This is a genomic window from Parabacteroides timonensis (assembly GCF_900128505.1).
GTDB lineage: Bacteria > Bacteroidota > Bacteroidia > Bacteroidales > Tannerellaceae > Parabacteroides > Parabacteroides timonensis.
On record NZ_LT669940.1, the window covers coordinates 287,391 to 518,076 of the forward strand.

Below are 230,686 nucleotides of genomic sequence, written 5' to 3' on the forward strand. Positions count from 1 at the left end.
TATATATCCCCAGCAACCGTTTCCCGTATTCGGGGTATTGGTAAAGGCCAGTGTCTCCCAGGTGCTGGCTTCTTCGCCGCGGGTAGGATACATGTCGTCGGCTCTCATCTGGTAGTGCAGGATACCTTCATAACCTCCGTAGTATCCCCAGCTCATACGGCGTATCGGGTTATAAGCGGCAGACAGCCCTTTCATGACATTCGCCTCATTCACCCAGAAGGTGGCAGGTGTCTGGTTGTTGGGATTGACTTCATTCAGGAAGCTATCGCTACAGGAAGTCATAAGTATCGGGACTATCGCCAGCGAAACTATATATTTCTTGAAATTCATATTCATATCGTTTTAGATTTTACATAATTAATTAGAAGTTCAACTGCAGACCGAAAGTGATGGTGCGTGCTGAAGGATAACGGCCGTCGTCGCAACCGCGGGTCATGATGCTGGAGTCGCTGTCGGCTACACCCAGGTCGGGGGTATATCCTTTGTAGCTGGTGATAGTGAACAGATTTTCCATAGCGGTGTACACTCTCAGGCTCTGCATTTTAGCTTTCGATACCAGGGCTTTTGGCAATGTATAGCCGAGTTCCAGGGTTTTCAGGCGAAGGAACGAGCCGTTTTCGAGCCAGCGGTCGGTGTATCCCCAGTTCGTACCGTTGTTGTCGTTGCCCGAGACGTAGCGGGGCACGTCGGTGTTACGGTTGTTCTCGGTCCAGCTGTTGGCACGTATGGCATACTGGTTGGCTGTCACTTCATTGTAAACAGTCGTGAAGTACTGCGCGTTATAAATCTTATTACCGAAGTTACCGTCGAAGAACAGGTTCAGGTCGAATCCTTTCCATTCTGCTCCCATATTGATACCCAACGTCACTTTCGGGAAAGCGCTGCCGCAATCCTGGCGGTCGAGGTTGTCGATTTTACCGTCACCGTTATAGTCTACATATTTTAAATCACCCGGTTGGGCATTCGGCTGAATCATGTTGCCGTCTTTATTTACGTAGGCGTTGATCTCTTCCTGGGTTTGGAATATACCGTCGGTCTTTATGATATTGAAGTAGCCGATGGGGAAACCAGTCTTTGCATAGGTGATGGCACCTTTGTCATGCGGGTTGAAGCCGGTCCATTCGTCGCGTGAACCGTTTACTTTCGTCAATTCATTTTTGATGAAAGAGGCGTTTACTCCTACATGGTAGTAGAGTTCACCTATATTGTTACGATGTTTGATGGCAAGTTCCAGCCCTTTGTTCTCTACCGTACCGGCATTAACGACCGGTGTTTCTCCCAATCCGAAGCTGCCCGGTTGAGGCATCGACAATAACATATCTTCCGTTTTCTGTATGAAGTAATCTGCACTCAGGGTGAACATATTGTTTAGGATACCCATGTCGAGACCGATATTGATCGTTTTAGTCTTTTCCCAGGTAACGTTCGACGGTGAAACCCAATTCACTCCGGTGATAGCTCCTTCCCAGAGAGAGGAACCCACTACGTTGTTCAGGCCTGTGCCGACAACCGATTGAGTGGCATAGTTACCGATACCGTTCAGGTTACCGAGCGTACCGTAGCTGGCGCGTACCTTCAGCTCGTTCATTGTTTCCCTTGCATTTTCAAAGAAGCTCTCATTCATCACATTCCAACCGAGAGAGGCGGAAGTAAATGTTCCCCAGCGATGACCGTCTGCAAACTTGGACGAACCGTCGCGACGGATAGAGGCTGACAACATATAACGGTCGGCATACGAGTACATCACACGTCCGAACATGGAGATCATTGTATTAGCCCAGGCGCTGCCGCTGGTGGTTTGTGTGGAAACAGAGCCTGCTCCGATGGTGTTCAGTCCTTCGGGTAATCCCGTACGACCGGCACCGAAACCGCGCTGGCTGTTTTTCTGTGAAGAATAACCTACCAGGCCCGATACGGTATGGTCTCCGAATGTATTATCATAATTGATCGTGTTCTCGATCAGCCAGCTGTTTTCCCAACCAGTGTCTTCACTTAATTTGTAATCAGGGTTCTGAGAGGTGGAACTGAATACATAAGGAACTGTGTAGTTGTAATTGCGACGGGTATACTTATTGATACCGACGTTGAATTTGTATTTCAGTCCTTTCAATCCGAGGTCTACTTCGGCGAAACCATTCAATAGGATATCGGTACCATGATTCTGGATATCATACGCTTCTGCCCAGCCTACCGGGTTGTCGCCACGTGTCCAGGTCGGAGCTTGTCCCCAGGAACCGTCTTCATTATATGGTTTCCACATCGGAACCGCTGTCAGGGGAGAGGTGAAAGATACGCTTTCTTTATCTTTCTGCCAGAACTTCATCATGATGGTCGAACCCATGCGTACATGGTTGTTGAACAGGGAGAATGTATTCTTGGCACGAATGTTCCAGGCTTCATAGCCGGTCGTCTTAACGATACCGTCCTGTTTCAGGTAACTGCCGGAAAGGTTATAGGTGGAAGTTTTGTTACCTCCGGATACGTTCAGGCCGACTTTGCTTACCATGGCTGTGCCATATAGTTCTTTCTGCCAGTCGGTTCCTTTGCCTCCGTTCCAGTTGACCAGTTCGTCGGCTGTGCTGTAACCTGTCATCTTGGCGAAATCGCGTAGCTGGTTACCATCCATTACGTCGATATATTTGGCTACGGACTGTATACCGGTATAAGCGTCTACGGAAATACGGGTCGGCGTTTCCAAACGTCCGCCTTTGGTGGTGATCAGTACAACCCCATTGGCCGCACGCGAACCGTAGATGGAAGCGGCGGAAGCATCTTTCAATACTTCGAGGGACTGGATATCCGACGGGTCTACCATATTGATATCTCCGTATACACCGTCGATCACATACAACGGGGTAGTAGAACTCATTGAGCTGATACCACGGATGTTAATATTCATGCCTTCACCGGGTTGTCCGTTGGGTGTCGATACGGTGACACCGGCGATACGTCCCTGCAGGGCGGAAGATGCACTACGTGCGACACTGGCCTGCAACTCTTTCCCGGAAACGGAAGCAACGGCTCCTGTCAGGTGACTTTTCTTTACTGTACCGTAACCGATAACGACTACTTCATCCAATAATTCGCCGTCGGCCATGGTGATGTTGATTTCGTTTCTGTTACCCACCGTCACGGTCGACGGTTGCATACCTACATAGGAAAATTCGAGCACTTGTCCCGGCTCTGCCTGAATAGTATAGTTACCATCGATGTCGGTAGTGGTACCTTGCGTGGTTCCTTTGATAACAACTGTTGCTCCAATGACCGGATTGCTGTCCGAGTCTTTTACCGTACCTTTTACGGTCATTGCCTGCTGCGCCCAACTCGCGAGTGTGAATGCGCCCAGCAATAATGAGAAAGCTAGTTTTCTGTTCATAATGTTTATTTAAAGATTAATTACTATTTCATCTGATGCAAAGATAGAGGGGACAGGTGGGCGAAATCAAGTAGGATTTTTGCGATTAGTAATGATTATTTATCAAATTTTTAAATAAGTAAAACGCTTGCTTTAGGCTTTATTCACTGAAAAGACGGAGTGTATGGGGGAAGGATGAAGGAAAAAAGAGAATTGGGGTGTTAAGATTTTATCAGGTTGTGATAAATTTGTATTGTGTTGTTTAACATGGAGATAAGAGAGCGGAATGCTGTATGTGTTATTATTTGGCGTGTGTGGCTTTGGCTTATTGTAAGATGTATAATGAAAGAAAGTATGAGCTGGTGCGGATGATTCACCTTTAGAAAAATTTGAGTCTTTTTTATGAGGCTCCGCCTCATGCCGTAGGCTCTCTTTTGCCGTCGGTTTTTAACCGACGGATAGATTAAATGCTCCGGCTTTGCCGGATTCCTCTGTGGGTTTTAACCCCCTTTGACATATAATGGTAGTCCTTGCTTTAAAGGGGCTTAAGCCCACAAAGGAAGATGCTTTGCCTCCTGTCTTTTACATCCGTCGGTTAAAAACCGACGGCAAAATAGAGCCTGCGGCACAAGGCAATGCCTTGTAAAGAAAGATAGCTCATATCTGACAATACCTGAACTATTTCATCTACCGATAATCCTATCTTGCTACCGAAAACTCTTCCACCTTCGTCTTCTGATAAACCCTGCGGATGTCGGAAGCATCGAAAGGAACAGGAGTAGCGGACAGTTCCGGGATGTTATATGATTTGAAGGTATAGTCGTAATGCTCCGGGTCTTTTTGTGGCAGGACGAAAGGCTTGCCGGCTGTTCCGTCGGGAGAGATATAGGCAAAGTAAGGTTTGCCATATTGCCCATCGCCTCGCTTGCTGGCGAAAACAAACCAACGACTGTTCGACGACCAACTGTGGTACGTATCGGAACGGTCGGAGTTGACTGTCGGTAACGGATCGATCTCACCTGTTTGTAAGTTCATCAGTTTCAGGTCAGTTTCCCTGTGCCAGATGGGGAAAGTGCCGTAGTCGGCTACCGAATAAAGCAGGTAACGGCCATCGGGCGAGGCTTTCGGGAAACAGACAGAGCCGTTATGAGTCTCCGCATTCCAAAGCGTATCGATTTGCGTGCCCCATTCTCCTTTTTCTGCATCGAAAGCGATGCGGCAAAGGGAGTATTTGAGCTGGTGGAGGCTGTCCGGTAATTCCACTGCCGGAGAGGCACAGTAATAGACCCAGTTGCCGTCTGCAGAGAAAGTCGGGAAGGTTTCGAATACTTCTTTCCGGGCTATCTGCGGGGCGACGATCATCCGGTTGTTGTCGAAATCGGCAATAGCCAGGTCGGAAGCCGTATCGTACACTTCCAACCGTTTGTTGTCGTGGGCATGGTAAGCCGGAATGATGATGTTGGAAGAGAAAACACCGTAACGTCCCGACGGATGGAAATCACCGTATACGGCACCCGATACCATCTGGTCGTCTTTAAGCGATAACTTGCGCAGTCCGCCGTTACGGTTGAGGATCGTGCCGCCGTCTTTTCCACGCAGATGGAACAGAGAGAGGTTGCCGTCCTGCTTTCCGTAGATATGACAGTTCATACAACTACCGTCGACCAGGTTGTTGTCGGCAATCACTTTCTCTTCAAAACTTTCGATGTTGCGTTCGCGCAGCTGAATGGTGTTCCACACCTCGTAACCCGGTTCTATCAGGCGATAACTTAAGAAGCCGTCTATCTTTTCGGGAGCAACCAGCCAGGTGAATGCCGGGTATCGCAGCCATTTGCCATCTACCTGGGCTGTGACGGTGACGGTCAGCGTCTGTCCTTTTTCCGTTTCCAACAGGTTCTTCCATTTGTGAAGCGGGAAACAAACTTTCCGGTCACCGTTGACGGTCAGGCTTTCTTTTTGTCCGCTGACGGTCACCTGCAAAGCGGATGCATCGTTGCGGAGCAGGAAATTCAACGGGGCGATATTGTAGGGGATGGTGACGTCTGCGTAATCGGGATAGATGGGAGCAGGTTCACTCACTTTTGTCACCTGTTCGGGTTGGGAAGCACATGCGGTGCATACCAGCCATACTACCAGTCCGATAACTCTCTTTATATTGTCGATCATCTTCATTTTCCTTTATTGGTTTTGTGCATAATGATAATAGAACCAGTAGGTCTTCCCGAATTTGCCGACCAGCGCCTGCGGATCTCCTTTTGACTGCCGGTGCAGCCGATTGTATTCTTTGAAATCCTGTACGACGGAAGGATCGACAATCGTCTCCCGTATCTCGTCGCCATCGGCCTGGCGGCGCACTAAATCAATCATCAACGCTTCGGCATACAAACGTTTGGGGGCTTTCCCCGGTTCAGCTACATAGTCGTCTATAAAGGCAGGCAGGTTCTTTGCCAACAGATGCAGGCAAAGCAGATAGTCGCGTGCCATCTGGTTGTTCGGATTGGTAGCCAACAGGAGGCGGAGCGATTTGACTACATCGGTTGTGGAGACGCGCACTGTATCCGATTGCGGGATAAAGGTCCTTTTCGCCTCCAGCCATTGCTTGACAGGTTCGCTTTCCTTTCCGGGGATTCTATCTTTTGCCCATTGGCTGTAGAATTTCGTTTTCGAGAGAATACGCAGGTATTTCATGGCGGCCTCGTCGTCACCGTTTATCAGGTTGATTTCGGCCATGCGTTTCACCATGCGGCTACCTGTGTGGTTGGGCGAGAAAATCATTCCCAGGATGGTGGCATGTTCGGACATCGTCATGTCGCCTAGATGAAACCAGACTTCGTTGGCATACAATGAAGAAAGGTAAGAAGAATTAGAGTTTATCGGGATGAACAGTCCTTCCACTCCCGGCTGATAATAATTCATCAACCCTTCGGGCAGTTTGTTTTCGGCAGCATTTGCCAGGTTATAATAATAGGAAAAGGCACTGATGTGTTCGTCGGGGAAAGAGAGTTCACGGACTTTTTTCCAGTGTCCGGCTTCCGCTTCTATATCCACGCCTATCAGCCGCTCGTATAGCGGATTGGGTTTGTCCCACCAGGCGGTTGCCGGATATTGGCAGGCCTGGCTGTATGTCAGCAGATAATACCGGCTACCTATTCCCGGCAAAGCGATGGCGACAATGATTGTCAGACCGGCCCACACCATCTCTCTTCTCTGTATCAGCGAAGCAATCACTTGGAAAAACAGGAAGACAAACATCCCGTAACCAAACAGCCAATACCCTAGAATGACTCCGACAAAACCGGCACTTATCCGCAAATAACTGTTCTTTATCCAATCATACAGAAGAAACAAACCGCCGCCCCCAATCAACGCCAGGGTAGACGACAGCGGATAAAGCAATCCGCAAAAGCGCATCACTTCCCAACCTACAACGAGCAATGCCGGTATGATAGCCAGCCAGCCGTTCATCCATTTGCGGAATACGGCATAACAGACCAATCCCAACAGGCACATCACACTCCCCATACAAGCAGAAGCAGCAACCGGACTGCGGAAAAACTGTGTCAAATAATCCCCGGCGAGACACGATAATACGGCAGGTTTATCCAGGTAAGAGGATAATGCCTCCGTTGCATAAACAAAGAGCGTTGTCTGCTCTTTATGCAGCAGATGATAAGGGCAGGTATGCAGGAAAAAGAAATAACAAGCAATCCCCACCGGAATAAAGGCTAACCAGCCGTATTTGTGTGTGTCTTTCATTTTCTGTGATTATTTTGTGAGCTGGAATGTAGCCAGAACGGCTTTATGGTCGGTAGGCCAGATTCCCAGCGGTTCGATAATCGGGTCGGCTGTGTTTTCAGTCACCCGTTCGCCGCGTAGGATATCGCCTTTAGGTCCGACGATCGTTACGTCTGTCAGGCTCAGTCCTTCGAAAGGAGCATACATGATAAAGTCGATGCGGTCGCGGTCGTCGGCTTCGGGTGACCAGACCAGTTTTTCCAGTGCGATATCAGGGCAGTCTCCCGGACAGGTAAATCCCGGGTGAGTAACCGGATCAGGATATTTTTCGCGATAAGAATCTTTGTATCCGGCTTTTTCCAGCATAACGGAAACGTCCCAGGGGATAGCCAGTCCGTAATGGTCGCGCATATCTTTTGTTGCTTCCGTCCAGTCCAGATGGGAAGGTTCGTTGAAGTCGCCACCCAGAATAACGATACGGCCGGCAGCTTTATCTTTTTCGGCAACGCTGACGAAACGGGCCATTGCGTCGTCTCTCACGGAGGCACGGTTCAACAGCAGGATAGAGTCGAGGCTGATAACAGGTTCTATCTTTTCCCAGTCGTTACCGTTATATCCGCGTACATCGTAATAAGCACAGTTACGGTAGTCCAGATGGGCTGTATAGACGGCAAATTCCTGATCGCCTTTCTTTGTAACCAGGCGGTAAATACTACCCCGGTCGTCATTCAGGGGATAAACGGTACTGCTGTCGCTGATCGGATAGCGGCTCAACAGGCCGGAGTCTTCGGTGTAGAATGAGTAGTACGTTTGTCCGCGTTCCTTCAAAGCCTCGACGATACGGTCGCAGAAACGGGTATTGTGATAATTACGCACTTCGCTCAATGTAACGAAATCGGCATCGCTGCGGACAATCTCGTCGGCTATGGCGTCGAAGCCACCTTTTACCACGGCACCTTCCTGCCAGATATTAAATTGCAGGACTTTAAATGTCTCTGTCTTTTGACAGGATGAAAAACAAAAAACGGCAAGTAACAACACGAATGCTGTAAATAAATGCTTTTTCATGATATGTGTCTTTTATGTATTTTATTTAGCTCCGCGAAATTAGTTATTTTATCAGGGTTGAACTAAACAATTACCTTCTTTTTTCGATAGTTTTCTCTAAACTCTGTCGGTGGCATCCCCTTTTTCTTTTTAAAGATACGGTTAAAGTTCGACAGGTTATTGAAGCCGCAGGCATATCCGATTTCTGCTACCGATTGCGATGAGTCGATCAGGGCACGTATGGCAAACCCCAGGCGGATATCCGTTAGGAAGTCTACAAAACTTTTCGAAGTGCGTTGCTTGATATATCGGCAGAAAGACGGTTCGCTCATATTGATCAGGTCGGCTACGTCCGACAGGCGAAGCTGTTTGTCGTAATTCTTATTCAGATAATCGATCACCTTATTGATACGCGGATCTTTTTCGTGAGGCTTTTCCTGGCGGATAAACGAATGGCTGGCCAGTTCACGGGTATCTTCCGAAAGGGAAAGCTCATGCAGGATCATCAGTAACTTCATGACGGAGTAGAAACCATCGGTCTCACAGGTGATGGTCTTCAGTAACGGACGTACTTTGTTGATCGCCTGCGTACCGAATGCAACCCCCTTCTGTGCCCGTTCGAAAAGTGTCTTGATGCTCTCGAACTGGCTCCTGTCCAATAATTCGTCCGGCAACGACGAACGGTGGAACTGGATGGTTATCTCGTGTATACTTTGCGATTTGCATTCGTGGTTTACCCATGCATGTTCCAGTTTCGGATTTGTAATCAATACCAACTCATCGTCTCCAATCGTTTCAACGGAATCCCCTACTATACGTTGTGCCCCTCTGGCGTGTTCTATGAAGTTTAATTCATACTCCGGATGTACGTGGATTGGAAAGTTGAATGTAGATTTGAGACGCTCGATAACGATAAAGCAATCTTTGGAAGATAGTGGCGATACTTCCTTAAATAATTCGGTTCCAATCATATATTATAGTATTTCGTATACGCAAATATAACTAAAAATCTTATCTTTGCAAATTACAATCAAACACGACGCATCATGGATGGTAAGAGAGTCTTTGTAACCGGTGGTGCCAAGGGCATAGGGGAATCAATTGTTTCTGCATTTTGTAAAATAGGAGCCCGGGTTGCTTTTTGTGATACAGACGAAAAGGCGGCTGAACGTTTGTGTGATCTTATGCCGTCATATGTGCAGTTCTTTAAGGCTGATGTAAGTGATGAAAAAGCTCTTCAAGAAGTTATCAACAGACTTATCAACATGTGGGGAGACGTGGATGTGATTGTTAACAATGTGGGGATCAGTGAGTTTTCTCCATTGGTTGATACAAGTATTGAACAGTTCGACAGGATACTATCAACAAACCTGCGACCGGTGTTTATAACTTCACGCGCACTGGCTATTCACCGGAACAATGAGGAAGGAAAGAAACGTTACGGACGGATCATCAATATTGCTTCTTCCCGTTATCTGCAGAGTGAACCGGGCTCGGAGGGATATGCCGCTTCCAAAGGTGGAATTGTTTCCCTAACGCATGCCTTGGCGCTTTCGTTCAGTGATTATAATATTACAGTAAACTGTATCAGTCCCGGTTGGATACAAAACGAAGACTACCGTTTGTTGAAACCGGCCGACCACAAACAACATCCTTCCGGCCGTGTAGGCCGTCCTTCCGACATTGCAAGTGCCTGTCTTTTCCTGGCTGCCCCTGAAAATGATTTCATCAACGGGCAGAACATCGTTATCGACGGGGGAATGACAAAAAAGATGATTTATGTAGAATAAATCAATTAAACCCGATTCTTATATTTTTGTTTTTTAATGCAGGGTAGATGAGGAACTGGGGATCCATCCGCTTGTTCCACGGATTGTATTCGAAGTTTACACCGATACCGATGCCGATATCATCTTTCACTTTGAATTCGAAAGCACCACCTACGCTCGTATGATTATAAAACGGATTCAGCAACATTTGCGGATTGCTTCGTTCTTTTTTCTCGTAAAAGGTATATTGTGCCCAACTTCTGAGAGTCAGCCAATCGGTTGCCTCATAACTGGCAGTCGCATTGAATCCCCCCATAAAGTCGGGGCTGGGATTGAATGGTGTGAAATAGCGTCCGGCAAAGGCCCCTCCTGTCAGTGTCCAGCGATCCTGCTGCCATACCAACGATGAACTGATCTGGGTCAGACCTCCTGCACCGGGCCAGGTATATTGTTCACCGACTGTCAGCACACCGGTAGTCTCGCTGATTGGAGTGAATGAAAACTCCTGGAAATCGAATGCCATCGGCGATACACGCCGTATCATCGGAGCAAATACATTAAAGAAAGGACGGTAAGCAAGAGACAACACTTGCATATCCATTGGACGCTCGTCCACCTGGGGAGGAAAGTCGGGGGTAAATTCCCTGAGCTTCTTTTCCAGTTCCGTCCGGGTAGACGGAGTATATGTTTTATAGGAAAATTCCGGAATATTGAAGTCAAATTGTTTAAACTTGGGAACAGCCGTAACTTTCCCTTCACGATTAAGAACAAAGTCCATAGTGGACTGGGCACGACTCTGAAAAATACATGCCACCAATACTACTATTATAAAATATCCCCGCTTCATACACAACATCATTTTATTGTTGCGAAGTTAGATTATTTACTTTAAAATAAGCAATTTATTCAACCCCTATTTCTCTAAAAAATATTTATTTTGTATTTTCTTCATTGTTGTTGCAACTTTCGGGAGAATGTTTTCATCATACAAATAGAGAGTAATATTACCTATGGACGAACAGCTGTTAATTGCCGGATGCAAGCGTGGGGAGTCGTGGGCTCGTAAAGAATTGTACGAGCAATATGCCCCTATGATGATGAGCGTATGCATGCGGTACGTAAATAACAGGGAAACTGCTCGCGATTTGTTGCAAGACGGATTCATTAAGATATTCACCAAGATAGGGAGCTATACAGGTACCGGGGCGTTTCCCGGATGGGTGCGGCGGGTGTTTGTTACAACAGCTCTTGAATATCTGCGAAAAAATGATGCAATCCGGTTGAGCGTTAATTTCGACGAGTGCGGGGAGTTTCCGGATGAGGTGGATGTATCGGTCTTGGACCGTTTATCCGCCGACGACCTGCATGCCTGTATCGCTCGTCTGCCAAATGGATATCGGACGGTCTTTAACCTCTATGCCATAGAGGGTTACTCTCATAGCGAAATAGCCGAGATGTTGCATATCAGCGAAGTTACTTCGCGGACGCAGTTCATTCGTGCGAGGAAAGTGTTACAAAAAAGTGTTCAATTATTAATCATGCATGAAAATGCGCAGTGATACGGATCATAGAGAACAGTTGGATGATTTCAGCGAATTCATGAAGCGGAAACTGGAAGACCACCGGTTGCCTGTTGATGATCTTTGCTGGGAGGAAATCGAGCCGCGTATGAAGTCCCGCCGGCGGAACTTCGTCTGGTGGATCGGTAGCTCTGTGGCTGCTGCCATCGCTGTAATGCTGTTGTTGCTCCCTTTTCGGATGGAGGAGAAACTGAGCGAGAAGATAAATGAACAGGTGATTTCTGCATTAACGGAAGAAGAAATAGTACCGGATAGTATCGAAGTTTCTCCGGATGAAGCAGTAACTTCTGTCGATAAGACAGTCCGCACAAAGAAACTGATCGCCGCAGTATCTGTAAAACAGCCTGCTGTAGAAGTGGATGAACAGCCGGATAGGATTGTAACAGACCTACAGCCGGAAGTGGAGCAAGAAATAGACAATATTGAAGAAACTTCTGCTGCAGAACCTGAAAAAGAAGAGAAAAAAGAGTCGAAGAAACAAATGGATTTAAATAATTACGATTCGAAAAAATACCGGTTTGTTTCGCCGGCTAAGGAGAAGAAGAAAAGAGACTGGTCGCTAAATGCTTCGTTCGGGACGGGGGGAGATGTCTCTCTTAATCTATTGGGTAGTAAGGATGATGTTTATTATGATTATGCGAACGGTGGTATTAGTCCCGGTCCTCCTATTATTCCACCGGTAGTCGATCCTCCTTATACGAATAACGGTATGCTTCCTGCAGAAAATTATGGAGATATAGATTGTTCGTTACCGCTTTCTTTCGGTATGACCGTACGGAAAGATTTCAGCCGGTATATCGGAGTAGAGACAGGTTTGATATATACCTATTTATCATCGCGTATGAGCCAGGGCGGCAAAGTGTCTTATACTTCCAGACTCAATCTGCATTATCTGGGTATACCGGTCAATCTGGTTGTCAACTTATGGGATAATCCGAAATGGAATATATACATGTCGGGAGGTGTGATGCTGGAAAAAGGGCTGAGATCAAAACAGATGCAACATACATATTCCCTGAGTAACATGGAGACATTGGTGGAAAAGAAGGCTATTTCCGGTGTACAATGGTCGTTGAACGGATCAATAGGTGTTTCCTATCGCCTTTACCGGGAGTGGAGTCTCTATCTTGAACCGCGTATTTCCTACTATTTCGATAATGACCAGCCGGTTAGTATCCGTACCGAGAACTCGGTAATCATTGGATTGGGGGCCGGTTTCCGCTTTGAATTCTAAGAGTATATTATATAGAATATTAATCAACAAAATTTGTATAAGATGAAAAAACTAATGTACCTGTTTTTTATGTCGGTGATCTGTATGTTGTATGGGTGTAACGACGATATGAAAGTGAAGGAAACGATTACCCTTACAGTGAATAAACCGGTTTTAATGTCTGCGGATGCTTTTCGTTCTTCTGTGAAGGTGAAAACCCAGCCGGAAGAGATCACTCAACAGGGTAAGATCTGTTTTTATGAGGGTTATCTCTATATTTCCGAGCCGGGAAAAGGTATCCATATCATTGATAACCGTAACCCGTCGTCTCCGTCTCCGGTTGGTTTCATTGAATTGATCGGTAACGCTGATGTGGCTATCCGTAATAATATGTTGTATGCCGACTCGTATGTCGATCTGATTTGGTTCGATATCTCTAATCCGGCCTTACCGGTATTAAAGAACCGGTTGGAAAATGTATTTCCTTATGCATTTCCTCCTATTGAAGAAGGAACGATCGATTATCCGATGTGTGAAACGGCTGCCGCAAATTCACAGATCGTAGTGGGATGGACTCAGGTAGAGGAGAGTTATACAACCGAGCGTTATAAGGATCAGGAAATATATTATGACTCTATGGTTAATTCGTCTGGTGGTAATTCTGGTGTTTCAACCAGTGTGAACGGTTCGATGTCTCGTTTTGGCTTCTATCAGAATTATCTTTATGTAGTGTTAAACAACCAGATGAGCATCTTTGACCTGTCGGGAGATAAGCCTATAAAAGCTGTTGATAATATGCATGTCGGTGGTAATGTGGAGACTATTTTCAGTTATAAGGATTATATGTTTATGGGAACTCCTACCGGTATGCTGATCTATTCTGTTGCCGATCCGTTAAAACCAGAATATCAGTCGATGATGTGGCATGTATATGGTTGCGACCCGGTAGTTGTCGAGGATGATATCGCTTATGTGACTGTTCATGCCGGTAATAATTGCGGACAGAATTTCAATGAACTGATTATTCTGGATGTGAAAGATGTAAAGAATCCCCAGCCGATTGTCTCTTATACCATGACCAAACCGAAAGGCCTCGGTATCGACAACGGAACACTCTTCCTCTGCGACGATGGCCTGAAGATCTATAATGCCTCCGATCCGCAGACACTGATGGCAAACCGCCTGGCTCATTACTCGGGTATGGAAGGATACGATGTGATTCCGCATGATAACGTATTAATGATGATTGCCGATGACGGTATCTATCAGTACGATTATTCGAACCTGAAAGAGATCAAGCAGCTGAGTAAGCTGGCGGTGAAGAAGTAATAACGACTTGATACAAATTACAAAATAAGGTGAAAACGGAAAATTAGAAAAGATTTTCTGTTTTCACCTTATTCTTTTTCTTTTTATACATAAGCTATGAAGTGGCTATTAAATTATAAGCCCGGACGAGACTATATTATACGTTTATGAAACTATAATATACTATGATTATTTGTTAACTATCTGTTTTGTAGTGATTTAATAAAATATACCTTCTAAACCATACAAGAACGTTTTTCTCTTCTCCATTCCTTAATTGTATACCTTTGTCAAATATGTTCTATAACACTATATACCCCTTTGAGAACATTGTAGACTCTTCCCGGATATTAGTCCTCTACTTTAGCTGTAGAAATCTGACTAATTTATATTATTATGGATATCGCTAAAAGATGTGAGCAAAATCCGCTACTTGCTCCGAAAGATTTAAAAGCGGGAATTAATGGGATGGAGATAACTTGTTTGTTGAATCCCGGAGTTTTCAAATACCAGGGAAAAACCTGGCTGCTTCTGCGAGTAGCCGAACGTCCTATACAAAAAGAAGGAGTTATAAGTTTTCCTGTATATAATAAGGAAGGGGAAATAGAAGTGGTTTCCTTCTCCAAGGATGATCCGGATCTGGATGCTTCAGATCCGCGGGTAATAGGTTATAAAGGAAAAAACTACCTGACCACGATGTCTTACCTGAGATTAGTTTCAAGTACAGATGGTATTCATTTTAAAGATGAACCGGGGTATCCTGCCATTTTCGGTAAAGGTGAACTGGAAGCTTTCGGTATTGAGGATTGCCGGGTGGCGACAACGGAAGACGGTTTTTATCTTACGTTTACAGAAGTATCTTCTGTTGCCGTTGGCGTGGGTTTGATACATACTTCCGACTGGAAAGATTATACCCGGTATGGAATGATATTCCCGCCTCATAATAAAGATTGTGCTTTGTTTGAAGAAAAAATCAATGGAAAACACTATGCTTTCCACCGTCCGAGCAGCCCAGAGCTTGGAGGCAATTATATCTGGCTGGCCGAGTCTCCCGACAGGTTACACTGGGGAAATCATAAATGCGTAGCGACAACCCGTGACGGAAAATGGGATTGTGCACGCGTAGGAGCTGGTGCCGCTCCTATCAGGACGGAAAGAGGTTGGCTTGAGATTTATCATGGAGCAGACTTTAATCATCGTTACTGCCTGGGTGCTTTGTTACTCGACCTGAATGATCCTTCCAAGGTGATTGCCAGGAGTGAAGAACCTATAATGGAACCTATTGCCACTTATGAACAAACCGGATTTTTCGGGAATGTGATTTTTACCAATGGGCATCTGGTTGAGGGAGACACCATTATAATGTATTACGGAGCAAGTGATGAAGTGATTTGTAAAGCACAATTGTCTATTACGGATATCTTGAATACTTTAAAATAAATCCGGCCTGAAATGAATAAACTGAAAAAAGAATATCTGTTCTTCAAGCAACAGGCACCTAACATGCAGACACTGTTGATGACCAATATGCTTTATGCATTGGTTTTACCGGTAGTCGAGATTTTTGTCGGTGCATATATCATGAGGAACACCAGCGATCCGGTAATGGTTGCTTTCTATCAACTGGCAATGTATATCGGTATTGTTGTAACTTCTCTGGTCAACGGTTTTCTATTGAAGAAATATAGTATAAAGACGCTTTATTCTGTCGGTATCCTTGTCAGCGGTATCTCCATGTTCGGGATGATGGCCATCCGTTCGCTTGGATTTATAGAACTGGGACTGGCTGGCTTTTTTATGGGAGCAGCTTCCGGATTTTTCTGGACTAACCGCTATTTGCTAGCCCTTTATAATACCAATGACGATAACCGGAATTATTTCTTCGGACTGGAATCGTTCTTTTTCTCTATAACTTCTATCGGTGTCCCGTTAATCATCGGGGCTTTTATCAGCCAGATAGACGGAAAAGAAATTCTAGGCTTTTTATTTGATGTCAATGCATCCTATCGGGTAGTGACGATCGTGGTGGTTTTCATTACCATTCTGGCCTGTATGGTGCTATGGAAAGGAAAATTTGAGAAGCCGAAAGAAACAAATTTCCTTTATTTCCGTTTTAATATTCTTTGGAGAAAGATGCTTTGGTTGGCGGCACTGAAAGGAATGGTACAAGGTTTTCTGGTTACGGCACCTGCCATCCTTGTCCTGAAGCTGGTTGGGAATGAAGGCGCGTTGGGCTTAATTCAAGGGGTTAGCGGTGCATTGACGGCTATATTGGTCTATGTCTTGGGACGTATAGCCCGTCCGCAGGATCGTCTGAAGATCTTTGTAGGGGGATTACTTATTTTCGTTGTCGGGACATTATGCAACGGCATACTTTTTTCTGCAATGGGAGTCATATTGTTCGTGCTCTGTAAAGTTATATTCCAGCCTCTGTTTGACCTGGCTTACTTCCCGATCATGATGAAGACTATCGATGCTGTGGCTAAAATTGAAAACCGCAATGAATATGCTTATATTTTAAGCCATGAATTCGGATTATTTTTCGGAAGAGCCTTCGGATTGTTATTGTTTATTTTCCTGGCTTATTGCGTCTCCCAGGATTTTGCATTGAAATATGCACTGATAATCGTTGCCGGATTGCAATTATTGGCGTATCCGTTAGCTAAAAATATAACTAATCAAACTAATGCTGTTGAACATGAAAGTAATGAATAAAAGTGTCTGGACACTGATTTGCTGTTGTCTCCTGGCTTCTTGTTCTGAAAAAGAAGAGGCTTTCGGAGAGAAGGTTGTACAAACTCCTATCGGCAGGGTAGAGGTTATGCCTGACATGCCGGAGAGTTATCAAATGTTGGACTGGAAGGAAAAAGCAAAAAGTTATGACCAATTTATTTTTGATTGGGATAATAAGAGTGCGGTCGGTCCTCTGATCTGGCTGGATGATAGTCGTAGGAATATCGACCAGACGACATTCGGCTTGTATACCGCCATAAAAGATATCCGTCAAGGAAAAAATGCGAATAACGGGGAGTTCCATGAAAGCCTGAATTCTCTGGCTGCGATCCTGGGGGCCGGCCTGGTTGGCATCGACAAAACCAATCAGGGAGGATATAATTATGTAAAAATGGTACAGAATTATTTCAACTCGGATAATGGCTGGAATATAATTATGAATAATACGAACCCATCTGTCGCCTTATTAGGTGGAGGATATGGTCGCGACTGGTGGTATGATATTCTTCCCAATGCACTTTATTATGCGGTATGTGATGTTTTCCCGGGAGTAGAGGGGGCAGAAGATATACAAAGGAGCATTGCCGAACAATTTGTCAAGGCTGACTCTGTCTTAAATGGCAACTATGACTATTCCTATTTTGATTATGCACAGATGAAAGGAATGGTAAATAATATCCCGTTACAACAGGATGCGGCCGGTGGCCATGCCTATGTATTGTTGTGTGCTTATCATAAATTTGGAGATCCACGTTATTTGAAGCATTGTAAAAGTGCTGTTGAAGCGTTGTTATCTCAGAAAGAGAGCCGTTTTTACGAGGCTCTTTTACCTCTGGGGGCTTATACGGCTGCCTGTTTGAATGCAACCGAAGGAACGAATTATGATGTACACCGATTACTGGATTGGGTGTTTGACGGTTGCCAGAGCCCGACCGGCAGGACCGGCTGGGGGATCATAGTCGGAAAATGGGGTGATTATGATGTCAGCGGTTTGCAAGGCAGTATAACCGACAGAGGCGGGTATGCCTTCTTTATGAATAGTATCAAACCGGCATGGCCTTTTATCCCGATGGTCAAATACCAGCCTCAGTTTGCAAAGGCCATAGGTAAATGGATGTTGAATAATGCCAGTGCCTGTCGCTTGTTCTATCCGGGCAATATCGATGAAAAGCACCAGTGGGCACCTGAGTTGAAGGATATAACGAACAATAATGTATCCTATGAAGGGTTGCGTAAAGAGGATGATTACGGGAAAGAAGAATTAAAAGGTGTGAGCCCAGTTGCGATCGGCGATGGCCCTAAATGGATCGAAGGTAATCCGACGGAGAGCATGTTCAGTGTGTACAGTTCTTCCCCTGTCGGTATACTTGGAGCTATTGTCAATACGACGAATGTAGAAGGTATTCTGCAATTGGATTGTAATGCAACAGATTTCTATACAGAAAAGCCTTATCCGGTCTATCTTTATTATAATCCTTATGGCGAGTCTAAATCTATTCATTATAGGTCTTCGCAAGCATGTGATTTATTTGATATTGTAGCAAAAGAATACGTAGCGAAAAACGTAAAGACAACAGGCTCTTTTGACATTCCGGGCAAAGAGGCCAGGATTATCGTGCAGTTGCCGGTGGGAACAACATTGAGTTTAACAGATGGTAAGATTATTGCCAATAAACAAAATATCATTTCATATAATTAATCTAACTAATTTATTATGAGCAAACATTTATTATTATTAGCTTTTATTCTTTTGTTTAGCTTAGATGCTTTTGCACAGCAAACGAAGAATATCTCAGGTACGGTATACGATAGTAATACCGGCGAAGCTTTGATCGGGGTTACCGTTCTCGAGGTAGGAACGACGAATGGTAGCGTAACTGATATTGATGGGAAATATGCTTTTACAATCTCTTCAAATCAGGTCTCATTCTCTTATGTAGGTTATCAAACAGAGACATTGAATATTGCAAAAAGTGGAGTCTATAATGTTAATCTTGTATCCGACAATAAGTTGGACGAGGTGGTTGTCATCGGTTATGGTACTCAGAAAAAAAGCGACCTTACCGGATCGCTGGTATCTATTAACAGCAAAGATATTAAGAACTATGCCGTTTCCAATGCTTCCGAGTTATTGACAGGTAAAGCAGCCGGTGTATTTGTTGCTGCCAGTTCCGGACAACCGGGATCTGACGCGGTAATTCGCGTCAGGGGATTAGGTACTGTCAATGATAACAATCCGTTATATGTTGTTGATGGACAGTTTATGGATAACATAAGTAGCCTGAATCCTTCCGATATTGAACGGATGGAAGTATTGAAAGATGCCTCTGCCTGTGCTATCTATGGTTCAAGAGGTTCGAACGGGGTGATATTAATAACGACCAAGGGAGGCGTGAAAGGTGAGACAATCGTCACACTGGATGCTTATGTCGGCATTAAAAACAGTTATAAGGCTCTGAATATGATGAATAGCGATCAGTACTATAACTTCATTATGGAAGCTTATAAGAATGATGAAAGTTTCCAGTCTTCTATGAAAAACCTGTTTACCAACCAATATAAGAAGGGGTATAATACAAACTGGTGGGATGAAGTTACCCGTACGGCTTTTAATCAGAATTATAATTTGAGTATCCGTAAAGGAACCGATAAGTCCAGGTCGTCTCTTAGCCTGGGATATGTGGACGATCAGGGTGCTCTTATTACTACTGAATTTAAAAGACTTTCATTGAAGCTGAATCAGGAATATGATATTAATGATTTTATTACGGTGGGAGCGAATGTCAATCTGGCAAAGATCAAGAAACGGGATGCAGGCGCAATTCCTTCGTTCGATTTCATCCAGAAAGCCGACCCTTTTACCCCTGTTATAAATCCATTGGTAGATCCGCTTTCGGAAAATTACGAATATAATAAGTACGCTCCTACGGAATGGTCTTATGATCCGAATCCGGTAGCCATGCTTGAACTTCCTGACAGATATAATGATATATTTAATGCATTTGGAAATGTATTCGCACAGGTGAAATTATTAAAAGGATTGAGTTACCGTGTACAATATAGTTTTGAAAGATATCACGACACCTTCAAGGATTTTCGTCCGGTTTATTCATCTATCTTCTCTGACGATAATCTGGCAAACAAGGAAAGTAAATACAGTACCGAGACCCAGTTGAATAATAATAGTTCCTTGACGTTCAATTATCAGGTTGAACAGCGACTTAACTATAATGCCAGTGTGGGAAAAAGTAAATTTGACGCTTTGGTGGCAATGACGTATGAGAAAAATAGTGCGGAAAGCATCAATGCTTTCAAAAGAAATGCATTGGGCAATGATGATATTTATCATATTCTGGATGCACAGACATTGGGTGATAAAACTTCTGGTAATAAAATAACTTCTTCCATGCTGTCTTATTTGGGACGTATCAATTATGTCTATGATGACAGATACCTGGCTACGGTGAATTTCCGTGCTGATGGTTCTTCCAGATTTGCAAGTAGTAACCGCTGGGGATATTTCCCGTCGGTATCGTTGGGGTGGAGAGTCAATAACGAAGCTTTTTTCAAGAATTTGAATATTGAAAACACGATTTCTAACCTAAAGGTACGTGTAGGTTGGGGACAGAACGGTAACCAGCGCATCGACAGGGATGCCCCGCTGACCCTGATTGGGACGAACGACGAAATGCAATGGTATTTTGGTAATGGTTATGCACAGGGATATGTTCCGACCTATGTGGGAAATAAGGATATCAAATGGGAAACCAGTCAGCAAACCAATGTCGGTCTGGATATGTCGTTCTTCGGAAATAGCCTGGATATGAGTCTGGACTTTTATGTGAAACAGACCAAGGATATGTTGCTGAATATGCCTATCCCTTCCTTCGGAGGATTTCCCAATAGCCCGTTCTTTAATGCCGGTGACTTGAAAAATAAAGGCCTGGAATTAGTTCTCAATTACCGTAACCAGATAGGTAATGACTTCCATTATAATGTTGGTTTAAACATGTCCACTTATAAAACCGAAGTGACTAAACTGACATCCGATTATTTAAGTGGAGATGTCAGCCGTACGTATGTCGGTGGTCCGATCGGACGTTTCTGGGGGTATAAACAGATTGGTATATTCCAGAATCAGGCGGAGATCGACAATTATGTCGATAAGAATGGAGCGAAGATACAGCCTAATGCACAGCCCGGTGATTTCAAATTTGCCAAACTGGGAGAGTCCGGTGCATTGAATGATGATGATGACCGCACATTCATCGGTGACCCGAACCCGGATTTGATTTATGGTTTTAATTTAGGGTTCAGCTACAGGAACTTCGATATCAGTATGGCATTTCAGGGAACTATCGGTAACGATATTTGGAATGTAGCGAAAGGAAATCTGGCTTCAGCAGGACGTCAGAATGCATTGGCTGATGCTTATACGCAGGCATGGACTAAAGATGGGGACTTCAGCGCTGTCTATCCGCGTATAACTAATTCCAGTTCCAATAATAATATGAGAAGTTCTTCTTTCTATGTGGAAGACGGTTCTTATTTACGTCTGCAGAATATGCAAATCGGTTATACGATACCGGCTGCTGTTTGTCAGAAAACAAAACTATTCTCCAGTTGCCGGTTTTATGTAAGCGGACAGAATGTGTTTACTCTGACTGGTTATTCCGGTCTTGATCCTGAGTTAGGAATTAACAGTCCGTTGAATATGGGAGTTGACGCAACCCGCTATCCTTCTTCGCGAACTTTTACTTTCGGAGTTAATTTACAGTTTTAAATCTATGCTAAAAGAAAAAAAGTATGAAAAAAATAATATTAATAATCTGTTGGGCACTTGCAGGGCTAGGATTATACAGCTGCTCTCTTGATGAACCAAGTTATGGTAAAACGACAAGTGATAATTATTACCAGAAAGAAAGTGATATTGAACAGGCGTTGACTGGGGCTTACCTGCAATTGCGCACAACCTGGAACGAATATGCATTGAATCACTATTTTATAGGAGATTGTACTACCGATGATGCATTAAAAGGTGGCGGTGGCGACGGTGACCGTGGTGAAGTACGCGACTTGGCGAATTTTACGATTTATACAACCAATGGCGAGGTAGGTCGCCGCTGGGAAATTTTATATAGGTTGATTAACCGCTGTAACGATGTTATTCATTATGCCCCGAATGCAATAGGTGACAAAGAGACGTTGACCCGTTATGCAAATGAGGCGAAAGCATTGAGAGCATTTGGTTATTATTGCCTTGTCACTACATTTGGTGAAGTCCCTTTGTTGACAGAACCTATGCTGCCCGCTGAAATTCTGATGGTTCCCCGTTCTCCGGTAGAAAAAGTATACGAATTTATTATCGATGACCTGACTGCTGCATCTGAACTTCCTGCAAAAGGATTTTATGGGGCGGAAGATGCTTATCGGGTGACACGTGGTTTTGCAAAGACTATGCTTGCAAAGACCTATATGTTTAAAGGTGATTTTAGTTTGGCAGAAGCTGTATTGCATGATATTGTCGAGGTAGATAAGGATTATAGCCTACTTTCAGATTATGGAATGAATTGGCGTCAGGAATATGAAAATGGTACGGAATCTGTGTTCGAGATATCTAATAAAGTCTATGACAAGACGATTGCTACCGGGACAAATGTTCCTCATTTCTTCACCAGCCGTCGTGTAAGCGGTTATCAGGGATATGGTTTCCATGTTCCGACACAAGACCTCTATGCTGCATTCGATGCAGATGATCCTCGTATTACTTATGTCTTTACTCAAACCGGCGACCGCTATGTGGGCGATACGGAAGATCAGGATAATGCGGAATCACAGAGCGGATATCACGACTATAAGATGACTGTTCCTATGGTTGAGAAAACGGGATTTGATGTGTGGATGATCAGTTACAATATCCGGTTGATCCGTTATTCGGATGTTCTTTTAATGTATGCCGAAGTTTTGAATGAAAATGGCAAATCGATGCAGGCATTGACTTACCTGAACGACGTCAGGAGAAGAGCCCGTGAAACGAATCCTTTGGACCCTCGTAGAGATAAACAGGCTTACGTACCGGCTGTTACATCATCCTCTCTACCGGATATTACGGAGACCAACAAAGAAAAGCTGAAAGAGATCATCTGGCATGAACGCCGTTGTGAGTTGGCAATGGAAGGATGGCGACGTGATGACCTGATGAGGCAGAAACGTTTCGGCGAGGTCATGCGCGGATATGCTGCCAAGTACAGTACGGATAAAGGTGCGAACTTCCAGGATTCAAGAGACTATCTCTTACCGATACCACAAGGGGAAAGAGATAAGAGTCAGAATGTTCTTTCACAAAATCCGGGATATTAAATCTAATTATAAATAGAAGGGCGGATTATATTCGCCCTTTTTTAACCTTCTAATCATGAAAAAGATCGTATTGATTTTATTGGCCGGGATCTTGTCGACCGGCACATCCGTTCAAAGTCAGGTGAAGCAAAAAGAGATTCGTCTTGTACAGTATATGCCGAATATGCCTTTCCCTTATAAGATGAAAAACTGGAAAGATATTGCCACACAGCAGGATAAGTTATTTTATGATTTCAATGCTAAAGGGCAAAACCTTCCTCTTATCTGGTGGGATAACTCGCAGGTTAATTTCCCTTTCCGGACATTCGGGCTTCCCAGTTATGTGGATAAAAGGCGTTTGGGAGGAAACACCTATGAATCGTTGCCGACAATGGGTTCCCTGATTAGCGCGAGTTTGCTCAAGATAGATAAAAGTAACTATCAGGGAGAAGATTATGTGACAATGATACGTCAGTTCTTTAATAAGAAGAATGGGACAAACCTTATTCTAAACGGACTGAACAGGAAGGCCGGCGAAAGTTTCTGGTATGAGATATGGCCTGCAATGGCTTATTCCATGCTGGTCGATTTATATCCGGCCAAAGAAGAAATGCAGGAGCCGATGAAAATAACTGTGGATAACTGGCTCGAAGCAATCGATGATTTAAGCCAGGGAAGAGAATACCCTGATTTTAACTTTACGGCATTTGACTTTAAGAACCGTAAAGGGTATCATAATAATGTATGGCGTGAACCCGATGCAGCAGCCGGGCTTGCATGGCTGCAATATATTTCCTGGATAAAATACGGTGATCGGAAGTATTTGGATGCGGCTCGTCGATGCATGGCTTTTCTACAGAACCGTCAAGAAGCGGAAGGAACCTTTTATGAGATCATGATGCCTTATGGTGCATACCTGGCTGTCAGAATGAATGCAGAACTGGGTACTCATTATGATGAGTTGAAAATGTTGAACTGGTGTTTTGACGGAAACAATTCCGATCGAGATGGATGGGGAGTAATGTGTGAACGTTGGAATAAATATGATGTGCATGGACTGGTAGGACAAAAGAAAGAAGAACAGTATGCCTTTGCTATGAATACTTTCTCACAGGCTGCAGCACTCGTCCCTATTGTCAAATATAATCCGGCTTATTCTGCAACAATCGGTAAATGGATTTTGAACCTGGCTAATGCATGCCGTTTGTTTTATTCGGATGAACACCCCCGTAACCGTCAGTCGAGTTCTATCTGGCTGGGAGACCCTCAGCATGTAATATGTTATGAAGGTTTGAGGAAGGATCTGGAACATGGTAATCATTTCGAACCTTTTCAGGGGTTATTGGCTGAAGAAGGTCCTTATGCGATAGGCGACCAGGTAAAAACAATGTCGTCTGCGACAGATATCTGCCTGTATGGTTCGGCATGGGTAGGAATGCTGGCGGCTATTGTCGACACGACCGATGTGGAAGGTATTCTTCAATTGGATTGTAATGCCACCGATTTCTATTCCGACAGGAAATATCCGACCTATTTAATCTTCAATCCTTATTTTGAAGACAAGACCGTTACTTTGAACCTGGATGTCGAAGCACCTGTCGACCTGTATGATTTGGTGTCGAAGCAGTATCTCCGGAAAAATTGCCAGGGAAAAGTGGCCATTTGCTTACAGGCCGATCAAGCGGTAACGATTGTTTGCCTCCCTTCTTCGGCTGTCAGGACAAAGAAAAAAGGAAAGTTGATGATCGGTCAGGATGTGATCGACTATTCTCTGTAACATATTTAGCCTATTTATTCTAAATATATTCTTTATATTTGTCACTGTTCTAAGTGCCATAAATAAGATACACTTGCATGAAAAGTTCGCTGGTAATAAAAATATGTTTCATTCTTTTTGTTTCATGTTTCTCTCCGGAAAATATCAGTGCTTCTAACCTTTTGAAATACATTTCAAACATAGACGGGTTGACAAATAATTCGGTTAATTGTATTTTAGAGGATAATGAGCATACTATCTGGGTAGGAACATGGGATGGACTGAATGCGTTCAATGGGAGAGATATACTCACTTTCAGATATAGTAAAAGTAATCTGAACTCGATCAGTAATAATATTATCAGGCAGCTCATAGAAAAAGAAGATTATTTGTGGATTGCAACAGATAATGGTATAAACCGCTTGAATAAGAAGACACATCAAATAACCCGCTATTATCTGCAAGCGGATAATAAAATACCCAATCAGGAAAAATCATTTATTCTGGGAAACATAGGAGGGAAAGAGATCATTTGTTTTGTCAGGGGGAAATATTTGTTTCGTTACGATGAACAGACAGATGAATTCAATCCGGTAAAAACGACTTTTACGGATACGGTAAAAGATTATTGTACGGATGATACCGGGAATATTATATTCTTGTTTGAGAATGGAAATGTAAAACAGTTGAATTACAACCGGATACAAGGTGAGCTTAAGGAGGCGGATTTACAGTCTGTCTCCACGGCTGGCCCTGTAAATAAGATATTCAGATCGAACGGCACCCTCATTTTGAATGAGGGGAATATCCTGTATCTACTCAATCCTGATTTTACTGTTTCACATTGTGTAGAACTGGATATTCGTAATTCGGTTTCACAGACGGTATTATTAGGTAAGAAGCTTTATATTAGTTTTATAGAAGGAGGGTGTATCGTCTATGATCTGGATGGAAAGACCTATTCGTATCTGGATGAACTGCCCAGGCAGCTATCTGTGTTTACTATTTATCCGGGTAGCCAGGGTATATTATGGATCGGTACCGACGGGCAGGGATTAGCACAATTGTACTCGTATAATTCTATCTTCCGGACGGTTCACACGCTTCATCCCGTAAGAAGTTTCTGTGAAGTCGATGATAATATATTGGTAGGAACAAAAGGTAGCGGAGTAAAATTACTGAATACGGAGACAAAGCGACTGTCTGATTTTCTGGATGAGAGTAAAGGGTTGATATCCAACTCTGTGTACACGATGAGGAAGAACGGATCAGATGATGTATTTATCGGTACGGAAGGGGCGGGTATTAATATCCTGGAGGCTGGAACCGGTCGATTATTGAAACTGAAAGTCCCGGATAAGTATCCGGCGTTTAAAGCCGTTTACAGTATTTGTTTTACGAATAACGACTCGCTGCTCTGGATAGGAACTTCCGGTTATGGATTAATTAAAATGAATATTTCGAAAGAAAATGGTGTATATAAGGTAGATGGTTTCCGGCAATATACTTCATCCGATAAAAACAGTTCATTGAATAATGACGTGGTTTATGCTATTACCTCAAGCCCCGATGACCGTTTTTTATGGTTTGGTACACGGGGCGGCGGATTGAACCGGATCGATATTCCCAACAACGGAATCTGCTCACTGGAAGATATCGATACGAATATTTTACTGACCAATAATGACGTATTGTCTTTATTATATGATGAGAATAATATCTGGATAGGAACTAGTTATGGGTTAAACAGGCTGGATAATCAGGGGGGGGATCTTCAACTTTTCCAATATGCCAATGAACAGCTGAACAACAAGACAATCCATGGCATATTGAAGGGAGATGACGGGAATATCTGGTTTAGTACGAATCAGGGATTATCCAATCTGAATATCCCGGATAATAAGATTGAAAATTATACATTTAGGAACGGACTGCAAAACGATGAATTTTCGGATGGTGCTTATTTTAAGGACAGTAGAGGATTTTTATATTTTGGAGGCGTAAGTGGATTAAGTTACTTCAATCCGCAAAATATGCATTTACGTGAGTTTACACCTCCGCTCGTCCTCAGCAGTCTGAAGATTTACGATAGTGTCCAGAATATCCATGACAGGATAAAACAGGATGTCTTGAAACTCAATTATGAGGAGAAGTTCGTGACTTTTACGTTTATCGCTAAAGACTTCATTAATAATGATAATTGTGAATATGCCTATCGGTTGAAAAATCATTCGGATAACTGGATTTATGTAGGTAATAATCCCAATATAGTTTTTACCCAACTTCCACCGGGAAAATATCAGCTTGAAGTGAAGAGCACCAATGGCGATAAAGTTTGGGGTGACAATACTTATAAGCTGATTATAAAGATGGGATATCCGTGGTGGTTCAGTATCCCGGCTTTGGTTGTCTATGGGGTCTTGTGTTTAATTCTATTTTTCATTACCAGGTCTGTGATAAAGAATCGCATCCGCTTAAACCGCCAGGTGTTGATTGCACAGATAGAGAAACAGCATGAACAAAAGTTTTACGAGTCGAGACTGAATTTCTTTACCAATGTGGCTCATGAATTCTTTACCCCGTTGACATTGATCTATACTCCTGTCCAGTATTTGTTGGAACAGTCGGGGCTGGATAAAGAGACGGAGAAATATTTGTTGATTATAAAAAATAACGCAGAGCGGATGCAAAAGCTGATTAGTGAACTTATGGAATTCCGTAAGACTAAGTCCGGTAATATGGATTTGCATCCAGAAAATATGGAGGTCGAGTCATTTATAGAGTCTGTATCCGGCAATTATGTGGATATACTGAAGGAAAACAAGATCGATTTCAAGATCGATATACATGATACCACTCAGATCTATTCGGACCGGAATGCTTTGGAGAAGATTGTTTTCAATCTTTTATCCAATGCTTTTAAATATACTCCGGGTTATGGATATATCCGTTTGGAAGTATTTCAGGATGCGACTCAAAACAATAGACTGCATTTGATTATTCGAAATTCGGGGAAAGGGTTAACCGAACAGCAGATGTCCGAAATTTTCGATAAGTTCAAAATCTTTGATACGCCGCGTTTGAATAACTCAGTCAGTAACGGGATCGGTCTGAACCTGACCAAAAGCCTGACCGAATTATTGGGAGGAGAAATAAAAGTAAATAGCGAATTGGGTAAGTATGTCGAATTCCAGGTAAGTATTCCATCTTTATCTGTGGATAGTTCTTCTATTATAATTGATGAAGAAGTCATACAAAAAGAACAAAAAATGGGAAAAGAGCCGGAACTTCATAAGGAAGTGAAGGTCCTGATCGTAGAAGACGAGAAAAATATCCGGAGTCTGTTGAAGGATATTTTATCGGATTATGATATACGGGAGGCAAATAATGGCCTGGAAGCCCTTAAGGAAATAGAGAAAAATCATCCGGACATCATCATTAGTGATATGGTTATGCCCGATATGGACGGAATCACTTTGATCGACCACCTGAAATCTGATGTAAAGACAAGCTATATCCCGATTATTGGAATATCGGCGAAAGCATCGGTCAGCGATCAGGTCAATGCTTATAATCATGGGGCGGATGCCTATATAGGAAAGCCTTTCCATCCGCGGCAAATCATATCGACCATAGAGAATCTGTTGTCGAGGCAGGCTCTTTTAAAGGACTATTTCAATTCGAGTCTGTCGTCTCTGAAGGTCAAAGACGGATTTATTCTTCATCCGGAAGACGAGGCTCTTATCCAAAATGTAACTGATTTTATCAATGAGAACATAGATGACGAGGCGCTTAGCCCTTCTGCTGTTGCCGATTTCATTGGAGTAAGCAAAGCTACTTTATATCGTAAGTTTAAGGAAATAATGGATAAAACTCCCAGTGAGTTTATTAGAAATATCCGATTGGAATATGCTGCTAAATTATTGCGGAGTACAAAATTTACCGTATCGGAAATTATGTTTAAATCCGGATTTTCCAATAAGTCTTATTTTTATCGTGAATTCTTAAAACAGTATGGCGTATCTCCTAAAGATTATAGGAATCAGTAAGAAACAAAAGAAAAGAGGAAATCCTGTTAAAGGATTTCCTCTTTTGTATTCATTACCAACCGGTAGGTTGGCTGATGTTCGGGTTGGCTGTCACTTCCTGTTGTGGCAGTGGCCATGAATCGTATTTAGGAAATATACAATTACGTGTTTCAATTGTAACGTATGAATTGTCATTGGGGTTCCAGGCTCCGTAAATTGTGCCTTTCATCACTTCGTTTCCGATGTTCCAACGGCGGATATCATCGTAGCGTTTGCCTTCGAAGCTAAGTTCAATACGGCGTTCGCGACGGTATAATTCACGTACTTTTTCCTGTGTATTGTAAACCGATTTATCCATATTCGGCATACCGGCGCGATGGCGGATCATATTAATGTATTTTTCTACATCCGGATTTTGCCAGTCTCCTGTTTCTACCAGGCATTCAACGTAATCCAATAACACTTCTGCGTATCGGTAGATCATGAAATCAAGGCTACCTCCCGCTGATGCGCGATCTTGCTCGTCGATATACTTTTTTACTAAATAACCGGAACGGGATGCTCCACTCTTTCCTATGTAGTCACTACTATTGGGATTAAACGGCTCAAATGTGTAATTGGAGATCGACGTATTATCGTTCGGCAGTAAAATCGTTGCATACAAACGAGGGTCTCTTGCTTTATATAACGGATCTTTTTGATATTGTTCGCGTTCTGATGCCGGAAGAGACTGGATTGTTTTTCCATCAATTGTTTCGTATGTATCGATCAATGATTTTAATGGTGCACTTACGCCCTGTCCTCCCAGTATGGTAGACATATTTCGAAACCATATATTATCCAATCCGTTGGATTTGAACATTATTCGTTCTTTGTTCTGCTCGCCCACATAACTGAACAAATCGTGGTAGTTTTTACCGGGATCATCGTTTTCCGAAGATGAATAATAGAGTTCAAAAACACCGGAGTCGATTAATTTTTTTGCCGCATCTTTTGCTATATCGTATTGATGGAATTGTAGGTTAATATCCATTTTCAATGCTAAAGTGGTAGCTTTTGACATACGATCGCGACGTCCTTCATCCCATAAGAAAGGAAATACATCATTATCTGTAATACTCAGTACTTCATCCAATTCACGATTGATAAATTCCAGACATTCGTTGACGGTATTACGAGCTTTGTAGATGTCGACTGGCAGCAATGATTCTTCTACAATAGGTATACCATCGTTGCGGCCATACCAGTTGAGTAAACGGATATGGTACCATGCACGCCAGATCTTAGCTTCAGCCTTCATTCTTGTACGTTCTCTTTCATCTGCAAAATATGCATTATCAACGTGCTCCAGAAAACGGTTACAGCGTCGTATGCGAAGATAATAGTTTTTCCAGGCATCAAAATAATACTCCCAACCGGTCGGTTTGTTGTTGTCTGTGGGAGGTACGAGCGAACCATTACCTAAGTTAACTATACGTTGGTCGAAATTAGAATAAAAGTACATGTTATCGGTTGCTCCTTCCAGGAAGACAAGGCTCAATTCATCGCCTCCCCACGCACCTTTTATCCAAAGCTTGCATTGATCTAATGCCGCAGAGCATTCGTTCATGGTGGCCCAAAATTGGTCGTCGGAAACCTCTGTTGGATGATTTCTTTCCAAAAAATCATTACATCCGCTAAAAATTGACATTGTGCAGGATAGTAATGCTATTTTTACTGTTGATATTGTATTCAGTTTCATAATTTGAAATTTATAATCGGATTAGAAATTAAGACTTACACCCGCAGAATATGTCCGGACAAGCGGATAAGAACCTCTTTGACCGCGGTTTTCCGGATCTGTTAGCTTTTCTTTTGCAAAAGTGAATGGGTTTTGTGCATTTAGATACACATAAATATTAGTGATCCCAATTTTCTTTAGTCCCAACTGATCGAATGTATAGCCTAACTGTATGGATTTAACACGGCAGAAACTGGCATCAAAATACCAGAAGTCGGATGTGTGATAATTATTTCCATAAGAAGAATTAGGAGCAAGTCGCGGATAACGTGCATTGACATTTTCCGGAGTCCAGTAGTCCAGTTGTGCTTTCAATGGAGTAGATCCGTCACCGGATGTGTTCAGACCAAATGAAAAAGGTTCCGAGTAATAAGCATCCACACCCGTTACACCCTGAAACAATACATCCAGACTCCATTTTCTATAATTTAAAGAAATATTGGCAAAGTAACTTAGATTTGGTTGTTCCGAACCTCTGATTTCCCGGTCACCTGTTGTAATTTTACCATCATTGTCTCTGTCAATGTAATGAATATCACCAGGCTGCTGGCCATCGAAAATAACAACACCTTCTTTGGGTATCCATTCTCCGGCTTCATTTTTAGTGAAATCACTTTCTTGTAGTAAGCCGTTGGTAGGATAAATATAATAACTGTCTAAAGCGTATCCTATCTGATTGATTCTATTTCCCTTGTCATAAGGAGCTCCGAATAATTCTTCAATTTTATTCTTGTTTTGGGATAGGCCTCCATGAATGTTGAAACCAAAGTCTTTTGTTAGTTGTTTTCCATAATTCACATCCAGTTCCCAACCTCTGTTACGTACCGTTCCTGAGTTGATAGGAGCAGAGCCGATGCCACCGATAAAGGAAATAGGAGGTTCTATAATCATATCGGTTGTTTTCTTGTCGTAATATTCGAATGTAACGGCAAAGTCTCTGAATAAACGGATATCTGTACCGATATTTAACATATGTACTGTTTCCCATGTGATATCCGGATTTCCGAATACTGTTTCATTACCATTTGTCCCATCGATAAGCGTCTGATATTTGTATAACCCGATATTCTCATTACCGAGTAATCCGTAAGAAGCTCTAAGTTTGAATTCGTTCAGTTTACTCTTGAGTGGTCTCATGAATGCTTCTTCATGAATATTCCATCCGGCTGCAACAGAGGGGAATACTCCGAATTTGTTACCTTTATCAAAACGGGAAGAACCGTCCCGTCGAATTGTCCCTTCTATCAGGTAACGACGGTCGTATGTGTAATTCGCTTTTGCAAATAAAGAAGCCATGGCCCATTGATCCCAGTCACCGTCGTTCGTTAACTCCTGATTGTATCCTCCGATAGCGAACAGACGGTGCTTTTTGCGTTCTAAAGTATATTCTGCAGTAGCTCCGATATAGTAGTAGCTGGAACGTCCCTTTTCCGCTCCGTGATAAGCCGACCATGTTTGCAAGAATGCTCCGGAATTGTAATCGAAGAAATTCCAGGCTGCACGTTCCTCTCTCTTGGCACTACTGCTTACCCGATAAGAATATTGGCCACGTAAAACTAAATTCGGGATCACTTCCCAACGGGGAGCAATATTGATACTGACATTGTCTTCCAGATAATTTCTGATACCTCCACGTTCCATCAAAGCTGCCGGGTTTCGTTGTTCCGGACGGTTTCCATAATAGACTTGATTGTTACCCTCTTTCATCGGATAACGTGCTACTGTTGTAGGAGGTGTTGAATACAGATAATCCAATACGCCTGTTAATGGTTCGTCCCGGTTGGTACGGTATGAATTGAAGTCCATGTTTACAGATAAATTATCTAACAGGCTGACAGACGTGTTTGCCCGAATATTCAGTCGGTCTGAATTCGTGTTATCTATCAATGCGTCATTTTTCAGATAATTGGCCGTCAAGGCAAAACGTGCCAGGTTACCACCTCCCGATACGGAAACGGAATGACTTTGAACAGAACCGTTTTTAAACATATAGTCAGTCCAATCGGTATTCGGATAATTGATAGGATCTTCTCCGGAAAGTGTTTTAGTGATCGCATCGTCGCTAAAAGTCGGCGAACCTCCGATATTTTTCTGGGCTACGTTGACCATTTGCATGTATTCTGCCGCATTGGCGAATTCCGGAAGATAGGTTGCTTTCTGAATACCGTAGTAACCATTGTAAGAGACATTAATCTTACCCGGTACACCACGTTTTGTCTTTACGACAATAACACCATTTGCTGCACGTGAACCGTAGATCGCTGCTGCCGCCGCATCCTTCAAAACGGTAATACTTTCAATGGTGTTTGGATCCAAGTTATTCATATCCATGGGGACTCCGTCGACCAATACCAACGGATCGCTGCTTCCCAGTGTAGAGATACCACGTATTTTAATCGAAGCACCATCTGCTCCCGGCAGGCCGGAACCCTGTGTCACATTTAAACCGGTGATACCACCCTGTAATGATTGCGACAGATTTGTGATAGGGCGGCTGTTCAGGTTTTTGGAAATGTCTAACGAAGCGACAGAAGAGATCGAGTTTAACTTCTTTTCTTCTGAGAATCCCGTTACAATCACTTCGTCCAACTCCTCTGTGTCTTCCGACATGGAAACAGTCAGGTTACTGATTGCACGGTTGACGACATATTCTTGTGGTTTGAAACCAAGATAATTGAAAATCAGAATGTCACCTCGTTTGGCCTTAATTGAAAAATAACCGTTCTGGTCGCTTACTGTGCCTAAAGAAGTGTTTTTAATAGTAATATTTACGCCGGCCAAAGGAAACGGAGGTTCCGAATTTTCCAGAACCTGACCCTGAATAGTCCAGGCCCTGTCATCTGTCTGGCTAACGGCAGGTTGTTCGTTTTCTTTTCTGGCGATAGCAATATAATTATCTATCTGTTTGAAAGTATAGTTGTTACCGAGCACAGCCGTCAATGCCTCTTTTATGTCTGAAGTACGAATATTGACAGATACGCTTTTATCACCTGCCAGCTCTTCCGTACTATAGGCGATTTTAATACCGGATTGCTGCGATATAGCATCCAGTATTTTTTCTATCCGTGCATTTTTGAAAGATAGGTTTAAAGGATGATTTTGTTCTAAAAGCGATTCAAATGCATGTGCACTAAAAGAAACTGTTGATAATAAGCCACTAAGTAATAATAAAAATAATGATCGTTTTAAGACTTTTTGTGCTTTGTAAAAGTCTTCCGATATTCTTTTTTCCATAAATTTGTAATTTACAGGTTAAACGAAAATGAAACTATTGTTTTTAATCTGTTACAGAGGCGGTATCTGATCCATACTGCCTTTGTTGTTTTTCATAATAAATATTTTCTACGTCATTTCTCCTCCTTTATTTTTTTAATGTTAATAGTATTAGTTCCTGTTCTCTCTAGCTTGACTTCTGAAGTATAACTGATAACTTCCAGCAACTTGTCAAGGTCTGTATCTTTTTCGGCAATCAGTGAGTAGCGGTTGTTTTTCAAATTCTCATCCTGATAAACCACTGTAAAGTCATACCAAAGTTGAAGTTTGTTGATTATTTCATCCAGTGTTGCATGTTTGAAGATGTATTTGCCGTCGATCCATGAGGTATAAAGTTCGGTATCCACTATCCGGATATTTGTCCGGTCGTTTTCTTTGTTATAGGTAAACTGTTCGGAAGGTGTGATTATCTGTGTGTCCCCCTGATTAGCACGCACTGAAACAGAGCCTTCGATTAAGGTTGTACTTATTGTTTTGTCTTTTGCATAAGAACAAACATTGAAAGTCGTTCCCAATACGTTTATTTCCATTTCGTTGGCTTTTACAATAAATGGTTTCTCCTTGTCTTTTGCTACTTCAAAGAAGGCTTCGCCTATTAAAGTTACTTCTCGTTTGTTTCCTGTAAACAATGTCGGGTAGATCAATTCTGATTCGGAGTTTAAATGAATGTGAGTTCCATCGGAAAGGATCAGTTGATACGTTTTTCCTTTTGGGATGATAATATGATTATTCTGTATTTTATTCTCAGCAATTTTGTCTTTTGTTTCATAAACGAGCTTTTTTTCAGCATCATTTTTTATGGTGATATGTTTTTGTTGTCTGGCAAACGATCCTTCGTTCAACTTGATCGTTTCTCCATTCTCCAGTAATAAAGTCGGTTGGTCATAATCATTCACATTGACTTTACTGATAGGAGCTGTTTGGTGCTCATTGGTAAAGAATACGATGCCTATGGAAAGAACAATGGCAAGCATTGCCGCATAGCCCAGCCATAAAAATATGTTTTTCTTTTTATGGACTGTTTGTTTTTGGATGTTTTGCCAGGCTTTGTCTACATCATACGTTTGTTCTTTTGTTTTTAGTGACGTTTTCTGATACAATCTTTGGATTTTTGCATACTCTGCCTGGTTCGCGTCAGACTCCTCCAACCATTTTGACAGGCAGAGCAGTTCTTCTTCAGTGGCTTCACCTGCCAGGGATGAGAGAATTATTTGATATATTGTTTCAGATGTCATTTTCTTCCTTTTTGTATATTGACAATTGAGGAAGGGAAAATGGGTAGGTGAAATCAGAAAAAAATCAGAAAAAATAAAAATGTGAGATGCTTTAGTTCTTCACGCATGATTCGGAAAGCTTCTCCTAAATGATATTTTACAGTGTTTACAGATATTTCGGAAACATCGGCTATCTCTTTATAACGTAGTCCACTGACGCATTTCAAAAGGAATACTTTCCGGCATTTATCAGGAAGTTTCTGCAAGGCCAGTTGTACCTCTTTCTGATATAAAAAGTCCTCTTCTTCATTTAGCTGGTCACTCCATTCATCCGTCAGAGTCGCGATGAAATCTTCTTTGATGATCTCTGATTTGTAGTAGTTTATACAACTGTTCTTTATAGAACGGTAAGCGTATGGTAAAAAGGTCTCCTGTGATATCGAAAGATGTTTTTTCTCCCAGACAGAAATGAAAAATACCTGAACAATATCTTCCCTGACTTGGCTGTCGGCAATATATTTGCCGGCATAATTGCAAAGATGAGAATAATATTCCCGGAATAATTTTTCAAAAACTTGTCCGTCTGCTATTCGCATAAATAGTTTGTTCTCTAATAAATGTGTAACAATCCGTAAGTATTAGCTACAATCTTTAGCTGTGCTGCTTTGAATTTCTGTTGAAATCGTAAACTTTCCTTATACTTTAACTGTGTATATTTTTGTGTTATTTATATTAGTTCTATAAGAACTAATGCTTATGCATGGATGTAACAGTCTGATAACCAATAAATGATTTGTTGGTTGAGTAAATTATTATCGTATGAAAGTTGTTAGTTTATATGATCGTTAACAAAAGAATATTACAAGGTGGGATTATTCTTCAACATTTAACCTATCATTTCAAAAATAGACTATATTTGCATACTGTGGTACATAGTTCTTATAGAACTATTGCAATTCGTCCCTATTGATATTATTTATTTACCTTTTGTAAATAATTGGTTTCTAGGTAATAATATGATATAATTCGCTTTGTCGTATTCTTTCTTTGTACCTTGGCTGTTTATAATTTTCTATATTAATCTTTTTCAACATTCTAAATAGCCCATCCGGAAATAAACTATACGACAGTGAATATGTTATCTAAATAGAACCATTTATAAACATATAAAACATGAAATTTTTTATCGACACGGCGAACCTGGATCAGATTCGGGAAGCAAACGATTTAGGCGTATTGGACGGTGTTACTACCAACCCGTCTTTAATGGCCAAAGAAGGGATCAAAGGAGTGGAGAACCAGCGTGCACATTATCTAAAGATTTGTGAGATCGTAGACGGTGATGTCAGTGCGGAAGTAATATCTACCGATTATGAAGGGATGATTAAAGAGGGTAAGGAACTGGCTGCCTTGAATCCGCATATCGTAGTGAAAGTTCCTTGCATAGAAGCCGGAATCAAAGCGATCAAACATTTTTCCGATGAGGGAATTCGTACCAATTGTACATTGGTCTTTTCCCGTGGGCAGGCTCTTTTGGCGGCAAAAGCAGGAGCGAGTTATGTTTCTCCTTTCGTAGGCCGCCTGGATGATATTTCCAGCGATGGTATCGAACTGGTGAAGAAAATCGTAGAGATGTATACCTATTATGGATACGAAACCGAAGTGCTTGCTGCTTCCATCCGTAGTACACAGCATATTATTCAGTGTATCGAGGCGGGAGCCGATGTGGCAACCTGTCCGCTGGCTGCTATTAAAGGCCTGTTGAAACACCCGCTTACAGATAGCGGTCTGGCTACTTTCCTGGCTGATTATAAGAAAGTGAACGGATAACAGAAACATATCAGACTTCATGAAGGTGTGTTCGGTTTATTTATTTTTGACACATCTTCATGAAGTATTTATGCAAAATACAACTTTCAAAATCACTTTTCCGGATCGCGTTCGAACTTTATTCCTTTCAACTTTTTGTTGATTACTTTGGAGGCACGGAAATTAAGACCTTTCACTGTGATAGACTCCGCACGTATTTCATTCTTCTTTTCGGTCGGATCACTTTCAGCCGAGACGGAAAAAGTCCCGAAATCATTCAAGCAAACATCAAACCCTTGTTCCAGGAGGTCGATAATACTGTCCTCGATCAACGTCCATGAATATGATAACTGAGCCCGAAGAGGAATCGAACCGTGCGAAATATAGTCGAAGAACTTCTCTTTGTGGATCGTTCCGCGGCTGATTACCTGTGGATAATAGCCTTTTACTTTTTCCCCTTCCTTATTCAGGTTGTCACAGATGGGGGTAAATTTATACCTTATACTCATTGTGTCATATCTATATTAGATTATACAAGTTCTGTTTAACAGATTAACTACTGCAAGATAGGCTTTTATTTTCATAACCCCGATAAATATTCATATAAATCCCGAAATCTTTAAGTGTATAGAAGTGTTCGAAATTGTATAGCGAAGTAACCGGAAGTGTATAGGGAAGTATTTTCCGGTATGTAGACAAGTACTATATATACTGTACACTATATACTATATAAGTAGTACATAATACTTATGATAAGGTGTACAGGTTATTATTTATAAATAGTACAGTATATATAGTAGTTATCTGCATGAAAAGAAATACTTCTTTATAGAGTAAAAAGCAGTTCTTTATAAGGGAAGAGTTAGTTCTTTGAAGAACAGAAATTATGAATCCCTTTACCAAATCAATCCTTTCCCGGATATTCGTATCCGGGAGCGTACCCTTTTTGATTGGTGTTATTCTGTTTTCAGCGAATTGACCGGATTTCCCGAAGCGGCTTTGTAAGTATGCCAACTGACAGTCAATAACGTGATGAATAACACGATAATGCTACTCAATAGAAAATGGAAGACCGATATATCGGTATGATATACAAAGTTTTCCAGCCAGCGGTTGAGAAAAAGCCAGCTAATAGGAACGGCTATAACGAAAGCTATTCCGATCCAGCCAACAAACTGTTTGTTTAACAGGTACATGACCTTTAGCGTACTGGCTCCGTTCACTTTCCGTATACCAATTTCTTTCTTGCGCTGTTCCGTGGCATATAGAGCCATACCGAACAGGCCGAAACAAGTCAGGAAGATACTGATCAGCGAATACATGATCATTAATTCCGCCAGCTCGGTTGTCCGGCTGTTGCGTTGCATAAACTCCTTAAAGACATCCTGGTAAGTGAAGTGTTGTCCCGGATTCATCTCTTCCCATATCTTTCCGATGGCAGCGATGATTTGCTGACGTTCTTTCCCCACTTTGATTTCTGCAAAGGAATATCTTTTGTCGTCATCCTGCCCAATGTAAATAATGCTGGGGAAAACATCTTCTTCAAGCGAATTGGCAAATATATTTTCGGTAATGCCGGCAATAACCGGTTGGGGAGAATCACTGCTCTTTCCATATTGTTCATTATCCTTGTCGTATTTGCTTAGTAGCTGACCAACCGGGTCTTCTCCGGGAGGAACCTGAAGGTCTGCATATTTTCGGGTGATGTAAACCGGAGTTTGGTATTGTACGAGTGCCCTATCCGGCTCTATTCCCTCTATAAGATTGATTTTGAATGTTTTCAGAAAGTCACGTCCTCCCATATACTGTGCTTTCATATAAATGCTTTCGCTGCCGTCGGGATTCTTGACATTCACGGTAGTAAGTCCCATATTTAGTAAAGGACCGCCGCTGAGTGTAACATTTTCTACTCCGGGTAACTTTTTGATTTCGTGCACAAATGCCGGTAAGTAAGAATTGTCTGTTCCCCAGTTGCCTACCTCTATCAAGTCACGATAACCTTCTCCGCCTTTTTGTGTAAAACGAAGCTGGCTGTTTACCGTGAACGTCGCGATGATCAATCCGATGGATACGGTATATTGTGCGATGGAAAGAGCGGTAACAATCTTTCTTCTTTTATTTCCAGTGAAAAACTCACGGTAGCCGGAGGCGGACAACTTACTTATCTTCCGGCTTATATAAATGGACGGAATCATGGATAAGAGGAAGATAAACAGGATGATAACCGGAAAAGCCTGCTTGTTGAAGAAGAAGGAGGTATGTATATTTCCGGAGACGATAGAGTTGAATACCGGAGTTAAGTCGTGCGTAATCAACAGAGATAAGAGGAAGGCCGTAATAACAGTCAGGAATGTATCGAGGAATAGCTGTTGGTTGATATCCTTTTTCGTCGCACCCATCAGTTTCTCGGTATGAATCATTCGCACCTGTTGCAATAGGCGGGAGAAATTGAGATTGATATAATTGAAGCAGGCGATCAGCAGGATTAGAACGGCTGAAATCATTCCCACATAAAGCAATGTCTTCTGGCGGCTGTTGAGGAATGTGAAACCTTCCTGTGTGTATTTTCGGAAATAACTTTCCTGTAAGGTATAAAACTGGTATTTCCCATCTGGGACAAACGTATGCAGTCCGTCTTTATTTATCTGTTCGGCAAACTTGTCTGTGTCGATGGGACGGTCGGTCATCAGGAGGCATAATCCGCCGTTGGTTGTGCCTCCGTTTCCGGTTAATGCCTCGAATTTGAGGTAAGACTGGTCGTGCGATTGGAGGACGGCTGCAATCTGATAGCTCGTTTCGTTGGCTTCCGTTTCAATGGTGCCGTCTTCTTTGTGTACCGTGGTCGTGCTGTTCTGGCCTGTGGTGATTATTTGGCCGATTGGGTTCTTGCTGCCAAAGTATTTTTGGGCACAGGCTTCTGTCAGCGCAATCTTGTTCGGTTGTGTCAGCGCTTCGTTCAAATCTCCCGTTACTACTTTGTAAGGGAAGAAACGGGGAAAAGACGAATCTGTTGTCACAATTGTGATAGGGTCGAAATGGTTGTTGTCTACCTTTATATAATCCATTCCGATATTATTTAATCGCAGATAGTCGATTACTTCCGGATATTTCTCCTTTATTTCGACAGGAATACTGCCGACAGTGAAGCAAACCCGCTCGCCCGGTTGCAAAGGGGAATCCTGGTCCATCATGTAGATATGACTGCGGTTCGGATTATCCGCTTCCAGGTTGTATTCATGGATGACAAAAGCAGCCAGCATATTCGTACAGGCAATGCCGATTGCCAGACTGATGATGGAAATGATGGAGAAGGTCTTGTTTCGCCACCAGCTTCGCAGGACGAGTTTAAATGCAACTGCTTTCATATTCTGATTGATATTTAGTTTATTCACTTCTTAATACTTTCACAGGATTGGCCGAGGCCGCCTTGTAGCTGTGCCAACAGACAGTCAATAAGGTGATGAACAGGACAAAAAGCCCACTTATCAGATAGATACCGAGACTTATATCTGTACGGTAGACAAAGTTTTCCAGCCAGCGGTTCAAGAGTAACCAGGTGATAGGAATGGCAATGATAAAAGCGGAACCTATCCAGGCGATAAACTGACGGTTGAGCAGTAGCATGATCTGCGGGCTGGTCGCTCCGTTCACTTTCCGTACGCCGATCTCTTTGGTACGCTGTTCGGTTGCATAGAGTGCCATTCCGAAAAGGCCGAAGCAAGTTAGAAAGATACTGATAACGGAATACATCAACAATAGCCGGGAGAGTTCGGTTGTTTTCTCGTTCCGTTGCAGGAAAGTCCTGTACACATCCCGGTAAGTGAAATATTGACCCGGGTTTACCTTGTTCCATACTTCCCGTACGGTGGCGAGAGCCTTTTCCTGATTGCCGTTGAGGCGTATATAGATATAATTGAAGGCATTGTCCGGACTGTTGTTGATCTGGATGGTGAACGGGTTTACTTCCTGTTCGAGTGTGTTGGTGTATAGATTATCGACAATACCCGCAATGGTGGAGACCGGTAGGTTGTCAGTATCGGTATAGCTTTTGTTGAGATCTTTATCGATGGAATTCAATGGTTTACCGATGGGGTCTTCGCCTTTTGTGACCAATAGTTCGACAAATTTTTCGTTGACGTAGACCGGACGTGCATATTTCTCTACTGCCTTGTCGGGAGGAAGTCCTCTTTTCAATTTCAGTTGCAATGCATCCAGAAAATCGGATTCACCGAAATAGTTGATTTGCGAGGTGTATTTTTCGTTGCCGTTTTCATCGGTGAGGACAACCTGTTGTATCCAGCTGTTTAGGATAGAACCTCCGGCAATCGATGCCTGGGCTATTTCCGGGTGTTTTTTCAGTTCGCGGGCAAAAGGACGTATGTACGAACCGTCTTCCATCCAGTCGCCTATCTCGATCAGGTTCTTGTAGTTATCGCCTCCCTGGCGGATAAAATGGAGCTGGTCGTTTACCGTCAATGTCGCGATGATGAGTCCGATGGAGATAACGTATTGTATTATGGATAAAGAAGTCACGATCTTTCTCTTCTTGTTTCCGGTAAAAAACTCACGATAGCCGGAACCTGAGAATCCGGATATCTTCCGTCCCATATAGGCCGCCGGAACGATGGATAATAATAGGATAAAGCCGCAGATAACGGGTAATGTCTGCCAGTTGAAAAAGAAAGAAGTGTGTAACCGGCTGTTCACTATCGAGTTGAATACCGGTAGCAGGTCATGTGTAATCAGCAAAGAACAAAAGAAGGCAATGATGACTGTCAGGAACGTATCCAGGAAAAGCTGCCGGTTGATCTCCTGCCGGCTGGCACCCATCAGCTTTTGCGTATGAATCATCCGGACTTGTTGAAGCAGGCGGGAGAAGTTGAGATTGATATAATTGAAGCAGGCGATCAATAGGATCAGGATGGCGGAAATCAACCCTACATAGAGTAATGTCGGCTGCCGGTAATTGATGAAATCCAGTGTCTGTTGTTTGGCTGCATGAAAATAGCTTTCCTGTAAAGTCGCCAGGTAATAGTTGCCTATATCTCCTTGTAAAGTAGGGACTTTGTCTCTTTTCAATTGTGCTTCGAAAGTTGCCTGGTCGATGGCTTTGTTCATAAGCAGTAAGCAGGGGCCTCCAAAGAAAGAATCGGTAATTCCGGTTACAGCCTCCAGGTGTAAGAAAGACTGTTCCCTGTCGGCAATGACGGCTGCAACCTGGTAAGCGTGCTCGGTGTTAGGGTTGTCTTTTGTGCCGAAGTCATCGTTGGGAAGACCGAAATAAATGATTTTACCGATCGGGTTGGCTTTCCCGAAAAGTTTCCGGGCCGTTTCTTCCGTGAGCGCCAGTTTGTCCGGTTGCGTCAAAGCCTCGTTCAGATTACCGTTCAGTACTTTGTAAGGGAAAAAGTCTGTTAAAGACGGGTCGACAGCCGTAAGGTTGATCGGGGAATGTTTTACTTGATCGACAGAGATATATTTGACCGATTGACTTGCCATCCGCAGGTAACTTTCTACTTCCGTATAATTTTCTTTAAGCATAGGCGGGATAGATTTGTCGGCATACTGTACCTTTTCTCCGGATGCCATCGGCGAATCTTGGTTAAGCATCCATATACGCTCTTTATTGGGATTCCCGTTTTCTATGCCGTATTCGTGAATGGTAAAGACGGTTAACAGGTTCGTACAGGCAATGCCTATCGCCAGGCTGGCAATAGAAATGATGGAGAATGTCTTATTCCGCCACCAACTGCGAAATACAAGTTTTAATGCGACTGCTTTCATAGATTGTATATTGTGTATTTCATGCTCTTCTTTTCAGAATGGCATTTCAAATCTATTCCCTTTCTTTCTGCGGGGCAAGGAATAAACGGAAATAATCAGGGTTCACGGTAAAATTGTCTAAATATTTGACAATGGATTATATGATAATTTTTCAGTTGACAGTTGACAAGTGACAGTTGACAGATGGGTTTCGCGTTCGGAGATAGAAAAAACTGAGTCTTTTATGAAGCTCTGCCTCATGCCGCAGGCTCTCTTTTGCCGTCGGTTTTTAACCGACGGATAGATTAAATGCTCCGGCTTTGCCGGATTCCTCTGTGGGTTTTAACCCCTTTCATATAGGAAAGAAGCCCCGTTAATAAAGGGGCTTAAGCCCACAGAGGAAGAGGCTTTGCCTCCTATCTTTTATATCCGTCGGTTAAAAACCGACGGCAAAAGAGAGCCTGCGGCACAAGGCGTTGCCTTGTAATGAAAGATAGCTCATATCTGATAATAACTGTCAACTTCAGAAATGTCTCATTTCTGATAATATTTGAACTTGACATTTTTCTCTCAATTCATAAATATGGGAAAGATTCAATGTATCTTTGTTGGTATGATAAACGGTAAGATTATAGTAGTAGATGATAATGAGGCAGTGCTGAAAACGTTGCGGGTGATTCTTTCGCGTGAGTTTAAGACGGTTGTCTGTGTCTCGGTGCCCACTTTGTTGCCTGCTTTGCTCCGGGAGGAAGATGTGGATGTCGTTTTGCTGGATATGAATTTCGGTACAGGAAAGCAGAGCGGGGGAGAGGGATTGTTCTGGCTGGATCGTATCCATGAACAGGCTAATCCGCCGGAAGTGATACTGATCACTGCTTTTGGCGATATAGAACTAGCTGTTGCTTCATTGAAAAGAGGGGCGGCAGACTTTATCGTGAAACCCTGGGATAATGAGAAGTTATTATCTACTGTCGTAGCAGCCTGGAACGCTCGTTCCGGGAGAAAACAAAATTCCTCTCGAAGGGAATCTGAATTTCTCTCGGGAGAAACTGATCCTGTCGTTACTCTGCTTGTCAATTCTCTTCTCCGGAAATATGCGACGGCCTATGGAAAACCATTTCCCGGTATTACCCCCGATGCATTACATAAATTGTCCGACATAATTCTCAATGGAGATCTCACTCTTTTGCAGCAGACCATAGAGCGTGCCGTTCTCTTATCCAACTCCTCTTTGTTGGATAGCGATGATTTCTATATGGAAGATCCGGTTTCGGCTTCCCATCCCGTTACGTTGGAAGAGATGGAGAAGCAGTTTATCCGTGAAGTATTGGCTGATAAAAAAGGAAACCTGACCCTTTGTGCCCAACAACTCAATATAAGCCGGCAAACGCTTTACAATAAGATGAAGAAATATGATCTTTCTTATTGAAAAGATCTTTAGTTCACTTTACTACGATCATCACATACTGATTTTCCTGTATTCTTTTGTTATCGAGGATATCCAGTAATTTTTGTTGCTTCGGAGAACCGGTCCGTTCCACACTTTCGCGCATTTCCGTCAGGGTGCGGATCATATAGAGATAACCGTCTGTTTGACCGTCCGGCCAGAAAGTCATTCCACCGTCGAGGTCGTTGGTAAAGCCTTGTTCCCTACGTGGAAGTACATACGTTTCCCCCTTTTCTTTTAGGTAAACGGCCTGATAGCTCAGTGTCGGTTTATATTCATATTCGAAATTCAGCCAGGAGAGGATTTTCGGGCCTTTCTTCTGGTATATACCCATGAATAAGCCTTTCCGGTTTTCGTATAATGTACGTAGCCACATTTTTTCATCTTTCACGCCTTGCCCTTCCGTATACTCTGAAAAGATGCCGGATTTTCCGAAATGAATATTATATAACGGGACGACTGTTTGCGGATCGCGTAACTGATATACCGTATCGCAGAAAGGGATCATGAATGTCATTTGATCCTGTGTTTCATTCCAATAGGCGGTCTGGAAAGACGGAATGTTATTCGTCTCTTTTCTCGAGAGTGTCGATTGCTCTTTTAACTTGAATTTGCAAAGTGTTTCCCCTTCCAGATTAAACGTCAGCAAGCTGTTTGGAATACCGGTTGAATCTTCATAATGGCTTAACATATATCCGGAAGAGGAGAATCCTACCAGTTTATCGTTCCCCTGGTTGATCAAATATTTCTTTTCTACTGTTTCCGGAAAAATATACCTGTCGATTGTTAACATTGTATCCAGAGGCGGTAGTTCGACGATCTGCGGATAAAAAGGATCCTTGGTTCCCCTGTTATTCTGATCTTTACCGCTCAATGCACAATACATGCGGGAGGTTTTTTTGTCGTAGAACAGGTTGTGTCCGTTCATTTCATTATTCCATTTGTAGGCCAATGCTTTGAACCCGTAACGTTTACTCGGTCTTCCGTTTTTCCGGTAGTAAATACGCGGATTATTGAATGTCAGGAATGCATTGCTATCCGGTATTGCAATAGCTTGCGTGACTGTATAATTGCCGTCTCCCACAATATAATAATCTATCTCTGAAGCAATTTGGCTGAGTTTTAATGGATTCCTGTCTTTGTTGAGTGCCTCTTCGAGGTCTATATGGATTGGAGTAACAGAATTATCGACCTTACCTTCATACTTAGGAGGAGTGACCGGACGGATGTTTGTCTCACTTTTTTCTTTACAACTACTTAACATACTGATGTATGCAAGACATATACAGATAATGGTAAGATAATTTTTCATGGTGTCGTTTATTATGATCGCTTCAAAAGTAAATATTATTTATTTCTAAAGCAATCATAGAAGTACGGATGATTCATATTTTTACGAAAAAATAGTAAATATATTGTTTCTTAGTGATTTAATTGTTTTATTTGTGTGTAATAATCTAAGAAAGAGACGCATGAAAACAGGTTTGAAACTCTTAGCCGGATTGTTAATCATATTAGCAACCGTTTCTTGCGGTACGGGAGGCAGTAGCTCCGGGAGCAGGAATGTTTTAAATGATTGTCCCGTAGTTGGGCAATATGTGCAAGTGGGCGACGACAAAGTTTTGTCGTGCGACCAGAAACTTCTGACAGATACAGTCCGGATCCCCCTTAGTTTTTTTGCGGAAGATATGGAGTTTGTAAAACTGGATAGGCGGGACACTGCCCTGATTGGCGAGTGCGGAATCAGCCTTTCCGATAATTACATACTGGCACATAGCGGATATCCTCCTACGGCTTTTAAACTATTTGACAGGAAAGGTAATTATTTGACGAATGTTGGGGCCATAGGACAAGGGCCCGGTGAATACGAATCCATTTATGATGCTCAGATCGATGAGAAAAACGGCCGTATATACCTGATGCCGTGGCAGTCGGATCGATTGTTGGTTTTTGATATGGAGGGAAATGCTTTGGAGCCGGTGATGTTGGGAATCCGCTGTCCGAAGGCGAAGTTTAAAGTGGACCCCGATAAAGGAACGGTAACGGTGGCAACACTTCCTTTCCCAAACATGCCGGCAGTTATCTGGACACAGGATTTGTCGGGTAATCATATTCAGGAAGTGGCTCCCGGACATTTGGGGGTTCCATGGACTTTCAATAATGAGGTGTTTTGTGATTTTAATCTCCCCGGCGTATTCGATTTTAATATAATGTGTCTCGATCCGACCCGTGTCGATTCTACCTATCAGTATGACGTGGAGAATAACCGCCTGCGTCCGACTTTTACGTTTAAACATACGAAAAACGATCCTATTCCCTGGCACGGGTTTAATGAATGGCCTGATCATTTTACCGGACATTATTCCGGTCCTCCTGTTGTGCAGCAGGTTGAAGGCGGTTCTATTGCTACCCCCGGAGAAACCTATCATTATATTATAGATAAAGCAACCGGTAAGGGGGCCTATTTTACAATGTATAATGATTATTTCGGTGATCAGAACATCGAATGGCCCAGTTCGATATTTGGAAGGGGATATTATCTGCGAAATATGGAGCCGGGTAATCTGTTGACTGATATTGAGAATCTATTGAAAAAAAGTAATCTCTCCGAAGAAATGCGGAAGAAGCTGACAGATATGCAAAATTCGATTGACGATAATGACAATAATTATCTGATGATTTTCCGTCTTAAAAGATAGAGTAAGGGGGGAAATTCCCCCCTTAGTTAGTATCCTAATTTAAACTCCTGATCGACAGCCGGAACACCTTCGCTCATCCATTGAGGCATCGGTTGGCTGTTTAAGTAGTGTTGGAAGAACTGGAACATACGTTTCTGGAAATCGATACGGTTTGCCAGGCGTAGCGGCCAGTGTATTTCTCCTGTATAATTGAGCATCCATACCGGTTTTTGCAAACGTTTGAGTGCTACAAAGTACTCGATACCCTGATACCAGGGCACATGACCGTCGTTGTCATTGTGCATGATCAGGATAGGAGTCGTTACCTTATCCATATTGAAGAGAGGAGAGTTTTCCATGTATTGCAACGGAGAATCCCATAAGGTACCTCCGATACGGCTTTGTCCGTGCTCGTACTGGAAAGAACGGTTCAGTCCTGATCCCCAGCGGATCCCACCGTAGGCACTGAACATATTGACTACCGGTGCACCTGATTCTATGGCTGAGAACAGATTTGTGCGGGTGGCCAGATAAGCAACCTGATAGCCACCCCAGCTATGTCCCTGGGCTCCGATAGCCTTTTCATTTACATATCCTTTGGCAATCAGCGAGGTGATACCCGGCATAACGCAGTTGAAACAGCTTTCTCCGGGATAACCGTCTACATAACGTACGTCCGGGTTGAAAATGATATATCCGTTGCTGGTATAGAAATGATAATCGATCGTCGAACGATGTGGCTCCGGCATGTGATAGGCGTAAAGGGTTTCCGAATTACGTTCGTAGAAATTCACGATTACCGGATATTTCTTGTTAGGATCAAAATTTTCAGGTTTGTAGACAACACCTTCCAACGGTATGCCGTCCAGTGATATCCATGAAACCAATTCTGCTGTACCCCAGTTTATTTGAGCTTGCTGTTCGCCTCCGTTCGTCAGGCGGACAGACTTTTTGAAGGTCAGGTCAGACAGGCGGACATCCGGATATTGTTCGAATGTTTCAGAGGTATAGATCACGGCATCGGTTTCTTTCGCTTTTACCGGAGTTTTCAACATGAAATTACCGGCCAGCAATGTTTTGGGGATGGCCGGAGTCGAAAAGCGGGCATTGTAGTATCCTGTACCTTTTGTCTTTTCGTTGAAAGCCAATAATAACTGGGATTCAGCTAAATCGATGAATTTCTTTTCCTTATCCAACCGGACTACCCGGTAGGATAACTGTTCTTTGCGTCCGTTTACTGTGAGGTTGACAGGAGAAGTCTGGGCTGTAGGATCGAATTTCCAGATGTCGTAACGATCATAGATCAGCAAAAAACGGTCGCCGGCTGTCCATCCTGCCAGTCCGTGTGGGGAGGGATAGTCAGGAACGTCATTGTCTTCATCCCAGGCCGCAAAAGACTTGGGAGTTGTCAGGCGGTATTCTTTACCATCGTTCATCGAACGCGTATACCATGAACTATCCTGGGCACAATACCAGTAGGCAAATGTTCCTTCCGGAGAAAGACGCATACTGGTATTTGCTGCTTGTTTGATCTGTTGGCGGTTACCTGTTTCCAGATTTACCGTATAGATATCGTAACGGCTTCTTCCTTCCCACATCTGTTCAGTGGCATAAGGCAGATTGGTCGACAGCAATGCGATCGGCGCATCTCCTTCTGCGGCGGTTTGAAGATCCGGTATTTCTATGTTTGCCAGTTGGATCGATTTGTTATCGTTGATGTTATATACGGCTGCATACGTTTTTTTCAGGTCCTTTTGCTTGTTATATACCTGTTGGGTGTACTGTACCGCTTCATCCCATTTCCATATCTGTACATCGGGACGGTTTTCAGCCAGTATAGTCGTGTCTTTCTGTTGGGGAGCCGGTGCAGTACCGAAGAAAAGCCGTTCGGCATTTTTTGAAAAGCGGAGGTCGCCATTCTCGCTGATAACCCAGCTGTCAGGGATAAAACTTTGTTTGCGGTCTGCAACCAGACGGGCAGGAGCTTTGTTCTCGGACAGATACAGGGAACATAGTGTGCCGATGGAATCTTTGTCAGGACTATGCAGGAAAGCGATTTTGCTTCCGGCTTCATCGAATGTTACTTTTTTGATGACTCCTTTTCCTTCGAAAATCAATGAGTTACCTTTGTCGGGAGTAAAAGTGGACAGGGTGGAGTCGGTTGTATAATATAAGATATTTCCTTTTTTAGCGAAACCGAACTCTTTGACATCGGCCAGCAGTACCTCTTTGGCTCCGTCCAGTGAGCGGACATGCAATACGCTATCAGATTTACTGCTTCTTTTATAGGCGATCCAGTCTGTTGTCTCTGATAATTTGTATGATTTTAAAGAGTCGATCGACTCCTTCTTATCCGGAAGATTGAAGATAACCAGTTCGTCGGCAGGCATCTCTTCTTCTTTTACTTTCTTTAGTTTTAATGCTTCTACAGTTTCCAGTTCCGGCTTTTTGGTGACCAGCAGATAGCGGGAAGAAGCAGAGAATTCGGCGTGTCCGGCAGGACGAAAGGATGCAGTCATTTCTCCTTTGGCGTTATAAACCAGTATGCTGGCATCCCCTCTCCAGGGTTCCATTTTGCAGGCAACCCATTTCCCATCGTGTGAAATAGCCTGTTCGGTGATCCGTTTCCAGCTAACCATCTCGTCGAATGTCATTGCCTTTTTGGCCTCCTGCGCAGAGAGTGTGCAATAAGCACTCAGGCAGATTAAAAATGCCAATTGTTTCAGATTCCTCATATGATCGATTAAGTGTGTTATGTTTATGAAATGCAATATTACGCTTTTTTAGTTTTACCACAAAAAAAGCGGGGACCTTTACCGGGTCTCCGCCTTCATAAAATGTGATATTTCGAATATTATTTTTTCAATTCATCCTCGATCATCTCTTTCATCTTCTCTACTCCCATAAAACCTACCTGGAAATGAACCGGTGTTCCGTCTTTTGACAGGACCATATACGAAGGTACGCCATTGATGCCGAATTTCTTTCCCCAGAAGTCCCATTGGTCGGAAGTTACGCGGTAGTGTTCCCCTTTAATATCCGGAATCATCTGTTCCCAAGCACCTTTAGGCGAATTTTCTCCGGCAAGATAGAGGAATACGACATCTTTTCCTTCGAAATCTTTCTTTACAGGCTCTGATTGCTCCATAGCCATACGACAAGGGCCGCACCACGTTGCCCAGAAATCAACGAAGACGACTTTTCCACGGTAAGGGGTTGTAATGGCATTGAATAATTCTTCTGCAGGGACATCGGCGATATTAACCCGGTCGACCGTATAGCCGGATTTCTTTTTGTTTTCTTCGATAGTCTGCTTGAGTTTGTTATTCATCGTTGTCAGTATGTTTTTAATGACAGGAGATATCTTATCCGCCTGAGCCAGTTCTTCGTCGGTAAGTGGTTTGAATTCCTGGATAGGACGTGCCAGTCTTTGAGCTGCTATCAAGTCGAACAGGATGCCTTTGTCTGTGCCCATTAATTTGGCAAGATCTGCTGTATTGTCCGGGAATTCTTTTGTTCCTTCCGGAAGAGGCTGTCCGGAGATGTTTGCATACTGGAGGCTTCTTATTATGTTACTGTAATAAGAAGCATATAACCCGATGGGATCGTTAGGAACCAGGCGCGGAACAAAGTCATAATATCCGGCAGTGATAACCGGTTGTACGAATCCAACGGCTGCCGAGTCACGCGGAATATTGTTGGCTCTCCGGTAGGCATATTCCAATACATAGTACCCCATTAATTGCATTGCTGTTTCCATATCGGCATTCAACACCAGAATTTTACGATATGCATCGCTGATATGCGGATATTTATCGAGTTCTTTCAGGCCTTTCTCTCTACGGTCCAGCCAGTACTGTTTGAACTGATCGATGTTCATGGTAGCTACATCCTTAAACATTTGATCGTAATCTTCCTGCGAACTGATACCTACCGGCAGACCACGCAGCGGACTATTGCATACTTCATTGTTTAATGCTGCCAGAGCACCGCTGAAATAGTACTTTTCTCCCAATGACGGTTTATCTTTCTGTAATTTTGATTGTGCACGGCATATCTCGGGGAAGTTTATTTCGACAGAAGTCGTTTCTCCCGGTTTCAGGTAGACCGGAGCCTGCATGAAATTGGCAGATATATTAACCACTGAGATATGGTTAAGAGGCAGTTCCAATGTAAAATCACCCTTATTGTCTACCGATATTTTATTTTCATCCACATCACCGGTCACCGGGTTATAAGCCCATGTAGATCCCTGTAATTTCATTTCCGGGCGGAAGCCTGCGATATGGCCTTTTAAAGTGGCGATACCGGATTTCAGTTCCGGAGTTTCCAGAACAGGGGACTCTTTCGGGTTCTTTTTGCCTGCAAGAGGTGAAAAAGCCGGTTTCCCATCTAAATGGATTCCCCAGATGCTGAATGAGCCTTCGAAATCTCCTTCGGTGAAATCGACAATTGTTGTATTTTCAGGTAGCGGTGGAAAAATCATCTGGAAGGAATACGTCCCCGATTCCGGCATCCATATTTCTTTATCCGGTTCCATGCCAATACCCGACAGGAGCTTGTATTGTTTTCCGTCGGCTTGCAGATAGCTGTCTTTAGCGATCTTTATCCAGTTGTGGGGACGATAAAATGCGTCGATATAGACTGTTGTTGCCGTGTCGCTTAATACGATCTTTTGAATTTCGATAGAAGTGGAACTCCATGCGTCAAATGCCGGTAATTCTACTACTCTTTCTTTTGCTTGTATCGTTGTACAATAAAGGAGTACAATGAGTAATGATAGGATTTGCTTCATACCTGTAGAATTTAATTAGTGTTTATACAACAGATTCCGTTACAACTTGACCGTCGAACAGATTAATGATGCGTGAAGCATATCCGGCATCGTGCTGGCTGTGAGTTACCATCACAATGGTAGTTCCTTCTTTATTTAACTCACTAAGCAGGTTCATTACTTCCTGGCCATTCTTACTATCCAGGTTACCGGTGGGTTCGTCGGCAAGGATCAGTTTGGGGTTGGCTACTACGGCGCGGGCAATGGCCACACGTTGTTGTTGCCCTCCGGATAATTGTTGGGGAAAATGTTTCTCCCGATGAACGATAGCCATACGTTCCATAGCCTCTTTTACCTTTTGTTTTCTTTCGGAGGCTGATACGCCCATATAAAGCAATGGAAGTTCGATATTTTCATATACGTTCAGTTCGTCTATCAGGTTGAAACTCTGGAATACGAAACCGATAATTCCTTTACGGAGTTTAGTTCGCTGTACTTCGGTATATTTGGATACTTCCGTTCCGTTCAGGTAATACTCACCGGCAGTCGGGTTATCCAGCAGACCGAGAATGTTCAATAGCGTAGACTTGCCGCAACCGGAAGGTCCCATAATAGCTACAAACTCCCCTTCTTTCACTTCAATATTCACTTTATTCAAGGCCCATGTTTCCACTTCTTCTGTGCGGAATATTTTCTCTAATGCTACTGTTTTAATCATGAGTAAAAGATATTTAATTTGCCAGAGAAAGAACAAAAGTTGTGCCACGTTTATAAATAACTGGTATATAATGAGATGTATGCTTTTGTGTTATTGGCGTTTGTGCATATCCGCACGAATTCAGTTCGGAAACGCACATAAATAACATCGAATAAATTTAATAAGTGGAAATATCAGAATGTAAAGATAAACAGATGTTTTGTGTTACTTTTGATGTGTTAAAATATATTACCCGGTCGGGTATTTTCATTTACCTGGTATATTAATCCCAATTACATGGTATACTAATATCATTTTGATAGTTAGAAAAAGATGGATCAGCGGAACTTATTCCGGCGGAAAAGGCTGTCGTGTATTTTTGGGGACTAAATATATTGTCCCTGTCACTTTTAAATGGTAACAGGGCTTTATAATATATCCTCATACAAATTATATAACCTTTTCCGAAGGAATAATACTGCATATCGTTTCCTGGAAATCAATGTATTGACCGCTATTCCGGTCGATTCCGCTATCTCTTTGAACGGAATACCTTCCAGTTCTGTCAGCTCAAAGACAGTCCGCTGTTCATCTGGCAATTCGAGTAAAGCATATTCCAGTTCTTTCCACACGGTGGAGCGGATGAAATCCATTTCCGGCGACTGATCTTCATCGGGCATCAATTCGGAAAGCTCTTTCAGAAAAGTACCGTCGTCTTCGTTAGTAGAGAGATACGGCATTTCTTCCTCACGGCGTTTCCGGCTCCGGTCGATGATCTGGTTGCGGGCAACTGAATACAACCAGGCGGCAATCTGTTCGATCGGGTTTTCCTCCTGGTCGCTTTTCATGAACTGGTAGAATACGTTTTGCAAAATATCTTCACTGTCCTCCCTGGATGAGACCCGTTTGTTGATGAAGCCTTTCAGCTGCGCCTGATATTTCCGGAAGATATCTGCAACGCGTGTATTTTGCTCAGTACCGGCAGATGTATTTGTCGATAACTCTTTCATTGGGGCTGATTGCCGGGTGTGGGGTCTTGCATATCAAATCTGCCGTTACGGAAATCTGCCATATGCTTGCGGATATGTTCCCGGCGTTCTTCCCATGACATATTTTTCATCTGTTCCCGAATCTGTGCTTGTCCTTCTCGATTACCGGGGAAAAAGCCTCCCGACCGGGGATCGAAAGGACCGAACTTCCCAAAGCCACCCAGTAACAGACGGGTAAGTGCCATAAGGCCTATAGCCTGCCAGTAATTGATTACCGACCAACCGATAATGGAAGGGATCAGCCAATTCCATAAAAACATGACTGCCAGTGCTGCCAGCGCAAATACGCCTATAAAAAACAGGAAAGCAAGCCCTCCTCTGAATTTACCTGAATTTCTCATTGTGATATAATTTACATTGTTTATTATTCTGTTATTAACTCTATGGCATGTGTCCGGCAGGATTTTACACAGTTCCCGCATCCGACACAGTTTTCCGGATTAAGTACTGTGGCATAGCTGCAACTACCGTTATTCACCATCTTCAACACTTCCCTCCGGCATCTCTTTACACAATCGCCGCATCCACTGCACTCATACGCAAAGACTTGTAAAGATATGACTTCTTTTCTCTTTCTTCCGAACATTTTCTGTTTCCATTTTAAAATTAAAAAATCTATTTAGTGAGACATGCCTTCTATTCTTGTAGACGATCGGCACGGAAGAATATTTTAAATAGAAATCTTTTTTTTGATGTATGTTTTACATTAGTCAGTATATTTGTATCGTTCAAAAGTAAAATGTGATGAGCGATATAAATAATACACCTGTATTTTGGTTTATTTTCTTCAACGACCAGTTACTGCTTCAGAAAAAAGGTGAAACATATACAATCCCTTATAGTGTCAATCCCCCTGTTCAAGTCGGAAATGTGTTGGAAGTCGGTTTACTTCAGGATATTCCCTGTCGTACTGCATCGGTGGATACACCGTTGGAAGAGACTTCCGGTTATCAGCCGATGGGATTGCGTGCTTCGTACGATTTTCTGGATGGTGCTTTACATAAGATGGCAGGGAAGGCGTATGAATTGGTCTATTGGGATCAGCATAGCCGTTTTTGTCCTTCATGCGGAACAAAAACAGTGATGCAAACAGCTATTTCCAAGCAATGCCCTGCCTGTAAATACGAGATTTATCCGGCTGTGTCCGCTGCAATTCTGGTATTGATCCGTAAAGAAGATTCTATCCTTTTGGTTCATGCCCGTAATTTCAAAGGTTCTTTTCATGGATTAGTAGCCGGTTTCCTGGAAACAGGGGAGACATTGGAAGAATGTGTAAGACGCGAAGTGATGGAAGAAACCGGACTCGAAATCAGCAATATAACTTATTTCGGAAACCAGCCCTGGCCTTATCCAAGCAATTTGATGGTCGGATTTATCGCCGATTATGCCGGAGGTACTATCCGTTTACAGGATGAGGAATTGAGCGAAGGAGCGTTCTTTACGAAAGAGAACCTGCCCGAACTTCCCCGAAAACTCAGTCTGGCTCGTAAGATGATCGACTGGTGGCTGGAACAGCCCTGATAATGATAGTTGTACAACCTAAAATAATAGTATTATGTGTAAAAAACTTACCTTTTTTTGCTGTTTGGGACTTTTACTGTTGGCATTGCCCATAGTAACCATCACAGCACAAGTTACCACAGCAGATTATCTGCGTGCAGATACATTCCTAAAGTGTTCCGGTAAAATGTATTCTTCTGCAGTAATACCTGCATGGCTTGACAGTTCGCATTATTTCTGGTATAAAAACCATGAGCGGGGCGGCGATTTCTATTATCTGGTAAATGCAAAAACCGGGAAAAAACAGCGGGGTACGGATAAAAAACAACTTGCCGCTTTCTTGACCGGCAAGCAGAAGCCGTTGGCCGAGATCCTGTTGAAGGAGGAGGATGAGAAGAATGCAAACTACCGGAGAAACGGAGAAGAAGCCAAGCCGGTTATATCGCCTGATACTAAATGGGAAGCCTATATCCGGGATAACAATGTATATATCCGTCCTACCGGAGATGAAAAAGATAAAAAGAAAGGGGAAATTGCCCTGACAACCGACGGGACGACAAACCTGTTTTATAGTTCTTATATGATCTGGTCGCCCGACTCCCGTAAACTGGCCACTGTCAAGGTACGTGGTGTGCAGGAACGCCGTATTCCACTGATCGAGTCGAGTCCGGAAAGTCAGCGTCAGCCAATTTTACAATGGCGCGATTATGCCAAACCCGGTGATGTGATCGAAGTATGCCTGCCTGCCTTGTTCGATATAGAGTCACGTAAGCAGATCCCGTTGGATGTGGAACCTTATGCAAATCAGTTTACATTGTATCTGACCGGTTGGCGCAAGGATAGCCGTGCTTTCACTTTTGAGTTTAATCAACGTGGACATCAGCGCTATATCGTCGGTGAGGTAAATGCTACCGATGGAACGATCCGTCATCTGGCCGACGAACAGTCGAATACTTTTATCCATTATTATCAGAACTACCGTTACGATCTGAACGATGGTAAAGAAATGCTTTGGAGTTCGGAACGCGACGGTTGGCGGCATCTTTATCTGATGGATGGAAATACCGGCAACGTAAAACAGCAGGTGACTCAAGGGGAGTGGGTTGTCCGCCGGGTAGATTTTGTGGACGAGACCAACCGTACGGTTTATTTCTTTGCTTCCGGTTTCAATAAAGGAGAAGATCCTTATAATCTTCATTATTGCCGTATTAATCTGGATGGGACAGGATTTACCGATATGACACCTGAAAACGGGAATCACCGGATCTCTTTCTCTAAAGACCGGGCTTATTTTGTGGATACTTATTCACGACCGGATCTTCCGGCTGTCAGCCAGTTGAAAAAGACGGAAGATGCTTCGGTTGTAACCGTACTTGAAAAATGTGATGTCAGCGACCTGGTGGCTGAAGGCTGGCAGATACCTGAGGTGTTTTCAGCAAAAGGAAGAGATGGGAAAACGGATATCTGGGGGAATATTTACCGTCCGACCGGTTTTGATCCGTCGCGCTCTTATCCGGTTGTTGAGATGATTTATGCCGGACCGCACGATTCGCATGTGGACAAAGACTTTAAACCGGCTCACCACCTGATTTCCCGTTTGGTTGAATTAGGCTTTATCGTGGTTTCGATCGACGGAATGGGGACATCCAACCGTTCTAAAGCTTTTCATGATGTTTGTTGGAAGAACCTGAAAGATGCCGGTTTCCCGGATCGTATTGCCTGGATAAAAGCGGCAGCTGAGAAATATCCATCGATGGATACCTCGCGGGTCGGTATTTACGGCTGGTCGGCAGGCGGACAGAATGCCATGGCTGCTTTGTTGTTCCATAATGACTTTTACAAGGCGGCAGTTGCTTTATGCGGTTGCCATGACAACCGAATGGATAAGATCTGGTGGAATGAGCAATGGATGGGATATCCTATCGACGAGTCTTACAGTGCTTCATCGAATGTGGATAATGCTTATCGGCTGAAAGGTAAGTTGTTGCTGATTAACGGCGAACTGGATGACAATGTAGATCCGGCTTCCACATTGCAGGTTGTCAATGCCTTGATGAAAGCGAATAAAAAGTTTGAACAACTCTATCTGCCGGGTAAAAGCCATTCTTTGGGCGGTCCGTACGAAATGCACCGTATCCACGATTTCTTTGTTAAGAATTTATTGAACCAGGAACCTCCCGAGTGGGAATAAAATAAAAATGGCACAATATGAATACTGAGCGTTAATCGTATTCTTATTGTGCCGTAAAATGTTGAGTTGGTTGTCTTATTGATTTTCCAGTGCGTCTATCCATATATCCAGGCAAAGTTGTGGATATATGTAAAAACTTTCTTCGAGAGTGCCTGTCGCTTTCATCTTTTCGGATATCTCGTCGGCAATTGCCGGCTTGGAGTTGATAAGCAGGTCGAAGATGATATAGGAGAAAAAGCCCGGTTTTCCTTTCAGGAACTTATCCATCACTAAATAATAGACATTGGGAGAGGCTGATAAAACGAAATCTTTAAAATTCTGATACTCCTCCGTGTCCATATATACGTAAGGATTACTTACATAAGCCATTTCATCACATTTAATGAGGAATAGTTCGAATTTCTCATTAAATTGTTTCTTTTCGGATTTGGAAGGGAGTTTCATCCCCATATTGATCCTGGCCCGCAGGTCGGGCGTTACTTTATAGACATCCGGTTCCTGATAGTCTTCACCGTCACAGGATGTAAAGAATATCAGAGCGATTGAGGCAAGCAGGAGTGCCAATATTTGTAACTTAGTCATAAATGTCTGTATATTTTTATTTTATTTCTTAATCATAAGACGCAATACCACAGCAAAAAGCTGCACTTACCACGTTTTATCTGTCTTTATTAATAAAACGGATAAAAAATAAAAATACTGCATAACAAACAAAAAATATTTATTTTTCTTATGCACGCACCTCTGGAGTGAAGATTATTCCTTTCTGTAAGAGCCTTTATTCGATTATCTAGATCTGAAAGCCTGTATTATAACCTTTTCCCTCTACTATTTTATATCTGAAAGATAGTAATTGTAAAAAAGTATAGTATTTGTTTCATTTATGTAAGGTATGCTCTACATATATGTAATGCTTGCCTTTCATTTGTGTAAGGCTAGCCTTACTTTTTTAAAATATTGAAAGAAGACCCTAAATTATCCTATCTTTTCTTTTGGGTATTCCTAATGAAAATACTTAGTTGCTTGGTGTCTGGGTCAGTGACATAGAAAAGTGCTGAATGGTTTCGGTTAAGTATTGTTGTTTTATTTGTAATATTCTGATAGATAGGTTTTTATTTGATCGTTTTAGCATCTGTGTAAGTTTGAATAATACTAATATATAATTAATGTACGCACGTACATTATTATATTATAAAGAGAATGTTATATAATGGAATAAGTGGTTGTATGGTATGAAAATCAATTAGAGAATCCGTAAACGGAGTGACTAGAGAAAACGATCGTTTATTCTCGCCAACAAAATTAGGCATAAGTTTTGAAACTGCAATTATTTTGCAAATATTTTTTATGTCGTTATCTTCTTTCTTATCAAGAGAATAGCAAAGTATGTACAAAATTGGATATTTCCGATACCAACTCTTTAGATGTAAAAAACAGTGACTAAAATAAACGATCGTTTTAGCTAGTCATTCATGTCTGACTAGGATAATATAAAGAGTTTATAAGAACTAATTTCATTAACACTATTATTAATATTAAAATTTAGATTTATGAACAGAAAGTTTTCTACTTTGATGGCCATCGCGATGTTGGCCACGGGAGCAAACGGATGGGCACAGGTAACAATTGATGCTGGAACTACCACAACAGATGGTTATACAGTACAAGCTTCTGCGGCCGGTGCACTGTTTGATCAGTTTGTCCAGGAAAATGCAAGTAGCCGGGGGAATAAACTTTTTCCTACTGTGTCTCCGTTTGAATTAAAAACGGTTTATGGTGCAAAACCTATATCTTCATTGCAACATATAAACGGTGTTGCTGATGGTCGTTATTTTCAGTTTGCCATAAGTGAGTCTTTCCATGCAGTTTCGGCTTTAGCTGGTGATGGAAAAGAAGTCCTGACAATGGTTTGGGTGGATGCAGACAACGCTGTTTCAGGGCAAGGACATTTTGAAGTACAGGTTGAAAATGTAAATAACGCGAATGTTTCTAACAACCGTATTACATTAGATCGTACTTTGTGGAAAGTTACTGCAAATAAAGATGCAGCAGGTACTGTTTTGTATTATCAGTTGCAGAACAAGGCTTCTGAAGCCATCATGCAGTTGTCTATCGATAAGGTAGTTGGAACTCCTAATGCTGCTGGAGAAGCTGAAATTGCATTGGAAGTGGTTAATGGACAAACAAACTGGCGTTGGGCTGACGGACAGGTTGCTTCTATTAATTCAAAGATTGAACCTGCTGCTGGAACTGTTCTGCAAAATCAATTGCGTGCCCAGTATAATAATGGAATGACTATTCGTTTAGCAAGAAAAGTTGCATCTGGCGGTAAAGTAACTTTAGGAGCCGTTAAAATGAATAGCAACAAAGCATTTGCGGTTAATACTGATGCCATAACAATTAATGGCGCAACTTTTTATCCTGTCACATTTGAAAGTTGGGAAGCCAATCCTATCATCCTGACAGCAGATCAGATTAATGCTGAATTAGGAAATGAAGTTTTATTGACAGAAGATAAGAAAACTCCGAATCGTTTTAACTTTGTGTTTGATCCAGATGTTCAGGGAGATACAAATGTAATGTTGTCGGGTGCTTTCAAAGCTGAAAGCGCTAAAAGCGGTTTCGACCGTGTACCGGGTGATGCTCCTGATGGTTATGTTCGTTTCGTTACAAACGCAACGAAAAATGAATCATCTGAATTTAAGAAAGAATATCTGCATGTAGATACTGCTTATTATGATCCGACCCCCAACGGTCGTTACGATCTGAAATTAACAGTTGGTCAGATCTTATATCCGAGATATGCTGTTGCTGCTGATGGTAGAACTGTAAACTCAAATGGCGAGTTGATGATTGGCAGTTCTGTAATGACTGATGCTCAGAAGTATGGTGATTTGTTTACTACTACGTTAAGTCAGGCTCCTTACACAATGACTGCTTATACACAGTTGAAACGTCAGTCTAACTTCCGTCCTATCTTCTATCCGTCTACTCAGAGCTTGCGTTTGCAGGCAGAAATGCTGTATAAAGCCGATAAAAATGATCCGACTTGCTGGTGGGGACAAATGGCAAAGGATGCTGCCGGAACTTCTGCCGGAACTTCTGTAGCTGCTAGTTGGACGGCTGGAACAGTTGGGACAGATTATACGATGCTTATCGCTAAATGTGCTGCTGATCCTACAATTGATCCGGTTAATGTGCGTGGAGCTGCCAGAGGATACTATCCTTCTTATGCTCAGGATATTAAAAATGTTGAACAGGGTAATCGTTTGTTGTATTATGCTTCTCCATGGGGTGTAACAAATTTGACTGTTGCTAAAGAGCGTAATGGTTATGCTACAAATGGTTTGAGTGAAGTTAATGTTTTGTTGTGGAATGCAGTAGGGAACGTATTACAAACGGATAAGGCTGCTGCTGTTGCTCTGGCTACAGCTTTTGATGCTGTTCCTACAGGTAATCAAAATGTTTGGGTAATAGACCCGGCATCAACAGTTTCCGCTGGTAATTTGGCCGAATTTAAAACAGCTGTTGGTGCTAATGAAGTTGTTCCTGCTACAACTGGACTTAAGCTGATCTATGCACCTCAATATGCTACAGCTCATAGTAACTTAGCTCGTTTGGTTACTTTGACTCCGACTCATATTGTATTAACTGCTGGTCCTCACGATGTAAACGATGCTAAATACAGCGGTTTGTTGACTTATATCACATTGAAGACAACTAAGACTGAATCGGATCTGAATGAAGTTGCTGATATTGCAGAAGGTTTCTATTATATTCGCAACGCAAAGAAGATGTCTTCTGATCTGACACAAGAAGGCGATTATCGCTATGAAGATTTAGCTGCTACTAATGCTACATTTACTTATTGGAATGCAATGACTCAGAAATGGGATAGAGGTGATGTAGAAAATGGTAACAATCCGAACAATGACGGTATCAATGCTGCAATGCATCTTAACGATTTGAGCAATACCGGTAATCTGGTTTACTCTTCAGATAAGAAAGTGATTCCTTCTGCTCAGTGGTATGTAAAAGGTAATGGTGGTTATTATACGATCATTAACCGTGAGTCAGGACGTACTTGGGGTACTAGCTACTGGTGGAAGACTTCTGAACCGAATACTTATGCGAACATGGCTACTTATTACGATGCAGCTGGTTTGATGCAGACATACCGTGATACTATCCGTATCGAAATGATCCCGCAGGCAGAACTGACTAACCGTACTATGGGTTATCTGGATATGACACAGGCTGAAGCTATTGCTGATACCAGTGTATATGCTATCGGTATGAAGAACCTGGGTGATACTCACTTCTCTCTGACAAGTGTAGACGGTGTATTGAAACTGGTTCAGGATGCTAAGGGTGAATACAAAATGGAAAGAGTTCTGGTGAAAGATAAAGATATCTATTCTCAGAAAACAATGGGTACAGATGAGTTGATCTATGGCTATGTTCCTACAAAGGGAAATGCTGTCGATACTGCTAAAATGTTGGTTCGTGCTAAATACTATATCTATAAAGATGAAGTAAATGCAAATTCAGGTATTGAACCTTCAAGTATCAAGACTCGTCAGTATATCACACTGGAAAGTGGTAAATATCGTTTGACTTCAATCCAGGTTAAGTTTGATGATAACTTGTTCTCTACTAATCTGGATGCAGATGAAATGTCAGGAACAGAAAATGTGAAGAACCGTCGCGCATTCTATGTAAAACAGATCTCTACTGAAGATCCTACTCAGTTCGTATTGGTTGATCCGCTCGTTGTAACTCAGACTGGTAATGGTACTTCTACAAAGGTTGCTTATGGTGCACGTTTGTTCGTTAACCAGATGACAGCCGAAGTACAGCCAAGCAGCCTGATTTCTGATGGATATGCTAACAGCTATGCTTCAAGTATTTTCAGTGTTGAAAAACAGCAAGCATTCAATTACAAAGATCTTCGTGGCGAATTCAGCCGTGATACTTTGGAATTCTTCAAAGCTGACGATGCTGCAGGTAACTACCTGTTGAGCGAAAACACTGTCAAAGGTGCTAACGTTGGTTTGCTGGAAAGTCTGGATAAGAATCTGAATAAGAACAATGCTATCTTCCTGGATACAGCTAACGTATCTCGTCCGGAATGTCCTCGCTTCTTATTGGGTCTGCGTAATGTCGATACTTACGAACAGAATTCAAGTATTGCTTCACACAACCGTCATCTTTATACAGATGCTGCTTATCTGGTGAACATGATTGACTCTGTTAGTGCAAATCCTGTTTACATGTATAAGAACATCGATCAGAATGCAACTAAGTACTATCGTCTGGGCTTCGTTAATGCAAGACACGAAGGTTCTAAATTGACATTCGATAAAAGCGGTGCTGTTTACGACCTGAGTGATGCAGCTCTGGGAGCAAATAACTTGAACTATGCAACATTCGCCTTCCGTTATTGTGATGCAGAACGTGAAAACTTCTATATCGAAACAATGTACGATAATAACACTCGCGGTTGGTTGAAGACTATTAACCACGTATTGGTTGTAACTCCGGAAATTCAGGAAGCTGAAGTATTCCAGGCTAAGAAGTCTGAAGGTGCTCCGACTGCTAACGAAGAAATTACTGCAAGCAGCGTAACAGTTGTAGGTGGTAACGGTATCGTAACAATCAAGGGTGCTGCTGCTAAGAAAGTGACAGTATGCAACGTACTTGGCCAGACTCTTGCTTCTACAGTTCTTTCTTCCGACGACGCAACTATCGCAGTACCTGCCGGTATCGTAGTTGTAGCTGTTGAGGGCGAAGCTGCAGTAAAGGCAGTGGTTAAATAATAAAGGATTTTTTATAATCAAATAATTCTAAAATTGTCATGTGGTTAAACACCAAGTATCCCGTGAGGGCGAACAAGTGGCAGTATTAATACTAAAGTAATAAAATAAAGTTCATCTGCCGGTATCGCTGTGAAGCGAGGAAGCAGGTACAAGACAAAGCCCCGGCAGGTCGTTGACCGGCAGGGGCTTTTTTCAACTAACAGGGTAAAATCCTTATTATAAAATCACAAATTTCTTTCATAAATAGATTATAAACTAAAAATATCATGATTATGAAACAACGATTACTTTATGCGTTCCTGATGCTGTTTGCTGTATTGGGGATGGCGAGAGCAGCGGATGTAAATATAAAAGTGACTTCTACCGGTGGTATGCCGGTGACGGTTAAGTTGGATCAAGCTGATGCGGTAATAGTTAGTGCCGGAACACATGGCGATAATGTTAAGCTCAGTACTGATAAAAAAACAGTTACCCTTGCGCAAGGGTACCAAACAGAAGTTGAAATAACTTCAACTTCTGCTACAACTGCTACTGTGACCGGTCGGATGGATAAGCTGGAAATAGCCGGTGACAGTAAACTGAAAACTCTCAATTTGAGTAAGGATAATTATGTAAAGGAACTGATCGTTTCCGGTTCTGCATTAGAGTCTCTTACTTGTTCCGGGTTGGGAATGGAAACGTTGACTTTAAGTAGTGCATCTGTTTTGAAAACGTTGGATGCATCTGATAATAAGTTGATAACATCAAACTTGAACTTACCAACAACTTTGGAAACTCTGGATTTGTCTGATAATCTTTTAAGTGGGGGGACTTGGAATATTGGTTCCTATGCTGCTTTGAAAGATTTAAATGTATCCAAAAACCAGTTGACAGATTTATTAGGGCTGGCTTCTTTGACCAGTCTGGAAAAATTAAATCTTTCGGATAACCGGATTAAGACGTTGACTGCTAATCCGGGAAAGGCCGATTGTGCAATAATCTGGGGCGTACAGACTCTGACCATTACTACTATGAGTTATGGAACCGATGCGAATAAAGGTTACCGTATCTCTAAATTGATTGTAGATGCCGGTATTACTACGGATAAGAACCAGGCCTTCTCTGATGTAAGCTGGCAGGTAAAAGATGGTACGGTTTATAAAAATGATAATAATAAAACGGCTCACCAGCAATCGGGAGCCTGGGCCGATGAATATCGTTTCTATGACGCGACAACGAAAGAGTATATAAAAGGCACTTATCAATGTTCGCTAAAGACGGGTGGGCGTGAGTATAAAATTACAGATCTGGAAGTCTGGACTGCCAAGTTCAAGCTGAAAGGTGTGACACCGACAAATGCTACTGATTTTAAAGTTTCGATTGATGGTGCAGGTGCAGTAAATGTATCGGACGAACCAGAGGTAAAGCAAGGTGCTAAGCTTCTTTTCTCCGTTACACCTGAAGCCGGCTATGAGACGGCTGTTTACACGATTGAAGGTATGGTGCCGGCTGTTACCGGACAACAAGCTCCTTATAAAGGAACTTCTTTTGCTTGTATTGTGAAGGGACTTTATAAATCGCAGGCCGAAGATGTTTCACCGAAGATCTCTGCTGTTGTTTTAGGTAAAGAGCATGTTGTTTCTTATGAGAATAAGACACAGAGCGGAGGTTCTTTTACTGTTCAAAAAGTATCCGGAACAACCACATCCTATTTGGCTTCCAATGATAAGATTTCTGCCGGTGACAAATTGCTGATTAAGATCAAACCGAATACAGGCTATGATTTTGTTCTTACTATAAATGGTGCAGATAAAACTTCGTCTGTAAAGCAAAGCGGAACTGATGCCGATTATACTTATGAAGAAGAGGTCGATAATACGACATATCCGGGAACATCAACGATTACAGTATCCGTTACTTTTAAGAATCCGGCGGTAAAAGCATCTGTTTTGGTGGATGGAGCAGACCTTAGTGTTGCGGTTACATCAATCAAAAATTATACGGTAACTATTCAGAAGCCGGATGGAACTGGAGAGACAGTAAATAGTAACGCTACGGTTGATTTATTACCGAATACTACTTATCAGGCAATTTTCTCAACAGTCAAAGTCACTGGTGGAACTACTGTTGTTTATCGCCTGAAAGATATAACGATCAACGGAGGTGAATTGAAATCTGTCAAAAAAGACGACAAGGGTAGTGATGAAATGCAGTATACGGTAGCATTTACGGTGCAAACATCAGATGTGACGCTTTCTATCACTACAAAGCAGATGAAGCCTGCCTCTATTGTGCCGGTAGAGAACAATGGTGGAGCCAATCTACAGAAACAAGTCTATGATGGAAACGCGAAGCCTGTCTTATTCAGTACTATTCCTGCCAACTTGGATGAACATGTGAAAGTAACTTATGTAAGAACTACCGGCTCTGTTGATATGGGTACAACGGAACCTGTCAATGCCGATACATATACCGCTACTCTTAAGTTTGAAGAAAACGATTATTATATTCCAGATGCAACGAATGGGGAAAAGACAGTTACTCTCACAATATCAAAGGCTCCGCTGACTATTGAGACTTTGCCGACAGTAACGGTAGATAAAGCTGGTAAATATATTATAACAGGCGGAAAAGTGAAGTTTAACGATGAAGAGATAAAAGGAACTTTTAGTATTACTCCGACTACTCCGTCAAACCCAGGCGTATCTCATACGGCAGAAGTTGCCTATACGCCTACAGCACCCGCTGATGCAGCTAATTTTGAAGTAGCGAAAGCCACTGTCAACGTATTGGTACCAGGGAGTGAGCTCCCGTTGTATAGTGTGACTATGGCTGAGTTGCCATCTTCGGCTTACAGTGTTCAATGGATGAACGGTGATAAGCCGATCGATATCTCAAAAGAAACTTTTGCCGATGGTACTGTTCTGAGTGCAATAGTATCTTATCCCAAAGGAACAAAAGGAGTTGATTTTACTCTGACATCAACAGGAGGAAATAGTGTGGTTTCTCCGAAATCATCAGAAGATGGTCGCTTGGTTAAAACTGTTACTATAAAGGAAAACACAGAGTTTAAAGTAGTTGCTGGTATCGGTGATACTTATAAAATTACTTTTAAAAATCAGAAAACCGATTTCACGGGCGAACCGCTAGCATATAACCCTGAAACGGGATTGACGATCTCAGATAAGAATGATCAGCCTGTTTCTTGGGCTACTATTGGTTCTTCTGTATCGGTAACTTATAAAGATGCTTCCGGTAAAGTAGTTGCTCTGCCTGTCGATGCTGGTACATATACTGTTTGTGTGTCGATTGCAGCAGATAAAGTAACAGGGTACGTGGAGACTACTGCTGAAAGTGCCTCTTTTATTGTCAACAAGATTAAACCGGTTATTTACACAATGCCGAAGGCTTCCGTGATTGCCAAAGGACAGGCTCTTTCTTTGTCTGACCTGACAGGGGGGGCAGCCAATATTCCTGGTAAATTTACCTGGAAAGATGGTACGAAATCTTTCTCTGTTGCCGGATCTTATAAACAGCCGGTAGTATTTACTCCGGAAATTGGCTATGATAAGAATTATCTGTCTGTGGAAACCGGGGGGGAAGGTACCACTGTGCAAGTCGATTATGTCTCCGTTGCTGTTTCCGATCTGCAAATAGTAACTTTTGTACAGACGGAAGGAACAATAACCGTAACCAATCAGTTGGGACAAACATTGCCTACCGGTAGTGCAGTAACAAAAGGTGATGTATTGACTATTAAAGTTGAGCCTCGTGAAGCCCTGGAATTGAAATCGCTGAAAGTGAATGGTGTGGATAACAACGGAACTTATACGGTTGGAACTTCATCCGTAGCGATCGAAGCGATCTATCAACCGAAAGTGGTAGAGCCCGAACCTGAAGATCCTGTTATCGATCCCAACAGTCAGTATGCAGTAACCTTACCGAAGGCAAATGATGTTCGTGGTGTTCTTATCAATAAACCGGGGGTGAATGCAGTGTTGAAAGACAAGCCTTTTAACTTTACACTGAATACTTTAGCTGCCGATGCTGAAAAGGTTGTAGTGAAAGTGAACGGAACAGAACTGAAACCGGTAGACGGCACGTATACGATTGCATCGGTAACTGAAAATACTACTGTTCAGATCTCATTGGCTAATCCTACTCCGTTGAAAGTTTCTGTGGAAACTGTGACAAAGAATGACAATGGTTATGTCATGGGGAAAGTACAGGTAGATGGTCCGTCGGATGGTATTTGCTATTATAATGACGAGATCACGCTGGTTGCCTATCCGGAAAGTGGCGTTATGTTTAACGGTTGGTCTGACGATAAAGAGGTGAAGAGTCAACTACGCAAACTGACGCTTACGAAAGATGTAACGATTGCGCCACTCTTCAGCGGTGTACCGACAGGCATCGAATCTCTTTCGACAGCTCGTATGTATACTACGGAAGGAACCCTTGTTATCGAAGGTGTAGCCCAGGGTTATGTAACGATTGTCGGCATGGATGGTCGTATACAGCGTCAGCAGATCAGTGGTGATAGCCGTATCCAGCTGGCTAGTGGTGTGTATGGTGTGATACTTGAAGAAGGTTCGAAAGTGATCCGGACTAAAGTGATCGTGAAGTAATAGATAAACATCCATAGGGTAAAGAATACCCTGTGATAAAAAAGGATAGCTCCTGGAAGTTTGAGATAAACTTTCAGGGGCTGTTTTATTATAAGATTTATACTTTAATACTGCCGGTAACGGTTTGTTCGGTTTCCGCAAAAAGCTCTGCGAAAGGTTTTCCTTTCACGGGGATAGGATCGTGGATGATGAGTTCGATTCGATTACCGAGTCCCAAAGGAAAAGTACCCCATTTCGTCATCTTCCATGAATTGTTGATAGTTACTGGAACCATATAGGCTGACGGTGCATACTTACAGAGGATTTTCAGGCCGTTTTCGGCAAAAGGGCGAGGTTTACCTGTTTTGCTTCTTGTCCCTTCCGGAAAAATTACTGCCGAACGTTTGTTCGTTTCGATATATTCAGCCATTACGCGGATAGCTGTCAAAGCTTGCTTCGGGTCTTTCCGGTCGATAAGTACCGATCCGCCATGGACGAGGTTGTATGAGATGCTGGGAATCCCTTTGCCTAGTTCGATTTTACTGATAAATTTAGGGTGTACCTTGCGCATGAACCAGCAGATGGTGGTAATATCATACAGGCTTTGATGGTTCGAAGCAATTATCAGGGGAGAATTAGTCGGGAGCTTTTCCAGTCCGCTCACTTTGTATCTTGTTCCCAACACGTACGTGTTGAATACTAAGAAAAAACTTAAGACATCCACACTTTTTTTGTGTGCTTTGTAGCCAAACAGGTTGAAGCATATCCACTGTACTGCGTGGAAGAATACCAACGTAATTCCAAATAACAAATAGTAGATAACTGAAAGTGGATACGAAACGATTTTTTCCATCTTATCCTTTAAATTGTATATTCATAAATTCGACCTTGCACCTGTAAATAATGCGACAAAAGTATGAAAAAATTATTCTACTATGGTGATTAGGGATAATTATTGTAGTATTTCTGTGTTTGCCAGCGTTGTGCATTTCTCCTTTTGGAGCGCGCACTAGGCATAAAAACTTGTTGAAGCATATCGTCGAATGAGATGCCTGAAGGTTTTTGAGCGTTAGCTCTGATATCGGGGGAAACATAGAAGGAGCCGAACATTTTGATCCGGGGTAGGGGCTTGTCGAGTCCGTAGCGCATAAAAACAGCAGGAGGCAAATCTTTCAGTGCCACTTTTCGGTTGGGGTTGTGTTCTTCCACATCCTCCGGACGTACATATTCAGAGAAATCTTTCAGTACGTATGAAGCAGGAGAGGTGGATGGTGCCATGATCATGTTTGACGCCGGTTTATCTGTGTTGATGAGTGTTCCGGATTCTATTGCTTTCAACGCTTCCTGATTCAATTCTATCTTTTCTTTGCCGGAAATGACTTTTTGAAGCCATACCGAATCCTTTTCTGTCCATTGACTGTATACATATTCTGTACCGCTCAGGCAGATCAACATCCATATAATTAATCTTTTGCTCATCTAAAATCGTTCAGCTTCCCGTATTTTATTTATAAAACGCGCGGGAAGCTGAAATACTGCGTGGCATTTATGTTTATTTAGTTTCGATCACTTCTTTTACCTTTGCTTTTAAATCGTCACCACGCAGGTCGCGGGCTATGATCGTGCCGTCGGGACCAAACAGGATGATATGGGGAATACCGTTGATACCGTATAACTTACCGGGAGTATCTCCTGCATTTAAGATCTGAGGCCATGTTATTTTCAAATCAGTTATGGCCTTTTGCGTGTCGGCAGTGCGATCCCATACGGCAACACCAATAACCTCTAGACCTTTATCTTTATATTGTTTATATACCTCTGCCAATACCGGAGTTTCTTCACGGCAAGGGCCGCACCAACTAGCCCAGAAATCGACCAGCGCGTATTTCCCTTTTCCGACATAATCGGATAAAGAAGCTTTACTTCCATCTTCTGCTTCGATTGTGAAATCGACAAAAGGTTTTCCCTCGGCTGTTTGTTCCAGTGCTTCAATCTGTTGTATCGTTTCCTGCATATTCGGAGTATTGCGAACCGTTTCACCAAGCAGTGCTATTCTAGGCTTTACCTGTTCGGGAGTAAGATAGATATTCAGATAATTCAAAGCGATTGCTCCGATCGGATTATTTGAGTTTTTATTGAGGAAACTGTCGAGCATAGCGATAAAAGCTGGTTTCCATTCATTCTTGAAATAATCGCTTTGTTGCTGCATACGCTCTTTTTTGTCCTCTATTTGTTCCATTAACTCGCGTTGTTTGGAGTCGATCATATCAGACATTTTATTTTGGGCGGTACGGAAATTAGCTAATTCTTTATTTAAAGATGTTCCTGATGGAAGTTCCGGCTTGCCTAAATCAAGATTAATCGTCCCGTTTTCAAGAATGAAAGATACATAATATTCCCGACTGGCAGTGATCTGGCAAAAAGCAGGGGTGTCTATCTTTCCGGTGAAAGTGAAAGTCTTTCCCGTGATGACAGTACTGTCTATCTTATTATTGTTGTTGTCGCGGTTAACAATATAAATCGTTTCACCATCCAGCGAATTGTCCGGAATCGTACCGTTTATGGTATAAGTCGTAGCCGACTTTTCCGAACAGCTGCTGAGTAGCGTTAATCCGATTAACAATGTAAATAAAAAGTTTGTCTTCATATAGTCGATAATTATAAGATTTATACATCTCATTCAAAAAACTATACAAATGTATAAAAGAATCTTTCATATTCAGTCTGATTTTCTTTTCCTTACTTTTATTTGTTCTATTATCATCAAACGGATAGAACACAATCATCAAATGAAAGGAGCATATATGTGTTTTATTCGTTTGATATATATCGAACGCAAAAACGTACGAATACTAATCTGTGTTTGAATAGGGAAAATACATATCATACCATGAAAAAACATCTCCAGCCATTGCGATAAATAAAAAACTATTATCTTTGTTCCGTTACCCGCTATTGGGCAACAGACCATTAAAACCATTAACATATGGAAAGATACGTGAATATCATGCTTGATGAGGGCTTTAAAACAGTCTTCGGAGTAAAGCAAGTAGCCATTGACTTTATCAATGCCGCCCTCCTGGGTGAGCGCCAGGTGAAAGACTTGACTTATCTTGATAAAGAAATCCAGCCGGAAGTAATAGAACAACGCACGGTAATCTTCGATCTCCTTTGCGAGGACGTGGACGGAAGTAAATTCATCTTGGAAATGCAGAATTGCCCGCAACGTTATTTCTTTAACCGCGGATTCTATTATCTTTGCCGAATGGTTTCCCGTCAGGGAAAGAGCGGACGGGACTGGCAATACAACCTGCTTCCTGTTTATGGTATCTATCTATTGAACTTTAGTCTGCCGGAATTACACAGCTGGCGAACAGATGTAATCCTGGCTGACGAGGCAACAGGTAAAACTTTTGGCGAAGTCAAACTGAAACAGATTTATCTGTCGTTCGACTTGTTCAATTTAACGAAAGAGGAATGTAAGACTCCTCTTGAAAATACGATTTATATATTGAAGAATATGAATTTATTTGATATGTCTCCATTTAAGGAGAAAGAGGATGCCTTCAGACGCCTGCTCGACGTGGCGAATCTCAATGCCATGACGGATCATGAGCGTGCCGTCTACGAAGAGAACCTGAAGATTTACCGTGACTGGCATGCTACGACGGAATATGCGGTGGAAGAGGCCGAGAAAAAAGGTGAGGCGAAAAAACAGCGCCATATCGCTACAAAAATGAAAAAGCAGGGATTCGCTATTGAAACGATTGCTGAGTTCACTGAATTGCCGATAAAAGAGATCGAGGAATTGTAGTTTCTTATTAACTATAAAATAATTTATCAGCCAGGTTGTTTTAACATAACAATCTGGCTGATTTTGTTTTTGGCTTTACCTTGTATTAATATTTCAATTCTTATTAGAAATGAATGCTTCATTTATTATCAAATGTGAACCTATTAGCGTCACAGTTAGCCCTTCAGGGCATTAACGTCACTAAAACAAGGGCGGTTCACAAACCACCCCTACAGAGGCACCGATCGCGAAGCCTAATTTTCAATTAAAATAGTCTCCTTTCTTTTTGTCCAAAGGAAATATTCTATATCTTTGCCGTACCGCCTGTTATTGGGCGGCAACCAAAATATATAAGCTATGGGGAAATTTATCAATCCCTTCACCGATTTCGGTTTTCACCGGATTTTCGGTCAGGAGGTACACAAAGAGTTATTAATCGATTTCTTAAATCAACTGTTGGAAGGCGAACGCCATATCAGCGATATCACCTTTCAAAACCCGATCCTCCAACCGGAAACGATCGAAGATCGGGGAGTGATATTCGATATTCATTGTAAGGATGATAAAGGCGGTTGGTTCGTAGTGGAAATGCAGAACGGAGCCCAGCCCTACTTTTACGACCGGGGTATCTATTACTTATCGCGGGCTATCAGTAACCAGGGGGAGAAGGGTAAAGAGTGGAAGTTTAACCTCTGCCCGGTATACGGTATCTTCCTGTTAAACTATAAGATGGGAATGAACTCCAAATTCCGCACAGATGTTATATTGGCAGACCGTGACACCGGACGCATGTTTAGCGACAAGATCCGGCAGGTATATCTGGAGTTACCCTGGTTCACGAAAGAAGCAGATGATTGTGAGACAGATTTTGAACGTTGGTTATATTTATTAAAACATATGGATACATTAGACAGAATGCCCTTCAAGGCGCAAAAGGCCGTATTCGACAAACTACTCGAAGTGGCGGATGTGGCTAATCTGAGCAAGGACGAGCGTGTCTTGTATGATGAAGCCCTGAAACGTTACCGCGACTATAAAAATACGATCGACTATGCCGAAGAGAGAGGGATAGAAAAAGGACGCAAAGAAGGGCGCAAAGAAGGTATCGAGATAGGAGTGACCAAAGGACTAAAGGAAGGACGCAAAGAAGGCGTCGAGATAGGAATAACCAAAGGACGCAAGGAAGGCGTCTATTCCGTGGCAAAAGCTATGAAAGAGAAAGGTCTTTCTCTCTTGACAATTGCCGAGGTAACCGGCCTCAGCGAGGCAGAGATAGAAACATTATAATATTTAGAATAAATAGGTCACTAAACAAGGCAGCTTGGAATGAAGCTGCCTTGTTTATGTTAGAAGTCTGTTCAATTATTATCAGAAATGAGCTATCTCTCTTTACAAGGCAACGCCTTGTGCCACAGGCTCTCTTTTGCCGTCGGTTTTTAACCGACGGATATAAAAGACAGGAGGCAAAGCCTCTTCCTTTGTGGGCTTAAGCCCCTTTAAAACAGGAACTAGCATTATATATCAAAGGGGGTAAAACCCACAGAGGAATCCGGCAAAGCCGGAACATTTAATCTATCCGTCGGTTAAAAACCGACGGCAAAAGAGAGCCTGCGGCATGAGGTGGAGCCTTGTAAAAAAGACTCATATCTTGCTAAATTTGCACATCGACTCATTATTTCTATGTACAATTGCGAAGTCTAACTATTAATTGAGACTTGAAGGCTGGCATTAAGTGTTTTCAAAATAAACTATCACACTATCATTGCTTTAGTATACCGTTTGAATATCAAAAGATGAATCAGTGATAGTTACCCGTTTTAACTATCATTCAACTATCATAAACTATCATAAAACGATCTGTTTGAGGTAATGCATCGTAAAAAAGGGGATTAAAAACGATCAGATGCCTACCGTTTTCCGATAGTCCCCTATATATTTAGTTCAAATATGGCAGTTATTTTCACGAAAACTACTTATTCTCCTCCTTGAGATCCCCTTTTCAGGCCTTTTTACACCCGGGTTTGAACGATGCTAAGATCCGGGTGTGAAGGGTACTGGGACCCGGGTCTCAGAAGAGAAAAGTGCCTAATTTGCTGAAAATAAGTCATATACTCCGTCAGTTTTGCTAGGCTATTTTATGATAGTATGATGGTTAAAAATGGAACTATCACACGTCCTGTCATAGTCTGAGGGCATTGTATTTCAATGCGCAAGAGCTTGAAAATGATAGTGTGACAGTTCTGTTGGACAATATCCGTTTATGTATAGGTTCAATTCCTCCTAGTTATGAACCTGTAATAAAGCCTGCCTTGTTTATGTGACATGTATTGGATACATTACCTGGAAGGCTTCCATTTTATAGGCTGCTGTGTATCTTGTCATGTTTGTCCCCTAAATCGGGGAATATGTTGCATAAATAGTGCTGTTTTGTTCTATAACCCATGTATTTTGGAAAATTATAAGCGTTTTCTCTTGTTGATTCGGAAAACCTCTTTACCTTTGCAACAGATTCCGTAGCGAGCAGCGGCTCGCGATGAACGGTTTCAATTACATATTGTAAGTATTTTACGAAGATTATTCCAACTCAAAAATCTGGTAAATTTTTAGCTAAACGGAATAATGGACAGTAAATGCTTGCGCTGACTACGTATAAGTGTATCCACCATTTTATATGGGAGGATTGTATTATATCGTATAAGCGCGGGCAGTTGTTCTATTATTGTTTAGCGGGCTTACCAGAGCCTTTGAGTTAATAATAGGCAACTTGCCCGCGTTTTTTTATGCCCGTTCATGATCATTCGCGGGGGTTGTTTTTACCCCTTCGTAAAATTAGTTGTTGGTTTTTGAACCCTATTTATAAACAATTAATTTTAAGATTATGAACAAAAAGTTTTCTACGCTACTGGCAGCGTTCCTGGTTGCCGGTTTTTCTTACACGGTAGAAGCGGGGGTGGTGAAGGTGACCGACCCTACAAGTGGAAGATCTTATCTGATCGCCGCGGATGGTTTGAAGGATGTTTCGTCAAATGATGTACTTCAGTTAGTGCGTTATACTGATGACATTAAATCAAATAATTCTTCTTCCGCTGCTGTACCGGTTGTATCTGATGATGCTCAGTGGATTTTCTCTGGCTCTCTTTCTTCTTTTACTTTGAAGAATGTAGGGAAGGCTGAATTTATGGAAGATTATAGTTCTACAGCTCGTTTTACAACAAATGGCTATAACTATTCTTATTCAGAAGATCAGATTATTCCGAATGGTGAAACTGCTAAGTCATTGCTCTTGACGACAAATGCTGCTGCAACCTTTACTGCAAAAGCTGCTGCAAATAAGGTTTACTTCTATGCCGTTACCAAAAAAGTAGCAGATGTAACCCTTACTCATTTGAAGTTTAATGGAAAGTGGTTGATTGCAAAGAATGCTACAGATGTAGAATTGGTGGATGATGCTACATTGGAAGCTTATAAAACGGCTAATCCAGAAGCTGCTCAGTGGAAAGTTACATCTGGCGATGGAAAATATGCGTCTGTTTCTCAGTCGGGCAAATTCCTTAAGGTTGATGCTGGTGTTTTTGTATTAGATGGAACAGGAAATGTCTTTGAAGAAAACACCGCAGAAGGTTTGTTTGGTGCAACAAGTACTTCTTCCAATGTATTTGAACAATTGATCCAGACAAGCACCGGTGCTATTCAGTTGAAAGAGACTCCTGCTGATACAGATGTAAAACTGGCATTGGAACGTGCTGAAGTAACTCCTTCAGCCGAAGCTGCTGCGACTCTTACTGTCGGTGGTGCAACTTATGATCTGGCAGAAAGCATTGCTAACGAGTATTATTTGTTGACAAGCAAAAGCGCTACAGGCAAGTATATTTCTCAGAAGAGTAACAATGATCTTCCGGAAGTATTGAGCGCAACACCAGATAAGTATGCTTATTGGAAAGTTTCAGGAAACAAAACGAATGGATATATATTTACAAACAAGGCTGGAGTAACATTGAAAGTCGGTGGTGTATCTGCATTCAAATCTGATAATGATTACAATAATGGATTTATAATATTCGGTTTAAACACTTCTAGTACTAAACAATATTTGGATTTAACGAGTGGTGGTGCATTGTCTCTTCAGAACGGTAGTTCTACGGATGCTGATAACGTTTTCGGTCTTTACAAACTGGGCGATCTGCCTTTCTCTGCCGGAGAACTGACAACAGCTTACAATACTTACTTCGACCTGTTATTGAAAGATACAGAAAACGGGACAGATGATTTGGAAGGTAATCCGTTTGCTGATTACAATCTGGTGCCGATGATGATTGAAGATGTAAAAGATGCCGTTACAGGTGCACATTTGTATTATGACTTGAAGGAAGCTACAAGCACTGAGACTTCTTACTTATTCAAGAGAAGCGATGGTTTCTATATCGTATTGGATCTGGATAAGACATGGTCGAAAGCCGGTATCAGTAACCATGTAAATCAGGGTGGTTACAAATTCGATATCTTATCAGCTGAAAACATGAATAAGTATATCAACGGTGTAGCTGCAACTGAATTGCAGAATCGTAACCTGGCGTATAAATTCCAGGCAACCCACGCAAATTTACTGAATGATATCAAATCGATTTCTGTTATCGACAAAAATAACAAGTATAACTATCTGGTGACTTTCAATGCAAATGGAAAAACTTACCTGACAGTTAATAATACATTGAAGAATGGTGTTTATGCCGCTCTGCAGAAAAAGACTTTGGTTCATGGTAGCGATAAGGAGAACAATCCGCTGAATGATCGTTATGTAAATATATCATTCGTTAATCACGAATCGATCAAGTATATTACTGAAAACAATTCCAGAGCGATATTGAATGGTAAAGTATTAGGTATGGATCGTCCGGGGGCTAATCCTATGCCGATGGATGCCGCTAAATTCCTGGCAGGCAAACCGGAAGGACAATGGTTTGTTCGTATGACTAACATCGGTAACAAGACTGCCGAAGAATTGAAGAACGGACAGGAACTGGATGCAGACAATGATGTTGCTTTCACATTTGTAAACCGTGAAAATCCGAACGTTACTTATGATGTTGCTCGTATGTTTGCATTAGGTGACAATAAGTATGCTGTTGAATACAACTACGGTACTTCTTTCAGTCAATATGGTGCAGGCCGTGATACATTGTCTATTACTCCGGTCGATATCGATATGAATGCCCGCCAGATGGATGGTTACAGAGATTACAGTGACGAAGAAATTCTGGATGTGGAATATCGTTTGGCTGTTGCGTCTACAAGTGATGTAAATTACTATGTAACAGAAAATCACGCAGGTCGTCATTTGTTAGGTTTGAGCAAAGACGTAGAAGATGCAACAAACTGGAAGCTGGTACGCATGGATCGTGCACGTCAGATGGATAAAGACGGTTACTTCAAATATGCTACCGACTCTGTTTATGTAGTTAATCATCCGCAGTATTACAAATAACGGTAAATACTATGCAAGCAACGATACGGTTGCCATGGTTGCTTATGCTTTGCAGAATACAGCGAACGGTGAATATATGACTTATGAATCTCCTCAGAAAGAAGACATCTTGTCAATGGTTTGCTGGCCTAACTCTGAAAATTATGTAAAACATTCTACAGACAGAGTTGCTAACGAAGGTTTGTTAAATAGTGTCTTCCGTTTCGTTATTAAAGAAAAGGCTGACGGTAAAGTTAATTTACTGGGTGTAACCGGCTCTGAAACAGGTAATGCTAACTACTTCGTTAATTTGAATAACAAATTGTATGGTGCAACAACCGAAGGTAATGGTGCTGTTCAGGTAGAAGGTGCTTATACACAGATTAACTCTAACGATTTATTTGATATCCAGAAGGTAGAAGCTCCTGAATATCGCAAAAAAGCTCAGGGTGATGTAATTCGTATCTTCCGTGAAGAGAACGATCATGATGTAATGTATGAAAATGCTGAATTCCTGAACTTAGGTAATATCTCCCAGTTGACAGATATGACTCCTGGTTTGTATGTTGATACAGCTTATGTAAGCCGCGGTCATAACAATCGTTATCAGTATCTGCTGGTGGTTAATCCGAAATATGTTCCTGAAGAACCTTGTACAATTCCTGGTCACCCGACTATTCATCCGGATACTACTTATGGTCGCTTCCTGGTTAACTTGATCGACTCTGCTGTTTATACTAACAAGTATGGTGAAATTCATGCTAATAAATTTATTAACGATAAGGAAGCTGATGAAACTTACGTTAAGTTAGGATTTGTTTGGGGATACCGTACAGGTGATAATCTTTACCTGACCGAAGGGCAGAACTTCAAGAAAGTAAAATCTGTTATCGACCTGAACAGCCGTGACTTTAACATCGCCAAGTTTGCATTCCGTTACGTAAATGCTGCTTCTAACGATGAAAACGGAGCATTCAAGATCCAGACTCGTTACGTAGATTACAACTCTGCAATCAAAGTAAAAGATCAGAAAGACCGTCGTGAAAACAACAATGGTTATCTGAAGACTATCAATGGTGTGGTAGTTGTTACTGAAGGTGTTGCTCGTGGTGAAGAATTCAACCTGGCTGCAGAATCATCTGCTCCTGTTGCTAATGAAAGCATCGATGCATCTGCTGTATCAGTAATTGCAAAAGAAGGTGCTGTCATCGTTAAGGGTGCCGAAGGTAAGAAAGTTACTATCAGTAACGTTCTTGGTCAGACAATTGCTAACACAGTGATCTCTTCCGACAATGCAACAATCTCTGCTCCTGCAGGTGTAGTAGTAGTTGCCGTAGAAGGCGAAGCCGCTGTAAAAGCAATCGTAAAATAAGCAATTTTTTATAATCAAATAATTTAAAATTGACCGCGTATCGTAGGGGCGGTTCGTGAATCGCCCCATGATAATTACCCCGCGAGGGCGAACAAGCAGTCGGTATTAATACTAATAATAGTGAAAATAAAGTTCTTCTGTTCTGCCCCCTGTGAAGGGCAAAGACAGGCAAAAAAGTTCCCTCCAGGTTCTCCTGGGGGGAACTTCTTTTTGCTTGTAACTTTATTCCGCTTTTACCGCTTCAGCCGGATTTGCCTGTGCCGCTTCTTTCACCTGGCGGAAGATAGATAACAATACAATTATACAGGTAATGAATAATACGGCTATGAAAGGTCCTGTCGTCAGACTGATATGATTGGCATAGGTCTCCAGCCATCGTTGCATCAGGATAAATCCCAATGGCAGGGCGAACAGGTTACTGATGATAACCAGTATGAGATATTCCCGGAAGAAGAGTTGCAGGATATGCAGGAAAGTGGCTCCATTTACTTTGCGGATGGCGATCTCTTTTTTTCGTTGTTGTGCAGAAAGAGTGACCAGTGAATAAATGCCGAAAGTGGAAATCAGGATACAGAGGATCGCAATGATACTGAATACGCTGAAGATCACTTTTTCCGGGCGATTGAATTTGTCGACCAGATCGGTTAGTTTTATACACAGACTTTCTTTGCTGACTCCATGGACATTTAGTTTCTGGCTCACATTAACGATATGATCCAGTACTTCTTTCTTATGTTCCGGAAGATAGCGGACATAAAAATATTGCACAGGCATATATTCTTTTACATCCTGATCCGTATATAGCCGGAAGAAGGTTTTCTGCACAGGGTATTGCATAGGGGCATAAATATAATCCTTGATGATACCGGCTACTTTCTGATTCGAAATGCCTTTACTATTGTATATGGAACGTTCCAGTAAATCTTCATACCCCAAGTCTTTAAAACCGGTTTCGTTGACGATATAATCATCCGGATTACTTTCGCTAATCCAGCTTCCTTGCTTTAAAGTCATTTCAAAGAAGGAGAAGAATTCTTTACTGACGATCATTAAATGATCCCTTCTTTTGTGATCGGGTTCAGTAGGGTCGAACGATAAATGAGTGTTCATAGAACCGTACCAATCTCCCTGTTCTGTGAATATCCCGGAATTGGTTGCCGTATAACAAACGTCCGTTACATACGGATGATTTTGAAGTTCCGGCATCAATACTCTCAGATCTTGCTCATACGCGTTTTCGTATCCCATATCTACCTGAATCACATTTTCATAATTCAATCCCTTATCTTTTGTCAATATGAAATGTAACTGTTGGAAAAGGATAAGTGAAGTGATAAAAAATAACGAACCGATAAATATCTGACTGACAATTAACCCTCGTTTAAAGATCACTGGGTTAGTATTCCGGTTGCACAATATATTCCGTATAGGAAGAATAGTGAGTAACCAGAATATGACGGTACTGGCTACTAAGGATATGATTACATTTGAAAATAACGCGGCTTTGTCGATTCGTCGCGATATCCCCTCGTAAATTCCATAGTGATTCCAGGCCGTATAGCTTTCGTAGTAGGGGAAGATGGCTTCTATCAGGCAAAATGCCAGTAGATAAGCCATGAACATAGGGAGGAATAATTCGATCCAGCCTTTCAACAACATATCTTTAGGAGATGCTCCGATACACAGATAGGTCCTGTTTTTGGTTTGTTTGCGTTGTTGTTGTCCGATAAATAAGACCAATAGATTCATCAATGCACTCAGGAAGGCCATAAAGCCGGCTAATGCCAGAATATGGATATTTCGTATTCTGTTTTCCAGTTCGGGATGGCAATATAAATGGACTTCCGGGAGTGTCCGCAGATTGATTTTCCACCGGTCGATATGCTCTGTACCCCACGGGTCATCAGCATGACTTTTATAGGTTGCAAGTTTCTCTTTTACTCTATTCGTATTTGTTCCTTTCATCAGCCGGATATATGTTTTATTCCGTCTGACGTTGGGGATTGGCTTTACTTTGTTGATTAATAGGAACTGGAATATTAAATCCGAATTGTCCGGATAGTTTTTTATGACTCCGGTGACAATCGGGTGGGTTTGACCATTCAGTTCGAATGTTCTACCGATACAATCTGTCGTCCCGAAAAACTTTTTTGCTGTACTTTCGGTGAGGATAACGGATTCCCCGTTCGGGTAGGTGCCTTTATAAGTTCCGGTAATGAAATCTGCCCGGAAGAAGTCAAAGAAGGAATGGTCGCATATCAGGCCGTATAACATCTGGCTACTGTGGTTACGTTTTATCGTATAAAAGCAATCGGTAAAGGTGCAGACTTTTTCAATTTCGGGTAACAACTTCTTTATCTCTGCCAGGTCGTTTACATGCAACTGGTCGAGATCAGCATCGGCACCAGTCGCTTTTTTTACCAATCCGGTTGTTGTAAGGCAATAAAGGCGGTCGCTGTTGGGATGGAAGTTGTCGAAATGCGTTTCCCACCACAACCAGTATCCGCCTAAGACAAAGGCTGTAAAACCGATGGCCAGGCCAATGATACTGATAATGGCTTGCGTTTTATATTTAAATTGTTCCCGGATGGATACCTTAAGATAGTGTTGTATCATGAATTATGTTCGTTTGTCAGATTTTTCTTTTCAGATCATATTTTACTACGTCGCGTCCTCCTTGTTCGTTCGGTGACAAAGCTAATAAGTATTTACCTGATTTCTCCGTGGCGATCTTACGTAAATTGCGATCGGCTTGTAAGGTGGCTTTATGTTTTCCGTTCCAGTCGAATACATAAATGACCGAATTGCCGGTGAAGTCTGTCGAACCGTCGAACAGACAGAATACATATTGGTTTGAGCTACAAATATCGATAAAACATTTTTTGCTCTGTTCGGCGTCCAGGTGCTTATTGGTGATGTCGGGAACCGGGATGGTGTAGTAATCGGCAAAAGAAACAGAACCTGTCATCTCGCAATTAAGATCGTAGAAATTTACGCAATCGATAAAGCGAAGAGCAGCTACGATCACTCCCTTTTCTTCATTGACTACCAGGTCGCTGGCGTAAGCTTCCCTGCGTACGTTATCGGGTATGGGGACGGTGATTTTCGGATAGGCGGGTACTGCATATTGTCCGGAAGTACCATTGGAAGAATAAAATACTTGCGGTTTTCCCGGGCTGAACGATACGGCATACAGGTCGTTTGCAGTAAGACAACAATTTGTGAATCCGCCTCCCGGATTATATTCCGAAAGTGAATTTGTTTCACCGGATATGAAAGGGGAGGATTGTGCCTGATTCAAGTCGATCCGCTTCAATAGATGTGAGTCGTTATCCCAGATCGTGATTGCATTTTTTTTATTTTTGTCGGCATAATCGTATTTAGTAAAAGACGGGTAGGAGATAAGGAACGTATCTTTCTCCTTCATCTCCATCTGGTGAAGGGAGAAGTCGTTTTTGTCTCTGACCTGCAGGAGCGTATCACTGTAATAGTCCATAAAAGCATAGTAATCGTCCGTAATGCTGATGTCGTAATAAGTATGTATATCTTGTCCGGCAAAGACTACCTGACCTGATAATGTGTTTGTGATGTCTGTATCGACCTTATACGTTTTTACGGCTCCTTTGTTCTTCGAATCAGAACAGGAGAGAAATACGGATAGACAAGTGAGAAAGCATACTAATTGTTTCATATCTGTATTGTTTTAAATTTATTCGGATTTAATTGTTTCCGCCGGATTCTGGTTGGAAGCCCTCCATATCCGCCAGCTTGTGCAGAGTGTGATAAGAAGTATCAGCGAGAGTAATATGGCCGGATATATCCACCAGTCGATACTTGTTTGAAGCACGTAATTCTGTACCCAGGGTTTCATAATGAGATAACCGACCGGGAAAGCGACAGCGGAGGCGATGAACAATAGCAACATATATTTCAGGAGGAAATTACGCATGATATGGCGTGTCGTTGCACCATTCACCTTCCGGATGGCTATTTCTTTCCGGCGTTGTTCACAGTCGAGGGTGACAAGTGAAAAGACACCGAACAGGGAGATCAGGATACATACCAATGTAACAAAATCGAGCATCAATAACAAAGCATTCTCTGATTTCAGGAATTTGGCATATTCCTCTTCCATATTCCCTACATGGAAATATTGATTGTCCGGATTCAGCTTCTTCACCAGCTGTTCTATCCGTTGTTTGCATTGAGGCCAGGTGCCTTCCTGGTATTTGAAAAGAGCACCTTCACCGTTGCCGGAATTGAATTCTTTGGGGAATACCAACATGATCGGTTTGGTAGGGACGGTAGGAGGGGCAATATAGAAATCTTTGACTACCCCGGTAATAACGTATTGCGATTCTCCTTTCAAAATTGTTTTCCCGACAGGATGATTCATATTCAATGCCTTTATTCCAGTCTGGTTTACCAGAATCTGATTGCCGGCAGCATTGGAGGGCATGGTGCCTTCGACCAATTTCATTTCGTAGAACCGGAAGTATTCCTGATTACAATCGATCAACTCGAAATTTACGACAGAGGTGGAATCTTGCCGTCCCTCCCATTCATCTACGCCTCGGAAAGAGCGGGCATAGCGGGGAAAGATAGCAGACAGTTTATCCGGGAACACCTCCGTAACAAACGGTATCTTACCTATCTCCTCTTTCAGTCCGCCAGTGGGTGGATAGACATTGACATTTGCCCGGTTAGTCCGTTCGAGTCCGTAGTCCGCCTGGTTCAGGTGATAGATCTGTTTCATCAGTATGACAGAACAAAAGATGAAACAAATACTGATTATGAACTGCGCAACCATACTGATCTTCTGGAATACGTTTTTGTTTCTACCTCCGGCAGAACCTTTCAGTATACCGTTTAAAGTCTGACGCCTAAAATAATAGATCGGATATAAAGACAATAGGAAGGATAGAATAACAATGATCCCGGAATACTTCACCGCCGAAAGATAAATCGCAGTGTTTTCAAGTTTTATCTCAGAAAGTTCTTTAAATGTAGGCAATGCAAGCTCGATCAGTATCAGACCTGTAAACAGAGCTAATACCAGCGTTAGAATATATTCGACGGCAAACAAGACGAGTTGGTTGCTATCCGATGAGCCGCATACTTTACGGAGGGCAATTTCCCGGTTGCGCATACGTATCCGGGTAACGAAGAGCGTCAGATAGTTAAATAAGGCACAGAGGATAACTAAGCCACCGGCCGAAGCGAATAATAGGATATGTTCATATTTCACTGTAACTTCCCGGTTGGGGCGATCGTAACGCATTGCCGTGATCGGCGTAAGTTCTGTCTTACTGATTGAAAAAGAAGGATCCTTATCTGCTTTAAACTCTTCCAGTTTCTTTTCGAAAGACTTTATATCGACGCCTTTCTGCAACTTAATGAAAGTCTGCCAGGAGGATACATTCCACTCTTCATCGTGCCCGTTCGAAATGAGGATTTCAAAAGGCATATTACTATGTATGTCCCAGGGCTTTATGATGGCACAGATCTTCTTGTTACCGTAGATGTCGATCTCTTTACCGATCGGATCTTCCGTCCCGAACAGTTTGCGAGCCAGCTGGTCGGTAATGGCTATCTCTTGATTATCGTGAAGCATGAAGTTGCGGTTCCCGTTGATCACATCAAAGCGGAACATTGCCATTGTAGCCGAATCGACTCCTATTTGATACGAGCTATATTTAGCTCCTTTATATTTAAACTGGCAGTTCCAGGCCTGCATATTGCAGGCAGCTTCTACTTCCGGGAATGTTTCTTTCATAAAAGCCGCCAGTGGATAAGGGGTAATCTGGGATAGGCCGTCGTTATACATATCAGATGTTATTCGTATCATATAGATACGGTCGGCACCGTCATGAAAAGTATCGTAAGTCTGTTCGTAGCGTATCCATAAAGTAGCCAGTGCAAAACAGGTAAACCCTACCGCCAGGCCAACAATACTGATGATGGATTGCGATTTATATTTAAGCAGGTTACGAACCGCCAGTTTAAAATAGTGTTGTAGCATATTCATTGTTGTGCGAATATTTATTGCAAGTTTACTAAATAAAAAGCAAAATACATGCCAAAGGGATAAGTGCTTGAAAACATTGTTGTTATGTGTATTTATTATACTTGTTCATCGTGTGTATTCGCACGTAATACGTTCATTATCGCACTGTTTTACAGGGTCAATCGTTTTTATTCCGTTTTGACGGCTATTGCCGGATTGGTTCCGGCAGCTTTACGTATCTGCCAGATCAGAGTGAATAGGGATATGCCGCCGGTAAACAGAAATGCTACGGCAAAGAGCCACCATGATAACGGAGCTTTATTTGCGAAGTGTTCCATATACCTGGTGATAACCAGCCAGGAAACCGGGGTGGCTATTATAAATGAAAGCCCCAGAAGCCTGTAATATTTTCTTAATAGCAATTTTATGATAATTCCCGTCGTAGCTCCGTTTATTTTGCGGATTGCTATTTCTTTGTACCGTTGCTGAATGTCGAATAATGATAAGCTGAATAACCCCATTGAAGAGATCAGGATGGAGATCACTGCAAAGACGGAGTAGATACGGGTAACTAACCGGTCTTTTTCATACATGGCACTGATCTCGTCTTCTACAAATGTATATTCGAATTCTCCCCCGACAGTTCTGGCATGAAGTTCTTTCAGAAACCTGATTGCTTCCCGGCGTTGCCCTGGGACAATAGAAGCCATTAGTTTGCCAGGCCAGAAAAGCTCGTCTTTTACGTCTTTTGAAGTCATTATGATCGGCTGGTTCTGTTGTGAGAGATGCACCACCTGGAATTCAGGAGTGAAGCCTTTGACCAGGTAGGATTTGAGGCCGTTGTATGACTCCATTTCCAACTCGCTAGGTACTTGTCCGCCTTTACTGAACAATTTTTTAGCTGTTTCATTCATCAGTATCTCATTCTCATTTTTCGGTAGTATTTCTTTTGATACCGGAATTTCATATACGTCGAAGAAACTATTATAAATTTTCACATGAAGTACTTCCTGCCATTCTCCCCCGGGGATACGCATTTTCTGTTTATTGAATTGATCGTTCGGTATTTCGTATGGACTCAGCCCGTAACTGTACGATTGAAACAGGGGAGACGCTTTGATCGCTTCCTGCACATTGAATGAGATCTCATCGGATCGTTGTTGATCTTCCGGTCCGTAGCTCATTTGGGAAGAAGGACGTATGAACCATACTTTTATAATATCCCTGGTACGATATCCCAGGTCGGCATTCAGCATGAAGTGTAGTTGTTTCATAAAAAACAGCGAAGAAATAATCAGACAGCAGGTGATACCATACTGGATAACTAAAAAGATGGAACGGGTACCCATTTTATTTTTCTCCGGGACAACCCCCTGAAGCGAATGGATCGTCATCCGGAAATTGTAGTTGAAAAAGGGATATAGTGTAATAATTAATGGCAATCCTAAGAGAATGCCGATGGATAATAGCGTATTGAAAGACGAACCGACGATGGTGGAGATACCGAGCAGGCTTATTTGTAGCGGATCGGTAATCTCGATAATCATCCAGCCGAGAAACAGGGCGATGGCTGTTAATGCCAGATTTTCTACATACAACTGGATGAACAGCTGGGCCGGCCTGGCCCCGAATACTTTTTTCATTCCTAACTCCCGGTTACGCTTAATGATAACGACTGAACTGATATGGACAAAGTTGAACAGGCCAATCAATAAGAGAAGGATGGCAACAAAAGAAAGAACTTTCAGACTATCGGCATTTCCTTGCCGGAAGGTATCCTGGCCCTTGTCAACGGTTTTGTCCATATATAGCTTGTCGAGCGGAATAACCTGGAAAAGAACATTTTGTTTACCGGCTGCATCGTAGCTGGCTTTTAGTTTGTCATTGATCCGGGTGATGTCGACATTCGGGGAAGCTAATGCGATACTGTAATAATTGACCGGTGGCCAGCGCCATTGCAGTTCTTTCGATATCAACAGGTCGAAGTGTAATGAACTTTGTGTTTCTGTATTTCCGGTGATACCTTTGATTGTCAGTATATTTCCATTATATTCAATGTTCTTACCGATTGGATTTTCTTTGCCGAACAGTTTCTGTGCGAACCGGCTGGTAATGACAGCATCTTTAGGATCAACCAGCAAGCGGTCACGGTTTCCTTCCAGTACCGGGAAATCCAATAATTGCAGAAAGATTGTATCCGTAGCCAATACATGTGCATTGAATTTTTTCTCTTCTGCTTTGATCTCTACGTTGTTGAGGGAGACGAAGGAAGTTCTTTTTTCTATTTCCGGTATATCCAGCGGATTGGTATACTCTTTCTTCAGAAGGACATTATCTGTTGTACACAGGAGTGGAGCCCGGTCTCCGTTTTCCCAATGGCGCATACTCAGATACAACCGGTCATGATTTTTGTTGAAATGATCGGTTGTCGCTTCGCTGTATACGTACCGGCTGATAATGATCACGCAGGCCAGGCTTAAAGCTAACCCGAGTATATTAATCACAGTATATAACCGGAAACGCATCAATGAGCGTATGGCAAATAAAAGTATTTTCATGCATAGAGCTTGTTATAGTGTTATTATTCTGCTTTCATGGCTGTTGCCGGATTTGTTTGTGCTGCTTTCCGTATTTGCCAGATCAGTGTTGCCAGAGAGATTCCGGCTGTAACGATCAGGGCTACAGCAAATATCCACCAGGATACGGAAGCTTTGTTTGCAAAGTTTTCCAGGTATCTGAAAATTGCCAGTAGCGAGATCGGAACAGATATTATGAATGCCAATCCCAACAGTTTAAAATATTTACGCAACATCATTTTCATAACAACATCGGTTGTTGCACCGTTTACTTTGCGGATGGCTATTTCACGGTATCGTTGCTGTACGTCGAATAACGACAGGCTGAATAGTCCCAAAGAGGAAATCAGGATAGCTATGACCGTGAATATGGAATAGATATAAGCCGCTTTTTTATCCTCTTTATACATGGCATTTACATCGTCTTCTACAAATGAGTATTCAAAATCTCCCCCGATGGTTTCGTCGTGTAATTTTCTAAGAAAGGCGATTGCTTCCTGTCTTTTGCCTGGCTGAACCACTGCTGTTAGTTTACAGTTGTAAGGTCTTGATTGCGCGATGGATATAACAAGAGGCACAGCCGGCTTTGCCAAATGGGTATATTTAAAATCTTTCACAATACCAATGATTTGATAGGCCGGGTTTTGAGACATTAATTCCTCGTCTCCATTCCACCATAGACGTCTTTCGGGCTGCAGTAATGCTGTTTCCAGATTGGTAATACCGAAGAGTTTTTGCGCAGTTTCATTGATGATGAATTTATAATCAAGTTCCGTATCTGTCGAATCGTTCCAGAATCGTCCTTCCTTCAATTGTAGTTCGAATATTTTTAAATCGGTACTACTCATACTGGTAGACTTAACTTCCTTAAATTCGCCGTCGGGTGTTTTTATCCGGCTACCGTAATCCTGTATTTCATTCGGACTTTCACCAAACGTCCAGGCGGAGAACAAAGGGGAACTGTTTAATTTCTGTTTGATCTCCTCATTCTTTTTACCCAGGTCTTCAAAAAGCTTCATTATTTCTTCCTGGGGTAATGTATGGGCGGTAGGGGGGAATTTAAGAAATTGTGCTTTGATAATATCTTTTGTACGGTATCCCAGATCTGCATGCAGCATGAAGTTGAGTTGTTTCATGAAGAATAACGAAACAATGATCAGACAACAGGTTATAGTATATTGGAAGACCATGAAAATAGTTCTTGATACAACAGAATTTCCACTAATATTTACTGATCGTAATGATGATATAGGAGTAGAATAGTTATATTTTATGAATGGATATACCGATGTAATGACCGGTAGTACGATTAATATGGCAAGAGACAACAACAGGTCGAATTTAATATTATTCACTTGTGTAATTCCCAGTAAGTTACTTATTGCTTCTCCGCTTATTTCGATCAGTAGCCAGGCAATGAATAAGGCTCCTCCTATCATGGCCAGATTTTCGCTAATCAGTTGTACCAACATTTGTGTTGCTTTTGCTCCAAAAACCTTTTTCATGCCCAACTCCCGTGCCCGTTTGAGCATCAATACCGTGTAAATATTGATAAAGTTAAAAATACCAACCAACAGGATCAGAAAGGCAACACCGGATAGTATCATTATATTGCCAAAGTTTCCCTGTTGAAAGGAGTCGGTGAACCGATTGACGCTATCATCGAAATAATTGTCTTTTAAAGGTAATAGCTGGTAGAGGTTTACTCCTTCCCGGTCATTGGTTGCCAGTTCTTTATTGAGTTTTTGTATATCTGTGCCTGGATTTAACAGTAAGCATGCGCTAAACATATATCCCCAGTTTTTTTGTAACTGGTAGGAGACCAACATGTCAAACTGTATGGAACTTTTTTCTACAGGCTCTTTGAGAACCGCAGTTACGGTTACCATCTGGCCGCCGGAGCAGAGTATTTTTTTACCAATAGCGTTTTCTTCGGAACCGAATAATTTTCGGGCATATCTCTGAGTTATGACAGCATCCTGCGGGCCTTTTAATAGGTTTTGTTTGTTTCCTACCATCACATCGTATTCCATTATCTGAAGAAATACGGTGTCGGTAACAATAATGCGAGCAGTATGTTTTTTGTTGTCGGATTCTATAATATCCTCCGGTAAAGTGGAAAAGGCGGTTATTTTCTCAATGGACGGATTGTTTTCAAGGACAGGATCGCCTGCTCCGGTTCGACTATTGAAGCTATAAGAGAACCGGGGTTTGATCTCACTGTCAAAATGCTGTGTACCCAGGCAAATACGATCCAGATTCTGATTGAAATGATCGACTGTCAGTTCCCGAAATACGTAACGGGATATAATCATGACACACGCCAGACTCATCGCCAGTCCCAATATGTTGATAATCGTATAAAGCCGGAAACGGCTAAGTGAGCGTATCGCAAGCAATAATATTTTCATGGTATCTATATTTCTTATTTTAATATCAGTTCTTCCGCGTCTCCAAAAGTACTGTATCCGGTGACAATAACCTTATCACCCGGTTGTAATCCGCTGGTTATTTCATACTGTTGCGGGTTTTGACGACCGATACCGATATTTACTTTCCGGGCTTTCGTACCGGCTTCGTTCAGTTTATAAATCCATTGTCCTCCGGTGGTCTGGAAGAAATCGCCACGTGGGATGACCAGTGCTTCTTCCGGTTGTCCGAGTTCGATCTGTACGCGGAAGCTTTTTCCTATACGGACATTCTCGGGGGAGGCTTCGGTGAAGACCAGATCGACATCGAAGTTACGGTCTTTTACTTCCGGAACGACTTTGGTGATACGCAGCGGATATTTTTTTCCTTGCCAGCTGATGGTGGCGGGCAGGCCGGTCGTGATGCGGTCGATATAGTATTCGCTTAATGCCGTATGCACTTTGAACTGATCCAGTACTTTTATTTCGGCTATCGCTTCGGTACTCTGTACCTGTTGGCCGGGTGTGACTTTTACAAAACTAAGCTGGCCGGCCAAAGGGGCACGGACAATTAAGTTGTCCATACGCTCTTGTGCACGGGCGTACTTTTTCCGTTCGCGTTCGAGATCGTTTTTCATCAGTTCTCGGCGAAGGATCGTGGCGGCACTGTCATGGCGCAAACCTTCCAGTTGGAGGGCCGTACTCTGGGTCTTGTAGGCAAACTCGTCGCGTTGTACGTCCAGTTGCGCTTTACTTTTTACCCCCATACGGAATTCCTCTTCGTCAAGGGCAAAGCTCTTTTTCAGGCGATTGAGTTCGTACGTGGTTTGTAAAGTCTGTTTTTGAAGGTCGAGGCTTTTTTGTTCCATTTCGATCTCTTTTTCCTGATAAGAAATCAATTGCTTTTCCCATTCGTCGCGTTGGTCGTCGATGGTACGTACCAGGTCCGGATTTGTCAGAGTCAGGATAGTATCGCCGAGTTTCAGCATGGTACCTTCCTCTGCGACGATACGTTCTACACTCCCGGCCTCCCGGGCATTGATCTTAATGGTCAGGATCGGTTGAACCACTCCTTCCACATCTACATATTCCAGGAATTTATCGGCTGTCGCTTCACCTATGATAAGGTTTTCAGCCTCGGTACGTAATTTGCGTCCGCCGGAAGCGACGATCGATACATAGACCAGCAGGATAACAAAAGCTATACTTCCGGCAATCTGCCAGCGGTAACGGTAATATACGGGTTTCTTTTCAATAGGTTTGTCCATTATCTTATTTCATTAATTGTTCGTAATTGAATGTCAGTTCCCGGTCTTGTTCAAAATCATAACCGGTCATGCTGCGCAGGCCATAATACAGGCTCCAGTAATTATATAAAGCAGTAATGTAATCCCGTCGTGCCCGGTCTTTCTCACTGATGGAAGCGTTGAGGTCGAGGATGGTCGATTTACCCAGGAGATATAACTTTTGTGCCACATCGTTCCTGCGCCTGGCTGTCTGATCTGTTTTTTGTGCAATCGTTACCTTGTCGGCCTGCAGGTTGAATTGTTTGACCATCTTGATTACATTCAGTTCAAAGTCGTTGCGCGATTGCTCTACCTCCGTATATATTTTGTCGCGGTTGCTGAGGGCCACTTTTACTTTTCCCTTGCCGACGCCCCAGTCGAGGATGGGAATCCGGATACCGAGGCTTATCAACTGTTGATCCATCGGGCTGCGGTAGGCTTCTTTCAGATGTTCGTTTGTCTGGGTTAGTCCGAATTGCATGTACAGGTCGGCTTTGAACCCCCGGGATGCTTTCGCTTGTGCTACGGCACTTTCACTTTCAAGTTGGCGACGTTGCAGATATTCCGGTTCGGGATTATTTTCGTAAGCGAGTGACAGGGCCTGTTTTACATCGACAGTGAAATGAGGAATTTCCCCGTTTGTTATGGAAACCAGCTCCGAAGCGTCTTTGATTCCGAGGTAGCTGCGTAACGACTGGATACAATCGTCAACTTCGATACGGGCATTCATCATATTGGTTTGTTCTGTCAGGAGATTCAATTCCAGTTGCAGCATTTCATTCTCTGTGATAGTACCGATATTGTATCTTCCCTGTGCATATTGATATAAGGTGTCGGCATTTGCATAATTATATTGGGCTATTTCCCAGTTGGTCTGTGCAGTGGCGAGCTGAAAGAACTGTGTCGTGGCCTGTGCTGCTACAAGTTCTAACGTCTCTATCAGGTTCTTGCGGGATTCGGTGTAACGCAATGGTTCTATTTTGCGGTCCCATTTAAATTGATTATACCCGAACAGGTCCTGTTCGTATCCCACTACGACCGGACTGCTGTTATAAGAACTTGTTTTTTCAGAGAATAGATCCAGCCGTTGTAGTGCAGTCTTGACGAAGAGGCTACCTCCTGTCAGCGAAACATTCTGGTTGATAGTAAATCCAGCATCCACCATCAGTTGATTCCGGTGTACGAAACTTTCTCCCCCGTCAGGTAAAGTAACCGAACTGATCGACCGGTTCAGAGAAGGGGTGGAGTTGAAGGTCAGACTCGGTAACATATTGGCACGGAAAGATCGCCAGTTCCAGTAAGCAGCCCTGAATGAATGGCGGGCAGCGATAGCCTGGGGAGATTGTTCCTGCGCTATGCGGATGGTTTCGGACAATGTCAGGCGTAACGTATCCTGTGAATGAGCCGGGATAACGGTCAGTATGGCAAGGATAGCGGATAATATGTATGTTCTTGTATGTGTCATGTCTTATTAAAAGCAAATAACATGCCACATTTTTAAAATATTGATAATTAGCGTATAAGGTACAGGTGTGTTTTAATGGTCAGTGCGTCAGCGCACAAAGAATGTGCGTAGACGCACAGCTGATACGATCAGTCGTTTTCCTGCCAGTTGTATAGATTCACTTTTTTATGACGGCTTACCTGTTCTTTTACTTCGGGGAAGAAACGGGCCAGGATATTATATAATCCCGGATCGTACCGTTGTAGTTCTTCACGGGTATTGATCTTGTTGTGTTTACCGTCTCCTCCGTCGTTATCGACTTCAGCATTTACATTAAACCAGTTCTGAACACCTTCCGCCCAGTATTCCTCAATATTTGTCGAGGCATATACATTTTTCCAACGTCCTTTGGCAAGGGCAGCATCGAGAGAGGCCTGCAGTTCATCGTTGAACTCCGGATAGACAGGACGAATGCCTACATTATGTATTGTATGGGCAAATTCATGGATCAGAATGTCTTCTGCATGATATTTGTCGATCTGGTAAGCCAGGATATTTTCTTCCGCGCAGGTGGAGAAAGGCATGTGAAGCGTACCACCTAACCCTCTGGCCCGCACATCCCAGTTCAGGGTCGTATCACTTACCAGGAATGCATGTTCGGGAATATCCGTAGTCCCTTCGTAACGCGCCATGATCCCGATCCGGGTATCCCGGCTGGTCATCGATTCAAGTACTTTTTGGGGTAGAACATCGGTTAATGCTTTGATACTTACGTAGGCCGCATAGAAACAAGAGTCGGGTACGCGCCAGGAACTGACTACATGGATACCGTTCACATTCATGTACTTTTTGTAAAAGGGATCGAGTTTTAACCGGGCCGGCGGTGTCGTAATCTGAGGAGTGTCGATCAGAACAGCCATTACTGTTTCTTCTGTAGGCATGTCTTTTCCGGAACATGCACCGCCGGTTTGTGCCGGTTGTTGGCAACTAAACGTTACGAGTAGTGCCAATAAGCAAGGAATAATAAGATGGATTCTTTTCATAATGAGAGTTTAAATGATTAATTGTTGCTTGTACAAATATAAAGATTTATTTGATCTGTGTGTGTTTTTCAACTGATTTTATTATAATTGATTGTCTTAGATGTCGCGTGCAATATCGCACGAAAAACGTTCGTATCCGCACATGCTTCCTATTGTTTTAATCCTTATCTTTACCCCCGTTACCAGGTCTGTCAGGAGACTAAAAACTGATGAAAGGAATATAGATTATGAAACAGGGGAAAATACTTATCATCGACGACAATGAGGATGTCCTCTTTGCCTTGAATTTATTGCTGGAACCTTATGTGGAGCAGATACGTGTCACCACACAACCCGAACGGATTGAACATTTTATGGAGAGTTATGCACCGGATGTGATTTTTCTCGATATGAATTTCCGTCGTGATGCTATCAGCGGGCAGGAAGGCTTTTTCTGGCTTGAAAAAATAAAAAAGGTCGACCCCGATGCTGTCGTTCTTTTCATAACTGCGTATGCCGATACCGAAAAAGCCGTGCGTGCCATCAAGGCAGGAGCTACCGACTTTATACCCAAACCTTGGGAGAAAGAGAAATTGCTGGCAACTTTATCGGCTGCCCTGAAACTTCGTGAAAGCCGGACCGAAGTACGATCCTTGAAACGTCAGGTTGCAGCACTTGAAACAACGGAAGAGGCCGGCTTTGAAATTATAGGCGAAAGTAATGCTATGCAGGATATTTTCTCTACTGTTGAAAAGTTACGCTATACGGATGCCAATATCCTGATCTTGGGTGAGAACGGAACGGGCAAGGATCTGGTGGCCCGTGCCCTTTACCATCATTCGCCACGTGCCGGACAAGTTTTTGTCGGGATCGATCTGGGGAGTATACCCGAACAACTTTTTGAAAGCGAACTTTTCGGTTATGAAAAAGGTGCTTTCACGGATGCCCGTCGGGATAAACCGGGACGTATGGAAGTGGCCACGGGTGGTACTCTTTTCCTGGATGAGATAGGAAACCTGAGTATGCCCATGCAAGCTAAATTGCTTACTGCGATAGAGAAGCAACAGATCACCCGTCTGGGAGCTACCCGGCCTGTATCCATCGATGTTCGCCTGATATGTGCAACCAATATGAATATACGGAATATGGTGGAGGAGGGGACTTTCCGTCAGGACTTGCTTTATCGTATCAATACGATCGAATTGCATATACCGCCCCTTCGCGAACGGGGGAATGATATCCAGTTGCTGGCCGATTATTTCCTTTCCCGCTACGCCCGTAAGTATAAGAAAGAGATCAAAGGTCTGAGTCGTGATGCACGTACCAAGCTGCAAAATTATGAATGGCCCGGTAATGTCCGTGAATTACAGCATGCTATTGAACGTGCTGTTATCTTGTCCGACGGGCAAATGCTGAAACCGGAAAACTTTATGCTCCAGCCCTCTGCTTTAAAGAAGAAAGCCGACACTGAAGAACTAAATCTGAGTATTCTGGAGAAGGAAGCGATCGAACGTGCCTTGCGCCGTGCCGACGGAAACGTGACCCGTGCCGCTGAATTATTGGGTATTACCCGTTTTGCCCTGTACCGGAAACTTGATAAGCTGGGCTTATGAAACGTTATATCGTCTTGATAAAGATCATATTGATTGTGCTTTTGTCGCTGGCAATTGCATTCCTATTACTGAAAGGTCTTTATTTTACGACAGTCATGGTAGGAGTGATTCTGATCTTGTTGGCTTGTTCTTTATATTGGGATCAGAAGAAAACAATCCGTAGAATGGAACACCTGATTGCTAATATACATTATGGCGATCTGAACCTCTCTTTCCCTGTTCCCTCATCGGGTGGGGCGGAGGCGCAGCTCACCCGTTCTATGAATGAGGCCTTGAACGCTTTCCGCTCAAGGCTATACAATTCTGTCGTGGCTGAAGCGGAGACAGAAGCCTGGCAGAAACTGATCCGTGTGTTAACTCACGAAATCATGAATTCAATTGCGCCTATCATTTCTTTGTCGGAGACGGTAACGGAGCGTGCCGAATCGAATGGGATGAATGAACGCGATTATGGGATTATGCTCCAGGCTATACAGACGATCCACCGTAGGAGTAAGGGCCTGCTGGACTTTGTGGAGAACTACCGGAAATTAACCCGTATTCCGGCACCTACCATGCAGTTGTTTCCGGTATCGGCTTTGTTTGACGATATACAGAAACTGGTGCCGGCTAATGATGTCCGTTTCGTTTATTCTATCAAGCCTTCCGAGTTGAGGTTGTATGCCGATCGCGGTATGATCGAACAGGTACTTATAAATCTCTTGAAGAATGCAGTGGAAGCTTGTAGCGAAAGTCTCTCTCCGGAAGTTCGTGTAGAGGCTTTCAGGCAGGACGGGATACCTGTTATAACCATATCGGATAATGGGAGCGGAATCGTACCGGAGGCACTTGACAAAGTTTTTGTCCCGTTCTTTACCACCAAGCCCGGAGGGTCGGGGATCGGGCTCAGCGTGTGTCGACAGATTATGAATCGTCATGGAGGTAATATTACTGTTATTTCCGAAATGGAGAAGGGAACCGTTTTTACGATGCTGTTTCCCGGAACGCGTGCTTTATAAGCCTGTTACAAAAGATCTGTAATTTTCTTTTTCAGATCATTCGGTTTGATCGGTTTTGCTACGTAACCATTGAATCCGCTATGGCTGACCCGTTGTTCATCTTCGGCAAAAGCAAAAGCGGTAACGGCAATGATCGGGATAATCGTATTGTCTTTACGTATTTCCTGGGTAGCCTGATATCCGTCCATAATAGGCATCTTAAGATCCATGAGAATCATGTCCGGATGATATTTACGGTATAAATCTACGGCTTCCTGACCATTCCATGCATGTAGCAGGTTATAGTCTTTCAGAATAGCTTTGATCAGGGTATAATTACTTTCGTTATCTTCTGCGATCAATAAAGTGGAGGCTTTCTTATCTGTCTGGTTCTCTGTATTTATTTCTACCTTGTTGGAGCTAACGGGAGCTGTGTGTGATTCTTCTATAACCGTGTCGGGTAATGTAAACCAGAAAGTAGACCCTTGTCCAATCTCAGACTCCACACCGATCTCACCACCCAGCTTCTGCACGATCATCTGGCTGATAGACAGACCGAGTCCTGTACCCTGTGCGAAGCTATCCAGTTTGACAAAGCGTTGGAATACGCTGTCTTTTATTTTTTTGTCTATACCGCAACCAGTGTCTGAGACAAAGAAAATCAGCTGATTTTCTTTGTGCTTGTACCCGAAGCGTATGCTACCTTCCTTGGTAAATTTGATAGCATTATTAATAAAGTTGGTTATTACTTGCGACAAGCGGTTTTTGTCTGTTCGGATAATGCAATGAGGCAGTTTCTCGACGAATGAAACCTGTACACCGTCGGCAGCTTTCAGACGTGATGTTTGTTCGATATCGCATAACAGCTGATTGATATCGATATCAGAATAAACAAACTCGAGCGTGTTGGCTTCTATCTTTGAGAGGTCGAGGATATCGTTGATCAATTGCAGCAACAGTTCATTGTTGTTATTGATAATGTTGATGTATTCCTCACGTTCCTCACTCTCTTCAGTCATAGCCAGTAGTCCGGAGAAACCGACGATAGCGTTGAGCGGTGTACGGATCTCGTGACTCATATTGGCTAGGAAGGCAGATTTCAGATGATCGGATTCCTCCGCTTTTTCTTTAGCCAAACGTAATTCGTTTTCCGCCAACTTCTGTTTGGTGACATCCTCTTTCTTGAAAATAACTCCCAATAAGCTGTTATTCGAATCGATGATCGGATTGGCAAGGGTATGTATATATTTGCCCGGTTCGCATTCTTTTACTATGTCGAAAGGCGTTTTATTTTCCATTGCTGAGATCAATACGCAATTCTCACAATAAGGCTTTTGGCCGTCTTTTACAATACAGCAATTTTTCGGACCGTATTTGGGGACACATAACATTTTGATCTCATTTTCCCATTTCACGGAATAGTCGGGCTTGATGAAACGGATGGAGGCCTGAATGTTGTTCATAATGATCTCGTTGTCTTTTTGAAGGTCCATTAGCTTGTCTTTCAGTCTGTTGGTTCTGAACAGGAAAAGAAGGATCATCAAAAGGAAAACTAGCAATATGCAGGCGATGATCAATAAGATTTCAAACCTGTATTTTACAAACAAGTTTCCTTCCGTATTGATCAGGATAGAATCTTCCGGGAGTATGTTCTTGTCGATATTGAACTCTTTCAGTTTTCGTGCATCGAAAGTATAGGCATTGGGGATATTTATCGCACGCAAATCTTTTTGTTGCACTTTACCGGTCAGGATATCGATAGCCTGTTTAGCCAGGTCTTTTCCGATAGGCCTGTATTGAGGAATATACCCACCGATCGCCCAGTGACTTAATCCGGTGGAGGTCAGGGTGAATGCCGGTAAATTCGGGTTACTCGACATCATGGTGTATGTAGCATTGCCTACATAATAACCATCGTTCACGTCGACGCGCCAGGTTCCGAGCATGATAGCTGTTTCCCTGGGAAGCTGCTTGATTTGCTCAATAATGGTATATATATTATTTTTCCGGCCATCCAATAAAATAAGATCCAGGTCAGGGAATGATTTTAAATCTTTTTTCACCAGGGCTTGCAGGGCAATACCGCCATAACTGTTGTCTGTTACCAATGCTATGTGTTCGGTGGAGGGGTAAAGATTTCTGATCAGTTGGATATTCCTGTTAACATCATACGTATAAAGGAATCCCGACAAGAAATGTTCCTTACTGATTTGGTCTTGTATATCGATGCTTTCAGGGTCCCAATCGGAGAGTGTCACACTTGAATCCGGCAATATGACCGCATTGCTACTCACCATTCCACATAAGATAGGAATACCTTTTAAAACAGGCTTCTCTTGCGATAAATAGGAAGACCAGGCCTCCTGTCCGAGAATGATGGTGATCTGTGGGGTATTCTCATTTTTGTACTTATTGAGCAGGGCCTTCATTTTCCCTTTCCATAGGGGAGCTTCCGGCAAACTTTTACAGTTCATGTTCTCTATAATAACGGGGGCGGTACCTCCCAGCCGTTTATATTCTTCCATGAATTCGGAAATGTTCTGTGTGGTGTTCCGGGTATCCGGGTTATAAGAACTGATAATGAGAATCGGATGGACTTCTTCTGCTAGCGTCGGGACAGACCACATCAGGCATACAAGTATGAATAGAGTTTGTATGTGGTGTATAATATTTATTAGAACTGCTTTATGCATTGACTTTTCCTCAGGCAAATTATTATCTGTTTTCCCGGCTACAAAAATAGGAATAATTTGCTATCTATTGCAGAACTATGGTTAATAAAAACAGAAGATAATCAAGGGTATTATATTTCGATCATGATTCCTATGCTGGGCAATAATGTTCCGGTCATGCGTTCTATTGGTTTTAATTCATACTGTTGCTTATCCAGTGGAGCTTCCGGATTGAGTATTTTCCCTGTTTTAATATAGACATCCTGTTCTTTGTACTTGGAATTAAGCACATTCTGTATGTCGATATAGAACCCCAACATTATATTTTTCAGATAAAATGTTTTGTCGATACGCAGGTCCAGTTGGGTGAACGGTTTCAGACGCTCACTGTTGAAGCGGCTGTAATCGTAGTAGAGGCTGCCACTGGCATCCCATGCATTTACATAACTACTTTTTTCGACATCGTAGGGAGTATAAGGTGCACCGCCTACTACCCTCAGTTTTGCTCCCACATCCCAGTTTTTAGGGAGTGAATAAGTACCGCTGAAAGTGAGAAGATGCTTGTTGTCCCATGCGGAGGGTATATATTTACCAGTATTTCTTCCGTCTTTGTATTCACTGCGGACATAAGTATAAGAAGCGATGAATGTAAGGCCCTTATAATTATACCAACGCCCCATCAGTTCCACGCCGTAGGCACGTCCGGTGGCGGTGGAGGTGACAGCCTCGTTCCCCAGTACACCGTAGTCTGTCCCTTTGGAAGCCAGGGGGATACTGTCGATAACCGACATCGGGTAATAGTTATAGTGTTTATAAAATCCTTCAGCCGTAAATTTAAGGTAGGATGAAGGGCGGTATTCCAGTCCTAATCCGGCCTGGTCGCTACGGATGTATTGCAGTTCGTTGGCTTTATTTATATACTCCCCGTTATTGTCTTTGAATCCCATCACGGTGTAAGGAGGCAATTCGTAGTAACGTCCCAGGTTGGCATTCAGATACATGTCTCCTGCCAACCGGTACGATAGCGATAGACGTGGGGATAGCTGGTCGAATATATTATTCATTTTCGATGAATAATCATTGGCATCCGTCCGGAGCCCCAGTGAAGCGGTAAAACGTTCGTTCACGCTTTCATAGATAGCCGTAGCGTATAATCCCCATTTCCAGAGTCCCAGATCCGTCTGATAATTGATTTCTTTCGGAATGGTGGTGAATTGTTTCTGGAATGTATTGTTCGTATATTCCGAATAATCGATATTCCCCCCTACATGCAGTTGTATATAAGGCAGGCGGAAGATATTTTCAGTGCGGAATTTATTTTCAATTTCATCCGACCGGTAATTCAGGGTGAGGTTGGCCGGTGAGCTTTCATCGTTATCGCGATATTTTATGTTTTTATTGTTCATCTGGCTACGGCTGACGATCAGAGAGTAGATATTACGCCTCGTATAATGCTTGTAGACGGCACCCAACGTATATGTCTTCTGTTTTACAACCGGCAGGTAGGCAAGGATATACTGGTTCTTTTCGCTCATATCCTTCATTCCGGTATTTAGTTTCATATCGTCGATCGCACCTAGTCCTATAAATGTCAGTTCATTCTTCTTGTCGAAAGCATGTTTGATCTTGAATTGAGCATCCGTGAAAGTCGGAAGAAAAGGTAAACCGATCATATCGAACAGGAATTGCAGATATGAACGGCGCACAGACACCTGATAGGTCGTTTTCTCTCCTAACGGGCCATTGGCCGATACGCCTACATCAGAGGCTCCGAGCGTACCCCGCAGAGAAAACTTTTCTTTATTCCCATCCTGCAACTTAAAATCTAACACAGAACTAAGAGCATTCCCTCTGGCGGCGGGGAATGCGGCCGAATAGAAGTTTACTTCGCGTACAAAATCCGGATTGATGATTCCTACCGGTCCTCCGGAAGCCCCTTGTGTAGAGAAATGGTTGATATTCGGTATTTCGACTCCATCCAAAAAGAAACGGTTTTCGGACGGACCGCCACCTCTTACCATCAGGTCGTTTCGGAAGGCTGCCGTGGAAGCCACTCCGGGAAATGATTGTACTACGCGTGAGATATCCCGGTTACCCCCGGCACTCTTCTCTATCTCCTTGAAACCGATGACACGTAATCCCAACGGACTTTCTGCCGTTTTACGGAAAGGAGAGGCTACTATGTTTACTTCCTGTAAGCTTTCGCTGGCAGTTTCGAGTTCGATCTGAAAATAGACATCTTTATTAGCTACACGGAACTCAGCTGTTACAGTCGGTTTGTAGCCGATAAAAGAGGCCTGAAGTCGGTAACTACCAGGACTAACCCCTGTTATCTCAAAATTTCCGATGGAGTCGGTAGCTGTACCCTGGGTGGTGTTCCATATCAGGACAGTAGCATAAGGGATCGGTTCGCCACTAACCGTTTCTTTTACGATTCCTTTTATGGAATAACTTTTTTGAGCCGTTATTACTTGCGGGTAAATAACGGAGAATATTATGAAGCAAATGATTTTCCAGTACATCAGCCTGTTTTTTTACAAAGATAATATTTTTTCTACCTTTGCGATATTAATACGAATCAGTAATTAAGTAGTCAAGTAGAAATGACATATATTAATCGAGAACTACAACAGACTGCAGACGGTAGTCATACCCTGTTTATCCCGGAGATGGACGAGCATTATCACTCGGTGAACGGGGCGGTGCAGGAGTCGCGCCACGTATTTATAGAGGCTGGATTGCATCATTTGTCCAAGAAGGATATTACCGTTTTTGAAATTGGTTTCGGAACAGGGCTGAATGCCTTTCTTACGCTCCTGGATGCGGAAGAGAATGACTGCCATGTAAACTATTATTCCATAGAACTGTATCCGCTTGAACCGGAGCTTGTACAGGCTTTGAATTACGGGATAGTGATTTGTCCTGAAAAGAAGGACTTGTTCGACTCCCTGCATGCAGCCGTATGGAACGAGCCGGCAAATATCACCGGGCGGTTTACATTGCATAAGATACAGGGTGATAATAACAGTTGCGAACTTCCCGAGGGAATAGACCTCGTTTATTTCGATGCCTTCGCACCTGATAAGCAGCCGGAAATGTGGAACCAGGAAATATTCAACAGATTATATGCACGTATGACAGATGGAGGAATTCTCACCACTTACTGTGCCAAAGGAGTAGTACGTCGTATGATGCAAGAGGCCGGGTATTCTGTTGAAAGAATACCCGGCCCCCCGGGAAAGCGCGAAATGCTCCGCGCTATGAAGTAATTATAAAAGTGCGTCGATCTTTGCAACAAACGCAGGTTTCTGTGCTGCACCTACCTGTTTGTCTACCAACTTTCCGTCTTTGAAGAACAATACAGTCGGGATATTACGGATACCGAACTGAGCAACTACGTCATTGTTGTTGTCAACGTCCATTTTTCCGATTGTAACTTTGCCTTCATATTCAGTGGCCAATTCATCGATGATCGGACTTACCATACGGCAAGGACCGCACCATTCTGCCCAAAAATCAACGACCATGGGCTTGCCTGAGTTTACCAACTCCTCAAAATTTGCATCTGTAACTTCTAGTGCCATAATTATATATCTAATTTAAATTGTTCCCTTTTCGAGGTGTCAAAAGTACTAATTCTTTCTACACCGTACAACTTTAGCCGTTAATTTTGAAATCAATATTTTCGTTCTCCTGCAGGAATTCCACTAACTTACCGGTTACATTCAGCCGGATATTCTGCGAAAAGAAATTTTGTGAAATGTTATGTTCGCCATCAACCACTCTAAAATATAACAAGCTCTGTCCCGGATTGTTTTTGATCAACACCGATAATTCATTGACTGTAGGCTCGTCGAGGTCGTGGATCGGCAAGGTGATACTGATCTTTTCGATCAGCTTGTCTTTTTCATCCTGCAACAAACGGATCGAACCGATATTGAAATCGAGTTCATTCTCATTCCAACGTCGGGGCTCTACGCGGGCATTGATGAGCAGATACATACCCAGTTTGCAATATTTACTGTATTCTATATAGTTGTTACCGAATAAAGCAATCTCCCCACTGCCGGTAAAGTCTTCAATTTTAACCACTCCATAAGGCTTGCCTGTCTTGGTCATTCCCTCACGGAAGTCGGTAACGATACCGCCCAGTAGTATTTCGCGCCCTTTCAGGCTTTCCCGGTCGTTGATCTCTGCCATTCCCGTATTGCATACATAGGTTAATACGATGCGATATTCGTCCAGCGGGTGAGCGGAGAGATAGATACCTACCAGTTCCTTTTCCTTATTCAAACGTTCCAGGTCGCTCCAACGCTGGCAAACCGGAATTTCCGGTTTGGTAATGGCTACCAATAGATCGTCGCCACCAAATAAAGAGTTGGCGGCAGAACTTTTATCCATCTGGAACTTATTACCATAGCGTACCAGCGTATCCAGGAAGAGTTCACCTTTGCCTGTTTCGGCAAAGAACTGTTCGCGCTGGATGCCGAAGTTGTCGAATGCACCCGCCAAAGCCAATGATTCGATGTTCTTCTTATTGCACGATGTCAGGTTGACGCGTTCAACAAAGTCGAAAATGTTCTTATACGGTCCGTTTTTCTTCCGTTCTTCAATGATATTCAGTACGGCCGACTCGCCGACACCTTTCACGGCTCCCAGTCCGAAACGAATATTCTTGTTTTTATCGACGCTGAACTTCAGGATAGATTCGTTCACATCAGGCCCCAATACCTGTATCCCCATCGCTTTACATTCATCCATAAACTTCGTGATATCCACGATATTGGACAAACTTCGGCTCAGTACGGCTGCCATGTATTCGGACGGATAGTTCGCTTTGAGGAATGCGGTCTGGTAAGCGACCCACGAGTAGCAGGTGGCGTGACTTTTGTTGAATGCATAAGAAGCAAACTTTTCCCAGTCGGACCAGATCTTTTCAAGTGTCTTCGCTTCATAACCGTTTGCCTGGCCACCTGCCATAAACTTCGATTTCAGGTGGTTCATCTTGTCGATCAACTTCTTACCCATCGCCTTACGCAGGGCATCACTCTCACCACGGGTGAAGTTTGCCAACAGACGCGACAGAAGCATGACCTGTTCCTGATAGACTGTAATGCCGTAGGTGTCTTTCAGGTATTTTTCCATGACGGCGATATCATACTCGATCGGTTTACGCCCGTGCTTACGGTCGATAAAGTCGGGTATATAATCCATAGGCCCCGGACGATACAGGGCATTCATGGCGATCAGGTCTTCAAACTTGGAAGGTTGCAGCTCTTTCAGGTACTTTTGCATACCGGCGGACTCGAACTGGAATGTCCCGGTTGTTTTTCCGGTGCAATACAATTCGTATGTTTTCGGATCTTCCAGGCTGATATGGTCGATATCGAGCTCGTGTCCGGTCGTCAGACGGATATTTTCGATGGCTTCTTTGATGATGGACAAGGTTTTCAGTCCCAGGAAGTCCATCTTGATCAGTCCGGTTTCCTCGATTACAGAACCTTCATATTGGGTAACCAGCATCTCTTCGCCGGTTTCTTTATCTTTTGCGGTACTTACCGGAACGACGTCGGATATATCATACCGTCCGATAATTACACCACAGGCATGTACACCCGTATTACGCACGTTACCTTCCAGCATCTGTGCATATTTCAAGGTATCGCGTGCCAGCGGATCGCTTCCGGTGGCCGCTTCGCGCAGTTCGGGTACGTAATTGATGGCATCTTTCAACTTAAACTTCTTCATATCCGGAATCTTATCCGGCACCAGCTTGGCCAGGCGGTTAGATTCGGAAAGCGGTAGTTTCTGCACGCGGGCAACGTCCTTGATAGCCGATTTGGTTGCCATTGTGCCATACGTAATAATATGTGCTACCCGGTCGGCTCCGTATTTCTCCGTTACCCAGCGCAACACCTCGCCGCGTCCGTCATCATCGAAGTCGGTATCGATATCGGGGAGGGAGATACGGTCGGGATTCAGGAAACGTTCGAACAGCAAGTCGTACTTGATCGGGTCGATCTTGGTGATCCCCAGACAGTAAGCCACTGCCGAACCGGCAGCCGAACCACGTCCCGGACCTACCGATACACCCAGCTCTTCGCGGGCTGCTTTAATAAAGTCCTGCACAATAAGGAAGTATCCGGGGAAACCCATTGTCTTCATAATGTGCAACTCGAAATCCAGACGTTCCCTTACTTCTTCCGACAGATCTTCACCATAGCATTCTCTGGCTCCGTCGTAAGTCAGTTTCTTCAGATAGTCGGCTTCCAACTTGATACGGTAGAGTTTATCGTATCCGCCCAGTTTCTTTATCTTGTCTTTTGCATCTTCTTCGCTCAGTACCACATTCCCGTTCTCATCGCGGGTAAACTCATCGAACAACTCCTGTTCGGATAACTTTTCGCGGTATGACTCTTCCGTTCCGAACTCTTCGGGAATAGCGAAGGTCGGCATGATAGGGCCGCTGTCGATCGAGTAGAACTCCACTTTGTCGGCAATCTCGAGCGTGTTGCTGAGGGCCTCCGGTATATCGGCAAAGATGGTATTCATTTCGGCTGTCGTTTTCATCCATTCCTGTTTGGAATAGCGCATACGGGTCGGGTCGTCGAGGTCTTTTCCGGTACTCAGGCAGATCAGGCGGTCGTGTGCCTCGGCGTCTTCTGCGTTTACGAAATGGACGTCGTTGGTGGCGATCAGCTTGACGTTATGTTTGTGTGCGAGTTCGATCATTACCTTGTTGACTTCCTGCTGTTTGGGATAGGTGGTACAGTCGGCATTCGGGTCGTGTGTTTCGTGCCGTTGCATTTCCAGGTAATAATCTTCGCCAAACAGATTTTTAAACCATTTGATAGACTCTTCCGCCTTGTCGATCTGGCCGTGCATGATGTGCTGTGGAATCTCTCCTCCCAGGCAGGCCGAACAGATGATCAGATCTTCATGGTATTTTTCGAGCAATTCGTGGTCGATACGCGGACGTCCGTAGAAACCTTCGGTCCACGAAATAGATACCATCTTGATCAGGTTCTTATAACCGTTCATGTTCTTTGCCAATACGATCAGGTGGTAACCGCTACGGTCTTCCTTGAGGCTTTTATTATGCCGGCCGTTGCGGGCGCAATAGCATTCGCAGCCTATAATGGGTTTGAATATTTTTTTCTTTTCAGCATCTATTAAAGCCGGGATCTCTCCCAGGCGTGCCTGTTCTTCGGCAGTAAGTTCTTCTTTCCCTTTGAGTGCTTTCTGTTCTTTTTCCAGATCTTTGATAGCACCGAGCGGCTTCCCGTTCTTTTTGGAAACCTTGTTGAAGAACTCTTTTATACCGAACATGTTACCGTGGTCGGTAACGGCTATTGCGTTCATGCCGTCTTTTTGCGCTTTGTCGATCAACGCATCAATAGAGGCTTGACCATCCAGTAACGAGTACTGGGTGTGTACGTGTAGATGTATAAATGGTTCCATATATGATTGAAAAACTTTTTATTTTGATCTAACAAAGGTACTATTTTTGTTTGGAAACGAGTGCCTCAATCTCTAAAACAGATATGCCTTTAACTATCCTGTTCGAAAGTTTTCTCACGTCTGTATATTTATTCACGCATCACGTGTCACCTGTCACGCCTTACAACAGCTTGAGTGTTAGCATTATCCGGTGACACGTCTCTATGAAAGCCCAAAATGTCCTCCTGATCTTTGTATCGACCGGCCGATCCGGTCGCTCTTTCCCGGCCTTTGCCCGCAACTAAGGCTCTGGCACAGGAAGATGAAGCCTCCGGCTCCTGATATTTAATATTTTTCCTCCTTACTTTTATATTTGTAAGGCTTGTGTTTCGAAAAGGTAAGGTATGCCTTACATATTAGCAAGGCATGCTTTGCATTTACGTAAGGCTAGCCTTTATTTTATAAAAGTAAGGAGAAAAGGAATTATTTGTCATGATGTAAAACTTTAGTTTTCCTTTGCTAATTGCTTAATTCTTTTGAGCAGGAAAGACTGGGGGGCAAGAGGGCCTTTTTCCCCTCCTGATGTAAAGTTAGGATAGAAAAACGACAAAGACGGGGGTGAAGCCGGAGGTGAAAGCAAAAAAACAGTGTGGTGTCACTGTAATAGATTGTAAAATAGTAAGATATAATGCGTGTGAAAGGTGAAGGCTGAGTTGTAAGAACGCATTGTAAGGCGGAAATAATGGCAGAATGGTCGGTAAAAGCTCTGGTTGTTGCATCGCTTTAAGGAGAAACGTGTGCTTATACATTATTATATATAATAAAAAGGGGAGGTGAGGAGCGAACGAGTATATTATAATTGATAAAATAGGGTGAAGGCTTTGATATATAAAGAATATATAGGAAAAATCAATGACTAGTGAAAACGTTCCTTTTTTCTCGTCAGCAAAATTACTGATAAGTTTTGAATCCACAATTAAAAACAAAAAATAATTTCCAACTGTATATACTTTCTTATCAACAGAATACTAAAATGAGTACGAAAATTTGGTTTTTGACAACTAACTCTTCTCTCCTTCCAATGAATGACGAGAAAAAAGGAACGTTTTAGCTAGTCATTTAGCAATAGGCAAGGTTGAAACATCCTCTCTGAAACAGGCTTTTTAAGTAACACTATTATTAATATTAAATTTTAAATTATGAACAAAAAGTTTTCTACACTTATGGCAGTCTTTCTGGCTGCCGGTGCAACATTCACGGCGGAGGCCGGTGTGGTGTTGGTGAAGGGTGCTGATCTTGCTGATAATGATCAAGTGATCATTGTTAATAAGGAAATACCAGGAGATGGTTCTGTGGCTAAAGTTTTAACTGTTGGTTCTGGGACGTTAAGTTTGGCTGATATTACGAATGCTACGTCGGAAAGTGATTTGCAAGCCTTTCTTTGGGAAGTTGGTGGAGCTAAAACAACTCTTGTTTGGGCAAATGACGGTACGAGAGGTCTAAATTATGCGGCTACAGTTTGGTCTTATGGCGCTGCCTCTACTTTATCGCCAGCTTTGGCTGCAGCTACTGATCCAAAAGGAACTCTTGTTACAGGTGCGTCTGGTAATTATTTGGATATCAAGGGCGGTGCTGTTGCAAATTCAACATCAGAGAAAGCCGTTTACTGCTACATGATTACTACCCCTGTGCTTAAAAATATAGAAGCACAGCCTATTTCAATTGAAACAAATAAGTATTTAGTAGCATCTAAGGATGGTAAAACGGCTTCGATTGTAGACTGTAGCACTGCTAAAGATCTTTTGTTCTTGGGTTATGAACCGTCTCAATATCTATGGAATGTAGATGCAGAAGGCGTAATTTCTTTAGCTGCAAATCCTGATGTGAAAGTTTCAGGTATAGCCCATTCAGGATCTTATGCAGTTACTTTGGGAACTAATGGTGCTAAAATAGAGCAAAATGGTACTAAATTATTTGTTGTAGTCGATGGAACAAGCTCTTTAGTAACAAATGGAGTTGCAACTGATATTACTAGCAGTAGTGCTGTGACATCTACGGCTCAACCGGATGCAACAAACTATGGTGATGGTGTTCCCTTTGCTGAAGGTGAAACATTTATGATTCATAGAGCAGATGGTGGTAATTCTAACACTGTTGCTGCAAATAAATACCTCTCTAAAGCAAGTGGAGCAGCTCTTACAGAAACAGCAGCTGGTGAGAATGCTTATTGGACAGCAGAAGCTGTAAATGGTAAAGAAAATGTATATCGCTTTGTAAATGCATCAGGACAGGTACTTGAGTTGGCTAATATTCAGGAGTTTCGTATTGTAGCTGTACCTAATGGAAGTAACGGTGGTAATTTGTATTATTTTGTAAATGCTGCCGGTGAAAAGGTTATTACAAGTAATACAGCATTAGGCTTTTTTGCTACAGAATTTGCAAGTACAACTATTATTGGATCTGGAGTTGCTAATACAAATCCTGCTTACTTCTCTTTCCACAAAGCCGCATCAACCGCTTACACAGCTGGTACTTTAGTTAAGAAATTAGGTGACGGTTTCACAATGACTTTGGCAAACAAGAAAGAAGGAGTAACTGATTTGCAGGGTAATCCGTTCCTGGGTAAGTTGAAAGTTGTTAAGCCGAAGATGGAAGGAACAAAAGTTACAGGTTTTGAATCTTATAAATCAACGGATAATGTAACATCTTACATGTTGGCAAATGATGAAGGTATTATTGTACTGAATCTGAACCAGGATGAAAAATGGTCTGTTGAAGGTATTACAGAGTTCAACGGAGTAAATGGTGGTTTCAAATTCAAGACAATCTCTGTAGATGATATGAAGACTATCATGAACTCTAAATCTGGTGATGCTGCTTATGCTGTAAGAAAACAGATTGCATATACTTTCTCTGTCAACCATAGTGCTGCAGATCTGAATGAAATCAGCTCTATTCAAGTACATGGTGTAGCTCCTGCAACTAACACAAACACTTATAGCGTTATTTCATACAATAATGACGAAGGTTATTTCTTGTCTGCCGGTAAGACCTCACCGTCTCAGGTTGGTGTATTGGTTTATGCAAGCTTCGGTAGCGATGCATTTGTTTTGACAACAGATGAAGCAAACAATCCGTTGAACTATAAGTATGTAAATATGACATTCATCTCTAAAAATGCCAAAGTAAACAATAAAGTGTTGGCAATGGATGAAGATGGTGATGTTGCTGCTGTACAGGCTAGCAAGTTCTTATTCAACAAACCGGAAGGACAATGGGCTGTAACAGCTACAAATGGTGTAAAGAATACTGCAACGAAGAAAGCTGATGCTTATGCCTTTACATTTACAAATCGTGAATCACAGGAAGTGATAAATGTGAAAGACATGTATTCACTGGGTAACGACAAATACGCTGTAAGCTATACAGGTCGCAATCCGTTCGGATTCTCAACTGTTTCACGTGATACATTGGTTATCACTCCTTCTGCTGCTTCCGAATTGGATAACAACACTGTTCAGATGGATGGTTATGCAAACTTCAAAGCACTGGATGTACAGGATAATCAATATCGTTTGGCTGTTGCTTCTACAGAAGAAACTAACTTCTATGTTACAGAAAACCATTCAGGCAAACACCTGCTGGGCTTGACAAAAGAATTGGAAGGTGCAGCTACCTGGAAACTGGTTCCGCTGACTGAAAAGGCTACTTACGGTTCATTTGGTACTTTGAAAACTCCGACAGATTCTATCTATCAGATCACTAAGGTGGGTTATTATGATGCTAAAGGCAGATATCAGACTTATAATGATACATTGGCTATCATTAGCTACGCTTTGCAGAATGCTGCTAACGACGAATATCTGACTTATGAAAATCCTCAGACTTTGGATATCCTGTCTATGATCTGCGATAAGGATTCTAAGAGTTATGCAACTTCTAAAGATCTGGGTAAAGCTTACCGCTTTGTTTTGAAAGAAAAACAGAATGGTCTGTATAATCTGGTCGGTGTATCTCAGAATGATAACAAATCATTTGCAATGGATCTGAACAAGAAGCTGTATGGCGCAACTACAACTAAACAGGGTGCTGTAGAAGTTGAAGCTGCTTACGAACAAGTAAATTCTAACGACCTGTTCGATCTTCAGTTAGTTGCAGCTCCTGAATATCGTTTGAAGAATATGGGCGATACGATCCGTATCTTCCGTCAGGAAAACGAATATGATCAGATGTATGAAAACGGTGAATTCCTGAATCTGGGTAATAAAGCTCAATTGAAAGATATGGCTCCTGCTTTGTATGTAGATACAGCTTATGTGAACCGTGGTCATAACAGCCGCTACCAGTATCTGTTGGTTGTTAATCCGAAGTATGTACCTGAACAGGAATGTACAATCCCTGGTCACCCGGCAGTTCATCCGGATACAACATACGGTCGCTTCCTGGTTAACTTGGTTGACACTGCTTATATTGCTTATACAAAGGGTGCTATCCATACTAATAAGTATATCAATGTAGGTGAAGCAGGTGAAAACTTTGCTAAGTTAGGATTCGTATATGGTTTCCGTACAGGTGATAAACTGTATATCACAGACAAGAACTATAAGAAGAGTGGAAAGACTTCTGATGTAATCGATTTGAGCACAAGTGCTTTCAATACAGCTAAGTTCGCATTCCAGTATATCAATCCGATCAACCATGAATCAGATGGTTCATTCAAGATTCAGACTGGCTACTACGATTATGATGCTTATGTAGCTAATGGCAAACGTCCGGATGTATCTAACAACGGTTATTTGAAGAACATCAATGGTGTAGTAGTTGTTGCTAAGGGTTACGAAGCTGGTGACAAGTTTGATCTGGCTGCAGAACATTCTAATCCGGTTGCTAACGAAAGTATTAACGCATCTTCAGTAAGCGTAATTGCTAATGAAGGTTATGTCACAATCAGCGGTGCACAGGGTAGGAAAGTTACTATCAGCAACGTACTTGGTCAGACAATCGCTAACACAGTTCTTTCTTCTGACAACGCTACAATCGCTGCTCCTCAGGGTGTAGTTGTAGTAGCTGTAGAAGGCGAAGCTGCTGTTAAGGCAATCGTTAAATAAGAAACTATTTATAATCAATAAATTTAAATTGACTGCGCGGTTCTGTTATGAGCCAAGTATCCCGTGAGGGTGAATGAGCGGTCAGTATTAATACTAAAGTAATGAAATAAAGTTCTTCTGTTCGATCTCTGTGAAGAGCAAAAACAGACAAAAAGTAAGTCGCCTCGGCCTTAGGGTCGGGGTGGCTTTATTTGTCAGTGTATGTCTTGAACTCTTCAGTAATTGAATCATACGTTAAATTCATAGAATAAGTATCATCATTAGAAAAAAAAACTATCTTTGTTCGGTAGAAAAGAGCATTTAGTATGAAAAGGATCGGATTGGTAATAATATTGGTGATGTTGATGATTGTGCCGGCTGGCGCACAGATCACTTGGGGAGTACGTGGCGGTTTAGCTTATTCGTCACTGGTGCAGAAAATAGATAATAATTATCAATCGGGAGCCCGTTTCGGATTCAGTGTGGCCGGGTTGGCTCAGATTCCTTTATATAAGAAATTGTCATTGCAGCCGGAAGTCGCTTTTGTGAATCAAGGTGGTAATTATCTATCCAAAATCTCGGACGGAGAAAGTCCTGAACTGGCTTATCCCAAGACTAAATGTAACTACTATTCTATTCTGGTACCTGTAAATCTGGTCTATACATTTCAGTTTACCGATGTCTATTTCAGCGTGATGGCCGGTCCGGCTGTCGATTTCTCCCTGTTTGGGAAGATGAAAACAAAGGAAAATGTAAATACCGATATCGTTTTCGGTCAGTCCGGCGAAGCAGACCTTAAAACCTTTGACCTGGGAGTAAACCTTGGTTTGCAGGTCGAATATTCTAATTTCTTCTTCTCCGTATCCGCCCTTTGCGGAACGCTCGACCGTCGTACGTCGAAACACGTTGGTGAATCGTCTCTTTATCAAAATAACGTAACTTTCTCTCTCGGCTATTATTTCCGCAAATAAGTATCCTATCTCTCTTAGCGGTTCATAATGAAAAAGATGTACAAATATTTTGTATTTCGAAGAAAAGCCGTACCTTTGCAAGCCGAATATTATCAAATTGTACTAAGGGTTTAGTTTTTAGCACATTATTACGTCAAGTGTCCGTAGTGATAATGGTAGTGAGAAACTGAGCGCTTGTTTTTTAGAGTTATTAATTAATTAATTTATTAAGCAGTGGATACTTTAAGTTTTAAGACCATTTCTGCAAACAAAGCAACTGTAAACAAAGAGTGGGTCATCGTTGACGCTGATGGACAGACTTTGGGACGTCTTTGTGCAAAAGTAGCAAAACTTTTGCGCGGTAAGTATAAACCCAATTTCACTCCTCATGTTGATTGTGGTGATAATGTAATCATTATCAATGCAGATAAAATCGTTCTGACAGGTAACAAATGGAACGATCGTGTTTATTTGAGATATACCGGATATCCCGGTGGACAGATCGCATATTCTCCTGCAGATTTGATGCAGAAGGGCGAAGATCGTCTGTTCAGAAAAGTAGTAAAGGGTATGTTGCCTAAAAATCGTCTGGGTGCAAAGTTACTGGGTAACTTATATGTATATGCAGGAACAGAGCACAAACACGAAGCTCAACAACCTAAGTCAATCGATATAAACTCACTTAAATAATAACTATGGAAGTAGTAAATGCAATAGGAAGACGTAAAGCAGCAGTTGCTCGCGTATTCGTAAGCGAAGGAACGGGAAAGATAACTATCAACAAACGTGATCTTGCAAATTACTTTCCTTCTACAATCCTTCAGTTCATTGTTAAGCAACCGCTTGCAAAGCTGAATGTTGAAGAACAATATGACATCAAGATCAACCTTGACGGTGGTGGTTTCAAAGGTCAGTCAGAAGCTGCTCGCTTGGCTATCGCTCGTGCTTTGATCAAGATTAATCCGGAAGATAAACCTGCGTTGAGAGCTGAAGGTTTCGTAACTCGCGATCCTCGTGCTGTTGAACGTAAGAAACCGGGTCAGCCAAAAGCTCGTAAGAGATTCCAGTTCAGCAAACGTTAATGTTATTTGTGAGTTTCTTACAAGGACAAAGCGTTTAGTATCTAAATTGTCGGGATTTCTTTTGCATGCAGACATGCCGGAGGACTACCTGATAGTTGAAAATTAAACAGAAAGTAAACGATTTAAAAAGAAAAAAATGTCAAGAGTTAATTTTGATCAGTTATTAGAAGCTGGTGTACACTTCGGACACTTGAAGAGAAAGTGGAATCCCGCTATGGCTCCTTACATCTTTATGGAGCGCAATGGTATTCATATCATTGATTTATATAAAACAGTTGCTAAAGTAGACGAAGCAGCAGAAGTAATGAAAAACCTGGCTAAGCAAGGTAAAAAAGTACTTTTCGTTGCTACTAAAAAACAAGCAAAACAAGTTGTCGCTGATAAGGCTGCTTCTGTAGGTATGCCTTACGTTATCGAACGCTGGCCGGGTGGTATGTTGACTAACTTCCCGACTATCCGTAAAGCCATCAAAAAGATGACTACTATCGATAAGATGACAAAAGATGGTACATTTGATAATCTGTCGAAAAGAGAAAAACTTCAGATCACTCGTCAGCGTGCTAAGCTGGAAAAGACTTTAGGTTCTATTGTAGACCTGACTCGTCTGCCGTCTGCTTTGTTCGTTGTTGACGTGATGAAAGAACATATTGCAGTTCGCGAAGCCAACCGTCTGGGTATCCCCGTTTTCGGTATGGTTGATACTAACTCTGATCCTAACAACATTGACTACGTGATCCCGGCTAACGACGACGCTACTAAATCAGTAGAAGTTATCTTAGGCGCTATCTGCGAAGCAATGAACGAAGGTCTGCAGGAACGCAAAGCTGAAAAGATCGATACAGAAGCTGCCGGTGAAGGCGAAGGTCCTAAAAGAGAACGCAAAGGAAAAGCTACTGTAAAGAAAGAACGTACTAAGAAAGAAGACGAAGATGCTTTGAACGCTAAAGTCGCTGACAAGTACGCTAAAGATATCGAAGAATAAATATAATTGACAATTGACAGTTTGCAATTGACAATTAGAATATAAAACAATGGGCAATTGGCTTTTGACAGTAATTGTCAACTGTCGATTGTCCATTGTTGTTTTAGAATAGTATAAACAATTAAATAAGGAAATTAGATTATGGCTGTAACTATGGCTGATATTACCAAGCTGCGCAAAATGAGTGGAGCTGGTATGATGGATTGTAAGAAGGCTTTGACCGAAGCTGACGGTGACATCGAAAAGGCAATGGAAATTATCCGTAAAAAAGGACAGGCTATCGCTGCTAAACGTTCTGATCGTGAAGCTTCTGAAGGTTGCGTGTTGGCTAAGAAAGACGGTGAGTTCGCTGCTGTTATCGCTTTGAAGTGCGAAACTGACTTCGTAGCTAAGAATGAAGACTTCATTGCTCTGGCTCAGGCTATCCTTGACGCTGCTGTGGCTAACAAGTGCAAGACTCTGGACGAAGTGAAAGCTCTGCCGATGGGTAAAGGTACTATACAGGACGCTGTTACCGACCGTAGCGGTATCACTGGCGAAAAGATGGAATTGGACGGCTACAATGTAGTAGAAGGCACTTACACTACTGTTTACAACCACATGGGTAAGAACATGCTTTGTACAATCGTTGCTTTCAACAAGGAATCAGACAATGTTGCTCATAACATAGCTATGCAGATCGCTGCTATGAACCCGATCGCTATCGATGAAGATGGTGTTCCTGAATCTGTAAAAGAAACTGAAATCCAGGTAGCTATTGAAAAGACTAAAGCTGAGCAGGTTCAGAAAGCTGTTGAAGCTGCCCTGAAGAAAGCCGGTATCAATCCTACGCATGTTGATAGCGAAGATCACATGGAAAGCAATATGGCTAAAGGCTGGATTACAGCTGAAGATGTAGCTAAAGCGAAAGAAATCATCGCTAAGGTTTCAGAAGAAAAAGCTGCTAACTTGCCTCAGCAGATGATCGAAAATATCGCAAAAGGTCGTCTTAGCAAATTCTTGAAAGAAGTTTGCCTGTTGAACCAGGAAGACATTATGGATGCAAAGAAGACTGTAAGAGAAGTAATGAAGGAAGCAGATCCTGAATTGAAAGTTCTTGCATTCAAACGCTTTACTTTGCGTGCTGAATAATTTGCGTAAGCAATGAAATAAAAAAGGGACTCCGAAATTTAATCGGAGTCCCTTTTTTGTGTTATAAGACTTTACTTTCCTTATTTTAAGGCAGCCAAAGCATTTTTAATACGTTTGATAGCTTCTACAATGTTTTCATCGCTGGTAGCATAGCTCATACGGATACATTCGGGAGCACCGAAAGAAGTACCGCCTACGCAGGCAACATGTGCTTTTTCCAACAGGAACATAGCCAGGTCGTCAGCATCGTTGATCGTATTTGTACCGTCTGTCTTTCCGTAGTAGTAGCTACATTTCGGGAACAGGTAGAAAGCTCCTTCCGGTTTGTTGATCTCGAATCCCGGAACTTCCTTAGCCAGGTTGACGATCAGGTCGCGGCGGCGCTCGAATGCTTTACGCATATCTTCAACCGGCTGCTGTGAGCCTGTATAAGCTGCTTCTGCTGCTTTCTGTGATACAGAGCAAGGACCTGATGTATACTGTCCCTGAAGTTTGTTTACGGCTTTAACTATCCATTCCGGTCCGGCAATGAAACCGATACGCCAGCCTGTCATCGCGTATGCTTTGGAAACACCGTTTACAATAACGGTACGATCCTGCATACCTTCAACAGAGGCAATGCTGTGGTGTTTGCCGATATAGTTGATATGTTCGTAGATCTCGTCGGCAATAACGATGATTTCCGGATGTTTTTTCAATACTTCTGCCAGGCCGGCCAATTCTTCAGCACTGTAAACAGAGCCTGTCGGATTGGAAGGAGAGCAGAGGATCAATGCTTTTGTCTTCGGTGTGATAGCTGCTTCCAGCTGAGCCGGAGTGATCTTGAAATCCTGTTCGATACCAGCCGGAACAATTACCGGGTTACCTTCAGCCAGCTTAACCATTTCGGGATAACTTACCCAGAACGGTGCCGGAATAATTACTTCGTCTCCCGGATTTACCAATACCAGAATCGTGTTACAAACGGATTGTTTAGCTCCGTTCGCACAAGAAATTTGATTGGCTGTATATTCCAATCCGTTTTCATTCTTCAGCTTGGCAACGATCGCATTACGTAATGCCGGGTAGCCGGGAACTGGTGAGTAACGAGAGAAGTTATCATCTACCGCTTTTTTTGCAGCTTCCTTAATGTGATCGGGTGTGTTGAAATCAGGTTCTCCCACACTCAGGTTGATAACATCGATACCTTGTGCTTTGAGCTCATTGCTCTTTTGAGACATCGCCAATGTTGCCGAAGGCGATAAACTTGCTAAACGATCTGAAACTTGTGTCATGACACTGCTGTTTGTATAGGTTATTTTAAATAGTTGCGACAAAAGTAATTAATAATCGGCATTCTTGCAACAAATTGCTAATTATTTGATATTGTGAAGTACATGTCCCATACGTTCCTTCTTTGTCCTCATATAAAACTCGTTATATTTGTTGGGAGTTACTTCGATAGGAACATTTTCCACAATAGTCAAACCGTAGGCCTCAAGGCCGACCCGTTTTATCGGATTGTTCGTCATCAGGCGCATTTTAGTAATGCCGATGTGTTTCAATATTTGTGCTCCGACGCCATAATCGCGTTCGTCGGCCTGGTGTCCGAGGTGCAGGTTGGCATCTACAGTATCCAAACCTTCTTCCTGGAGCTTGTAGGCTTTCATTTTATCCATCAAACCGATGCCACGTCCTTCCTGGTTCAGGTAAACAATGGCTCCGCGTCCTTCCTTTTCGATCATTTGCATGGCTGTATGCAGCTGTTCGCCACATTCACAACGCATGGAACCGAAGATATCTCCGGTGGCACAGGATGAATGAACACGGACCAGGGCGGGTTCTTCACCGGATATATCGCCTTTTATCAAAGCGATATGCTCCAATCCGTTACTTTTCTGACGGAAAGGAATCAGGTGGAAATGGCCGTATTGTGTAGGCATATCTACTTCCACGCCTTTGTCAACAATAGATTCTGTTTTCAGGCGGTAAGCAATCAGGTCTTTGATACAGATAATTTTAATATCGAATTTTTTGGCCACTTCTACCAATTGAGGCAGGCGGGCCATTGTTCCGTCTTCATTGATGATCTCGATCAATGCTCCGGCAGGGAAAAGTCCGGCCAGGCGAGCCAGGTCGACAGCGGCTTCCGTATGTCCGGCACGGCGAAGTACACCGCGGGAACGGGCACGTAGCGGGTTGATATGTCCCGGGCGTCCCAAATCAGACGGTTTTGTCTGGGGATCGGCCAAAGCGCGTATTGTTTCGGCACGGTCGAACATAGAGACACCGGTAGTACAACCGCCACCCAGTTTATCGACAGTTACAGTGAAAGGTGTTTCCAGCATAGAAGTGTTTCTGGCTACCTGCATATCCAGATCGAGTTCCTGGCAACGTTCTTCCGTGATCGGGGCACATAGTACACCACGACCGTATGTCAGCATGAAATTTACTTTTTCGGGAGTTATCTTTTCAGCAGCAACAATAAAGTCACCTTCGTTTTCGCGATCTTCGTCGTCGACAACGATCAGGAATTTTCCTTCGCGGAAATCTTCAATTGCTTCTTCGATCGTGTTTAATTTGAAATCACTCATATCGTTTTAATTTTTAGTTTCTAAGCTCTTGATCATCTCTTCCAGTTCGAGGCTTGTCTTTTGTACTACTTGTACATCATGGCGCAACAGCTTGCGCTGATACGTGGCAAGCAGATAGATCGGCAGTCCGATCGGCAGGAAGATTCCGAGTGCCAGTCCGATCTTTCCGTTCAGGTTGGCATTCAGTTGGTTATATCCGCCTATGACCGGATAGTCCATTAATTTGTTCAATAACAGGTTCTGGTCGGAGTTGGCCAGTTCCTCGATGATCCCTTCCATCTCTTCAGCCAGTTGTTCGGCTGTATAATCTTTTCCTCCCTGTTTCCAGAAAGTAATATAATTAAGCCAACGTTTGTGACCTTGTAAATAGGAAGCACAGTCGTTTGCCAGTTTTTCCAGGCGTGGAAGAACAGATACATAGTTGGGGGTAAAAATGATTACTTCTTTCTTTTCCACCTTACGTCCGGAACGTTTTCCGATAAGATTTTTCAGAGCGTTCAGGTATGTATCTGCATTTAGTATCACACTATCGTTTACGGCTTTGTAAGTAAGGAATATCCCCAGCGGAGCCAATACGGCTGAACTCAACCACATTCCTTCCCAGGCAGCCCATACACCGTCACGGGCCATTTTAAACCCGATGTTATCAATAATATAATAGAAAATGAACAGGATCACAGAGATTACAACCGGCATACCTAATCCCCCTTTACGGATAATCGCTCCCAGCGGGGCCCCGATAAAGAAGAATACCATACAGGCAAATGACAGGGTGAATTTCTTGTGCCACTCAGTCATGTGGCGGCGTACCTTCGAGGCTTCATCCCCCATAGTTGCCGCTTTAAAATAGTAATCGGCCTTTACGCTCTCTATATTCGACTTTGCACGTACAAGTAAGGCCGCTTTACCGCTGGGCGCTTCCGCCTGGTATAGACTGTCGAAATTGATGATTATAGCCGGTTCATTTTGTTTGTTGACGAGTGAGTCCGTATTTGTCTCCTGGGCTGTTTTAGCCACATCAGACTCTGCCCTTCTGGGTTTGGAGAATGAACGGCGATAAGACATGTCATAAACACTTTTCGCATTCAACGTCTTTATGCTATCGAGCCTTACGGTCATTGAATCGATGGAGGTTTGCAAATCGTGCAATTTTTTCCCCATATACTGGTTGGCCATGAACGATTCGTCCGTACGGGTGAAGTTTGCATCGAATTCGATAAGAATCTCTTTGAAACTGAAACTTTCCCTACGATACGGAACAGCTGTTTTTGCTCCCGTACTGGCCTGAGCCTTCAAATTCTCAAACGATTCGCCGTTAAAGAGCGACAATACTAGAAATAATTTATCAGCCGATGTTTTCAACCGGCCGGAATCGGCCACGATAACACGTGCATTGTTGAAACCTTCCGAATAATCGTAGATCATCACATCTTTCAGCAATCCCGTCTTATTGTCCTTTTCTTTTACATATACATTATATCCGGTGATTTCACTATAGAAAACCCCTTCCGGAATATCCAGTTCCGGTGATTTCTGCCGCATGGAGTAGAGTAGGGAGTATAATTTAACCTGGACTACAGGCATGGCGTTGTTCTGGAAAAAGAATGCACCGATGCTTATGATACCGATCGTTATCATAAGCGGTCTCATTATATGTATAAGTGATACCCCGGCCGATTTCATGGCCAGTAATTCCAAGCGTTCGCCTAGATTTCCGAAAGTCATCAGAGACGCTAATAAGATGGCTAATGGTAAAGCCATCGGTAGGAGGAATAAAGCAGCATAAAAAAACATTTCGCCGAGCACAGGAATTCCCAACCCCTTTCCCACCATGTCGTCTATGTACCTCCAAAGAAACTGCATGAGTACAATAAACAGACAAATACCGAAGGTCATAATGAACAACGGCAGGAAAGTCTGCAGCATAAATGTATATAATCGTTTTATCTTCAACATTACCTATCCGGGTTGACGGGGCAAAAGTAGTGTAAAAAACGATAAGTACATGACATAAATCTCTAAAACAACCTAAATACCGAGTGTACGTTTCAATTCATAGACTTGCGAGTCCCACAAATTGATCGAATCTTTCTTTTCATCCGGCTCGGCAAAGTCGGTAATTTCAAGAGCGGTTGCTCCGGTGAGCTCAACAGTGTGAATTAAAAATTCGAAGTAAACATTGTCATCATCCTCATCTGCCCAACGATAACGGATACTTATTTCCGGTTTTACGGCCAGTACTTCGGCTTCCTGCTCATCTCTGTCCCACTTAAAAATATAAGTGTTGTCATTGATTGTTACATCATCTGCGAACCATGCGGATAGTCCGGGAGGTGTGGTGAGGTGATTCCATAAACTTCGTCGCGAAACTTTATCGAAAACGTATTCGATATGAAACTTCTCTTTTTTCATCTTTCAAGCTATTATTTGCGCAGCAAGATAGGCAAAAGATTGCTATTTGCCAATATTCTTAGAATAAAAAAACATCTAATTTTTAAAGGCTTAGCTGAAAGCCCCGAAAAATAAACGATTTTTTTTCGCGAAACTGTTGCATAATATAAAAATAACCTCTACTTTTGCAGCGTCAATAAGGAAAATTGACAACATGATGGCGAGATAGCTCAGCTGGTTAGAGCGCATGATTCATAATCATGAGGTCCCCGGTTCAATCCCGGGTCTCGCTACTTTGAAAATCAAGCAGTTACAACAATAAGTAACTGCTTTTTTTATGTCTTTTCAGATGGTTTTTACCTGAATTTTCGTGGTTTTCAGAGGCAGAGTTAAACCAAGAGTTAAACCAAAAAATGTATGAGTACAACGGTTAACGTCTTGTGTTACAAGTCTAAAGTTTTAGCAAATGGCGAAAGCCCTTTAATGCTTCGTATCTGTAAAGATGGTAAAAAGAAGTATAAGAGTATTGGAGTTTCTATTAATCCTATCTATTGGGACTATACAAAAGGTAAATTGAAAAGGAATTGTCCTAACTACAACAGTATTCATTTGCTGATAACAGAACAGTTAAATGAATATTCTAATCAGATTGTTGATTTCCAAGTCTCTAAGAAAGATTTTACAGCTTCTTCATTAGTTGAAAAAATAGATCAGCCAGTAAGAAAAGTAACTGTAAAGGCTTTTATAGAGAATGAAGTTGAACGTTTAAAAGCAGAGAATCGGATTAATTATGCTTCGTCGCATAAACATCTTCTAAACTCTTTGTTGTCATATAAAAAGAATCTGGAGATTCCTTTTAGTGAAATTGGTGTAACTTGGTTGAAAAGCTATGAATCTTTTTTGAGGCAACAAGGACTTGCGAATAATACGATAGGTATTCGATTACGCACATTGAGGGCTGTTTATAATCGTGCAATAGAGGAAAATCTTGTCAAATCGGAATGTTATCCATTTAAGAAGTATAAGGTGGCTAAATTGCAGGAAGAAACAGTAAAGCGTGCTATTTCAAAGGACGATATAAAGAGAATCATGCAATATCGATCTCCTAATCCGTATTTGAGATTCCCTATAGACTTATTCCTGTTTTCCTATTTCATGGGTGGTATAAACTTTGTTGATATTGCTTATCTGACAGAGGATAATATTATTGATAATCAATTGGTATATGTTAGAAAGAAAACTAAAAAGCGAATTAAACTGCCGTTGCAACCTATTGCTATTGAGTTGATTAATAAATATAAGAAGGCTGACAATCTCTTTTTGTTTCCAATTCTTAATGATTTTCACAAAAGTGAACAACAAAAAATCAATAGAGTAAGGAAAGTTATCAAAAAGATAAATAAACGTTTGAAAGAAATAGGAGAGGAATTAAACTTGCCTATTGACTTGACAACATACGTCGCCCGTCATAGTTTTGCCACATCATTAAAGAGATCAGGCGTGAATACCTCTTTAATCTGTGAGGCTTTAGGGCACAGTTCAGAGAGAGTAACTCAAATCTATCTGGACAGCTTCGGTAATGACCAGATGGAAGACGCAATGAAAAAACTACTCTAAACCAAAGAATCCTGTTTCCAGAAATGGGGACAGGATTCTTTTCCTTTCACTACTTTGTTTGTTACATTAAGTTTTTTATTTACTTTGTGTATTATTTATTTTAAATCTTAGTGTAATGGAAATCACAGACAAAGATCGCATTTTCGCTATATTTTCCAATGGTGAATTTGTAAAGAAAAAGAAACTGGAGGAATTAGTAATGCTTCCAGATGTGGAATTTTATGTAATACAAAGACATACAGGAATATATGAGAATAAATATCTTTATCAATATTTTCTAATTGATAAGGATGGTAATTCGCAAAATATTAAAACTCAACATTTTGAAGTTATATATATAAATGAAGATAACGATGAAAATGGTAATATAAAAAATATAGATTACTTTAAGTTCAGAGAAATTTATATTTGCGAAATCCAAACAGGAAAAAGATATAAATTTGTATCCCGAATTAAAAGTATTGATTTTATCAAACAAGAAATAATGCCTCTTTTAGAAAAATTAGAAGAATATGGTTCATGGGAATCTTATCAAGTATCAATTGAAAATGAACGTCTCAAAGAAGAACTAAAAGAATTAAAGTCAAAGTACGAAGATTTGGATAGAGAATATCGACAGCTTAAATCTCAGAGCAAAACAGAATAGACATGATAAACTTAACAAAAGAACAGTACATTAAGGTATTAGATACTCACCGTACTTTGCATATCGTGGATTCCGCAAAAAGAGTAAAAGAGTATTACGATCGAAAAGAATATGCCATTCAATGCGATTCACCCATTTTGAAAGAACTGTTTGAAATGGGGAAACTTCCTATTGATGAGCGTTATGTTAAATTACAACAGGGAACATACCAGATTTTGGATATTCGTAGAAAGCCAATCGAGTTTAAGGGACAAACCCGTATGGCTGATATTGCATACGTCTTGTACCGTAAAGAAAGGGCTGTTGAAAAATATGAAGAAATAGAGGGTAAGGACAGGCGTGAAATATATAGAGAAGAGCGAAGAAAAACAATAGAAGATTTCGATTTCTGGTTTAAAGTCTACCAAGTAAAGATATGGCCTCTGTTTAATGAAAACTCAAAAGAGAGCGAAGGTAATTCCAAATTGCAGGAATTAATAGGCAATCAGATCATTGTGCATAAAATAGAATTAGACCCCGAAACACGTACTTATAAGGTGGACTGGTTCAATATGGCTAATTTTGAAAACTGGATTGAAAGTTCAGCCCATATTAATATGATGTTGGAGCAAGAAGCGGAAAAAGAGGCTGCAAAAGAACAGGCATTCTTGGACAGTCTGGAAAATCCTATAGACTATGATCCTGAATTATATGCAGGTGATCCAGTAGGTTTCCAAGAGGATTTATTCTGTGAAGAGGATTTCATAGACTGATAGTCTGTTTATATGAGGGACAATTTTTATTTTTGTATTTAATATAAGAATAAATTTTGTCCTTTTTTATTTATGAAAGAAGAGATCATATACATAGACAAGGAAAATGGCTATCTTACAGGCTCTATTCCTGTAAATGCCATTATCTATAAGAAAATAACAGGAATCGGTGCGACAACTTTAGAAATAGCCTGTAAGCGTAATTCCATAATCATAGAACCTAATACCCCTGTAATAGAAGGAAAAGCGAAAAAGCATTCCAATCTGTTAGGTGTATATGAGGGAATCACTACCAACCAGATCATTTCTTATTTACAGGATAGTCACATTTCCTATAAAAAGATAATGACCACCCCTGAATCATTTGGCAAGGTAAAGAAAGCATTCAACTTTCTTGATGTAAATATGTATCAGGATTACTTCCTCTTATTTGATGAATGCCATAAACTGACAAGCGATATAAGCTATAGGGAAACAATCACTCTGCCAATGGCTGATTTCTGGAAATTTGAAAGACGTTCCCTAATATCGGCTACAATCACAAACTTTACTACTTATCCCATCTTCCAGAAATATGGATTCAGAAATATCACCATACAGCCAAAATGGGATCATTCCTTAAAAGTGAATCTATATTCAAGCAATAACATTCTGCAAGATGTAAAGTCATATTTAGAGACACTACCAAGTAAAGAAGAAAAGGTATGCTTCTTTATAAATTCGATAGACATCATAATCTCTTTAATTCACGCACTGGGAATCAATGGGGATTCCAATATCTATTGTGCGAATAAGAGTGTCAGCAAATTAACACATAAAGGATTATCTCATATTCAACCAGACATAAACAATTTGAATCACTACAACTTCTATACAAGCCGTTATTTCTCTGCCGTTGATATTATTACAGATGATAAGCCTCACGTTGTTGTAATATCGGATGCTATCAAAGCACCCCAAACCCTGATAGAACCCGCTTTGGAATCCCGACAAATCGCAGGGCGTTTCAGAAATGGAATATCATCATTCACCCATATTGCAGGACTTGACAATAAAATCCGATATAAGACAACAGAAGAACTTCGTACCTTTATGCAAGAACAGCGAAAAGCCTATATCCAGTTGAAAACACTGTATAACTCAGCTTCGGAAGAAGGTGTTAGGCAAGTAATGAAAGAAGCCATTGAAAGAATAGAGATCAGCAAGTATATGGAAGAGGATAATTCTTTTAACTATTTCATGAGTGAGAATTTATTAGATGCGGAAGCTACCAAATCCAGATACCAGAACTGGGAAAATTTCATTCTTTCTTATTCCTTGGACGAAGAGTTTTTTGAGATCATAGATCAATATAACAATCAATATGAACAGGATAAAGACAGGATCAGAATATCCGTATCAAACAGCCGATTGTTAAGAAAGGAGATTGTCGATCAATTCTTTGCAGCAGGATTAGATAATGGAGCGGAAACAGAGGAACAAAAAGCATTATTGGAAGAACTGCAAAGGCAAGATGAGTTTATCGTGGAAATTTGCCAAAACTTTGATAAAGACTTTATTATCCAGAAGAATTATAACAAGCAACAATTAACCTTAGCTCTTATCAAAAAACAAGTAAAAGAACAATGTCTTAGTTTTCCCGTGATTGATGCGGTTTCTCAACTGTTTAGAATCGGATTTGTCTATTCGGAAGAAGAGATAACATCTACCTTGAATAAGATATATTCCGAACTTGGAATTAAAAGAGAGGCTAAAGCGACAGATATAAAAGAATATTTTGAAACGTCTCCCAGAAGGACTGTCAAACAAAAAGGAGCATTCAGGAAAGGATATAAGATTTGTAAATCCAAATTTATCAATAAAATTTCATAGTTCAATAAAATATATATATATTTGAATGTTAATACTTTAAATATAGATAAAATGAAAGATAAAACTATTAATTATGTTACTATTTCTTATAAAGACACTGAAAATAGTAAAGATCACTTTTTTAGTAACCTTACAGCTAATACTACTTATGAAGATATTAAGCAAAGTGAAAATACTTATATTAATATAAATATCAATGGAGGAAAAGAATATTACATAATAAATAATGAAATCCTTGAATTATGTAAAAGATTAACTACTGGTATTGGAGAAACAACTATCATTGATCGGAAAAATATAGTTTGGGGAAACGATTCTCTAATAAAAGCAATTGATTATATTTTGATGATAAAATAATTAGATACAAATATGGAATAAAAAATAGTATCAACCCATATAGAACTAGGGAGTGATTTTTAATCAGTTTTTGACTATATTTGAAAACCTAATCTTGGTTTAAACCAAGATTAGGTTTCTGTTGTTTTGAGTTTACACAAAAAATTGTGGATAGTTCCTGATTTCTATAAATCATTAAGCACATTATTTTCTACAGGATTTGTATCCTTTTCCTCCTTGGCTTTTTTTTCGTTAATATTGTCAATATAAGTAATTGACAGGTCTGGGCTGCTTTTAAGTCCTGATTGAAGTTTAAGTTCTATTCTTCCACTTGAAGTTTTAAAAAAGGAAAAAGTTGTACAGGGAATCTTTTCCTTAAAAATATTTATCTTTTGAAATGTAAACTTTTCCATTGATTTGTATGGATTCCCATATTTTTTTATAAGCATTTTTTTGAAGTACAAATAATCTTCTTTCATTGCTTCGAGGGATTTATCTTCTCGAAATCCCACACTTACCTCATAAACGGTAAGAGAAACGTTAGAACTTGAAATATTTACAGTAGCATCTCTACCTGCAAACTTACCTTTCAATATACAAATAGGACTATTAGAAGAAAAAACAACGCACTCAAATCCTTTTAATTTATAAACAAAAAATGCTATGTTACCAGTAATAGGTATATTCATGAATTTTAAATGTTCTTGAGAATATGAATCAACAGCATTAAAAAATGACAATATAATAAATAATAATAACTTCATTATTACCTTGTTACAATAAATCATATTTATTTACATTTATGTTAATGTATACTTATTACATGACAAAGATAGCAAAATATTCAAAATAAAATGGGTAATCTCTAAAAATATCCATTGGGATATATATAATTATTCATGGCAAAATGAATAGCTCACATTATGAAAGTATAATCCAGTGTCTCCTTTTGAGGTGGATAACGAAAATTTAGTACCCTAATAAAGTATTCCAGACTATGAATCCGCTTTTCTGTAAATTGTCTGTTATCCAATTTGTCAAAGAAAAATGAAGATTCAGGACAGTTGTTAAATATGACATACATTAGATCGCTATCGTATCGAGGTGGAATGATTCGCCTCTTCCTACAATAACAAACTATCTCATTATAATATCTCTGATAATCAGAAGGATTATTATCTCTTACTTGGTCGTCATAAATAAAACGGTCTGTGATTCGATAACCTGTTTTTTCTTTGGACAAGACAAGTAAACGGATAGCCTCCGCATTCAGTTTCTTGATGGTGGACAAGCCTATATTAAGAAACTTCTTTTCGGCTATGCGATTCAAACTATAAAGAACTGAGTTACTTCCCTGATAGCCGATACATTTCAGAAGAAGCAAATAGCCCTTGATGTCGGCAGGAATATCCTCTAATAGAAAATCATACTCAACACGAAAATAATTAATGGTTGGTTTCTTTACTTGGTAAGTATTACGGTAAAATACTCCCTTTTCTCCTTTTACTTGGTTGGTTGTGACAGATAACAGACCTGTTTTTTCAAATTTCTGGATATAGGAGGATATGGTTCTTTCTGCATATCCAGTCATTTCAACCAATGTTTTTTCCTTTATATGGGAAATGTAAGTTTCTTTATCTGTATTTAGTAATATACAACAAAAGGTATATGCCTCTTTATTTGTCAGCTTTAATAGTAAGTCTTTAAATATTAAGCGATAATTCATTAGATGCGATCCAAATGGTTGTTAAATAAAAAATCTGCGAGATCACCCGTTTGGAACTCTGAAAGAGTGCCAAACCATGATTAAGTAATAAATATATAAGTAATAAACATGGTGGCGCAAAAAGTAACCCGCCAACCCGCAAAAAGTAACCCACCCGTTATTTTCGGTTTAGGCTCGTATCTTCTTTGTTGATGGGGATCAGGATATTCAGCTCCATCAGTTTCTTGTATTGGGAACAATTTATATTCAATGCTTTCTTGCATTCTAATCTGTTATTGAAAATTCGGTTGTTTGGCGTGTATAATACCATATTCGAGAAATTGGATTTATGGAAGGACAAAATTCATTTACCTATTAGATATAAAAACAGGAATTGTCCTTGCGGTTTGGATAAAAAACAAGTAATCTGGGAAACTTGGAAGTATATCTGAAATGGATTTAGATTTTATCTTATTGATATATACAAAGATACGAACAAACAACCATCTAAAAAAGTAAATAGGCAGGAACTTGAATATCATACTACAAGTATCAATATTTATTATCAGTTTATTTTATAGACCTATATCCTACATGCCATTATATAGAGAGTTTCTTTTTAGGCGAAAAACAAAAGACGGACATTCCCATTTCTGGAAACATCCGTCTTAAAACACTTAATTATCAATGCAAAATCGGTTAGGAGCTTTTCTTCTTTTTCCTGATCCGATTTTTAACAACGGGAGCAGGTATATAAGTCTCTGTTGGCAAAATGTGTCTTTTTTTAATGGTTTCCACAATTTCCCTGTAAACTTCGATTCTGTCAAATGGTCTATATTCGTGCATAATGAGTTTCTTTGGAATGAATATTGGATTATCTGGAAACATGGAGAATCTCTTTAACTTGGAAGAACATACGAAGTTACAGATAAATAGGAACTTAAAAAAGTGATTTGTGAGTAAATCCAAAAAGAGAGAAGAACGATACTTCCTGTTTGATTTTTCCAATTGAACACGTATCTTTGTGGTAAATAGATAAAAGAATATGAAATCAACAACTGAATATATAAACATCTTGCGTGACTATATGGCGAAGAACGCTTCCAAATATAGCATTACCCGTATGGGGATATTCGGTTCTGTTGCCAGAGGAGAACAAACAGAAGATAGTGACGTTGATGTTTATTTGGAAACATCAAAGCCGAGTATGTTTGCATTGGTACATATAAAAGATGATCTGCAAACCCTGTTTGGTTGTAATGTCGATATTGTCCGATTACGGGATCACATGGATTCTTTCTTGAGAAACCGGATTGAGAAGGAGGGTATTTATGTGTGATACAGAGTTAATCCGTTCTTCTTTGATAAAGATACAAACGGCTTTAGATAGAATATTAAAGAGATCGGAAACAATACTTTCTCCAGACGATTTCTTGACGACACCAAGCGGAGTTGAGAGGTTGGAAAGTATTTGTATGCTGTTGATTGCAATCGGAGAAAGTGTCAAACGTATTGATAAAGCCACAAATAAAGAACTTTTATCGCATTATCCTGAAATTGATTGGAAAGGAGTTATGGGAATGCGAGACATTATAGCACATCATTATTTCGATATAGATGCAGTTATCGTTTTTGATGTAATGAAAAATAACCTGCCAGCCGTAAAAATGACTATTGATAAAATGTTATCTGACATTTAAAATTCTCTATACATTATTATATATATTCCTTTTACTTGGGTAACGTCAAAGAGTAAGCCTAACCAAGTAAGAAGTATATTCTATGCGTTCATAAGTCCACTACCTTTTATGTCCCCCACCCAGTAAGGAGAAGAAAAAAGGAATATCCTACACAAAAGCCTACAGGATCAGCCGATCACGATTTCATGTTCAGACGGGTACACTACCATTCAATCCAGAATAGAATATATTTAGCTGATTGAATTTACTATCTGACATTGAAAAGATAGGCTATATCTCTTACTTGGTGGTATTCCTTTCATTCTTGCAAATCCGTAATTCATAATCAATTAACTTATTAAACTACAAACGTATGGAAGGAATGTATAAGGTATGTGACGTTAAATTGACGTACAACACGAAAGTTAAGAGTTCGGAAAGGGCTGTTATCAAGGATTCCAACAGTGCTTATTCCTTATTAATGAATCATATATATGATTCTGAGACAATTCAATACAGGGAGTATATGAAACTGATCCTGTTGAACAACGCTAAAAGGGTATTGGGGATTGTACATATATCAGAGGGTGGATTGGATTCGACATCTGCCGATATACGAATCATTATGCAGGCTGCGATATTGGGAAACGCTTCTGCAATGATCCTTAGCCACAATCACCCATCTGGGAATAAACAACCAAGCAACCAAGACGATTTATTAACGGACAGGGTGAAAAAGGCTGCAAAACTATTTGATATTCAGTTGTTGGATCACATAATAGTGACAGATAGCGGATATTACTCTTATTTGGATGAAGGGAGGATATTATGAAGTGGTTGGCTTTCTTGGTGGTTCTTTTTTGTTTGATTGGGAATCCTGATTTATATCCGATCATAGCAGCACTTTTTCTTCTGTTTTATGGCTGTTTGTTTCTCTTTTTCTGGATAAGAGAAAAATTCAAGGATAAGTAAAGATTTTTCATTCTCTTACTTGGTTGATGTATAAACACTTTTTGTAACTTTGTGGTAATTCTACACGTTCATGGCGTTGAACCTCTGTGGAAGGACATATTTAACGAAAGGTGTTATTGAAATTATCTTCTTGTAACAAATCTCGCAAATTTGAAACTGGAATGAAGATGATAGCAATAGCACCCGCATCTTTTGTTATAGACTTACCTGAAAGGGTAAACTATATCTCAATGGGTGTGGGTTGCTGTTGTTTTATCCATTCCAGAGGCTATGCGAGAGCCTGTTACAAGGATAAAGCAAATACAGTTCCCACACCTTTTTTATTTAGTAATACTCTGAAGGGAACAGGAGATAGATATTTATAAAATGAAAACAAACAGATTTTTTACAGCCATTCTTTCAGTGGCTTTGTGTGTGAACTTCGTTTCTTGTGGTGACGATGATGATAATAATATCATTGATCCAGAGAATGTGACTAAACGGGTGGCAACTTGTACGAAAAATGAAACTTCTTATGCTATTAATTATGATAATGACGGGAAAGTTTCAAAAATAGTTTGTCAAGATGATGGGGAATCTTATGATTATGACTTTTCTTTTTCAGGGAATGAAGCTGTTGCCACTTCCGAAGAGAAAGATGGTTCATATACCTATATTGATAATATTAAGTTCTCTTTGAATGGAAACGGGTATTGTACAAGTGCAATATGGACAGCTATAGAAAAAGGCAGTACCACTTATGAAAGCACAGATAATTATAAATTTACTTATAATTCAGACAATCAAATGATAAAAGCTGATATTGATGGTGAGATTGAAGAATATGTATATAAAGATGGTGTGATGGTCAGCAGTGGTGTTGCAGAAACAATCACTTATACAGATATTCCAAATATAGGTAATTTGTTTGTTGCGTTTAGTACAGATTATAATGATCCGTTTGAAGAATGGCGTCTTGCAGGTCTATTAGGAAAAGCCTCAAAGTTCTTGCCCAAAACAGCTACATGGGATGAAGGTATGGAAACATACAATTACGAATTGGATGAGGAAGGGTATGTAAAGACAGTAAAGGTAACGTTCCGTGATACAAAGGGAAGTGAACGTTCCTATTCCTATAAATACACTTACGAAAATATCAAGTAAGATACTCATTCTTATTTAAGGCCCCCTTCCAGTAGCAAGGATATAAAGAAGATCACCCAAGCGAGCAAAGAGTATTCTTGTTTACTTGGGTGATTTTGCGTATATTTGAATTGAAAATGAGATAATTAACTAATTTATTAATCAGTATTGGTATGGCTTTGACAGTTAAACCATGAGTTAAACCGTAAAAGATATTATAAGCTAAGTTGTTGTAAATGAGATAGCTCAGCTGGTTAGAGCGCATGATTCATAATCATGAGGTCCCCGGTTCAATCCCGGGTCTCGCTACAAAATAAAAGGTTTACAAGAAATTGTAAGTCTTTTTTTTGTTTTTATACAATGACTTATTATACATTATTATTATAGTCTCTCCTAATCTCTCCCGATTCAAAAATAGATTTTTTTATAAAAACAGTGCGAAAAGTTTGGAGTAACAATTTTTTTTATACCTTTGTCATATACAAATAGTACAATGTTTGTTTAATATAATATGAAATTGTATGATTAAGTTTTTATTAGATTACTCCAGCGGCGTACCGGTCTATCGTCAGATTATCGATCAGATTATATTTGGCATAGCATCAGGGCAACTAAAACTAGGTGAGCAACTTCCTACGGTCAGGGCGCTAGCCGTAGAGTTGAAGGTGAATCTGAACACGGTATCCAAGGCGTATAAAGAATTAGAAATCAAAAATATATTGGAAACCCAACAGGGTACAGGAACGTTTATCAATAAAACGGAGAATGTAATACAGGAAAAGGAGAGGGAAGATAAACTGAAAGAAATTTGCATACAGTTTTCTTCTGTGGCCTTCAGTTATGGTTTTACTCTTAGTGAAATCATACAGGAATTGAAAAATATTGAAACCTCTAAAAAATAATACTTATGACAACAAATGTGATCAACAAGGGATGGTTTAATCCTATTTCTCTTTCTGTATTGCTGGTACTGATTTTTTTATCAGTCGTTTTGCATAGTTTGCATATTGTGAATATGCCGGTTTTGTTGTTCTTGATTCTCATTTCCAGTTTGTTGGCTCTTTCAATCCGTGTGGCCGACCAATGGGAACGGGCAGTGGTGTTACGTATGGGTAAATTTAAGGGTTTAAAAGGTCCTGGGCCATTTATGATTATTCCTATTCTTGATAGCGTATCTGCTTATATCGACCAACGGGTACGGGTAAGTGCTTTTAAAGCAGAACAAACCCTGACGAAAGATACAGTACCTGTCAACGTGGATGCTGTTGTGTACTGGACGGTTTGGGATGTGGAGAAGGCGGCTTTGGAAGTGCAGGAGTATCAAAAAGCCATTGAACATATAGCCCAGACAGGGTTAAGGGATACAATCGGTAAACATGAACTGTCTACTCTTTTGCAGGAACGCGATAAGATTGCTGAAGATTTACAGCATGTTTTAGATAGAAATACAAATCCCTGGGGAATTACCTGTCAAACTGTTGGTATTAACGATATTGCTATACCTCAGGATCTTGCTGATGCCATGAGTAAGGAAGCCCAGGCTGAACGCGAAAGAAGAGCCCGTGTCATTCTGGGAACGGCGGAAACCGAGATTGCCGAGAAATTTGAGTTGGCCAGTAAAAAGTATACTGATAATCCAGTTGCATTGCACCTCAGAGGAATGAATATGCTGTTCGAGGGTTTGAAAGAGAAAGGTTCTATGATTATAGTGCCGAGTTCGGCACTGGATACTATGAATTTGGGAGCTATGGGAGGACTAGCATCGCTCGCAAAGAGTAACGAACAGTAATCAGTGTCATCGGTTAAAAAATAACTTTACATCAAAGGTTCGATCATGCGAATTTCTTTTTTAGTATTCATATTATATTGTGGTTTGACTATTGGATGTAGTTCAACAGATCATGGTTTTCCCTGTGAAGAAACATTAGTACAGGAATTAATGCCTTTGCAGGGGATAACCAATCCTGTAAAAGTGGAAATAAAACCTCCGTTTTTGATTTTTGAAAATTGGAAGCGGAGTGACAGCCTGTTTCACATCTACGATCTTACCAGTCATGAATTGAAAAGTACTTTTGGGGTAAAAGGAGAAGGTCCGGATGAGTTTGTGTCTCCATCCTTGTTTCAGGGACCGCTTTCCGATTTTCTGATTGGCGATTTCGGCAAAAATCAAATATTTCGGTTTGGTATTGATAATGAAGGATTACCCATATTCAAAGCAGCTGAGACATTTGGTTATGACAATGCTTTGTATGACGCTGCCTTTGTCAATGATTCGTTATATATAGCAGATCCTAAATATATGTTGCAACCCAGCCTATATCTTTTGGCCTTACAAGATTCGTTACCCCGGAAAATATGGACATACAGAAGTTCTGATATCATGGATTATTCATTAGACCCGGATATGGGTAATGTATATGCAAATGAAAGTCGTATAGTATTCTGTTATGGATATAAGAAGCAGATTGACTTTATGGATACCAGTTTTAATCTCATCAAAAGGGTCAAATTCGATTTTGATACTTCTGATGCCAGTATTTTGGCAACTGGCAATGAAAAGATAAGTTATGCTTATAGCTATTTAGGTAAACGCTATCTATATGCTTTGTTTTTCGGAATGTCATGGAATGAAAATAGAGCAAAAGATTCTTTTGGAACTATTCTTGAAGTATTTGATTTAGACGGTAATCCGGTAATCAGATACTATTTGAAAGGTAAACGTCCGGTTTACTTTGCAGTCGACGAAGAAACCTTTACTCTTTATGGAACGATAGAAGATGGTGACCCGGAAGATAATCTATTGATGTATAGGTTAAAAGGTCTTTCGTGATCCTATTCTCTCGTATACCACATTTTAAAAGCGGGAACCCGGCCTCTGCTTACGAATATTTTGTCGGAAAACGGGATGTGGAGATTTATGGCAAGTTTCCCCATGAACCAGACCGATATATCTTTTATCGCCTTGTGAGCTACGATATACTGCCTGTTGACCCGGAAAAAGTTTTCTTCATTTAAATTTCTCATCAATTCATCCAACGAATAATCCAATAAAAAGCTATACCCTTCAAAAGTGATGGCCTTGGCTACTTTCATTTCAGCATAGAAGAAAGCAATATTATCGATTGCCAGAGGGAGCAATTTATCTTTATGTGGAACCAGGAAATGTGTTTTCCGGTGGTTTTGCTTTTCATCGAGCGACTTGACCAGTTTTTCTATCAGTTGCATGTTGTTATTCCTGAAGCTGATATTACCGAACTTCATGATCGCTTTTGTCAGCCTGGCCTTGTTGATCGGTTTCAGCAAATAGTCGATGCCGTTTACTTCGAAAGCTTCCAGGGCATACTCATCGTAAGCTGTTGTGAATATAATGGGAGAATCGACATTGATTTTGTCAAAAATAGAAAAAGAAGATCCGTCTGCCAGATGAATATCCATAAATATCAGATCAGGCATAGGATGTGAACCGAACCAGCTGACGCTTTCCTCCACTGTCTGCAATATCGTTTCTATCTGAAAATCACTGCGTATCTCCATAATAAGTTTTTGCAGGTTCTGAGCTGCAATAATCTCATCTTCAACAATGACTACTTTCATAAGCTTATAGTTTTATCGGTTTCATTTATCAAAGGTATTTTCACACTGAAAACTCCATTGATATTCTTGATTTCTATTTCTTTCCGGAATAAGAGCTTATATCTTTCGGATAGATTGACCAGTCCCACCCTTCCGATACTTTTCTCCGGTCTTAAATTAATAACATTGCTGACTATCAGATATCCATCATTATCTGTTTCGATAGTGATTACCAGCGGGTTTTTGCCGTGAATGATATTATGTTTGACGGCGTTCTCGACCAACAGTTGTATGCTGATAGGCATAATGGCATAACTACGAAACTTGTTGTCTATATAATATTCAACCCGCATACTTTTGCCAAACCTGATTTTAAGAAGAGAGACATAAGCATTCACGAATTCTATCTCATCTTCAAGTTTTACCATATTCTTGCTGTGCAGTGTATACCGGAATACAGAGGACAAGTTATCCACATATTCATGTGCCTTCTCTTCATCCAGGCCGATCAAACCGTCGAGTGTATTTAATGAATTGAATAAAAAATGCGGGTCCAGCTGATTCTTTAGAGCTTCATACTTGACCTTTATATTCTCTGAGATAAGTTGTTGATTTGCAATGTTTGTCTGTTCCCGTTTATACGATTGCTGCATCGTTTCCGTAATCAGGATAACGACAAAGCCTGCAATCATATCTTTCACCAGGCTGAAAAGAGTAAATTGTGCGATACTGCCATCGTCGCCTCCTTCAAACAGATACAATTGAAGCTGTGAGAGTGGCGGACTTAAAAATAAACAGATAACGATTGTTCCCAAAATTGCTTTTAAAGCAGTCCGTTTCGACTCCGGTTTCTTTTTTGTCAATAGAAAACAGAATAAGAAAAGCACGAAAAACAAAAAAAGATTGCAGGCAAACTGCAATAAGAAGAATAACATATAACCGATGCCATCCTCTTTGAGCACTGAGACCAAATCGATCGAATCATCATAAACCATTCCCATGATCAGAATGACATTGACGGTCAAACTAACCCAAAGAGCAGCTTTGAAAGCCTGAATCTTCGTGAACGGACTGTTTTTTGTTATGTTATTCTTCATCTGAATTTGTATGATATACTGAATAAAAGTAATGGTTTTTGATTATAAGTGCGTAATAATGAGTACGTTTTATTTGTTAGATATAACTAAGGCCCACAGAGTGCCAACTGTGCAACCTTAGTTATTCAACATCTGCTTGAACAAATTCCGGACTCTTCTTACCGAATTATTTTAGAACCTATAACCAACACCCAATGAAATTACTTCCGGAAGCATCTTGCCATCACCTTTATCTATTGCATTAATTATGCCTATTTTGTATCCGGCATTTACCTGGATCTTATTGGTAAACTCGTAGCCGACCATCACCTTGAAGCCAAAGTCCCAATGTTTTAACGTATCGTCCTTATATAGTTTTTGCTTCGGCTTATCGAATTTGGCATTGAAGCCGTAACCGACGTAAGGTCCTAAACCTACATAAAAACGATCCCCACTGCTTGTATACCATTGTCCGACACCATATACAGGAATCTCTATGCCCCAATATTCAAAACTCCTTTTCTTCCCGTTTTTTTCTTCCATCTTTGAGTTTTGGAAATGGAACAACATTTCGGGCTGGAGAGCGAAATTACGGATGACGTCTATCTTGGCATAACCACCCACACTGACTCCGACCCCCATTTTGCTACTCATGCCTTTCATATCCGAAAGGAGGAAATTCGACATATTTGCTTCTGCTTTTACACCTCCGCTGATTAGTTGGGCATTTATCTGTGAAGTACCCATACCTATAAGTAAAAGAACTCCTAAAACAATCTTTTTCATAATGATCAATTTTTAGTGATTAATACTACATGTTTATCCTTTTGATATTACAAATGTAGCTCGGGGAACTGTCAGAGCATTATGAAAAATGACCGGGAGGACTATTTAGAATACCGAATCTCTTCTGGAAGGGACCGAAATGTCGTATCAGGTGTTGTCGTCCGTTCTAAAGAATATTTTGAACATGGTATGCCCGTTCTCTGTCGTCAAGCTGAATTTGCATCGATGGTTGGTCAGAACTTCCCTGACGAACATCAGGCCGATCCCTTGTCCGGATGATTTGGTGGTGAAGAAAGGGGTGAAGAGTTTTTGCCTGGTTTCTTCAGTCATACCGGGGCCGTTATCTTCTATGATAATGGATAAAGGGGAGTGATGTGTGTATATCTGTATCTTACCGTTTTTCCCGATCGCTTCATAAGCGTTTTTGATAATATTGACCAGTACTTGTTCGAACTGGATACCGTCTACATGAACGTATTGGTCTTCCGCTGTCAGCGATAATGTCAATTCGATATTCCTTTGCCGGCATTCGGCACTCGTTAATGCATAAACAGAACGCGCCTGCTCATTCAGGGAAATAGGAGAGAGGGTAGGTTCGGGGATACGGATTACCTGCGATAGCTTGCTGATAAAGCTTGCTAGATTTCCACAACGGTCGAAGGAAGCCTCGACGGCCGGCAAAACATATTCCCATTTACTGTTCTCATCCTGTTTAAAAATATCCGTTACGACATTTAAGGTAGAACTGATTGCCCCGACCGAATTGTTTACTTCGTGGGACATCATACGGATGATGCGTTCATACGACTCTTTTTCTACTTTGAGTAACTCCTGGGTGATCTCTTCAATCAGGATAAAAGGATGATTGAATCCCTGGTCGATGAAAGACGAACGGATACAGTGAAACACGGTGTTTACCGTGCTGCGGATCATCACATCGTCTCCCTGCTTTAACTCAGCCAGGGCCGGAGCCAGTTCGAAGGTCGATTCCTGGAAAGTTTTCCCTTTTATTTCAGAAATATCCCCGATATTCAGTAGTTTTAGTCCGGAAGGATTGATGTCGGTGATCTGTTTGTCAAAATTCAGGATGATGATACCTTGCGGCGAAGCATGGATAAGCAAATCGAGAAATTGGTTCTTCTCCCGCACTTCGATCCGCTCGGAACGTAATTGTGTGATCATCCGGTTGAATACCTCGATCAACTCGTTGGCATCCTTGTTTTGTACCGGGCGCAGTTTGGTCGAAAAATCCTGTTCTTTCAACAGTTGCATCCCGCTGAGTAGGATGTGATAGGGTTTGATGAGTTTTTGATAGATAAAAAGAGAAAGCAGGATGGAAAATACCGCTATGCATTGTATGACCCAGAAAGGTAACGGCTCGTCGCGGAAAAAGAAGAAGCCTATACCGGTCGATATGCATGCGATAAGCACGATGATTATTCGAAGTATCCATCTTGATTTCATGCTGTGGTTCTATTCGGGAAGTTTTATATTGTATTTTTCCATCCGGCGATATAAAGTTTGCCGGCTTAGTCCTAATGCCGTCGCTATCTTCGAATGATTGCTGCCATATAACTCGACAGCCTTTTGTATCATGTTTTTCTCTACATTTTCGAGCGACTGGATAGAACCGTTGTCAGGTATCTGATTTACGGGGACTTCGATATATTGCTTTTTTAAATCCTGGTCGGTAATAATACGCTTTCCGGAGATCAGGATCGTACGGTCTATCAGGTTTTTTAGTTCCCGGATATTGCCGTAATACGGTAATTGTTTCAGGTAGCCGAATGCCTCGGCAGATAATTCCACACGATCCATATTATTAAGTTCAGCCTGTTTACCTGCAAAATGTTCGACCAATAGCGGTATGTCTTCGATACGTTCCCGTAAAGCCGGCATACGGATGGTGATCAGGTTAATCCTGTAAAACAGATCTTCCCGGAAAGTACCTTGGGCGACCATACCGGTAAGGCTTTTGTTGGTCGCACTGATCACCCGTGTGTCGACCTGCTTCTGTTTGCTGTCGCCGAGTGGTTCGAATGTCTGGTCTTGCAGGACTCTCAGCAACTTTACCTGGCAAACCATATCCAACTCACCGATCTCATCCAGGAATATAGTGCCCTTATCCGCCATCTCGAAACGTCCGATCCGGTCGTGGCGGGCATCCGTAAACGCTCCCTGCTTGTGTCCGAACATTTCACTTTCGAATAACGACTGGGAAATGCCACCCAGGTTGACTTTAACAAACGGTTTTTTATTCCGGTCGCTGTTTTCATGGATAGCTTCTGCAATGAGTTCTTTCCCGGTTCCACTTTCGCCAGTGATCAGTACAGAAGCATTTGTCCGGGCAATCCTTGAAACAGTGTTTAAAACCTGTAATAACAAGGGGGATTTCCCAATGATCTTCTCAAAATGCCCTGTGTCCATAGTGAGATCACCTGCCGTTTTTATCTCTTTTTCGCTACTCTCATTCAGCGCGATAGCCGTCTTTATATTATTCAGTAAAGTCAGATTATTCCAGGGTTTTGTGATAAAATCGAATGCACCGGCCCGTATGCCCTGCACCGCCAGGTTGATGGAACCCCAGGCGGTGATAAGAATAACAGGAACAGCCGGGCAGAAGATCCGTACTTTAGCTAGAAGCTCCAGCCCTTCCTCTCCGGTCGTTGTATTCGAATAATTCATATCCATCAGGATCAATTGCGGGCATGTACGGCGTACAAAGTCTATTGCTTCCTGCTGGTTAGAAGCTGTCGCTATTTCATATCCGGCACGCTTGAGCACAAGCGTGAGGGAAGTCTGGACAGTAATATCATCATCACAAATAAGTATCATAGAATTATCTCTTAATGATCTGTGTATTTATATTAATGTAGTAAAGTTACTAAATTTATTCATCCCGTAATGCCTCTGCCGGAGGAATCTTTGCTGCTTGCCGGGCCGGATACCATGCGGCAACCAACGATATAATAGCCAGTAAACCAAATGTCAGGGCATAGTTAATGAATTCCTGTTCATTTCCGATTCCACCCTGTACCCTGTTGGATATCGGTATGTCCAACGTCTCCAACAGTACTGTTTGGCCTATATTGACACATATATTGACTCCGACTATACTTGCAATAAATAAAATCAGGATCGTTTCCATGAATATCATTGCCTTTACTCCGTTTTGGGTAGCCCCCAGCGCCAACCTCAGACCGATTTCGCTGCGGCGGGTCTGCGTGCGGTACCAAAATGTGCCGATAATCCCTAGGAATATATTAATGAACAGGAAAGTGGTGATTGCATATACCCCTTTCAGCGAGTTTAATGTCTCGGTCCAAGTCTTTTTTATGTCTTTATGGGAGATGACGGACGCCAGGAAATAAGGATCGAGAGCCAATTGATCTCTCATTTGCCGCTTAAACTCCTCTTCAAAGTTTTTACCGGCATCCGGACTTACCCGCATGTAAATTTGTAATTCCGACAGGTCGTAGTCTTGTTTCTCCAGCGGGAAGAGCATACAGCTGAAATAAGTTTCGAAATAGCCGTCTTTCATTTTGTCCGCTGTCCCTATCACGGTATAAACACTGCTGTCTTTATCCGTTGAAGTCAGTTTCTTTACTTCATTCAGGGGAAAAGCCGCTTCCGGATAGGAACCGAAATATCCATTCCTGTCGGGAGTAATTATGACCTCTTTCGAACCGGGTGTTCCCCATCCCTGCAACCCTTTTGCCGGTTTGTTGATTTTGAATACATCGAAAAAGCCGTCCGAAATCCACCGCATCCGCAGGCTAACCATATTTGTATCCGTATTGATATAATAGCTGCTTATATAATTCCAACCGGCAAAAGGAGCCGCATATTTCGAGAAACTGACGCTTTCCACGCCCGGGTATTGTTTTACCCGGTTCAGGAAGGTCATTGCAAGTGCTTCCTTGTCGGGTGTTTCTTTCGTTATTTTGCCCATATCGATCTGGTAGATATTTTCTACATTAAAACCGGTCGGTTCGAGATAAGATTTTCCCATATAGTACAGGTAGTCGATGCAGAACCAAAGGACACAAAACACCAGAATGTATTCTAGCGTGATCCAGCCGTTTGTTTTGCGCTCGTTCCAGATAATTTTTAATAAGTGACGTATCATAATTATTTGTCATTTTGATTGAGTGAATTAATAATCTTCATCCGCGAAGCTTTGTACGCCGGAATCCCTGCAGAAAGTAGGTTGATAACCAGGCAGACGGCAAACACAGCCAGCAAAACAGGGATAGAGATAAGGGTACTTACCGGTATCATGCTGCCTTCAGGAACATCCAATAGCCAGTCGCGCATCTGAAAGACAACCAGATACGACAATATCAGACCGATAATACCTCCAAGAACCGAAGTGATCAGGTTTTCAAAAAGAACCTGTATCAGGATCGTATATTTCTTCGCTCCGAAAGCTTTTCGGATGCCGATCTCTTCCGTACGTTTTTTTATGCGCGAAAGGCTTAGTCCGGAAAGATTGATGGCCGGTATCAGAAGCAGGATCAATAGGATGAAAATTAATTTCCTGTTCTTAATAGTCATGTTTTCTGCTATTTCCAGGACAGTATTTCCCCTGATATTCATCTGGTAGGCTTTGTTGGTTAACGGGCCTTGCAGATAAAGTATCCAGGGAGCACGTTCTGTGGCATATTTTTTTTCCATGGTTCTTGCCTCTTCTATTATAGCCGGGATATCCTTGGTGTTTTCAGCAAGGATGATGGTTTCAAAATGCAGGTCCTCTTTTTGGAGCGATGTATACGGGATCCATAAATCGCCGAAAGCATGTTTGAATACCGGCGATACATCTTTTACGATGCCTATGATCCGGTAAGGCTTGAAGTTGATTAAAATGGTTTGTCCCATCGCTGTTTCTCCTTTAAATACTTTTCTTGCAGTCGTTTCCGTTATAACGGCAACAGGTATTCCCGATTCGAATTCTTCCTGGCTGAATGGCTTCCCCTGTATGAATGAGAAAGAAAATATTTTCCAGTAAATCGCGTCGGAAGCCCTGAGATGCATATTTGTGATATCATTGGAACCTTCTTTGCAGACCAATGTAGCCGGGACATCAGTCCTTATGTTGGTGACGCCCGATACATACTGAGGCGTTTTCAGCGGATAAAGATAATCCTTAAGGATGTTATAGGGCGGGGTACCCGATTGCCAGCTACCCTTGGTCGTATCTCTTTGAACCTGGTAATTCACATATAATGTACGATCCCTGTTTATTTCCGGTGAAACACTTATGTTTTGTATCTCATCGGCGACAATGATCGACATGATCATCATAATTGCCAGGGCGGTCCCCATGATTGCAATGATGCTGATAAATTTATTTTGTTTCAGCATCAGCCATGCCTGTTTGAAATATAGTTTATACATGATAATTCTCTTTTGTGGTTTATTCAACCCGTCTTCCGTCGAAGAAGCGGACAATTCGTTGGGTAGATTCGGCAATTCGTTCATCGTGGGTAACCATTACAATGGTTGTGCCCTCTTCATTAAGACGGAACAATAGCTCCATAATGTCGAATCCCATTTTACTATCTAGATTTCCTGTCGGCTCATCGGCCAGTATGATTTTAGGATTGCCGATAATTGCCCTGGCCAGTGCTACTCGTTGACATTGCCCTCCCGATAGTTGGGTGGGGAAATGTCTCATGCGGTGTGATAGTCCTACCTTTTCCAGTACATTTATAGCCGCTTCCCGACGGCTTTTGGCTGTCGAGTTCCGATAGAGCAGGGGTAGTTCTACGTTATCGAGTACATTCAGTGAATTGATCAGGTGGAAACTCTGAAAAACAAATCCCAGCATTTCATTCCTGAATTCTGCCATCCTGTTATCCTTCATTTGCGTGGTCTCTACGTTGTCGATGATTATTTTTCCCTGATCCGGCAGATCCAGCAGACCCATAAGGTTAAGTAGTGTACTTTTCCCACAGCCGGATGGCCCCATAATAGAGAGGAATTCTCCCTCTTTGACTGTCAGGTTCACATTTTCAAGAGCGGTTGTCTCGACTTCTGTTGTGCGGTATATTTTAGTTATACCCTCTACTTTGATTATTTCCATATTATATATTTTTTCCCGCTATTTTGTCTGCAATGGGTATGCCAGATTTTTATTCTGTTGAAAATTAGAGGATGCGATTATTGTGGGCTGTCCGAAATCGGACAAATCTGTCCGCAAGATACAAAAAAAGCTCCCACTCTCCGTTTGTCTGTAAAAAACAAATAAAGAGTGGGAGCTTTATTAATTATGTAACCTCCCGGTTATGTTAATTAAGGTTTGCTTGTAGAATTAAGGGATTCTGACAAGCAGAGTATAGGGTAAAATTTCACAAATTGTATTGTGTCCACAAATGTACTTGTATAGTTATATAATAGGAGTAGGTATTCGTATCACACGTAGGCGGTGTTTGCGTCAACCCTTTAGTTTGTTGACTTGTGTTGATTTTGAAGGAATTATTAACAGGTGTATAGCTATCGTGAATAGTGGTATTCCTATCACGGAGAATCGCATATATGAGAAAAAAAGCGGACATTCAGAAATATCCGAATGTCCGCTAATATGCATATAAAAAATTGAGGGTCGAAATTAATCGATAGTGACGTGCTGAATAACTGTACCCCAGTCTGTAACAACAATATTGCCACTATTTCTGGAAAGATCGAAAGTCATTTCTGACAATTCTCCTTCGTTTACAGACACTTTCTCCAAATTTTTGACATTTTCGGAAGAAAGAATCATAGTATCGTCTTTGTAAAGCTCTACAACGATATTGGAAGCCGGCAGGATCGTTGTATTGTCAGCAACAACATTTCCTTTTTCATTTAAAGTAGCCGGAATGATATATTCAATATCTTCTCCTATCAGTTCACCGTTGTGATTAAAAGAGCTTTTTGTTTTCTTTACTTTATAATAAAAATTACCTTCTTTTGAATCCAGGACTTTGATGATTCCCTTTGTGATCAAAGAAATAGAAGATACTTTACGTTCGATTTTTAAAGTTTCAGAACTTGATTTAGTTGATGTGTTGCTTTTCAATGTAACCTGTCCATAGAACAAATCACCTGGTAAAGAAGCTGCAACGCCATTGTTTTGTTTCAGGCTCACCTGTAAATCGGAAATGATGTTAGCCTGGTTCATTGCACTGATAGTTTCGTTTTCACCGGAAATACCGGCCCATGCTACCACTGTGATCTGTTTTGATCCCGGGCATGCAATTTCGATCGGTTTAGCCTGCAACAGATACGTTCTGTCGACATTGATTTGTTTGTAGAAATCACCTTGCTGATCGAATACGAACAGAGTAGTCTGGTCTACGTCACCTTTTACAGTGATATCTTTATTGTCTGAATAAGCTTTTAGAACTACGGAAAAAGAAGAGTTTTCTTGAGAAGTAGCATTTTCAATGATGCTGTTATCAATACCATTAGAAGTCTCTCCGTCTGCAGAACAACTAGCTAAAGAAATCATAGCGATCAGCATGCAGACAGAAAACAAACAATTTGTGAAAATTTTACCCTTTTTCATGACCTTAATTTTTTATATGCTTAATTTACCCTATACTGTCGAAGAGATTTCCCCTTAGGTTAAGACCCTCATCAAAACCTTTTGTCTCTTGTCGACATTGCAAATGTAGATACAAAAATGACATAAGAGTCAAATATATGTGAAATAAAAGTTAAAATGATCAAAATAGTTGCTGTAAATATCAAAATGGCATGTGTGAAACTCTCAAATGAGGGTAAAAGTATCATTTAATACTCTTTTATCGGCACAGAATCGATTCGTAAAAGTGCAGCTATGAACTTTGTTCATGATCTGAGTATATGTTATGTTGATATAAAAACATATTATGATGATAGAAACACCGCTATAAATAAAACACGCCTGGTTGCAGGTTCATTTGATAAGGGGACAGTTTGTATTTGGAAAGATATGAGCTTTAAGTAGGAGCAATATTTGAGTCTTTTTTATGAGGCTCCGCCTCATGCCGCAGGCTCTCTTTTGCCGTCTGCTTCAGCTGACGGATAGATTAATGCTCCGGCTTTGCCGGATTCCTCTGTGGGTTTTAACCCCTTTGATATATAATGCTAGTTCCTGTTTTAAAGGGGCTCAAGCCCACAAAGGAAGAGGCTTTGCCTCCTGTCTTTTATATCCGTCGGTTAAAACCGACGGCAAAATAGAGCCTGCGGCACAAGGCGTTGCCTTGCAATGAAAGATAGCTCACATCTGATAAAATGTGAGTTTATAATGTAGAAAACATGAATCATATTTGACAAGAGTCGTCCGTGCACCTGGTTCTTTGTGTATGATAGGTAAAAATATCATACATGATACCTTTGCCTATTATCTTGGATGCTGTATCTAAAGAATCTGATTTTGTAACATGTATTTACAGATGTATGACTATCAAATAGGGTGGTATTCCTATCACGGAGAATCGCGTATTTGAAAAAAAACGGCGCACACGCGGAACAATCCGGATGTACGCCTTTATGCATATAAAAAATTGAGGGTCGAAATTAATCGATAGTGACGTGCTGAATAACTGTACCCCAGTCTGTTACAACAATATTGCCACTATTTCTGGAAAGATCGAAAGTCATTTCTGACAGTTCTCCTTCGTTTACAGACACTTTCTCCAAATTTTTGACATTTTCGGAAGAAAGAATCATAGTATCGTCTTTATAAAGCTCTACAGTGATATTAGAAGCCGGCAGGATCGTTGTATTATCAGCAACGACATTTCCTTTTTCATTTAAAGTGGCCGGAATGATATATTCAATATCTTCTCCTGTCAATTCACCGTTGTGATTAAAAGAGCTTTTTGTTTTCTTTACTTTATAATAAAAATCGCCTTCTTTTGAATCCAAAACTTTGATAATTCCTTTTGTAACCAAAGAAATGGAAGACACTTTGCGTTCGATTTTCAAAGTTTCAGTACTTGATTTTGTCAATGTGTTGCTTTTCAATGTAACCTGTCCGTAGAACAAATCACCTGGCAAAGATGCTGCAACGCCATTATTTTGTTTCAGGCTCACCTGTAAATCAGAAATGATGTTAGCCTGGTTCATTGCACTGATAGTTTCGTTTTCACCAGAAATACCGGCCCATGCTACCACTGTGATCTGTTTTGATCCCGGACATGCTATTTCGATCGGTTTAGCCTGCAACAGATACGTTCTGTCAACATTGATTTGTTTGTAGAAATCACCTTGCTGATCGAATACGAACAATGTAGTCTGGTCCACATCGCCTTTAACCGTAATGTCTTTGTTGTCTGAATAAGCTTTCAGAACGACTGAAAAAGAAGTATTTCCTTGATTAGAAGCATTTTCGATGATGCTGTTGTCGATACTGGAAGTGGCATCGCTGTCTGCAGAGCAACTGGCTAAAGAGATCATAGCGATCAGCATGCAAACAGAAAACAAACAATTTGTGAAAATTTTACCCTTTTTCATGACCTTAACTTTTTATATGCATTGAAATTACCCTATACTGTCGGAGAGATTTTACCCTTCGGTTAAGACCCTCATCAAAACCTTTTCTCTCTCAGAGATATTGCAAATATAGTTACAAAAACGAGATGGGTGACGAATATATGTGAAATAAAAGTTAAAACGATCAAAATGATTGCTGAAAATGTCAAGTAAGCGATTGCAAAACTCTCAAACGGAAGTGAAAAATATCATTTTAGGCTTATTTCTCTCCTGCTCTCGCTGGCTGTTTGGTAAAAGCGAGTGATACGAATAGCACTGTTGGTGATAGGAATACGCCATGTTTTAATTGGTGTGTGCCCGGACAGAAGTGGTTGTGTTATTTTTTGAGGCGATGAAAAGTTCTGTTGGGTAATACCAATCGTCATAAATTACCGAAATAAATATGATAATCATGTCTTTTAATGAAAAAAAGGAGCCGTTGATGTTCGAAAAACGGAATATTATTGTCATATTTGTGCATGGATTATGCAGCGATTAAAATTTACAGTTGTGGAGGTCGGGGTATAGAATAATCTTGGAACTAAAATAATATAATCAATTATGAATAATAATAGAGCTTTGTTCAGGAAATGGACTGTGTTTCTTGCTTGCTTTGTTTTGTGTGGGCAACGCGTGTTTGCTGCTGGAGAAGCTGTTGGTACTATCGACATTATTGTACTGGTGTTCACTGTTCTTTTAGCAATACTTTTTATCTCTGCTTGTTTTTATTTGAAAAAGATGTACACTGGCTTTACGGGACAGTCGAAGGTGATTGCGAAAGAAAAAGAGTCGTTGATCCGGCAGAGGGATGAAGCTGTGGAGAAGAGTAAAGAACTGGAAGTCGAAAAAGCGGCTCTGGAAGAAAGTAAAGATTCCATCGAAGCCAGACTCTCTGAACTGGAATCCCAAAAGAGCGAGTTGGCAAGAGTGAATGAAGAGCTTACCCAAAAGCTGACCGAGAAAGAAACAATGATCTCTACATTGAACGGCAATAAGAAAGATCTGGAGCAGATGCTTGTTGCCAAGATAAAGGAAAGTGACTCGCTTCAACGTGAGGTGGCCGATAAACTGTCGGAAGCGGAGCAACGGTTGGTTGAAGCCGAAAGCATTCATGATACTTTCTTTATCGAAACGATTCACGAAATGCGTACCCCTCTTTCGCTGGTGTTAGGTTCGCTGGCCCTGATCGTGCAGAATAAAGATGAAAATCAGGAAATGTCGACTCAGTTACTTTCAGCCTATCGAAATACACTGGCCCTGCAGGACCTTGCCGACCAGTTGATCGGGACCAGGCGGGCAAACGATGTCGCCAATTATTTGCGTATTGCCCGTTACGACTTGGTGGAAATATCCCGCCAGATTTGTGACTTGTTCGTAGACTGGGTTGCAATGAACAATGTCGACTTTCAGGTCAACACTCAAACGTCTGTACTCTGGATATGGCTCGACCGTCGCAAGATGGAATATGCATTGCGTACATTATTATCTAATGCATTCAAAAATACTTTCGCTTACGGTAAAGTATCTTTGAACCTCTCCGTTGTTCAGAAAGACGGCAGAGCATATTGCTCCCTCTCGGTAGAGGACGAAGGATTAGATGAAAATGCCGGTACTCGCCGCGGAATACGACAGGTTTCCGATATGGTAGATGATATTGGTGGTATTTTCAGTAATGAAACGACTACGGCAGGTACTGTCTATACCTTATTAATACCGTTAGGCAAACAACACCTGCTCGACCGTCGTGTGGAATTTGTGGAGCCGGAGGCCGACCTAGTGAGATTGAACGACCGTCAGAAGGAAGAAATTGCAGAATTTATCCAGATTATCCCGCAAAAGAAGACAACGGGAAAGAAAATACTGGTGATCGACGATAGCGACCAGATCCGTTGGTTCTTGAAACATGTCTTTGCCAAGGAATATGAGATATTCGAAGCCCGCAACGGTGAAGAAGGGGTGCAGGTTGCCCTGGCTACCTTGCCTGACCTGGTGCTTTGTGATGTCATGATGCCGGTGAAAGATGGTTTTGAAACTTGTAAGATACTGAAGAATAATCCTCGTACTTCCCAGATCCCGATTGTCATGCTGACAGCCAAGGTAGAAAGTGAAGATGTCATCACCGGAATCGAGGCCGGGGCCGACGATTATATCACCAAGCCGTTCGATGTCGAAATACTTCGCAGCAAGTTGAACAGCCTGGTTAAACGCCGTGAACAGTTGAAGCAGTATTTCACCAGTAATCTGGCTGGCAGTACCGTAGTCGATGCAGACCAGAATGAGCCGGCCTTACCCAGCAATCCGTTCATGGATCTGGTCATTAAAAATATCGAGATGCACCTCGACGACTCCACCTTTGAGGCAAAGGTGCTCGCAGACTCATTGAACATGAGTCTGCCGACGCTGTATCGTAAGATCAAACAGTTCTCCGATTGCAGTATCCTGGAACTGACGCGTACGATCCGCCTGAAGAAAGCCGCCGAATTGATTCAGACCCAACAATACTCCGTGCAGGAAGTAGCCGAAATGGTCGGCTTCAACGATACGGCCACTTTCCGTAAGCGTTTCACGGAGCAATACGGGACGACGCCTTCGCAGTACGGGCAGCCGTAAGGATTATGACAAAACGATTTGTAAATTGCTGAAATAGTAGCAGTATGTTACAAATAAGCCCGTCCTTGTGACGAGCTTATTTGTTTTAATCCGGTTCTGGAATTTGCTTGAATACAATAATTAACGGTTGATGTGCCTGATAGTTCTTTATAATCTCGTTTTAAACGAATTTCAATTTCGTTTAAAACGAAAAAAAATTCCTTTTAAACAAAATGTAGTTTGGTTTAAGGTTGAAAATATGTTAAATGCAGTTCGGTGAAAATGAAAACAGGCTTTTGTAAGGTCAAAATTATGTGCCGTATAACATGTTTTTTGTGTGGATTGCTTTGTTTTAAGGATGAAACGAAGGTGTTATAAAGGAACGAAATGGCTTTGTTTCCGATTTTTGGCTCATAAAGTATCAAGAAAAGTGTGAAATAGGAGTATAAATATCGTTTTACGTATCAATGTGATAACTCTTTACTTTCCTACAATTTCATGAAATAAATCATCTTCGTACCACGATCCATATAGCTTTGGCAAAAATAGGGTAAAATAGCATTTTGCTAAATGGTTTATTTGTTCACTTATTATCAGATTTGAACTACCTTTCTTTACAAGGCGTTGCCTTGTGCCGCAGGCTCTCTTTTGCCGTCGGTTTTTAACCGACGGATATGAAAGACAGGAGGCAAAGCCTCTTCCTTTGTGGGCTTAAGCCCCTTTATTAACGGGGTTAAAACCCACAGAGGATCCGGCAAAGCCGGAGCTTTTAGATATCCGTTTGCTTCAGCAAACGGCAAAAGAGAGCCTGCGACATGAGGCAGAGCCTCATAAAAGACTCACCTTTTTCTATATTTTAATAACCTCCCTTCTCCCGCAAAGATATTTTCACCCCTCTTTTGAGAGCAACGCACATGTTCTTAAAAATTTGTTTTTTGCCTTAAAAAAAGATTTAGAGTTTTACCTATTATTATTGAGACTGATACCTATCCGCGGTTTTTCAGGGTGGCTATACCTTTGCATTGTCATCAGGAAACAAATTATCGTATAGGGTAAAAGTGATAATTCTTCCGAGGCTAAAACTAGTATTTATTAAACGTATTATATAACTTCAAAATTTAAGAATATGAAACTAAGAAATTTATTGTATGCAACAATGGTTGCATGTGCATTCGCTTCTTGCTCGAATGATGACGATCCAATTGATAATGGTGGAGGAAATGAAACTCCAAATGCAGAAGCTGCTTTGGAAGTAAAGGTTGCAACACCGGCATTAACAAAAGCGGACGTAACAGATAAAACAATTTCTTCTTTAGCAGTATTGGTCTTTGATGTAAAAACTGGACGTTTGGAATCTAAAGGTGTTGATAAAGAAGGCAAAGCGGGAGCTTCTTCTGTGATAGCAGAGAAGATTACTGCCGGTGCTAAGCATGTTTTGGTGTTAGCTAATGTTGAAAGTAAAGTTAGTAGTTATACTGCTGGTTTGACAAATGGTATTGAATACTCTAAAGTGTTAGATGATACTAAGACTTTTGCAGACGAAGTAGATGGAACACTTTCAATGAATAGCGGTGTTTATGATGTAGATATTCAGGCTGGTGTAACAAATTACTTAGGTTATACAGAAGCTCAGGCTCAAGAATATGAAGGTCATTATCTAAGTCAAGCAAAAGGTAAAACTGTTAAATTGTATCGTAATGTAGCAAAGATCGTTCTTAACCAAATACAAGTTACAGCTGATCCAGCAAAATATAAAAATGCAACGTTGGATATTGAAAATGTATTTATTTTGCATGCAAATAAAACAACGAAGTTAGTTGGTGCTGAAGGTGAGCCATGGGGAACAACTATGCAGACTCCTCTTAATTATCTAAATGGTGCTGAAAATGAAGTCTATGTTGGATGGGCAGACTATATGGAAGATTTCGAAGCTAATAAAATCATACAGAAATATTTGACAGATATTAAAGTGTATGATTATGCTTCAGTTTTTAGCTTAGACCTGTCTGCTAATGGCATAAATGGACAAACCCCGTGGGAACCAACTACAGGTAACTCTTCTTATGTATATGAAAATACATCGACTGATATTTACACATTACTGGTAGTACAAGGCAAATTCAAATATGGAGAAGTCAAAAATCCGGCAAGCAGATATTATTCTGTAGCGATAGGTAAGGATGGAATTACGGGAATAAATAAAGATGGTACTTATGATGCACCTCAAGGTTTTGACGGTTCTCGCTCTTCACTGTCTGGTACAGTTCGTAACTTACAATATAATGTTGATTTGAAAGTTGCCGGTCCTGGTTATACAACTCCGTTTGGTCCGAAAGCTGAAGATGATACTTACTTGGATGTAAAGGTTGAAGTAGTTGATTTTGGTAATATCAATCAAAGCACTGAAATTGAATAATCCAAGCGGTTTTTCCAGAAATAAAAAATGCTTCCAATCGGAGGCATTTTTTATTTCTGGAATTCAGTATATAATGGTACGTTTATAATATTTCCGTGGTAAATCTATCATTGAAATAAAGTTGATTCATTTATCTATTAATATAGAGAGTTGTACCTATCTATGTTTTATGATAAACAGGTTACATTTGTAATGTAAAATTAGAGTATAAACAAAAGAAAATCAATATATCTATGAAACTGAAAAGTTACATATTCTCTATTCTTGCAGTAGCTTTATTATCGTGTTCTACAGACGATGTGGATGATGTGATAAAAAAGGAAGAGCCTTTAGTTTGTAATGCTACCTTATCTTTGGCTGTTAAAAGCGATGTTAAAACAAAGGCTCTTATTTCTGCTGACTATAATAGAATAAAAAAGTTGTCATTAGCAATCTTTGTGAAAGATAAATTGTTGAGTTTGACTGAAGTTTCTGCACAAGGAAAAGAGAAAGTAACCAGTATAACGGATGTACCGGTTGTAGCCGGGGCTGTGAAGCTTATTTTATTTGCCAATTATTTCGATGATGAAAATTTGACTAAAATAAAAGCAGCGGGGACAAACATTTCAGAATATAAAAAGCTAGAAGTCTTGCTGAAGAATGAAAAGAATGTAAATGATCAGGATAATTCTGGAAATGGTTTGACGATGAGTAGTGAAATTCTGGAATATGATTTAAAACCAGGACGTAATTATGTGGGATTTGATGAGGGAGAAGATGGATATGTTGTTACTAAGAATCCTGTAAAATTAATTAGAAATGTTTCAAAGGTTCAACTTGAAACTATTTTTCTCCGACCAAGTGATAATTATCAGGGTAAAGGCAATGTAACTTTCAAATTGAAAGAATTTTTTGTGGCAAATGTAAAAAGCCGATCAAAACTTATTTCAGACAATGGTTCTGCCGAAGTTTTCGATTCAAACTCAGACTTTTGGTTAAGTGGTGCGTATGCAAATATTGAGGGAGCTTTAAAAAATGGTCAGGCAACCAAAACATCTTATTTATTCTATGATGTAATTAATCCTCCACAAAACTTTAACAAAATGAATGGTTGTTTCCCATTTCTAAATAAAGATCCTTTGGTTTGTGACGGTAATATTTTCGGACTGGATGAATCAAATAGAAATATAATTGAAATTAAAGCCGAGTACCAAAATGGTATAGATTACAAAGAATATCCCAAAATTGGAACGTCTTATGGTCCTTTGATTCCATTAGGTACATATTTTTATGTGTATGAAAATATGTTAAAACAGAGTGACAATAGAACATTACTGATTGTTAAGGGCGACTATACGTATGAACCTGTGGAAAAAGAGAAAAAGGTTGTGTTAAAAGATCGGTATTATGCTGTAACAATCAATAAGAAAGGGGAGTCTGTTGATTTATCAGGGGGAACTCCTGAACATATTTATGTAAAACGTAATAATGTTTATAATGTTATTTTGACAATAATGGGTCCTGGATCTGATACTCCTTATGATATACAAAATACGGCTCATATGAGTGCTTTGGTTAAGGTTAAGGACTGGGATGTTGTAAATCAGGAAGAAGAAGTCGATTAATAGAGTAATATAGGGGAAAAGAAAAATATTGTATTATGAAAGATATATTGTTTACAAAACTGCATTTATTAGTAGTAGTATTTGGGTTAGTGACCTTATTCAGTAGCTGTATCAAAGAAGATCTTGACAGTTGTGCAAAGCTAACTCTGATGGTAGTGAACCATAATGATGAAGATGTGACGGCGTTGGGTGTTACTTCGGAAGCAAAATTATTTGTATTTGATGCAAATTCAAAACTACTTGAAACAAGAGAGTTGGATTTGGATTTTATCACCGGTCGCAAAACGATAGAACTGCCATATCCGGATAATACAAAACTTCATATTGTTGCTTGGGGAAATCTGAAGGGAAAACAAAATGTAACGGAACCCACAAAAGCAGAAGATCTGTTAGTCTCGCTTAAAAGCAATAACGAATTGGCTCAATCTCCTGACAGCCTTTTCTTTGGAGATATTGATGTTGAAGTTATGGGAAATGGAGTTGCCGGAGGTGATAAGCAGATTGTGATAAGACCAAAAACAGGTACGGTTGAGATGCGTACGATTGGGTTACAATATGTGTATCAAAAACAAGGTTTGCGCGCTACATCTACTGAGTGTAATTTTTATATGAATCGGACATTAAATGCCTATAATTCAAAAGGAGAGTTGACAGGGGATAGTGTTTATTATAATCCCGAAGGAGACTGGAAAGCAACAGAATGGATTACACCAACTCCTCAAACACTTTACGAAGGACAGAAAATGACTGGCTCAATTGAAGCTGGTAATAAACGTTATGATGTCTCAAAAGGTGAATTTGAAGATGGTACTGTTGGTCCGATTGAAATCTATCCTTTCCAAAAAACGTTGGTGGTATTTGAGTGGGGTGAAGATGGTGCTTTTTTAGGTGCTAAAATTAGAGTGACTCCTTGGGGGGTAGTTGATGATGACATTGAGTTTTAAACGATAAAAAGCAAATAAAATGAATATAAAAAATATATTGATAGTCGGAGTCGCTATACTACTGGGTACTGCTTGTTCAAAAGATAAGGGTTCTGTGTCTATCGACGATCTGGCAAATGCTAAACTGACCATTGGAGTGAAGGCATCCGGAGCGGTAACAAAAGCAGGTGACCCGAATGCCTTGGAGGGCGAAATGTATATTAATAATCTGGCCGCTGTCGTTTTCGATGAAACCGGAACTGTTTTGTTGGGAAAAGCTCAGGAGAATGTAAACACTCAGGATGGAACTGCCTATCTGATAGATGTGCCGGCTAAAGCGACTAAAGCCAGAATAATTCTGTTAGCCAATCTTCCGAGTGGTGTTCTTGATAATGTGACAACTTATGATGGTTTCCAATCTATGCTGGCAGAACTTTCTGCGCAATCACAGGCGGATCTGACCATGAGTAGCCAGGTAATCGTAACGAATAATGCACTTGTTGCTGATGATAACTATCTGGGATATGAAAGTATGGGAAGTGAAAATATAAACGGCATATCATCACCTTTGGAAGTAACTCGTTTGGCTGCACGTGTAGAAGTCGTTGCCTTTCATACAAATTTTAAAGGCTCGAAACTGGAAGGACGTACAGTCAGGGTGGAGGATGTTTATATTCAGAATCAAAAAACGGCATCCCGCTATTTTAGTGCCGGTTATTGGGGGCCTGTTGTTGTAAACGGACATTTCTCCAACAGTCCCAAAGTTACATTAAATAGAATATTGAACGACGCAAGTCCGATTCTGGAAACTTCATACAGACATTATATAATGGAAAATGATGCGGATGAAGAGGCAACTCAGTTGGTTGTCCGGGCTACATTACTGGAAGCTCCCGGCTATACAGCACAGACAAAAACATTTTATGCAACGGTCAATGCAAACGGACTGGCTAACAAATACGATCATAATTTCGTGAAGCGTAATTACATCTATCGTATGAATATAACATTCGGCCCGAACAGTTTTGAAATACTGGATGGAGTACTCGATGTTAAAGTAGAAGTAGTTGGCTGGGGACCGGTTAACCAGGATGTAGAGATAGAATAAATAGGGTAAATAATTTAAAATATAAGACTTATGAAATTAAGAAATTTATTTTTAAGCACGTTGGTTGTATGTGTGTGTGCATCCTGCTCCAAAGACGATGATAGTATTAAAGGGCCGGTAGAACCGGTAGATGCCTATATTTCGATTGCTGCTACATCATTGACCCAAACGAAAGCTGCGCTTCCTACTTTACGGGAAGGAAGTACGGATGTGACTCCAAAAACAGACATAGGTTCGGATGATGAAAAATTTATCTCTACATTGACGGCTTATGTGTTTAAGAATGAGGAGGGGGATCAGTCTTTGTCTACCATAGGTACTGCAAAATCAGAAAATGGCCAGTCGGTAACTGAAATTAAACATATACCTATCAAAGTAACACCTGATCAGACTGATCCGAGAAAGCCATCAAGTAGTAAGTTTATAGTTATTTTGGTAGCAAATGGAAAATTATTAACACCTAAAAATCTGGAAGAATTTAAGTCATTAACTTTGACAGATGATATTTCAACATGTATTACTAACAAGAGGTTACCTATGGTTAGTGAATCTATTTCATGTCAAGGGTTAATACCAATAGTAAAAGGGGCAGGGGAAGATGGAGCTTCCACAATCTATGCAGAGAACTGGATAACTAAAGATAAAATTATTTCTTTTGAAAATTCAATTACAGATTCATCAGATAAACCTGATGGTGTCACTCCTATTGAACTGACTCGTTTGGTAGCTCGTGTACAAGTGGATAAAATTACTTTTAATTATCCGGACGAACTGGCTCAGTTCGAACTGGAGAATTTATCGATTGTAAATGTGCATTCTACATCAACCTTTGAAGAAGGTGATGGTGAGTATGTGAAAGGATACGTATCAGATAAATATTCACCGGCAGATAAATGGATTTCAGAAAACTCTCCCATAAAAGATAAGTTAGCACAAGCTTATACAAAGTGTATTTTGGGTAAAGGCGAAAAAGCCGCTGAAAGTATTGATTGGTTGGCTGAAACAGTAGAATCAAAATACCCTCAGTTTATTAGCTATGCTTTTTCAAACCCTGAAAATGTAGACCACAAAACAGCCTTGTTGATATCCGGAAAATTCATAAGGAATTCGAATGCACCGGATGTAAAGGAAACAAGGAATTTCCGTGTGTTCCTGGATGATCCGAAGGATAGTGGAGGGCCTATGGTAAAACGAAATCATATCTATAAGTTGAATGTTACTATCACAGGTGAAGGATCTTCTAATGAGGATAAGATCGAATTGAATGCACATGTATCGGCAGAGATTACAGTGGCTAATTGGTCAATTATTGAACAAACTGAAGAGGATGCGAATTAATAATTAGTATTGCTCTTTTGTCATACGAAAAAGAAAGGTGTCATTCTGGAAGAGTGATACCTTTCTTGTTTAGGGCTTGTTTATATCAAGATACCTTGCAAAACTATTAATCTTAGAGGGATACCTTGCTTATTGATATTCTTATCTCTGTTTATGTTGTTCATTCTTTCAGAAAGGGTATTTCTATCGCTTTTAAAGGCACTTCTATCAATCTTGTTAGTTGCTATTTTTACCCCTTAATCTTGAAAGTTTCGCCTATCGCCCCTTTTTCTGAATCGTCATACATTTGCATCGTAAGACAAACGAAAATGAATTTAGGTTTAGTATAACGATTTTAAGTATAGGGTTATGAAACTGAAGAATATATTATCAATTATCTGCTTTCTATTTGTTGTAGCTTCATGTTCTGTAGAAGATGATACAATCATGAATGATGTTACTAATAATATAGAAAATGAAATCACAGGTTCTGCATATGTTTCTGTAGGTGTAAGATCAGGTCAGTCTGCAACGAAAGCAACAGAAGGAAATGCCAGTAAACCTTCTGATTACGGATATTCACATCCAATTTCTAATTGTTATTTGTTGTTACTTGATGATGCAGATAATATCTTATATCGTGCCTTCAAGGATTATGGGGATGAGCCTGTTAGCAGTGTCCCAGCTAGTGATTTCAAAATTTTGGTAAAAGTAGGATCTGTTACGAAAGCCATTGCTGTTATAAATGCTAGTGTTGATTTTAGAGATAAGATAAAAGTTTGTATAACTCTTGATGATTTAAAAGATAAAAGAGAATTAGATGCATTTTCTGTATTGGCAATAGGAGATGGAAAAATCGACTGGAGAAATATAGAAGGTTCAGAGTCAACAATGAATAGTGTCCCTGTCGTGGAAGTTTCTAGTATTGTTGCTGAAAATCGTGTTGCAAATGTAGAGTTGTCAAAATTTAATATAAAATATTTTGATTGTGATGAAAAATCGCATAAAGTTCAATTAGAGAATTTTTGGTTGACAGGAATGAAAAAAGGTGTTGGACTTTATAACGAAGGGGAAGATAATATTAATAGTGAAAGTGTAGAGGATGCTATAAGCGTGATAGGTGATGATAATAATTTTGATAAACTAAGAGGTATTGACGGAAAGTATTCAAAAGAAACATCCAGCGAGTTTATTCATGAAAAGTTTATTTTAATTCAGGAATGGGCTACTTTTAGATATGTATTTCCTAATACGAATGGATCAGAAAAGGTAACTGCTCATCTAAGGTTTTCTGTAACAACTGCTCATGGGAAAAAATATTACGATCGTGAATATATTGTTAATCGTCCTTCCGAGGATGGCTTTACTAATAATTCTGGTACAGCATATGTAAACCCCGGTTATTGGTATCAATTAAATGTCACAGTCCACGTTAAGAAAGATTTTATCGATTGCGCTTTTACTTGTTCTACAAAGGATTGGATCTATAACGAAATAAATGTAGATTTATAATCTCCATCATTATAAAACACTAGTAAGTATTAAACGAAAAAAGATACATTATGAATCGGATTAACTTCATATATCTATTAGTTTCTGTTCTTTTGGTTTTTACGGCCTGTTCAAATGAAGAACTTCTTGAAAAGCACCCCGATGGAAATTACACATCGAAACTGAATATTACACTCTCTACCGCATCTGCCATAACAAAGGCGGGTGATCCGGTTCTTTTTCCGGCCACAGATCAGGAGAAGACTATAAAATCCTGTGTACTCGCTATTTTCAAAAAAGAAGGTGATACATATAATAAAAAAGCTATTGTTGAGCCGACTTTAGAAGAAACAGAAACAAAAGGAACTTATAACATTGTATCGGATGTCGAGTTGCTTTTTTCTGAAAGTTATAAAATTGTTATTATTGCAAATGGTGATTTCAATTTGTATTCCGAATGTGAAAGTTATCAAGATTTGAAAGATATAAAAGAAGGAAGTAATAGCGGATATACATTTAAATCAGATGAACTATTGAAGTGGGGTGAAAAAGAAGTTGGAGCTGATACTGATACGGAGTTGACAGTAAATACCCGGTTGCATATCGACTTAACTCAGCTTGCTGCAAGGATTGACTTGAAAATAAATGTTAATTTAAAGGATGAAAAGGAATTAGTGGATGTGTCTTATGAAGAGACTGATGGTTCTCCTTTAATTGGACAAACTTCTTTAAAAGGTGAAATTCCTGTAAAAGGTGGTTTACCTGATGAATATAAAACGCATAAATTTCTTTTTTATGGAAGATCTGTAATTCTGGAAGATGCTTCTAGCGCCAGTACAAAGGTTGGGGTTATGAAAAGCAAAACGATCAACAGAACACGAACATACAACTCGTGGATTTTAGAACCGACTTCGGTAATTGTTAAGAATGTGAGAAATAAAGTGATTGCTATTTTTCCGGAAGAGGATTTACAAGAATCTCTTAGTGATTATGATTTGAGTGAAGGGGTGAATACTCAATATGTGACTTTTTATACCTATCAACGTTCAGTCGAAGATCCAGATGATTATTTAACGAATTTGCGAGTAGAAGTTCAAGGACGTATTTATTCAGCAAAAGTGAAAGAGATAATGCAGGTAAAGGGAGATTTTTTGGCATTCAATTTGAAAAAAGAAGAAATATATAATCAAATAATTGAAGATACAAAAAACGGGGAAACTTCGCAGATAACAGTTAGTTCTACTGGAGAAGGACAAGGATGGTGCATTTTAGTAGAAGATGCGACATTGAGATTTGAGGAGATTGAAGGTGCTGATGTTGTTGTGGGAGAAAAATCCTTTGTCGGTGAGTATAAAAGTGGGTTTGATATCAAACCAGAGGATGGAGGACCTGTCGCTTATGGAAATTATTATAAGGTCACAGCAACGATTAAAAGTCTGAAATTGCCTGTATCTCTTAAATGTATTATAGTTCCTATGGGTTCTGAAGAAGTAACCGTTCCTCCTTTTGAGTAATTAATAAGGTAATAACTGTCATAAATAAATACAGCAATGAAACAATATAGTTTATATATTATATCCATATTAGCAAGCTTTATTCTTTTAAGTGCTTGCTCTGATGAAGAAATGGGTGGTAAGAAAAAAAATGTCATTTCAGGTATTCCAACTACTGTTCGGTTCTCTCTTAATTTGCCAGACGCGGAAGAGATAACAACAAAGGCATCTACTGGTGATGATCGAATTGATAATTTGTATTTGTTTGTTTTTAATGGTGAAACATTAGAATTTGGTGAGGAAGTAAAGATTACGGCGAATAACAATGTTGAGTTTCAGATTGAATCTGGAGAAAAATATATTTATGCGATTGCTAATACGACCAATGGTGCTTTTGAAAATCTCACAGAATGGATTGAAACAAAGCCTTCCAAAACAGACTTTCTTGCAAAAACAGTCTCTTTAAGTACAGATAATGTAACAAATTTAACAGGAGCCGGCCTAATGATTGGAGGATTTTGTGAAAATGCATCTGTCGAAGATGCAACATTGAATATTGTTCCTTGTACAATAGCGCCAGGTGAAAAGAAGGGAGTATCCATAACTCATGGAGCTATTTATTTGCAACGAATGCGTTCTGAAATTGTTTTTAAAATAACTGATAGTCCCAATTTTACATTAACAAGTTATGAAATTCAAAATGTGCCAAGAACAAGTTCTTTGATTGCACAATCTAATCCGGTTTCAGTAGGCAGTAGTTTTTCTGTAAAGGAGGATATTAAAGATAATGCTGAATCTTTCTCTTTCTATATGCTAGAAAATATGCTAAGTCCACAAAAGACTCCTATGGATAGTAAACAAAGAGAAAATAAAACATATTATAATCCTAATTCGACTTATGTCGTTTTGAAGGGTACTTATAAAGGAGAGACTGACTTACCCAATGGTGGTAGTGCAGAAGCCGATGCAACTGTCTCTTATTTTATTCATTTAGGGAAAGGTGCAGGTAGTGGAAATGGGGTTGATTATTCTGATTATTCTACCTATAGAAATAAGAAATATACTTATAGTATTCAAGTAACAGGCGTAAAGTCTATTATTGCTGAGGTTAAAGTTGATGACGATAATGATCAACGTAGTGAAGGGGATGTTATCTTGAAAACAGAAGGACAGGTTTTATATTGTGATGCCCACTATGAGACACGTGTAATTTCTTTTAAAAAGAGTGAGATTGATCCTGAGGGCTTATTCTATAATGCGAAAACACCTAAAGGTGGGAGCGATTTTGAGTGGATTAAATTCGTGAAAAATGAAGGTGATCAGTCCTCTGCAGTCGATTATACAGCAGCGAAATCAAGCAATCGATTGATGGATATAACTGATCTTATTAAAGACTTAAAAAACTGGAAAGGTATTAATAATGAGGACGGTATAGATGCAGATGGCGAAGAAGTACGTTACTATACTTGTTTTATAAATGAGTACTATTATGATGATTTATCATTAGATAAATTTGTTAATGCGGAGGATCGTATTCTGTTAATTGGTGCAAAAGCACAATATCAGAATAGTGGTTTGGGTAATAGTTCTGTTTTTGAAGGGAAATATGTCTTTAAACAACGTTCCATTAAGAGTATTTATAATTTGGATAATAAAGCAACTAATCCTTGGGGAATAGAAACTTGGAATGAAACAGGCAAATTGATATTCGGTCTAAATTCACAAGGAAAAGAGACTGCAGGAGGATCAGGCGTGAGTCCTAATAACGGATATGAAAATCAAGTTAAGTTTGTTAATAATAATTTGAGCAACATTTGGAGTAATGCAGTGAACTATTCATTTATTACTACAACTATTAATGAGCGTGAAGTTCCTGAATATAATTTACAACCGTACGAAGATAAATTAACGGGAGCGATGTTTGCTTGTATGCAACGAAACAGGGATGAAAATGGTGATGGAGTAATCGATGGCGATGAAATAAAGTGGTATTTGCCGGCCTCAAATCAGTATATTTCTTTGTGGATGGGAGCGGATGCTCTTCAAGATGCAACTTTGTATGCCGAAAGCACTAGAAAACGCTCTAGTGACAATCATTATTTTACAAGTACATCTGGTAAAAATTTATATTGGGCAGAAGAAGGTATTACAGCAGGAGGAATGGGTGGTGATTTGGGAGGAGCAGGAGAAAATACAAGTAAACGTCAGTATAGATGCGTTCGTAATCTAGGTAACCCGTCTGAAGTTGGTAGCATATATACTAAAGATCTTCAAAATAATAAGGTTATGGTTGTTAAGCCTGCTAATTTAGTCGCCCAATCATTACGAACAGAAAGGTTTAATACAGAGATTGGATTTGATTATCTATTGGATACTGATATGTCTAATCGTCCTTATGAAAAAGGTTTTGAATATTTTTCAGATGTAAATGATAGTCAGGTTACAGAATATTATGATAAAAACGGAAGAAGAACGTATCCATCAAATGTCAATTGGATAACTTTCTATAAAAATGCAAATGATAATCCTGCAAATTCTTTTTGTGCCCAATACATGGAAAAGAAAGGTTATGGTGATGGATGGCGTATGCCTAATCAACGGGAGCTGGCTTTGATGTATATGTCAAGCGGAAACAGTAACGGTGGAAACGCTGTAAGCCGTACTCTGCACTCTTTAACACCTCCTAATTGGTCACCTCAGGATATAAAGGATGGAAAAATAGGTGATAAATCAATATATAATGATAGGACACATACTTATGTTTGGCACGCGGGTCATTCTCTTGCTACAGTGAAGAGTGGTGTTATACTACGGTGTGTGCGTGATGTGAAATAATAGTTCTTGAAAGTTTGGGGTAGTTCTTCTGGTGGTGTTTTGGAGTACTATCTCAAACTATATAAAATAACTTCGGGAAGTATCTGTTACAGGATATTTCCCGTTTTTTTATTTTCTCGAATCATTCCCAATGTTCGCGTATCCTTCCATACGTTCTTCAGGGTTGGTATCGCCATTCTGTCTTTGTCTCATAATCGAGAAACAAAGGTAGGATGGCATTGTTGTTTTGTAGTCTTCTGGTTTTTATGGGAAAAAATAAAACAAACTAAAGCGCACTGAAATGTACAAAAGTGCAATTAAATGAAAAAAGTGTCGTTTCGTCACGTGGTGACACCTTAGTCTTCAATACCGTAACCGTCCGCCGTACCTTTGTTTCATAATCATTTAAAACAAAATAGTATGGCATTAAAGTATGTAATAAAGAAAACAGTTTTCGGGTTTTTATGCCTTTTTCAACAAAAAAGTGACCTAATGTTCCCGAATGGTTCCGTATCCTTCCGTAGGGTTCTCTGGCCCCTGACCGGTATCCTATCTTTGTAATATAATCGAGAAACAAAGCTCGGATGGCGTTACTGTTTTGATAGGGTTTTATCGGTATTGAGCGTAGTTTACCCTCTTTGGCCCTACTTTACCCTACTTAACCCTCTTATACCGCACTATAGCGTTTTCATCAGAACCGCCCGTCGTACCTTTGTTTCGTAATCATTAGTTTATTCGAAGTGTTGGAAGAGAATTTGACTAATCATTTATCGGTGAAGCTGGGAGATTTCGGAACGTTGCGTCCGAGTTTCAGCAGTAAGTGCCAGAATGAAGAAAATGAGGTGAATGCAGATATTTTGTGTCACCGCAAAATAGTTTTTACTCCAAGCGCAGATTTCAAAAGAGTACTGGGTAATGTCAGTGTCAGGAAATCCAAACAACGATAAGAGTGTAATATCTTTTTTAATAATCATTTAATAACAAATTATCATGGGACTAAAGTATGTAGTTAAGAAAACAGTTTTCGGTTTTGATAAAACCAAGACACCGAAGTATGTAGCCCGCCCTTTGCTGGCAGGTACAGTGAATTATCCTGCTCTTTGCGATCAGGTAACCAAGGTAGGAATGGCACCGCGCGGTGTAGTGAAAATGGTGACCGACGGTCTGATCGATGCCATTAAGTGGAATCTGGAAAACCATTTATCGGTGAAATTGGGGGATTTCGGAACTTTCCGGCCCACCCTCAATTGTAAGAGCCAGGATAAGGAAGAAGATGTGAAAGCGGATACTTTGTGCCGCCGCAAAATCATCTTCACCCCCGGCTCGTATTTCAAGGATATGCTGCACGACGTCAGCATCCAGAAATTCGATATCCCGGTAACCGACGAAACCGGCGGTTCCGGTAGTGGCGGCGGTGAGGACGATCGCCCGGTGATCGAATAAAGATAAAGCCGAAATTGGAGTAGCCATAAAGGAGCTCCAATTTCGGCTTTGTTGTGAATTTGAATTTTTTTTATTGATCGGATATCAATAGTAATATATTTGTAAAATAAACTTATGCTGCATGATGGATATTACGGATAATAAATTTACAAACGATTTTATAGAGGGAATGATAAAAGACAATCAGATCCCGTCTAAATGATCAGCGCATAGTTATGACCTTAAAAAAGAAAATATAAGTAGGTCTGAAATCTTAGCATGTTGGGATAACGGATTGTCTTATTATTATAAAGATGAAGATAGAACGCGACGTACTGATTATTTTATTCAAGCTAACAGTGATGGCAGTGAGTTTTTAGTAAATTATTCGCATTTTATTCGGAAGGCATTATCAATTTTTCTTCTTCACAGCTTTCTGTCCCATATGGTTTAGGCTTTTTGCACAATATTCATATAAAACTTGAATATTCCCCGTTTTTTGTCATTCTAAGTTTTTTTAATATCGAAGGGGGATAGGTGTTTCTATCTCTATCTTCCGATAGAAGCGGTATTCTTATCAATTAGTGGAAAGATGGTAGATTTACCCTATTAAGTTGAAAGACTTGCCTATTATTGGTAGCGGATCAAATATCTACTTTTGCAATCGTTGATAATCTTTCTTTTTATGTAGATTTTCAGGGTGGAATGAATAATATAATAATGATGTATATGAAAAAAGTACTTTTCCTCTTTTTGCTTCTGGTTGGAATGACGAATGTCTACGGGCAGAAGTTTGCGGTGAAGTCTAACTTACTGTATGATGCAACGGCCACCATCAACTTGGGTGTTGAGGTTGGATTGAGCAAAAAGTGGTCGTTGGACTTGTCGGGTAACTATAACGGTTGGATGCTGGGAGACGAAGCCCGTCTGAAACATTGGCTGATTCAGCCGGAAGCCCGCTATTGGCTGTGTGAGAAATTTAACGGCCACTTCTTCGGCGTACATGCCCATTATGCAGATTATAATGTGGGGGGAATGAAAATTCTTGGAAAGAATATGGAAGATAGTCGTTATCAGGGAAACTTGTACGGAGCCGGTCTTTCGTATGGATATCAGTGGCTACTGAGTAACCGGTGGAGCATGGAAGCTGTGATCGGTATCGGTTGGGCGCATCTGGATCATGATAAATATCCTTGCGCTGTTTGCGGGGAGCATGTGAGCAAGTCGAAAGATTATTTCGGTGTAACGAAAGCCGCTCTTTCTTTTATCTACTTTATTAAATGATCGGGAAAATGAAGAACAGAATGAATATATATATGGCTGTCGCATTACTGGCAGCCGGTTCGGTGAATACTTTTGCACAAACAGTAGAAAGTCCGATCAGCGTGTCGTGCAACGACCTGATGCAGAAAGGGGATTCTCTTTATATCGATGCAACGATCCGTGTACAAGGTAAACTGATCGAATCGCGTAAATCGTTGACATTGACTCCGATGCTCGAAAGCTCAACTCAGAAAGAAGGTCTTCCTTCCATCCTGTTGAACGGTAAAAATCGCCAGAAGGTTTATCAGCGTGAAGTCGCCTTGAATAATTTGCAGGATGAACCTCGTTACAAAGTGCTTCGTGCCAGTGATGCGGCAGAGCATACCATTCCTTATAAAATGACAGTGGCCTGGGAACCGTGGATGAAAAATGCACGATTTGTCCTGGCTCAGGATTTGTGTGGTTGTGGTAAGGAAGAGGCGGTGGGGCCGTTGCTTATTGCGGACAGGATACGCATGGCTCCGACAGAACGTTACGAAGTACAACTAACGTTGGCTTATATTTCACCGAAAGCGGAAACAGAAAAACATCGTGCAGAAGTTGGTACCGCTTACCTGGATTTCCAGGTGGGTAAATCGCAGATATTGCCGGATTTCCGAAATAATGCAGCCGAGTTAGCGAAGATAAACCAAACGATCCGGGCGGTTACTTCCGATAAGAATATCACTCCGAAAGGAATTTTCCTGAAAGGGTATGCGTCTCCGGAAGGTAGCTATGCCAGTAACCAGCGGTTGGCCGATAACCGTGTGAAAGCCTTGCGCGATTATATCCGTACACAGAATAATTTCGGTCTCGATTTCTTTACGCTGGCTTCCGAACCGGAAGACTGGAAAGGTTTCGGGGAAAAAGCAGAAGCCGATATGGATATTCCGGCACGTGACGGGGTATTGGCTATCATCAATAGTAATGACGAACCTGACCGGAAAGAAGCGAAGTTGCGTACTTTACAAGGAGGAGCGGCTTATCGTTATGTATTGAATAATATTTTCCCGTCATTGCGTCGTTCTGAATATCGTATCGATTATACCGTACGTGAATTTACCGTAGAAGAAGGACGTGAGATTATCAAGACACGCCCGCAGCAGTTGAGCCTGAGCGAAATGTTTGCTATCGCCAACAGCTATGAGACGGGAAGTAAGGAGTATAATGATGTGTTTGAAGTGGCTGTGCGGATGTACAGTTCTGATCCTGTGGCAAATCTGAATGCTGCAAATATCTCTATAGGAAAAGGCGATTACGCGGCTGCAAAAAATTATTTGTCGAAAGCAGGTGATTCAGCTGAAGCAATTCATGCCCGTGGTGTTCTGAAATTAATAGAGGGTGATCTGGATGGTGCAGAAGTTCTCCTGAAGCAGGCTGAAGCGGCCGGTGTGGCCGGTGCGGCAGAGAATTTGAAGGAGTTGCAGAAGAAAAGAGAGGATAACACCCTTTTTGATAGTTTCAGCATACATAATTGATAGTATCAACGTATATGATTGATAGTTTTACCGTATGTGGTTTGAAAAAATTAGGCATACTTTTGTATCAGATTGAATCATGAAAAAACAAAACAATAATAATATGGAACTTACATCATTAGTTGAGAACGTTCTAGTGAACGAGATCGACAACCAGAACGGAGTACATCTCTATCTGGAAGGAAATAAATGGTGTGCCTATGAACGTTCCGCTTATTACCTGGCAAAATTGAAAGTGCCGGTAGTAATAAAAAAGGAAATTGTTCGTGAAGGCTATGATGTGATCCTGTTGAAGGCATTTTTTGAAGTGGATGATATGTGTCTGCCTCTTGCTCCTAAGACAGTCTTGAAACAAGTAGCAGATGATAAGTTATTGTTTCAGGTGAATGACAGTATTGATGGTTTTCCTGAATGGAAAGCTTGTCAGTTAAATAAGTTACCAGCATAAACTGAGGCCGTGAGGCTTTAAATATACTAAGTTGTAAAATTGAGGGTGTATTAAGTCCCCGGAAGTGATTGGTTATCCTTCCGGGGCATTTTTTTTAGTTGACAGTTGACAAGTGACAGTTAGGCGGGGGGAGGGGTTTGGAAGTAGATGATAAGGCGGGCGTCGGGGGAAAGGGTGAGGGTGAATTCTGTTCCTACTGCTTCGTTGAGGCTTCCTTGCCACCAGGCTGTCAGACGACGGTGGGTGATGGGCCAGCGCAGGCCTTCTGTCGTTATTTCACCACAGGGGTACATCGAGAAGATGGATATTTGTTGACCGGGTTCACTTTTCAGGGTTGCTGTATGCAATAAGGGGAGAAATAATCCGTAGTCGGACATCATTTCGACGCGGTGGAACAATGGGGCGTAATCCATCAGTAAGGATATATTTCCCAATGTATGGTCTTCACGGAGACCGGTTGCTCCAAGGATCAGTATCTTTTGATAACCTGAAGCGTGGGCGAACCGGACTGCTTTTGTGAGGTCGTTTATCTCCTGGTCTTCTACAACGTGAATACGGTCGGCGTATCGTTCGAGCATTTCCTGTGGGATACTGTCGAGATCGCCTACGATGGCTGTCGGGGCCAGTCCCCGTTCATGAATATTCTGTACGGCTCCGTCGCAGGCAATAATAACCGGGGCATTTTTTAGAAGTTCCAGTGGCCGGTCTGTCTGCGGAAAACTTCCGTTAGCAACCACGACACAATCATAAGGTGTTATCATTTGTATTTATTCCTTTCTTTTTCCATGTATAATATCCGGCAATAGCCAGTATTGCGTAGCAAATATACAAAAACATAGTAGGGTAAAGTCCTCGTAAGTAATAAAGATAGACGGATACGAAGTTTACGATCACCCAGAATATCCAGTGCTCGATGATGCGACGGGCCAACATCCAGGTGGCAACGATGCCGACCGAAGTGGTGAAGGCATCACCTACCGGAATAGGGGAGTCGGTGAAGTTGTGGAGCACGTAATAGAGCAACCCGTAGATGGCAAAGATTGCCAGGATGATCCCGCCGAACGAAGGCCAGGTGATACGGCAGTACAGGATTGTTTCGGAGGCCGGTTTTTCTTCGAGAGTAGTCTTGTCGGTTTGGGCCCATTTCCAGAATCCGTAGATGCTGATCGCTACATAATAGATATTTAATCCCATATCGGCATATATCTTTGAAAAGAAAAATACAAAAACATAAACCAGGGAGGTAAGGAAGCCTACCACCCACATTGCTTTGTGTTGCCTGATTTCAAGCAACAGGTAAAGCAATCCCGTTACTACTCCGAAATATTCCAGTACTTGTTCCATCTTTCTTAAAATTTGAAAGTAATACGTGCCATTGCGCTGGTCCCTGCCTGTGTGAAATAACCGTCATCTTTTTTCAGGGTTCCATTTTCTATATAGGAATAAACCCAGGCATTTGTTTCATATTTTTCATTGAAGAGATTGTTGATGGTTACATCTATGCCGATCTCTTTGATGAACTTCGGTTTGAAAACATAACCTACCCGCAGGCTGTTCACGAAACAAGGATCTATCGATCGGTCTTTTGCGGAGGTATTATCGATATATTGACGGCCGACAAACTGCGAGTTGAAGCTGGCAGAAAATCCTTTCAGGTTGAAATCGAACATGCTATTGGCTATGATGCCCGGAGAAAAAGCGATATCGGTTGTTCCCAGGTATTCGCTGTTTTGTCCGCCAGTATCCCAATTATCCACATACAGGGTGAAGTTTTTTATCTTATTGCGACTCAGTGTAACATTTCCGTTCCAGTCGAGCCAGTGCGTGATACTTACACCGCCGGTCAGTTCGATACCCATACGGTAACTGTCTTTGATGTTACTGGTCAATGCTTCGCCGATCTCACTGATCTTACCGGTCAGGATCAGCTGATTATTGTAATCCATATAATACAGGTTGGCTCCAACGCGGAAATGTTCGTTGCCGAAACTATAACCTGCTTCGTAATCATATAAGGTTTCATGAACGGGACGTTCGTTGACGGCTGCTTCCGTGAAATTGTCGCGGTTGGGTTCGCGGTTGGCAACGGAGAAGGAGACAAATGCGTTATGTCCTCCCTGCTGGATGTTGATGCCGGCTTTCGGATTAAAGAAGTTCCAGTGTTTATTCACGTCGACATTGTCGCCTGCTTTATCATCGCTACCTTCAATCGTGTAGTGGATACCGCGGTATTGCAGGTCGAGGTATCCGTTTAACCAAGGGAGTAGCCGGTAGTTTGCTTTTATATAAGCATTATAGTCCAGTTTATTACCTGTATTGCGATAGTATTCGTAATCGGGTACCGGCAGTGTTTCGCTGTTTTTTACCCACATGACACGGCCGAAGTGGTCGCCGGTATATTTATTAACGGCAGAACCGAAACTCATCTGAAGACGTTCGGTACGGTAGTTGGCACTGTAAACCGCTCCGTAGAAGTCGTTGTCCAGCCATTTGCGGCGGACCAGGTCCGAACGTGTTATTGTATCTCCTTTCCCGTTGATGTAGTATGCGGGTAGTTTGTATGACTTGAATTTTGCGTCGGCTTTATAGTCTTCGTAATATCCTTCTCCGTGTGTGTAATGGAGGGTCAGGTTCATATTCCATAGATCACCCAGGCGTTGGCTGGCCATCAGGTGATAATTCTGCTGCCAGTAGTTGTCGGTCTGGTTGTCGTAGAATTTAGTGACCCCGTTTTCTTGGTATTCGCCGCATGGGTTATAGGTGCGGTCGCTGTTTAATAGATAGGAGGGAACACCGGTCCAGGCCTGGTAAGTCTTTTCTACATTCCCGAAAGTCTGGAAGCGAACCAACGTATTATCGCCATAATAGGTGGCGGAACCAAAGTAAGAATGCATATTGGCTGTTGCGCGGTCGATATATCCGTCGCTTTGAATGTTGGAGTAGCGGGCATCGAAGACAAAATGATCGTATAATAATCCGGTACCAGCTTTGACGGAGTTTTTTACAGTTCCGAACGAACCTGCAGAGATGGCATATTCTGCATAAGGCTTCAGGTCGGGCTTTTGTGTTTGCATGGCGACGGTTGCTCCGAAAGAGGCAGCTCCGTTGGTGGAGGTTCCTGCTCCGCGTTGTATCTGTATGTTATCGACGGAAGAGGCGAAATCGGCCATGTTTGCCCAGAAAACGGTATGCGATTCGGAGTCGTTGACCGGGACACCATTGACGGTGATGTTTATACGGTTGGCATCCGTGCCACGGATACGGAAGCCGGAGTAGCCGATACCGGTTCCGGCGTCGGAGGTCATGATCACGGATGGTGACTGGGAAATGAGATAGGGAATACCTTGTCCGTCATTCTTCCGGCTGAGTTCCTTTTTTGATAATTCGCTGTAAGCGACAGGTGTACTTTGAGATACTTTGGTGGCGGTGACCACCACTTCGTTTAGAGATACATCCCGGGAAATTTTGAGAGAATCGACAGGGTCGGACTCGTTGCCCGCTACTGCGAATGAAGCCAGAGATCCGGCGATAATAATCAATATACTTTTCATCCTTTTGTCCTTAAAGTTTAAAACCTGATAAGTGAATAGGAGAGGTGTGTCGTGTGAAGAAGTATACCATAATTTACAATTCCCTTCGCCGGCATTATCCGTATCAGGTAATATGGGTATCATCTCAGCCTGCGGTACGTTCTGTTTTTTTGAACGCTGCAAGCACCCCCTTGTATTCAGCGTGCAAAGAAAGAGAAAAAAAAGGAGAAAAAGATAGAATTTATTTGAAAACTCGCTGATTATTTGTATATTTGCGGGCGATTAAGCGAAGATGAGGAGGGGGCGGGTAGTCCCCTTCTTTTGTTCTTAACAGTATGTTTATGATTGAAAAGGGAGTAATAACTCAGTTGGTTGAAGAAAAATTGGCTTCTTCCGACAATTATTTAGTTGACGTGGTGGTTAAGCCGGGAAACCTTATTATTATCGAGATAGATAATGATGAGGGTGTTTGTATTGATGATTGTGCAGCATTGAGCCGGTATGTGGAAGAACATCTGGACCGTGAGGTGGAAGATTTCGAGCTGGAAGTAGGTTCGGCTGGTGTTACTTCTCCTTTTAAAGTACTTCGTCAGTATGTGAAGAATATAGGAAACGAAGTGGAAATGTTACTGAAAAATGGCGTGAAGCTGTGCGGAGTTTTGAATTCGGCAGACGAAAATGGAGTGGTGGTTACCGTTGAAAAACAGGTGAAACCCGAAGGCTCCAAGCGGAAAATGACAGTTCAGGAAAATCAATCCTATACATTCGATGAAATAAAATATACAAAATACCTAATAAGATTCAAGTAAAGAAAGATTATGGCCAAGAAAGAGGAAACAATCAGTATGATTGACACCCTTGCGGAGTTCAAGGAGTTGAAAAATATAGATAAGGATACGATGATCAGCGTATTGGAAGATTCCTTCCGTAACGTAATCGCTAAGATGTTTGGTACGGATGAGAATTATGACGTGATTATCAATCCTGAGAAAGGTGACTTCGAGATCTGGAGAAACCGCACCGTGGTGGCTGATGATGAACTGGAAGATCCTAATCTGCAGCTTACATTGACTGAGGCCCGTAAGATAGACGCCGACTGTGAAGTGGGTGAAGAAGTGACTGATGAAGTGCATTTCGCTGATTTCGGACGTCGTGCCATTCTGAACCTGCGTCAGACACTGGCTTCGAAGATTCTTGAATTGCAGAAGGATAGTTTATATGCTAAATATAAAGACAAAATAGGTACGATCGTAGCAGCTGATGTTTATCAGGTGTGGAAGAAAGAGATTCTGTTGCTGGATGACGAGGGTAATGAGTTGCTGCTCCCGAAATCAGAACAAATCCCTTCCGATTTCTACCGTAAAGGTGAAACCGTTCGTGCGGTTGTACAAAAAGTGGATAATTATAACAATAATCCGAAGATTATTCTGTCGCGTACAGATAAAATGTTCCTGCAGCGCTTATTTGAACTCGAGGTTCCTGAAATTAACGACGGCCTGATCATGATCAAGGCTATCGCGCGTATCCCGGGGGAAAGAGCCAAAGTGGCTGTTGAGTCGTATGACGACCGTATCGACCCGGTAGGTGCCTGCGTTGGAATGAAAGGTTCTCGTATTCATGGAATTGTTCGTGAATTGAGAAACGAGAACATCGATGTAATTAATTATACATCCAATGTGTCGCTGTTTATCCAGCGTGCATTAAGCCCGGCAAAAATTTCCTCTATACGAGTGAACGAAGAAGAACACAAGGCAGAGGTTTACCTTCGTCCTGAAGAAGTTTCATTGGCTATTGGTAAAGGCGGTTTGAATATTAAACTGGCCTGTATGTTGACAGAATACACGATCGATGTATTCCGTGATGTGGAAGGAGCTGATGAGGAAGATATTTATCTGGATGAATTTACAGATGAAATAGACAGCTGGGTAATTGAAGCATTCAAGAATATAGGTTGTTATACGGCTAAGAGCGTTTTAGCGATGCCGCGTGAAGAACTTATTGAACGTGCCGACCTTGAAGAGACAACAGTCGACGAGGTACTTGCTATCTTATCTGCCGAATTTGAAGATGAAAGTCAGGAATAAAAAGTATTACGACAAAGTTAGATATGCCCATAAAATTAATACAAGTACAAAGAAAATTAAACGTAGGGATCAACACGGTTGTTGAGTTTCTACACAAGAAAGGTCATCCTGTTGAGGACAATGCAAATCCCAACACGAGGATCAGTGATGAACAGTATGCTTTGCTCGTAAAAGAGTTTGGAAAGGATCTGCCTGACGGTGGCTTTGAGCGTCCGCGTGTGGTAGAACGTCCTAACAGAGATAGAGATAAAGAAAGAGAGTCGGCTTCTGTGAAAGAAGAGAAGACTTCAGAAATAAAAACAGTGATCCCGGAAGAGTTTAAGCCTAAAATCGTAACGAAGGGCCATATCGACCTGGATGGACAGCATAGAAAACATCAGGAAGCTCCTGAAGTGAAAAAAGAAGAACCGGTTGCTACCCCGCAACCTACTGCCGTGCAACAACCTGTGGTGAAACCGCAACCTGTTGTCGAAGCAGCTCCTGCACCTTCTCCTGCTCCTGAAGTAAAACCTGTGGAAGCCCCTGCCAAACAGGAAAAACAGGAACCGGTTCACGTGGAAAAGCCGGTGGAGAAACCTGTGGAGAAAAAAGAAGTAAAAGAGATAGTTGTGGAAAAAGAAAGAATCGAAGAGAAAAAACCGGAGGTTATTAAAAAGCCGGAAACGACGACAAACTCTTCTGAAGAAGTGAGTAATACGACCGCAGAAAGTCATTCTTCGGCTGAGTCGGAAGAGGATAGCCTGTTCCGGTTGAATACTCCGAAGTTCGAGTCGAATATCAAGGTTACCGGTAAGATTGACCTGAATGCCTTGAACCAGTCTACTCGTCCTAAGAAGAAAACAAAGGAAGAGAGACGGAAGGAACGCGACGACAAACGCGAAAAGTTCAGTAACAACAACAGACCCGGACAACCGGGATTCCATAAAGGGCCGAAAGATCCGAATGCCAAACCGGGTGCACCGGTGAAGCCCGGAGCTTCTGTTAAGCCTGGCGCACCTGTTAAACCGGGTGAAGGTAGTGCAGATGCTAAAAAGAAACGTAACCGTATCAAGAAGGATCGTGTCGATGTAAACAATACACCGGGTACAAACTATAGCCGTCCGGCTAACCAGTCGGATCGCAAGCCACGCCTGAAAAAGCCGGTTAAGGCTGAAGTAAGCGAGGAGGATGTACAGAAGCAGATCAAAGAAACCTTGGCTCGCCTGACGAACAAGGGTAACAAGAACAACAAGGGAGCCAAGTACCGTCGTGATAAACGTGATGCCGCGGTTAAACGTGAGCATGAATTGCAGGAACTGGAGGAACAGGAAAGCAGAGTATTGAAGCTGACCGAGTTTGTTACGGCAAACGACCTCGCCAACATGATGGACGTTCCTGTAACAAAGGTTATCGCCACTTGTATGAGTATCGGTATCATGGTTTCTATCAACCAGCGCCTGGATGCGGAAACGATCAATATTGTTGCCGATGAATTTGGTTTCAAGACTGAATATGTCAGTGCAGAAGTGGTGGAAGCCATCAATGCAGATGAAGAAGATGATAACGAAGAAGACTGGGTAGCACGTCCGCCTATCGTAACAGTGATGGGACACGTCGACCACGGTAAAACTTCTTTGTTGGATAATATCCGTAAAGCGAACGTTATTGCCGGTGAGGCAGGAGGTATCACACAGCACATCGGTGCTTATAATGTGAAGCTGTCGAGCGGACGCCGTATCACCTTCCTGGATACTCCGGGTCACGAAGCGTTTACCGCTATGCGTGCTCGTGGTGCGAAGGTGACCGATATTGCGATTATCATTGTAGCAGCTGACGATGCTGTGATGCCGCAGACTATTGAAGCGATCAATCATGCTTCTGCTGCCGGTGTCCCTATCGTGTTTGCTATTAATAAAGTAGATAAGCCGCATGCTAATCCTGAAAAGATTAAAGAAGAACTGGCTAACATGAACTACCTGGTTGAAGACTGGGGTGGTAAATATCAGAGTCAGGAAATCTCGGCTAAGAAAGGTATGGGTGTGGAAGAACTGCTTGAAAAAGTGTTGCTGGAAGCAGACCTACTGGATCTGAAGGCTAATCCGAAGAAACGTGCTGTCGGTTCAATCATCGAATCGTCGCTGGATAAAGGACGTGGTTATGTATCGACGGTATTGGTAGAAAACGGTACACTGAAAATGGGTGATATCGTACTGGCCGGAACACATCACGGACGTATCAAGGCAATGTTTAACGAGCGTAACCAGCGTGTAGATACGGCAGGACCATCGGAACCGGTATTGATTCTGGGTCTGAACGGTGCTCCACAGGCTGGTGATACATTTAATGTATTGGAAACTGAACAGGAAGCGCGCGAAATCGCTACCCGCCGTGAGCAGTTGCAGCGTGAGTTGGGTATCCGTACGCAGAAGATGCTTACACTGGATGATATCGGTCGCCGTATTGCGGTTGGTAACTTCCAGGAACTGAACGTGATCGTGAAGGGTGACGTGGACGGTTCTGTGGAAGCCTTGTCTGACTCTCTGATCCGTTTGTCTACCGAAGAAATCCAGGTGAATGTGATTCACAAGGCTGTCGGTCAGATCTCCGAATCGGATGTTGTACTGGCTGCTGCATCGAATGCCATTATTATCGGATTCCAGGTTCGTCCGTCTGTACAGGCTCGCCGTAATGCAGAAAAAGACGGTGTTGAAATCCGTTTGTACTCAATCATCTACGATGCTATCGAAGAAGTGAAGAGTGCAATGGAAGGTATGCTTTCTCCGGAAATCCGGGAAGAGATCACCGCTTATGTGGATGTTACTCAGGTATTCAAGATCACGAAAGTCGGTACGGTTGCCGGTTGTGTGGTTAAGGAAGGTAAGATCAAACGTTCGAACAAGATCCGCCTGATCCGTGACGGTATCGTTATATATGCGGGTGAACTGGGCTCACTGAAACGCTTCAAAGATGACGTGAAGGAAGTGGTAGCCGGCCTGGATTGCGGTCTGAACATCACTAACTTTAATGATATTCAGGTAGGTGACGTGATCGAGTCGTACGAAGAAACTGAAGTTAAGAAAACTCTATAACCATGAACTGGTTAGACATCACATTGCTATGTCTGGCAGGAATTGGATTTGCGAAAGGCCTGTTTGATGGAATGATCAAACAGGTTGTTTCGCTTATAGCCCTCCTTGTTGCTATCTTTTTCTGTGCAAAAGCGGCTGTCTGGCTGAAAGGATATATCATTGCCCTGGGGTGGTTTCCGCCCGAAGGAGTAACGATCCTTAGTTATGTGGCCGGTTTTATCCTAATAATGGGAGTTGTTTTATTGGCAGGAGAAGTTGTACATAGGGTGATAGGGGTTACGCCTCTCAGTATATTGAACCATCTGGCTGGTGGATTTCTCGGGTTAGGCCTGATGATTGTATTTGTCAGCCTGTTGCTGAATATACTGGAAGGTATTGATCGTGGTTCGGTACTGATCCCGCGGGAATCGAAGGTCGAATCCCGTTTTTATAATTCAGTCAAAGATATAGTTCCAACCATTTACCCCGGAAATTTGTTCTCATGGAAGGAGTAAATGGTTTGTTTTAAATATTAATATATAGATATGCAGGAGTCAAACGACATAATTAATGAGGTAACAAGCAGTGATTACAAGTACGGCTTCGTTACTGATATTGATACGGAAGTGATTCATAAAGGATTGGATGAAGACACTGTCCGTATTATTTCTGCCAAAAAGAATGAGCCGGACTGGATGCTCCAGTTCCGCCTGAAGGCTTTCCGCCACTGGCAGACACTGGAGATGCCTACATGGCCTCATTTGAACATTCCGCCGATCGATTATCAGGATATAATCTATTACGCAGCTCCAAAGAAAAAAGAGGGTCCGAAAAGTCTGGATGAAGTAGATCCGGAATTATTGAAAACATTCGATAAGCTGGGTATTCCTCTGCATGAACGTGCGCAGCTGGCAGGTATGGCAGTGGATGCCGTGATGGATAGTGTGTCTGTAAAGACGACTTTTAAGGAGACGCTGGCAGAGAAAGGTATTATTTTCTGTTCGTTCAGTGAAGCGGTACAGCATCATCCGGATCTGGTACAACAGTATCTGGGTAGTGTGGTAAGTTATCGCGATAACTTTTTCGCGGCGTTGAACTCGGCTGTATTCTCGGACGGATCGTTCGTGTATATACCGAAAGGGGTACGTTGTCCGATGGAGCTTTCTACTTATTTCCGTATTAATGCAGCAAATACGGGACAGTTCGAACGTACGCTGATCGTTGCCGATGATGAAGCGTATGTCAGTTACCTGGAAGGATGTACAGCCCCGATGCGTGACGAGAACCAGTTGCATGCGGCTATCGTAGAGATTGTAGCCAAAGAACGTGCCGAGGTGAAATATTCGACAGTGCAGAACTGGTATCCGGGCGATAAAGAAGGCAAAGGTGGTATTTATAACTTCGTAACCAAGCGCGGATTGTGTAAGGGGGAGGGCAGTAAGATTTCGTGGACACAGGTGGAAACCGGTTCAGCCATCACCTGGAAATATCCGAGTTGTATTCTGGCCGGAGATAATTCGGTCGGAGAGTTCTATTCGGTGGCCGTAACAAATAATTACCAACAGGCCGATACCGGAACGAAGATGATCCATTTGGGAAAGAACACCCGTAGTACGATCGTATCGAAAGGTATTTCGGCCGGTCATAGTCAGAATAGCTATCGGGGATTGGTGAAAGTATCTCCACGTGCAGAAGGAGCCCGTAACCATAGCCAGTGCGACAGCTTATTATTGAGTTCTACGTGTGGTGCCCATACGTTCCCTTATGCCGATATTCAGAATGAAACGGCTGTGGTGGAACATGAAGCTACGACAAGTAAGATCAGTGAAGAACAATTGTTCTACTGCCAGCAACGTGGTATCTCAGTAGAAGAGGCTGTCGGCCTGATCGTAAACGGATATGCCCGCGAGGTAATGAATAAGCTCCCGATGGAGTTTGCCGTCGAGGCTCAAAAACTACTGACTATTTCTCTGGAAGGAAGTGTTGGATAAATCAAATTGTCAATTAATAAAGTTATGTTAGATATAAAGAACTTACATGCCAATGTAAATGGCAAAGAGATATTGAAAGGGATCGATCTTTCTGTGAAAGCCGGTGAGGTGCATGCTATCATGGGACCGAACGGTTCGGGTAAAAGTACCCTTAGCAGTGTGTTGGTCGGTAATCCTGCTTTTGAGGTGACTCAGGGTGAAGTGATTTTCAACGGAAAAAATCTGTTGGACCTGGAGCCGGAAGACCGTAGTCGTGAAGGTATCTTTCTGAGTTTCCAGTATCCGGTTGAAATACCGGGTGTAAGTATGGTAAACTTTATGCGTGCCGCTCTGAACGAACACCGTAAATATAAAGGTCTTGAACCGGTTTCGGCTACAGACTTCCTGAAACTGATGCGTGAAAAGCGTGCAATCGTCGAGCTGGACAACAAACTGGCTAGCCGTAGTGTGAACGAAGGTTTCTCAGGTGGTGAAAAGAAACGCAACGAAATATTCCAGATGGCTATGCTTGAACCCAAGTTGGCTATCCTCGATGAAACCGACAGCGGACTGGATATCGATGCACTCCGTATCGTGGCAAATGGCGTAAACCAGTTGCGTACACCGGAGAATGCGGCAATCGTGATTACTCACTATCAGCGTCTGTTGGATTATATCAAACCGGATGTGGTACATGTGTTGTACAAAGGCCGTATTGTAAAGACTGCAGGTCCGGAACTTGCTCTTGAACTGGAAGAAAAAGGATACGACTGGATCAAGAAAGAAATGGGAGATGAGTGAGATGAGAGCTGAACAACAATATATCGATCTTTTTACCCGTTATGAAGACCTGGTGCGCCGGCATAGTGCACCGGTGATGAATGCTCCACGTGCAGAGGCTCTGGCTGATTTCGATCGTCTGGGTTTTCCTTCGGTAAAAAGTGAAGATTATAAATATACAGATGTCGCGCAGGCATTTGCTCCCGATTATGGAGTGAATATCAATCGTCTGGCTATTCCGGTGAATCCGTATGACGTGTTCCGTTGTGATGTCCCGAATCTTAGTACTTCACTTTATTTCGTGATCAACGATACGTTTTACGATAAGATGATGCCCAAAGCACATCTGCCGGAAGGTGTATATGCCGGCGGACTGAAAACGTTTGCCGAGAAATACCCGGAAGTGGCTGCCCGTTATTACGGTAAAGCTGCCAAAAGTAGTCATGATGGCATTATTGCTTTAAATACTATGCTGGCACAGGATGGTTTTGTGCTTTATGTGCCGGAAGGTGTAGCCGTTGAGCGTCCTATCCAGTTGATCAACATATTCCGAAGTGATGTGGATGCGATGGCAAACCGTCGTATCCTGGTGATCATGGAACCCCGTTCGGAAGCTAAATTGCTGATCTGCGATCATAGTATAGATGACGTGAAGTTCCTGGCTACACAGGTGGTAGAGATTTTTGCCGGCGAAGGTGCCTATTTCGATTATTACGATCTGGAGGAAAGCAGTATATCTACTACTCGTTTTACTTCTGTACATGTGAAGCAGGAGACTTCCAGCAATGTCCTGGTGAATGGTATAACGTTGAATAACGGACTTACCCGTAATAACTATTATATAGAGTTGAATGGTGAGTATGCCGAAGCGACTTTGTGTGGTATGTCGGTTGCAGACCGTGAACAACAGGTCGATACGTATAGCCATATTACGCATGCGGTGCCGAATTGTACCAGTACAGAATTGTTCAAGAATGTTCTGAACGACCAGGCTGTCGGTGTTTTCAGCGGTCGTATCCTAGTGAAGGAAGATGCCCAGAAAACGGCGGCCTATCAGACGAACCGGAATCTTTGTGCTACCCGTGAAGCCCGTATGTACAGTAAACCGCAACTGGAAATCTATGCGGATGATGTAAAGTGCTCGCATGGCATGACTACCGGACAGCTGGATGAAAATGCCTTGTTCTATATGCGAAGTCGCGGTATTCCTCTTAATGAGGCCCGGATGATGCTGAGTGTCGCATTTACGTCGGATGTGATCGATTATGTCCGCTTGGATGCGTTGAAAGACCGTTTGCATAAGCTGGTTGAAAAGCGTTTCCGCGGTGAATTAGCCCGTTGTGCCGATTGCCGCATCTGTAAATAAGATATTATTCTGATCTATATAAAGGCCCGGATAGATGTTATGTCTGTCCGGGCTTTTTGTTTATCTTTGTCATTCATCAAATCACATTTATATTATGCAGTTGACTCATATTGCTATCTGGACCAATGAACTTGAACGTGCCCGTGAATTTTATGTGAACTATTTCAACGGGAAAAGCAATGAAAGGTATGTGAATCCGAAGAAAGGTTTTGCCTCTTATTTTGTAACCTTTGAAGGAGGGGCTTCCCTGGAAATTATGCAACGGACGGATGTAACGGAAGAGAAAGAGGGGCTTTTTATCGGTCTTGCACATTTCGCTTTTTCGGTCGGTTCGAAGGAAAATGTCAATAATATGATCGAATTATTCCGTAAGGATGGCTATACTATTCTAGGGGAACCGCGTACAACGGGGGATGGGTTTTACGAAGGTTCTGTTTCCGACCCGGATGGAAATATTGTAGAAATAATTGCTGATATGGGGATGCGGATCGAGCAAACGACAGATTATCCTTACGACTTGCTTTTGCTGGCAGATCCTAACCGTGAATTTGTAGACAATTATCTGAAAACTTCCGATTGTTTTATAGCGATAGAAGGCGATAAAGCGGTCGGGGTAGTCGTTGTACAGAAACAGACTGCTACCATGGCTGAAGTTTTGAATCTGGCAGTGGATGAATCTTTTCAGCGTAAAGGAATCGCACGCCGTTTGTTGCGATTTATTTCGGATGAATGGGCAGAGAAAAATCAGGTAGAGTTGTTAAAAGTATGTACCGGAACTTCCGCTCCGGGGCCTTTAATGCTTTATCAACAGGAAGGTTTCGACCTGAAAGAGTTGGACCGTGATTACTTCGTACGGAATTATCCGGAACCCATTTGGGAGAACGGCCTACAATGCCGGCATCAGTTGATACTGGAAAAAGAATTGAAACGACTAATTGACATAAAATAAGTACAGGAAAACCGGGTAATAATCCTTCAGGTTGGTATGCAGTTTCTTTAATGCTTTAGAAATGTGATATTCTACACCTTTAGTGGTTATACCCAGGGCTTCTGCAATTTCTTTATGAGATTTGTTTTCATAACGGCTCATAGCAAATACAACTCTGGTTTGTTCTGGTAAACCGGCCAGGGTTTTATTTACTATTTCCTGTGCTTCTGCAGTGAATAGTTCGCCTGGATCACAGGCTTCGAGAGTGGATATACGGGTATTTAATTCCCACTCTGCATGGTTCAATAGTTGTTCGTTTACATCTTCCCTTACCTGGAGATGCTGAAGGTAGTTGAGGCACTTATTTTTAATAATGGTAAGAATATAAGCCGGAACATTCGAATTTTCTTCCAGTGAATGGCGGTTTTCCCAATAATACATCAAAGCTTCAATCGTAAAGTCCTCGGCAACGGCAATATCCCTTACATACGTATTCGCAAAGCGGATAAATCGGCCTTGATAATCAGTAAATAATTGATTGAAAGCTTTTAAGTCTGTTGTATTCTCCATTTCTAAGGCTTGTAATGCGACGTAAATATAATAAAAATAGTGTTATAAATTCCTTTTTATCTTTATAATCCTATATAGATAAAAAAGAACGATCCTCTATTGTTTCAGAGAATCGTTCTTTTATTTGGTTTATTCTTTATTTATCAAAGAGTAGTTGTCATTCACGCATTTGTTTGACCCAGATGTTTCCGGGGTATAGCTGGATCGCCTGTTTGAACTCCTCGTTTGCCTTGGAGGGATTGTTTTGTAAGAGATGTATCAGTCCCGAATAATACAGGATATTGCTTTGCTGTACATTCTGGTTTGCTTCTCCGAATTTGGCGTATGAATCCATCAGGTTGGTTTGCATACGTTCCAGGCTCTTTTGCATATCTGCCAGAGTAGCATCGGCTTCTTCGTTCCTGTTCAATTTTCTGAGTGATTTGACTTTGTAATAGTTCAGGTCAGTCAACCGGTTTCTGAAATCGGTATTTGCTGATTTCTCAAAGCACTCTTTGGCCTTGTCTGCCTGGTTCATTGCTTCGTAAGCTATACCTGACAGGTAATAAACTTTTGCTTCATAGCCACCTCTTGGTGAAGGAGCTACTTCGAGATTGACAGGATACTGGTTTGCCAGGTCGAATTCGTTGATAGCCTCTTTGTAACGTTTTCCTTTCAACAGCTTCATACCTTTCAGCAAATGCGAGTCCACATAGATATCGTGAACTTGTCCACCGCCTTCCCATAGATGGAAATGCCTGCTATCAAGTATTTTTATCGCTTTGTCATACAGGCCTGCAGCATTGTATAATGTGAGTAAGCGCATAACGGCATCATCGTGCTTCATTACTGTTTTCAGATGAGATTCCAGTCGTTTTAATCGTATATTTGCCGATACATTTGCTTGTTCATAGATCTTATCCGATTCTGTCAGTAGGAGAGGATCGTTCGGATTGGCTTCGATAGCCATGTCATAATACTTCATGGACTTATCCAGTTCATTCAGGCAACCATAGCCGAAGCCGACATTACGACAGGCAATGGCGAAAGACGGATTAAGTTCTGTGGAACGTATCCAGTGGTCGAGGCCTGCTTCTTTCTGTCCGAGATAGTAAAGTAAATTACCCAGGTGATAATGAAGGAATGAATTGTCCGGACTTTCTTTTAATAAAGTCTCAAACAGGTTGATCTCTTCTATACGGAAAGGATAATTGTTCAGTGGAGATAATGATCCGGCCTTACCCAGGCAGCTAATAGCTTCAGCTTGATTGTTCTGTTCCAGTAAATTATATGCTTTGTAATAGTAGAGCAACGGGTAAGAAGTATATGGATCTCCCAAGGCTATTGCCCCGTTTAACAATGTCAAAGCATCTTCGGTAGCTCCTATTTTCATATAGTTGGAAACAACTTCCAATAATTCTTGTACGGCAATGATTCCTTTACTGTTATGATTGGTTCCGGTATTCAGAAAAGAGGTGCTTTGTGAGGCCGATAGACTGGCTTCCGCTGCGCTCCAGTAATCCAGTGGATCGATTTGTTGGACATAACGGATTGTTTCCTGTGCCTCTTCTTTCTTTCCCTGCATCCGGAGGATATAAGCCTTTAACGTTAGAGCCTGAAGATCGCGTCCTCCCACATAAAGGGACTGGGTGATCATGTCCATGGCTTGTTTATAGTTTTTGTCTTTTACTGCTAATACAGCCAGTTCATAGAAAGAACGATGTTTGAAATCGGGCGTCCAGGTGGCTGCCCAATAGGCGTCTATCGCTTTGCCCGTATTCCCGGTCATCTGGTATAGATATCCCAGATAATATAAAGCTTCCGTATTTTTAACGGTTGTGTAGTCGTGTGACAAACGGGCCTGGGCACGATTTAGGTGTAATGCTGCTTGATCCCATTTTCCCTGGCGGATATAATGTTTGCCGACTTCGATGTTAACACGTGCATCCATGGAATCACGCAACAGGGCTTCATTATAAAAGTCCATGTAATCCAGGCGTGCATTATTGAATTGATCGACACGTAACCCGGCCAGATAGAGCTCTTCGTTTGTTTTATATTCTTTGACCGGTTTGGTTCCGTCGATAACTTTAGGAAGCGGTTTTTCTTCTAGTACGATCGGACGATAATCGACCAGCAGATTTCCATTTGCATCGTAGAGTGCGGTATACAATGCTGAGGCGTCTGACGGATCGGGAACGGATACCTGATCGAGGAAATATTTATCCGGGTCGATATTGATTCGTTTATCCATTAGTATCTGATCTTTGTATTTTACCACGACACGAGCATTCTCATACAGTGTGGTTGCACAATAACCTACACGGTAGTTGTTTCCTTCAGTCGGTTCAAAATTCACAGCAGCGTCGTCTGTCGCATTCTTAACACCTTTGATACCTTTTACCGGATACCATATCTGGCTGAATTCCCTGATTTCGCCTGGGTTTATCCAGCTATAATCCGGTTGGTTGTCGGAATAACCGCCTACCATTAACTCCAGATAATGCCCGTCATTGTCCGATAATATTTTATTCCACATCTCGCCATTTTCATTGTTACCCCATAAAAAGAATTTCTTTCCGGGAACGACATGGCGGTTGGCTACATGCACTGTTCCGGCATCTTTCCCATAATCGTAACCAGCCAGAAATGACATTTCACTTCCCCATGCGAAAATAGAGCGGGAACTGCCTGTGAAATTTTTCCACCACGACAAATCTTCAATTTTCCCATCACCGACGGTCGTTTCTCCTTGCGGCCAGTTAGTGAAGTATACTTTATGATGATCAGCTCCGAATTGTACATCAGGTGGGAATATCACCTGATATTGATCGTTACAATGAACAGATACATTAGCCCAATAGAGCATCGACTGGATCATTGGGGTCGGATTGATCACTTTTATTTTAGCTTCTACCCATGAGCGGTTGGGATATACTGAAACTCCTACCGACCATTTCAGTCGATGGCGTAGCTCGGTTTCTCCTACCCATACCGTTTTACTTCCGTCTTCGTTTTCTTTCATAGTCCAGTTAACCGGCATATAGCTGCTTGCACGGTGATGATCGGGAATATTCCATTCCACACCTCCCGACAACCAAGCCCCCAACATTCCGATCAGGGCGGGTTTCACTCCGGTTTGGGTATAAAAGAAATGGTAATCATTTGTTTTGTCGGAAGCGGCAAAGATACGGCCGCCGATTTCCGGGAGAATAGAAATATCGACGTATTGATTATCCAACCGGAGAACATTATAATCCTGTTCAGTTTTCTTTTCTGTCAATACATCATATAAAGGATAAGGATAAATATATCCTTCGGCTCCCTGGTAAACACGTCCGGTAAAGAATATCGGATCAATTTCCGGATTACCGATCTGATAGGTAGGGATCTTTTCTGTTACGGACTTCATGTTAACCTGCTGTCCCAGAAGAGGGCTTGCACACAATAAGAGTAATGGTATAAACTTAGATTTCATGGTAACTATAATTAAAATTTAAGAATGTACACACAATATAGAAAAGGGATAAAAAATAATGATGGTTAGTGACTGTTCCGAGAGTAATCTCGGAACAGTCACTATTAGGTTTAGGCCTTGAAAATTAGACTAATACCTGCTTATCGAGTTAAATTTGAATTCAGTTGAGCATCAGATGCCGGATATGGCAAATAGATTGTTTTTTCACCTTGCCAGGTAACCGCTGCTGGTATATTTACATTTTCTTTCCGCATAACACCTGGGGCAACCTCAATGGAAGCATTGGTTTTACGTTCGTTGAATGCCTTCTCCAATAATTCCAGACGCATTTGGTCATCTCGGCGAGTAACTAGAGCGACAAAGTAACCGGCAACTTCCCAACCATGTTCTTTCATGGCAGCTTCAGCGAATGCCTCACCACTCAAACCAGACAATGGTTCTAAGCCTGCTCGTTCACGTACTTTGTTGATACATTCATAAGCCATAGCATTTGGAGAACCATCGGCGCGAGCCTGTGATTCAGCATACCATAACAAAACTTCAGAATAACGGATCAAACGGTGACGATGATCATTGGTCATCCAAGAAGTGTTGGCTGGTTTTGTATAGTCGTAATCACCACCGTCTTCGCCGATTGTAAAGGCGCAGAACATAGGTTGCTGTTCGGGCACACTTGTATCGAACCAGTCCACTAACTTACCGTCTGCCTTGTTGCCTAAGAGAATTTTCGGGTTATAAGTAGCATCTTTACGCGGACCTTCCGGAAAATCTTTCCAGAATTTAATTTCACCTAAGGCATCCCCCCAACCACTGAGTGATTCGAATAAATGGCTGTTGGTCATCTGAGAGTCTTCTGCCCATGTTTGGACAGCACGTGAGTAATTGATACCGACAACCGTTTCATTTGTATAATTATGAGTTGGTGCATATACATATTTATATTCTGGTTCCAGAATGTATTCATATGTTCCGGCATTTACTCCATCGATAACCGCTTTAGCCTGTTCAGCTGCTGATGCATAATATTGTGTCTGTTTCAAGGGCCAACCTGCCATTGCCATATAAACCGCAGCTAATGTTGCTTGGGCAGCCTGCTTGGTAATATAAATATTGGCACCTTGTTGTTTTTGAGGAGCTGTTGAATAGTCAGTAGGAAGTGTAGCGATACAATCCTGTAAATCTTTGACAATTTGATCATAAACTTCCTGTACACTCGCTAACGGACGTTCATAGTTTACTTCCGTATCCAGTACCAAAGGTACTGGTCCCCAACGGCGAACCAACCAGAAATAGTTGGCTGCACGCCAATACTTGGCCTGACCGATTGCGATATCGATTTCTGCCTGGGTTGTTGGAGTTTTGTCTCCGTTGCCAATGATATAATTCGCAGATTTGATTGCTGTATAAGAGGTTGACCAAGCTGCATCTACTCCTTTATTAGCATCTGTCGGACGGAATGCATCAGCTTCGGCATAGGCCTGTTTATTACTTTCCGGATTAGCTGTTATGTCATCGCCTTGCCAACTCGGAATAGTCGGATTGGTATTGGTCTGCATCAGACAGACATTTTTATACAATGCATAAGTTGCCATCGTTAATTCATCTTGTGTTGAGAAGAAGGTCCCGGGTGTTAATTTCCCTTTTGCATCTTCATCCAGAAAATCATTACATGAACTCGATAGTAAAGCTATGCCTAAGGCATATAATATATATTTTGCTTTCATACTATATTCTTTATTAAATGGTTAGAAATTCATACGAACACCAATTGTATACGAACGGGTTAGCGGATAAGCTCCCAGATCGATACCGTCGTTAGTATCTACACTACCGGTTCCTGTATCTACAAACGAAATACCGGCCGGATCCATTCCTTTATAACTAGTTATCGTGAATAAATTCTGGCAACTGAACGTAAAGCGTAGGTCAGCAAACTTAGATACCGATTTTGGCAGATTGTATGATAAACTAATATTATCCAGACGGAAATAATTTGCTTTTTCCAGATACTTGGTTGATGTTGCTGCTGCCTGATAATTATTACCGGTTACATTTACTGACGGATAACGTGCAGACAACCCTTTCGTATCATAATTATCATTCAGATATTCTTTCAGGGTAATGAAAGCGAAGTCTCCCGTCATGGATGTTCCGGTGTAACGAACCATGTTGAAACGATCGGCACCGAACGAACCAGTGAAGAACATATTCAAATCCCAATTTTTCCAGCTCAAGCTGTTGTTCCATCCTAACGTAAAATCAGGGTTGGCTTTTCCGATAAAAGTACGGTCTTTACTGTCGATTACATTATCACCATTCTGGTCTACAAAGGCATCTCGTACAGTTTCAAGTTTACCTTCTTTATCATAAATCTCTTCCAGCCCTTTCCATTCATATCCATAGAAAGCACCGATTGGCTGACCTACCTCAACACGGGTAATACCATCTGTTGAAAACATACCGGAGGCGATATTAGCTCCTGGAATAAATTCCAAACCTGCGAGGTCTTTCACTTCATTTTTCAGATAGGTACCGTTGAAAGTTGTTGTCCAACTGAAGTCCGGACGATCAAAGATTGTTGCATTGATTGAGAAGTCCATACCACGGTTGCTGATTTCTGCAGCATTTACCCAGTAAGATCCACCACCATCATAATTCGGAATGGTCCGTTTCAACAGACCGTCTTTTGTTCGTTTGTCAAAATAATCTAACGATACACTTAAGCGATGATTTAGTGTAGAAAAGTCCAAACCTAAGTCAAACTGATGTGTTCTTTCCCAAGAAAGATCCGGTGTTGCTACTGACTGTCCTACCCAGTAACCTGTGTAATAAGAATTTCCTCCAAATGAATACATGGCTTTTGACATCAATCCTAATGTTTCGTAAGGATCAATGGCCTGACTACCGATAACGCCGTAACTGGCACGGATCTTCAGATCCTGAATAATATTCTGATTTTGCATAAAGTCTTCATTACCCATTGACCAGGCAGCAGCGATAGAAGGGAACCAGCCCCATTTATCATTGAAGAACTTTGATGAACCATCAGCACGGATTGTTCCGGTCAGCATATATCGATCTTTGTAGTTATACATCACACGACCAACACCGGACATCAATGCCCATTTTGAATAGTCATTATTTGCACTGCGACTACTGGCCATTTCTGCATTCCACCATCCTACGCTTTCAGTCATTAAATTATTTCCCGAGATGTTCATATAACGGTATTCTGACTGGGTAGCTTCATAAACAGCAGTGGCGGTTAGAGCGTGGTCGCCCCATTTTCCGTTGTAAGTCAGATTATTTGTGGTTTGCAAAGTCATGCGATAACCGTCATTGTTACCCATACTGCTTGAACTGGATACTTTTTTTGTAGCAAAAGAATAGTTTTTCACATCGTTGTAGTCTACACCATTACTGGTTGTAAAGGTTAAACCTGGCAAAATGTTGAACTTTAAGTCAATGTGAGCATTAACGATATCTCTCATTGATTCGCCAATTTGTTCATTCAATAAACCAACCGGATTCAATTGTGTAATAGCGCTGTATGGATCACGTATATAGGTCCCGTCATCGTTCATGATACCGAGAACCGGTGCATAATTCATCGCGATATTGACAATATTACCTTTAGCAGCACTAAAGTCTGCACTCCTCTTCACATTATGTGAGGCATTCACATCCGCTGTCAAGTGCAACCAGTCCGTGATCTGTGATGTTATATTGGCACGTACCTGATAACGTTTGTTCGTGTTTTCTTTTACGACACCTTCTTGCCCAACATAGTTGCCAGAAACCAGATATTGAATCTTATCACTACCGCCGGAGAGTGTCAATTTGTAATCTTGTGTTACGCCATTCTGGAAGATTTCATCCAACCAATTAGTACCGGCTGTTCCATTCTGGAAAGCAGATAGCTGCTCGGAAGAAAAAGTATTAGCACGATATGTATTATATAAGGTACCAAATTCGTACGGGCTAAGTGTCTCGTAACGTTTAGCTACTGTTCCCACGCCAATTTGTGCGTCAAACATGATTTGACGGGTATTTGCTTTACCTGTTTTTGTTGAAATCAATACAACACCATTTGCTCCACGGGAACCGTAGATGGCCGTGGAAGATGCATCTTTTAGAATCTGCATAGACTGAATATCTTCCGGGTTCAACCCTGTCAGACCACTTTCACGAACAATACCATCGATAACATATAATGGATCGTTACTACGGTTGATAGAACCGGAGCCGCGGATACGGATCTTGACGGTACCGCCCGGTACGCCACTGTTTTGTACTTGTACACCGGATACACGACCCTGTAAAGCGTCGGATACCTGTGTGATCGGCTGGTCTTTAAATGATTTGCTATCCAATACGGAAACAGAACCGGCTAAGTCAGCCTTACGTACGGTACCATAACCGATGACAACTACTTCATCCAATGCTTGATTGTCTTCTTTCAATACAATGTTGAACATCGATTGGCTGCCAACTTCAATTTCCTGTGGGAGATAACCTATGTAAGAAATTTGCAGAATAGCATTTGCCGGAACGTTTTCCAATGTAAACTTTCCATCGAAATCGGTGATTGTTCCGTTTGTAGTTCCTTTGACAACAATGTTGGCACCGGTTACCGGTCCCATATCGTCTTTTACTACACCTGAAACAGTACGGGTGCTTTTCTGATTTGTTTCAGCATTAATAGGCGCTTCTTTCTTTGATATGATTATCTGACGGTCAGATATAGAGTAATTATTTTCCGTACCGGAAAATAATTGATCGAGTATTGTATCTATCTTTTTGTTTTCAACATGGATAGATACTTTGCGATTCAGATCGATCGATTTGTCGAGATAAAAGAAAATAAACTCGCTATTATTTTCTATTTCATTAATTACTTCTTTGACTGTTTTGTTCTCTGTTGTTATAGAGAAAGATGTTTCCTGAGAGTATGACTCTGAAGCGAAGCAAGTTCCAATAGTTAAGAACGTCAAAAGCAGAAAAATCTTCATGGTGCGTAATAATCTCTTTTTGTTTGGTTTTCTTTGACTAAACCTTGTGTTCTTTTTCATATGTGAAACGATTTAAGTTTATAAATACGGTTTAATGCCAGTAAAATTGAATGAATAGACAAGTAAGTAAATACTCGTCCTGTTGTTTCTATGGATCCATATTGATTTGATTTTTAGGGTTTAACAATAATATTTATGTATTCGTCGTTTTTTATTATCTCTATCGGAGCTGCTTTCTGAAGTACATTGAATACTTCATCCAGGTCTTCTTTCAAATCCAGTTTGCCGCTACAAGTCAGTTCGTTTACTTTTTCATCCCAGTTCATTTTTATTCCATAGTATTTACAGAGTTTTTTCAATACGATATTAAGTCTTTGTTGGTTGAACTGGTAATATCCATCTTTCCAGGCTACATAATCTTTCGTGTCTACATTTGAAATACTACTCTTATTGCTTTGATTATCATATAAAAATAACTGATTCGGATTTAATGTGCTTTTCTTTAGACCTTTGGCTTTGATCTCCACTTTTCCTTCTACCAATACGACATCACTACTGGCCTCGTTCTCATAAGCTGAGACATTGAACTGGGTTCCCAGATCCCGGATCTCCATTGTTTTTGTTTTTACAATGAATGGCCGTTTTTCATCATGCACAATATCCAGGTAGATTTCTCCTTCGACAAAAATTTCCCGGTTATGATCTGTAAATTTTGCAGGGTAGATAACTTTTGATCCGGAGTTCACCCATATTTTACTACCATCTATAAATGTAATAGAAGAGCGCTTTCCAATAGGAACAATGAGTTGGTTGAATGATTGAACTTCTTCTTTCTCTTTTTCTACTTCAACACTTTGGGAGTTTACACTTATACTTCCTTCTTTTTTGTACTCAACTTCGGTTTCCTTCCCTTCAAGAGATAGTTTTTTGTTTTCTGAAAGGATTAATTGTACGTTTTGCGATGGATCGTCGGTATGCGGTATGGATTTTATGATTGCCTCATAATTAATCTCTTGTTTATTGGAATATATGTTATACCATTCATAAGTAAAAAGTAAGAGTAAGGATGCTGCGATTCCTACTGTAATTTTTATAAAACTGATTCGTTTTTTCTTTGACTCATATTGCTCGTTGGCAATCTGAATTCTTTTCCATAGATTTTTTTGTTCTCCAAAGGATAAACTGGAACTATCGGTAGAAACTTTTATATTTTTGAGAAAAAAGCGAGCAGCTTCGATTTCGACAGCCAAAGGTGCATTTTCTGCCTGAAGCTGTTGCCAGAATAAACGATCTTTTTCCGTTGGGTGTAATTCCGATTCCAGAAAATAATCATCACTCAGTAATTGATGTGCTTTATATTTAGTATAGTCTTTATTCATCTTTAGGGAGTCGCTTTTGTTATTAGGATACAGCAGTCTTCAATTTATACTCACCTAAAAATGATTTTTTTATTTAGTATTAAAATTTTGTTATTTTAGGGAAATGGAAAGTGTCAATATAAATATTTCCACAGAACCGTAACTGGCTCTGACTTTCTTTAATGAGCGTTGGATCAGGTTTTGGGCCGATTGGTAATTCAGATTCATCAAGATACATATTTCATCCATGCTTAATTCCTGAATAAACCTGTAATATATGATCTCTTTCTGCCGTGGAGGAAGTGCAGACAAGATTTCTTTTAATTTTCTCTGCTGATTTGTATATTGCTCATTTTTGATGAAAACTTCTTCGACCGTCGGCTCCAGCGAGAACTGAATATTTTCTGGTAGTTCCCGGTCATAAAGAGATTCTTTATAGAGAGTCCGGATGAGGCAATTCTTTAAAGAAACGAATAGGTAGACTTTTATATTTTCAGGAGTGACAAGATGATCCCGGTTTTTGTATAGAGAAGTGAAAACTTCTTGTATACAATCTTTTATGATTTCAGAATCGGATGTGAAACGAAGACCATACCGGTACAGTATTTGTACATAAGTATTGTATATCCAGCAATAGGAATCATTATCGCCGGAAACAAATTGGCGCCACCTTATTTTAGTCTCATCTACTAGCATGGTTATGTATTGTTTGACAAATATAAGACAATTATTATGAAAAACAAGGTTTGTGTTCTTGGATTACACAATTATATTGTAAACAAAAAAGGTTCCTATTTATATTAAAACAGGAACCTTTAGTAATCACTTTTTTCTTATAATGTCTCAAAAACAGAGAAATTCAATATTTGGGGTTCCGCTTTCGACTCTGTTACAATAAGTTTGATAGCATCGAGTTTCTGCGGATCAAACCTGTTAATATGTTTGTGCCCGATGCAGGAACCGGAAGACAGGTCGATCCATTCATTATCCTTTTTCCCTTTTAGAGTATATTTTAAAATCCTTTCTCCTTTGGATATGTCTTCCTGCATAATAACGCGATCGATGCTGGTCGGCTTCTCGAAAGACAGGATGTATTCTGATCCGGTTCCGGAAGTTTGCTGGAGTGGTGTGCCGTATTGCCGGTTTATCTCTTTGCCTAATGCTTCTATCCGGCAAACATCAGCTTCCGGGATAAGCCCTTTGTTGTCGACAACCAGTCCTAATAGCATATTCGTATTTCTTCCAACACTGGTTTCATATTTTGTTAATAGCTCAGGAATCGTGAACATCATGCTGTCTTCTCCGGCTGTCCAAAACCATCCACCCTGGAATGAACGATTCCAGCGCAAGGTGAAGTCAGATTCTCCCGGACACCAGAACGGGGCAAAAGGATCACCGTTCAGACCGTTGATAACACGGGTGCCATCTGCATTTGTCGTAGAGTCGGCGGTAGACCAGCAAGGGTAGGGGGCAACGCCTTCTTCGTTGCCAACCCATCTGACCAGATTCGGGTGCCCATAAGGGCCTTGGAAGGCAACAGCGTTGGGTTGTAATTTTTGAACTAGTGATAACACGTCTGCACCGCCCTGTTCCCTGGAGAGTACGCCTCCGTCGAACCATATTTCGAACAATTCGCCGTAATTACTCCATAACTCGGTCAGTTGTTGTGTTACGATCTTATTGTATTCCTCCTGGCTGACCGGACCTCCTTCCTGAACAATTCCCGGATTATCTACATACAGATAGCCGTTGGCCGTCGTACTGGCATAGATACCCGGTTTGATGTTATATTTTTTGCAGGAAGCAACAAAATCGGCAACAATATCTCCTTCTCCATTTTTCCAGGGAGATTGTTTGATGCTGTAATCGTGTGCTTCTGTTGGCCACAAGCTGAAGCCGCTGCAATGTTTGGCCACAAGTACTGCATATTTAGCTCCCAGCTTCTGAGCCGTTTCCAGCCATTGATCGGTGTTTAAGTCTGTCGGATTGAAAATGGAAGCGTCCGGGTGTGTCCCCCAATTCCTGAAATTATAATCCGGTTGATAAACCGGCATGTCGAAATGGATCAGGACTCCTACTTCTGCATCCGCCCAGGCTAGTTGCCGGGCATTGGGAGTAACTACCTTTGTTGTCTCTTGGGGTGAACAGGATATGAGGACAGATAGAGCTGCCAGTAATCCTACAACTGTTTTTTTCATGATTGAGTCAGATTATATTTCAGATACAAGTATAGTGAAAAATAATGAGCCAATTAATTTATTGGCTCATTATTACTGTTTACCAATCCGGGTTTTGTGGTAACAAATTAGGATTGTAAGTGAATTCGTCGGTCGGTATCGGACGCAGGTACAGACGGTCGTACCATTTACGGGTCATATTCCCGTATAAAATGCGATAGTTTCCGGTTTCCGGATCACGTGGTCCTAAATACGTCTTCTGGTTTTCGAGTAGTTTACCAGCTTTCCACCGGCACAAGTCGTTCCATCGAATACCTTCGCAAGCCAATTCTACCCGGCGTTCACGGCGGATCTCGTTGAGTAACGGAGAAATGCTAACTTCCCAGTTAGGCCAGTTCGGGTCGGTAAATCCTACATTGGTCGTCAGATGAGGCATGCCTACACGGTCGCGCAGTTTATTGATCGTTTTGTCCAGTACAGCCTGGTCGCATTCACCTAATTCGGCTTTTGCTTCTGCATAGTTCAATAACACTTCACCGTAACGGTAGATCAGGTCATCCAGTGTACATTTAATATATTCGTTGTCTTCGGCCAGCGGAGAATACATCTTATATAAACGATAACCTGTGAAAGTCAGATTGTTGAAGATCGGTGAATTCTCATATTCTTCCGAACCGTCGGCTAAGATTGCAATAGGGCGATCAGGAGTATACACACATTGTTTCAGACGTGGGTCACGATTCTCAAATTCATCCATGAATTTAGTATCTCCTTTATAAAGATTACTTAATCCGATCGGTTTACCGTCTGTACACAAGAACGATTCCACGAAATCTTTGGTCATTCCGGTACCTGCTTCACGAACGGTACGCGGACGGTTGTTCATACGTTTGTCTGTAATATAGGCGACAAAGAAGATTGCTTCTTTATTATTCGTATAATCCTGCTGGTTGAACAAAGCATGATAATCATCTTGAATATTTCCGGTTGAATAGATATCGAAGTTACCGTTGTTGATGATTTTTTCAGAGGCTTCCACACTGGCACGCAGATATTTGTCTGCATTTTCCATGTTTCTGTATTTTCTCCAGGTTCCTTCAAACAGGCAAACTCTCGATTTCAGCGTTAAAGCGGAGTATCTGCTAAGCCGGGTATCTGTCATTGTTTCCGGTAGCCACTCACTCGCTTTATCCAGGCAGGCACAGATCGAGTCTATAACCGTTCCGCGATCATTGCGTGGATTGTATAGCTCTTCCGAAGAAGTGGTCAGGTCTGTTGTCAACCAAGGTACGTCACCGAAACGGAGTACTTTTTCATAATAGAATTTAGCCTTGAAGAAATAGATTTCACCGACATACCGGTGGATGTTTTCCGTTATTCCTTCAACCGTATGATAACGTGCCAGGAAATAATTACAGCTTCGGATGTTTGCCCAGTCACCTTTCGCCCAGCCTCCGCCGGCAGTAGGAACGGTATAATCGCTCCAGATGAAATCGTCTTTTGTCTGATGCGCCTGGTTGTCGGACGCATTGTCGTTGCCATAGGCACCGGTATTATCCAGTGTGGTATAAAACTGGTTGGCAAAGTTTTTCAAGTCACTTTCTGTCTTCCAATAAGTCTCGTCATTGATCTTATCTTCCGGGTATAAATCCATGAAATCGTTGTTACATGCAGAAAACCCGAGTAGTAAAGACAAGCTTGCAATATAATATACTTTTTTCATTCTGTTTTTAAATTTAATTATTCTACAATATTCTGTCTTAGAATGTCAGGTTGGCACCAAAAGAGAATGATCTGATGAATGGATAAGCATTCACTGTTGCCAATTCCGGATCGAAAGTGTCAGGCATTCCGGAGAATTCGAACAAGTTGTCCGCATTGAAGTAAACTCTCAGCTTTGAGATCTTGGCTTTTTCTGTAATAAATTTCGGAATAGTATAACCAAGAGCCAGCTGTTTACAACGGATATAAGCACCATTCAGCATGAAGCGGGTCTGATTTTCATTTACAGCTGAACCGTTCATTCGGGCACGCGGGAAGAAAGCATCGCGGTTGTCTTCTCTCCAATAGTCGTAGTTCATTTTCTGCGGAACAGACCACTGGGATGTATAATGAGACAGATAGAATGTCTTCGACGGTATGATATCGCGTTTCATGGTTCCCTGAAAGAATAAAGTGAAATCGAAGCCTTTGTATTCGGCCGTACCACGGATACCGAAGTTATAACGAGGTGTCTCATTACCGATGACCTTCATATCCCCCGGATTATTAGCCGTATTTTCCCCTTTTGTTACTTTACCGTCGCCATCCAGGTCGGCAAACTTTAGGTCGCCTGCATATTGAGGATAGCCAACTACTTTCGACTGATCCCATGATGCCGCTTCTTCATCCGATTGGAATAGACCGTCTGTGACGAACCCCCAGATCTCGCCTAACTTTCTTCCTTCGTAATAGCTATCGGCCAGGTTCTTTGTCGGGTTATCATATTTGGTAATTTCTGCCTGGTAATCGGATAATGACAAGGTGGTACTATATGCAAAACCGCTTTCCAGTGTAGACTTCCATGTCAAAGCCAATTCCCAACCTTTTGTTCTCAAATCGGCTGCATTCATCTGCGGCTCTGATACACCCAGGATAGAAGGTAATGTTTTTGACTTGGTCAACATGTCTTCTGTCGTACGTACATAATAGTCGAATTCACCGGTCAGGCGGCTGTCGAGCATAGAGAAATTGAAACCCAAGTCCCATTGCTTCACTGTTTCCCAGGTCAGCTGATCGCTTACCAGTCCCGGAGAATATACTCCCATCTGTTTTTCACCATTGAATAGATAGCCTACTTCTCCTGTGGAGTAGGTGGAAATGTAGGGGTAATACGCTGCATAACCTCCTTGATTTAATACCTGGTTTCCTAAAGCACCGTAAGAACCTCTGATCTTGAAATCATTCACGATGTGAGAGATCGGTTTCCAGAATTTCTCCTGCGAAAGTCTCCAACCCAATGAGAATGTCGGGAAGAATGCGAAACGATCGTTTTTCGGGAAACGTGAGGAACCGTCGTAACGTCCGTTCACCTGGAACAGATATTTGTCGTCGTATGCATAGAACAGGCGGAAGAAAGCACCACGGATAGCCCACTGATTCATGTAATCGCTGGTCGAGCGGTCGCCGGTTGCCAGGTTGAGGAACGGGATATCGTTGGCGATCAGATTGTTTCTGCTCAGGCCAACCCCTTTGTAAGTCGCATTTTCCTGATTGAAACCGATCATACCTTCCAAAGCATGCACTTTATTGATTTTCTTTTTATAGGTGGCATAGGCATTGAATACATCGTATTGCGATTCGTTTTTTGTATATGACACCTGGTTCGGAGAAGTATGCGGGAAAATAGACCCCGGATTTCCGTCGGCATCATAGTCGATGTATTCGCGAACATGATTCTTGAAAGAGTAATTATAATAATTATATGTATAGTCAACGTTAATCTCCAAACCTTCGAATGGATTTAGTTTAGCAAATGCCGTTGCATACATATTATTGTTTCTCATTTCGGCAGACCCTCCCTGAGACAGCCATGCAGCCTGGTTTGTGAAGTAACCGTCGCCGCAATAACCGGCAAAATGTCCGTCAGGATGGTAGATCGGCATCAAAGGGCGGCTATCTCCCGGGATTGTTGCTCCAAGAGAATTGTTCCCATATTTGTTCTGCGGGCCGGTATTCATTTTTACCATCGACAGGGTTGCCCTCAATCCAACCTGCAACCAGTTGTTTACTTTGTAGTTTACATGTTGTAAGACATTGAAACGTTTATAATCTTCATCCGTCCATTTGGAAATACCATCCTGCTGGAACATACCGGCTGAAGTCATGTATTTAGCCGTTTCGCTACCACCCTGTACGCTGATGTTGTACTGTTGCATCGGATAGCTTTTCTTATTCAATGCTTCATACCAGTCTGTATTACCGGCGTAACGGTATTTGCTGGGAGAATCGTCCGGATGATGGAATACCGGAGAATTGTTGACCGGATCATTGTAATAATTTCTGACATGCTCCATTGTGACGTCATCGAAATAGTTGCTGCCGTTGCTTGTCATGTTGGCATCATTCATCCATTGGGTATATTCCATCGAGTTCATATATTCGGCATGAACGGTAGGAACGTTGATGGAGTAGTTGGCACTTAAGGAAACAACCGGCTTTTGCGTTACGAAACCTGTTTTGGTTGTGATCAGGATCACACCAAAGGCAGCACGTGCACCGTAAATAGAGGCAGACGCAGCGTCTTTCAAAACAGTAACGTCTTTTACATCCTGCGGATTGATAAGGTTCGGGTCCATTTCGATACCGTCTACAAGGATCAGCGGACCACCGCCTGATAAGTTGGTCGTACCACGGATATTAAATGTCGTACCGGTTCCCGGTGCTCCATTGGAAGACGTAATATTCAGGTTGGCAATAGCTCCCTGTAAACCGGCTCCTAGGTTGGTTAGCGGACGGTCTTCAATAACTTCCGAACCGACGGTTGCCACAGAACCGGTCAGGTCGGCTTTTTTCATTGTACCATATCCTACTACAACGACCTCATCCAGTGTTTCGGCATCTTCCTGCAGAATAATATCCATTCTCCGGCTAGGATTGGCTTTTACTTCTTGTTTGACATAACCTATAAAAGTGATTACCAGTGTAGAACCTGATCGGGCATTGATCGAAAAGTTTCCGTCTATATCGGTTGTTGTACCGTTGGATGTTCCCTTTTCAACGATATTGGCCCCGATAACGGCATCCCCATTCGTATCGATCACTTTTCCTTTGATAATACCGTTTTGTTGTGGAGTAGCAGTCATATTCTGTTTACCGAGTACGATATGATTTCCCTCTACAGAATATGTGATTCCCGAATCAGCTAACAACTCTTTCAGAACCACTGAAACCGGTTGATTTTTGGTTTTTAATGAAACTTTTTTGTTTACATTTACCTGATTGTTGTAGATAAACAGATAATCGGTCTGTTGCTCTATCTCATTCAGAACCTTTTCCAGTTGAACATTCTTTTGATTGATACTGACCCTTGCATTTTGCGAAAAAACATTATCTGCATGCATATTTAGTATGCATACCAAAAGCAGGAATGTGGTTATTCTCATAATTCTGAAACATTTTAAGGGTCGCGGTGTCCGATAACAGCACCCCGACAAAGTTTTTTTTCTCATAACTTTGTTCTAATTTGAAGTTAATACAGTTTAATTAATTGATTTGTGTTGATTTGATTGAATGCCAGTTATTGCCCCCCAGCGTTAGCCGGCATTAGCGGTTAACAAGTTTTTATCCCATAAGCATTTAAATTTAGGTGAAACATATTGTTAAAATCATTTGATATAAATAATATTTTTGTCGTCGTCGCGCTGATAAGAAAATCTGATATCTTTCTGCAGGACTCTTAAAGCATAATCCACACCGTCTGTTTGTCGGAACTTACCGGTGTACAGATATTTTTGCACTTGTTTGTTGGTTATGTGTATGTTTATTCCATAATATTTTTCAAATTCTTTCATGATTGAAGCAAACGTTTCGTTCTTGAAACAGATCAATCCTTCCCGCCAACGATAAGGACTATAATCGTCTACCGACATTACCCGTAACTTTCCTTCATGTAAGTAGGCTTTATTATTAGGTGTAAGCGTCAGACTCTCATTTGTATCTGTCAGTGATGAAATCCTTACACTTCCTTCCATCAGAGCTGTTTCGAAATTTTCGGTATCTGAATAAGATTCAACGTCAAATTGTGTTCCCAATACCTCCACATTATATTTGTCGGTCTGTACGATGAAGGGCTTTTTTTCATTTCTTGCAACATCGAAATAGGCCTCACCGTCCAGTTTTACGAGGCGTTCGTTTGCATTGAAAGTGATCGGATATTGAATGGTTGTTCGTGCGTTCAACCAGACATTTGTTCCGTCCGGCAAAGTGATATTGATCCGTTGACCGGCGGGAACGGCTATTGTTTGTAAAGGGATCAGTGTCTGTTCCGTTTGTATCTGCTGATAGAAGAAACTCCCTCCAAGCGTGAAGGCAATAACCGCTGCAATTTTAATTAACTCAGTTCTAAGAGAACTCTGTCCGCATTATTCCTTCCGATAGAATTTAAATTTCCTTTCGAATGGAATGAAAAATTCATCCGAATGGAAAAAAAAACAGATTAAAATGTAAAATATCAAATTGTCATTACTACCCCGAGTATTTTAAATTTCTACCCCGGGTAATTTGAATTACTATACCGGGTAATATTTTTTAACGTATTAGAAAAGGATAGATTATCTCCTTTTTGATTACAATTTGATAGTTCGATCAGAGAAGTTAAAAGGGAGAAATATGGTATTGTTCAATTTTTTTTATTTCTTTGACTAGGGATATTTATTTGTGAACTGCTATTATTATAGATGGGTAATTGGATACATTCAAAATGAACAAAGATATATTATATAAGTTTTTCGAAGGAACAGCATCTTTAGAAGAGGAGAAGGATGTGAGGCTGTGGATGGAAGCGTCTGCAGATAACCGACGTGCCTTTTTTAAAGAAAGAAAGCTTTTTGATGGGATGCTACTTTTGGGAGACGAAAACATAATCAGATCAGGAAAAAAGAGATTTACAATTAACTTTAGTTCTCTTAGAACTGAGTTAATCAAAATCGCAGCGGTCGTGGCAATTACCTTAGGAGGCAGTTATATTTATTTTCAGTCTTCGATCGAAAAGGAGCTGATGGCAATGCAGACAATTTCTGTTCCGGCAGGCCAACGAATCAATATTACTTTGCCGGACGGAACAAATGTTTGGTTAAATGCCAGAACATCACTGAAATATCCGCTTAAGTTCAGTAAAAAGAATCGTCAGGTGGTATTGGATGGAGAAGCTTATTTTGATGTAGCAAGAGATGAAAAAAAGCCTTTTATCGTACAGACCGATAAATATAATGTGGAGGTACTGGGAACGAAATTTGATGTGGATGCTTATTCTGAAACAGGAGAATTTGAAACAACATTGATGTCGGGTAGCGTGAGAGTAGCTTCAGCAGATGATCCGGACCAGACTTTGGTGCTCAAACCAAATAATAAAGTGTATCTGGATAATGGTAAACTTCGTGTTACTTCGGTAGATGATTATAATCCTTATCGATGGAAAGAAGGATTGATCTGTTTCAAGGATGCAACTTTTACTTCTATCATGAAAGAGTTTGAGAAATATTATGGATTGAACATTTACGTCAAAAACAAAGAAGTAGGGAAATTCTTTTACACAGGAAAATTCCGACAGACAGACGGCATAGATTATGCTCTTCGTGTTTTACAGAAAGACATAAAATTTACCTATCAGCGGGATGACGACAATCAGATAATTTATATCGAATAATTGAAAGTAATTAGTATTAAATATTTATTAACTTTAAAGAAAGGTGCTTATGGGATATACATGAAAACAAAAAAATGCCGACAAACGCTGGGGGGCAATTATCGGCATTCAATCAACACAATTCAATTAATTAAACTGTATTAACTTCAAATCATCACAAAGGTATGAAAAAAAACTCTTTGTCGGGTAGGTATTATCCTAAATCCCCGCAACTTAAACAAATCTTTAGAATTATGCGGATCACCACATTTCTGTTATTAGTCTGTGTTTTTTGCTCTTTTGCAGAAAATACGCATTCTCAGAATGCCAGAGTAAGTATTACCAGGAATAATGCTCATCTGGAAGATATATTAAGTGAAATAGAAAGTCAGACAGATTATCTGTTTATTTATAATAACCAGGTGGATATCAATAAGAAACTTTCTGTTAAAGTGAAAAACAAACCTGTTTCCGAGGTTTTAGATAATCTGCTGAAAAATATGGGTGTCAGTTATGCTATGGAAGGAACACATATTGTGTTGACAAAAAAAGCAGAAAACACTCAGCCTGTTCAACAGCAAGCTAAAAATATAACGGGTACAATTGTAGATGTGAACGGTGAGCCGGTTATCGGTGCAAACATCGTTGTAAAAGGTACAAGCAATGGTACGATCACAGATATAGATGGGCATTTTACTATTGAGGCTGACTCCAAGTCTGTTCTTAATATTTCCTACATAGGATATCTGACAAAAGAAATTGCAGTAGGTAATCAGCAGTCTGTCCGTGTCGTACTGTTGGAAGATACAAAGACACTGGATGAAGTTGTTGTGATCGGTTACGGTACACAGAAGAAAGCGGACCTGACTGGTTCTGTTGCAAATGTAAGTGCAGAAAAACTGAATACACAAAGTAATGCTAATATCGGCCAGGCACTGCAAGGAAAGATTGCCGGTGTGGATATCGTTTCACAAGGCGGAAATCCCGGAGCAGGAAGCCGCATCATGGTTCGTGGTATTGGTACATTGAATAATGCATCTCCTCTTTTCATTGTAGATGGCATGTACATGACGGGAATCGATCATATTAACCCGAACGATATTGCCAGCATTGACGTTCTGAAAGATGCATCTTCGGCAGCTATTTATGGTTCTCGTGCTGCTAATGGGGTCATAATCGTAACGACAAAAGAAGGTTCGAACACAGAAGGAAAGCCGATCGTGGATTTGTCCGTCAATGCGGGTGTTTCGATGGTAAGCAAGAAACTGGATATGTTGGATGCCCAGGGGTGGTCGGAAGTTACTTCCGTAGCCCGTCAGGCTGTAGGGAAACCGGTTTTGGATATGGCAACGGATTTGGCAAGCAAGCCGGATAACAACTGGCAGGATATTATGTTCAGACCAGCTTTGATGCAGAACTATAATATTTCTGTTAAGGGAGGTGGTAAATATCAAACTTATTATACCGGCCTGGGATATTTCAATCAGGATGGTGTTGTAAAGGGAACGAATTATGAACGTTATACTTTGCAGACAAAAAACGATTATAAGAAAGGCATATTCTCTGCAGGAACGAATGTATTGCTGACTTTCAACCATGACAAACCGTTGCATGAAGAATCACGTGGCGGTATGGTCGGAACCATATTACAGGCACTTCCTACTTTGGAACAATATGATGAAAGCCGGAAAGGTGGTTATGGTGGTCTATACGGTGATGTGGCAAACCTGCCTAACCCGCTGGGGATGATCGATGATAACCTGATGAATCGCTATAGTGAAAACATGAAGATCTATGCGAATGTTTACGTACAACTGGAGTTGTTTAAAGGCTTAAAATATAAGTTGAATATGACTCCTGACTTTGAATTTTACAGGTATAAAAAATATCTGAATGAATATGATTTCGGTATTACAACCAACTCTGTTACTCAATTGACGGAACGGCAAACGCGTAGCCGTAATGTTCTGGTGGAAAATTTGTTGACTTACGATCAGACATTCGGAGATCATAAGGTTTCTGCTCTGGTTGGATATACCTATCAGGACAGTCGCTACCGTTGGCTGCAGGCCTATGGTGAAAATCTTCCACAAGGGTTGGAAGAGATCGATGCATCCACAACCAGCCGTAGTAATGAAGGTTATTCCAGACGTAGTGTATTGACTTCTATCCTGGGACGTGTATTCTATTCGTATAAAAATAAATATTTGATCACTGCAACGATTCGTCGCGACGGTTCTTCCAAGTTCGGAAAGAATAACCGATATGGTAATTTCCCGTCAGCATCAGTCGGTTGGAACATGGCTGAAGAAGAATTTATGGAAAATTTGAGTTGGCTGGATCAGTTGAAGATTCGTGGCGGTTATGGCGTATTGGGTAATCAGGAAATTGATAACTATCAATATTCATCTACGATCACAACCGGTATTAATTATCCGGACGGTAACGGAGGACTTATTCAGGGTGCTTTCCCGAAAGATTTCGCTAACCCGGATATTAAATGGGAATCTACGGCAATGACAAATATCGGTTTAGACTTTGTGGCCTTCAATAATCGTTTGAATATTACTGCCGACTGGTATGTAAAGAATACGAAAGATATTTTGTTGACAGTGCCTATTCCTATTTCTTCTGGTGGTGCAAATGATCCGATCCGTAATGCAGGTAAGATCCGCAATAAAGGTTTTGAGTTTAATGTAGCTTGGAATACGAATGTAAATCAAGATCTTTCCTATGGTGTCAGCGTGTTGGGTAGCTTCAATAAAAATGAGGTGACAGCTATGGGTACAGGTTCACAGGCTATCTGGGGTGGTGCTACCAACCAGAATATCAATACCTGTAAAACAATGGCCGGCTATCCGATCGGTTCATACTGGCTGATCCCTACAGATGGTTATTTCAATAGTGATTCCGAAGTGGAAGCTTATTCAAAAGACGGAACTAAGATACAGCCGAATGCACAAGCGGGAGATATTCGTTTTAAAGATACCAATGACGATGGTACGATTGATGATAAAGACCGTGTTTATTGCGGTAGTCCGTTCCCTGATTTTACATTCTCTGTAAGTGGTAATGTTACATGGAAAAACTTTGATGCATCTGTAACTTTCCAGGGTGTTTTAGGAAATAAGATTTATAATGCAACCCGCCAGACTTTGGAAGATGTTACAAAAGGAACAAACTTCCTGGCTTCTACGTTGGATTATTGGACACCGGATAATCTGAATGCAGCACATCCGCGCTTGACTTGGGATGACGCAAACCGTAATACCCGTGCAGAATCTGACCGTTATCTGGAAAATGGTTCTTATCTGCGTCTGCGTAATTTGCAAGTCGGCTATACGTTCCCGCAACAGTGGTTCAGAGGCTATATTCAGAAAGCCCGTGTGTATGCAAATGCAGAGAATCTGTTTACGATCACCGGATATAGCGGCTATACTCCGGACGTGAATACGGATAATGCGAGATATCGTGGTTTTGATAATTTCATTTATCCGACAAACCGTGTATTTATGTTAGGCGTGAATGTAACATTTTAATTGAGAGAAAATATTATGAAGACATATATAAAGACAACACTAGCTGTATTATTTTCGGGGATGTTCCTCTTCTCCTCGTGCGACAGTCAGTTGGATCAGACAAACCCCAATAAGGCGACAGAAGATACTTTTTGGAAAGATGAGACGGATTTTAATTTGGCGTTGACCTCTTGCTATACTCCATTGAAAAATGCCCTGAACGGCGGATATTATGGAACCCGAGGTGTGATGCTCCGTATCGCACGTGCCGATGAAGTGGATTTCCGTAATGATATTTCGGATGTGTACACAGTTAACCGTTTTACGAATAGTAATACGAATTCCCTGACCCAGGGTATGTTCTATCAGTTCTATAATGCTCTGTACCGTACTAATTCTATCATGCAGAAACTGGAAGAAAAGGGCGATCAATTCACACAGGAATTTCAGAATGCCGTAACCGGTGAATGTTTGTTCATTCGTGGATTTTATTTGTTCCAGCTGGCGAAAGAGTTCCAGAATGTACCTTTGAGATTAACGGCATCGCAATCGCCTTCTACTTTCCCATTGGCAAAGTCTTCCCAGGCTGAGGTATGGGCTCAGGCTGAAGTCGACCTGAAAAAAGCAGCAGAGCTTCTCCCCGTTACAAATAAAGTGGGAAAACCGACCAAAGGTGCAGCCAATGCAGCTTTAGGAAAATTGTATATTTATGAAGAAGAATGGCAGAAAGCGATCGATGTGATGGAACCGTTGACAAGAAGTCCGTATACATACAGACTCGTTGATGATTTCTACTGGAATTTTGATGACGAACACGAGAATAATTCGGAAAGTATTTTTGAATTGCTGATTGAAGATGTTGGTGGTACGGATTTGTGGGGTAATGGTGAAAATATCAACTCTACCCAATCCAATACCCGTCCGAAAGAATATGCAGCAGCAGAAGTGGGTGGCTGGTATGAAGCAAACCCGACTCAGCAGATGATGGATATACTCCTGAAGGAAAAAGACAAAGACGGTAATTATGATTATCGTACCCGTTGTTCCGTAGCTTGGGATTATGAAGGTTGTATGTATTATCAGAAGCCTTTCCGTGAAGTGTTTGCACAGGATAAATGGAATACATACTGGATATTGAAATATCAGAACTGGAAAACGTTGACAGAAGAGATCGCTCCTCCGAAATCATTTATTAATGAGCGTGCAATCCGTTATGCAGATGTATTGTTGTTATTGGCCGAAGCAAATCTGAACCAGGGAAAACTGGATGTGGCGATTGGCTATATCAACCAGATACGTCAGCGTGCTAATCTAAATGACTATAGTGGAGCCAGAACCAAAGAGGCCGTGTTCGAAGATTTGGTACATCAACGTGCAGTAGAACTCTTTGTGGAAGGTGAACGATTCTATGATCTGCGTCGCTGGGGATTGTTTGATCAGACATTAAAATCGTGTGATGAAGTTCGTTACCAAAATTTTGCTGGAGGAAAATCAGGAAATACCAATAAGTTCTATTATTTCCCGATACCGGCAAAGGAATTGGAAACAAATGAATTATGTACACCGAACGAAGGTTGGTAAAAGAATATTTTTTATAGGGTAGTCTTTTTTTCTATCAGGCCGGCTGTAATGGGTGTTTCACGTATTATAGCCGGCTTTTTTCTTATCATTACTTTTAATAGAGATAGATAATATGCAAAAGATTAATATATTAATAGCATCAATCTGTGCTATTGCAGGTTTCTCATGTAGTAAAAAAGAGCAAAGTAACCCCAATGTTATCTATATATTGATGGATGATATGGGATACGGGGATCTGCAATGTTACGGACAACAAAAGATCGAAACACCGAATATTGATCGGTTGAGGGAGGCTGGAATGCAGTTTACCCAACATTATACAGGTTCTCCGGTATCGGCTCCGGCAAGATGTGTATTGTTGACCGGACTTCATTCCGGGCATACACAAATCAGGGCAAATGATGAGATGCCGGAAAGAGGTGCTGTCAATAGTCACGATTCGATGTTCGTTCATCCGGAACTGGAAGGACAATATCCATTGAAAGCCGGGACAATGACAATCGGACGTATGATGCAACAGGCTGGTTATAAGACCGGATGTTTCGGCAAATGGGGATTGGGATATCCTGGATCGGAAGGTATACCCAATAAACAAGGCTTTGACGAGTTCTTCGGTTATAACTGCCAGCGTCAGGCACATACTTATTATCCTCCTTTCCTGTGGAAGAATGAGGAACGGATCTACCTGGATAATAAAGTACTTGATCCTCATCTGACTAAACTGGATGAAGGAGCCGATCCTTACAGTGAGGCCAGTTACGCTAAATATACACAGCAGGTGTATGCAAACGATACTATTTTTAGTGAATTACAACAGTTTGTTGATCAAAATAAAGAACAACCGTTTTTCCTGATGTGGACAACACCTCTTCCGCATGTCTCATTGCAGGCTCCGGAACGTTGGGTAAAATATTATGTCGACAAATTTGGAGATGAGGAGCCTTATACCGGTACGCAAGGGTATATGCCTTGTCGTTATCCTCATGCGACTTATGCTGCTATGATCAGTTATTTTGATGAGCAGGTAGGGACGTTAATCGATCAGTTAAAGCGAAATGGGCTATATGAAAATACAGTCATTATTTTCACCTCGGATAACGGGCCGACTTTTAACGGAGGAAGCGATTCACCCTGGTTTGATAGCGGAGGACCTTTTAAATCGGAATATGGCTGGGGAAAATGTTTCGTCCATGAAGGTGGAATACGGGTTCCGGCAATTGTTTCGTGGCCGGGACAGATAGAAGCCGGAAGTACTACGGATCATATCTGTTCATTTCAGGATGTAATGCCTACACTGGCAGATATAGCTGAAATAGCTTGTCCACCTACGGATGGCATCAGTTTCTGTCCTATTTTGAAGGGTAATCAATCCGCTCAAAAGGAGCATGAATATCTGTATTGGGAATATCCTGATCCCCGTATCGGTTTGAAAGCTGTTCGTTGGGGTAACTGGAAAGGGATCATCACAGATATCAGAAAAGGGAATACGGTAATGGAACTGTATGATCTGGATAACGATTTACAGGAGCTTCATGATGTTGCGTCTGAACATCCTGATATCGTACAAAAATTACAACATTATATGGATATATCGCATGAAACACCGGAAAATCCCAAATTCCGTTTTTAAAAGGTTGATAAATGAAATATATGAGTAAATTAAAACATAAATGGCTTCTATTTTTTCTGTTCTGTTGCTTTCCTTATCTGGAAGCAGCCGAGATCGTTTGCTTTGATTCCGGTTGGAAGTTCTATCTGGGAAATACGGAACAGGATGTGATATTGCCAGCTTATAACGATTCTGATTGGCGGACGCTCAATTTGCCTCACGACTGGAGCATAGAGGGGACGTATGACCGGACTGCTAACGGTACAGACTGGCAAAGTGGTTTTCTGCCGGCAGGAATAGGGTGGTATCGTAAAACTTTTATTTATGATCCGGCCTGGGTAGCCAGGAAAGTTCGTATTCAGTTCGATGGAATTTATCTGAACAGCGAAGTCTGGATCAATGGGCATTCCTTGGGAAAACGGCCGAACGGGTATATCGGTTTCGAATATGATCTGACTCCTTATCTGAAAGAAGGAAATAATTGTATCGTTGTGAAAGTCGATCAGTCCAAACCTCTTACTGGGCGTTGGTATACAGGTTCCGGTATTTACCGGCACGTTCGTCTGCATATCTCTTCTCCTGTGCATATTGCTTATTCTGGTGTTTATTTTAAAATAGATACATTCTTGCCGGATAAGGCATTATGCGCTGTCGATGTTTCTGTGGTGAATCCGGATAAAGAAAAAATACGGGTTATTTCTTCTTTGCGGGATAAGAATGGGCAGATGATTGCCCGGAGCATCGGATCAGAAGGTATACTTTTCGAAGATAAAGTGGAAATGAATGTTGTCAATCCGAAACGTTGGTCTCCTGAAAGCCCGGTCGTTTATACACTTGTATGCCAGTTGGAAAAGGAAGGGAAGATATTGGATGAGGTTCGACAGCTGGTCGGTTTTCGCACCTTGGAGTTCAGTCCTGAATTTGGTTTTAAGCTGAATGGGAAGGTAACAAAGCTAAAAGGTGTGTGTGATCATCATACTGCGGGTGCGGTAGGAGCAGCCGTTCCGGAGGATATTCTCTATTATCGGTTGAAACTTCTGAAAGATATGGGATGCAATGCTATTCGTACATCCCACAACCCTTTTTCTCCGGAGTTTTATGCGATGTGTGATACGATAGGACTAATGGTTTTGAACGAAGGGTTGGACGGATGGAACACACCGAAAGCTATTGATGATTATGGTAATTATTTTGATGAATGGTGGAAGATCGATATGACTGATTTTATCAAACGTGACCGTAATCATCCGTCCGTCATTATGTGGAGCATTGGAAATGAAGTGAGTAAGGCATCGCAGGAGGTACAACGTAATCTGGTCGGCTTATTTCATTCACTGGACACACGTCCGGTGACACAGGGAGGAGTCGATCCGACCCGGGGAATGTCTGTCGATTATGAAAAGAATTTTGGGATGCTCGATATTGTCGGTTTCAATGGCAACGGAGAGGAAGTCGGTGAGTTTGAAAAGTTTCGGAACGATTTCCCGTCTGTATGTGCTGTTGCGACTGAAGTACCGCATACCTATCAAACTCGTGGCGTCTACCGGACAAAGACTCAATGGAGGAGGAGAGACTTCCCTGCTCCCTGGGAAAAGAAAGACCCGATAAAATGGGACCAGTTTGAGAAGCGGGTGTTCCCAATTCCGGACCTGAGTGAAGAAGAGTTTTTCCCGGAGGAAAAGGTTTATCCTTATTATCAGTCATCGTACGATAATGCATCGGTTCGTATAAGCATTCGGAAAGCGTGGCAACGGACTTGTTCATTTCCCTGGTTAATGGGAGAGTTCCGTTGGGGAAGTTTTGATTATCTGGGGGAAGCCGAATGGCCGCAGCGCTGTGGAAATTTTGGAATTATCGATGTCGCTGCCATGCCGAAAGATGCTTATTATCTGTATCAGAGCCTGTGGAGCGATAAGCCGATGGTACACTTGTTACCCCATTGGACTCACACCGGTAAAGAGGGAAAAACAGTTCCGGTCGTTGTATATACGAATTGCGATTCGGTTGAATTGTTTTTAAATAATGTATCTTTGGGCATTCAACCTTATACAGGCGAGCAATTGATCTGGAATATTCCGTATGAAGCAGGTCGCATTGAAGCAAAGGCTAAGATCGGTCATGAAATTGTGGCAACAGATATACAGCAGACAGCATCGTCTCCTTATACTGTCGATTTCTCGGCAAATAAGCTTAAGTTAAAAGCCGGATCATCTGAAGTGTCGCGACTCGAATTGTCAGTAGTCGATCGGGATGGTGTTTTATGTCCGTATGCTTCGGATGAATTATCTTTTGAACTGGATGGTCCCGTTTGCCTGTTAGGGGTAGATAATGGAGATCCGGTGGATCTGTTTCCTTACAAGCAGCCTCGTTGTAAGAGCTTCAGAGGAAAGTGCGTCTTGTTGGTACAAGCTACTGATATGCCGGGGAAAGCAGTAATTACTGTGCGTTCGGATAAACTGGCAGAGAAGAAAATAACGTTAGATATAAAATAGTAATAAGAAATGAAAACACAACTCGTACTATGCGTAGGCGGTTCCCTGCTAGCCGGAATGTCAGCTTGCAAAAAAGAGGCTCCTGAAAAAGAGGTGCCAATGAACGTAATCTACATTCTGGCTGATGATCTCGGCTATGGTGATATAGGCTGTTACGGACAGCAAAAGATCAAAACACCGAATATAGACAGGATGGCACGAGAAGGAATGTTGTTTACTCAACATTATGCCGGCTGTACGGTCAGTGCCCCTTCCCGTTGTTCGTTAATGACCGGATTGCATACCGGACATTCGCAGATCCGGGGAAACATGGAGATTAAACCGGAAGGACAGCAACCGATGGCTGCCGATACCTATACACTCGGTAAACTGATGAAGTCGGCCGGTTACACGACCGGTATCTTTGGTAAATGGGGATTGGGATATCCTGGCTCCAGTTCTGTTCCATCCAATATGGGATTTGACGAATTTTTCGGCTATAACTGCCAGCGTCAGGCACATTCCTATTATCCGGATCACTTATGGCATAACAATGATACGGTTTTCCTGCATGAAAACGATAATGAAGGCCGGCAGGTCTATTCGCAGGATCTGATCCATGAACAGGCCTTAAAGTTTATCCGGGATAATAAAGACAAGCCTTTTTATGCGATGCTGACCTATACGTTACCCCACGCAGAACTGAACTTGCCGCATGACTCTATTTACCGGATGTATGAAAATGCATTTGAAGAAGTTCCTTATGATGGAAAGATGGGATATCACCCGTCTGAAAAACCTTATGCCTCTTTTGCGGCGATGGTAAGCAGACTAGATAAATATGTCGGCGACGTAATGGCTGAATTGAAAGAACTGGGATTGGATAAGAATACGATCGTGATCTTCACCAGTGATAACGGACCGCACCGGGAAGGTGGAGCGAACCCGGATTATTTCCTGAGTTACGGACCTCTGAAAGGTGTAAAAAGGGATGTTTATGAAGGTGGTATCCGTGTGCCGATGGTAGCTTGGTGCCCGGATAAGATCAAGGCAGGCGTAAAGAACGATCATATCAGTGCTTTCTGGGATGTTATGCCTACATTGGCAGAATTGACAGGCGTTGCTTTGCCTGAAACCGGAGACGGAATTTCTTTCCTGCCTACCTTATTTTCGAAAGACGGACAGAAACAACATGAATATTTGTATTGGGAATTTCATGAACTGAACGGACGTGAAGCTTTACGCAGCGGCAACTGGAAACTGATCCGGCAGCCGATCGTTGGCGAGACCATTCTGGAACTCTATGATTTGAGTTCGGATATCCATGAGGATAATAACCTGGCTCAGCAGAATCCGGAGAAGGTGAAAGAGCTGGAAGTTTTAATGGACGGTGCACGTACAGAATCACCGTTGTTTAATTTCGGAAGAAAATGAAAATAACTCTATTTGCTTGTTTATTATTCGTTACGGGTAGTTTGTTTGCCCGTAACCTGGATAAAACATTCCAGCTATTACCACAACCGCAATCGGTAGAAGTCCTTTCCGGTAAAGGATTGAGCTTTGGTGAATTGTCGTATGTATCGTCGGCTGAGGGCACATCGATCCCCGTACTGGGTGAGATTGTAGATGGATTGCCTCAAAGTAAACGTAGCGGTAAAGGTGTCCGGTTTCAATTGTCGACGACAAATGTACCTGACTCTCCCGAAGGATATGTGCTTGAAATATCTGATAAAGGGGTAACCGTTACATCGAGAGATAATGCCGGGCTTTTTTACGGTGCACAGACCTTGGAGCAGTTGCTGGAAGACAGCCGGGATTTTAAGAAGGAAATACCTTCGATGAAGATAACGGATTATCCGGCCATCGCTTATCGTGCTGTTCATCTGGATACCAAACATCATCTGGACCGGATGGAGTACTACTACCGTATGGTGGATAAGCTGGCCCGTTATAAAGTGAATGCAATAATCTGGGAACTGGAAGATAAATTGCGTTTCACCCGTCGCCCTGAAGCCGGTGCTCCGAATGCAATCAGCAAACAGGAGATGCAGGCTTTATGCCGGTATGCGAAGGAGCGGAATGTAGAGATCAGTCCGTTGGTACAAGGTTTGGGACATGCCGGATTTATTCTGAAACATCATTGGGAATTGCGGGAGAATCCGGCAAGCGACTGGGAGTTTTGTCCGTCCGATCCCCGTACGTACGAGGTGCAGTTCGATCTGTATCTGGATGCGCTCGAAGCAATGCCTTACGGGAGATACCTGCATGTGGGCGGGGATGAGATAACAGCTATCGGTATCGATGACCGTTGTAAGGCTACCGGAAAGTCTGCATTCGAATTGCAGATGGTATGGTTGAAAAAGGTTTGCCAGTTTGCTGTCGATCATGGTCGTATTCCTATATTCTGGGATGACATGCCGCTTAAATATGCTGACCTGTGGGAACTGGCTTTGAGCGATAAGACGGAAGAGGAAGTGGCAAAGGAATGGAATACTGAAAAGCTGGATAAAGCGATCGATCTCTTTCCGAAAGAATGTGTGTATATGCGTTGGAAATATGAAGATGCGACCACTCCGGCACATCGTAAGCTATTGAAATGGTATAGCGATAAAGGACTGAAAGTAATGGGAGCAACTGCTGCGTCAGCCGGCGATTCTCCTTTCCTGCCACGCAATAACACACGGTCGGAATATGTGAAAGGTTTTAGTCAGCTTGTAGCAGAAAATCATCTGGAAGGGATTCTGGCAACAGCCTGGGATGACGGTTCTCCACATCTGGAAACAGTTTGGCGCGGTTACATCGCGCAAGGCGAGTTCGGCTGGAATCCGACAGCACGGGATATAGAAACTTTCAAGAAGGTTCATGCCCAGCGTGAATATGGTTTCCGTCCGGAAGAGAACCGGATGCAGTTTCTCGACGAACTGGAAAAAGCGATCTTCTTCTTTGATGGGGCATTAGTCACTTCCGGACGGAGAAACCCGGCTTGGGGAACAACGGACTTTACTCTGATGGAATTGCCGGATAAAGCAAATCCGGGCACATGGAGCGAAACATATAAAGAGAAAATAACGAAAGCCAAAGAAGAAGCGAAACGTTATGAGTTTATTGCAAGTGGAGTTCGTACGGCTGAAAAGAATGCTTTGCGTAACCGTTATACCCTAGAGGTGTATGAGCAAACGAATAATCTGCAAAACTATCCGACCCGTTTGATACTGGCATTGAATGAGTACGACACGGCGAAAGATGCTGCTGTCCGCAAAGCCGCTTTGGATAAAGTTGTCGGCGTTTGTAATTATTTCAAAGAAATGCGTTCAAACCTGGAAGCCGTTTATTCGGAAACCCGCTTTATGCAGCAACCGGAAGGTTTTATTGCCGATATGAATTACCACAACCATTTGTCATCGAAAACAGAAAATAGCGACTGGCTCTATCTGTATGAAATCCCGATGATAAAGAAGGTGCTTCAATGGGCTGATCAATAATAGACTTAATTTATAACATACAAATTATTTGACCATGAAGAAAATAACATTGACAATGTTGATATGTTTGTTGTGTCTCCCCTTATGGGCGGCACATCAACCGGAATTTTCTACTGCCGGTTTCTTTCGGATGGAAAATACCGGACGTGATGTTTATTCCATGAATCCGGCCTGGCGTTTCTATAAGGGAGCTATGCAGGGAGCCGATGCAAAAGAGTTTAATGATAAAGACTGGACAGTCGTTTCCCTGCCACATGGCATTGAATACCTGCCGACTGAGGCCAGTGGCTGCATTAACTATCAGGGGGAAGTGTGGTATCGCAAGCATTTTACACCCGACGCCGCTTTGAAAGGAAAGAAGCTATTCCTGCATTTCGAAGCAATTATGGGGAAAAGCAAGGTGTTTGTAAACGGTAAACAACTGACCGAACATTTCGGAGGTTATCTTCCTGTTGTGGTGGATGTAACGGACGTACTCGACTGGAATGGCGATAATGTGATTGCCGTATGGACAGACAATAGCGACGATCCGTCCTATCCTCCCGGAAAAGCCCAGGATGTATTGGACTATACCTATTTCGGAGGTATTTACCGCGACTGCTGGCTGATTGCCCATAACAATATCTTTATCACCGATCCGAATTATGCGGATGAGGTGGCCGGAGGTGGATTATTTGTTGCATATAATAACGTATCGGAAGCTTCGGCTGATGTCTTGTTGAAAATACAACTGCGTAACGAAACGAAAAAGTCGTTTACCGGTGTCGTGGAATATGAATTGCAGCAACCCGATGGTCAGCAAGTCGCTTTCCTGAATGCAAAGGTCCGCGTAAAGCCGGGTAAATCTGTCAGCAGTTCTGATAAGTTATTAGTGAAGAATCCGCTTTTGTGGAGTCCGTCTTCACCTGCATTGTATAATCTGTTGGTACGTATTCGTGATGAACAAGGGAATGTGATCGACGGTTATCGTCGCCGTATCGGTATCCGTAGTATCGAGTTTAAAGGGAAAGACGGTTTCTGGTTAAATGGCAAACGGTATGAGAAGCCGTTGATCGGTGCAAACCGCCATCAGGATTTTGCCGTTGTCGGTAATGCGGTGGCTAACAGCATCCACTGGCGTGATGCGAAAAAGCTGAAAGATGTAGGTATGGAAGTGATCCGTAACGCCCATTGTCCGCAAGATCCCGCCTTTATGGATGCCTGCGACGAACTGGGACTGTTCGTGATCGTCAATACTCCCGGCTGGCAGTTCTGGAACGATGCTCCCGAATTTGCACAGCGTGTGTACAGCGATATCCGTCACTTGGTACGCCGTGACCGTAACCATGCTTGTGTCTGGTTGTGGGAACCGATCCTGAACGAAACCTGGTATCCGGCAGACTTTGCCAAGAATACCCGTGATATAGTGGATGCCGAATATCCTTATCCGTATTGCTATTGCGGTAGCGATAGCGAAGCACGCGGTCATGAGAACTTCCCGGTCCATTTTGCCCATCCCGCCAATATGCAAGATGCTTCGAAAGAGATTGATCCGACAAAGACTTATTTTACACGTGAGTGGGGAGATAATGTGGATGATTGGAATTCGCATAACTCTCCAAGTCGTGTCGCTCGTAACTGGGGTGAACAACCGATGCGTGTGCAGGCTGAACATTATGCACTGCCTTCTTATCCGGTAACTAATTATGATATTCTTTGTAAGCAACCGGCACAGCATGTGGGAGGATGCCTGTGGCATTCGTTCGACCATCAGCGTGGTTATCATCCGGATCCTTTCTATGGTGGAATAATGGATGTATTCCGTCAGCCTAAGTTCTCTTATTATATGTTTATGGCGCAGCGTCCTCCGGTAAAAAGTGACCGGATAGCCGAGACAGGCCCGATGGTCTTTATTGCCCATGAAATGACTCCTTTCTCCGGCAAGGATGTGGTGGTTTATTCCAACTGTGATGAAGTACGCCTGACTTTTAATAAAGATGGAAAGACAGCCACCTATAAAAAGGATAAGAACAGGAAGGGAATGCCTTCACCTATTATCACTTTCCCGGATATGTATGACTTCATGGTGGATAAAGCACTTTCAAGAGAACGGAAACAGGAGGATGTCTATTTACTGGCAGAAGGCCTGATTGACGGAAAAGTGGTGGCGACTCATAAGGTGACTCCTGCCCGTCGTCCCGAAAAGCTTTTACTCTGGGTGGATAACGAAGGAACGAATCTTGAAGCGAACGGTTCCGATTTCGTAACCGTGGTTGCGGCTGTAGCCGATAAGCAGGGGAATATCAAGCGTCTGAATAACTATTTCATCAAATTCAATGTAGAAGGTGAAGGCAGATTGCTGGGTGGTTCGGATGTAATGGCAAATCCTGCTCCGGTAAAATGGGGAACGGCTCCTGTTCTTGTACAGTCTACTTTAAAACCGGGTAAGATCAAAGTAACTGCCAGCGTATTGTTTGAAGGTTCGCAAATGCCGTTAAGTGCAGAACTTGAGTTTGACAGTAAAGCGACTTCCTTCCCGTTAATTTATAATCAGGCGGATGCCGTCTTGATCCCTGCTTCTTCTGTGGAGAACGATCGGGCTGCGACTGTTAAATCTTCTGCTGAACGGGAAGTGGAACGCCTGAAAAAGGAATTGAATGCTTTGAAGCTAAAAGAAGTGGAACGCCAGCAAACTGAGTTTGGTGAGAACCGGTAAGAATATCTTTTTGTATCGCTTATTTTGTTAGTATTTAATGTGTTAGATGATAACGGTTTTTGACCTTATCTTAATAATTGGACGGAGGGGATGGTTTATAAGCTTTCCCCTCTTTCTTTCAGATAACATAAGAATAAAAAAGCGGAAGGGCCTATTTATTTACGGAAAATTTGCCTATGTTTGTATAAGACATTTAGGGACGGGAGATTTCAGAGTACCTTAAGTATGAATTAGGTAAATAGTAGGAATGGATAGAGGAATTGAAGAAAAATACTTGAAAGAACTTGCAAAAGGTAGCCGTAAAGCCTTTGAAACTATTTATATGATCTATGCTCCTCGCGTGGAATATTTTTTGCGTGGCTTGTTGAAAAATGATCTTGAGGCCGAAGATATGATGCAAGATATATTTTATAAAGTATGGAGCAATCATGAAACGATAGCCCAGGTGGATTCATTTAAGTCTTACTTATTCCGCATGGCGAAGAATGCCGTATATAACCACTATTCCCATCTTTTGATAAAAGAAAATTATATCGAAATCCAAAAGAACATACATCCTTATGAGGATTTGGTAGAAGAGAAAATACATGCGGAAGATCTGGAGTTACTGATCATAATGTCGATCGAGAAAATGCCCCCTCAGAGAAAGAAAATATTTAAAATGAGTAGGTTGGAGAACTTATCTAATGATGAAATTGCAACACTATTGAATATAAGTAAACGTACTGTCGAGTCTCATATTTCACAGGCTCTGGCTGATTTAAGAAAACTACTTGTCCTGTACGTAATAACTTTTCTGTAGGATAAAACGATTTTTTTTGATTTCGGACACCGTGTGCACAGTGCCTTAGCTGTCTTATATATGTAACACCGATTAAAATGAAGACAAATTATATAAATTCCGTAATAACGAAATTTTTTGGCAATGATATGCCGAAAGAGATTCAGGCTCGTTTCCAGCATTGGTTCCTGCAACCGGAGAATTTGTTGGAGAAAGAAGAGGTGCTTCATGAGATCTGGAGTGAGATAGATGTGAAAGCGGATGATACGACACGTCGGAAATTTGCACGATTGAACGCCCGTATCGATGTTGTTCAGGGAAGGAACAAACAGTATGCGTTAAAGAGAATAGCAGCCGTTGCCGCTGTATTCCTGTTGCTGGTTGGAACAAGCTGGTTGACTTGGAACCTGAAAGACAGGCAGGAAGCGGAAGCTTTTTATATAGTAGAGGCTCCGTTTGGTGAAAAAAGTAAACTCACACTTCCCGACGGGACGATAGTCTGGTTGAATGCCGGGTCGCAGTTGACATATTCCAATTATTTTAATAAGAATAACCGGAATGTTACGCTGAACGGAGAAGGGTATTTTGAAGTGACCAAACAAGGTGGGAAAGAGTTTGTCGTTAATTCTGCCGGATGTGGTGTACATGTCAAAGGGACGGTATTCAATGTAAAGGCTTACCAGGAAGATCCAACAATGGAAGTCCGCCTTTATGAAGGTTCAGTTTGTTTATCCACACCTTCGATCGATGAAGAGGATGGAATTTATATCGAGCCGGGTGAAAAAGTCAGTTATGATAAAACGACTAATACGATTAAGAAAGACAAGTTATTGCATTTGGATAACCTGTCATGGAAAGACGGATATTACCATTTTACAGACAATTCGCTGGAAGAAATTTCTGCGGAACTGGAGCGTATTTTCGATGTCCGTATAAAAATAGAGGATGCTGATATAGGGCAGCATAAGTATCATATATCGTTTGTAAATCAAGAAACGTTGCCTGAAATGCTGGATGCGATCAACAATGATAAAAAGTTGGTTATAACGTATAACAGGGATACGGTCGAGATAAGGAAGAGAAAATAAATATTCAATTTATTTGATAGAAATACTAGTATTAAGCTGAAGCGTACGGTCGGCTGACGGGTATTTCTATGCATGAATGTAAACTTTGTATAAACAATTAAATTAATTAACATGAGAACAAGACAGTCCTTTTATGAAAAACCGCTTCTACTGTTTTTCCTGTTGATGATCTTTGTTTCTTCTACAGTGATGGCACAAGGTGCCGAAAAGATTTCGATGAAGTTGACAAATCTCACGATAGAACAGGTATTGGAACAGATCACGAAACAAAATGGCTATTCGTATGTGATAAAAAGCTCGGAGCTGGATATGCAGAAAAAGACTTCTGTGGATGTCACGGACGAATCGATCAAAGATGTTCTTTATAAGGTGTTTGAAGGGCAGCCGGTTTCAATAGAAATTGTGGGTAAGAGTATCCGTATTTCTAAAGAAAGCCGGAGTGTCTCTGCGGGGAGTTCACAAAAAAAAGTGATAAGAGGTGTTGTTACCGATGAAAATAACCAGCCGTTGGCAGGGGTGAACGTCGTTGAACAGGGAACAACCAATGGTACGATCACAGATATGAACGGGAATTATTCTCTTGAACTGAGTGATCCGAATGCTGTTCTGCAATTTTCTTTTATCGGTTCGAAAACGATCATGCAGAAAGTCGGTAATCAGACTTCGATTAATGTCGTTCTGCAGGAAGATTCGCAGACATTGAGTGAAGTGGTAGTTGTCGGTTTCGGTACACAGAAAAAGGTGAATCTGACGGGATCGGTATCGACGGTTGCATCGAAAGCTCTGGAGTCGAGACCTGTTATGAATGTGAGTCAGGCGCTCCAGGGGTTGGTTCCGGGTTTGAACTTTTCGTATGCAGGTTCCGGAAATGGTGGTGAACTGAACAATGAAATGAAACTGAATATCCGTGGTGGCGGTACGATCGGTGACGGTTCTAAATCATCTCCGCTGGTACTGATCGATGGGATGGAAGGTGATATGAATGCGTTGAATCCTCAGGATATCGAAAGTGTTTCAGTCTTGAAAGATGCTGCTGCTTCCTCTATCTACGGATCGAGAGCACCTTTCGGGGTTATATTGATCACGACTAAAAAAGGAACGGCCGGGAAAATCGCCGTGAACTATAACAATAGTTTCCGTTGGTCTTCAGCGATCAATACTCCTGATATTGCCGATTCATACACGTATGCCCAGTATTTTAACCGGGCTGCAGAAAATATGGGAGAAACCGGACGCTTTACACCGGAATGGCTGGAACGTATTAAAGCGTATCAGGAAGGAACTTTCCTTCCGACAACTGTTCCTGATCCCAATAATCCGAGTCGTTGGGACTGGCAGGGTAACTCTAATAATGACTGGTATGACATTTATTTTAATAATGCCGCTTTTTCACAGGAGCATTCGGTAAGTGCCAATGGCGGAAGTGAAAAGTATCAGTTCTATGTGTCGGCTAATTATCTGGACCAAAGTGGTCTCCTAAAGTTCAATACGGATAAGATGCAACGTTATACGGTTACCGGTAAGATCAATGCTAAGCCGACGGACTGGTTGAGCTTTAATTATAGCTCCAAGTTTATCCGTAATGATTACAAGAAACCGTCTTCTGTGGATGATAATGTGTTCTATCACAATATCGCAAAACGCTGGCCTATGGAACCTTTCCTCGATCCTAACGGACATGGAATGAGTATGGCGGAAGGATTGTTGCAAGGCGGTGATTATAAGACTCAGAAAGATAATCTGTACCAGCAATTCCAGTTGATCCTGGAACCGATCAAAGATTGGAAGATTTTCGGAGAACTGAATTACCGGACTACGACGGAGTTCTTGCATAAAGATGTAAATCCTGTAACCAAATATGATGTAAGTGATAATCCGTGGACAAATCCGGCAGAGCAATCATCCGTACTGGAACAGGCTACCAAGAATAACTTCTTCAATCCGAACGTTTATTCGGAATATTTCAGAGAGTTCAACGAAGGTCATGCCTTGAAGATCATGGTCGGTTTTCAGGCGGAACTAAATAAATACAGGGAGTTAGGTGCATCGAGAACAGATATGATCACCTCCAATTTACCGACGTTGAATACATCGACCGGTACTGATAAGATTACAAAAGGGGGATATAGCCATTGGGCTACAGCAGGTTTTTTCGGCCGTATCAATTACAACTATAAAGAACGCTATTTGCTGGAAGTAAATGCCCGTTATGACGGTACTTCCCGCTTTTCAAGAGATCACCGATGGAATGTATTCCCTTCCGTTTCTGCCGGTTGGAATGTAGCGCGTGAAGCATTCTGGGAACCTTATTCCGATATTGTAAATAATTTGAAGTTGAGAGGTTCATGGGGTGAGTTGGGAAATCAGAATACAACGAACCTGTATCCTTATTATCAGTTACTCAAATTTGCGGCGAATGATGCTGATAGTCATTGGTTACTGAATGGGGTAAAGCCGAATACGGCTAATGCGCCGGATCTGATTTCCGCTTTATTGTCTTGGGAGACAATGCGCTCTTGGAATATAGGTATCGATGTAGGTGCATTGCAGAATCGCCTGACTTTCAGTTTTGATTATTTCAACCGTAAAACGTTGGATATGGTTGGTCCGGCACCGGAACTACCTGTAATCCTGGGTGCTACTGTTCCCAAAACGAATAATGCCGACATGGAATCGAAAGGTTTTGAACTGGATGTGGCCTGGAGAGACCAGATTGGCAAAGTAAGTTACGGTGCACATATTATGCTGTCGGACGACCGTCAGCGGGTAACCCGTTATTCGAATCCGACCGGAACCTTGAACACCTGGTATGAAGGACAATATGCCGGAGAAATATGGGGATATGTAACTCACGGTATTGCAAAAACAGACGAAGAAATGCAGAGCTGGCTTGCTAACCACAAACAATCATTTGGAAATAACTGGGCTGCCGGTGATGTCATGTACGAAGATCTGAACGGTGACGGTGAAGTGAACGAAGGTAGTAATACGATCACAGATCCGGGAGATAAGAAAATAATCGGAAATTCGAGTCCGCGTTATAAATTCGGTATCGATCTGGATGCCTCCTGGAAGGGTTTTGATATCCGTATGTTTTTCCAGGGTGTAGCGAAAAGAGACTATTGGTTAGGCGACAACATGTTCTGGGGTGCAAGCGGCGGATTATGGCAGAGCACCTGTTTTACGGATCATCTGGACTTCTTCCGTTCGGAAGGGGATGAGTGGGGAGCTAACTCGAATGCTTATTTCCCACGCCCGATACTGGATGGCGGAAAGAACCAAAAAAAACAGACCCGCTATTTGCAGAATGCAGCTTATCTGCGTATGAAAAACCTGCAAATAGGTTATACATTACCTGCACATCTGACAAGTAAAGCCGGCTTATCGAAATTAAGAATCTTCCTCTCTGTAGAGAACTTATTTACGATCAGTGGCTTGCCTGATAGCTTTGATCCTGAAACATTAGGGTCAGGATATGGAAACTGGAACGGTTCGGTAACAGAATCCGCCAAATCATATCCTTTGTCGAGAACTGTCTCAACCGGATTAAGTGTAACCTTTTAAATAGTAATATAATATGAAACTGAAATATATCTTACCCGTATTGATAAGTGTGTTTTCCATGACATCATGTAATGATTTTCTGGATAGGGAACCGCTGGACAATATTACGCCCGAAGCTTTTTTCTGGAGCGAAAGCGATCTGGCTGCTTATACGATCAAACAATATAGTTTTACCACACATGACGGTTGGAATCTGGGTACATGGAAAAATGATAACGATACCGATAATCAGGTGACAGGTTCTTTCAACAGCCGTTGGGTACCTGGCGAATGGAGAGTGAACGAATCTTTTTCTACCAGGGGAGACGATCCGTGGAATTTCGATAAAATAAGGAACCTGAATTATTTCCTTGAAATAGCGGTACCTCGCTGGAAAAACGGGGAAATAAACGGGACGGAAACCAATATCAAACATTATATCGGAGAAGCCTATTTTATGCGTGCCTGGCAGTATTTGAGCAAACTTCAGACATTGGGTGATTTTCCGATTGTCCGTAACACGTTGCCGGACGAACAACAAGCTTTGACGGAAGCCAGTTACCGGCGTCCGAGAAATGAAGTAGCTCGCTTTATCATTTCTGATCTGGATTCTGCGATTATGTTGATGAATAATAACCCGGCCGGCGGTAAAAACCGGATTACACGTAATGCCGCTTTATTGGTAAAATCGAGAGCTGCCCTCTTTGAAGCAAGTTGGGAAACCTATCATAAAGGGACGAACCGTGTTCCTGGTGGACCTGGTTGGCCCGGAGCTTCTACCGCTTATTTGAAAGATTATACGATTAATATCGATAGTGAAATCTCTTATTTCCTGGACGAGGCGATGAAAGCGGCTGAGGAAGTAGCCGATAATGTTTCTTTGACCATGAATAATTTCGGAGAAAAGCTGGATAATCCGTATTATGCACAGTTTGCTGCGGAAAATATGGAAGGATACGAGGAAATATTACTCTGGCGGGCTTATGATATGGAATATAAAGAGAAGCATTCAGCCGGTTATTATTTGCAGCGCGGAGGAGGAAATTCGGGTTTTACCAGGGATTTCGTAGAAACATTCCTTTGTGAGGATGGTCTTCCGATTTATGCATCTTCCAAATATGTGGGTGATAATACGATCGCAGATGTGAAGGCGAACCGTGATTTCCGTTTGCAACTGTTTATGAAAGAACCGGGCGAGTTGTTGAGTGAACTGTCGGATGTCGACACATTCGGATATCCGGATATTCTGGCTAAACAGGAGGTTCGTGCCGTAACCGGTTATTGCCTGCGTAAGGGAATGCCGCATACCTGGTATCGTGACGGGGATTATTGTGTGGAAGGTTCGCATGTATTTCGTGCGGTAGAAGCTTATCTTAATTATATCGAGGCTTCCTGTTTGAAGAACGGTGGAAGCAGTATCGACAGCAAAGCGGATTCTTATTGGAAAGCAATTCGTGAACGTGTTGGTCTTCCGGTGAATTATCAGCAGACAGTTGCGGCCACCGACCTGGCAAAGGAAAAAGACTGGGCTGTATATTCCGGCAGTCAGCCTGTTTCAAAATTACTGTACAACATCCGTCGTGAACGTCGTTGTGAATTAATGGAAGAAGGCTTCCGTATGAATGACCTGAAACGCTGGAGAGCATTGGATCAGGTAAAGAATTATCAGGTGGAAGGTTTCAAACTCTGGGGACCTATGCAGTATGAATATGTGGATAATCAAGGGAATTCGACTTTGATACCGGAAGGTACGGAAGGGAAGACGGCTAATGTTTCCAGTCAGAAGAACAGTGTCTATTTGCGTCCTTACCAGATCATTAAAACGTCCAACCTTGTTTACGATGGATATAACTGGTGTGATGCTCATTACCTGAGCCCGATCGCCATGCAACATTTCCGCATTACGGCTACTGATCCTGAAAACGGAGAAACTTCTGTGATCTATCAGAACCCGGGATGGCCGCTGAAAGCAAATGCCGGTGCAATAGGTTATTGATAAATAGGAATAAAAATCAGATTTAATTAAGACCAGTTTGGTGAGGAGCATTTATTTGCCGGATTGCCAAGCTGGTTTTTTATTGAGTAATTTACATAAAATAGAAAGTTTATGATCAAATATTGGATATTGATTCTTGTCGCGTTATTTGCGTTGGTCCATCCGTCGCAGGCTCAGTTGAGTGAACCGTTGCCATTTATGGCTCCTTTTTCCCCGATAGCAGCGAAAATAGTAGACTATGAGATGAAAGATACGGTTACGGCTCCGGCAGCATTAATCCGCCTGCCGAACCGTAAAATTGCTTATATGGTCCGGCAGAACGGTCGGTTGGCTCCGTTTTTCCTGAAAGCGATAGAGACAGGGTATTGGGATACCCGTTATGAAAAAGAGACAAACTATGATTCTATCTTCGCTGATATGAAGGAGATGGGAGCTAATACCGCTTATATGATGTTGCATTGGGAAGATATCGAACCGGCGGATAACCGGTTTGACTACCGTTTTGCCGATGAAATTGTGGCAGCAGCTCAAAGGCAGGAATTGAAAATCGGTTGGGTATTGTTTTTACATGCACAAAAGGAGAGAGTACCGACCCTCAATCCCGAAACGGCCTGGACATTTCATCTGGACGACAGGGATTCTTCCAATTATACGATGCAATGGGTGAAACGGAATGGCGTACTTTATTCGAATATCCAGGATATACTGACCTACGGTGTCCGTCCGCTTCATGTATATGGTCATAAAGAGGTTTTTTACCGGATAAGGAAAATGCTTTATAATCTGGCTGTCCATTATAAAGATGATGAGACAGTTATCGGAGTACAACTGGGAAATGAGGAAGGTTTCAGTTTTCTGGATGAAAGTGATTTCAATCCGGTAACGGCTGAATTATTTGAAGAGTGGAAACTGAAAACCAACAAAACCGATTATGCACAGTTTAAAAAGGAAGCCATCGACTGGTGGTGGCAACAATTTACTTCCGCTTACCATGAAGGAGATCCGTATAAGATATTATCTTTTAACCTGGATGCCGGACAGGCAGAAGCCGGTGATCCGGAGCGTGTCCGAATGACGGGAACGAGTGCGGCGACTTATGCAGACGGAAATTTGGATGCGATCGGTACGATGTTTTATAAAAACTGGGGGTATAAAGCGATAGCTGGGATCGATCATCGCTATAATGATTCGTATAACTATAAACTGCCCATATTGATCCCATCTGAGATCGGTATAGGACATTTCAATACATCTGTCAATTTCCGTCATTTTGTAATTCATTCCCTGGAAAGGGCGGCACAAGGCTTTGGCGTTTATTGTTATGGGGAGGTAAGGAAAGAACTGCCTGAATTGAAGCCGGTCAGGGAAGATCTTACTCGGATGTTTGAAGCCATATCCCGGAATGAGGATATTATTTACGGCGGATTACCGGGACCGGGATTTGTTCGTTGTGAGGTCGGTATTCCGGGTGCACAGGTCAGCCATTTGAATGTGGATGGTCGGGAAACTTTGGCAATGGTTTATTTCCCGGAAGCAAAATCTTTTACGAATAGTGAATTAGCTTCTATGGAAACTCTGAGAATTAAGCTGGATTGTATGGCCAGGGTCTCGGGAACCTATAAAATTCAGATTTATAAGAATGGGGAGAGTATAAGTGATCTTTCTGTTCCGTTGCAGGAGAGAGAGTCAGAGTCGGTGGAAATAAAAGATGTGAGGAAAGAGGATATTCTTTTTATCTCGATTCGGGAATATTCTCCTCTGAACTAACCTCAAGGCTAACGGTACCAACCTTGTAACTGTGGTTGAGTAATGGAACACATTTAAACGGTGTTTGGCGGGAACCGGTAAAATAAGTACCTTTATGGCAAACTCTAAATTTAATGGATTATGAAGAAAACTTTATTAGGACTTTTAGCCTGTATCGGTGTAATGTGTGTACTATCATGTACCCAGCAGCCCAAAGAGTGGAAATTGGTTTGGGAAGATAATTTTGATCAGGCGGATGGTTTCGATCCGGCCTCCTGGAGTAAGATACCCCGTGGAGGATCAGACTGGAATAATTATATGTCCGACTTCGATTCCTGTTATGCTATGCGTGACGGGAAACTGATTCTGCGCGGATTGGTTAATTATAGTTTGCCTACCGATACAGCTCCTTTTATTACCGGTGGAGTTTATACGAAAGATAAAGTCGGCTTTAACAACGGTCGTTTGGAAATCCATGCCAAACTTAACGGTGCCACCGGTGCATGGCCTGCCTTCTGGTTGTTGCCACAGGATGGAAAATGGCCGAACGGAGGTGAGATTGATATAATGGAACGTCTAAATAATGATAGTATTGCTTATCAGACAGTTCATTCAAATTATACCTTCAACCTGGGTATCAAAGATAATCCAAAGCAAGGTAGTACAGGTTTGATAAACAGGGACGACTTCAACACATATACCGTTGAGATGTATGCAGACAGTCTTGTATTTTTCATTAACGATAACCATACGTTCACTTATCCGCGTATCGAAACAGACAAGGAAGGGCAATATCCGTTCAGCGATAGCCAGTTCTATCTTTTGCTCGATATGCAGCTTGGAGGTAGTTGGGTTGGAGCAGTCGAACCTGCTGATCTTCCTGTGGAAATGGAGATCGACTGGGTACGTTTTTATCAGAAGCAATAAAAATATATTGTTGATTATTATAAGGATTGCTTATAAAAAGCTCTTAGGAGGGATTTTTCTTTGAATAGGTAACAGTTGTTCGATATAAAAGGTTTATATTTGTGATGTTAATAATGTTAAATATCTAAAACTAACTGTAATGATTGGATCTATTATTCAGCTGGCGTTATGTATACTAATGCTTGCCAGCATGTGGAAAATTTTCGAAACTTTCGGCCAGAAGGGATGGGCATGTATTATTCCGTTTTACAACATCATCGTAATGTTGCGTATCGTAAAATGGGAGCCTGTAAAATTCTGGTTTTTCCTGATCCCTATTTACAACATTTATCTTTCATTCTTGCTGTACAGGGATATTGCAGCAAAGTATGGAAAAGGTGACAATGCGTATGCAATAGGTTTGCTTTTGTTACCGTTCATTTTCTTCCCGTTATTGGCGTTCAAAGAAACTCCGGTGGAAGGTGTAGAGTAAATTAGTATGTATGAGGGGAAAAAGCCTTTCGCTAAAACGAAAGGCTTTTTTTATATTCTTATATCTGTATAAATGAATATCTCTCCGTTGTTAAAATAAACATCGTATCTTTGGCGTTTGTTATAGGACTAAAGATACAAGTTATTATGTTAGATATACAAGCTATCCGGAAAGATTTTCCAATATTGGAGCATAAGATATACGATAAACCGCTCATTTATTTCGATAATGGAGCTACTACTCAAAAGCCCCGCCAGGTGGTAGAGAAGATTGAAAGCGGCTATTACAATGTGAATGCCAATATTCACCGTGGTGTTCATTTCCTGAGTCAAGCGGCTACCGAAGCACATGAAGAGGCTCGTAAAACCGTGCAGTCGTTTTTGAATGCACGTTCATCCAACGAAATTATTTTTACACGCGGAACAACGGAGGCGATCAACCTGATTGCATCCAGTTTCACCGACGAGTGCATGTCGGCGGGTGATGAAGTGATCCTTTCCGTTATGGAGCACCATTCCAATATCGTTCCCTGGCAGATACAGGCCGCAAAGAAAGGAATTGCACTGAAGGTGATTCCGATGAACGAGAAAGGTGAACTCGATATGGATAAGTTCCGCGAACTGTTCTCGGAACGTACGAAGCTGGTATCTGTTACCCATGTATCGAATGTGCTGGGGACTATCAACCCGGTAAAGGAAATAATCGAGGAAGCACATAATCATGAAGTTCCGGTGTTGATAGATGGTGCACAGGCTGTTCCTCACCTGGCAGTGGATGTACAGGAACTGGATGCGGAATTCTATGTTTTTTCAGGGCATAAGGTATATGGCCCGACGGGTATCGGCGTGCTCTACGGCAAAGAAGAGTGGCTGGATAAACTTCCTCCTTACCAGGGTGGTGGAGAGATGATTGCAACTGTTTCCTTTGAGAAAACGACTTTCAACGAATTACCGTTTAAGTTTGAAGCCGGTACGCCCGATTATATCGGTAGTACGGCTTTGGCAGAGGCCTTACGTTATGTGAATCGTTTGGGGATGAATAATATTGCGGCTTATGAAGAAGAACTGTTGCGTTATGCGACTGATAAACTGAACGCTATCGAAGGAATGCGTATATTCGGACAGGCGGCAGATAAAGGAGCCGTACTTTCTTTCCTGGTCGGTAATATTCATCATTATGATATGGGGATGTTATTGGATCGCCTGGGAATAGCTGTCCGTACCGGCCATCATTGTGCACAGCCGCTGATGCAGGCGTTAGGTATAGAAGGAACTGTCCGTGCTTCATTCTCTTTCTACAATACAAAGGAAGAAATAGATGTCTTTGCCGCCGGGATAGAACGTGTAAGAAAAATGTTTTAAGAAGTAGTCTATGTTATATTATCTGAAGAAATATCCAATATCCTTGACAATTATAGTAGTTGTAATCTATTTGTCGTTCTTCAAACCGCCTTCCATGGAGATCGGTAAGATACCGGGGATAGATAAGGTGGCTCATATTTGTATGTATGCCGGATTGTCCGGGATGTTGTGGGTAGAGTTCTTGCGTAATCACCGGAAGTATGACGAGGTGTTGTGGCATGCCTGGATAGGTGCGGTGCTTTGCCCTATCCTGATGAGTGGAGCAATCGAACTATTACAGGAATATTGTACATCTTACAGGGGAGGAGACTGGTTTGATTTTCTGGCCAATATAAGCGGAGTTACCCTGGCCACCTTGTTCTCTTATTTCGTATTGCGGCCTTGGATGATGAGGAAGAAGATGATAGATTAAATAAGATACTACTTAAATACTAAACTCTATGTTATTACCTTATATGGAAGCCGACCGGATAGAAGCCGGGTGTGATGAAGCGGGACGCGGATGCCTGGCTGGTTCTGTCTTTGCGGCAGCGGTTATTCTTCCTCCTGATTTTAAGAACGACGATTTGAACGACAGCAAGCAGTTGAGCGAGAAAAAGCGTTATGCCTTACGCCCGATCATCGAGCAGGAGGCGATAGCCTGGGCCGTAGGTATTGTCACACCTGAAGAAATAGATAAAATCAATATACTGAAAGCTTCTTTCCTGGCTATGCATCGGGCGATCGACCAGTTGAAAGTACGGCCGGAGCATCTCTTGATCGACGGTAACCGTTTTACCCCGTATCCTGAAATTAACCATACCACTGTTGTAAAAGGCGACGGCAAGTATTTGAGCATCGCCGCCGCTTCTATTCTGGCAAAGACCTATCGTGACGATTATATGGATGAGTTGGCTAAAGAATATCCCGATTACCACTGGACTGAAAACAAGGGGTATCCGACAAAGGCCCATCGCGAAGCAATCCGTGCGGTAGGTATTACTCCCTATCACCGGAAAACATTCACTTTACTGCCGGAACAATTGGAGTTGAAGTTCTGATAATACCCCTCCCGGATTTGTTTTTGCAGAAAATGGGTTCATGCATTCATTGGTTGGCTTATGCCTTGAATTGCAGGCTTCGATAGTATGAATGATCTGTTGTGGAATCATTCATAATGCATTCATTTACTTTTCCTGTAATTGGTCGAACTGCGGTATCCCGATTGTCTGATGACGCCTTCATCCGTAAATCTTTTCAGGTCTTGTTGTGCACCGTATTTGCTACAATGGTTGAGGACAGCGTAGTCGGTGGAGGTGATATATTCGTTCCGGTCGAGGTATTGCAGGAGGCGTCGGCGGCGTTCGTTCATGTCGAATTCTTTCAGCTTCGGGGTATGTGCCTTGTAGATATGCATTGATTTCAATTTATGCTTCAATTCCTTGTCACACCGGAAGGCTACATTCTTGAAATGTACCGATTCGCTGCGTAGCTCTTTGGTCTCCATCACCGGACGCGATTGCAAGGTGGGGGTGAGGTACCCTATTCCTTCGATGTAGACGGTGTAGCCTTCGCGCAATTGATAGGCGGCATACTGTGCCAATACGGCCAATGCTCCTTTCATGTCGGCTTCCGAGATGGTCGATACGGTTTGTGCATAGCGGGCGATATCGTCGGTTCCCACTGTTCCCTGCGATATCAGGCGGGGATGTAATGCTTGTTGTTCACTGTCACCCTTGGGGTTCGGATTCCGTTCCATCTTATATTCTGCTGCCATGATAGTGATGTATTAGATGATAATATACTAGTGCTTAACAAAAAAGTCCCGACTCTTTACCGGGTCGACAGCTGTCGACTTATGGATTGCCAGTTGTCGGTTTATAAATTGACAACTGTCGTTCTAAGGGCCGACAACTGGTGTCCCAGTAAAAAGTCAGGAGTAAAGATATAAAAATATACTAGTCGAGAGCTAGTATATCGTCATATTTTTGCTTATCGTTTGAAACAATGGATTATGAGCCGGGAAATATCCCGATAAACGGAGTTCACATAGGACTCTGGTTATTAAAGGGTGGAAAGCTATCTTTTGATACATAAATTGGTAACAATATGTTTTTTTTATTAATTTTATACAGTAAAATATGCTATATATCTAAAAATAATATATTTTTGTACTGGGGTTTTGAGTGAGTCCTATGTGAACTTTGTTTGAAGCGACAATGACACTAATGAATGTAAGTAAAAGATATTAAGGGATATTAAGTATGTGTGGTAGTCTGTTTTTTCAGATTCTACTTTTTATTAAGCTATGAAATATAGCTTTTGTAGTTGTTTATTAGAGTAAGAACCATTAATTAATTTTTAGTATGACGACAAACACTAAATGGATGAGATTGTGTGCATCGGTAAAGCTAGCCATAGCTGTATGCACATGTGTTGGAATATTCTCTTTCGTATTTGCTTTTATGAGTTATAATCACTAATTATTTAAGTTATGAATTACACAAAGAAAGTCATTTTTGTGCCTATGGCTCTGTTTTGTCTGAGTTTGCCGTTGGTTGCCGAGAGCAATATCTCTGCAGGACAGGCAATGACGGAATTGAGTGCAAGTGGTGGACATTCCGCGGTTGCGGTACATGAAAAAACATCGACGGCTCAAAATACCCGTAGAGTAACGGGGTTGGTGAAAGACGAAAACGGTGAACCGGTGATCGGCGCCAGTGTTGTTGAGGTTGGTACAACCAACGGTATCATGACAGATCTCGACGGAAAGTTCGAGTTGTCTATCCCATCAGGCGGTTCGCTGCAAATATCTTATGTGGGTTATGTTACCCAGACTATCCGGCCGGGAAACCGGAACAATATCCAGGTCGTGTTACAGGAAGACAGTCAGGCTTTGGATGAAGTACTGGTAGTCGCTTTCGGTAAAAGTACGAAAGAAGCCTTTACGGGTTCTGCCGGTATCATGAAAGCGGACGATCTTCTAAAAGCGCAGGTGTCGAACCCAGCCCAGGCTCTGGCAGGACGTGTGGCCGGTGTGCAATTGAGCAATGCTTCTGCACAGCCGGGTAGCTCGCCTTCCATCACCATTCGTGGTTTCGGTTCTATCTCTTCTGATACGGAACCTCTGATTGTAGTGGACGGTATGCCTTTCGACGGCGACCTGAACCTGATCAACTCCAACGATATCGAGTCGATGACCGTATTGAAAGATGCAGCCTCCAATGCCCTGTATGGTGCCCGTGGTGCCAACGGTGTGATTATGATCACGACAAAGAAAGGTAAAAACGGGGATGCCAAAGTTTCTGTGGATGCTAAATGGGGTTCCAACTCGAATGGTCTTAAGAACTATAAGACGACTAACTCCCAGCAATTCTACGAAACTTATTATAAGATGTTATATAACTATTATATAACGGAAAACGGCGGCGGCATGTCGACTACCGATGCCCATGCTTTGGCAAACCAGCACCTGACAAGTGCTTCCAGCGGGGTAGGCCCGGGATATATGGTTTATTCGACTCCTGAAGGACAAGATTTTATCCAGCAGGGTGGAACAATGAATCCGGGAGCAACTATGGGGTCTCTCTATAACTATAACGGGCAAAAATTCTGGTTGCAGGCCGACGATTGGCAAGATGTCGGTTTGCAGAACGGTTTCCGCCAGGAATATAATGTGTCGGTTTCCGGTGCTTCCGACCGTATTAATTATTATACCTCTGTCGGTTATCTGGATCAGGATGGTATTCAGGAAGGTTCTTCACAGAAACGTTTGACGGCACGTGCAAAACTGGATTACCAGGCAAAGACGTGGCTGAAAGTCGGTGCAAACTTCAACTATTCTAAATATGATTACAGCCAGACTACCGAAGGTACGATCGGTACTGGGACAATCTGGAGTACGATCAAGACTCAGGCTCCTATTTACCCGATTTATTTCCGTGATGAAAACAAGAACATCATGGTCGATAAATGGGGAGAGAACATGTATGACTTCGCACAGGCTTACGATCTGAACCGTG

152 protein-coding genes, 2 tRNA genes, 1 pseudogene and 1 riboswitch (2 of these 156 only partly in view) are annotated in these 230,686 nt (G+C 41.7%); of the genes and pseudogenes, 87 read left to right on the forward strand and 68 right to left on the reverse strand.

Annotation, left to right across the window (positions count from 1 at the left end):
* From BQ7394_RS02050 to BQ7394_RS02075, 6 genes are all read right to left on the reverse strand, one after another.
* Positions 1-330: the start of a RagB/SusD family nutrient uptake outer membrane protein gene (locus BQ7394_RS02050; protein WP_235848652.1), read on the reverse strand. Its footprint begins 1,419 nt before the window's first position; 330 of the gene's 1,749 nt are visible here — the first part of the coding sequence; its start codon is at positions 328-330; the stop codon falls past the left edge of the window.
* 31 nt (positions 331-361) lie between these two features.
* A complete protein-coding gene (locus BQ7394_RS02055; protein WP_075555847.1) occupies positions 362-3,376 on the reverse strand; it encodes a SusC/RagA family TonB-linked outer membrane protein in 3,015 nt (1,004 codons plus the stop codon).
* A gap of 678 nt (positions 3,377-4,054) precedes the next feature.
* Complete coding sequence (locus tag BQ7394_RS02060; protein WP_394333680.1) at positions 4,055-5,521, reverse strand: TolB family protein; 1,467 nt, start codon at positions 5,519-5,521, stop codon at positions 4,055-4,057.
* A gap of 12 nt (positions 5,522-5,533) precedes the next feature.
* Positions 5,534-7,111: a DUF6057 family protein gene (locus BQ7394_RS02065; protein WP_075555849.1), complete on the reverse strand. Its 1,578-nt coding sequence runs from the start codon at positions 7,109-7,111 to the stop codon at positions 5,534-5,536.
* Positions 7,112-7,120: 9 nt separating this feature from the next.
* Entirely contained in the window at positions 7,121-8,158 is a 1,038-nt protein-coding gene (locus tag BQ7394_RS02070; RefSeq protein ID WP_075555850.1) for an endonuclease/exonuclease/phosphatase family protein, read from the reverse strand.
* A 62-nt stretch (positions 8,159-8,220) separates the two neighbouring features.
* The gene (locus BQ7394_RS02075; RefSeq protein ID WP_075555851.1) at positions 8,221-9,108 is read right to left on the reverse strand and encodes an AraC family transcriptional regulator; all 888 of its coding nucleotides are present in this window, start codon (positions 9,106-9,108) and stop codon (positions 8,221-8,223) included.
* Positions 9,109-9,183: 75 nt separating this feature from the next.
* On the opposite strand from BQ7394_RS02075, the gene BQ7394_RS02080 reads away from it, so the two are divergent.
* The gene (locus tag BQ7394_RS02080; protein WP_075555852.1) at positions 9,184-9,927 is read left to right on the forward strand and encodes an SDR family NAD(P)-dependent oxidoreductase; all 744 of its coding nucleotides are present in this window, start codon (positions 9,184-9,186) and stop codon (positions 9,925-9,927) included.
* A 1-nt stretch (position 9,928) separates the two neighbouring features.
* Here the strand turns inward: BQ7394_RS02080 and BQ7394_RS02085 are convergent, their stop codons facing one another.
* Positions 9,929-10,753 (reverse strand): hypothetical protein, encoded by an 825-nt coding sequence (locus BQ7394_RS02085; protein ID WP_075555853.1) that lies wholly within the window; start codon positions 10,751-10,753, stop codon positions 9,929-9,931.
* A gap of 163 nt (positions 10,754-10,916) precedes the next feature.
* On the opposite strand from BQ7394_RS02085, the gene BQ7394_RS02090 reads away from it, so the two are divergent.
* The 10 genes from BQ7394_RS02090 to BQ7394_RS02135 all read left to right on the forward strand — a co-directional run bounded on the left by BQ7394_RS02090 (position 10,917) and on the right by BQ7394_RS02135 (position 28,884).
* Complete coding sequence (locus BQ7394_RS02090) at positions 10,917-11,465, forward strand: RNA polymerase sigma factor (protein ID WP_075555854.1); 549 nt, start codon at positions 10,917-10,919, stop codon at positions 11,463-11,465.
* Positions 11,449-12,720, forward strand: a complete 1,272-nt coding sequence (locus tag BQ7394_RS02095; RefSeq protein WP_235848653.1) for an outer membrane beta-barrel protein — start codon at positions 11,449-11,451, stop codon at positions 12,718-12,720. The genes BQ7394_RS02090 and BQ7394_RS02095 overlap by 17 nt, the downstream gene beginning before the upstream one ends.
* Before the next feature lie 42 nt (positions 12,721-12,762).
* Positions 12,763-14,028 (forward strand): LVIVD repeat-containing protein, encoded by a 1,266-nt coding sequence (locus tag BQ7394_RS02100; protein WP_075555855.1) that lies wholly within the window; start codon positions 12,763-12,765, stop codon positions 14,026-14,028.
* Between the two features lie 375 nt (positions 14,029-14,403).
* Complete coding sequence (locus BQ7394_RS02105) at positions 14,404-15,447, forward strand: glycoside hydrolase family 130 protein (RefSeq protein ID WP_075555856.1); 1,044 nt, start codon at positions 14,404-14,406, stop codon at positions 15,445-15,447.
* Positions 15,448-15,459: 12 nt separating this feature from the next.
* On the forward strand, positions 15,460-16,722 hold the full coding sequence (locus tag BQ7394_RS02110; RefSeq protein WP_075555857.1) for an MFS transporter: 1,263 nt from the start codon (positions 15,460-15,462) through the stop codon (positions 16,720-16,722).
* The gene (locus BQ7394_RS02115; protein WP_075556832.1) at positions 16,706-18,439 is read left to right on the forward strand and encodes a hypothetical protein; all 1,734 of its coding nucleotides are present in this window, start codon (positions 16,706-16,708) and stop codon (positions 18,437-18,439) included. The genes BQ7394_RS02110 and BQ7394_RS02115 overlap by 17 nt, the downstream gene beginning before the upstream one ends.
* Before the next feature lie 15 nt (positions 18,440-18,454).
* Positions 18,455-21,523: a SusC/RagA family TonB-linked outer membrane protein gene (locus tag BQ7394_RS02120; protein ID WP_075555858.1), complete on the forward strand. Its 3,069-nt coding sequence runs from the start codon at positions 18,455-18,457 to the stop codon at positions 21,521-21,523.
* Positions 21,524-21,546: 23 nt separating this feature from the next.
* Complete coding sequence (locus BQ7394_RS02125; RefSeq protein ID WP_075555859.1) at positions 21,547-23,100, forward strand: RagB/SusD family nutrient uptake outer membrane protein; 1,554 nt, start codon at positions 21,547-21,549, stop codon at positions 23,098-23,100.
* Positions 23,101-23,155: 55 nt separating this feature from the next.
* Entirely contained in the window at positions 23,156-24,856 is a 1,701-nt protein-coding gene (locus BQ7394_RS02130; protein ID WP_075555860.1) for a hypothetical protein, read from the forward strand.
* Positions 24,857-24,933: 77 nt separating this feature from the next.
* A complete protein-coding gene (locus BQ7394_RS02135) occupies positions 24,934-28,884 on the forward strand; it encodes a hybrid sensor histidine kinase/response regulator transcription factor (RefSeq protein ID WP_075555861.1) in 3,951 nt (1,316 codons plus the stop codon).
* A 52-nt stretch (positions 28,885-28,936) separates the two neighbouring features.
* Here the strand turns inward: BQ7394_RS02135 and BQ7394_RS02140 are convergent, their stop codons facing one another.
* The 4 genes from BQ7394_RS02140 to BQ7394_RS02155 all read right to left on the reverse strand — a co-directional run bounded on the left by BQ7394_RS02140 (position 28,937) and on the right by BQ7394_RS02155 (position 35,726).
* The gene (locus tag BQ7394_RS02140; protein ID WP_075555862.1) at positions 28,937-30,604 is read right to left on the reverse strand and encodes a RagB/SusD family nutrient uptake outer membrane protein; all 1,668 of its coding nucleotides are present in this window, start codon (positions 30,602-30,604) and stop codon (positions 28,937-28,939) included.
* A gap of 21 nt (positions 30,605-30,625) precedes the next feature.
* A complete protein-coding gene (locus tag BQ7394_RS02145; RefSeq protein ID WP_075555863.1) occupies positions 30,626-33,877 on the reverse strand; it encodes a TonB-dependent receptor in 3,252 nt (1,083 codons plus the stop codon).
* A 113-nt stretch (positions 33,878-33,990) separates the two neighbouring features.
* Positions 33,991-35,151 carry a FecR family protein gene (locus BQ7394_RS02150; protein WP_075555864.1) on the reverse strand — a complete coding sequence of 387 codons (1,161 nt, stop codon included), beginning with the start codon at positions 35,149-35,151 and terminating at the stop codon, positions 33,991-33,993.
* Positions 35,152-35,204: 53 nt separating this feature from the next.
* On the reverse strand, positions 35,205-35,726 hold the full coding sequence (locus BQ7394_RS02155) for an RNA polymerase sigma-70 factor (RefSeq protein ID WP_082211628.1): 522 nt from the start codon (positions 35,724-35,726) through the stop codon (positions 35,205-35,207).
* 577 nt (positions 35,727-36,303) lie between these two features.
* Here BQ7394_RS02155 and fsa point away from each other — a divergent pair.
* A complete protein-coding gene (fsa, locus tag BQ7394_RS02160) occupies positions 36,304-36,960 on the forward strand; it encodes a fructose-6-phosphate aldolase (protein ID WP_075555865.1) in 657 nt (218 codons plus the stop codon).
* Positions 36,961-37,052: 92 nt separating this feature from the next.
* Here the strand turns inward: fsa and BQ7394_RS02165 are convergent, their stop codons facing one another.
* The 3 genes from BQ7394_RS02165 to BQ7394_RS02175 form a co-directional block, all read right to left on the reverse strand.
* The gene (locus BQ7394_RS02165) at positions 37,053-37,448 is read right to left on the reverse strand and encodes an HU family DNA-binding protein (protein ID WP_075555866.1); all 396 of its coding nucleotides are present in this window, start codon (positions 37,446-37,448) and stop codon (positions 37,053-37,055) included.
* Between the two features lie 447 nt (positions 37,449-37,895).
* Positions 37,896-40,304, reverse strand: a complete 2,409-nt coding sequence (locus tag BQ7394_RS02170) for an ABC transporter permease (RefSeq protein WP_075555867.1) — start codon at positions 40,302-40,304, stop codon at positions 37,896-37,898.
* A gap of 19 nt (positions 40,305-40,323) precedes the next feature.
* Positions 40,324-42,723, reverse strand: a complete 2,400-nt coding sequence (locus BQ7394_RS02175) for an ABC transporter permease (protein WP_075555868.1) — start codon at positions 42,721-42,723, stop codon at positions 40,324-40,326.
* Positions 42,724-43,315: 592 nt separating this feature from the next.
* Between BQ7394_RS02175 and BQ7394_RS02180 the strand changes: the two genes are divergently transcribed.
* On the forward strand, positions 43,316-44,131 hold the full coding sequence (locus BQ7394_RS02180; protein ID WP_075556834.1) for a response regulator: 816 nt from the start codon (positions 43,316-43,318) through the stop codon (positions 44,129-44,131).
* Between the two features lie 13 nt (positions 44,132-44,144).
* On the opposite strand, the gene BQ7394_RS02185 is transcribed toward BQ7394_RS02180, so the two are convergent.
* Complete coding sequence (locus BQ7394_RS02185) at positions 44,145-45,461, reverse strand: DUF4933 domain-containing protein (RefSeq protein ID WP_075555869.1); 1,317 nt, start codon at positions 45,459-45,461, stop codon at positions 44,145-44,147.
* 160 nt (positions 45,462-45,621) lie between these two features.
* Between BQ7394_RS02185 and BQ7394_RS02190 the strand changes: the two genes are divergently transcribed.
* Positions 45,622-46,848: a 6-bladed beta-propeller gene (locus BQ7394_RS02190; protein ID WP_075555870.1), complete on the forward strand. Its 1,227-nt coding sequence runs from the start codon at positions 45,622-45,624 to the stop codon at positions 46,846-46,848.
* Positions 46,849-46,874: 26 nt separating this feature from the next.
* On the opposite strand, the gene BQ7394_RS02195 is transcribed toward BQ7394_RS02190, so the two are convergent.
* From BQ7394_RS02195 to BQ7394_RS26420, 6 genes are all read right to left on the reverse strand, one after another.
* On the reverse strand, positions 46,875-49,562 hold the full coding sequence (locus tag BQ7394_RS02195) for an alpha/beta hydrolase family protein (RefSeq protein WP_075555871.1): 2,688 nt from the start codon (positions 49,560-49,562) through the stop codon (positions 46,875-46,877).
* Between the two features lie 119 nt (positions 49,563-49,681).
* The gene (locus tag BQ7394_RS02200; protein ID WP_075555872.1) at positions 49,682-51,622 is read right to left on the reverse strand and encodes a TlpA family protein disulfide reductase; all 1,941 of its coding nucleotides are present in this window, start codon (positions 51,620-51,622) and stop codon (positions 49,682-49,684) included.
* 22 nt (positions 51,623-51,644) lie between these two features.
* Positions 51,645-52,337 (reverse strand): ABC transporter ATP-binding protein, encoded by a 693-nt coding sequence (locus tag BQ7394_RS02205; protein WP_262497531.1) that lies wholly within the window; start codon positions 52,335-52,337, stop codon positions 51,645-51,647.
* A gap of 389 nt (positions 52,338-52,726) precedes the next feature.
* Positions 52,727-53,308: an RNA polymerase sigma factor gene (locus tag BQ7394_RS02210; RefSeq protein ID WP_075555874.1), complete on the reverse strand. Its 582-nt coding sequence runs from the start codon at positions 53,306-53,308 to the stop codon at positions 52,727-52,729.
* Entirely contained in the window at positions 53,305-53,688 is a 384-nt protein-coding gene (locus BQ7394_RS02215) for a hypothetical protein (RefSeq protein ID WP_075555875.1), read from the reverse strand. Before BQ7394_RS02215 ends, BQ7394_RS02210 begins: the two co-directional genes overlap by 4 nt.
* Before the next feature lie 23 nt (positions 53,689-53,711).
* Entirely contained in the window at positions 53,712-53,933 is a 222-nt protein-coding gene (locus tag BQ7394_RS26420; protein WP_075555876.1) for a 4Fe-4S binding protein, read from the reverse strand.
* A gap of 158 nt (positions 53,934-54,091) precedes the next feature.
* On the opposite strand from BQ7394_RS26420, the gene nudC reads away from it, so the two are divergent.
* Both nudC and BQ7394_RS02230 read left to right on the forward strand, forming a co-directional pair.
* Positions 54,092-54,868: an NAD(+) diphosphatase gene (gene nudC, locus BQ7394_RS02225; protein WP_075555877.1), complete on the forward strand. Its 777-nt coding sequence runs from the start codon at positions 54,092-54,094 to the stop codon at positions 54,866-54,868.
* Between the two features lie 34 nt (positions 54,869-54,902).
* On the forward strand, positions 54,903-57,038 hold the full coding sequence (locus tag BQ7394_RS02230; RefSeq protein WP_075555878.1) for a S9 family peptidase: 2,136 nt from the start codon (positions 54,903-54,905) through the stop codon (positions 57,036-57,038).
* 75 nt (positions 57,039-57,113) lie between these two features.
* On the opposite strand, the gene BQ7394_RS02235 is transcribed toward BQ7394_RS02230, so the two are convergent.
* Complete coding sequence (locus BQ7394_RS02235) at positions 57,114-57,620, reverse strand: hypothetical protein (RefSeq protein WP_075555879.1); 507 nt, start codon at positions 57,618-57,620, stop codon at positions 57,114-57,116.
* Between the two features lie 968 nt (positions 57,621-58,588).
* Between BQ7394_RS02235 and BQ7394_RS02240 the strand changes: the two genes are divergently transcribed.
* Positions 58,589-62,857: a DUF6383 domain-containing protein gene (locus tag BQ7394_RS02240; protein WP_139317666.1), complete on the forward strand. Its 4,269-nt coding sequence runs from the start codon at positions 58,589-58,591 to the stop codon at positions 62,855-62,857.
* Positions 62,858-63,129: 272 nt separating this feature from the next.
* Positions 63,130-67,464 (forward strand): leucine-rich repeat domain-containing protein, encoded by a 4,335-nt coding sequence (locus BQ7394_RS02245; RefSeq protein WP_139317667.1) that lies wholly within the window; start codon positions 63,130-63,132, stop codon positions 67,462-67,464.
* A 97-nt stretch (positions 67,465-67,561) separates the two neighbouring features.
* Here the strand turns inward: BQ7394_RS02245 and BQ7394_RS02250 are convergent, their stop codons facing one another.
* From BQ7394_RS02250 to BQ7394_RS02260, 3 genes are all read right to left on the reverse strand, one after another.
* A complete protein-coding gene (locus BQ7394_RS02250) occupies positions 67,562-68,296 on the reverse strand; it encodes a lysophospholipid acyltransferase family protein (protein WP_075555882.1) in 735 nt (244 codons plus the stop codon).
* 89 nt (positions 68,297-68,385) lie between these two features.
* Positions 68,386-68,922 carry a DUF4858 domain-containing protein gene (locus BQ7394_RS02255; RefSeq protein ID WP_075555883.1) on the reverse strand — a complete coding sequence of 179 codons (537 nt, stop codon included), beginning with the start codon at positions 68,920-68,922 and terminating at the stop codon, positions 68,386-68,388.
* Between the two features lie 73 nt (positions 68,923-68,995).
* On the reverse strand, positions 68,996-70,090 hold the full coding sequence (locus tag BQ7394_RS02260; protein WP_075555884.1) for a TlpA disulfide reductase family protein: 1,095 nt from the start codon (positions 70,088-70,090) through the stop codon (positions 68,996-68,998).
* 339 nt (positions 70,091-70,429) lie between these two features.
* Between BQ7394_RS02260 and BQ7394_RS02265 the strand changes: the two genes are divergently transcribed.
* The 4 genes from BQ7394_RS02265 to BQ7394_RS02280 all read left to right on the forward strand — a co-directional run bounded on the left by BQ7394_RS02265 (position 70,430) and on the right by BQ7394_RS02280 (position 78,069).
* A complete protein-coding gene (locus BQ7394_RS02265) occupies positions 70,430-71,257 on the forward strand; it encodes an Rpn family recombination-promoting nuclease/putative transposase (RefSeq protein ID WP_075555885.1) in 828 nt (275 codons plus the stop codon).
* Positions 71,258-71,593: 336 nt separating this feature from the next.
* Positions 71,594-72,523, forward strand: coding sequence for an Rpn family recombination-promoting nuclease/putative transposase (locus tag BQ7394_RS02270; protein ID WP_075555886.1), 930 nt, complete (start codon positions 71,594-71,596; stop codon positions 72,521-72,523).
* 1,591 nt (positions 72,524-74,114) lie between these two features.
* Positions 74,115-76,718 carry a hypothetical protein gene (locus BQ7394_RS02275; RefSeq protein ID WP_075555887.1) on the forward strand — a complete coding sequence of 868 codons (2,604 nt, stop codon included), beginning with the start codon at positions 74,115-74,117 and terminating at the stop codon, positions 76,716-76,718.
* Between the two features lie 34 nt (positions 76,719-76,752).
* A complete protein-coding gene (locus BQ7394_RS02280) occupies positions 76,753-78,069 on the forward strand; it encodes a DUF6383 domain-containing protein (RefSeq protein ID WP_075555888.1) in 1,317 nt (438 codons plus the stop codon).
* Positions 78,070-78,291: 222 nt separating this feature from the next.
* Here the strand turns inward: BQ7394_RS02280 and BQ7394_RS02285 are convergent, their stop codons facing one another.
* The 8 genes from BQ7394_RS02285 to BQ7394_RS02320 all read right to left on the reverse strand — a co-directional run bounded on the left by BQ7394_RS02285 (position 78,292) and on the right by BQ7394_RS02320 (position 92,833).
* Complete coding sequence (locus BQ7394_RS02285; protein WP_075555889.1) at positions 78,292-80,685, reverse strand: FtsX-like permease family protein; 2,394 nt, start codon at positions 80,683-80,685, stop codon at positions 78,292-78,294.
* Between the two features lie 16 nt (positions 80,686-80,701).
* Positions 80,702-81,760, reverse strand: coding sequence for a TolB-like 6-bladed beta-propeller domain-containing protein (locus BQ7394_RS02290; protein ID WP_075555890.1), 1,059 nt, complete (start codon positions 81,758-81,760; stop codon positions 80,702-80,704).
* 18 nt (positions 81,761-81,778) lie between these two features.
* On the reverse strand, positions 81,779-84,097 hold the full coding sequence (locus BQ7394_RS02295) for an ABC transporter permease (RefSeq protein WP_210436516.1): 2,319 nt from the start codon (positions 84,095-84,097) through the stop codon (positions 81,779-81,781).
* 167 nt (positions 84,098-84,264) lie between these two features.
* Positions 84,265-86,634 (reverse strand): ABC transporter permease, encoded by a 2,370-nt coding sequence (locus tag BQ7394_RS02300; RefSeq protein WP_075555892.1) that lies wholly within the window; start codon positions 86,632-86,634, stop codon positions 84,265-84,267.
* Positions 86,635-86,657: 23 nt separating this feature from the next.
* Positions 86,658-89,063 carry an ABC transporter permease gene (locus tag BQ7394_RS02305; protein ID WP_075555893.1) on the reverse strand — a complete coding sequence of 802 codons (2,406 nt, stop codon included), beginning with the start codon at positions 89,061-89,063 and terminating at the stop codon, positions 86,658-86,660.
* Positions 89,064-89,077: 14 nt separating this feature from the next.
* The gene (locus tag BQ7394_RS02310; protein WP_075555894.1) at positions 89,078-90,328 is read right to left on the reverse strand and encodes an efflux RND transporter periplasmic adaptor subunit; all 1,251 of its coding nucleotides are present in this window, start codon (positions 90,326-90,328) and stop codon (positions 89,078-89,080) included.
* Between the two features lie 4 nt (positions 90,329-90,332).
* Complete coding sequence (locus BQ7394_RS02315; RefSeq protein ID WP_075555895.1) at positions 90,333-91,811, reverse strand: TolC family protein; 1,479 nt, start codon at positions 91,809-91,811, stop codon at positions 90,333-90,335.
* A gap of 128 nt (positions 91,812-91,939) precedes the next feature.
* Positions 91,940-92,833 carry a hypothetical protein gene (locus tag BQ7394_RS02320; RefSeq protein ID WP_235848655.1) on the reverse strand — a complete coding sequence of 298 codons (894 nt, stop codon included), beginning with the start codon at positions 92,831-92,833 and terminating at the stop codon, positions 91,940-91,942.
* A gap of 227 nt (positions 92,834-93,060) precedes the next feature.
* On the opposite strand from BQ7394_RS02320, the gene BQ7394_RS02325 reads away from it, so the two are divergent.
* Both BQ7394_RS02325 and BQ7394_RS02330 read left to right on the forward strand, forming a co-directional pair.
* Positions 93,061-94,425: a sigma-54-dependent transcriptional regulator gene (locus tag BQ7394_RS02325; protein WP_075555896.1), complete on the forward strand. Its 1,365-nt coding sequence runs from the start codon at positions 93,061-93,063 to the stop codon at positions 94,423-94,425.
* On the forward strand, positions 94,422-95,423 hold the full coding sequence (locus BQ7394_RS02330) for a sensor histidine kinase (protein WP_075555897.1): 1,002 nt from the start codon (positions 94,422-94,424) through the stop codon (positions 95,421-95,423). The genes BQ7394_RS02325 and BQ7394_RS02330 overlap by 4 nt, the downstream gene beginning before the upstream one ends.
* A 5-nt stretch (positions 95,424-95,428) precedes the next feature.
* On the opposite strand, the gene BQ7394_RS02335 is transcribed toward BQ7394_RS02330, so the two are convergent.
* Together BQ7394_RS02335 and BQ7394_RS02340 are read right to left on the reverse strand one after the other, a co-directional pair.
* Positions 95,429-98,095 (reverse strand): ATP-binding protein, encoded by a 2,667-nt coding sequence (locus tag BQ7394_RS02335; RefSeq protein ID WP_075555898.1) that lies wholly within the window; start codon positions 98,093-98,095, stop codon positions 95,429-95,431.
* Positions 98,096-98,205: 110 nt separating this feature from the next.
* Positions 98,206-100,596, reverse strand: coding sequence for a TonB-dependent receptor (locus BQ7394_RS02340; RefSeq protein ID WP_075555899.1), 2,391 nt, complete (start codon positions 100,594-100,596; stop codon positions 98,206-98,208).
* Between the two features lie 81 nt (positions 100,597-100,677).
* Between BQ7394_RS02340 and mnmD the strand changes: the two genes are divergently transcribed.
* On the forward strand, positions 100,678-101,343 hold the full coding sequence (mnmD, locus tag BQ7394_RS02345; RefSeq protein ID WP_075555900.1) for a tRNA (5-methylaminomethyl-2-thiouridine)(34)-methyltransferase MnmC2: 666 nt from the start codon (positions 100,678-100,680) through the stop codon (positions 101,341-101,343).
* On the opposite strand, the gene trxA is transcribed toward mnmD, so the two are convergent.
* Both trxA and dnaE read right to left on the reverse strand, forming a co-directional pair.
* Positions 101,344-101,658 carry a thioredoxin gene (trxA, locus tag BQ7394_RS02350; RefSeq protein ID WP_075555901.1) on the reverse strand — a complete coding sequence of 105 codons (315 nt, stop codon included), beginning with the start codon at positions 101,656-101,658 and terminating at the stop codon, positions 101,344-101,346.
* Between the two features lie 73 nt (positions 101,659-101,731).
* The gene (dnaE, locus tag BQ7394_RS02355; RefSeq protein WP_075555902.1) at positions 101,732-105,535 is read right to left on the reverse strand and encodes a DNA polymerase III subunit alpha; all 3,804 of its coding nucleotides are present in this window, start codon (positions 105,533-105,535) and stop codon (positions 101,732-101,734) included.
* 1,178 nt (positions 105,536-106,713) lie between these two features.
* Here dnaE and BQ7394_RS25550 point away from each other — a divergent pair.
* The 6 genes from BQ7394_RS25550 to tsf all read left to right on the forward strand — a co-directional run bounded on the left by BQ7394_RS25550 (position 106,714) and on the right by tsf (position 114,746).
* A complete protein-coding gene (locus tag BQ7394_RS25550; protein ID WP_139317668.1) occupies positions 106,714-110,622 on the forward strand; it encodes a DUF6383 domain-containing protein in 3,909 nt (1,302 codons plus the stop codon).
* A 305-nt stretch (positions 110,623-110,927) separates the two neighbouring features.
* Complete coding sequence (locus BQ7394_RS02365) at positions 110,928-111,572, forward strand: porin family protein (protein WP_075555904.1); 645 nt, start codon at positions 110,928-110,930, stop codon at positions 111,570-111,572.
* Positions 111,573-111,785: 213 nt separating this feature from the next.
* On the forward strand, positions 111,786-112,241 hold the full coding sequence (rplM, locus tag BQ7394_RS02370; protein WP_028729882.1) for a 50S ribosomal protein L13: 456 nt from the start codon (positions 111,786-111,788) through the stop codon (positions 112,239-112,241).
* Positions 112,242-112,246: 5 nt separating this feature from the next.
* Positions 112,247-112,633 (forward strand): 30S ribosomal protein S9, encoded by a 387-nt coding sequence (gene rpsI, locus BQ7394_RS02375; RefSeq protein WP_028729881.1) that lies wholly within the window; start codon positions 112,247-112,249, stop codon positions 112,631-112,633.
* A gap of 136 nt (positions 112,634-112,769) precedes the next feature.
* A complete protein-coding gene (gene rpsB, locus BQ7394_RS02380) occupies positions 112,770-113,615 on the forward strand; it encodes a 30S ribosomal protein S2 (RefSeq protein ID WP_075555905.1) in 846 nt (281 codons plus the stop codon).
* Between the two features lie 141 nt (positions 113,616-113,756).
* Complete coding sequence (tsf, locus tag BQ7394_RS02385; protein ID WP_075555906.1) at positions 113,757-114,746, forward strand: translation elongation factor Ts; 990 nt, start codon at positions 113,757-113,759, stop codon at positions 114,744-114,746.
* An 80-nt stretch (positions 114,747-114,826) separates the two neighbouring features.
* Here the strand turns inward: tsf and BQ7394_RS02390 are convergent, their stop codons facing one another.
* The 4 genes from BQ7394_RS02390 to BQ7394_RS02405 form a co-directional block, all read right to left on the reverse strand.
* Positions 114,827-116,020: a pyridoxal phosphate-dependent aminotransferase gene (locus BQ7394_RS02390; RefSeq protein ID WP_075555907.1), complete on the reverse strand. Its 1,194-nt coding sequence runs from the start codon at positions 116,018-116,020 to the stop codon at positions 114,827-114,829.
* Positions 116,021-116,101: 81 nt separating this feature from the next.
* Positions 116,102-117,319 carry a bifunctional 3,4-dihydroxy-2-butanone-4-phosphate synthase/GTP cyclohydrolase II gene (locus tag BQ7394_RS02395; RefSeq protein ID WP_075555908.1) on the reverse strand — a complete coding sequence of 406 codons (1,218 nt, stop codon included), beginning with the start codon at positions 117,317-117,319 and terminating at the stop codon, positions 116,102-116,104.
* A 6-nt stretch (positions 117,320-117,325) separates the two neighbouring features.
* Entirely contained in the window at positions 117,326-119,275 is a 1,950-nt protein-coding gene (locus tag BQ7394_RS02400; protein ID WP_449406349.1) for an LptF/LptG family permease, read from the reverse strand.
* Positions 119,276-119,347: 72 nt separating this feature from the next.
* Positions 119,348-119,731 carry an START-like domain-containing protein gene (locus tag BQ7394_RS02405; RefSeq protein WP_075555910.1) on the reverse strand — a complete coding sequence of 128 codons (384 nt, stop codon included), beginning with the start codon at positions 119,729-119,731 and terminating at the stop codon, positions 119,348-119,350.
* A 198-nt stretch (positions 119,732-119,929) separates the two neighbouring features.
* On the opposite strand from BQ7394_RS02405, the gene BQ7394_RS02410 reads away from it, so the two are divergent.
* The 6 genes from BQ7394_RS02410 (at position 119,930) to BQ7394_RS02435 (ending at position 124,954) form a co-directional block, all read left to right on the forward strand.
* Positions 119,930-120,003 (forward strand) — tRNA-Met (locus BQ7394_RS02410).
* Between the two features lie 124 nt (positions 120,004-120,127).
* Positions 120,128-121,327, forward strand: coding sequence for a site-specific integrase (locus BQ7394_RS02415; protein ID WP_075555911.1), 1,200 nt, complete (start codon positions 120,128-120,130; stop codon positions 121,325-121,327).
* 115 nt (positions 121,328-121,442) lie between these two features.
* A complete protein-coding gene (locus tag BQ7394_RS02420) occupies positions 121,443-121,973 on the forward strand; it encodes a hypothetical protein (protein ID WP_075555912.1) in 531 nt (176 codons plus the stop codon).
* A 2-nt stretch (positions 121,974-121,975) separates the two neighbouring features.
* The gene (locus BQ7394_RS02425) at positions 121,976-122,725 is read left to right on the forward strand and encodes a hypothetical protein (protein WP_075555913.1); all 750 of its coding nucleotides are present in this window, start codon (positions 121,976-121,978) and stop codon (positions 122,723-122,725) included.
* A gap of 72 nt (positions 122,726-122,797) precedes the next feature.
* Positions 122,798-124,597, forward strand: coding sequence for a hypothetical protein (locus BQ7394_RS02430; RefSeq protein ID WP_075555914.1), 1,800 nt, complete (start codon positions 122,798-122,800; stop codon positions 124,595-124,597).
* 51 nt (positions 124,598-124,648) lie between these two features.
* On the forward strand, positions 124,649-124,954 hold the full coding sequence (locus BQ7394_RS02435) for a hypothetical protein (RefSeq protein ID WP_139317669.1): 306 nt from the start codon (positions 124,649-124,651) through the stop codon (positions 124,952-124,954).
* Between the two features lie 164 nt (positions 124,955-125,118).
* Here the strand turns inward: BQ7394_RS02435 and BQ7394_RS02440 are convergent, their stop codons facing one another.
* The 3 genes from BQ7394_RS02440 to BQ7394_RS02450 all read right to left on the reverse strand — a co-directional run bounded on the left by BQ7394_RS02440 (position 125,119) and on the right by BQ7394_RS02450 (position 126,922).
* Positions 125,119-125,697 (reverse strand): hypothetical protein, encoded by a 579-nt coding sequence (locus BQ7394_RS02440; protein WP_139317670.1) that lies wholly within the window; start codon positions 125,695-125,697, stop codon positions 125,119-125,121.
* Between the two features lie 152 nt (positions 125,698-125,849).
* Positions 125,850-126,659 (reverse strand): hypothetical protein, encoded by an 810-nt coding sequence (locus tag BQ7394_RS02445; RefSeq protein ID WP_075555917.1) that lies wholly within the window; start codon positions 126,657-126,659, stop codon positions 125,850-125,852.
* Between the two features lie 80 nt (positions 126,660-126,739).
* On the reverse strand, positions 126,740-126,922 hold the full coding sequence (locus BQ7394_RS02450) for a hypothetical protein (RefSeq protein ID WP_075555918.1): 183 nt from the start codon (positions 126,920-126,922) through the stop codon (positions 126,740-126,742).
* A 761-nt stretch (positions 126,923-127,683) separates the two neighbouring features.
* Between BQ7394_RS02450 and BQ7394_RS02460 the strand changes: the two genes are divergently transcribed.
* The 8 genes from BQ7394_RS02460 (at position 127,684) to BQ7394_RS02495 (ending at position 133,241) form a co-directional block, all read left to right on the forward strand.
* On the forward strand, positions 127,684-127,977 hold the full coding sequence (locus tag BQ7394_RS02460; RefSeq protein ID WP_075555920.1) for a nucleotidyltransferase family protein: 294 nt from the start codon (positions 127,684-127,686) through the stop codon (positions 127,975-127,977).
* On the forward strand, positions 127,970-128,338 hold the full coding sequence (locus BQ7394_RS02465; RefSeq protein ID WP_075555921.1) for a HepT-like ribonuclease domain-containing protein: 369 nt from the start codon (positions 127,970-127,972) through the stop codon (positions 128,336-128,338). The genes BQ7394_RS02460 and BQ7394_RS02465 overlap by 8 nt, the downstream gene beginning before the upstream one ends.
* 352 nt (positions 128,339-128,690) lie before the next feature.
* Entirely contained in the window at positions 128,691-129,149 is a 459-nt protein-coding gene (locus tag BQ7394_RS02470; RefSeq protein WP_075555922.1) for a JAB domain-containing protein, read from the forward strand.
* A gap of 506 nt (positions 129,150-129,655) precedes the next feature.
* On the forward strand, positions 129,656-130,432 hold the full coding sequence (locus tag BQ7394_RS02475; RefSeq protein WP_075555923.1) for a DUF4595 domain-containing protein: 777 nt from the start codon (positions 129,656-129,658) through the stop codon (positions 130,430-130,432).
* A gap of 214 nt (positions 130,433-130,646) precedes the next feature.
* Positions 130,647-130,720, forward strand: a tRNA-Met gene (locus BQ7394_RS02480).
* Positions 130,721-130,932: 212 nt separating this feature from the next.
* On the forward strand, positions 130,933-131,313 hold the full coding sequence (locus BQ7394_RS02485) for a GntR family transcriptional regulator (RefSeq protein WP_075555924.1): 381 nt from the start codon (positions 130,933-130,935) through the stop codon (positions 131,311-131,313).
* 5 nt (positions 131,314-131,318) lie between these two features.
* Positions 131,319-132,200 carry a slipin family protein gene (locus tag BQ7394_RS02490; protein WP_075555925.1) on the forward strand — a complete coding sequence of 294 codons (882 nt, stop codon included), beginning with the start codon at positions 131,319-131,321 and terminating at the stop codon, positions 132,198-132,200.
* Positions 132,201-132,245: 45 nt separating this feature from the next.
* Positions 132,246-133,241 (forward strand): TolB-like 6-bladed beta-propeller domain-containing protein, encoded by a 996-nt coding sequence (locus BQ7394_RS02495; RefSeq protein WP_139317671.1) that lies wholly within the window; start codon positions 132,246-132,248, stop codon positions 133,239-133,241.
* Between the two features lie 2 nt (positions 133,242-133,243).
* On the opposite strand, the gene BQ7394_RS02500 is transcribed toward BQ7394_RS02495, so the two are convergent.
* The 10 genes from BQ7394_RS02500 to BQ7394_RS02545 all read right to left on the reverse strand — a co-directional run bounded on the left by BQ7394_RS02500 (position 133,244) and on the right by BQ7394_RS02545 (position 145,329).
* Positions 133,244-134,005: a LytR/AlgR family response regulator transcription factor gene (locus tag BQ7394_RS02500; protein ID WP_075555927.1), complete on the reverse strand. Its 762-nt coding sequence runs from the start codon at positions 134,003-134,005 to the stop codon at positions 133,244-133,246.
* Positions 134,002-135,081, reverse strand: coding sequence for a sensor histidine kinase (locus tag BQ7394_RS02505; protein ID WP_075555928.1), 1,080 nt, complete (start codon positions 135,079-135,081; stop codon positions 134,002-134,004). Before BQ7394_RS02505 ends, BQ7394_RS02500 begins: the two co-directional genes overlap by 4 nt.
* Positions 135,082-135,252: 171 nt before the next feature.
* Complete coding sequence (locus BQ7394_RS02510; protein ID WP_075555929.1) at positions 135,253-135,846, reverse strand: porin family protein; 594 nt, start codon at positions 135,844-135,846, stop codon at positions 135,253-135,255.
* Between the two features lie 147 nt (positions 135,847-135,993).
* On the reverse strand, positions 135,994-137,310 hold the full coding sequence (locus BQ7394_RS02515) for a sensor histidine kinase (RefSeq protein WP_075555930.1): 1,317 nt from the start codon (positions 137,308-137,310) through the stop codon (positions 135,994-135,996).
* A gap of 9 nt (positions 137,311-137,319) precedes the next feature.
* Complete coding sequence (locus BQ7394_RS02520; RefSeq protein ID WP_075555931.1) at positions 137,320-138,681, reverse strand: sigma-54-dependent transcriptional regulator; 1,362 nt, start codon at positions 138,679-138,681, stop codon at positions 137,320-137,322.
* A gap of 55 nt (positions 138,682-138,736) precedes the next feature.
* Positions 138,737-139,975, reverse strand: coding sequence for an ABC transporter permease (locus BQ7394_RS02525; protein WP_075555932.1), 1,239 nt, complete (start codon positions 139,973-139,975; stop codon positions 138,737-138,739).
* Positions 139,976-139,977: 2 nt separating this feature from the next.
* Positions 139,978-141,327, reverse strand: coding sequence for an ABC transporter permease (locus tag BQ7394_RS02530; RefSeq protein ID WP_235848656.1), 1,350 nt, complete (start codon positions 141,325-141,327; stop codon positions 139,978-139,980).
* Complete coding sequence (locus BQ7394_RS02535; protein ID WP_207213373.1) at positions 141,263-141,925, reverse strand: ABC transporter ATP-binding protein; 663 nt, start codon at positions 141,923-141,925, stop codon at positions 141,263-141,265. Before BQ7394_RS02535 ends, BQ7394_RS02530 begins: the two co-directional genes overlap by 65 nt.
* Positions 141,926-142,456: 531 nt before the next feature.
* On the reverse strand, positions 142,457-143,395 hold the full coding sequence (locus BQ7394_RS02540; RefSeq protein WP_075555935.1) for a FimB/Mfa2 family fimbrial subunit: 939 nt from the start codon (positions 143,393-143,395) through the stop codon (positions 142,457-142,459).
* 995 nt (positions 143,396-144,390) lie between these two features.
* Positions 144,391-145,329, reverse strand: coding sequence for a FimB/Mfa2 family fimbrial subunit (locus BQ7394_RS02545; protein WP_075555936.1), 939 nt, complete (start codon positions 145,327-145,329; stop codon positions 144,391-144,393).
* 579 nt (positions 145,330-145,908) lie between these two features.
* Here BQ7394_RS02545 and BQ7394_RS02550 point away from each other — a divergent pair.
* The 14 genes from BQ7394_RS02550 (at position 145,909) to BQ7394_RS02610 (ending at position 165,752) form a co-directional block, all read left to right on the forward strand.
* Entirely contained in the window at positions 145,909-147,957 is a 2,049-nt protein-coding gene (locus BQ7394_RS02550; protein WP_075555937.1) for a response regulator, read from the forward strand.
* Between the two features lie 1,105 nt (positions 147,958-149,062).
* Positions 149,063-150,352 (forward strand): fimbrial protein, encoded by a 1,290-nt coding sequence (locus tag BQ7394_RS02555; protein ID WP_082211632.1) that lies wholly within the window; start codon positions 149,063-149,065, stop codon positions 150,350-150,352.
* A gap of 233 nt (positions 150,353-150,585) precedes the next feature.
* A complete protein-coding gene (locus tag BQ7394_RS02560) occupies positions 150,586-151,956 on the forward strand; it encodes a fimbrial protein (protein ID WP_075555939.1) in 1,371 nt (456 codons plus the stop codon).
* 35 nt (positions 151,957-151,991) lie between these two features.
* Positions 151,992-152,900 (forward strand): FimB/Mfa2 family fimbrial subunit, encoded by a 909-nt coding sequence (locus BQ7394_RS02565; RefSeq protein ID WP_075555940.1) that lies wholly within the window; start codon positions 151,992-151,994, stop codon positions 152,898-152,900.
* Between the two features lie 19 nt (positions 152,901-152,919).
* Positions 152,920-153,987: a fimbrial protein gene (locus BQ7394_RS02570; RefSeq protein ID WP_075555941.1), complete on the forward strand. Its 1,068-nt coding sequence runs from the start codon at positions 152,920-152,922 to the stop codon at positions 153,985-153,987.
* 30 nt (positions 153,988-154,017) lie between these two features.
* Entirely contained in the window at positions 154,018-155,325 is a 1,308-nt protein-coding gene (locus BQ7394_RS02575; protein WP_075555942.1) for a fimbrial protein, read from the forward strand.
* Positions 155,326-155,673: 348 nt separating this feature from the next.
* On the forward strand, positions 155,674-156,816 hold the full coding sequence (locus BQ7394_RS02580) for a hypothetical protein (protein WP_075555943.1): 1,143 nt from the start codon (positions 155,674-155,676) through the stop codon (positions 156,814-156,816).
* 50 nt (positions 156,817-156,866) lie between these two features.
* Entirely contained in the window at positions 156,867-158,309 is a 1,443-nt protein-coding gene (locus BQ7394_RS02585; RefSeq protein ID WP_075555944.1) for a hypothetical protein, read from the forward strand.
* Between the two features lie 36 nt (positions 158,310-158,345).
* Positions 158,346-161,123, forward strand: a complete 2,778-nt coding sequence (locus BQ7394_RS02590) for a fimbrial protein (RefSeq protein WP_075555945.1) — start codon at positions 158,346-158,348, stop codon at positions 161,121-161,123.
* A gap of 701 nt (positions 161,124-161,824) precedes the next feature.
* The gene (locus BQ7394_RS25875) at positions 161,825-162,049 is read left to right on the forward strand and encodes an HU family DNA-binding protein (protein ID WP_161951783.1); all 225 of its coding nucleotides are present in this window, start codon (positions 161,825-161,827) and stop codon (positions 162,047-162,049) included.
* A gap of 43 nt (positions 162,050-162,092) precedes the next feature.
* Positions 162,093-162,545 carry an HU family DNA-binding protein gene (locus tag BQ7394_RS02595; RefSeq protein ID WP_075555946.1) on the forward strand — a complete coding sequence of 151 codons (453 nt, stop codon included), beginning with the start codon at positions 162,093-162,095 and terminating at the stop codon, positions 162,543-162,545.
* Positions 162,546-163,253: 708 nt separating this feature from the next.
* Positions 163,254-163,808 carry a DUF3575 domain-containing protein gene (locus BQ7394_RS02600; RefSeq protein WP_075556835.1) on the forward strand — a complete coding sequence of 185 codons (555 nt, stop codon included), beginning with the start codon at positions 163,254-163,256 and terminating at the stop codon, positions 163,806-163,808.
* 8 nt (positions 163,809-163,816) lie between these two features.
* The gene (locus BQ7394_RS02605; RefSeq protein WP_075556836.1) at positions 163,817-165,304 is read left to right on the forward strand and encodes a DUF3868 domain-containing protein; all 1,488 of its coding nucleotides are present in this window, start codon (positions 163,817-163,819) and stop codon (positions 165,302-165,304) included.
* 103 nt (positions 165,305-165,407) lie between these two features.
* Complete coding sequence (locus tag BQ7394_RS02610; RefSeq protein ID WP_075556837.1) at positions 165,408-165,752, forward strand: hypothetical protein; 345 nt, start codon at positions 165,408-165,410, stop codon at positions 165,750-165,752.
* 119 nt (positions 165,753-165,871) lie between these two features.
* Here the strand turns inward: BQ7394_RS02610 and BQ7394_RS02615 are convergent, their stop codons facing one another.
* The 3 genes from BQ7394_RS02615 to BQ7394_RS02625 are packed head-to-tail and all read right to left on the reverse strand — an operon-like array spanning position 165,872 to position 169,303.
* The gene (locus BQ7394_RS02615; RefSeq protein ID WP_075555947.1) at positions 165,872-166,513 is read right to left on the reverse strand and encodes a thiamine diphosphokinase; all 642 of its coding nucleotides are present in this window, start codon (positions 166,511-166,513) and stop codon (positions 165,872-165,874) included.
* On the reverse strand, positions 166,497-167,096 hold the full coding sequence (gene pnuC / locus BQ7394_RS02620; RefSeq protein ID WP_075555948.1) for a nicotinamide riboside transporter PnuC: 600 nt from the start codon (positions 167,094-167,096) through the stop codon (positions 166,497-166,499). The genes BQ7394_RS02615 and pnuC overlap by 17 nt, the downstream gene beginning before the upstream one ends.
* A 5-nt stretch (positions 167,097-167,101) precedes the next feature.
* Entirely contained in the window at positions 167,102-169,303 is a 2,202-nt protein-coding gene (locus BQ7394_RS02625; RefSeq protein ID WP_075555949.1) for a TonB-dependent receptor, read from the reverse strand.
* Positions 169,304-169,365: 62 nt separating this feature from the next.
* A riboswitch (TPP riboswitch) is annotated at positions 169,366-169,483 on the reverse strand.
* A gap of 140 nt (positions 169,484-169,623) precedes the next feature.
* Between BQ7394_RS02625 and rimP the strand changes: the two genes are divergently transcribed.
* From rimP to BQ7394_RS26535, 9 genes and pseudogenes are all read left to right on the forward strand, one after another.
* Positions 169,624-170,091, forward strand: coding sequence for a ribosome assembly cofactor RimP (gene rimP, locus BQ7394_RS02630; RefSeq protein ID WP_075556838.1), 468 nt, complete (start codon positions 169,624-169,626; stop codon positions 170,089-170,091).
* A 9-nt stretch (positions 170,092-170,100) separates the two neighbouring features.
* The gene (nusA, locus tag BQ7394_RS02635; protein WP_075555950.1) at positions 170,101-171,366 is read left to right on the forward strand and encodes a transcription termination factor NusA; all 1,266 of its coding nucleotides are present in this window, start codon (positions 170,101-170,103) and stop codon (positions 171,364-171,366) included.
* Between the two features lie 23 nt (positions 171,367-171,389).
* Complete coding sequence (gene infB / locus BQ7394_RS02640) at positions 171,390-174,434, forward strand: translation initiation factor IF-2 (protein ID WP_075555951.1); 3,045 nt, start codon at positions 171,390-171,392, stop codon at positions 174,432-174,434.
* Between the two features lie 2 nt (positions 174,435-174,436).
* Positions 174,437-174,928: a CvpA family protein gene (locus tag BQ7394_RS02645; protein ID WP_075555952.1), complete on the forward strand. Its 492-nt coding sequence runs from the start codon at positions 174,437-174,439 to the stop codon at positions 174,926-174,928.
* A 30-nt stretch (positions 174,929-174,958) separates the two neighbouring features.
* Positions 174,959-176,404 (forward strand): Fe-S cluster assembly protein SufB, encoded by a 1,446-nt coding sequence (gene sufB / locus BQ7394_RS02650; RefSeq protein ID WP_075555953.1) that lies wholly within the window; start codon positions 174,959-174,961, stop codon positions 176,402-176,404.
* A gap of 24 nt (positions 176,405-176,428) precedes the next feature.
* The gene (sufC, locus tag BQ7394_RS02655; RefSeq protein ID WP_075555954.1) at positions 176,429-177,184 is read left to right on the forward strand and encodes a Fe-S cluster assembly ATPase SufC; all 756 of its coding nucleotides are present in this window, start codon (positions 176,429-176,431) and stop codon (positions 177,182-177,184) included.
* Positions 177,177-178,529, forward strand: a complete 1,353-nt coding sequence (gene sufD / locus BQ7394_RS02660; protein ID WP_082211635.1) for a Fe-S cluster assembly protein SufD — start codon at positions 177,177-177,179, stop codon at positions 178,527-178,529. The genes sufC and sufD overlap by 8 nt, the downstream gene beginning before the upstream one ends.
* Positions 178,530-178,623: 94 nt before the next feature.
* Positions 178,624-179,001 (forward strand): annotated as a pseudogene (locus BQ7394_RS26530) (VOC family protein); the annotation flags it as partial.
* A 9-nt stretch (positions 179,002-179,010) separates the two neighbouring features.
* Positions 179,011-179,478, forward strand: coding sequence for a GNAT family N-acetyltransferase (locus BQ7394_RS26535; RefSeq protein ID WP_308587655.1), 468 nt, complete (start codon positions 179,011-179,013; stop codon positions 179,476-179,478).
* Here the strand turns inward: BQ7394_RS26535 and BQ7394_RS02670 are convergent.
* The 10 genes from BQ7394_RS02670 to BQ7394_RS02715 all read right to left on the reverse strand — a co-directional run bounded on the left by BQ7394_RS02670 (position 179,461) and on the right by BQ7394_RS02715 (position 198,123).
* Positions 179,461-180,027, reverse strand: a complete 567-nt coding sequence (locus BQ7394_RS02670) for an RNA polymerase sigma-70 factor (protein ID WP_075555956.1) — start codon at positions 180,025-180,027, stop codon at positions 179,461-179,463. The two genes, BQ7394_RS26535 and BQ7394_RS02670, sit on opposite strands and share 18 nt — an antisense overlap.
* A 157-nt stretch (positions 180,028-180,184) precedes the next feature.
* Positions 180,185-183,484 carry a DUF5107 domain-containing protein gene (locus BQ7394_RS02675; RefSeq protein ID WP_075555957.1) on the reverse strand — a complete coding sequence of 1,100 codons (3,300 nt, stop codon included), beginning with the start codon at positions 183,482-183,484 and terminating at the stop codon, positions 180,185-180,187.
* Positions 183,485-183,624: 140 nt separating this feature from the next.
* Positions 183,625-185,208, reverse strand: a complete 1,584-nt coding sequence (locus BQ7394_RS02680) for a RagB/SusD family nutrient uptake outer membrane protein (RefSeq protein WP_075555958.1) — start codon at positions 185,206-185,208, stop codon at positions 183,625-183,627.
* 21 nt (positions 185,209-185,229) lie between these two features.
* On the reverse strand, positions 185,230-188,556 hold the full coding sequence (locus BQ7394_RS02685) for a TonB-dependent receptor (RefSeq protein WP_075555959.1): 3,327 nt from the start codon (positions 188,554-188,556) through the stop codon (positions 185,230-185,232).
* A gap of 113 nt (positions 188,557-188,669) precedes the next feature.
* Positions 188,670-189,875: a FecR family protein gene (locus tag BQ7394_RS02690; RefSeq protein WP_075555960.1), complete on the reverse strand. Its 1,206-nt coding sequence runs from the start codon at positions 189,873-189,875 to the stop codon at positions 188,670-188,672.
* A gap of 90 nt (positions 189,876-189,965) precedes the next feature.
* On the reverse strand, positions 189,966-190,550 hold the full coding sequence (locus tag BQ7394_RS02695) for an RNA polymerase sigma factor (protein WP_075555961.1): 585 nt from the start codon (positions 190,548-190,550) through the stop codon (positions 189,966-189,968).
* Between the two features lie 137 nt (positions 190,551-190,687).
* Positions 190,688-192,052 (reverse strand): alpha-L-fucosidase, encoded by a 1,365-nt coding sequence (locus BQ7394_RS02700; RefSeq protein WP_075555962.1) that lies wholly within the window; start codon positions 192,050-192,052, stop codon positions 190,688-190,690.
* Positions 192,053-192,131: 79 nt separating this feature from the next.
* Positions 192,132-193,754: a RagB/SusD family nutrient uptake outer membrane protein gene (locus tag BQ7394_RS02705; RefSeq protein ID WP_075555963.1), complete on the reverse strand. Its 1,623-nt coding sequence runs from the start codon at positions 193,752-193,754 to the stop codon at positions 192,132-192,134.
* A 37-nt stretch (positions 193,755-193,791) separates the two neighbouring features.
* Positions 193,792-197,175, reverse strand: a complete 3,384-nt coding sequence (locus BQ7394_RS02710; RefSeq protein ID WP_075555964.1) for a TonB-dependent receptor — start codon at positions 197,173-197,175, stop codon at positions 193,792-193,794.
* 222 nt (positions 197,176-197,397) lie between these two features.
* On the reverse strand, positions 197,398-198,123 hold the full coding sequence (locus BQ7394_RS02715) for a FecR family protein (RefSeq protein WP_317043285.1): 726 nt from the start codon (positions 198,121-198,123) through the stop codon (positions 197,398-197,400).
* A gap of 368 nt (positions 198,124-198,491) precedes the next feature.
* Between BQ7394_RS02715 and BQ7394_RS02720 the strand changes: the two genes are divergently transcribed.
* The 18 genes from BQ7394_RS02720 to BQ7394_RS02805 all read left to right on the forward strand — a co-directional run bounded on the left by BQ7394_RS02720 (position 198,492) and on the right by BQ7394_RS02805 (position 227,725).
* Positions 198,492-199,436, forward strand: coding sequence for a FecR family protein (locus BQ7394_RS02720; protein WP_075555966.1), 945 nt, complete (start codon positions 198,492-198,494; stop codon positions 199,434-199,436).
* A 164-nt stretch (positions 199,437-199,600) separates the two neighbouring features.
* The gene (locus BQ7394_RS02725; RefSeq protein ID WP_210436517.1) at positions 199,601-202,954 is read left to right on the forward strand and encodes a TonB-dependent receptor; all 3,354 of its coding nucleotides are present in this window, start codon (positions 199,601-199,603) and stop codon (positions 202,952-202,954) included.
* Positions 202,955-202,969: 15 nt separating this feature from the next.
* Positions 202,970-204,514 (forward strand): RagB/SusD family nutrient uptake outer membrane protein, encoded by a 1,545-nt coding sequence (locus BQ7394_RS02730; RefSeq protein WP_075555968.1) that lies wholly within the window; start codon positions 202,970-202,972, stop codon positions 204,512-204,514.
* A 112-nt stretch (positions 204,515-204,626) separates the two neighbouring features.
* Complete coding sequence (locus tag BQ7394_RS02735) at positions 204,627-206,144, forward strand: arylsulfatase (RefSeq protein ID WP_075555969.1); 1,518 nt, start codon at positions 204,627-204,629, stop codon at positions 206,142-206,144.
* 20 nt (positions 206,145-206,164) lie between these two features.
* Positions 206,165-208,615 carry a glycoside hydrolase family 2 TIM barrel-domain containing protein gene (locus tag BQ7394_RS02740; protein WP_087880586.1) on the forward strand — a complete coding sequence of 817 codons (2,451 nt, stop codon included), beginning with the start codon at positions 206,165-206,167 and terminating at the stop codon, positions 208,613-208,615.
* A 9-nt stretch (positions 208,616-208,624) separates the two neighbouring features.
* Positions 208,625-210,028, forward strand: coding sequence for an arylsulfatase (locus BQ7394_RS02745; RefSeq protein ID WP_075555971.1), 1,404 nt, complete (start codon positions 208,625-208,627; stop codon positions 210,026-210,028).
* Positions 210,025-212,076, forward strand: a complete 2,052-nt coding sequence (locus tag BQ7394_RS02750; protein ID WP_075555972.1) for a glycoside hydrolase family 20 zincin-like fold domain-containing protein — start codon at positions 210,025-210,027, stop codon at positions 212,074-212,076. The genes BQ7394_RS02745 and BQ7394_RS02750 overlap by 4 nt, the downstream gene beginning before the upstream one ends.
* 34 nt (positions 212,077-212,110) lie before the next feature.
* Positions 212,111-214,771, forward strand: coding sequence for a glycoside hydrolase family 2 protein (locus tag BQ7394_RS02755; RefSeq protein ID WP_075555973.1), 2,661 nt, complete (start codon positions 212,111-212,113; stop codon positions 214,769-214,771).
* A 247-nt stretch (positions 214,772-215,018) separates the two neighbouring features.
* A complete protein-coding gene (locus BQ7394_RS02760) occupies positions 215,019-215,573 on the forward strand; it encodes an RNA polymerase sigma-70 factor (protein ID WP_075555974.1) in 555 nt (184 codons plus the stop codon).
* Positions 215,574-215,650: 77 nt separating this feature from the next.
* Positions 215,651-216,640, forward strand: coding sequence for a FecR family protein (locus BQ7394_RS02765; protein ID WP_075555975.1), 990 nt, complete (start codon positions 215,651-215,653; stop codon positions 216,638-216,640).
* Between the two features lie 111 nt (positions 216,641-216,751).
* Positions 216,752-220,204 (forward strand): TonB-dependent receptor, encoded by a 3,453-nt coding sequence (locus BQ7394_RS02770; protein ID WP_075555976.1) that lies wholly within the window; start codon positions 216,752-216,754, stop codon positions 220,202-220,204.
* 13 nt (positions 220,205-220,217) lie between these two features.
* Complete coding sequence (locus BQ7394_RS02775) at positions 220,218-222,179, forward strand: RagB/SusD family nutrient uptake outer membrane protein (RefSeq protein ID WP_075555977.1); 1,962 nt, start codon at positions 220,218-220,220, stop codon at positions 222,177-222,179.
* Between the two features lie 111 nt (positions 222,180-222,290).
* Positions 222,291-223,946 (forward strand): glycoside hydrolase 5 family protein, encoded by a 1,656-nt coding sequence (locus tag BQ7394_RS02780; RefSeq protein ID WP_075555978.1) that lies wholly within the window; start codon positions 222,291-222,293, stop codon positions 223,944-223,946.
* Positions 223,947-224,066: 120 nt separating this feature from the next.
* Positions 224,067-224,852: a glycoside hydrolase family 16 protein gene (locus BQ7394_RS02785; protein WP_075555979.1), complete on the forward strand. Its 786-nt coding sequence runs from the start codon at positions 224,067-224,069 to the stop codon at positions 224,850-224,852.
* 139 nt (positions 224,853-224,991) lie between these two features.
* Positions 224,992-225,324 carry a DUF5684 domain-containing protein gene (locus tag BQ7394_RS02790; RefSeq protein WP_075555980.1) on the forward strand — a complete coding sequence of 111 codons (333 nt, stop codon included), beginning with the start codon at positions 224,992-224,994 and terminating at the stop codon, positions 225,322-225,324.
* A 146-nt stretch (positions 225,325-225,470) separates the two neighbouring features.
* Positions 225,471-226,685: an aminotransferase class V-fold PLP-dependent enzyme gene (locus BQ7394_RS02795; RefSeq protein ID WP_075555981.1), complete on the forward strand. Its 1,215-nt coding sequence runs from the start codon at positions 225,471-225,473 to the stop codon at positions 226,683-226,685.
* A gap of 10 nt (positions 226,686-226,695) precedes the next feature.
* Positions 226,696-227,097, forward strand: a complete 402-nt coding sequence (locus BQ7394_RS02800; RefSeq protein WP_075555982.1) for a VanZ family protein — start codon at positions 226,696-226,698, stop codon at positions 227,095-227,097.
* Positions 227,098-227,125: 28 nt separating this feature from the next.
* Positions 227,126-227,725 (forward strand): ribonuclease HII, encoded by a 600-nt coding sequence (locus tag BQ7394_RS02805; protein WP_075555983.1) that lies wholly within the window; start codon positions 227,126-227,128, stop codon positions 227,723-227,725.
* Between the two features lie 122 nt (positions 227,726-227,847).
* Here BQ7394_RS02805 and BQ7394_RS02810 read toward each other — a convergent pair whose 3' ends face one another.
* Entirely contained in the window at positions 227,848-228,441 is a 594-nt protein-coding gene (locus tag BQ7394_RS02810) for an HU family DNA-binding protein (RefSeq protein WP_075555984.1), read from the reverse strand.
* Positions 228,442-229,158: 717 nt separating this feature from the next.
* Here BQ7394_RS02810 and BQ7394_RS02815 point away from each other — a divergent pair.
* Positions 229,159-230,686, forward strand: partial view of a SusC/RagA family TonB-linked outer membrane protein gene (locus BQ7394_RS02815; RefSeq protein ID WP_082211637.1) — the beginning only. Its footprint extends 1,799 nt past the window's final position; the window shows 1,528 of its 3,327 coding nt (coding positions 1-1,528); it begins with the start codon at positions 229,159-229,161; its stop codon lies beyond the right edge, outside the window.

Coding starts and splice junctions, on each gene's coding strand:
- BQ7394_RS02625 (WP_075555949.1), bottom strand. CDS start 169,303: ATGAAAAGTATATTGATTATTATCGCCGGATCTCTGGCTTCATTCGCA.
- infB (WP_075555951.1), top strand. CDS start 171,390: ATGCCCATAAAATTAATACAAGTACAAAGAAAATTAAACGTAGGGATC.
- BQ7394_RS02190 (WP_075555870.1), top strand. CDS start 45,622: ATGAAAACAGGTTTGAAACTCTTAGCCGGATTGTTAATCATATTAGCA.
- BQ7394_RS02610 (WP_075556837.1), top strand. CDS start 165,408: ATGGAACTTACATCATTAGTTGAGAACGTTCTAGTGAACGAGATCGAC.
- BQ7394_RS02730 (WP_075555968.1), top strand. CDS start 202,970: ATGAAGACATATATAAAGACAACACTAGCTGTATTATTTTCGGGGATG.
- BQ7394_RS02075 (WP_075555851.1), bottom strand. CDS start 9,108: ATGATTGGAACCGAATTATTTAAGGAAGTATCGCCACTATCTTCCAAA.
- BQ7394_RS02400 (WP_449406349.1), bottom strand. CDS start 119,275: ATGTTGAAGATAAAACGATTATATACATTTATGCTGCAGACTTTCCTG.
- BQ7394_RS02565 (WP_075555940.1), top strand. CDS start 151,992: ATGAAAGATATATTGTTTACAAAACTGCATTTATTAGTAGTAGTATTT.
- BQ7394_RS02070 (WP_075555850.1), bottom strand. CDS start 8,158: ATGAAAAAGCATTTATTTACAGCATTCGTGTTGTTACTTGCCGTTTTT.
- BQ7394_RS02440 (WP_139317670.1), bottom strand. CDS start 125,697: ATGAAGTTATTATTATTTATTATATTGTCATTTTTTAATGCTGTTGAT.
- BQ7394_RS02705 (WP_075555963.1), bottom strand. CDS start 193,754: ATGAAAAAAGTATATTATATTGCAAGCTTGTCTTTACTACTCGGGTTT.
- BQ7394_RS02490 (WP_075555925.1), top strand. CDS start 131,319: ATGACAACAAATGTGATCAACAAGGGATGGTTTAATCCTATTTCTCTT.
- BQ7394_RS02315 (WP_075555895.1), bottom strand. CDS start 91,811: ATGACACATACAAGAACATACATATTATCCGCTATCCTTGCCATACTG.
- BQ7394_RS02460 (WP_075555920.1), top strand. CDS start 127,684: ATGAAATCAACAACTGAATATATAAACATCTTGCGTGACTATATGGCG.
- BQ7394_RS02505 (WP_075555928.1), bottom strand. CDS start 135,081: ATGAAGAATAACATAACAAAAAACAGTCCGTTCACGAAGATTCAGGCT.
- BQ7394_RS02250 (WP_075555882.1), bottom strand. CDS start 68,296: ATGGAAAAAATCGTTTCGTATCCACTTTCAGTTATCTACTATTTGTTA.
- BQ7394_RS02165 (WP_075555866.1), bottom strand. CDS start 37,448: ATGAGTATAAGGTATAAATTTACCCCCATCTGTGACAACCTGAATAAG.
- BQ7394_RS02080 (WP_075555852.1), top strand. CDS start 9,184: ATGGATGGTAAGAGAGTCTTTGTAACCGGTGGTGCCAAGGGCATAGGG.
- BQ7394_RS02365 (WP_075555904.1), top strand. CDS start 110,928: ATGAAAAGGATCGGATTGGTAATAATATTGGTGATGTTGATGATTGTG.
- BQ7394_RS02555 (WP_082211632.1), top strand. CDS start 149,063: ATGAAACTAAGAAATTTATTGTATGCAACAATGGTTGCATGTGCATTC.
- BQ7394_RS02170 (WP_075555867.1), bottom strand. CDS start 40,304: ATGAAAGCAGTTGCATTTAAACTCGTCCTGCGAAGCTGGTGGCGAAAC.
- BQ7394_RS02550 (WP_075555937.1), top strand. CDS start 145,909: ATGAATAATAATAGAGCTTTGTTCAGGAAATGGACTGTGTTTCTTGCT.
- BQ7394_RS02265 (WP_075555885.1), top strand. CDS start 70,430: ATGGAAAGATACGTGAATATCATGCTTGATGAGGGCTTTAAAACAGTC.
- BQ7394_RS02270 (WP_075555886.1), top strand. CDS start 71,594: ATGGGGAAATTTATCAATCCCTTCACCGATTTCGGTTTTCACCGGATT.
- BQ7394_RS02180 (WP_075556834.1), top strand. CDS start 43,316: ATGATAAACGGTAAGATTATAGTAGTAGATGATAATGAGGCAGTGCTG.
- BQ7394_RS02785 (WP_075555979.1), top strand. CDS start 224,067: ATGAAGAAAACTTTATTAGGACTTTTAGCCTGTATCGGTGTAATGTGT.
- BQ7394_RS02525 (WP_075555932.1), bottom strand. CDS start 139,975: ATGATACGTCACTTATTAAAAATTATCTGGAACGAGCGCAAAACAAAC.
- BQ7394_RS02680 (WP_075555958.1), bottom strand. CDS start 185,208: ATGAAAGCAAAATATATATTATATGCCTTAGGCATAGCTTTACTATCG.
- BQ7394_RS02755 (WP_075555973.1), top strand. CDS start 212,111: ATGAAGAAAATAACATTGACAATGTTGATATGTTTGTTGTGTCTCCCC.
- BQ7394_RS02130 (WP_075555860.1), top strand. CDS start 23,156: ATGAAAAAGATCGTATTGATTTTATTGGCCGGGATCTTGTCGACCGGC.
- BQ7394_RS02085 (WP_075555853.1), bottom strand. CDS start 10,753: ATGAAGCGGGGATATTTTATAATAGTAGTATTGGTGGCATGTATTTTT.
- BQ7394_RS02235 (WP_075555879.1), bottom strand. CDS start 57,620: ATGACTAAGTTACAAATATTGGCACTCCTGCTTGCCTCAATCGCTCTG.
- BQ7394_RS02240 (WP_139317666.1), top strand. CDS start 58,589: ATGAACAGAAAGTTTTCTACTTTGATGGCCATCGCGATGTTGGCCACG.
- BQ7394_RS02710 (WP_075555964.1), bottom strand. CDS start 197,175: ATGAGAATAACCACATTCCTGCTTTTGGTATGCATACTAAATATGCAT.
- BQ7394_RS02065 (WP_075555849.1), bottom strand. CDS start 7,111: ATGAAAGACACACACAAATACGGCTGGTTAGCCTTTATTCCGGTGGGG.
- BQ7394_RS02685 (WP_075555959.1), bottom strand. CDS start 188,556: ATGAAAAAGAACACAAGGTTTAGTCAAAGAAAACCAAACAAAAAGAGA.
- BQ7394_RS02470 (WP_075555922.1), top strand. CDS start 128,691: ATGGAAGGAATGTATAAGGTATGTGACGTTAAATTGACGTACAACACG.
- BQ7394_RS02545 (WP_075555936.1), bottom strand. CDS start 145,329: ATGAAAAAGGGTAAAATTTTCACAAATTGTTTGTTTTCTGTTTGCATG.
- BQ7394_RS02125 (WP_075555859.1), top strand. CDS start 21,547: ATGAAAAAAATAATATTAATAATCTGTTGGGCACTTGCAGGGCTAGGA.
- BQ7394_RS02175 (WP_075555868.1), bottom strand. CDS start 42,723: ATGAAAGCAGTCGCATTAAAACTTGTATTTCGCAGTTGGTGGCGGAAT.
- BQ7394_RS02295 (WP_210436516.1), bottom strand. CDS start 84,097: ATGAATATGCTACAACACTATTTTAAACTGGCGGTTCGTAACCTGCTT.
- BQ7394_RS02805 (WP_075555983.1), top strand. CDS start 227,126: ATGTTATTACCTTATATGGAAGCCGACCGGATAGAAGCCGGGTGTGAT.
- BQ7394_RS02095 (WP_235848653.1), top strand. CDS start 11,449: ATGAAAATGCGCAGTGATACGGATCATAGAGAACAGTTGGATGATTTC.
- BQ7394_RS02110 (WP_075555857.1), top strand. CDS start 15,460: ATGAATAAACTGAAAAAAGAATATCTGTTCTTCAAGCAACAGGCACCT.
- BQ7394_RS02275 (WP_075555887.1), top strand. CDS start 74,115: ATGAACAAAAAGTTTTCTACGCTACTGGCAGCGTTCCTGGTTGCCGGT.
- BQ7394_RS02415 (WP_075555911.1), top strand. CDS start 120,128: ATGAGTACAACGGTTAACGTCTTGTGTTACAAGTCTAAAGTTTTAGCA.
- BQ7394_RS02445 (WP_075555917.1), bottom strand. CDS start 126,659: ATGAATTATCGCTTAATATTTAAAGACTTACTATTAAAGCTGACAAAT.
- BQ7394_RS02530 (WP_235848656.1), bottom strand. CDS start 141,327: ATGAACGAATTGCCGAATCTACCCAACGAATTGTCCGCTTCTTCGACG.
- BQ7394_RS02690 (WP_075555960.1), bottom strand. CDS start 189,875: ATGAATAAAGACTATACTAAATATAAAGCACATCAATTACTGAGTGAT.
- BQ7394_RS02300 (WP_075555892.1), bottom strand. CDS start 86,634: ATGAAAATACTTTTATTTGCCATACGCTCATTGATGCGTTTCCGGTTA.
- BQ7394_RS02330 (WP_075555897.1), top strand. CDS start 94,422: ATGAAACGTTATATCGTCTTGATAAAGATCATATTGATTGTGCTTTTG.
- BQ7394_RS02720 (WP_075555966.1), top strand. CDS start 198,492: ATGAACAAAGATATATTATATAAGTTTTTCGAAGGAACAGCATCTTTA.
- BQ7394_RS02600 (WP_075556835.1), top strand. CDS start 163,254: ATGAAAAAAGTACTTTTCCTCTTTTTGCTTCTGGTTGGAATGACGAAT.
- BQ7394_RS26535 (WP_308587655.1), top strand. CDS start 179,011: ATGCGGATCGAGCAAACGACAGATTATCCTTACGACTTGCTTTTGCTG.
- BQ7394_RS02780 (WP_075555978.1), top strand. CDS start 222,291: ATGATCAAATATTGGATATTGATTCTTGTCGCGTTATTTGCGTTGGTC.
- BQ7394_RS02645 (WP_075555952.1), top strand. CDS start 174,437: ATGAACTGGTTAGACATCACATTGCTATGTCTGGCAGGAATTGGATTT.
- BQ7394_RS02305 (WP_075555893.1), bottom strand. CDS start 89,063: ATGAAAATATTATTGCTTGCGATACGCTCACTTAGCCGTTTCCGGCTT.
- BQ7394_RS02450 (WP_075555918.1), bottom strand. CDS start 126,922: ATGCAAGAAAGCATTGAATATAAATTGTTCCCAATACAAGAAACTGAT.
- BQ7394_RS02700 (WP_075555962.1), bottom strand. CDS start 192,052: ATGAAAAAAACAGTTGTAGGATTACTGGCAGCTCTATCTGTCCTCATA.
- tsf (WP_075555906.1), top strand. CDS start 113,757: ATGGCTGTAACTATGGCTGATATTACCAAGCTGCGCAAAATGAGTGGA.
- BQ7394_RS02515 (WP_075555930.1), bottom strand. CDS start 137,310: ATGAAATCAAGATGGATACTTCGAATAATCATCGTGCTTATCGCATGC.
- BQ7394_RS02420 (WP_075555912.1), top strand. CDS start 121,443: ATGGAAATCACAGACAAAGATCGCATTTTCGCTATATTTTCCAATGGT.
- rimP (WP_075556838.1), top strand. CDS start 169,624: ATGATTGAAAAGGGAGTAATAACTCAGTTGGTTGAAGAAAAATTGGCT.
- BQ7394_RS02310 (WP_075555894.1), bottom strand. CDS start 90,328: ATGGACAAACCTATTGAAAAGAAACCCGTATATTACCGTTACCGCTGG.
- BQ7394_RS02115 (WP_075556832.1), top strand. CDS start 16,706: ATGAAAGTAATGAATAAAAGTGTCTGGACACTGATTTGCTGTTGTCTC.
- BQ7394_RS02325 (WP_075555896.1), top strand. CDS start 93,061: ATGAAACAGGGGAAAATACTTATCATCGACGACAATGAGGATGTCCTC.
- BQ7394_RS02210 (WP_075555874.1), bottom strand. CDS start 53,308: ATGAAAGAGTTATCGACAAATACATCTGCCGGTACTGAGCAAAATACA.
- BQ7394_RS02760 (WP_075555974.1), top strand. CDS start 215,019: ATGGATAGAGGAATTGAAGAAAAATACTTGAAAGAACTTGCAAAAGGT.
- BQ7394_RS02575 (WP_075555942.1), top strand. CDS start 154,018: ATGAAATTAAGAAATTTATTTTTAAGCACGTTGGTTGTATGTGTGTGT.
- BQ7394_RS02500 (WP_075555927.1), bottom strand. CDS start 134,005: ATGAAAGTAGTCATTGTTGAAGATGAGATTATTGCAGCTCAGAACCTG.
- BQ7394_RS02570 (WP_075555941.1), top strand. CDS start 152,920: ATGAATATAAAAAATATATTGATAGTCGGAGTCGCTATACTACTGGGT.
- BQ7394_RS02245 (WP_139317667.1), top strand. CDS start 63,130: ATGAAACAACGATTACTTTATGCGTTCCTGATGCTGTTTGCTGTATTG.
- BQ7394_RS02215 (WP_075555875.1), bottom strand. CDS start 53,688: ATGAGAAATTCAGGTAAATTCAGAGGAGGGCTTGCTTTCCTGTTTTTT.
- BQ7394_RS02390 (WP_075555907.1), bottom strand. CDS start 116,020: ATGACACAAGTTTCAGATCGTTTAGCAAGTTTATCGCCTTCGGCAACA.
- BQ7394_RS26420 (WP_075555876.1), bottom strand. CDS start 53,933: ATGTTCGGAAGAAAGAGAAAAGAAGTCATATCTTTACAAGTCTTTGCG.
- BQ7394_RS02120 (WP_075555858.1), top strand. CDS start 18,455: ATGAGCAAACATTTATTATTATTAGCTTTTATTCTTTTGTTTAGCTTA.
- BQ7394_RS02155 (WP_082211628.1), bottom strand. CDS start 35,726: ATGCGAATAGCAGACGGACAAGTTTTTGAAAAATTATTCCGGGAATAT.
- BQ7394_RS02320 (WP_235848655.1), bottom strand. CDS start 92,833: ATGAAAAGAATCCATCTTATTATTCCTTGCTTATTGGCACTACTCGTA.
- fsa (WP_075555865.1), top strand. CDS start 36,304: ATGAAATTTTTTATCGACACGGCGAACCTGGATCAGATTCGGGAAGCA.
- BQ7394_RS02285 (WP_075555889.1), bottom strand. CDS start 80,685: ATGATACAACACTATCTTAAGGTATCCATCCGGGAACAATTTAAATAT.
- BQ7394_RS02100 (WP_075555855.1), top strand. CDS start 12,763: ATGAAAAAACTAATGTACCTGTTTTTTATGTCGGTGATCTGTATGTTG.
- BQ7394_RS02135 (WP_075555861.1), top strand. CDS start 24,934: ATGAAAAGTTCGCTGGTAATAAAAATATGTTTCATTCTTTTTGTTTCA.
- BQ7394_RS02595 (WP_075555946.1), top strand. CDS start 162,093: ATGGGACTAAAGTATGTAGTTAAGAAAACAGTTTTCGGTTTTGATAAA.
- mnmD (WP_075555900.1), top strand. CDS start 100,678: ATGACATATATTAATCGAGAACTACAACAGACTGCAGACGGTAGTCAT.
- BQ7394_RS02060 (WP_394333680.1), bottom strand. CDS start 5,521: ATGATCGACAATATAAAGAGAGTTATCGGACTGGTAGTATGGCTGGTA.
- rpsI (WP_028729881.1), top strand. CDS start 112,247: ATGGAAGTAGTAAATGCAATAGGAAGACGTAAAGCAGCAGTTGCTCGC.
- BQ7394_RS02260 (WP_075555884.1), bottom strand. CDS start 70,090: ATGAAGACAAACTTTTTATTTACATTGTTAATCGGATTAACGCTACTC.
- BQ7394_RS02740 (WP_087880586.1), top strand. CDS start 206,165: ATGAGTAAATTAAAACATAAATGGCTTCTATTTTTTCTGTTCTGTTGC.
- BQ7394_RS02140 (WP_075555862.1), bottom strand. CDS start 30,604: ATGAAACTGAATACAATATCAACAGTAAAAATAGCATTACTATCCTGC.
- BQ7394_RS02290 (WP_075555890.1), bottom strand. CDS start 81,760: ATGAAACAATTAGTATGCTTTCTCACTTGTCTATCCGTATTTCTCTCC.
- BQ7394_RS02615 (WP_075555947.1), bottom strand. CDS start 166,513: ATGATAACACCTTATGATTGTGTCGTGGTTGCTAACGGAAGTTTTCCG.
- BQ7394_RS02540 (WP_075555935.1), bottom strand. CDS start 143,395: ATGAAAAAGGGTAAAATTTTCACAAATTGTTTGTTTTCTGTCTGCATG.
- BQ7394_RS02105 (WP_075555856.1), top strand. CDS start 14,404: ATGGATATCGCTAAAAGATGTGAGCAAAATCCGCTACTTGCTCCGAAA.
- pnuC (WP_075555948.1), bottom strand. CDS start 167,096: ATGGAACAAGTACTGGAATATTTCGGAGTAGTAACGGGATTGCTTTAC.
- BQ7394_RS02605 (WP_075556836.1), top strand. CDS start 163,817: ATGAAGAACAGAATGAATATATATATGGCTGTCGCATTACTGGCAGCC.
- BQ7394_RS02405 (WP_075555910.1), bottom strand. CDS start 119,731: ATGAAAAAAGAGAAGTTTCATATCGAATACGTTTTCGATAAAGTTTCG.
- BQ7394_RS02750 (WP_075555972.1), top strand. CDS start 210,025: ATGAAAATAACTCTATTTGCTTGTTTATTATTCGTTACGGGTAGTTTG.
- BQ7394_RS02775 (WP_075555977.1), top strand. CDS start 220,218: ATGAAACTGAAATATATCTTACCCGTATTGATAAGTGTGTTTTCCATG.
- BQ7394_RS02800 (WP_075555982.1), top strand. CDS start 226,696: ATGTTATATTATCTGAAGAAATATCCAATATCCTTGACAATTATAGTA.
- BQ7394_RS02475 (WP_075555923.1), top strand. CDS start 129,656: ATGAAAACAAACAGATTTTTTACAGCCATTCTTTCAGTGGCTTTGTGT.
- BQ7394_RS02055 (WP_075555847.1), bottom strand. CDS start 3,376: ATGAACAGAAAACTAGCTTTCTCATTATTGCTGGGCGCATTCACACTC.
- BQ7394_RS02425 (WP_075555913.1), top strand. CDS start 121,976: ATGATAAACTTAACAAAAGAACAGTACATTAAGGTATTAGATACTCAC.
- BQ7394_RS02090 (WP_075555854.1), top strand. CDS start 10,917: ATGGACGAACAGCTGTTAATTGCCGGATGCAAGCGTGGGGAGTCGTGG.
- BQ7394_RS02185 (WP_075555869.1), bottom strand. CDS start 45,461: ATGAAAAATTATCTTACCATTATCTGTATATGTCTTGCATACATCAGT.
- BQ7394_RS02725 (WP_210436517.1), top strand. CDS start 199,601: ATGAAAAAAAACTCTTTGTCGGGTAGGTATTATCCTAAATCCCCGCAA.
- BQ7394_RS02745 (WP_075555971.1), top strand. CDS start 208,625: ATGAAAACACAACTCGTACTATGCGTAGGCGGTTCCCTGCTAGCCGGA.
- BQ7394_RS02795 (WP_075555981.1), top strand. CDS start 225,471: ATGTTAGATATACAAGCTATCCGGAAAGATTTTCCAATATTGGAGCAT.
- BQ7394_RS02340 (WP_075555899.1), bottom strand. CDS start 100,596: ATGTACTGGAAAATCATTTGCTTCATAATATTCTCCGTTATTTACCCG.
- BQ7394_RS02435 (WP_139317669.1), top strand. CDS start 124,649: ATGAAAGATAAAACTATTAATTATGTTACTATTTCTTATAAAGACACT.
- sufB (WP_075555953.1), top strand. CDS start 174,959: ATGCAGGAGTCAAACGACATAATTAATGAGGTAACAAGCAGTGATTAC.
- BQ7394_RS02765 (WP_075555975.1), top strand. CDS start 215,651: ATGAAGACAAATTATATAAATTCCGTAATAACGAAATTTTTTGGCAAT.
- BQ7394_RS02510 (WP_075555929.1), bottom strand. CDS start 135,846: ATGAAAAAGATTGTTTTAGGAGTTCTTTTACTTATAGGTATGGGTACT.
- BQ7394_RS02695 (WP_075555961.1), bottom strand. CDS start 190,550: ATGCTAGTAGATGAGACTAAAATAAGGTGGCGCCAATTTGTTTCCGGC.
- BQ7394_RS02200 (WP_075555872.1), bottom strand. CDS start 51,622: ATGAAGCAAATCCTATCATTACTCATTGTACTCCTTTATTGTACAACG.
- BQ7394_RS02230 (WP_075555878.1), top strand. CDS start 54,903: ATGTGTAAAAAACTTACCTTTTTTTGCTGTTTGGGACTTTTACTGTTG.
- BQ7394_RS02145 (WP_075555863.1), bottom strand. CDS start 33,877: ATGGAAAAAAGAATATCGGAAGACTTTTACAAAGCACAAAAAGTCTTA.
- BQ7394_RS02495 (WP_139317671.1), top strand. CDS start 132,246: ATGCGAATTTCTTTTTTAGTATTCATATTATATTGTGGTTTGACTATT.
- sufD (WP_082211635.1), top strand. CDS start 177,177: ATGAGTGAGATGAGAGCTGAACAACAATATATCGATCTTTTTACCCGT.
- BQ7394_RS02280 (WP_075555888.1), top strand. CDS start 76,753: ATGGTTGCTTATGCTTTGCAGAATACAGCGAACGGTGAATATATGACT.
- BQ7394_RS02590 (WP_075555945.1), top strand. CDS start 158,346: ATGAAACAATATAGTTTATATATTATATCCATATTAGCAAGCTTTATT.
- BQ7394_RS02735 (WP_075555969.1), top strand. CDS start 204,627: ATGCAAAAGATTAATATATTAATAGCATCAATCTGTGCTATTGCAGGT.
- BQ7394_RS02770 (WP_075555976.1), top strand. CDS start 216,752: ATGAGAACAAGACAGTCCTTTTATGAAAAACCGCTTCTACTGTTTTTC.
- nusA (WP_075555950.1), top strand. CDS start 170,101: ATGGCCAAGAAAGAGGAAACAATCAGTATGATTGACACCCTTGCGGAG.
- BQ7394_RS02465 (WP_075555921.1), top strand. CDS start 127,970: ATGTGTGATACAGAGTTAATCCGTTCTTCTTTGATAAAGATACAAACG.
- BQ7394_RS02255 (WP_075555883.1), bottom strand. CDS start 68,922: ATGAGCAAAAGATTAATTATATGGATGTTGATCTGCCTGAGCGGTACA.
- BQ7394_RS25550 (WP_139317668.1), top strand. CDS start 106,714: ATGAACAAAAAGTTTTCTACACTTATGGCAGTCTTTCTGGCTGCCGGT.
- BQ7394_RS02670 (WP_075555956.1), bottom strand. CDS start 180,027: ATGGAGAATACAACAGACTTAAAAGCTTTCAATCAATTATTTACTGAT.
- dnaE (WP_075555902.1), bottom strand. CDS start 105,535: ATGGAACCATTTATACATCTACACGTACACACCCAGTACTCGTTACTG.
- BQ7394_RS02560 (WP_075555939.1), top strand. CDS start 150,586: ATGAAACTGAAAAGTTACATATTCTCTATTCTTGCAGTAGCTTTATTA.
- BQ7394_RS02810 (WP_075555984.1), bottom strand. CDS start 228,441: ATGGCAGCAGAATATAAGATGGAACGGAATCCGAACCCCAAGGGTGAC.
- rpsB (WP_075555905.1), top strand. CDS start 112,770: ATGTCAAGAGTTAATTTTGATCAGTTATTAGAAGCTGGTGTACACTTC.
- BQ7394_RS02430 (WP_075555914.1), top strand. CDS start 122,798: ATGAAAGAAGAGATCATATACATAGACAAGGAAAATGGCTATCTTACA.
- nudC (WP_075555877.1), top strand. CDS start 54,092: ATGAGCGATATAAATAATACACCTGTATTTTGGTTTATTTTCTTCAAC.
- BQ7394_RS02195 (WP_075555871.1), bottom strand. CDS start 49,562: ATGAGGAATCTGAAACAATTGGCATTTTTAATCTGCCTGAGTGCTTAT.
- sufC (WP_075555954.1), top strand. CDS start 176,429: ATGTTAGATATAAAGAACTTACATGCCAATGTAAATGGCAAAGAGATA.
- trxA (WP_075555901.1), bottom strand. CDS start 101,658: ATGGCACTAGAAGTTACAGATGCAAATTTTGAGGAGTTGGTAAACTCA.
- BQ7394_RS02150 (WP_075555864.1), bottom strand. CDS start 35,151: ATGACATCTGAAACAATATATCAAATAATTCTCTCATCCCTGGCAGGT.
- BQ7394_RS02580 (WP_075555943.1), top strand. CDS start 155,674: ATGAAACTGAAGAATATATTATCAATTATCTGCTTTCTATTTGTTGTA.
- BQ7394_RS02520 (WP_075555931.1), bottom strand. CDS start 138,681: ATGATACTTATTTGTGATGATGATATTACTGTCCAGACTTCCCTCACG.
- BQ7394_RS02790 (WP_075555980.1), top strand. CDS start 224,992: ATGATTGGATCTATTATTCAGCTGGCGTTATGTATACTAATGCTTGCC.
- BQ7394_RS02335 (WP_075555898.1), bottom strand. CDS start 98,095: ATGCATAAAGCAGTTCTAATAAATATTATACACCACATACAAACTCTA.
- BQ7394_RS02395 (WP_075555908.1), bottom strand. CDS start 117,319: ATGAGTGATTTCAAATTAAACACGATCGAAGAAGCAATTGAAGATTTC.
- BQ7394_RS02585 (WP_075555944.1), top strand. CDS start 156,867: ATGAATCGGATTAACTTCATATATCTATTAGTTTCTGTTCTTTTGGTT.
- BQ7394_RS02485 (WP_075555924.1), top strand. CDS start 130,933: ATGATTAAGTTTTTATTAGATTACTCCAGCGGCGTACCGGTCTATCGT.
- BQ7394_RS02675 (WP_075555957.1), bottom strand. CDS start 183,484: ATGAAATCTAAGTTTATACCATTACTCTTATTGTGTGCAAGCCCTCTT.